Here is a 226,869-nt window from a genome sequence, read left to right on the forward strand (position 1 = left end):
ATTACACATTGGGTCTTGGTGCACTTTTTATTATTGTATTTAATTTGATGGCAGTGACAACCCAACGGAGTGGACTTTCTGTGGTTTCGGTGGCAACAAAGATGAGCTTGGTGATTCCCATACTTTTTGGTTTGATTTACTACAGAGAATCCTTGGGTATATATAAAGGTATAGGAATGATCCTCGCGCTGGTTGCTGTTTATCTTGCTTCGATTAAAAATAGCGACGGACTTGTCGTAAAAAGAAAAAATTTAATTTTTCCCATTTTGGTTTTTTTGGGAAGCGGAATCATAGATACAAGTATAAAATATCTAGAAGATAGTTTTGTGGCCGATGGAGATATATCCATTTTTTCTTCAACTATTTTTGCAGCAGCTGCAATCATTGGTATTACAGTTATTAGCATTAAAGGAATTGTTGGAGGTGCAAAATTTCAATTTAAAAACATACTTGGTGGGATTGTTTTAGGAATACCCAATTACTTTTCTATCTACTTTTTGGTCAAAGCGTTACGTTCCGGTTTATTTGACAGTTCTGGCATTTTTACCATAAACAATGTGGGGATTGTAATGCTTTCAACACTGGTTGGGATTTTACTTTTCGGTGAAAAATTACTCCCTAAAAATTGGGCCGGGATTATTCTTGCCATCATCAGTATCTTTTTAGTAGCCTTAGGACAATTTTTATGAGTGAAACACGAGATACCTACCATACCATTTTAAAAGCTGGCAAAGAGACGCTCTTTAAGGAGAAAGGAAGTAAGTTTTATGGATATGCATTTCCCGTAACAACTGAGGATGAAATAAGAGATGCGCTGGAAGACTTAAAGAAAAAGCACCACACAGCAAGACATTTTTGCTACGCGTGGCAACTGGGACAAGAATATGAACACTATAGAGCAAATGATGACGGCGAACCCAATAATAGCGCCGGAATGCCAATTTACGGACAATTGCAGGCTTATGATGTGACAAATATTTTAGTTGTTTCGGTGCGGTATTTTGGTGGCACAAAATTAGGCGTTGGCGGTTTGATACAAGCCTATAAAACAAGTGCTCAATTAGCATTAGAGGCTTCAAAAATTAAAAAAATGACCATCAACGAACAATTTATTCTGAAATTTGAATATCCCGAAATGAATACCGTCATGCGGATTATCAAAGATGAAAATCTCAAGATTGAACATCAAAAAATGGAATTGTCTTGTGAAATTGAAATTTCAGTAAGAAAAAAAGAAGCGCAACGCATTTTTGAAATTTTTGAGAATACGTATAAAGTAGAAATCAAAAAACCAAAAAATGAATAACGAAAAAAATTACGTTTTGTTCAACTTTTAAGCTATTTTATCCAACAGATATTGGGGTGCTTTCATAAGCTTATTCGTTACCGAATTTACAAACACAAGTGTTGTCTCTCCCGTGACCAAAAGCAGGTCATTTTGATTGAAAATTTCGTAGTGAAATTCAATTCTGTACGTAGGAATTTTCTTTATTTTTGTCACGATGGTTATTTCATCATCATAATATGCAGGTTGCTTGTAATTTATGTTCAAGTTGATTACTGGCAAATGTACTCCGCTCTCTTCCATCCATCTATAAGAAAAGCCTATATTCCTTAACCATTCGGTTCTTCCCTGTTCAAAATATTGAGCGTAGTTGGCATGATAAACAATACCCATTTTATCGGTTTCATTATATCTTACTCTTAATTTTGTCGACGTTTCTTTCACAATATCTTTTAATAAAAAAGGTTACTTTTAAAGGAAGTGTTATTTCATTTAAGTATGCGAAAAAAAAACCGGAAATTCAATACTGATTTGGCTTTTTTTTTCACTTATTTGTTCACATATTTGTATCATCAGAAATCCGGCAGAAAATTCCAACTTTCTTCATTTCTGATAACAACCAATTAACTATACAATTCTAACAAAAATTATGAGTAATACTGCTGCAACCGTTTGGAATAATTGCCTCGCTTTTATCGAGGACAATATTACCACTCAGGCATACAAAACTTGGTTTGAACCCATTAAAGCAGTAAAACTTGCCGATAATGCATTAAGCATACAAGTACCGAGCAAATTTTTTTATGAGTGGCTTGAAGAGCATTATGTTAAACTATTAAAAGTTGCCTTGACCAAAGAACTTGGCGCTACTGCAAAATTGGTTTATGTTATTCGTATGGAAAACACCTACGGAAATAAACAACCCTTTACCGAGAGAATTCCCAGTTCAAACAGAAGTAATACTCAAGCATCACAAAATGTTGATGTCCCTCTTAAAAACAAGAGTCCAGAGCTTAAAAACCCGTTTGTTATTCCAGGAATTCGAAATGTAAAAATCGAATCACAACTTAACCCCAATTATAATTTTGAAAGTTTTCTTGAAGGAGAATCTAACCGCTTGGCGCGTTCTGCAGGTATTGCAGTGGCCAATAAGCCAGGAGGCACCTCTTTTAACCCACTTTTAGTTTTTGGCGGTGTAGGTCTTGGTAAAACGCATTTGGCGCATGCCATTGGTGTTGATATTAAAGATAAGTATCCGGAGAAAACGGTGTTATACATTTCCGCAGAGAAATTTGTACAACAGTATAGCGAGTCTGTTCAAAAAAACAATCGTAACGACTTTATACATTTCTATCAAGTGATTGATGTGTTGATTGTGGATGATATTCAATTGTTGTCTGGGAAAGCTGGAACGCAAGATGTATTTTTCCATATCTTCAATCATTTACATCAAAATGGACGTCAAGTCATTCTTACGAGCGACAAGGCACCCGTTGATATGATTGACATTGAACAACGACTTTTATCTCGTTTTAAATGGGGATTATCGGCTGAGTTAAACCACCCAGATTATGAAACCCGCGTAGCGATTATAAAAAATAAATTATATCGTGATGGTGTTGAAATGCCAGATGATATCGTTGAGTTTTTAGCGAATAACATCAAGACAAACATTCGTGAACTAGAGGGTGCTATCATTTCATTGATTGCGCATTCTTCATTCAACAAGAAAGAAATCACGATTGACCTTGCCAAAAAGATTGTTGATAATTACGTTAAACACACCAAGCGAGAAGTATCTATTGACTACATTCAAAAAGTAGTGAGCGATTACTTTCAAATGGATGTTGAAACGTTACAATCAAAAACCCGCAAGCGTCACATTGTACAAGCGAGACAACTTGCAATGTTTTTTGCGAAGAAATTTACAAAAGCATCCCTTGCCTCCATTGGCTCTCAAATTGGGCAGCGCGATCACGCTACGGTATTACATGCCTGTAAAACAGTAGATAATCTTTCGAGTACTGATAAACAGTTTAGAAAATACGTGGAAGACCTTCAGAAAAAGTTAACCATTTAATAATATTTAAATCCTGCTTTCGAGTGGGATTTTTAATTTTACTTCGGAAATTTTAAAAACGAAAATATTGAAAACAAAAATACTAATGGTGTGCCTTGGCAACATCTGCCGTTCCCCACTCGCAGAAGGCATCTTAAAAAGCATGATTGACCTTGATAAATTTGAAGTATCTTCAGCTGGAACGGGCGGTTGGCACGTGGGCAGTTTGCCAGACCCACGAAGCATTGCCGTAGCAGCAAAAAACGGAATTGACATTACCGACCAACGTGGTAAACAATTTTCAGAATATGATTTCGAAATCTACGACCACATTTTTGTAATGGATAATAGCAATTATCGAGATGTTATAAAGCGCGCCAACTCCCAAGATGAAATTAACAAAGTGCAAAGAATCCTTGACGAATTGTTTCCTGGTGAAAACGTTGATGTTCCAGACCCTTATTATGGCGGAGACAGCGGTTTTGATGATGTATTTGATATGCTAAATAAGGCTTGTGAGAAAATTGTGAGTAGACTTTAATTTTTTGGTATTTCCTTTTTAACTATCTTCCATAAAAAATTACAACTATGAAAAAATTACTTATCCCCTTTATTTTTATACTCTTCGGTTTTAGTTTTCACTTAAGCCTTCAAGCTCAAGAAATTTCATTAGAAACTTTTGCCGGTGGTTTTTCCTTTCCATTGGACTTACAAAATGCAGGAGACGACCGTTTGTTTGTTGTTGAAAAAGGTGGAGTTATCAAAATTCTTGACCTTAACGGAAATACGAATGCAACTCCTTTTTTGGACATACAATCACTCGTGAGCACTAACAGCGAACGCGGGTTATTGGGACTTGCTTTTCATCCCGATTATGAAACCAACGGATTTTTCTTTGTGCATTATTCAGATACTGCTGGCGACACTCAAATATCCAGATATTCAGTAAGCAGCTCAAATCCAGATGTTGCAGACCCAAACTCTGGATTACCAATTTTAAATGTTGCTCAACCTGCCTCTAACCACAATGGAGGGTCCATAGCTTTTGGGCCAGAAGATGGATTTTTATACATAGCTCTAGGAGATGGCGGAGGTGGAGGCGATACTGACAATAACGCACAAAATCTAGGATTACTTCTTGGCAAACTGCTTAGAATTGACATTGACAATCCTAACGGAGGGAATAATTATAGCATCCCTGCGGACAATCCATTTATAGGCAGCACAACTTCTAGAGATGAAATATGGGCACTAGGATTGAGAAATCCATTTAGATTCTCCATTGATGCTACTACGAACAATATTTGGATTGGCGATGTGGGCCAAAATGCTAAAGAAGAAGTAAATAGAGCTAGTTTAACCGAAGCCGGTCTTAATTATGGGTGGAGATGTTATGAAGGAAATTCTCCTTTTAACACAGCAAATTGCCCTCCCATGAACGAGTTAACATTTCCTGTTTTTGATTACAATTGGAGTGCTGGCGGTTCTGTTGTAGGAGGTTATGTCTATCGTGGATCTATTTACCAAGACCTTCAAAACGTTTATATATTTGCAGATATTGACGGAATGATATCCACTATTGATGGTAATGATGCCTACATAAACCAGGGTAATTTTTCAGGCACTTGGGTTGCATTTGGAGAGGATGTAAACAAAGAATTGTACATTGTAAATCTCAACGGATCCATCAGTAAAGTAAAAGGCGAAGTGATTTTAGAAGTAAATGACAATGAAACCGCTACAGTTTCAATATATCCTAACCCAGCTAACAATAAAGTTACTATTAACGTTTCGAATGATATTATGGAACGTATTACAATTTCAGATATCAAGGGAAGTGTTCTTTTTTCTGAAACGGTACAAACTTCACAAAAAGAAATATCAATTGAAGATTTTGCCAGTGGTATCTATTTTTTAAATATTAAAACGCAAAGCGGAAATGTGATAGTCAAAAAATTGATTGTCCAATAGCATACGAACTAAATTTGAATATTTAATTTAGAAAAATTGAACAATGTTGCCAATCGATTACAGTTCTAATCGATTAGCAACATTATTTTTTTGCCTATATTGAAGTTCCCATTTCTAATTAACAAACTATGAAAAGCGATAAAGGAAACCTCTACCTCATTCCCTGCACATTGGGTGACACTCCTCCATTTGAAGTACTACCATTGTTAGTAAAAAAAGCAGTGGAGCATATTGAATATTACATTGTAGAGCATGAAAAAAGCGCGCGTCGATTTATTAAAAGTGTTGATTCAAAAAAGAACCAAAATAGTTTAAAGATTGAAGAAATCAACAAGTTTACCAATTCTGAAGATATCCCAAACATGCTTCAACCTTGTCTTGAAGGACACGATGTTGGTGTTATTAGCGACGCTGGTTGCCCTGGCATTGCAGACCCCGGAGCAAATGTTGTTGCTTATGCACATACAAAAGGGATTAAAGTAGTGCCGTTGGTTGGCCCATCTTCTATTTTAATGGCGATGATGGCAAGCGGTTTCAATGGTCAAAATTTTGCATTTAACGGATATCTACCAATCGATAAAGGCGAAAGGAAAAGCGAAATAAAAAGATTAGAAAAGAGAAGTCAGCAAGAAAATCAGTCGCAATTATTTATCGAAACTCCTTATCGCAATAATCAAATGCTGGAAAGTCTTCATAACACATTACAAGGAAATACTAGCATTTGTGTGGCGTGCGACATTACTTTGCCCACCGAATACATAAGAACCGCCACCGCGACAGAGTGGAAAAGAATAAAGGTGGACCTTCATAAAAGACCCACCTTATTTATCATTCAGCAATAAAATAAAATTATATCACCGTTGCTTGTTTATTAGCTTTAATGTGCGATGTATCGTAGCCCGAAAACTTTTTAAGATAATATCCAATGGTCGTACCAAAGGCATCCTCAAAATTATAAGCACCACCGCTTCGAAGATATTTCTTAACATTTCCTGCTCCAGCGAGGTGTGCTGCTGCAAGAATTCCAGATTCCGTCACTTTAACGCCGTTGATGTATTTGCCTTTAAACCTTTTAATGTCTCTTCGCAAAATCCACTTGTTTCTTGACGTATGAGCAGCAAAAGCTTTTTCTTGCAATTTACTGTCTTTTATGAAACCCGTTGGATTATCAATCCCTATCATTGATAAAGTCGATTTTGCAAATTGATATTTTCCTAAATAACCAAATTGATTAATCGTACCATAATCTCCTCTAGATTCTTTAAAACCAAGAGCCTCTTTAAAACCTACATAGGTCTTACCAAGAAAAAGAGAAAACGTAGGGTTTAATTCTTCTGAAATGAAAAGTGATTGTTCAATTTCAGTAGGTACATTGTAGAAATAAGCGTTATCAGCAATTTTATAATGTGCTAAGTTCACAGCTTTTTTTGTACCAAAACTAGACATAACAAAAAATGTAGCTAGCATAATTACTGTACTTAAAAGAATGTTCTTTTTCATAGAAAATTATTTTGGCGAGAAATTTCTCACACTATTTTTCAGCGCGCAAAGATACAACATTTTTTATAAATTTGATTTTCAACATGTTAAATATTTCTTAACCCAAAATCAGGATTTATAAATCATTTTTCTAAAACGAAATTAAATAGAAATCAAACAGCTTATTCAAATAGGAAATTTCGTTATATACATAGTTATCAACAAATTAACCGAAACCTAGAGAGAAGGAAATTCCCACAAAGAAATCTTCTCGAGTTTCGTAGAATAAAGGAAAGTATAAAGTCGACAGGAATTTTAGTTTAGAATTCCACCGTTGAAAAGACAGTTTCGGTGGTCAATTGACGCATATTTCCGAAGAAAAAAAATTCACATCGATTTGTTTAGTTTCAATGTTTCACGCAAGGAACTCTAAAAAAGTTATTGATAAAGCTATTTCAATAAAGAAAAAGAATCTTAAATGCGATTAACATTTCGGCTTGTGTTAAAAAAATATTCTTCGGTATTTATGCTGTAATTTTTTAAACTATCTATTAATACCATTTTTATTGACCCACGCCACATATTCACTTTTATTCCGATTGTGCTGTGTTAAGGTTGAAGCAAATTTATGGTAACCAAAATTTGTTACATCTGCGACAAAATAATAATAGTCGTGATTTTCGTAATTTAAAACACCATCAATCGAAGTCACATCCGGCATGGCAATGGGTCCTGGAGGAACACCCGCATATTTATAGGTATTGTAAGGCGAATCTATTTCGAGGTCTTTGTAAAGAACACGCTTTATGATTTGGTTAAAATTGTTTTCGGTCTTCTTTTTGGCATAAATTACGGTCGGGTCTGCTTGCAACGGCATTCCTTTTTTAATGCGGTTGATATACACACCAGCAACCCGCGGGCGTTCTTCTATTTTGGCCGTTTCCTTTTGAACTATGGCCGCAAGTGCCATAATTTGATCTCTGGTCAATCCTAGATTTTCAGCTTTTTCGTTGCGCTGTGGCGTCCAAAAAGCATTATACTCAGCAAGCATTTTATCTCTAAAATTCTCTGCCGAAGTATTCCAGTAAACCTCGTACGTATTTGGAACAAACATACCAAGTGCGGTGTTATTGTTAAAACCAGATTTCTTTAAAAAAGCAGCATCACTAAATGCCTTATATAACGAAACGCTGTCTGCCTCAATTTGGTTTGACAAATGACCCGCGAGGTCTTCCAAACGTTCTTGATTGTTGAACTTGACTAAAATAGGTACATTTCCCGTACGTATGGAATTAATAATCTCGTTGTTATTACTCCCTTTTTTGATGATATAATGACCCGCCTTTATATTATTTGAATATCCTTTGCGGTTGGCAACAGTTTCAAAGGTTTCCATGTTTTCTATGAGGGGTTCTAATTCTTCTTTTACGTCATTAAAATTGGCACCTGTTTCAATATATACGTGTGCTTCTTCATTATTGAACGCTGTATTGGGCACAAATATATTGATATACACATAGTATGAAAATGCAGCCATCGCTACGAGACCAATGAGCGCAATGGCAAGAAGTATTTTTTTAAAGTACATAGTTTTTAATTTGGTATTTCGTTAATTCTGGGCACTCATCATTTTAAATAACTGAAATATCGACTCATTCTTAAATCCATTCTTCGTTTTTATCCAGTCTATTTTTGTTCCTGTTTTTTCAAATCCGGCATTTTTAAACATTGCTATACTCGCTTGATTATCGTCTGTAATATTGGCAAATATTTGGTGTGCTTCTAGTTTTTCAAAAGCATATTTACAAACCAAATTCAAACTTTCCTTGGCGTACCCTTTCCCTCTATTCTCTTTATTGTAAATCAAAATCCCTACTCCCACTCTGTGATGCAAAGGTTCAAAATCGAACAAATCTATAAATCCTAATGCATTATTTTCTTTGGTGGTAATGACCAGTCGTAACTGCTGCGCCTCAAAAATATCTTGTTGCGCGTTTGAAATATACTCTTTTAAAACTTCAATACTAAAAGGGGCAACGGTATTGCTCAATTCCCAAAGTGAAACATCGTTTTCAACCATTTCTAAAAACGCTAAATCACTTGGTTCAAGTAATCTTAAGTTGATATGTGTTCCTTTGATTTGCATTAAATTTTTGTGAATGATACGTTGTGGAAGTGCAACCACTTATAGCAATTATTATTTTCTACTTTTATTCTGTTTTTTTTATAATTATATTTTGGTAATTATAAGGTATCTCTATATTTTCTGCATCAAATCTTTCTTTGATTGAGCGTAATAAATCGCAATACATTATAAATCCATTTGAGGCGGAATCAGAATACGCCCAGGCCTTTAGTGTTACAGAAGAGTTACCTAATGCCACAACTCTAGAAACCACTTCAGGTAAATTATTTTGCATGTCTTCAGGTGTTCTGTTATCTATATGAAGTGGGTGGTTTATTATTTCCTCTTCCATTATTTTGAGAGCTTTACCTAAATCTGAATCATACCCAACCCCAATTTCTATCATCTTACAGACTTTAGTTTCAATCAAATTTGCATTAACAACTACTTGGGTGCTAATAACCGAGTTGGGTACGATAACACGATTATTTTCAAAATCCCTAAGAACGACTTGTCGTAAATTGATTTCTTCTACAATACCAGTATAATTTTGGTTAAAAGTAATTCTGTCATTAATTTTAAAAGGTTTGAACATAACTATTAAAAACCCACTCATAATGTTGCTTAGAGCTTGTTGTGAAGCTAAACCTGCCACTAGAGATAAAATACCTGCACCAGCCAACAACGAATGACCTACAATTTTCATTTCAGGTATTTGCACAAGTGCGAATGAAATACCAATTACATAAATAATTGCAGTAACTACTTTCTTGGCAAAAACATAACTTGTAGGATCTATATGCTTAGTTAAAACAAGTTTGTTTATATATTTTTCAGCCAAAAACCTGAATGAATATGCTATAACTATTGTTATTGCTATTATTATTCCTATTATAACAGCAGTTCTAAAATCTGTAAAAAGTGATTTTATCATAATTTCTTCTCAAGCTTTTTTAAGATTTCTAATTGTGCTGCCTGACTTTCAAATAATGATTGTATCTGTTCTTCTAAAATTAAGTCAATTTTTTGATTCAACGCATTTATTTCTAATTCAGCTTTTAGGTTAATGAGGTAATCATTCTCACCGCGTTTTCTGTCTTTCTCTTCTTGCCGGTTTTGACTCATCATAATAATGGGTGCTTGCAGTGCCGCAATACAAGAAAGGATGAGGTTCATTAAGATGAAAGGATAGGGATCAAAATTATCCTTTAATGGAGTTAGCGTGTTAAACAAAATCCAAATAACCAAAATTACAAAGAAGGAAATAATGAATGCCCAACTACCTCCAAATTTTGCGACTTTATCGGATATACTTTGCCCTTTGGTGAGTAACTCTTTTGGTGGGTTTAAAAGGTTATTAGTAATCAAATTTTCATCATCTATAGCTTTTTTTACTATTTCTTGAAGTTTCTTGATTTGAATGTTTTTAGCATTCAGTAAATTCTCTAAATCCTTATCCATATATCATTTATTTTAAAGTTAGATGACTACATAGTTTAAATTAGATGACAATCGTACCATTAAAAACCTGCATTGCAGGACCAGTTAATGATACATTTTTATATCCATTTCCTTCAACCTCAAAAGAGACTTTTAAAAGTCCGCCGGGGGTTTTTAGTGTAATTCCTTTTGTAGCTGTTTTGCCTGCGGCGTGCATTGCAATGGCAACCGCTGTAACGCCTGTTCCACATGACAAAGTTTCATCTTCAACACCTCTTTCGTAGGTGCGTACTCTAAAAACACTCTCGCTTTCTTTTTCAACAAAATTCACATTGGCTCCCTCTTTTCCGTAGGTATTATTTCTAATTTTTCTTCCTTCGGAAACGACATCAAAAGTATCAATATTAGTGACCATTTGAACGTGATGTGGCGAGCCGGTGTTTAAAAAGCTGAAGTTTTGGTTGTTAGAAATTTCAGTAACATTTGCCATTTGTAATGATACATTTCCGTTGGATATTTCCGCAGTATGCAAACCGTCAATAGCTTCAAACTTGGCGCTTCTATTTATAATTTCTAGAAATGCCGCAAAATGGACAATGCATCTCCCGCCATTTCCGCACATAGTACTTTCGTTTCCGTCGGAATTATAATAGACCATTTTAAAATCTAGTGTAGTATGATTCTCGAGTAAAATGAGCCCATCTGCTCCTATGCCAAATTTTCTGTCACATAATCGAGCGACCAATTTGGTATCATTTTTGGGAAATATGTGCTGACGATTATCTACAAGTATAAAATCGTTTCCCGTCCCTTGATATTTATAAAATGTAAGTTCCACGATGGCAAATATAGTAAAAGCCATTTCTGTGAGCGACATTACCCAGTAGTTAAATGGACGTTAAAAACGTAATATTTTGAAAATATTTTCGTCATAAGTATAGTTATCAATTAGTAATTAAAATTTTGAATTTATGAAACAGACCATGCGCTTATTTGCAGTAGCACTTTTTGCCGGGGCAGCGACCTTAGGCGGCTACAAATTACTAGAGAAGGATGCACCTTTACAATTGGCAACTTCTCAAACCGAATCTCCAATAAATTATACCGCTACAAATTTTTCTGATAGCACACCGACGACAATGATAGATTTCACTGTAGCGGCAGAAGCTACGGTGAATTCTGTAGTGCACGTTATCAATAAAACCATAAGTAGGCAACCTACAAATATCCATGAATTTCTTCGTGGTGGAGGACAACCTCGCGAATTGATTGGTAGTGGTAGTGGCGTTATTATTACGCCAGACGGCTATATCATTACAAACAACCACGTAATTGAAGGTGCTTCACAAATAGAAATCACCCTCAATAATAATTCAACATATCCAGCAGAGTTAATTGGTACCGACCCAAAAACCGATATCGCGCTCGTAAAGATTGACGCTGGAACCGAGTTGCCATTTATAACATTTAGCGACAGTGATACTGTAAAAGTAGGAGAATGGGTACTTGCGGTAGGAAATCCGTTTCGATTGACCTCAACAGTAACTGCTGGGATTGTAAGTGCAAAAGCAAGAGATTTAAATGAACTTGACGGAAATGCGCAGTCCTTTATTCAAACTGATGCTGCCGTAAATCGTGGAAACAGTGGAGGCGCTTTGGTAAACACACGAGGAGAATTAATAGGCATTAATACTGCCATTACTTCTGAAACGGGTTCTTACGTTGGCTATTCCTTCGCCGTTCCTTCAAACATTGCACGAAAAGTGACCGAAGACATTATGGAATTCGGAAATGTGCAACGGGCTATTTTAGGAATTTCAGGGGGAAATCTAGACTCGGCAAGAGCAGAGTATTATGGAGTAAATGATACCGAAGGTGTTTACGTTGGCAGTGTAGAATCTGGAAGTGGTGCAGACCGCGGTGGCATTAAAAAAGGCGATGTCATTAAAAAACTGGATGGATTGTCCGTTACAAAATTCTCAGATTTGACGGGGTATTTGGGAGCTAAAAGACCCAATGACATTGTAGATGTGACCGTTATTAGAGATGGAGATGAAAAAACGATTCCAGTTACATTAATTAAATTAGAAACCCTTGAAATTCCAGATGTTGGCGTTGAAGTGCGAAAAGCAAATATGGCAGACCTTCAAAAATATGGTCTCAAACACGGTGTAGAAATCACCAGAGCCTTGACCGAAGATGTTGCGAGATACAAAATGGAAGGAAACATTATTGTGCAAATAGATGATTACGACACCAAAGATATTGACGATGTTAAAAAAATATTGAATAATCGTAGAAAAAGTGACCCTTTAAAATTGACTTTCGTTAACAAAAAAGGTGAAACGCATTCGTTTATATTTAGGTAATAATTTTATAAAATGAATTACCACCAAAGAGTCTAGAAACTAAAATTCTAGACTCTTTTTTTGCATTATTTAACAAACGAAAACGTTTTAGTTTGACTATTTTTGCGCAAAATTTAAACAACCATTTTCGCTACTGCGGAAATCTAAAAACAACACAACTATGAGTTTTGATGACGTTTATGAAAAAGAACTGTCCTTTCAAACAGATCGCCGTAAAGCAACGGTAGCTTTTATCAATATTATAAGCGATTTATGGTATGATAAGTCTATCGAATTGGTTTTATTCAGAAACCAACTTATCGACCGCAATGTGAGCGAAATTTTAAATCTTCACGAATATGCTGGAGAGTTTGTTCAAAAGCCAATTTCAATATTTGATTCAGTTGAAATTGCACAGGCGATTAAAACGCTTGATCTTCCACCGTCAAAATTGGACATTGGTAAGTTGACGTATGAATATCATTTAGAAGATAATCAACATGCAAATGCATTGGCATTTGTTTCGGATAGATTGAAAGGTGCAAAAGATAAAACAGCAATCGCACCTAAGGATGTTGTGTTATATGGTTTTGGGCGTATTGGTCGTTTATTAGCGCGTGAGTTAATGACGAGAACTGGTAAAGGAAGCCAGATGCGACTGCGTGCGATTGTAACAAGAGGAAAAGTTGACCAAACCGTTTTAGAAAAAAGAGCATCATTGCTACAATACGATTCTGTTCATGGAGATTTTCCTGGAACAGTTCGTGTTGATCTTGAAAATAAAGCATTGGTGATCAATGGAACGACGGTACATATCATTTCAGCAAATGGCCCAGAAGATATCAACTATACAGATTATGGAATCAACGATGCATTGATTATTGATAATACAGGTGCTTTTAGAGACAAGGAAGCACTGCAACGCCATTTAGTTCCTAAAGGTGCTTCAAAAGTTTTATTGACCGCGCCCGGAAAAGGAATTCCTAACATTGTTCACGGTGTAAACCACTTAGAAAATAATCCCGACGAAATCGATATTTTTTCTGCGGCATCGTGTACTACAAATGCGATAACTCCTGTTTTAAAAGCGATTGAAGATAGTTTTGGTGTTGTTCAAGGACATTTGGAAACCATCCACGCCTATACAAACGATCAGAATTTAGTCGATAACATGCACAGCAAATACCGTCGTGGTCGCGCAGCAGCACTAAATATGGTAATTACCGAAACTGGTGCAGGACAAGCTGTTTCAAAAGCACTACCTTCTTTCGAAGGGAAGTTGACTTCAAATGCAATTCGTGTTCCTGTTCCTAATGGTTCTCTTGCTATTTTAAAACTCGAATTAGAGCGAGAAACATCTGTTGATGCTTTGAATGCTACGATGAAGAAATATGCGTTGGAAGGTGATTTGGTAGAGCAAATTCAATACTCGTTGAATAATGAGTTAGTTTCTAGCGACATTGTTGGTTCTTCAGCACCATCAATTTTTGACAGCAATGCAACCATTGTGGCAAAAGATGGAAAAAACTGCGTGCTTTATGTTTGGTACGATAACGAATATGGCTACAGCCATCAAGTAATTAGACTTGCAAAGCACATTTCAAAAGTAAGACGTTATACGTATTATTAGTAGTATAATTTCTTCGGAAATTTTAAACAACCGCAACACTAGTCTTTCGATAAATGTTGCGGTTTTTTTTATATCTCAAATGCTAAAAATTGGATTTAGAAACTTCTAAATGACTCTTTTATTTTATGACTTCGTTAACTGACAATCAACACCAAAACGTAGAAATTTGTCTGCTATGGCAGACGAAAAAACACCAAAGAAGAAACGTAAAGCGTATAAAAAGAAACGGTACACATTTCCTATTATACTGCTAATAGTTTTAATTGCGGCAAGAATTTATTTGCCTTATTATGTAAAAGACCACATAAATAAAGTACTTGCAAATATCCCAGGATATTATGGACAAGTAGATGATGTCACTATTTCGTTGTACCGCGGAGCGTACGGAATTAATGGAATGTATCTCAATAAAATTGATGCTGAAACGCAAGTCAAATTTCTAAATTTTCCGAAGAACGACATATCTATAGAATGGAAATCACTCTTTAAAGGTAAAATTGTTGCCGAAATTACCATGAACAGCCCAGAAGTAATCTATGTTTTTGAGGACCAACAAACCACTCCACCCGAAGGAGAAGCAGACGTTGAGGACTGGACAAAAGCATTGACTGATATTGTTCCGTTAGAAATAAATCACTTTGAAGTATATGATGGCAAAGTGTCTTTTGTGCAGCTTTCGGCTGAGCCAAATATTGATTTATCTATTGAAAAAGTAACACTTACTGCGGACAACCTTCGTAATGTAATTGAGAAAGAACGCGTTTTGCCCTCTCCAGTCACAGCCACGGGAGTTTCTTTTGGTGGCGGAAATGTGAAGCTCGACGGAAATATGAATATCATTAAAGAGGTACCAGATATGGACCTCGCTTTTTCATTAGAAAACTCAAATGCTAGTGCACTCAATGATATGACGAGTTACTATTCGGGATTAGATTTTGAGAGTGGGACTTTTAATCTTTATAGCGAAATAGCAATTGCAGACGGATATCTGAAAGGTTATGTAAAACCTATGATTAAAAATTCAAAATTAATTGGAAAAGAAGATGGATTTTTGGAAACACTTTGGGAAGGGTTTGTTGGTTTTTTTAAATTCGTATTAAAAAATCAAGGGACAGATACAGTAGCCACCCAAGTTCCTATCGAGGGAGATTTAAATGATGTAAAAGCAGGAGTTTGGCCAACAATAGGAAACATCTTTAAGAACGGGTGGTTTGATGCATTTAAAGGAGAGACAGATAATAGCATAGAATTTAATGACGCTTTCAATGACGATAAAAATCTAACCCCAAAAGAACGACGACAGAAAAGACGCGAAGAACGCAAAGAAAATCGCGAGGCAAAAAAAGAAAACGACAGTACCGAAGGTTTCTTCAAAAGGCTATTTGATGGAGCAGAAGAAGAAACGAATGATGATCGTTATTAAATATTTGTAAATAATTTCTTCGGAAATATTAAACAATCGCAACACTAGTCTTTTTGATAAATGTTGTGGTTGTTGCGTTTAAATTTATAGTAGTTTTATGCTCAATCAATTCAGACAATTCTATCAATATGAAAATCATTAAAGCTACTGTTGAAAACTTAGACCAATTGGCTCCACTCTTCAATGAGTATAGAGTGTTCTATAAACAAGCTTCAAGTGTCTTTGCTACCAAGCAATTTTTAACACAACGGTTTCAAGAAAATGATTCGGTGATATTTTTGGCAATTTTTGACAATGGCGAAGGAATGGGATTTACGCAGTTATATCCAAGTTTTTCATCGGTTGCAATGCAACGTACTTATATTTTGAATGATTTGTTTGTTGCTACACATTTCAGAAAAAAAGGTGTTGCTGAAAATTTGATGAATCGTGCTAAAGAATTTGCCATTGAAAAAAATGCCCGAGGGCTTACGCTTGAAACGGACACTGATAATCCTGCTCAAAAATTGTACGAACGATTGGGATGGGTAAAAGATACTGCCGTATTTCATTATACTTGGGAAGTTAAAAATTGAGGTCTTAACCGCGCAATCCTTAGGTTCGATAGATTTTTTTGCTAAACTCAAAAATGCCTATATTTATCAGTAACATTGCCACTATGAAATCTCACTATTTTATTTTTTTCTTACTATCCTTTTGTACAATAGGAATTTCCGAAGCACAAGACGTGTCGTTGTTTCAACAATTTAATGGGCAGTATGACTATCTCGCTTTTGGAAACACATTGAATACCGGTGAAAACACGGGAGCTGTCCCCCCTACTCCATGTGAGATATTGACCTCTAGTAGCGCACCTTTCGCATTGCAACCGGGTCAAAGCTTGGTTGCCGCGTATCTTTATTGGGCAGGCTCAGGACGAGGAGATTTGCAAGTAAATTTTAATGGGACGCAAGTAACATCGCAACGTACTTTTAGTGATAGTCTAAGCGATGAGTTAGTTTATTTTGCAGCCTTTGCAGATGTGACTTCTATCGTTGCCGCAAGCGGAAACGGAACATACACATTATCTGAGTTAGACCTTACAGATATTATAGCAGCGTATTGTGGAAATACTACAAATTTTGCAGGTTGGGCAGTTACCGTAATTTATGAAGATGCTACGCTACCCTTAAACCAAGTAAGCATTTTTGATGGGTTGGAGAGTGTTTCATCAACAAATAACAGTTTAGATATTCAGCTTGATAATTTAAATGTTTTAGATAATATTGGCGCTCGCATTGGCTTTACCGCATGGGAAGGTGATCAGTCGCTAGCAGTGATGGAAACATTGCTCATTAATGGAAACTTAATTAGCAACCCACCACTAAACCCAGCAGACAATGCCTTTAATGGAACCAATAGTTTTACCAATCAAAGCAATATTTATAATATGGATATTGACACGTATTCCATTGAAAACAACATTAGCCCAGGCGATACGAGCGCTTTGATTAGTCTAACTTCGGGGCAGGATTTTGTGATGATCAATAATGTGGTCACAGTTTTAAATTCTGAATTGCCAGATGCTACCATTACAATTGATGATACTGTGGGAGGATTGGTTTGCGGCAATCGAGATATAACACTTGATTACACCGTTTACAATGTAAATAGCACCGATGAGCTGCCTGCAAATACACCCATTGCTTTTTATGCGAATAATACGCTAGTAGGGCAAGCTGAAACAACTACAATTATACCCATTGGCGGACAAGAATCTGGCAGTATTGATTTGAACATCCCAGAAAATCTGGGTGCCGATTTTGTTCTTCGAGCAGCTGTAGATGATAATGGCTCGGGCGCCAGCACAGTCAATGAAATCAATGAGGACAATAACAATTTTACATTAGATTATCATTTACTTGTCTTCCCCAATCTTAACGCACTGAAAGACTTAGAACGCTGTGATGCCGTGGGCATAGAACTTTTTGATTTAAACGATGCGCTAAGTCAAGTGGCCCCTAATCTTATTGTAACATTCCACTTAACGCAGGATGACGCCACAAACAACATAAACCCTATAACAGACCCTGAAAATTTTGAGAATACAGACAACCCGCAAACTATTTATGTACGCGCAGATAATACCGAATGTAACATAACAGATAGTTTCACAGTAGAAGTCATCATCTGCCCACTTCCAGATGCAACCATAGAACTTATAGATAATTTAATCGCTTGCAGAGGTCGGGATTTTAACTTTGATTACACCGTTTTTAATACCCTAGGTACGGCTAGTTTGCCAGCCGCTACACCCATTGCTTTTTATATTGATAGTGTTTTAGTAGGACAATCAATGACTCAAAATGACATTCCCATTGGCGGTAGCGAAGTTGGAAATGTTACTATTTCCCTTGATGAAACAATACCAGATACCTTTATAATTCTCGCCATAGTTGATGATGCGGGAGACGGAACAAGTATTGTTGAGGAACTTGACGAAACAAACAATGAATTTACGAGCATGGTTATGTTTGAGTCAATACCAGCAATTACAGATCTTCCAAATTTAACAGCTTGTAACGTGGGATTCGGTTCGGCTATTTTTGATTTAACCGTTCAAGATGATTTAATTTCTACGAACGATGAAGATATCATCAACTACTTTACATCTGCAGACAATGCAATCGCAAATCAATTCCCTATTGAAATTCCTGCCGAATATCAAAGTAGCGGTGGCGTACAAACAATTTTTGTAAGGCTTGATACCGAAATTTGTTTCACAATAGCTTCGTTTATGGTGATTACTGAAAATTGCCCACCCTTTATTCCCCAAGGATTTTCGCCCAACAACGACAACATTAATGATGAATTTGAAATATCTGGACTACTCAATATTTTTAAAAATTTCGAACTAAGACTGTACAGCCGAGAAGGAAATCTCATTTTTGAAGGCACGCACGAAGATGGTTTTTGGGATGGGATTCCCAATACTGGTTTGCTTTTTGATTCAACATTAGTCCCTGTGGGCACATACTTTTACGTGCTCTACTTAAATGACGAACAATATCCAGATGCATTTACAGGTTGGGTGTATATCAATTATTAAATGTGTAGTAGAAAAATCTACGATTTTACATTTCAGCAAAATGCCTTATCAGATATACGTAATAGAATTATCCAAAAGAGTTTTTACTGAAAACGCAAAATTCCGGAATGCAAATCCGCAATTTAATGGTGTGCTACAATGTTTATATGTGGGAATGACGAGTAAGACTCCCAAAGAACGATTTACCCAACATAAAACCGGTTTCAGAAATAAAAAAGGTCATAAGCTCTCTTCAAATATTGTTGAAAAATATGGCATGTATCTTAGGCCCAGTTTATACAATCACATAGCCCCAGTCAAAACCAGAGCAGAAGCACTTAAAATGGAAGAAGCCTTAGCCTTGGATTTACGAAGACAGCGCTATGCGGTATGGTTTAATTGAAATCGTTAAAAAAAAGTTTCTTCAGATTTCAAGATGAATTCAACTATTCTTCTAGTTTTACACAAAAAAAGAAAATGAAAAATTTGTTAATTGCCGTCATTTTATTGACAAGCATTTGTGCTAATGCACAGCGAAGTAACAAACTAGAAAGGTTTCCAAATGCAGACGACGCCTATATTACTTTTGAAATATTCTCACCATTCTACATTGCCAATCCTCGCTACCGCTTAGGGTATATTCATCCTTTGAGCAAATCGTTGAAAATAGGTGGTGAAATTGGTCTTGGCTCTGATGAGACGACAGTCACCATTGCCCAATACGACGATCAAGAAGACTTTTCCATTTTTGAAGCCAGAGCACAAGTGTATTATATTTTAAACCCTTCCAAACGGGTCAATCATTATATTTCGATAGAGCCTTTTTACTTCAATCAAAACTCCGTGATAAATTTTAGTAATTTCAGAAATGAGGACGGGTTCACCATTCGTTATGACCAAGCAGATTATCAGCGCGAAAAAATTGGTACAAACTTATTATACGGCGTTTTTATTCCTTTCGGAAAATCTGTGGGGCTCAATTTCTATGTGGGTCTTGGCGTTCGTTCAAGAACAAATACGTACACCAATCTCGTCAATCCAGAAACCTCTTCATTTTATGATTATGACGATGATTATTTTTTTGATATCGAAGATTATCGTGAGCGAGAGGGAACAACTACAGGCTTAAACATTTCGGCGGGTGGTAAGTTTTTTGTTATACTTGATTAGTAAGTAAACAGTGATTTCTTCGGGAATATTTTACTTTAAAAAAGTTAAACTTTAATACAATTTTAAGGCTTCGGAAATGGATAACACCCAATTTCCGAAGCTAAATTTAGTAACTTTACGGATTACTGAAATGTGCTATGAAATTTAAACTTGAATCTGAATTTAAACCTACCGGCGACCAACCAACAGCGATAAAATCATTGGTTTCGGGAATCAATTCCGACGAAAAATACCAAACCTTATTAGGAGTTACGGGAAGTGGAAAGACGTTTACTATTGCAAATGTAATTCAAGAAGTTCAAAAACCTACCTTGGTGTTAGCACACAACAAAACGCTGGCAGCTCAATTATACCAAGAGTTCAAAATGTTTTTTCCGAACAATGCCGTTGAATATTTTGTTTCGTATTACGATTATTATCAACCCGAAGCTTTCATCCCAACAAGTGGAACCTACATTGAAAAAGACCTTTCGATAAACGAAGAAATTGAGGTTATGCGATTAAGCACCACCTCTTCCCTACTTTCGGGAAGGCGTGATGTTATTGTAGTCGCATCGGTTTCGTGTTTATACGGAATTGGTAATCCTGCTGAATTTCAGAAGAACGTAATCAGTCTTCAAAAAAATCAAATTATTTCCCGTACAAAATTATTGCACCGTCTTGTGCAAAGTCTTTATTCAAGAACCGAAGCAGATTTTAACCATGGGCGTTTTAGAATAAAAGGAGACACCGTGGATGTATTTCCGGGGTATGCTGACCACGCGTTTAGAATACATTTTTTTGGCGACGAAGTGGAAGAAATTGAAGCATTTGATCCACTCAATAATAACGTGATTGAAAAATATGACCGTCTAAATATTTATCCAGCAAATATGTTTGTGACATCACCAGATGTGCTGCAAGGTGCTATTAGAGAAATACAAGATGATCTTGTGAATCAAGTGGATTATTTTAAAGAGATAGGAAAACATCTTGAAGCAAAGCGACTGGACGAACGTACTAATTTTGATTTAGAAATGATCAGAGAGTTAGGCTACTGTAGCGGGATAGAAAATTACTCGCGCTATCTCGACGGACGATTGCCAGGAACGAGACCTTTCTGTTTATTGGACTTTTTTCCAGATGATTATTTGATGATTGTCGATGAAAGTCACGTGATGATTCCGCAAGTGGGTGCTATGTATGGCGGTGATAGATCACGTAAAGAAAATCTCGTTGAATATGGTTTTAGATTGCCTGCCGCAATGGATAATAGACCATTAAAGTTTGAGGAATTTGAGGCCATGCAAAATCAAGTAATTTACGTAAGCGCAACTCCCGCAGATTATGAATTAGAAAAGACAGATGGAGTTTACATTGAACAGATTATTCGCCCAACGGGGTTATTGGACCCGCCTATTGAAGTGCGACCTAGCCTCAATCAAATTGATGACCTCATTGAAGAAATGCAACTGCGCATTGAAAAAGATGAGCGTATTTTAGTGACAACACTAACAAAAAGGATGGCGGAAGAATTGACGAAATATCTTTCGCGAGTAAATATTAGAGTTAATTATATTCATAGCGATGTTGACACCCTTGAACGCGTTCAAATTATGCAGGATTTACGCCTTGGTCTGTACGACGTACTTGTAGGTGTAAATTTATTGAGAGAAGGGCTTGATTTACCAGAGGTTTCGCTCGTTGCCATTCTCGATGCTGACAAAGAAGGGTTTTTGAGAAGCAATCGTTCTTTGACGCAAACGGTGGGACGTGCCGCCCGAAATTTAAATGGAAAGGCAATTATGTATGCTGATAAAATTACCAAAAGCATGCAAGCAACCATTGATGCAACAGAATATAGAAGAGAGAAACAAATAGCGTACAACAAAGAAAACAACATCACTCCAACGGCTATTAAAAAGAGTTTTGAAAATGCGTTGACAAAATCAAAACAAGAAGCATATACTTTTGAAACTGCTGAGACTTTAAGCGCTGCTGAACCAGAAGATCAATATTTAACAAAGCCGCAGATTGAAAAGAAAATAAGAGACACACGCAAAGCCATGGAAAAAGCTGCCAAAGAATTAGACTTTATGATGGCAGCAAAATTGCGCGATAAAATAAAACTACTTCAAAAACAGGTGGAAACAGAATAATTATGAAAACAAGCAATATTATAACACTTATATTTCTAACCATTCCTATTGGAATTTTCGGACAAAACTTAGAATGTGAGGATTTTAGAGAAGGGAGTTTTTTCATTGAATCAACTATGAATGGGGCTGATATCCGATTTGAAATGAGTAGAACTGGCAATAATCAAATTGAATATTATGGCATCGATGAAGCTTTACATTTAAATCTTGAATGGATTGATGAATGTACCTATATAATGAAATTAGATGAATCAAAAAGTGATCAAGATCCTGCTTCAAAATTTATAAATGAAAACGGAGGTATTTACGTCACTAAAAAGTACATTGAAAAAAACTGTTTTTACTATACCTCCAATTTTAAATTACCAAATGACGAATTGGTTACAATAGATGGTCGAATTTGTAAAGAGGAAATTTAAAAACAAGCAAATGTTTGGTTGCAGTTGAATACTTTAAATGAATAAAGAAAATACCAAAACATCAACTCGAGAAAAAATTTACAATGCCCTTAACACACTATATTTTTATATTGCTTTACTTTCCCCTTTCTATGATAGCACAAGAAAAAATAAATCTTACTAATAAAATAATCCCAGAAAGTATAAAAAAAGAAGCTCTTGTCGCTCTCTCACATTACCCCGAGCTAGCCGAAACTGAAATCACTTTTGAATTTAAAGACAATATTAAAAAATCTACAATGCAGGCGCAGCCAACGTTTGGTAGTTTTTTCAGAAATAAAAAAAAGAGAAGCTACCGAATAAAAATTAGTCGAAAAATCCAAATTGAAAATGAACAACTTTCTATTGAAGATGTCCCCAGCGATGTAATGATTGGCTGGCTTGGACACGAGCTTGGACACGTTATGGATTATCGAAGTAGATCGAATGTAGGGATGATTATTTTTGGATTTAAGTATTTGTTTTCTGGCGCCCATATTCAAGAAGTAGAGCGTGCAGCAGATACTTTTGCAATCGTACATGGTATGGGAGACTATATTTTAAAAACGAAGAATTTTATTCTTGATCATGCCAACATTTCAGAAAAATACAAAGCTAAATTACGCAGATTATATATGTCACCAGAAGAAGTAATGCATTTATTAAAGGAGTATAATTAAACACTTTTAACAAACGTTTCCCACTCTTTAAATTTCTCCTCGTCCATTACTCTGGCCATTTTTACCTGCCCACCCTTTTTCTTATTACTTGCATTCCAGTCGTAAAAAACATTGGGAGATACAGTTGTAACCTTAACCCCTTTTAGTGCTTTACTTCTCGCTACTTTATAGTTTTTATTAGCACCTTTCAAAGCGTCATCAAGTGCTTCTGAAATTTTAACGGGGTCTATTTTTGCCTCTGTTCCCAAATACCAATGGTGATAAAAATCGCCATCAATATTTACTGCTGCCAAGGTGAATTCAGGAATTTCAATGTCAAATTGTTCCTCCATTTCCCGAAGCGCAACATCCATTTTATTTACTGAAAGTTGAGAACCTACAACATTTAAGAAAAACTTTGTCCTTCCCGTTATGATTATTTCGGCACGTTCAATATCTGTAAAAGCAATCGTGTCCCCTATTAAATAACGCCACGCTCCTGCAACAGTACTAATGACCAATGCGTAATCTTGATCCAATTCAACTTCATCTAATGTTAAAGAAGGTGCATCATTTGACAAGGAACCATCTTCTAGAATATATTCTGGTTTAAAAGGAACAAACTCGAAATATATTCCGCCATCGGTTACTAATTTCATCGAAGTCGTTTCCGGTCTTTGCTGAAATGCAATAAAACCTTCAGAAGCTAAATAGGTATCAATTACTGTAATGGGTTTTGATAAAATTAAATCAAAACTTTTCTCATAGGGCTTGAATGCAACTCCCCCACTTGTATAAACTTGCAAGTTAGGCCACACATCGTGAATGGTTTCCGCATTGTGATATTCAATCACCTTTTTCATCATCAATTCCATCCAAGAAGGGATTCCACTGAGTGCACCAATATCCCACGTTTTTGCCCTTTCGGCAATAGTTTGAACGCGCTCATCCCAATCAGCAATTTTAGCAATATCTTCTCCCGGTTTGTAATATCCCTTAAACCAAAATGGAATATTGCTCGCCGTAATCCCACTAATTTCTCCTTCTAAGAATTCGCCTCTCTTCTCAAGATCTGTGGAACTCCCGAGCATCATAATTTCTTTTTCAAAAAAATCGGGCTCTAAATCAAAATTATAAAGAGCACCAACTTGCTGTACACCTGCATTTTTTATGGCGTCAATCATTGCATCTGTAACAGGGATTCTTTTACTTTCTTTACCCGTGGTGCCACTACTCAATGCAAAATATGAAGGTTTTCCCGGCCATGAAATATCTTCTAGGCCGTCAATGACTCTACACCACCATTCATCTTTCATTTTATTGTAATCATGAAATGGAATTGCATTACTGAATGATTTTTGGATTTCTTCGGAATCTAAAATTTTTGTAAAAGCGTAATATTTCCCAAAGGATGTATTCTTTGCAGTCTCCAGCAATTTAGTCAAAACATCACGCTGCTCTTCTCGTGGTGACGTTTCCGAAGTTAATGTACCGCGCAAATCGATTGCTCCTTTTATTATTGATCCTAAAATCGCCATAGTGTAGATTGTTTGTTGCAAATTACAACAAACAGAAATTTCAAGTATATGATTTAATATAGGTTTAACGAAAGTCAAATAGTATCTTTGTATCATGGCAAATCACCCAGATTCTATAAGACTCAACAAGGCAATTAGTGATAGCGGCTACTGCTCTAGGCGGCAAGCTGATGTACTCATTGAACGTGGTAGGGTTACCATAAATGGCGAAGTGATGACTCTCGGAGACCGCGCAATGCCCGGCGACAGGATTGAAGTGGATGGCAAATTGATTACAAAGAATGACAATCTAGTTTATATCGCACTTAACAAACCCGTGGGTATTACCTGTACGACTGACCGAAGAGTGAAAGGAAATGTAGTCGATTTTATTAATCACAGCGAACGTATTTTTCATGTGGGTCGTCTTGACAAGCCCAGTGAAGGATTGTTGTTGATGACGAATGACGGCGATATTGTAAACAAGATTCTACGCGCAGGTAATCGACATGAAAAAGAATATATTGTAAAAACCGATCGCCATATTACGGACGAGTTTCTTCATAAAATGCGCAACGGAATCCCACTTGATGAACTGGAAACCACTACAAAAAAATGTGAGGTAGAACGCGTGAGCCGATTTGTATTTAGAATTATTTTAATCCAAGGATTGAACAGACAGATACGGCGTATGTGCGAATATTTAGGGTTCGAAGTTTTAGAATTGAAGCGCATTCGCATAATGAATATTGAATTGGGCGACTTACCCATTGGCAAATGGCGCGATTTAACCCCTGCTGAAATTTCTGGACTTCAAGAAGCCGTTAGCGATAGTGAAAACAGTTCTTTTGTTGACCAAAAAAATGATAGAGGTTCTCGTAAAATGAAAGAAGAAGATGATGGGAATCGTATAAGTGATTCTTCGGAAAAGAGAAACAACAGAAATTCTAGTTCAATTTCAGAAGAAAAAAACAACAATAAAAGAGATAAAAATAGCTTACAAAGAAATGTCGAAAGAAGCTCTGGAGGTAGGAGAAGGCGCGGTAGAACTAGTTAAATTTTGACAAAAAAATAATCACACGCGGCCGGGTGACGTGTGATCTTTCAACTAACTAACCAAATTAAATTTCAATTATGAAATTCCCCAGCCATTTTCTTAAATAAAGTTTTCTATTAATAAAGTACTCTACATTTCTTTATTAAACTTTTGCAAATATCGCAATTATCACATTTTATCAATACATATAATATCGATTATTAACGTTCTAAAAGAGTGGATTATCGAAAACCACAGGTTCTTAACAACTTGTACTTAAACTTTTAATTAAAGTTATACAAAATAAATGTAGTGCAATTTTATTTAAGGGAACTTTAAGACAAATAGGTATTATTCTAGGTATTTTTAAAGCATAGAATAATACCTATGATTAAACTATACAACCGCACCCTAAGTTTTTTTAATACTATTGAAGGGAAAATCGCTTTTTACCCTACATTATTAGCATTGGGAGGATTTATATTATCCTTCTCTATGATGCTTCTTGAAGAAAATGGAGTGTCAAAAATGATTCTCGAAACTTTTCCGCGATTAATGCTTCAAGATGGTGATACCGCATTGACGGTAATGAGTACCTGCGTAGGAGGAATTATCTCAATGATGGTGTTCAGTTTTTCAATGGTTATGTTATTGCTTAGCCAAGCATCAAGTAATTTTTCTCCAAGATTGTTGCCAGGTTTGATTTCTGATAAAATTCATCAATTAATTTTAGGAACGTATTTAGCGACCATCATCTATTTTATTTTTACGCTCTTCTCTATTGAGCCAGATGACGAGAAATACACTTTACCGGGTATGTCCATTTTAATAGGGATTTTGCTTACCATTATCTGCTTAGGAGCTTTTATTTATTTTATTCATAACATTTCGCAAAGGATACAAATCAATAACATACTTGATGATATTTATTCGAAATCTAAAAAACGTCTTGAAGAAGTTATTTGTTTAGAAGATGAAAGTTCTGACCGACTAAAAAGTACGTTTCCCGATAGTAAAAACTGGTATTCTTATTCGACAAGAAGAAGTGGCTATTTTCAAAATATTTCAATTTCAAATGTCATTTCGTTCTGTAAAGATGAGGATATACAAATTTATATTACCATACCTAAAGGCTTCTTTGTGCTTAGCCATGTTCCATTCATTTATACAAGTAGAGAAATTTCAGAAGAAAAACTGAAAAGACTTTTGGCTAATTTCAACTTTTCACGGGGCGAACTTGTTGAAGACAATTACATCTTAGCGTTCAAACAAATAACCGAAATAGCAGTGAAAGCAATGTCTCCGGGAATCAATGACCCAGGAACTGCAATTAACGCCATTGATTATTTGACAGAGCTTTTTACAATTAGAATGCGAAAGAAAGATAATGGTGTGATTGTAAAAGACGAGGCTGTGTATGCTAAGATTGCCGTAGTTTCATTTGAAGAATTGTTATACTATTCTATGGCTTCGTTGCGCACCTATACAAAGCACGACCCTATTATAGTTCAAAAATTACTCTGGATGCTGGGTTACTTATTAAATCAAAACGCAGAGCAAAATGAGTATATAGAAATTATTAATGAGGAAATTAAAGCCTTAAAAGAAGATGCAAAACACGCTTTTGGCAATGAAAGAGATTTTAAAGCCATCATGAATCTGCCGATACAAAACTAATTGTAATAGGTTTTAAAAATTTTCAAAATATCTTCTGAAGGGATAGTTTTTTGACCCTCGGCAAACTTTAAAAGCATTTGGTTTACAACACCTTGTCGAATGCCCATTTTTAAACCGAATTGTTTAATTGCAGTAATCTCACTTTCGTGGGTTTCATCATCAATATTCATTATTAAAACCAATTTATAGAAATGTGTGATTCTACCCATTTCAGTGGGAATTTTAGTTGACGGCAACGGCTCGTGAAATAGGTCGTTTACTTCTTTTGCTGAAACGTGCATTTTTTCAGCGATACGGTGGATAAAATCATATTCTGCTTCGTCAATTTTATCGTCGGCTTTTGCGATAACTATCAAATCGCTTATTAATGCTTGGTTTTCTTTATTCATTTTATAAATATAAAAAAAGCCTTGAATAAATGAATTCAAGGCTCTTAAAAATATGTTTCAGAATTATTAAGACAATACTGCTTGTACTTTATCTGCGGCTTCTTGGAACTCAATTGCGCTCTGTACATCGAGGCCACTATTGTCAATTAATTCTTTTGCGATGTCTGCATTAGTTCCTTGTAGACGAACAATAATAGGCACATTTATTGTCCCCATATTTTTGTAAGCATCAACAATACCTTGCGCCACACGATCACAACGAACGATACCACCAAAGATATTTACTAAAATAGCTTTTACGGCTGGGTCTTTTAAAATCAAATTAAAAGCAGCTTCCACTCGTTCAGCATCTGCTGTACCTCCTACGTCAAGAAAGTTTGCTGGCTCTCCACCCGCTTGTTTGATTAAGTCCATTGTCGCCATTGCAAGTCCGGCACCATTAACCATACATCCCACATTTCCGTCAAGATCCACATAATTTAAGCCTACCGCTCTTGCTTCAACCTCCACCGGGTTTTCTTCGCGAAGGTCACGCATTGCTTCATAATCTTTGTGACGGAATAACGCATTATCATCAATACTCACTTTTGCGTCAACTGCGATAATTTTATCATCGCTCGTTTTTAATACGGGATTGATTTCAAACATTGAAGAATCGCTAGACTCATAAGCCTTTACAAGCGCAGTAACAAATTTTGTCATGCCTTTAAAAGCTTGTCCGCTCAACCCTAAGTTGAATGCAATTTTTCTAGCTTGAAATGGAAGTAATCCTGTTGCAGGATCAATCTCCTCATTAAAAATTAAATGCGGAGTTTCCTCTGCAACGGTTTCAATATCCATTCCACCTTCAGTAGAATACATGACCATGTTTTTTCCGGTGACACGATTTAAAAGAACACTTATATAAAATTCTTCTGGTTCGCTATCTCCAGGATAGTATACATCTTCGGCAACTAATACTTGGTGCACTTTTTTACCCTCAGCACTTGTTTGAGGTGTAATAAGGTTCATCCCAATAATATCATTTGCAATATTTTTTACCTCTTCAAGGTTTTTTGCCAGTTTTACACCGCCACCTTTACCACGACCACCGGCATGCACCTGTGCTTTGATAACGTGCCATCCTGTGCCTGTTTCTTCGGTTAGTTTTTTAGCTGCTTCAACTGCTTCTTCTGGAGTTTGCGCAACGATACCACGTTGAATGGTAACGCCAAAACTACTTAATACTTCCTTGCCTTGATATTCGTGTAAATTCATATGATTTCCTTGAAAAGGGTTGTTAATTACTAAATGATAGCAAACACTATCTTAAAAGATGTGCAAAAATAATAAATGTCATTCACTTTGACTAATCACAGATGCGGTGTTATAAACAAAATTTTATATTCTTTAGCTTCCGCGAAAATGTGCCACATCAAAGCACTCTTATTTTAAAGACCTTTTGGTAGAGAATAATTTTAAATTGAAAACAATAAAATCAACCTCTGAAATTTCCGAAGTTCAAAAATTATTTTTTCAAATTAGATGGTATTGCTGGTTTCTTGGGAGGCATAGGGCCTCGAAGATGAATGATTAGTCCGTTTAAAAAGTTGCGTAGTATTTGATCACCGCACTCCATATATTTGGGATGATTCTCATTTCTGAAAAAAGCCCCTAATTCAGCCTTGCTCACTTTAAAATCAACCAACTCAAGAATTTTTATAATATCATCATCTCTCAATTTATGAGCAACTCTTAATTTCTTGAAAATATCGTTATTGTTTAGTGGCATTTTTGTCTTTTGGGCAAAGATACCTCATAAATATTAATCGCTAAAGAATGGGAAAATTATTGGGGTAAATCTTTTATAAAATTCTTTGACACGAAAGAATAGAAAAAGTTTTTTTTAGATAAGTTCTTTCCTCTTTGGCGGAATGCAGTGATTTTATCAATGACAAAAATTGTATACATACCTAGTATACATGTAATAAAAAAAAGTATAATGAGGAAGAATACCAATTTTAAATAAGTTAGTTAATTGCTTAAATGTAATATAAATTTTTTAAATGTCAATATGTTCTATATTTGATACGCTTTCAAAAACTAACTTACTATGAAAAAAATATGTCAAATTTTACTTTGCTATTTATTTATTTTCAGCGCACTAAGCTGTAATGATGATGACAACGACGATACTATAATTCCAATGGAAAATTCTAGTTTTATAATTCCACCGGGAAAAACATTTGAATGGCGCTTGGATGAATTACTTGATACATATACCACAGATGCTGATGTAATTGACATAGATGCTTTTTCAGCCACTCCTGAACTTGTTGCTAATTTAAAAGCGCAAGGAAAAACGGTAATTGCTTATATTTCTGTAGGAAGCGTAGAAAATTTCAGAGATGATGCTATTGCATTTCCTGAAAGTGTAATTGGTAATATCTACGATGGTTTTGAAGATGAAAACTGGTTAGATATTAGAGAAATAGAACTGCTTGCTCCAATTATGGAAGCAAGACTTAATATGATAAAAGCGAAAGGTTTTGACGGTTTTGAGCCAGATAACATTAACGGCTATCAAAACAATACAGGCTTTAATTTAACCGAAGCAGACTGCGCTGCATATTCAAGATATTTAATAGAACAAGCTCATAATAGACAATTGAGCATAGGACAAAAAAACGCAGAGGAATTAGTTGCTGATATGAAAGATGAATTTGATTGGTTTTTAGCCGAAGATGCTTTTATCGATGATTTTTATAATGACTTAACGCCTTACATCACCTTAGGAAAAGCTGTATTTATGGTAGAATATAATGACGAAATTTCAGAAGCCGACTTTTTATCTCAGGCTTGTCCAGCGGCAGCTGATTTAAATTTTTCGGCTGTTTTGAAAAATCGAGATTTGACTGATTTTACCCGATACTGTAATTAAATGAGCGATTGATTATTTTGGCAAATTAGTTAAGAAGAGAGTAACAATCATTTTATAGAAAACATTCTTATTTTCTAATTTATCTCCAAGTAACCTTGCCATCTTTATCCTATATACCACATGTATGATATAGGCTATACAAATAACTAAAACCGAAACTATGATAAATAACTGAAAATTAAAAGAGAAAATATCCATCTATACTATTTTGATATAGCAAGTATAGAAAATTTAAATTGTAGGAAAAATATTACATTCTTTAAATTTCCTTATTTTCGGTAAACAGCAATAATTATAGATAAAAATCTAATATTCACATTTTTAAAACGTTAAAATATATTTCAAAGAGACCTTACAAGAATTTTTGCCTTTTCAAAATCTTCAATTATCTCCTGGACTATTGTTGCTGCTGGTTTTATTTCATGGATTAATCCTGCAATTTGACCAATTTCTAGCTCACCTTCAACAAGATCGCCTTCAAACATACCTCGTTTTGATCTTCGCTTCCCTAGCAATTTATTTAAAGCTTCAGCAGTAGGAGCCGTTTTATATAATTCTTTAACGTCTTGATAGAATTTATTTTTTAGCAGTCTCACGGGAGCAAGTTCTTTTAATGTAAGCTCGGTATCGCCTTCTTTAGCCGCCACAACCATTTCCTTAAAATTAATATGGGCGCTGGATTCTTCACTTGCTACAAATCTGCTTCCCACTTGTACACCGTCTGCTCCTAGCACCATTGCTGCAAGCATAGCTTGTCCAGTAGCTATTCCCCCAGCTGCAATCAATGGAATATCTAGTTGCTCTTTTACCATAGGAATCAAAGTGAGCGTTGTAGTCTCATCGCGGCCATTATGACCACCAGCTTCAAAACCTTCAGCAACTACTGCATCCACTCCCGCTTCTTGTGCTTTTAAAGCAAATTTTACACTGCTTACTACGTGCACAACGGTAATCTCATTTTCTTTTAAACGCGCCGTATATGTTTTTGGATTTCCTGCAGAAGTAAAAACAATTATTACACCTTCTTCAATAATAATTTGAATAATTTCCTCAATGTTGGGGTACAACATAGGCACATTAACACCAAATGGCTTGTCTGTTGCAGCTTTACATTTTATAATGTGCTCTCTTAAAACTTCGGGGTACATAGAGCCTGCTCCAATGATACCAAGACCTCCTGCATTACTTACGGCACTAGCAAGACGCCAACCACTGTTCCAAATCATTCCCGCTTGGATTAACGGATATTTAATTTTAAAAAGTTGGGTAACTCTATTGGGCATTACTTTTTAATCAATTTAAATGTGTTTGAAATATCTTCTGAAATTACTCTCGCAACGTACATTCCGCTGACAAGATTATCAATATTAATAGTATTATTCGTAGCAGAAATTTCCGAAGTCATTACTTGTTGCCCTGTAATTGTAAAGATTTCTACATTTGCTTTTATCACAAATGATGGAATTGAAAATGAAATAGAATTTATAGCTGGATTGGGATACATTGCGAATTGCGAAGCGAGCATTTGGTCTTCCACACCCAATACTTGTAATGCATTATAAGCATCTTCAAAATTGGGAATTCCATAACCCATTTGGTCTGTTGGGCTATTAAATAGGTGTGACGCCTCTCTAACTATTTGCATAATTTGCACGTTTGTAGCTTCCGGTTTTGATTGCCATAGACTCGCTATTGCTCCCGCCATAATTGGAGAACTAAAAGACGTTCCATTATTGAAATCAATATTTCCATTTTGATCAATCACGGCTGCCGATTGTCCTTGCGCCATAACATCTGGCTTGATACGGCCGTCAAATGTGGGACCGTAAGAACTAAAGGATGCATAATTTCCACCATCATCAACTGCACCCACGCTAAATACACCAGGAGAATCTGCTGGAGTTGCTACGTGTCCAAATCCATTTCCATCGTTTCCCGCACTCGTAACTAACAACAGACCTTTATCTAAAGCATGGTTTGCTCCTCTTGCAGAAATAGTGGTCTGCCCATCTAAGTCTTCGTACTGATGATTATAAGATGAGTCATCAAAATCCTGATAGCCCAATGAAGTATTAATAACGTCAACCCCTAAACTATCTGCACGTTCCAAAGCTTCAACCCAGTAAGCTTCTTCAACAGGATTCTCTGCGCCACCTTCCTCAGTAACATATAAATAATAAGAAGCTTGAGGTGCTGTACCTACAAATTGACCATCGAGCAATCCGGCGATATCACTAAATGTTTTAGAACCATGATTACCAGAACCATCTGCATTTACTTGACGGGTTACAAAATCGTAAGTATCAATAATTCTATCTTCATTAATGGCATCTGCAAATGCCGGATTTGAAAAAACACCTGGAAAGCCACTATCCAAAACTGCGACCACCATTCCTTCGCCTGTAAAATCTTGTTGGTGTAAAAAATCGACTGATATCATTTCAGTTTGATTTAAAGCGGCACCGTAATCATAATTTATTCGGTTGGTTTCATTTTCTATGGCAAATTTATCTGGTGCAGTTCCATTTCCGCCAGGAGCGAAATTGAGACTCTTGTCCATATATTCTACATCACTAACAAAAGATAAATCTAACAACGCATCAATTTGTGACTGTGAACCTCGCACATACACACTGTTCATCCATTTTGATTTTGCGTACACAGTAATACCAGGTTGCGCTTCGACAGTATCGATATAACTTTCATCAACAGGAACATCACGCTCGTCAATGGGCGTTCCGTGGAGTTGCTTTCTATCAATTGCGTCTTGCGTTAAAATTGAAATAGGATTTGCCAACGATGCTGCCACGTTGGGTTTTTCATTGAAGAAAACAAGTGCATCTTCTTGGCCGATTGCCAATTGGAAAATACATAAAACAGCAATTAAAAGTAATTTTTTCATAATATTTTTTTTAAGATATAACGCCACTCCCTAAACATTCGTCACCATCGTACCATGCAACAAACTGGCCCTCAGTTATAGCAGACTGAGGATTATCAAAGATAACATAAAGTCCCGTTGATGTTTGATGCAAAGTCGCTTTTTCCAAAACTTGACGGTACCTAATACGTGCCATCACTTCCATCGTTTCATCTTCGGCGATTTTTAAATCCTCGCGGATCCAATGTACCTCATCATTTTTTACAAACAATCCGCTACGATACAATCCCGGGTGGTTTTTTCCTTGACCTGTATAAATAACATTTTCGTTTACATCTGTTGCGATAACGAACAGTGGTTCTTTAGTCCCGCCAACTGCCAAACCCTTACGTTGACCGTTGGTAAAATAATGTGCCCCGTCATGCGTACCCACTTCTTTACCATCCGATAAATGGTATTCATTTTTTTTTGAAATGTATTTCAATTCTGAAATTTGTGAATCAAAATCTTTTTTTTCTCTTTTAAATTTCGGTAAATCTGAAGGTATTTCAACAATCACTCCTTTTTTTGGTGCTAATTGCTGTTGTAAAAATTCGGGAAGCCTTACTTTTCCGATGAAACAAAGACCTTGTGAGTCTCTCTTTTCGGCAGTAACCAAATCTTGCTCTGCGGCGATTTTACGCACATCAGGTTTTAAAATTTCGCCTATGGGAAATAACGTTTTAGCGAGTTGTTCCTGCGATAATTGGCATAAAAAATAACTCTGGTCTTTATTAGGGTCTTTTCCCGCTAACAGACTGTATATTTTTTTATCATTTCCAAAGTGATCCTTAATAGTTGTCTCACCTTTTCGGCAATAATGTCCAGTTGCGACATAATCAGCTCCCAAGTTTAATGCTATTTTCATAAAAACATCAAACTTAATTTCGCGATTACAAAGTACGTCTGGATTAGGGGTGCGTCCCATTTTATATTCCCGAAACATATAATCAACAATACGCTCTTGGTATTGCTCACTCAAATCTATTGTTTGAAAGGGAATACCTAATTTTTGAGCCACCAACATTGCGTCATTACTATCCTCTAACCAAGGACATTCTTCACTAATGGTCACCGAGTCATCGTGCCAATTTTTCATAAATAGCCCAATAACATCATAGCCTTGCTCCTTTAAAAGATAAGCCGCAACACTAGAATCTACACCGCCACTAAGACCAACTACAACTGTTTTTTTGTTTTCCATAATCAATGATGTAAAAATACTTTAAAAAGAAGCAAGAAGCAAGACGTGAGACGTGAGACGTGAGACGTGAGACGTGAGACGTGAGAATATTATACAAAATTAAAAATCCCAAAAATCATTTTAGAATTTTGGGATTTTTAATTTATAATTTTTTGACTTTTGCTTTTAACCCTTGCTACCTTTTAATAAGGGTTTTGGAAACGTTTTCTTCTTTTTCAAGTTTTCCATCTTTATAGGTTTTCCAAACACCATCTTTTCTCCCATTTTTATATTGTCCTTCTAGCAATTTTTGACCTCGCGCATCATAATATACTGCGGGACCATGGAGTTTGTCATTCACATAATTGAGTTCTTTTAAGAGCACATTGTCATAAGAGTAGTGATTGTTTGGGCCGTTCATCAAACCATTTTTATACATGATGGTTTCTGTGATTGCGTCATTGCCGTAATAGGTTGTTTTAAGGCCTTCGAGCTTTCCGTCCACATACATTTCACGAGACATTACTTTATTGCCTTTTTCATGGTAGTACAGCCACTCCCCTATACGGTCTTTACCTTTCATTTGGCCTTCACTCACTAATTTTCCTTTAATGGTAAAGTACTTTACATTCGCAATGTCATCTCCAATAAAATCCTTTGTAGCCATTGGATTTTTACCACATTCCTCACAGTAAAATTTGAAAAGTCCTGTTTCTTTTCCGTGGTTGAATTTTCCTTCGTAACGCAATTGGTCGCTCTTTGGGAATTTCTTTTTCCAAATACCGTGACGCTCTCCGTTAGCATCCATCTGGTTAATTTCGCTTTGCGCGGAAATGTAACCCATCGAAAAAATACTCATTAAAAGATAAAAAATTGTTGTTCTCATATTTCTAAAACGTAATAATTGAATTCGTATTGAATATGAAAGTCATTTTTCAAAATTAATGCCACTATTATTTCTTTCCAGCCTTCTTTTGCTGCTCCGCTTGCTTCATCATATCTTCCATCTTTTTGCTGAACTTACTCTGCTTTTTTGGCTTGGCCTTATTCACTTGTATCTGTGCGTGAATTCTATCTTCATCAATGATAAAGTTTTTAATCACTAGCATAATACCTATGGTAATCAAGTTTGAAATAAAGTAATACAACGATAACCCACTCGCATAGTTGTTGAAGAAAACTAACATAAATAAAGGAGACAGATACATTAAAAATTTCATATTGGGCATTCCCGGCTGTTGTTGCGCTTGCATACTTTGTCCCATCGTCATTGTCATGTAAACAAATATGGCAAGTGAAGCGAGAATAGGGAACAAACTAACGTGATCACCATAAAATGGAATATTAAATGGTAATTCGGCAATAGTATCATAGCTTGATAAATCATCTGCCCATAAAAAGCTCTTCTGTCTTAAATCAAATGCTGTGGGGAAAAATGTAAACAAAGCATAGAACACTGGTATTTGCAATAAAGCAGGCAAACAACCCTTGAGCGGACTCGCCCCGGCTATATTTTGAAGTTTCATTGTTTCCTGCTGAATCTTCATTTTGTTATCACCGTGCTTTTCTTTAATAGCATCGATTTCTGGTTTTAACACCTTCATCTTTGCTTGTGCTACATATTGCTTGTATTGAACAGGAGACAGCGCGAGTTTGATTAAAATAGTCATTAAGATAATGGCGATACCAGCTGGCAACCAGCCACTCAAAAGACCGAACAATGGAATAATAATATATTTGTTTATCATCCCAAAAATACCCCAACCCAATGGCATTGCTTCGTCAAGATTACGGTCGTATTTTTTGAATATTTGATAATCTGTGGGTCCAAAATAAAGATTCATATTTTGAGCAACGGCGCCACCTTTTGGCTCAATCAACATTTTTGCACCATACTGTTTTGTGTACACTGTATCAATTTCTTCATCTTGCACTAAGTCAATCGAGCTAAGCGCAACTTCTTTAAAAGACGTGTTTGTTAATAGCATAGAGCTAAAGAAATGCTGACGGAAATTCAACCAATTTACGTCCACTTCTACCTCAGAATCCTCACCCGTTGGGTCTAATTTTGAATGTTTATCGCCTTCATATTCGTAAGTCAATCTTGAATATCTGTTTTCATACGAAATACTTTTTGCGTGACGGTATCCTTTTAATTTCCAGTCAAGATACATGGGCTGACTTGTATTAATCACATTTTCAAGCCCTTGACTTTTAATACTGAAATTTGTCATATATTCCCCAGGAATCAACTCATATTTATATTCTAGATAAGCGGATGCCGAAGTCTTTAAACGCATTGTCAAAACTTGGTTTTCACCATTTTTTGAAAGTTGAGGTTCAAAAAACAACTCCTCTGTATTCAACAAACGATTGTCCGCTGAAAATTGAAAATTTAAAGATGAGTTTCCATCTTTTACTAAATAAACAGGAATAGAATCAAACGTTTTGTGTTGCTTTAAGCGAGCCTCTTTAATAAAACCACCTCTATTACTTACTTCTAAAAATAATACATCATTTTCAACCACAGTATTTCCTTCTTTAGCTGAAGGCAAAGTTCCTGAATACGCAAACGAACCCAATTTGTTTTGAAGATTTACCAATCCCAAAGAGTCATTAGCGACATTCATTTCGGCAGTTGCTTCGGTGAGTGTAATGTCGGTTTCTGGTTTTTTTGCTGCTTCTTCTGCGGAGGCTTGTTCTGCTTCTATTTTAGCTTTTTCAGCAGCTAGTTCTTCTTCGCTAGGCTTTTGTAAATAGAGCATCCAAATAAAGATTCCTCCAATTAATAAAAATCCTATCCACGTGTTTAAGTCAAATTTCTTTTCTTCCATGCTCAAAGCTGCAATTGCAGTTTAATTTTTAATCGCTCTCTTGTTTGAAACTAAAGAGTTTTGGTTGTGCCGAAATTGGCGGTTGTTTAAAATTTCAGAAATATTGCTGAAACTATTTTTTCTTTTGTCAACAATCTATCCTAAAATTTGATTGCGACATATTGTCTTACTTATTCTTCGAAAATTCGTGCGCTGCTTTTACCAAACTCACAAACAAGGGATGTGGATTTGCAACGGTACTTTTATATTCTGGGTGATATTGAACACCTACAAACCAAGGATGATCTTCAATCTCTACGATTTCAACGAGTCCTGTTTCTGGATTGACACCGGCAGTTTTCATTCCGGCAGCTTCTAATTTTTCTCTATAGGCATTGTTATATTCAAATCTATGGCGGTGGCGTTCTTCGATCAACTCATTTCCGTAGATGTTTTTAACAATACTGTTGGGCATTAATTGGCATTTCCACGAGCCCAATCGCATGGTTCCACCTTTGTCAATAATGGTTTTTTGCTCTTCCATTAAACTAATCACTGGGTCCGGGGTGTTTTCATCCATCTCAACAGAATTGGCATTTTTCAATCCCAATACATTTCTGGAATACTCAATCACCGCCATTTGCATTCCAAGACAAATGCCTAAAAATGGTAATTTATGTTCACGCGCATAACGCACTGCTTCAATTTTTCCTTCAATTCCTCTTTCTCCAAATCCAGGCGCAACAAGCACAGCATCAAGTCCTTTAAATTTTCCCTCAACTGTTTTCGCGTTGATATATTCTGAGTGAATGGATTCAACATTAACCTTGACTTCATTTTCTGCACCAGCGTGAATAAACGATTCCAAAATTGATTTATAGCTATCCTGCAATTCTACATATTTACCTATCAAGCCAATGGTCACTTCTCCTTTCGGATTTTTGTGACGTTTCAAAAATTCGTTCCAACGGTCTAAATCGGGTACAGAATCATCCTTCAAATTTAATTTCTTCAAAGTAACTGTGTCCAGTCCTTCTTCAAGCATCAAATTTGGAACATCATAAATCGTCGATGCATCAATAGATTGTATCACGGCTTCTTTTCGCACATTACAGAAAAGCGCTAATTTTTTTCGCAAATCATCAGAAAGTTCGTGCTCTGTTCTACACACTAAAATATCTGCCCGTATCCCACTTTCCATTAAGGTTTTTACAGAGTGTTGCGTAGGTTTTGTTTTCAACTCACCCGCGGCAGATAAATATGGAATCAATGTTAAATGAATCACCAATGCATTGTCATCGCCCAATTCCCATTTTAATTGACGCACACTTTCAATATATGGCAACGACTCAATATCACCAACAGTTCCACCTATTTCAGTAATAACAATATCATAATCGCCACTCTTTCCAAGGATTTGGATGCGTTCTTTAATTTCGTTTGTAATATGAGGAACTACTTGTACCGTTTTGCCCAAAAATTCGCCGCGGCGTTCTTTTTGGATAACGCTTTGATAAATGCGTCCGGTCGTTACGTTATTTGCTTGTGAGGTAGGAACATTTAAAAAACGCTCGTAGTGGCCTAAATCTAAATCGGTTTCGGCACCGTCATCGGTCACATAACATTCTCCGTGTTCGTAAGGATTTAATGTTCCTGGGTCTACGTTAATGTATGGATCCAATTTTTGAATCGTAACACGGTACCCTCTCGCTTGCAACAACTTAGCAAGTGATGCAGCTATAATTCCTTTTCCTAATGATGATGAAACCCCGCCCGTTACGAAGATGTATTTTGTAGTGTCCATGAAACTTTACTGAAGTGTTTATACGGGATGCAAAGGTACAGATTATTTAAGTCACAGAACGAATTGAAATTGGGTAATGTTTTGGGAATTTAGAAAAGTGGGAAACTGAAAATAGAATATTTATTCGCAATGAGCTTTTCTTCGGAAATATTAATGGAATGAATCATTCCATCTTAAAATTTAAATGAGTTGAAAAAGCTTACATTTTAAAAAATTTCCGACGCAATCAAAAGTTCTTTAATCGTTCTCGATAGAAAGACGCTCTGGTCTATAAGCGATATTTTTTTGAAGTAAGGCCAAGCCAAAATATCCGGTAAATGAAAATAGAGAAACTCCAGCGACTAGCATTCTTAAACCTTGAGGAATGAATGATTCAATTTGCAAGACTTCAGTAAAAAGTGCAAATGTCATAAATACCGAAAGCAACATAAAAACCGCGGCGAGTAAAATTCCAAAGCTTTTATTCTTGATAACTAATTGTGCGTTGAGAGCAGTGATGAGTATAATTGCGATAGGATTGATTAGTGTAGCAGTAAAAATCCAATACAACAAAACGGCACACACCAAAAATAATTCTGGATACCATTTTGAAACCGAACGTACTATTAAAATCATCGCTATTCTTTAAACTATGTTATAAAGATGCAGGATTTAGCGAATAGTTGCTTCAAAATTGACAAAAAAATTGAAATAAATTACAGATTTAATAATTTTGGATTTTGACCAAAAAGGCAAGCTTCTGAAATACAAAAAGATAGCAGAATTGAGATGTGATTATCTTTTTATGAGCGGTCGTATTAAATCTTCTAAACCATTTAATTTTATCTCATACATTTCTTGTAATAGATTACCCAGTGTACTTTTAGGAAATCCTTTTTGTTTGAACCAAACATAATAAGGTTCGGGAATATTGACCAAGTAGCTGCCTTTATATTTACCAAACGGCATTTTGTAATTCGCGAGTCGCGTGAGATGTTCGGGCGCTGGGCCCAAGGGTTTATTTTTTTCGCCAGTCATTATATTCTTTTAATTGTTCGGCGATATAGGCTTCCCATTTTTTTTCTTCTGAAATGTTTTTTGAATGGTCTGTCTCTTTATCAAACTCATTTTGAAAAGCCACCCTAATTTTTTCATTCTCTCGATAGATTTTTCTCGCTTTTTCTTTGAAGGTTTCGTCTTTATCCAATGCCTCAAATTGACGGCGCAGTTTTCGAGCAAATAATTCTGAAATATCAAAATGTCCCTGTTCGTGTGATAAAATATGATTATTGGCGCTTTCTATTTTATACCAAGATGCTTCAGGATAAAAATAGGTGTTAATATCATAGGTGATTTCCATAACGCCATTGGTTGATTGCATGCCGTAGCTAAAGGAAATTCCACTATTTGTACTGGCAACAAAGCCGGCAACATTCTCAGGAACACCCTTAAAATCTGCCCACGTTAAACGTTCTCCTTCTCGCCACTCTATTTTCTCAGTCTCATTTTGAAAATTGAAAATCGTAGTAACAAGAATAAATATAGATGCGATTATTTTCATAAATATGATAACGTAGCTTTTTTGCTATTTATTGAGCTCTTTCTTAAAACAAATACTATCAACAATTCCTTCGTACTGACCATAATTTGGTATTTTAACATAGCCACACTTTTCATAAAGTTTGACTGCTTCGGTTTGACGTATTCCTGTTTCTAGGACGCAATTTTTAAAGCCTAATTCTGTACTCCAATTTTCCAACTCTTTCAAAACAATTGTTGCAAAGCCCTTACCCCGTTGCATTTCCGAAGTAAACATTCGTTTTATTTCCATGCTGGTTTCGTCAAATTTTTTAATAGCTCCACATGCTACCGCCTCATTATTTGCGTAAATAACTATTACATTTTTCAGCGACTTTATGCTATTAAACTGGTCGTAAAATGCATGGTCATCACCATCTGTTACGGCAAGATATGCATCCAATTTTGATACCAATTTTTTAAAATCTGCATTTTTTGAATCGGTGCGTTTAATTTCAAGCATAGCAGAAATTTTAAGCCCAATTAAAAGTAATCACTTTCTCAATATCGGGATGCAAACTATAATGAACTGGGCAGGTATTTGCTGTGTTCTCTAAGATTTTTTGAGATTTAGAATCCACTCCTTTAGGCATATTAAGTTCAACCTCAATTTTAGAAATCCTGCGAGGATTTGCGGACATTGTTTTTGTAACCATTGCCGTTGCGCCGTCTAGAACGACATCCATTGTATTTGCTTTGATACCCATCATAGTCAACATGCAATTTGCGAGTCCGGTCGCAACGGTATCGGTAGGTGAAAAAGCTTCTCCTTTACCATTATTATCTATTGGAGCATCTGTGACAAAGGTGTTACCAGATTTTAAGTGCATGTTCTCACAGCGCAAATTTCCTAAATATGTAACTTTTGATGTGCTCATGTTAATTGTCCAAAGAGGAGGGTTTTCAATTATTTTAAAACTTCAAACTGGAGGTTATCCTTGTACTTAATAATATAAACGGCATTATTAACGTAGCCCGACAAAAACTTTTTTGAGTATCGGAATTTGTTCTCAACATATTCCGTTTGGAAATCATTTTCAGTTGCTTCATAAACATCATCCGCAGAGGCTAGTCGAAGCAACACATCATACGTTACATCAAATCCACGCACTGCATATCTATTAGGCAGCACTCCATATTTATTTTTATAACTGACCAAAAATGGTGTTTTGTCATTATAATCATAGCTCTTATTAACCGACGGAAATGTGAATTTCAATTTGGCTAAATTCATATTTGACACATCGCTGTACTCATAAGCGTCATTTTTATCGAGCGTGAATAAACGTAATTTATAGTCCATAGGCATTCCATTTAAAACACCCACTACGTTACTTACAATGATGGGATCAGCCGATTCTAAAATCACCCAATTTTCTTTATTTGCATTGATTTGTTTTTGAATATCCTGCACATACAAAAACCCTTCCTTGCGCGGTGAAGCCGTTTTTGCATTTGGGAATTTTGCCAACAACTTTCCTTTTTGAGCCGCCCTTTTTGAGTCTGAAATAATAATCAAATTACGGTCACCAACTCGCTCTTCAATATACTGTATCATTTCCTCTTCCATCATGTCTTCACTCGGCAACGTCTGAAACACATTTTTTGAAATTTTAATATCACGATTGCTCAACGGTGAAAATACCGGAACTTTTCCATTTTTTAATAGTGCCGCGGCTTTCTCCACATTTTTTTGACGTAGTGGTCCAATCACCGCATCATAAGATTCAAAATCTCTTGAAGAAATAATATTGGCTACTTTACTATCACTAAACTCTGTATCAAAAACATCTAGTTGAACTGAAAATCCTTTGTCTTTCGCGAACTCTGTTGCCATTAATACGCCACTATAAAAATCTAACGCTAATCGCATGATACCATCTTTCGTAACAATATCTTCTTTAGCCTCATCGCTATCACCTTCCACTTTATTCAATCTAAAAGGTAATAAAACAGCAACTTTCTTAGCATCCTTATTTGAAATCATTTTCTCAAGGTCGGCTGTTCTAGCCTGGCCAGAAACTTCAGCAGATGCGGTCGTTGGTAGTTTTAAAATCATTCCTTCTTTTAGACCATCCTTAGCATACGGATTCAAGTCAACAATTTCTTCTTCGGTCAATCCTGTCTTTACTTTTAATCTATAAAAACCTTCTTTGGGCAACACTTTATAGAACATAAAACCTTCTTCAGGGATTGCAGATGACATAATAGTTTCAGCCGGTACATTTAATATTTCGCCAAGCGCTAAACCCTCATCACCAATATGTGGATTGATACTTTCTAATTGCTCGAGGGTAATCCCATACATTCTTGCAATTCCATAACGTGTTTCTTGCGGTTGTACTGTATGGCTCGTTAACGTCTCTAGTGTAGATGTAACACCTCCAATACTAGTAATAACTGGCTTCGACTCTACAATTACAGGTTTTGTTTTATCAAATATGGGAATTCTAATCTTCTGCCCTTTCTTTAACCCCTCTGAATACAACTCCTTATTATAGCGCTTAATATCTTCAATACTCACATCATACTCCTGCGAAATGCTAAACAACGTTTCTTTACGGCGTACTTTGTGGGTCTCAAATTTTTCGGTATTCTGTTCCGCTTTTTTGGCGCGGGCTGGTAGAACTAATTGCGAGTAGCGAGGCAGATTGTTTCCAACAGATGGATTTAGGCGTTTAATATCGGCTACTGTTATTCCATAATCCTTAGCAATACTGGTAAGGGTTTCCTTTTCTTGCACCGTATGTGTCTGGAAATCTTCTTGCGCAACCGCACCGCAACTCAACGTGAGCATTGCAAAAAAAACGTAAAAAATATATTTCATCTTTATTTTTTTAAATTCAGAAGTCAAAATTCTAAAATATTTTAATTCAACCCTATGCTGTTTCGCTTCGGAAATTTCAAGGGTGCAAATAATTAAAACCATTTAAGTTTCAGCTAGAAAATTATCAGGTTTTAAAATTTCCGAAGAGATTATTATTCCTGAATTATTCCCACTCAATCGTTGCCGGCGGCTTGCTACTTATGTCATACACTACTCTATTAACGCCTTTGACACGGTTTATTATATGATTGCTCGTTTCTTGCAAAAATTCGTACGGTAAATTTACCCAATCTGCCGTCATTCCATCTGTGCTCTCAACCGCTCGCAAGGCCACCACTTTTTCGTAAGTACGCTCATCGCCCATTACACCCACGCTATTTACGGGCAGTAAAATTGCCCCTGCCTGCCATACTTTATCGTATAAATCCCACTTACGGAGTCCGTTGATAAATATGGCATCTACTTCTTGCAGGATGCGTACTTTTTCGGCAGTGATATCTCCAAGAATCCTGATGGCAAGTCCAGGTCCAGGAAAAGGATGACGCCCCAATAATTCTTTATGAATACCCATCTCTGCTCCTACTCTTCGAACTTCATCTTTGAACAACATACGTAAAGGCTCTACTATTTTGAGCTTCATAAAATCTGGCAATCCACCTACGTTATGGTGTGATTTAATCGTTGCAGATGGTCCTCCGGTAGCCGAAACGCTTTCAATAACATCTGGATAAATAGTTCCTTGCGCTAAAAAAGTAACGCCAGTAATCGAGGTAGCTTCATCATCAAAAACTTCGATAAAAGCGTTCCCAATTGCCTTACGTTTTGCCTCTGGGTCACTCACTCCTTTGAGGGCATCCAAGAAACGTGCCGAAGCATCAACTCCTTTTACATTCAATCCCATGTCTTTATATTGGTGAAGCACGCTGTCAAATTCGTCTTTGCGCAACAAGCCGTTATTCACAAAAATGCAATAAAGATTTTTCCCAATAGCTTTGTGCAATAAAATGGACGCCACTGTACTATCTACGCCACCACTCAATCCTAATACAACTTTGTCGTTGCCTATTTTTTCTTTTAATTCGGCAACGGTAATATCTACGAAAGCCGCTGGTGTCCAACTCTGTTCTACCTTCGCCATGTGCACAAGGAAGTTTTCCAGCAATTGTTTGCCATCTGTTGTGTGATATACTTCTGGGTGAAATTGAATTGCATAGGTTTCTTCCCCATCAATTCTGTACGCAGCGTTAGCAACATCAACAGTACTTGCCAATCGCACACCTCTTTCAGGAAGCTCAGCAATAGTATCACTGTGGCTCATCCACACTTGTGTTCCTTCTTTGATATCTTTAAATAATGGCTCCGCATCTTTTATCAAGTTCAATTTTGCCCGGCCGTATTCTCTAATGTTAGAGGGTTGAACGCTTCCGCCATTAAAATGAGCTAGATATTGTGCACCATAACATATGGCAAGCATTGTTTTTTTACCTTTGATATTTGACAAATCTGGATGTGGTGCATCTTCAGCTCGCACCGAAAATGGACTACCCGATAAAATAACGGCCTTAAAACTTGATAAGTCTTGAGGGACTTTGTTAAAAGGATGAATCTCGCAGTAGATGTTCAACTCTCTTACTCGTCTGGCAATGAGTTGTGTATATTGTGACCCGAAGTCTAAAATGAGGACGTTGTTTTGCATCCCCAAAAATAGGGTATTTATTATTTTTTTGAAGTTATGACACGTGAAAAATTTCATCCTTTTGTGAACAGCAATTGTTAATTGTAACTTTTAGTTATTAGAACTAAATCTATTTTTTTTCTGAAATTTCAGAAAGCACAAACATTACAGAATAAAACCTCACTTCTGCTTAGTTAAACATTTGCTAATCTCTTTTCAATGTTACGTCAGCCCTAATAAAATCGTTAATTTTAGTGTTTATGATTTCAGAAATTTCAGAAGAATTTATCGAAACGCTTTGTGGGGATATTGCAGAACAAGTGCCCATTAATAGAAAATTGCCAGAAAATGGTGTTCTGCATATTGACAAAGTACTCCCCTACATTTGCGTCTATCGGTATAAAAAACCAGATGTTTTTTTTGCAGGATTACTAAGAACGCAAGCATCCTATTTAATTGTAAAAGACGATGTAAATATTAGTAACCTGCTCGAATGTATTGCAACGAGCGTTTCAAAACAACTCAACTCTTTTTTGATTATTGAAATATGGCCGGTGAGAAAAGACCACGGAGCAGAGTTTGAAATTTCGTGTCCTGCTGGTAAAGCTCCCGCAACTGTTAAATCGCTTGTTGATGGTATAGAAAATCTTCGAAATATATATCCTGAAATTTCAGCTGTTGTGTCGGACACTCACGATAGGCATCCAGACAGACTGGAACCTTTGTTAGCATTGGAAGAAACTAAAGAATCTGGAAGCCTCATTTTAGGAATTGCAGTTCCAACCATTTATCAAAGACCCGAAGAAAATCAAGTATATTCTATTTTCTATCGCAAATTTGTATCGCAGCTTTCTGAAATTATAAAACGTACGGTTTACGAATTTATAAGGGTACAAACTTCAAATCCATTTGACCATTATTTAATGTTCGGAAAAACAAATCTCGACCAAATCACACAAGACGCAGATACAACTCTTGCAGAAATCAGCGAAGGCATGTCCTTTTTATTGCGTACTACACCTGTAAATGCCGCTCAAGAATGGGAAGCTTTTAGAAAATCAAATTTTACCATTGAGCCTTCTTTCAATTATAGATTGATTGCACTTGATCCCGAAAGAGAAAAAAGAAAACTATACGACATCCCTTTAGAAAAGGTGGATGACCCAACGCTCGCTTATATTCTTAGAGATAAACGATTGGAAATTGAAAAGCAATTGACCATGCTTGAAGAGCGAGGCACAGATAATTTTAGATTTGTTGGTGAAAGTCTTTATGGAGCTATTGATGAAAAAGTGTTGGACGGTGCAGAGGAAATTTTAAAATCATTTCCCAAAGGAGATAGCCCAATTGAGATAGAAAAATTTTCATGCCATGATTTTGCTGTACACGCACAAAAGGAAATCGATTTCTATCAAGAAAAATTTCCGAAGTTAAAATTATCAATAAAAATTAGAAGTGACGTATCTGGAATTATGGTTTCTGAAACCGATTTACTAATAAGTGACGGCCTCTCCATGGACCCCAATCGATGCGATGCACTCATTCAACATGAAATCGCTACTCATATATTAACTTACTGTAACGGGAAAAGCCAACCTTTTAAACAAATGTATGCTGGATTTGCTGGATATGACCAATTGCAAGAAGGACTTGCCGTATTAGCCGAATATCTTGTAGATGGGCTCACCGTTAATCGTCTTCGCTTATTGGCAGGGAGGGTTGTTGCTGCGAACAATTTGGTAATGGGAGCAACATTTATCGAAACCTTTAACGTGTTAAAAAATACGCACTATTTCCCAGAGAAAACAGCATATTATATCACCATGCGAATTTATCGCGGTGGGGGTCTTACAAAAGATGCCGTTTATTTAGCAGGGCTAATGGATATTATGGAATACCTTAAAAAAGGAGGTAAATTAGAAACACTATACGCTGGTAAATTTAACACCAACCACGTAGAACTTATTGAAGAATTGATACACAGAAATGTACTCAAAAAACCAGTGTTACCAAGATTTCTAGAAAGATCAACTGTCCAAGATCGATTAAAAAATTTAAGAACGGGTATTACCCTAACACAATTATTAAACTAAGAAAATATGAAACTCGCATTTATAATTAATGACCATGCAACAGAGCTGGCAAAATACTCAACCCCCACCATGGGCTTTGCCGCTTACAAACGCGGTCACGACATTTATTACATTGGCGTTGGCGAGCTTGGGTATGGTGCTGATGGCACTATTTCAGCACGGTGCAAGACAATTAATGACCGAAATTTTAAAAGTCAGGAAACGTATTTTAAAGCAATTCAAGAAAAAGAATTAACCCCTATCAATTCTTCTGAGCTTGACGTATTATATCTCAGAAATGACCCAAGTGATGAAATCGGTGATCGCCAATGGGCGCAAAATGCGGCTTATATTTTTGGAGAAATTGCAGTAAGGAATAATGTAATAGTTTTAAATCATCCCAATAGTTTAGCTAGTGCAGTTAATAAAATGTACTTTCAACATTTTCCTGAAATATTAAGGCCCGAAACTGTAATAAGTAGAGATATCAAAGAGATAAAAGAATTCTTTAAGAGTCAAAAACAAAAAATGATTCTAAAACCGCTGCAAGGTTCTGGTGGAAAAGACATTTTCATGATGGATAAAAAAAATGAACACAATCTCACGCAAACAGTTGAAGCCATCAGTCGCGATGGTTATGTTATTGCTCAAGAATATTTACCCGCAGCGAAAGATGGTGACACCAGAATGATTTTGATGAACGGAAACCCTTTAATAGTTGATGGCGAATATGCCGCAATTCAAAGAGTTAACGCAGAAGGCGATATCCGCAGTAATATTCATGCGGGCGGAAGACCAGACAAAGTAAAAATAACGGACCAAATGTTAGAATTGGCTGAAATCGTTAGACCTAAATTAGTCCAAGACGGGATGTTCTTAGTGGGGATTGATATTGTTGGGAACAAATTAATGGAGATAAATGTTTTTAGTCCGGGCGGATTGAATATGATGGGGAGCGCATATGAAAGGGACTTCGCTACCGAAGTAATCAAAAGCATAGAACGAAAGGTTCACTACAAATTATTATACGGTAATTATATAGAAAATAGTCGCCTAGCGACCTTGTAAAAAATTAAAACAATGGCTTTTATAGATTATTACAAAATATTAGAAATTGACAAAACAGCAGACCAAAAGGCTATCAAAAAAGCCTACCGAAGACTAGCACGAAAGTATCACCCAGATGTTAACACTAACGACCCTGAGGCTCAGAAAAAATTTCAAGAAATCAACGAGGCAAACGAAGTCCTTAGCAATGAGGAAAGCCGAAAAAAATATGACCAATACGGAAAAGACTGGAAACATGCAGACGATATAGAACGAGCAAAACAAAGTCAACAATACCAGCAATCGCAACAAGGCAGCTCTAGAGGTTTTGAAGGCTTTGATGACGATGCTTCGGGATACTCAGATTTTTTTGAGTCGATGTTTGGTGGTGGAAATCAGCGTGGCGGCTACAGGCGTGCTGCACAATTTAAAGGGCAAGATTTCAACGCAACTTTGCAATTAAACCTGACGGATATCTACGAGTCACAAAAGCAAACATTGACCGTCAATGGCAAAAAAATAAGATTGACCATTCCTTCTGGGGTTGAAGACGGACAAACTATTCGTATTAAGGGTTATGGCGGAGAAGGCGCTGGTGGCGGACCTAAAGGAGATTTACTAATAACCTTCAATGTTATAAACAATACAACCTTTAAAAGAATTAAAGAAGACCTTTATAGCACTGTTTCACTAGATTTATATACTGCTATTTTGGGCGGCGAAATTACAGTCAACACGTTCCAAAGTAAAGTAAAACTGAACGTTAAACCCGGAACTCAAAACGGTGCCCAGGTAAAGTTAAAAGGAAAAGGATTTCCTGTATATAAAAAGGAAGGAAGCTTCGGAAATTTCTATATCACATACGAGGTTAAAATACCGGAGAAAATTTCAGAAAAAGAAAAAGAACTGTTTCAAGAACTCGCAAAATTGAATTCATAATGGACACTACACAATTTATCGAAGTCACACATTTGTGCAAACAATATAATATTACCGAAACGTTATTCAACAATTTTCACGAAATCGGGCTGATCACAATAACTGTCGTTGAAACGCGACCTTGTATTCACATTGAAAATATTGATACGGTTGAAAAAATAATAAGGTTGCACCAAGAACTCGATGTCAATCCTGAGGGCATTGATGTCATCATAAATTTGCAGGAAAAAATGGATGCATTACAACAAGAGATAAACCACTTAAAGCAACGCTTGCTTCTTTACGACAGAGTGGATTTTTAAAACTCAATGATTGAAAATGAAAGGTCGAGCGGTTTTAAATGTAGCTTTAATTCTGAAAATAATTCATCGCCATATTCCAGATAAAATTGGGAGAAATTAGCATTTCGCTCTTGTAACGATTGTTTTGGAAAAAGTTCATTTTGAATTTTAGTAAGTCTCTCGAGCTGGTCAGCCAATTTTCTTTTTTGTGCTTTTAGTAATCTTTTTTCTAAATTATCAAGTCCTTTTAACTGTTTTGTTTCTTGCGCCCCCACTGCCCCTATAAATGAAGCATCGGTTTTTTTTGCAAGCTCGTACATAGATTTAAACTGATTTTTTAAATGCTCACGCTGACTGGAAAAATCAATATTCACTTCAGAAATTTTCTTCGTAAAATCTGTTTGGAGTTGGTGTTGCTTTTTAAATAGTTCGCTTATTTCAATATCCATTTTTTGAAGTTTTTCTGAAATTTTTGAAGGTACCAAAAGTGCAGAATTCCGAAGCAACAAAATCGGGAATGGCACCTCAACCGATTCAAAATAATCTTTTAACTGAAACCAATACGCCAATTCGCCACCACCGCCGGTGTAACATAAATTGGGCAAAATTACTTCTTGAAACAAAGGCCTCAATAAAGCATTTGGCGAAAATCGATCTGGATGATTTTGAAGTTCTTTTAATAGTTCTTCTTTGGTAAAATTCAAATCCGTTTCAAGAACTTGAAAACTTCCATCGATTTCAACGATTCGTTCCCGCAATCCTTCTTTTAAATAAAATAAATTGATTTCCCGAGCGTGCACTTGTTCGCCGTATCCAGCTGTTATCAATCGCTCCGTAGTTTCGGTTACTTTTTTGAAAGATAGATTTTCGGTAAGTTCCTTTTCAGCATAAGGGATAAATGCTTTTTTAAGTTGGGCGTCATTTCCATCCACGATGACAAGACCGTATTCTTTGAACAATTCGTTTCCTAAATATCGTGTTGCCGCTGTTAACGTTTTGTGGTTAACATAAGCATCTTCAAATAATTGCGACAATTTTTTTCCGTTTTCACTTTGTCCAAACTCCTTTTCAACCACTTTCAAAACATCTTCAAGACCTTCTGTGGAAAGCGCTCCCACGGCTCCCCCGTCTTTTCTATTCCACGCTATTTTCTTTCCTTCAAAATTGAAATAATTGATTTCGTCAAAATCGTGATCTTCTGTTGCCATCCAATAAATAGGGACAAAATCGTTTTCCGGGTAGGCTTCTTTTAATACTTCGGAAAGATTAATTACCGAAAATATTTTGTACAAAAAATACAACGGACCCGTAAACAAATTAAGTTGATGTCCCGTGGTTACTGTAAAAGTTGTTTGGGATGCTAACGAATCGATATTATTCAGTGTATTTTCTGAAATTTCAACTCCTTTATATTGTTCTTTTAATTGTTGGGTTAAAAGCTGTCTCATTTCCGAAGAAAAAGAGTGTTTTTTTAGGTCAATTTGATTTTTAAAATTCTCAATGGCAGGGAAGTTTCCGTAGAAATTTGCAAGTGTTTTATCTTGATTGAGATAGTCGCACATTGCTTTTGTGAAATAACCAGTTTTTTGATACGGAATCTTAGTTTTGGGCATGCTGGATCTTTGGGTTTTATATTCAAAAATAACCTTTAATTGATAATTAAAATTTCCGAAGCCATTTTTAAGCAAAAATTAACACCATTAAAATTTGAGGATTTTAATCTTAGGAGTTGAGATTTTTAAATTTAGGGTATCTTTAGCATCGATTTATAAAATTTTACTATGACAAGAATTGTAAGCTTATTACTGCTTTTTATTACTATTTCGGTTTCCGCTCAACTACAATCTCCAGCCGAATTTTTAGGGTACGAATTAGGAACTCAATTTACGCGACATGCAGATGTAGTGGACTATTTTGAGCATGTTGCTGAGAATAGCAATATGGTGACGTACACACGATACGGCAAAACCAATGAGCGCAGACCACTTACGTATGCAATAGTTTCATCACCTCAAAACATGATGGATATTGAGACTATTCGCACAAATAATCTAAAAAATATTGGACTCGCAGAAGGTACTGCAACTCCAGACAAAGCTATTGTGTGGCTAAGTTATAATGTTCACGGAAATGAGGCTTCCAGTACAGAAGCTGCGATGGGAACCTTGTACGAATTGATTACAAAAAAACAAGAATGGCTTGCAAATACCGTGGTCATTATTGATCCATGTGTCAATCCAGACGGGCGCGACCGCTACGCAAATTGGTACAATCAAGTAAAAAACACACCTTATAATAAAGACCAAAACGCAGCGGAACACAACGAGCCATGGCCCGGCGGAAGACCCAACCATTATCTTTTTGATTTAAATAGAGATTGGGCGTGGGCAACGCAAGTGGAAACGCAACAACGTTTAAAAGTTTACAATACATGGATGCCGCATATTCACGTAGATTTTCACGAACAGGGCATCAACGAACCTTATTATTTTGCTCCAGCTGCGGAACCTTTCCATGAAATCATCACCCCTTTTCAACGTGATTTTCAAACACAAATAGGTAAAAATCATGCGAAATATTTTGATGCTGAAGGTTGGTTGTTTTTTACCCGTGAGCGCTTTGATTTATTATATCCAAGTTACGGTGACACCTACCCTACTTTTATGGGAGCCATCGGGATGACCTATGAACAGGCGGGTCACGGGCGTGCAGGTTTGGGCATTGACACCGACGAAGGTTTTGAATTAACACTTGTGGACCGTGTTGCCCATCACACAACCACAGGACTTTCAACGGTTGAAATGGGCTCAAAAAACGTTTCTCAATTAAATAGTGAGTTTAAAAAATTCTTCAAAAACGATGCTTTAAAATACAAGAGTTTTGTTTTGAACGGGACTCCGGACAAAATAGAATCACTCACCAAATTATTGGACAAGCACGAAATAAAATATGGTTTTTCTAACGGCGGAAACGTGACCGGCTATAAGTTTGGTGTTGCTGAAAAAGGTACTATGAACAGCGATGGCGCTTTGGTTGTGAGTACAAACCAACCTAAAGGGAAAATGGTAAAAGTATTATTTGAGCCTGACGCAAAATTGAGTGAGCCATTAACGTACGATATTACAGCATGGAATATTCCGTATGCTTATGGACTTGATGGTGTTGCCAGTGAAACCCTAGTGAGTGCTTCTCCTAAGAACATGAATAAGGCAACGTTAAATACGAATAATAATGCCGCTGGATATATTGCAAAATGGAATTCAATACAGGATGCGGCTTTCTTATCAGAACTTTTACAAGAGGGCATCAATGTGCGTTTTTCTGAAAAGAAACTTCGTTTTGTTGGGAATGATTTTGACCGAGGAAGTTTAATTATTACAAAAAGTGACAGTCGAAACAATCCAGATTTTAATAAAATGCTTAATGAAATCGCATTAAAACACAATCGTTCTTTATATGCTTCAAATACAAGTTTTGGAGACACGCTCACCGATTTTGGTTCACCAGATGTAAAGATGATAAATGCACCAAAAATCGCAATGTTGCGAGGTGATGGCGTTTCATCTTTGAGCTATGGAGCAACTTGGCACTTTTTTGAGACCCAACTCAACTATCCAGTGACTCATATTGACACAGATGACTTTAATATGAGAACATTAGCAAAATATAACGTTCTTGTCATGCCAGAAGGATGGTATAGCAAAATGCTGAACGAAGATACTTTGAAAGGATTACAACAGTGGATTAGAGGCGGCGGAAAGGTAATCGCCATTGGAGCTGCTGGAAGAAGTTTTGAGGGCAAAGATGGATTTGATTTAAAAAATAACGAAGAAGACAAAAAAGAAGATGTTGCAAACACACCTAAAGGAAACCTGATCCCTTATGATCAGCGAGAACGCGAGAGCGTTGACAATTTTATCACAGGAAGTATTTACAAAGTTACACTTGACCCCTCGCACCCGATGGCTTTTGGGTATGGCGACACGTATTATAGTTTAAAGCAAGGTTCAACTTCATACCAATTTTTAGAAGATGGGTACAATGTGGGCTATATTAAAGATGATGCTGTTAGCGTCTCTGGCTTTTCTGGGAAATCTGCAAAAGAAAAATTGAAGAACTCTATGATTTTTGGTGAAGCACGAATGGGTGGCGGTAGTATAATTTATCTAGTTGACGATGTGCTTTTTAGATCATTTTGGGAAAACGGGAAGCTATTTATAGCAAACAGTATTTTCTTTGTGAACAACAATAAATTTACATTGTAAAATAATCTCTTCGGAAATTTTAAGGGTGGACTTTGATTGTTTTCAAAATCCACCCTTTTTTAGTTTTAAAAAAACTGAAGTCACTCGTCTAACTCTCTTAAAATATTTTCAGCACTATTTGCTACTTGCTTGTATTTTTTATAGCCCCATCTTGAGAAAATAATCATAAAAACAAATACGATACTCAAAGAGATAATTCGGGTAGTATTAAAATTTTCTATAAAATTTTCATTCCCCATCATTAGGCTAAACACTGGCAAGCTTGCTAAAAAGCCAACTATTCCAGCTGGAATTGCATATTGTTGTGTTTTGAGCATGGTATGCTTGGCTCTCTCAAATTGAGTTAATGTTGTTTTGTAATCACTTTCTCCAAGCGGAATTGACTTTATTTTGTTAAGATTTCTAATTGTTAAAAATGGAACAACGATTAGAAAAATACAAATAAAAATTCCACATGCTAAATAAAGTGGTGTGTTTAATTTATAAAAGTTAAACATGATAACGATTGCTGCTATATAACAGACTACACTACCAATAAATTCATATTTAAATAAATGGCTAAATTTATTCTTGTACCGCTGTTTTGTCATTTCCATAATGTTTTTTTTATTGATTAATTCTAAATGTGCCACTCTTTGGCTCATGGCTTCCCAGTTTAATTTTAAATTTTCTAATTCCATGATTTTATCCTTTGATGTTTTCTTTTAATTTCAGCTTAATCCTTCCTATTCTAGTTCCCACATTTGTCTTTGTAAACCCTGTTATCTCGGCAATTTCTTCGTGACTTTTGTCCTCTAAATACAATAGGATAATTCCCTTTTCAATAACATTTAATTCTTTGATGTATTGATACATTAAATCTATTTGTCTATGCATGACATGGTCTTGATCGTCAATAATTTCGGGGAACTCAAAATCACTTGCTGTTGTGATTTGCTTTTTTGATTTGTTAAGATACCCTATCGCCGTGTTCATTGCCACGCGGTACATCCAAGTTGTCACTTTTGAATTCCCTTTGAAATTGGGAAAAGATTTATATAATTGGAATACTATTTCTTGGAATAAGTCTTTTTGGTCTTCGGAATTATCCACGTAGATTCGGGAAACCTTATACAATAAGGCTTGGTGCTTTAAAATAGTCTCGGCAAAGTCGTCTGTTTCTTGCATTTAAATCATATTACAACCCATTAGTATTTCCGAAGAGAGAAAAATCACAAAAAAGTTAAAAAAAAATGCCTTTTCTACAATGAAAAGGCATTTTACAAATTATATTTTTTGATTAACTATCTGCATCTAAGTGATCTGGAACCCCATCTCCATCGGTATCTGGAAATGTGATTGTGCCGTCTGCGTTGATAATAATCTCATCTCTTGTTGGTCTTCTGTCACCATCGTCATCCGCATCAAGAAAATTGGGGATAGTATCAGCATCTGTATCATCATCTTCTTCAAGACCATTGTTATTTAAATCTTCCATAAAAGAAGGAATACCATCATTATCTTGATCACCTATTTCGGTCTCTAATAATTGGAACGAGAAGATAAGTTGAGAATATACTGGAATATTAGAATTTGTTGGAGGGTTTACATAATAACCTAAACCACTTTGAACAAAGACAGCACCAATCCCATAACCCTCATATTCAACTGTACCACTAGGGTCAATAACAAATCCGGTTGATGCATTAAATTCAATTAATGCATCTTGCAATCCATTTACCAATTGTGTTAGATCAAATCTTACCGGAACTACAGAACTATCAAATAACTCACTTTTAGTTCTATTTATCCCTCCTTCACCCTCTGGTTCTACTTGATAATATATTCCTTCGTAGGTAATTCTAGCAATATCTGGAAAGTTAGGTCTTTCACCTTCTCCTTGAATTACTTTTAAGTAATAGAGTTTATACTCCACTCCATCTGTAACTCTATCTTTTACCATCTTAAAATCAACTTGGTCAATCAACTTGGTTTTATTTGCGTTTTCTCCAGCAATCGTATCAAATTTAATTTTATAATCGAAACCCGCAGGTGGAGCTGCAAATTCCTCATAATTATAAAAGTGGGTTTGCAAGTATTCTTCTACTTCAGCTGTTGACGCTATTAATTCCTCAGCACGATCACGTGCAGGGATAAAGCCGTCGTCTCCTTCATCATCATTTCCGCACGAAGCGACAATTATTGAAAATATGGCGAAAACTGGTAGTATAAATTTCAATTTTTTCACAATGTTTATTTTAAGTGCGCAAGATACAATTTTCAGCTATTTTTGCTTTTATATTTAACGCAGAATTTGATTTTTTTATATGAGGGTTGATAAATATTTATGGTGCTTACGCTACTTTAAAAGCCGCAACATTGCCGCAACAGCGTGCAAAAAAGGAGCAGTCAAGATTAACAATGCTTCAATCAAGCCATCAAGAGACGTCTATCCGGGAGACAATCTTACAGTTAGAAAAAATCAAATCAATTACTCTTTGATTGTACTTGACCTACCTCCAAGTAGGCTTGGCGCCAAACTGGTTGATATTTACAGAAAGGACACAACGCCAGCATCTGCTTTTGAAAACCAGGATTTACTTCAATATTCAAAAAGTTACTATCGAAAAAAGGGCATTGGACGCCCCACTAAAAAAGATCGCCGCGACATCACCCAATATACAGATGGCGAAGAATAAGAAATCACAAATTAGTATCTTTGAATTTATAACCGCTACATAATGACTTCTGAGACCACAACAATTCTTAATAAAACTGAAATCGCTCATAAATTAAAGCGTATTGCCTACCAAATTTATGAAGCGAACGTCAATGAAAAAGAAATTATAATCGCTGGCATCAAAAGCAATGGTTACATTCTAGCAGAAAAATTAAAGAAACAGGTTGAGAAAATTTCACCAATATCGGTATTACTTTGTGAAGTTAAGATTGATAAAAAGAACCCTACAAACCCTATTACAACATCGCTGGATTCTGAAATATACAAAAACAAATCACTGCTCTTGGTTGATGATGTTTTGCATTCAGGAACGACCTTGATTTATGGAGTAAAACACTTTTTAAATGTTCCGTTAAAGCAATTTAAAACGGCGGTATTAGTTGATAGAAATCACAAAAAATATCCCGTAAAAGCAGACTATAAAGGAATTTCTCTTTCAACATCAATCAATGAAAATGTTGCTGTTATTTTTGAGAAGAATAATGACAGAGCGGTCTTAGAATAATGTTACCACAATTTTTTGAGTGATTTCTGAAATATTATATCCGTCAGTATCTATTTTAATTGTTGCTTGATTGTAATAAAAATTTCTCTCAAAAAGATGTTTTCTAATAAAATCATCCAATTCAATGCTGTCTTTTAAGTGAGCAATCATAGGCCGATGTTGCTTTTCTGTCCACAATCTAGTTGTCAATTCTTGGACAGATGCTTTCAAATAAATTAGCTCAACAGTATCCATTTCATTTAATTCGTTCATTATTGTCCCATAGCAAGGCGTTCCTCCGCCAAGTGCGACAATCATTTTTTGATTTTTTTTCAGTAGCTCTTTAAGAATTTCCTCTTCCGTTTTTCTGAAATATATTTCACCCTTTACTTTAAAAATTTCAGAAATTGACATTTTTAATTTCTCTTCAATAACAGCGTCCAAATCAAAAAATGGGACATTTATAACCCGCGATAAGGATTTTCCTACGCTAGATTTACCACTTCCCATATATCCCAATAAAATAATCTTCATAAAAAGCGCCTTGGTTATTATTGTAATTTAAGAGGTTACAAATAAAGTTCAAATTTAATTACAAATGTTTTGAAATATAAATTAAATGCTATTATATTTGCACCCGCTAACAGAGTAACCTTTGTTAGAGTTCTTTAAAATAATGACCAGTTAGCTCAGTTGGTAGAGCACCTCCCTTTTAAGGAGGTGGTCCTGGGTTCGAGCCCCAGACTGGTCACATTTTAGCAGCCTTGTCATTTGACGAGGCTTTTTTTTGTAATAATTTCAAAAAAGTAATATTTCATCTTACATACACCTCAAAATTTCTATATTTGCCGCCAGCTAATTTCCGAAGAGAAATACAATAGAAATAAAATACCAAATACCCGGGTGCTGGAATTGGTAGACAGGCACGGTTGAGGGCCGTGTGCACTAGTTGCGTGTGGGTTCAAGTCCCATTCCGGGTACATTTTTGAAAGCAAAGAGCAAAACCAGTTCTTTGCTTTTTTATTATAGTACATACTTTATTAGATAATTTTTAAAAGCATTACCTTTAAGTCATAATCGCGTCAACTTTAATACAATGTTGTTTTTTTGTAATTTGGCGTCCTTATTAAATTTCTACTCCCATGAGTATCAAAACGCAATTTAGCATCAAAGACCTTGAGAATCTCAGCGGTGTCAAAGCGCATACAATTAGAATTTGGGAAAAGCGCTATCATCTGCTAAATCCGGACAGGAGCGATACTAATATTAGGCAATATGATCTTGATAATCTTAAAAGATTATTAGACATCACTTTTCTATATGAAGAAGGTCATAAAATTTCAAAAATTGCCGAGTACGAAAATCAAGAAATTAAAAAAATAATAGCAAACTCAGCAGGTAATAATCATAATAAATTTGCACTTACAAGTTTTAAAAATGCGATGCTAAATTTTGATGCCCAACTTTTCAATAATACGTATCAATCACTTTTGGCTGAACTCGGTTTTAGAAAATTATTTTTTGAAGTTTTCGTCCCTTTCTTAGAAGAAATAGGAATTCTTTGGCATACAAATACAATAGATATTAGCCACGAGCGCTTTATTGCAGAACTCATTAAAAGAAAAACAATCCTGCATATTGAAAACCAAAGGGAATACCATCCAAGCAGCAATGATGAAATTACTTTTTGCCTTTTTGCTCCACCAAATGAGATGCATGATTTGGGATTACTCTATACAAATTTTGAATTGGAAAAAGCTGGTTTTAACACCATTTATCTTGGCCCCAACACACCCCTTGAAAGCTTGCCATTGCAATTAAACACTGTTAAGAAGGTTGTCTTCGTATCATATATGACGTTGCAACCCTCTATGGAAGAAATGCACTCATATTTAGAAAAATTTCATGATTTGACAAAGATAAAAACTGGCACTTCATTATGGATAATGGGCCCAAGGGCAAGATGTATTGATGATGCTAAAATTCAAAAGAATATTTATCCTATTCGCACATTTAATGAGTTTACTTCAAAAGTAACCGAAATAAAAAATGCATATTAATTTTTGTTCGTATATGTTTTGTTTAATTTTTTAGATAAATTTGTTAAACAAAATGAATAAAAAAATCTCCATCATAGGTTCTGGATTTTCGTCTTTAGCTGCTGCTTCATATTTAGCTAAAGCAGGGAATAATGTAACTATATACGAAAAAAACCAAACAGTGGGCGGTCGTGCTCGGCAATTTAAAAAAGACGGATTTACGTTTGATATTGGCCCAACGTGGTACTGGATGCCAGATGTTTTTGAGCGCTTTTTTAATGACTTCGGAAAAGTACCATCTGATTACTATCAACTCATTAAATTAAACCCTGCATACAGTGTTTATTTCGGAAATAATGATTTCATTACCATTGAAGACACCCTAGAAAAAATTTGCAATGCCTTCGAAGCCGAAGAAAAAGGAAGCGCTATTAAACTTAAAAAGTTTATGGCAGAAGCATTAGACAATTATAATATTGCCATTAAAGATTTGGTATATAGACCTGGAGTATCACCGTTGGAGTTAGTCACTACAGCAACAATGAAAAAGGTTGGGCAGTTTTTTAGCACCATTAGCAAGGAAGTGCGCAAAGAATTTTCAAATCCGCGATTGGTTTCAATCCTTGAATTTCCAGCATTGTTTCTAGGCGCCAAGCCATCAAATACGCCTGCTTTTTACAGTTTTATGAATTATGCCGATTTTGGACTCGGCACATTTCATCCTGTGGACGGCATGTATTCTGTCATCAATGGTATGAAAGAACTTGCCGAAAGTTTAGGCGTAATAATCAAAACAAATCAAAACGTTTCAGAAATAATTGTGGAAAATGGTGAAGCTTCCGCAGTAAAAATAGATAATGAAATAATTAAGAGTGACATTGTTTTAAGCGGGGCAGATTACCATCATACTGAAACGTTACTACCTCAAAAATTTAGACAATATTCTGAAGCTTATTGGGAACGTAAAACATTTGCACCCTCATCCCTTTTATTTTATGTAGGTTTTGATAAAAAAATTGAAAATGTAGATCACCACACACTATTCTTTGATGTTGATTTTGAAAAGCATTCTCAAGAAATATACGATACTCCCGCTTGGCCCGAAGACCCTTTATTTTATGCAAGTTTTCCATCAAAGACAGATGAAAATGCTGCACCTAAAGGAAAAGAAGCAGGAATATTCTTAATTCCTTTAGCACCTGGACTTGAAGATACCCCAGAACTTCGGGAGAAGTTTTATGAAAAAATTATGACGCGTTTTGAACGTTTAACAAGCCAAGAAGTCAAAAAACATGTTATATTTAAGGAGTCTTTTTGTATCAATGACTTTATTGAAGATTACAACTCCTATAAAGGCAATGCATACGGATTGGCAAATACACTTTTACAAACCGCTTTTTTAAGACCAAAATTAAAAAGCAAAAAAGTGAAAAATTTATATTTTACAGGACAATTAAGTGTTCCTGGACCCGGAGTTCCACCGTCGCTTATTTCTGGAAAATTAGTAGCTGGACTTATAGAAAAAAACAACTAGTATTTTGAAACAACTATTTGACATTGTATCTAGAGAATGTAGCCAAAAGGTAACGACAACATATAGCACGTCGTTTTCTATGTCTACAAAAATGCTCGCACCCAGCATTAGGCAGGATATTTATAATATTTATGGATTTGTAAGATTCGCTGATGAAATTGTAGATTCTTTTCACAATTATGACAAAGAAACTCTCTTTAATAGATTTGAAGCAGATTTAAAACACGCACTAGAAGAAAAAATAAGCCTCAACCCAATCTTAAATTCATTTCAGGAAACCGTCCACAAATACACAATAGATAGAACTTCAATTGATGCATTTATGAATAGTATGCGTTTAGACCTTTCAAAAAGTATCTATAAAACAGAAGAAGAATATAACAATTACATTTACGGTTCCGCAGATGTTGTTGGGCTTATGTGCCTTAAAGTTTTTGTTAAAGGAGATTTTGAAAAATATGACGAGTTAAGAGAGTATGCAATGGCATTGGGTTCAGCATTTCAAAAAGTGAATTTTTTAAGAGATTTGAAAGAGGATTTTGAAGGATTGAGCCGCACGTATTTTCCAAATACAAATCTTGAAGCTTTAGATGAAATTTCAAAACAAGAAATAATAAGTGATATTGAAGCAGATTTCAAAAAAGGGTACGAGGGTATATTAATGCTTCCTGCTGAAGCTAAGTTTGGAGTATTTATGGCATATCGCTACTACCGTCGACTTTTGAAAAAACTACAAAATACGCCTGCTTTAGAAATTAAAAATACGCGCATTAGAGTTCCAAATTATGAAAAATTTGGATTACTCACTCGCAGCTATGTCAAATATCAATTGAAGCTAGTTAGATAAAATTCTTTCAAAAAATTGAAATTTCCGAAGACACATTAAATAAAAATTGAATACCAAAATATGACCGCAGTTTACTGGATATTAATTTATGCAACAACGTTTCTAATCATGGAATTTATGGCGTGGGCGACGCATAAATATGTGATGCACGGGTTTTTATGGAGTCTGCATAAAGATCACCATCACAAAGACCACAATAGTTGGTGGGAACGAAATGACTTTTTCTTTATATTTTATGCAGCCGTGAGTATTGGCTGTTTTATAGGTTGGCAGTACTATGGTTTTTGGGCTGGACTTCCCATTGGACTTGGAATTTTTTCCTACGGGGTTGCTTATTTTATGGTGCACGATATTTTTATACACCAGCGTTTTAAATTGTTTAGAAACGCTAATAATTGGTACGCAAAAGGTATTCGCAGAGCGCATAAAATGCATCATAAACATTTAGGTAAAGACAAAGGAGAATGTTTTGGAATGCTGGTTCCACCTATGAAGTATTTCAAAAAATAAAGGAATGAAATACCTCTACCTCTATTTAAATATAGGTTCTTTTATCGTTCCTTTTTTATTTAGTTTCTACCCAAAATTTGCATTTTACAAAAAGTGGCGCGGACTATTTCTTGGCATTGCGGTAATGATGGCTTTCTTCATTCCATGGGACATTATCTTTACAAATAATAAAATATGGGGTTTTAACGACGACTATATTACCGGTTACAAATTTTTAAACCTCCCTATTGAAGAATGGCTGTTTTTTATCTGTATTCCTTATGCTTGCTTGTTTACGCATTATTCAATAAATTACTTTTTTCCCAATTTAGCTTTTCCTAAAAGAACAACTTCCATCATAAACGTCACTCTGCTGTGTATTTTGATTATTACACTTTGGTATAATTATGACAAATGGTACACTCTCATTAATTTCATCTATGCATTGATTTTATTAGGGGTAGCAAATAATTACAAACCGCGTTTGCTTCAAAAATTCCTCCCCACATATCTCGTTATTTTAATTCCATTTTTCTTAGTGAATGGCACTTTAACTGGAAGTTTTACAGAAGAACATGTTGTATGGTACAATAATGACGAAAATTTAGGCATTCGTCTTTTTACCATCCCCATCGAAGACCTCATTTATAATTTAGGGATGCTATTTACGGTATTTGTAGTAATGGAGTACTATTACGAAAAGCAAACTATTAAAGAGAATAACTAACGATTAATCTCTGTATCCAAAAGCTTTTTCACAGCATCATTATCCCACGCAGCGGCGCCAACTTTTTCAATAAGCAGTTCCCCATTTTTAGAAAGCAAGTATGTTGTAGGCAATGAATTTGAATTGAAATCCAAAGGTGCTTCTTGCTTTTGAATAAATACCGGAAATGTATATCCCTTTTCTTTCATAAATTTTTTAAGCTTCTCAGGTTTTTCTGCGGAAATAAAATAGAAATCAACCCTATCACCATAATCATCATAAAGTCTTTGGAGCGAAGGCATTTCGGCAATACAAGGTGGACACCAGGTTGCCCAAAGGTTAATCAGCAAAACCCTATTTTTTGATTCTGAAAGGTTTTTAAAATTTCCGTCGAGCGTTTCTAATTTCCAATTATAATCTTCAACGACGATTCTTTGATCTTCGGAAATTTCCGAAGGACTAAAAGAAAAAATCCGTTGCACAAATACCTGAATGGGCATTCTCGTTTGTGGAATTAGCACCAATCCCAAAACCAATAGAAATATAATATTCCCCCAGTGTTTTTTTAAATATTTCATGAAATTTATAAATTCAGTTTCTGTTTGCAGCATAAAAAAGCCCACATAACTGCGGGCCTTTTACTTTAATATTTCCGAAGATACAATTAAGCAGCGTTTTGTTCTTTTATCAAGTTCAATGCGCTTCCTTTTCTGTACCACAAAATTTGTGCTGCGTTATAGGTATGATTCACTTTAATGGTGTCTTTACTTCCATCAGCATGAACGATTTCAACGGTTAACGGAGTATCAGGCTTGAAGTCTTTAATATCAATAAAGTTGAACGTATCATCTTCTTGGATTAAATCGTAATCTGCTTCATTAGCAAATGTCAAACCAAGCATTCCTTGCTTTTTTAAGTTCGTTTCGTGAATACGCGCAAAACTCTTTACGATTACCGCAGCAACGCCTAAGTGACGAGGCTCCATTGCAGCATGCTCTCTGGATGAACCTTCACCGTAATTGTGATCACCTACAACTACCGTATAAATTCCTGCTTTTTTGTATTCACGTTGTGTATCTGGCACTCCTCCGTATTCACCGGTCAATTGGCTTTTCACAAAGTTGGTTTTCTTTCCAAATGCATTAACAGCACCAATCAAACAGTTATTCGAAATATTGTCAAGGTGCCCTCTAAAACGTAACCAAGGTCCAGCCATAGAAATGTGGTCTGTCGTACATTTTCCAAATGCTTTGATCAACAACTTCATTCCTTGAAGGTCGCTGTCTTTAATAGGTGTAAATGGGGTCAATAATTGTAAACGCTCACTTGAGTCGCTTACTTTTATTTGTACTCCGCTACCATCTTCATGTGGCGCAACATATCCATTTTCTTCTACTTCAAATCCTTTTGGTGGCAATTCCCATCCTGTTGGCTCATCTAGTTTTACTTCTTTTCCATCTTCTGTAAGAAGCGTATCTGTCATTGGGTTAAAATCCAATCTACCAGAAAGTGCAATCGCTGCAGTCAACTCTGGCGAAGCTACAAAAGCGTGTGTATTTGGGTTACCATCAGCACGTTTTGCAAAATTTCGGTTAAAGGAATGTACAATACTATTCTTTGGTGCATTTTTTGGATCTTCATAACGAGCCCATTGTCCAATACATGGACCACATGCATTTGTGAAAATCGTGGACCCCAATTTTTCAAAAACCCCTAAAATTCCATCACGTTCTGTTGTATAACGGACTTGTTCAGACCCTGGGTTGATACCCAAGGATGTTTTTAATTTTAGTCCTTTATCCAATGCTTGTTGTGCAACAGATGACGCTCTCGATAAATCCTCATATGATGAATTTGTACAAGAACCTATCAAACTCCACTCTACTTGCATTGGCCAATCATTCTTTGTTGCCTTTTCGGTCATGTCCTTTCCTACTTTAGTTGAAAGGTCTGGCGTAAAAGGTCCATTTAAAAGGGGTCCTAATTCCGATAAGTTAATTTCAATAACTTGGTCAAAATACGTTTCTGGATTTTCGTAAACTTCTTTATCTGCCGTCAAGTAAGGTCTTACTTTGTTTGCTGCATCTGCAACATCGGCACGATCTGTAGCACGTAAATAACGCTCCATTGAGTCATCATAACCAAAGGTTGACGTTGTAGCTCCAATCTCTGCTCCCATGTTACAAATTGTTCCTTTTCCGGTACAAGACATTGACGTCGCCCCAGGTCCAAAATATTCAACAACAGCTCCTGTTCCTCCTTTTGCAGTTAAAATTTCAGCAACCTTTAAGATCACATCTTTTGGTGCCGTCCATCCACTTAATTTTCCTGTTAATTTGACTCCGATTAACTTCGGAAATTTTAATTCCCAAGCCATTCCAGCCATAACATCAACAGCATCTGCTCCACCAACTCCAATGGCAATCATTCCTAAACCACCTGCATTTACAGTGTGACTATCCGTACCAATCATCATTCCACCTGGGAATGCATAATTTTCCAAAACCACTTGATGAATAATTCCTGCGCCTGGTGCCCAAAAACCAATTCCGTATTTATTAGAAACCGAACCCAAGAAATCAAATACTTCATTACTGGTTTCGTTCGCTCTTTTTAAATCTTGCTTTGCTCCCTGTTTTGCTTGAATCAAGTGATCACAGTGCACAGTCGTAGGCACGGCAACATTCTTTTTTCCTGCTTGCATAAACTGCAATAATGCCATTTGAGCCGTAGCATCTTGACATGCAATACGATCTGGCGCAAAGTCCACATAATCCTTTCCTCTAGCGAAAGCCTTTGATGGCATTCCGTCCCATAAGTGGTTGTATAATATTTTTTCAGAAAGTGTTAAGGGTCTCCCTACAACTTCACGTGCTTTGTCCACACGTTCAGCCATCTGGGCATACACTTTTTTTATCATGTCTATATCAAATGCCATGTTCTTTTGGTTTTAGTTTTATATGTATAAATACTTGTAATCGCTTTAATCACAAGCCTTGCGAAGGTACTAAAAATAGAAATAATTTAAAAATAACCTAACATATTTAGGAAATCTATAACAATAATTCAAGGTTTAGTGATTTTTACTTCGGAAATGTAACAATATATCAATTTTAGGTTGCTGAAATTATTAATTTGACAATTCAGAATTCATGAAAATTCACAAATAAAAGAAAATATCAAAGAAATTTCAACCGAAGCAGATTCAATTTAATATGCGTCCAATTTCCGAAATACTTTGCCGAAATTACTTTTTGAAGGCTTTGAAAATGGCGATTAAAACACCAATAAATAAAATAATTGTACCAGTTCCTAAGATTAATGGCGACTGTAAAAAGCCTACACCTAGATGCATTATTTTGAAGAAGGCTCCAACGAGTATGAGGATTGCCCCAAGCAAAGCAAGTTTGTATTGAATTTGTAGATTTTTCATGAAGATGGATTTATCAAAAATAAAGTTACAAATAAAGGGCTTATTCTCTTAAAATAATTTTCGACTCTGCTAAAACAGAAACTTTAATAAAATAATTTAAATAACCTTAAAACAAACTTGTGATAATCTCTTCGATAGAAAGTCCTTCGGCTTCTGCTTTGTAATTTTTAATCATTCTATGTCTTAGGATTCCTATGGCCACTTTTTGAACATCAGCAATATCCGGTGAGAATTTGCCTTGCAACGCAGCATTAGTTTTTGCAGCAAGAATAAGATTTTGAGAGGCACGAGGTCCTGCTCCCCAATCAATATATTTTTTCACTAACTCAGGTGCTGCTTGACTTTTTGGTCTTGTTTTTCCCACCAATGTTACGGCATACTCAATTACATTATCTGCCACAGGAATGCGACGAATCAATTGTTGAAAATCTATAATTTCCTGCGCGCTGAATAATGAATTAACCGTTTCGGCTTTGCCTGCAGTTGTGCTTTTTACCACTTCTACTTCTTCGGCAAAAGAAGGATAATCAAGATTGATTGCGAACATAAAACGGTCCAATTGAGCTTCTGGCAAAGGATAAGTTCCTTCTTGCTCAATTGGGTTTTGGGTTGCTAAAACAAAATAAGGTAAATCTAATTTATAATTTTGCCCCGCAACAGTTACCGAACGTTCCTGCATAGCTTCAAGCAATGCGGCCTGCGTTTTAGGAGGAGTACGGTTGATCTCATCCGCGAGAATGATATTTGAAAATATGGGGCCTTTAATGAATTTGAAAGTTCTATTTTCGTCTAATATTTCGGAACCAAGAATATCACTTGGCATCAAATCTGGCGTAAACTGTATTCTTTTAAATTGTAGCCCGAGCGCCTGTGAAACGGTATTTACAAGTAGAGTTTTGGCAAGACCAGGAACACCTATTAGTAAAGCATGTCCTCCAGAAAAAACGGATAGTAAAACCTGTTCAACGACTGCGTCTTGACCAACAATTACTTTTTTTATTTCTTGCCGTAAGGCATCATATTTTGATACAAGTTGATTTACTGCTGCTACGTCTGACATAGGTTTACTTTAATTTTTTAGTCCAATTGCTGGCAAATTCGCAATCTTGATAATCTTTATCGACACTAATATAAGTGTCCATTATCTTCTTGTTTTGCCACTTTTCAATTGTATTGATTTGCTTTTGGCGCAATGCAAGTTCCTTAATTTTTTCGTAGTCTTTTACGAAATCGGCAGGATGCTCGTCGTATCTTTTTAAAACTGTTAAAAATTTGAAGGTCTTCTTTCCGGTCCTATCTTGATCAATCAAGATTTTTGAAACTTCGCCTTCTTTTAAATTATAAACCTGTGCACCAAGAGACGGATCCATTTTAGTCAAATCGAACCTTGTATCTTGATTTGATGGATTTACTAATTGTCCACCATTATTTCGAGTTGCTTTTTCATCAGAATATTGAATTGCTGCATCTCGAAAAGAAATACTATCGTTAACAATGGCTTCTCTAATATCCTCAGCTTTCTTTTTTGCGAAATCAATCGTTTCCTGAGATAATTCAGGGAATAAAATGATGTGTCTCACGTCAACTTCCTGACCTCTAATTTTATCTACTTTAAGAATATGAAATCCAAAATCTGTTTCAAAAGGTTCACTCACCTCTCCTTCCAACAATGAAAAAGCAACATCTTTAAACTCTTTTGCATAAGGGTCACCTCTTCTAAAGCTTGGCAATAATCCTCCCGTTGCAGCAGCTCCATCTTTAGAATACAAAACTGCTTTTGTTGCAAAACTAGCTCCGTTTTCAACAATATCTGTCCTAAACTCATTGAGTCTGTCAATTACTGCTTGCTTTGCTTCTTTTGAAACTTCTGGCTCGATTACAATTTGTGCTATTTCGACTTCAGCACTAAATACAGGACGTTCCTCCTCTGGAATATTGTAAAAAAATTGACGTACTTCCTCTGGAGTCACCTCTGCATTCTCAACTACTTTAGCTTGCATTCTATTAGCAAGTTCAATTTCCTTTTTTGCTTTCAGCAGGTCGTTTTTAAGATCAGTAATATTATCCTTTCTATAATAGGCAACTACTTTTTCTTCACTTCCTAACTCCCCAACCATATATTCTACCAGTTGGTCAACTTGTGGGTTAATTTCAGTATCACTTACAAGAATACTATCTACACGTGCTTGATGGATGTACAATTTATCTTCCATCAATTTCCCTAAGAGTTGGCATCGAGTAATTTCTGCAGTCGAAACTCCATTTTGCTCAAATTCTAGATAGCTCTTATCAATATCGCTATCAAGAATCACATATTCTCCAACGACTGCGGCAACTCCTTCAGCCTTAAATCTTTTAAAAGGAACAAGGGTGTCTTTAATATTTTTTGTAGTGGTTTCAATAATCAATCCAGACTCTTTTGCAACACCAGTACTGTCCACTTGGATTACCTCTTGGGCATAAGCAAAAGACTGGATTAAAAAAATAATAGCGATTGCAAGTTTATTGAGGTGTGTAAATTTCAAATTTTTTGTTTTTAATAGCATCTTTTGTAATATCTCTTTCTAATTTTTTAATCAATTCCAACTTTCTTTTGCTCAAAATAATTTGAGTTATTGTTGGTTTTATATAGGCTAAAGGCGCAATATCATTGGGTTCAAGAACGCCATTTATTTTTATCAAATATACCCCTAATGAATCTTCTAATTGTGAAAATTGTGATTTATTTAAAACCGACTCATTCTGCATTTGAATGACGGGCAACTGCTTCAATAATGCTTCTTTTTTAACCCAAACCGAATCATTCAAATTTTGCGATTTAAATTGAAGGCTTGCATTACTTAGTGCTAATTTATCTTCTTTATTAAAACGATTAAATTGTTGTTTCGTTTCAGAAATATTAGCAAATTTTTTATTTAAGTGCAAATAACGCAATTTATAAAGTGATTCTTTAAGTCTAAAATTTTCCTTATTACTTTCATAATAGGAACTATATTCCTTCTCAGAAATCACACTATCCAGCTGTTTACTTGCTACAGCACCTTTGTAGGCTTCTGTGAGCAAGTCATTTTTATAATCCTCAACTAGCCTGTTATAAGTTGCCAGTTGCTCAACGGGCAGATTGATGTTTGCCTGATTAATCAATAATTGCTGTGTAGCCCACCGATTAATATAATTATTGATAATGATTGTACTATCTTCTTTTGAGGTAGTTTCATTAATGAGTCCTTCAATATCCTTTTTATATAAATACGTATTATTAATACGCGCAACCGGTTCCTCTTTACTTGCGCTGTTAAAAAAATCGCAGGCGGTAAAAAGAAAAACAATAACCACTATACTCAGGAATATTCTCACTAATTTTTAACTTGCTTCTTTACTTTTTTAAGTTGTTTTTTATTCACCTTAACCTCATATTTATCACGTAAACTGTCCATCCATTCTTTTTCAACTACAGTTTGGTATCCACTTAAAACCTTCCCTTTAACTTCTTCAAAGGTCTGCTGACCGGCAGGTAAAACTTCTTCGACTTTCAATAGACGGTATGAATTTCCTACTTGAAAAATATCACTCAGTCCGTTTTCAAATTTAAAATCGGCTGGTAACATCGTATCTCCTTTTTCATACTGTCTTTCTGTAATCAATAGATTTACTTTTCCTCCCTTATTCAAAACCTCTTTAACCTTTTCTGGAGTTTCCCCATCTTCAAGCATCTGTTTTGCCTGTGATACTACCGCTTTATCATTTCCTGAAATCTCAACACCTTTTACGCGTTCTTTCCATTGGTAATTTGAAGCAACTATATTAAAATATTTTCTTGAACCTATAGAATCGTTCGCTGCTTTTTCCCATACATTTTTTTGCATTACATCAAATATTAAAAGTCCATCTCTGTACTCAGTGATGACTGCAGCATACTCCGGGTTTTCCTCTTCTAGTTTTTGTTTGAAATATTCGCTTAACTCTTGTGTTTCAAAACGATCATAAAAATTTTTGATTATTTGCTCTTTAGATTCTTTGCCTTTTATTGCCATTTGACGTCTAGCAGCATAGTTTAAAAAATCGTTATAATAATAGGTTTTATCTCCACCTATTGTAAACAACACTTTATTTCTAGCGCCTAACAAAGTATCCAATTCCCATTTTTTCTTTAAAATACTGTCTGAAATATGGTTTTTCAAATCATTCATATAATCTGTCTGTACCACACTATATTTTTCTTTAATTTTTTTGTTTACGGAGGATTCAACAACTTTTGATCTATCACCACGTTCAATCTTCTTCATTAATTCCTCCTTTTGCTCTTCATAAGTTTGAGGGGCGAAACGCTCTTCAAGTCGAATAACATGCCATCCAAAATTTGTTTTAATAGGCTTAGAAATCTCACCTATATTCTTTAACTCGTAAGCAGCATTTTCAAATTCGGAAGATCTTAACTGGCCGCGCTTAAATTGTTTTAAACGCCCCCCTTTCACTCCTGAACTTTTATCATCTGAAAATTCTTTAGCTAACGATTCAAAATCATTTCCTTGTTGTAATAATTGATAAATTTCATTTATTCTCTTTTTAGCATCATCATCGTTTCCATCTTTAACTGCAATCATTATGTGAGAAACCAAAATAGGGTCGCTCGATGGCCTTCTATCGTTAATTTTTAAAATATGATATCCAAAACTAGTTCTAACTATTTCTGAAATTTCACCCTCAGGAGTCTTGTATGCCATACTCTCAAAAGGATACACCATTGAAAATGCAGTAAAATAACCTAACGCACCTCCACGTTTTGCAGCACCCGGCTCCTCTGAATATTCGGCAACTAATTTTTTAAAATCTTGGCCCGCAAGAGCCTTTGTGCGCGCTTCACTAATTTTATTGTAAGCCGCTAACGTATCTTGAGGAGAATCATCATAACCCACGCGAACCAAAATATGATCTGCATCTATTTCTTCCTTTGATCTATTATATGCCTCAATTGCGAGGTCCTCGGTAACTTTAGTGTCGTATATATAATTTCGTGATAACTGGTCGCGGTATTTTTCAAATTCTAATTTGTAATTTGTCTCCTTATGCAAACCTTGAGCATACGCCTCTGCAACCTTGAGTTTGTAATCTATAAACAAATCTAAATACCCATCAACAGATTTTTGCGACTCATCTTTAACAAGATCCAAGTTCTTGTTATAAACATTAATAAATTCTTGACTATAAACGGGTTTACCGTTAATCGTCATCAAAACATCCTTATTTTTCTGCGCCTGAGCACCAAAAATAGTAGCAAGTAAAACTAAAAGAATTACGTTTTTTTTCATAGCAAGTTTTAAAGTAAACAGAAACAATTTTTTGTGCTGCAAAAATAACAATTTAACCGCTTTACACAAATGAGATACAGTAACGTTAAAGCACGCTAATTAGTTTATCTTCTTCTGAAATTTTAAATATATTTACAAGACAACCAACCTTTAAAAACATGAAATACGAGACTATAGTAATCATTGAAAAACCAATTTCCGAAGTCATAAAAAAACTAGATAATCCCGAAAACATGAAACACTGGCAACGCGGATTGATTGGTTATGAATTAATACATGGAAAAGAACCCGGCACAACCGGTGCACAAATGAAACTACGCTACAAAATGGGGAAAAGCGAAATGGTCATGACCGAAACCGTTATAAAAAATGATTTTCCGTCTGAATTCCATGCAAGCTACAACACCAAATCGGTTGACAATATCCAAAAAAATTATTTCACCGTCATTGATGAACACACCACACAATGGCATAGCGAATCTGAGTTTATCTTTAAAAATTTTATGATGAAAGCTATGGGGTTTTTAATGCCCGGAGCATTTAAAAAACAATCAAAGAAATATTTGAACGATTTTAAAAACTTTGTAGAAAACGGCACATCTGTTCAAGAAAACAAATAGAACCAACCGAAGAAAAAGGGTAACAGAATACATAAAAAATGAGTAAAAGAATAAAAATGATTTGGGATTTCAAAGGCCCCAATGCTTCGCAAATAGCTGCGCACCATGTAATTCACCTCAATGAATTCGCTCAAACCGAAGGCCTTGAAAACACGCTCTGCGACGTAGAAAAATTGACCGGTATGCACCATATTGCATATATGGTTGTTGATGAAGAGCATGTAAATGATTTAAGAGAACGCCTGAAACCCAATCGCGGGCAATTGTATAATTCTAACAAATAAAAATCCTGCAAACACGCACACTTAACTGTTGATAACCGGTTTATTGTTCCGTATATAATGCATACATTGTATTTTATAACGTGTTGCCCACAATTTATGAAATCAGTAATTAAAATATCATTTGTTCTATTCGGACTAATTTTTATTAGTGGATGCAACGATGCCGATAATGAAATTAATAAAAAAACTACATCAGAATTATACTCTGAAAAAACCACTAAATTGCTAAACGACATAACTGATGAAAATACAAGTTTTTTTTACTGTCAAAATATTGTAGAACCAAGGAAAGGGGAAAAGACATTCGACGCACAGGAGTTTTTAACTGATGAAGAATTTAAGCAGGTTATATTTGAAAAGTTAAATCTACAAAAAGAAAGTGACTACGATAGTATAATTGGATTTTCGGAAGAATTAATAATTGACGAAAAATTATTGCGGAAGGACCTGAATGTCGTTTTAAGAAAAGAATTTGATATAATATTTAGTTATGGGAGTAGTGAAAAAGCACGAGTAAATTTTTATGAAAAATATCCAGACCTATTTTTTATGTCAAAACCAATTTTCAATAAAGAATACAATATTGCTGTAATAGATTTTGGGATCGGAGGCTGTTTGGCAACCACGCCATTTGTTGTTAGACTAATTGATGGAAGGTGGGAATTTGATTAATAATGCCGATGTAAACTGTGGGCAACAAAGTATAAAAACAATAGGGCAATTAGTGGCTAAACAAAAAGGTTCGGGCACATTTGCGAGTTCGCCAAATTTTTAAATTTGGCTAGCTTTAAAAGAAAAAATAAACATAGAAATTTAAAAATTCGGCTTGTGTTCAACCGAATGGTTTGCGCACATTTTCAGCCCTACTGTTTTTATACAGAGCCGTTGTAGCAAATACAAGAAAAATCGAACTAATCAATGACAATAGTACTAATAATCATAATTTTAGCTTTAGGAATTGCACTATTTATTGTGCTAAACCAAAGTAAAAAAGCAAAATCAAAGCTTAATTCTGAAATAGACAAAAAGAGTTTAGAATTAACAGCAAAGTTTGAGGAAAACAATAAACTGAATTCTGACTTACAAAGATTTAGTGGCGTTGTTTCTATTGAGAAAGAAATAGAATTAAAAAATGAAGAACTTTCAGCTATTCAATTAAGAACGAGTGAATTAAATGGAAAGTTTATCGATGCAAAATCAATTTATAAAGAATTAGAAAAAGACATAAGACTTTACCAAAATGATTTAGAGTTTGTCGAACTTGGAATTTACGAACCGATTTTTGATTTAGATACTTCAGAAAAATATCAAGAGCGAATTATCCAAATAGTTACAAGACAAAAGCAACTAATAAAAGGTGGAAATGCTTGTGTTTGCAACACGGAATGGGTTGTCGGTAATAGCCGAAAACAAGGCGAAATAATGACGAGTAGATATATTAATTTGACTTTGAGAGCATTTAATGGAGAATGCGACGCTTTGATTTCAAAAGTCCGTTGGAATAATATCAAGCGCTTTGAAGAGCGTATAACAAAAGCCTACAACGCAATTAATAAACTCGGTCAATCTAACAATACTTTAATCACAGAAAAGTACCTAAAGCTAAAATTGGACGAACTTCATTTAGTCTATGAATTAGCTCACAAAAAACATCAAGAAAAAGAAGAAGCAAGAGCAATAAGAGAAGAACAGCGAGAAGAAGAAAGAGCACAAAGAGAATTTGAAAGAGCAAGAAAAGATGCAGAAATTGAAGAACAACGTTACCAAAAAGCTTTAGAACGTGCAAGAAAGGATTTAGGTTTGGTCAGCGGAGAGCAATTAGAGGAACTTAATTTACAAATCGCCCAGTTAGAGCAAAATTTAAAAGAAGCTCACGAAGCTAAAGAAAGAGCTATTTCAAGAGCCCAAGAGACTAAATCTGGACACGTTTACATAATATCCAATCTTGGTTCATTCGGAGATAATGTTTATAAAATTGGAATGACAAGAAGACTTGAACCAATGGACAGAGTTAAAGAATTGGGAGATGCTTCCGTTCCATTTACATTTGACTTACACGCTATGATTTATTCAGAAAACGCACCTGAACTTGAGAATCTTTTGCATAGAGAATTTGAGGATAGACGCATCAACAAAGTAAATTATAGAAAAGAGTATTTTAGAGTAACATTAGACGAAATTGAAAAAGTAATAATAGAAAAATTTGAAAAAGAGGTAGATTTCATAAAAACAATAGAGGCTCAACAATTCAGAGAAACAAAATCGATAATAAAACAATTGCAACAAGCCAAAAATGAACAAGAAGAAAAGGAAATTGAGAAATATCCAGAAAGCTTATTCTGAAAAAGTACTTGCTACAACACCTGATATAAATCACTAATACTTACACCATTTCCTACAAAAAAAAAGCCAATTCATATTAGATTGGCTTTTTTAATATTTAATATTTCCGAAGAAAACCTACCTACTATAATTAGGCGACTCTTTAGTTATTGTCACATCATGCGGATGACTTTCATTGATTCCGCTTGCGGTTATCTTTACAAAACGCCCCGTTTCTTTCAACGTCTCAATATCCTTTGACCCACAATACCCCATTCCCGCTCTCAAACCTCCAATAAACTGCGTCATACTTTCAACAAGCTCCCCTTTATAAGGCACACGACCTACAATACCTTCTGGTACCAATTTTTTAATATCGTCCTCCACATCTTGAAAATATCTGTCTTTCGAGCCTTGCTTCATCGCCTCGACAGAACCCATTCCACGATACGATTTAAATTTTCTTCCTTCGTAAATGATGGTTTCACCTGGAGACTCTTTAGTTCCTGCCAACAGTGAACCTAGCATCACAGAATCTGCGCCCGCCGCAATTGCTTTAGGGATATCACCTGTGTAACGTATTCCTCCATCTGCAATTACCGGCACGCCACTTCCCTTGATGGCAGCAGCCACTTCCAGTACAGCTGAGAACTGCGGAAATCCAACTCCGGCAACTACGCGCGTTGTACATATTGACCCTGGTCCTATGCCCACTTTTACAGCATCTGCACCTGCTTCAACTAAGTATTTTGCAGCATCTGCGGTTGCAATGTTTCCTACAACAACGTCAAGGTTTGGAAATTTTTTCTTTACTTCTTTTAATACCATTACCACACCTTTGGTATGACCGTGAGCGGTGTCAATAATTACCGCATCTACTTGTGCATTTACGAGAGCCTCAGCTCGTTCTACAGCATCTGCAGTAACTCCTAAAGCCGCTGCAACTCGCAAACGACCAAAAGTATCTTTGTTTGCAATGGGCTTGAGTGTTAGTTTTGTGATATCTCTAAATGTGATTAATCCGAGGAGTTTTCCCGCATCATCAACCACTGGTAATTTTTCGATTTTATTTTTTTGTAGAATGAGCTCAGCTTCTTTTAAAGAAGTTCCTTCGGCAACTGTAACCAGATTTTTCGTAGTCATTATATCGCTCAACTTACGGTCGTAATCTTTTTCAAAACGTAAGTCTCTATTGGTAACAATACCAATGAGCAACCCTTTTTCATCGATGATTGGAATTCCGCCAATGCTGTATTCGCGCATTGTTTTCTGTGCATCGCCAACAGTATTATCTTTTTTGAGTGTCACCGGGTCTTGAATCATGCCGCTTTCGGCACGTTTTACTTTACGTACTTCGGCCGCTTGTTGCTTGATGGTCATATTTTTATGCAAAACACCAATTCCTCCTTCACGAGCAATAGCAATAGCCATGGCACTTTCGGTCACTGTATCCATCGCTGCGGAAACGATAGGCACATTCAATGTAATATTTCTTGAAAATTTTGTTTTGATTGAAACTTCTCTCGGTAGAACTTCAGAAAAAGCGGGAACTAAAAGGACGTCGTCGTAGGTTAATCCCTCTCCTAAAATTTTGTTTTCGTGTGCGGTCATTGCAATTAGTATTTACTTTCTGAAGTAATGAAAGTCGTTAGTATATAATTGCGTGCAAAGGTACTATTATTAATTAAGATTTATGAAATATGACTTCAGAATTACGTATTCTATTTGAACCGATTTAATCCATTTAAAATTTCCGAAGAAAAAATTATAAATCAATTACTCAAAATCAATTTTTCTAATCCAACTTAAACTGCAACAATGCATACCAAGTTCTGGGCTGGCTTGGTAAAATTCCAGGCCCGGGGTATCCCGTTGCGCGACGTGTAAAATAACTATTATCTAGCAAATTATTGATACCAGTTTCTAATTTAAAACGATGATACGTGTACGATAAAGATAGGTCGAGTATATCGTAGGCTGGGATTTCGCCAATAATACCGCTCTGACTTTGGAGGTCGCGGGGTGAATTTGTAGCATCTGTAAATTGTTTGGATAAATAGGTGTATTGAAGGCTTCCTAAAAAGTTTTTGTAGCCAAAGCCAACACCCGTTTTCAAGTTAATCTTTGGGATAAACTCTACTTCTTTTCCTTCTACATTTGTTTCTTCAGATGAAATGTATTCGCTTTCGGTAACTGCCAAGTTAACAAATGCGTTCAACCTAAAATCTTTATTTTCTGAAACCGTTTCCCAAATATTCCAATCGATAAAACTTTCAACACCGTACGTAATTGCATCGCCTATATTGCCACGAAAGCGTTCTTCTTGAATGTCGCTTACTTCTCTCACGATTACCCCCAACCTATCTTGATAACTCAATAAAAAGGCGCCAATATCATAAGAAAGATATTTTTTAAACCTTCCACGCACGCCCAAATCAAAAGTATATCCTTGCTCGTCCGTAATATTTGGATCAACCCTAAATGAGGGATTGACAATGCGGATATCGTTGAACGTAACCGAGCGATAATTCTGGCTAATATTTCCGTAGAGCTCGGTTGCAGAGTTCATTTTATAACTGAGACCAACGCCAAATAAAACAAAGCTTCTATCAAATTCTCGGTTGTCCGGTAACGTCTCATTTGTAATTGGATTTCCAGCCAAGTCCAAAATAATATTTTTGTATTCACCTTCGCTTTGTGTCTTTATATATTCAACCCTAAAACCGGGAGTCACTGAAAATTTATCTGATAGTTTAAAAATGTTTTCGCCAAAAAATGCAAAATTCAAATTTGGGAATGTAAAGTCACTCTGGCGCGTATAATCTGGATATTCGGCATCGGCGAAATCAAAGTTGGCATCCGTCCCATTACTTCCCGGACCTTGCCGTTCGCTATTATTGGATTGATAATATTTTGTTCCCAATAATAATGTACTCTCTTTTTCAAATAAATTATAGCGTGTCAATACGCGCGCTTCAGCTCCCCAGTTATTAAAATTTCCGACAATAAGTTCGCGCGGTGCTTCGAGATTATCATTTTGTGAAACTCTATTTTCTCTAAAACCAACCGATTTTCGCGATGCATTTAAGGCAAAGAGGTTGAGACTAAAATCTGTTTTTTCTGAAATTTCATGCTCCAAACGCAACGAGTATAATTTCCAATTAACGTCAAACCAATTTCTTGTTCTATTGCTAAATGTAGGGTCAGCTTCAAATTGGGCATCGGTCAATCCTCCTGGTTGTTGTGCCAAATAATCCAAAAAACTAAACTCAAAAGCCAAGTTCGTTTTTTCAGAAAAACTGTAATCCACATGCGAAAATGCATTATACGAATCAAACTGAGAATTGGGTCTAAAATCACTCCCTTTTTTATAATTGAAATACGAATAATAACCCACCTTGCCAACGGTACCGCTCACACTATTAAAGCTCGTAAACAAATCGTTACTCCCTAAGGATTGGCGGGATGTCCAAACTATTTTTTTATCTTTTTCGGGTTGCTTTAATTTAAAGTTTATCAAGCCACCAAACTGAGTCCCGTACTGTAAAGAAGCTGCACCGCGCACTACTTCAATAGACTCAATCGCCTCTGCGGGGGGGGTGTAATAACTTTCGGGATACCCCAAAACATCTGCCGAAATATCATACCCATTTTGCCTCGTATTAAAATTAGCACTTCTGTTGGGATTCAAACCACGACCGCCAATATTTAACTGCAATCCAGCATCGTTATTTTCGTAAATATTGAGCCCCACGACTTGCGAATAAATTTGGCGTGCATTACCACTCGCGAGGTTTGCAATAAGATTTTCAACGAGAACAACCTCAGATTTTTTACCTGCGTAAATAGCTGTTCCCTCCACTTCTTTTAACTGCCGGAGCGCAAAAATGCGTTCTTTGCGTTTTGTTATTAAAACTTCAGAAAGTTGTTCTCCAAGCAAGGGTAATTCAATAGTCACGTTTTTGTCTTCGGAAATGGTGAGCATTATTTCCACAACTTCAAATTCCAAAGAAAAAGCGACGAGTTGATAATTACCTGCAGGAATATTGCTGAAATTAAACGTACCCGAAACATCTGTCGTTTCAGAAATACCCAATTGGGTTACATACACCTCAGCACCTTCAATCCCCGAAGCTCCATCTTGAGAAATCACTGTTCCCGACAATTGAAATTGTGCTATTCCTGTCACCGAATATGCGAATAGAAATAGTAGTACTGTATTTTTAATAAATTGGCTAAACATGCTCACTTATTTGTAATTATTAAAATCCCTTAATCTCATCGCCAAACGGCAACAAAAAATCTCTAGGTTTAAATGTTTCTTTCACTTCCATCAAATTAACCTGTGGGTCAACATACGGCTGACTCAATCGCCCATTAAGCGCGACGTAACTTTCTACAAAAACCCCAACGTTTTCAATGCCTTGCGACTCAAAATGTTCACCCAAAAAATGAGCATATTGCAGTATAAAATCGGGCTGTGTGCTCATTTGCTTTTCTTGAAATGGCGATAAGAAATCTGCATTATTTACGAGAAATTGTTTTCCTGTCTTTGTGTCCTTTACTTTAAATTGAGCGTATCCCGCTTTTTCCATCAACATGACGCGCCACGAAAAGCGATAGCCTTCTTCGGTCCAAAAAAGCTCATTGGGATATGCCAAATACCGCCATGGTAAAAGCACTTGAATAACGAGAAATAATCCCACAATAATGATTGAAATTTTAGACCCAAAATGATATGCTCGTGAGGATGAAAATTGTTGAATTTTGACTTCGGAAATTTTAAATAATTTAGAAATTCCGTTGATAATTTTTTGATGAAAAGATGCGTCAAAAAATATCAATGCGCTCACAATCATCACAAATGGAAACACCCCAATAGGAAACAACACGCGCGTCATTACATGAAAAACAATCACTAAAAAAAACGCTATTTTTCTAGTGGGTTTGTATAAAAGCAGAAAAGGTATCAATAAATCGTAAAGCATTCCACCCCAACTAAATGCATAATGAAGCCACTCTTGTTGCAGCACATTTCCGAAGAAAGGAATATCATATTTTGAAGGTAGCCAAATCTTTAATGGCATGGCTTCAAGCAACCAATCGCTGTTCAATTTAGCCAATCCAGCATAAAAATAAACGATAAAAAGTAGTGCTTTTATAACATCAATAGTCCAGCGAGGTACGGTTGAAAAATTGCGTTTGGCATTACGATAAGCGTCTATGGAAAAATAAACATTTGCTGGCAAAAACAGCATCAAAAATGCCATACAGCTTATAAAATAATAATGGTTGAGATAGGTGGTTTTGTCAATGAGTTCGATATACGTAAAACTCAAAAAGAACACAATAATCGCTATTCTATATTTGTATCCCAACGCGACACAAAGCGCAGCGATTCCGCAGATAATAAAGAGTGCATAATTGTATATGCCAAGAGATTGCACCCATTCAAAGCCAAAGTATTTAAAATGAAACGGCGGGTCTATATAGAGTTCTTGTATCCAACCGTTAGCCCAAAACCGGACCATGCTGTACACCATCATCAACCCAAAACAAATACGAAAGACTGCCAACGGGGCAGCCTTTATTTGTGTGTTTAAATATGTGTTGAGCGCTTTGATATTTACAATCTATTAATCTCCGTCTGCGTCGACATAATTAATATTGATGCTCAATGCCTGCAGCATATCCACCTTCATCAAAATGACATTGCGTTGCAGCTCATCATACGTTGCGGTCATTTGACTGTTGTCTTGCGCTATCTGTTCTACAAAATTATTTGAAAGATTTGAAATTTGACTATTTGCCGCTGTAAATTGATTGTCTATCAATGTGCTCAAATCGCTTCCGTTTTTAACTACGTTTAATGCATCGAGATATGCTTTTAAACTTGGGCCTGATGTTGTTCCGTTTCCGTTGAAAAAATCACGCGTAGCTTTTAGTGCGTCTTGTAGTAATTGCTTTGAAATATCTTTCTTATAAAATGCTTCGACATTTTGAGGCAAAGGATTTGCGGAAAAAACACCTGCCGGAATACCTACTTTACCCGCTCTCAACGATTTTTCGTAATAAAATATAAAGGCGTTTACCGTTTGATCAACAGCACCTGAAGCTGATGAACTTGTATTGGTAATATATGTGTTTCTGAAATTTGAATTCCAATCTACCAGTACTTGGTTTGCTAGGCTTTTAATATTTTCTGAAAGTGATTTTAAGTATGCTCTATAGTTTTCTGCATTGGCATCCGTAATGTATTTGTTGATTGTTTCTTGATCTGTTCCAGATCCGTTTAATAAATAATCCATTGCGGGAAATCCTTGTGCATCAACGGTAGAAGGTAATTCAAAATTCCAAGAGCCTTGCGAAATTAAATCTTCAATTTCTTGGGAATTGGTAGGATAAATATTGATTCGGTTTCTAACGTTTAACATTTCGGCTTTGCCTATTTCAAACATAGAAACTTTTTGAAAAGAGCGATATGCCGTTAACCAATCCTCACGAAGTTGTGCTAAAGTAGCTATAGAAGGAGCTGTATTAAAATTGTCCACACTCGCGTCAAGCGCCAAAGCTTTTGCATCAAAATCTGTGTACGCAGGAATGATAAAGTTATCTGCCCAATGTACCAACATGGCACCCCTATCAAAGTTGTCATTTGCCCCTGGATTTTGGTCGCTTGCACCGTCATCGGTATCGCAAGAAACCGCTATAAATAGGGCGATTAAAAGGTATGCTTTAAAATATTTCATATAAACTTTTTTAAAATTTAATAAAAGCAACTGCTTGAAATTCAACGCAGTTACCTTCACATAAAAAACAAATCTTTAATTTGTACTTGCCGCTTGTGCCACGGTAAAGTCAAATTTTGCTGCGATGGCTTCGGAAATAGAATCGATTGTAGCCGGTGTTAACGTCCAAAAACCATTATTGGTTTCATCCACCAATTGTGCTAAAAGGTCATCCACTTCAGTTCTGCTAAAAAGAGATTCGTTACTTTGAGTATCTCTGGTAAAACGGAGGCTGTAAACAAATCCGTACGCTTCCGAAAGGGCGTGGAATGCACCTGTTTGATTTCCTTCAACAATTTTGTTTTTTCCGTTTTGCAAGTAGAAAATTCCGCGAATAGCGATTACTTCAGAAATTTTCTGGCGGATGATAGCCGCTTGTGCATCACGAACTTCGTAGTTCTTCGCAACGATTGCTGCACGACCCAATTTAAAAGCTTCAAATATTTCTGCGGCAATTGTATTAAAATCTGGATCATCATTTACACGACCTGTATATTCATTTAAAAATCTATCGTCTTCTCCAATGGTTAGGTTTGGATTTGATGGGTCTGCAGAAGTTCCGTAAATGTACCCGTAGGCCTCATCCCATTTGTGCTCCATGGCAGTATATACATTTTCTCCGTCCAGAATATCATTGTCGTTATTCTCTCTATTATCTGCTTCATCAAGCACAGCAGTTCCTAAATAATTATTGAGCATTTGGTCCATCATTAACGCTCCAATAAGGCTTTTTGCAAATGCTTGATTATATTCTAATCCGTTACCGTTTACATAACGTGTTCTACTTCCATCAGCAATTTGACCTGCTATGCCTGGCTCAGCCAAAGTGTTTTGATTTGGAAATACTTCATTTACTTGACCAGAAATATATCCATCAAAGGTGTTTTTGATCAAAGCAGCTTCGGTCGTATTTGAATTAAAGAAATCTTGGGAAGCGGCAACTTTACTTCTTAAGCTTTTATCTGAAGCATTTAAATCTGCATCACTAAAATCGTTTGCACCTTCTTGATGTGCAAACATGGCTAATATAGAAGCTTCAGTAGCATTGTCAAAATCTGTAAATGCAGATGTTGTTTCTTGTGCCATTAAAATGCGTGTAGTTTGTCCAGAAAAAGAAACGGTAGATTGATTGTTTCTTGTAAAAGTATATGTTGCTGGTGCTTCAACAACATCATTTAATAGTATTGTACCGTCATCATTTTTATCGCAAGAAGCAAAAGTGGCTGCAATGATGAGTGAGAGGGATAAAAGCTTTTTCATTGATTTTTATTTAGACTGAATATAAATAGTTTGTTCATTTCAGGTGCAAAAATAAATACCATTGTTCAATCGGACAAGTTTATTTAGATTAAATCTAGATAAACTTAATGTTAAATTTATACCCGATTGTTTTTCAATTAAATACATAAAAAAAACTTTCAAATTTCATTTTAATGAAACTTGAAAGTTTTGAATGTCTTATTAAAATTTATACGTCTTGTTATTTTGACATCTGCGCCATTTCCCTTTGGTACTTCACTCTTTGCAGTTGTGCCCAGCCTAATATTAACTTTGTTTCGGCATCTGTTAAATCTCCGTGAAGCCACGTATAACTGTCAAGTGGCATTTCGCCATCTTCAACAAATTCTATCAATTCATCTAGTTTGTGGTCTTTCTTTTTAGCTGAATACGACTCCCATGCTGAAACATTAAAATGCTTCTTCCCATCAGCAATGTGATCTTCTAACCAAAACGAAGCTGGAGCAATCTCTGAATACCAAGGATACACTGTTTGGTCACTATGACAATCGTAGCAGTTGGTTTTAAAAACCTCGGCAAGTGTTGGAGAGACAGCAGCATCTTTTTCAAAATGGGCTACAGTTTCGTACCCACTCTGGTTTTTTTCAGGTCTGATAAATTGCATAATAACAAATGCTGCCAATGCGAGAATCAAAAAATATTTTAGAAATTTCATAGTTTCAAAATTTAAGAGACAAAAGTAATTATTATTTAGAATAGTTCTAATTAATAGTAAGAAATAATTTATAATGTTTTCATAAATGTGATGACGGCCTTCCTTATATCGCTTGCAGGTTCTGTAGTTTTTGGAATATAAACACTTTTAATTCCAGGATGTTTGTCGGTCAAAAAAGGAATGTCAAATCCTTTTAATAGAAAATCACTAATTGCAACAGTATAAATGGTATCCAATTGTAAAGGTTTTGAATGTATCAACCATTCGCCTTTGTCACTTTTTGAAACCTTATAACGCTGTAGATAAGCTCCGGTGCCCGAACTTATTTCTCCATAATCCAGCACCTCTTTTAATAAAGTTCCCGTCATCTCAACGCGCTGCACATTTCCGCCGAAAGGCAAAATCCTAAAAATATCGATGCTCGCAATATCGCCCATTAATTTATCGTCCAAGCGAAAAGAACCCCCATTGACCAAAGCTATCTCAGCGGGTTTATCAAATGACTTTGCCATAGCTTCGGTAATAATGTTGCCCACATTTGTTTGCATACTTCTTCCGGATGTATCGGTTGCATCAAGAGGAATTTTTGTGGTATAAATAATTTCGTCTGGGTTGTCAATGACTTGTTTTATTTCTGTATTTAAAATAGCTTCCCATCTATCCACTATTGTTTTTACTTTGGGCAATGACGGTACTTTTTCGTTGATTTCAACCAACTGCGAATCCTTCGTTAACTGCTCCGTTTTTTTGTTATACGTTAACGTATGTACATAAATGGTTTTGGCGTTTGCATCTGCCTTTGTTATGTAGGTGTTTCCCGCGGGCACCTTCATATTTGTATGTTCGTGACCGCCCATGATTAAATCGGTTTCCGTTAAATCCTCTGCCACCAAAATATCTTCACCGATTTCAAGATGAGTCAAACCTATAATGATATCGCTATTTGACTGTTGCAAAGCGGTGTATGCACTGCGCGCTTCTAGCGCATAATCTGCATAATACACATATTCCACGGGATTTGAGTCTACAGTTACGCTATAAAAACCCATGCGTAAGGGATACTCCTCTCCTATCTCAATGTCGTAAAAAATGGTTTCGGGTATTCTAATAGAGTCGCCGTTTTTAACTCTATAAAAACTTTTAATATTGTCTCCTTTTTTCTGAAATACATTTGCCGAAATCCATTCAAAATCAGATTCATTTAAGCGTTCTTGCAATTCTTCTTCGCTTAAATCAAATTCGTGATTTCCAAAGGTAGCCAAGTCAAATTTCATTGCATTCATCACTTCAATCATCTGTTTTCCCTTTACTCGCTTGCCGTCCACTTTGAGCGTTCCCAATAGTGACGGATTTAAAAAATCGCCAGCCATGACTAGATAGCTGTTCGGGAATTGCTTTTTGATAGAGTCGCTAATATGCGCCACACGTGCCATCCCACCATATTGCCCATCACTCAAAGGAGCAATTTCATACACATCGTTGACTTGGATTAATTTAATGGTAGTGAGGTCATTACTTTTTACTTCGGAAATTTTAGTCGATTTACAACTGTTTAGAAGAATGAAAAAAGAAGAAAGCAGAAAAATTGATTTTATAATATCGCTAACAGAATTATCTCCAATTGAAGTTTTGGCTCTTAAGTGAGTTTTTTTGAATTCAGATGTTTTAAACAAATTCATTTCTAAATATTTTATGGTTTCATTTCAGAAGAAATAGTAATGAGAATAACATTTCAGTAATGGAAAGTGAACTCATTTCAGCATTAATAAGTCCGCATAATAAAACTTCTAATTAATGATATAAATTAAAGATTTTGCTAGCCTCGTTATGGGCACTCTCAAAACTCATTGTTTTAATGTCATTGGGTGCTTTTACAGTGTTAAAATAGCTTAGCATTTTTTCGGTTGGCATATTTCCTGTGAGTTCATCTTTTGCCATTGGACAACCGCCAAATCCTTGAATCGCGCCGTCAAATCTACGACAGCCTGCATTGTAAGCCGCGTCTATTTTTTCATGCCATGTGGTTGGTGTTGTGTGTAAATGTGCGCCAAACTCTATCTTAGGATATTTATCTATCAAGTTTGAAAAAAGATAGTCAATAATTTCGGGCGTTGATGTACCCACGGTATCACTCAACGATAAGATTTTTACTCCCATCCCGTCCAACTTTTCTGCCCATTCGCCAACGATATCAACATTCCAAGGGTCGCCGTACGGATTTCCAAATCCCATAGACAAATAGGTCACTACTTCTTTATTTCTTGCATCGGCAATATTCAATATTTCCTGAAGCGTTTCAATAGACTGCGCTATTGTTTTATGGGTATTACGCATTTGAAAATTTTCTGAAATCGAAAAAGGATATCCTAAATATTTTATCTCTTCATGCTCAACAGCTGCTTCTGCCCCTCTCACATTTGCAATAATGGCAAGTAATTTACTTTTTGTGGAAGACAAGTCAAGTTGCGATAAAACTTCGGCTGTATCCACCATTTGAGGGATGGCCTTGGGTGAGACAAAACTTCCAAAATCAATCGTATCAAAGCCACAGCGCAATAACGATTGTATGTATTGCACTTTCTTTTCCGTTGGAATCCAATCCTTTATCCCCTGCATAGCGTCGCGAGGACATTCTATAATTTTTACTTTTTGCATTAGCGTAAAGATAAGGAGATTTTAAACGTGGGTTTTAGGTTGGAATAGATTTTTTGAAATGCATTTTTCTCATCAAGGCTTCCACTGCGCTCAACCAAATACCGCAACTGAAATTAATTAATTCTTCTACAATAGTATAAACACCGCTATCCCCACAAAAACAACAATCTGCAACCATTTCATTACAAACCCAACATTATTATTTTCTTTTAAATAGATTGAAATCTTTCCAGCGAGCAAAGCGATTAAACTAAAAACAATAAAACTCATCGCCATAAATGTGATACCCAAAATATAGAATTGGCTCACCGTATTCCCTCCGGGATTCCAAAGAAAACCTGGAAAGAAAGCGAGGAAAAAAATCATCACTTTTGGGTTGAGAAGATTCATAATCACACCTTGCTTAAATAACGACCAATACGATTTTTTAGGCGCATTCGTAGTCATATCTATCGATGCATCACTCTTAAAAACCTTGTACGCCAAATAAAGTAAATACAAAGCACCAAGAATTTTAATCCCATAAAACAAATTGTCTGATGCTGTTATTACTGCTGAAATTCCAAATGCCAAAAAACTCGTGTGAACGATGCAACCACTTATCAAACCAGCCGTTGTTGCAATACCGCTTTTTGTGCCATTGACCAAAGATTGCGTGAGCACATAAATATTATCTGGTCCGGGAGAAATGGCAAGCGCGATTGTTGCGAGAGAGAATGAAAAAAGGGATTCGAGCATTCTGGAAATAGTGTTTAAATTTCTACTTCGCTAACAATGCCTTATTAATATCTTTAATAAGACTCGGTCCTTCATATATAAAGCCTGTATAAATTTGGATTAAATCTGCACCAGCATCTAGCTTTTCAAGCGCATCGGCTGCACTGTGAATGCCTCCTACACCAATAATTGGGAACGCTTTGTTACTTTTATCGGCAAGATATTTTATTACTCGCGTACTTTTATTTTTAATGGGTTGACCGCTCAATCCTCCATTACCTATTTCTTTAAGCCTTTCTTCTGAGGCTTTAAGTCCACTTCTATCTGTAGATGTATTGCTAGCAATTACTCCGTCGAGTTTGGTTTCTAAAACCAATTCAACAATTTCATCCAATTGTACATCGTTTAAATCGGGAGCAATTTTGAGTAGAATCGGTTTCTGTTTTTTAAACATTTTATTGGCTTCTTGCACCGCCCCGATCAATTCTTCCAAATAATCTTTATCGTTCAATTTTGCGTGGCTTCCCACGTTTGGGCAACTTACATTCAGCACAAAATAATCCACATACGGATGCAGCGCATTAAAACATGTCAAGTAATCTGCGGTATAATTTTCTGGAAGTGTTTGTGTATTTTTACCTATATTTCCGCCAATGATGAGCTTACCTTTGTTTTTCTTCAGCTGAAATATTGCAGCATCGAGCCCTTCATTATTGAAACCCATTCGGTTGATAATCGCTTTATCGTCTTGCAACCGAAACAATCTTTTTTTAGGATTTCCCTCTTGCCCTTTGGGAGTGACAGTACCAATTTCAATAAACCCAAAACCAAAGTTTGCCAACTCATTATAAAGAACCGCATTTTTATCAAATCCGGCAGCCAATCCCACAGGATTTGAAAACTTTAAACCGAAAAGTTCTCTTTCTAATTTCGGATTTTTAATTTGGAATATATTTCTGAATAGACCCCCAAAACCTAACGTATGAGCAACCTTAATCATATTAAATGTCGCATAATGTACTTTTTCAGGGTCAAAATTGAAGAGTAGCGGGCGAACAAGTGTTTTGTACATACGGTTGAAATATGAATGCAAAAATACGAATAAAATATTTCTGAAATTAATTAGATAACGCAACATAAAAAGTAACGATTATGTTTATTTTGTAACTTGATGTTTAACTAAAAATACACGCCTCCGCGAGTACTATTATGATAGAAAAAGACAAACTTATTAAGAGATTTATTAGCTATGTAACCGTCGATACAGAAAGCGACCCGGAAAGTGACACTACGCCTAGTAGCGCAAAACAGTGGGATTTAGCGAATGCACTTGTGGAAGAGTTAAAGCAAATTGGACTAGAAGATGTTACTATTGATGCGAACGCATATATTATGGCAACACTGCCCAGCAATGTGGAACACACGGTACCTGTGATTGGATTTATCTCCCATTTTGATACCACACCAGATTTTACAGGAAAAAACGTTAAACCTCAAATTATTGAAAATTATGACGGAAATGATATCATATTAAACAAAGAACAAAACATCATTCTATCGCCGGACTATTTTGAAGACCTTTTACAATATAAAGGACAAACTATTATTACCACAGACGGAACTACTTTATTGGGCGCCGATGACAAAGCCGGTATTGCCGAAATTATTTCGGCCATGGAATATTTAGTGAATCACCCTGAAATAAAACATGGGAAAATCCGCATAGGTTTTACGCCAGATGAAGAAATAGGACGAGGCGCGCATAAATTTGATGTGGTGAAATTTGGTGCAGATTGGGCATACACCATGGACGGAAGCCAAGTAGGTGAACTTGAATATGAAAATTTCAACGCAGCTGGAGCCGTTGTTACCATTGAAGGTAAAATAGTTCACCCAGGCTATGCCAAAGGAAAAATGGTCAATAGTATGTACATCGCTACAGATTATATAAACTCACTCCCGCGATTGGAAACGCCAGAACACACGAGTGACCGAGAAGGCTTTTTTCATTTATACAGCGTAAAAGGAGAAGTGGATAGTACAAAACTACAGTACATTATTCGTGATCATGACAAAGGTCATTTTGAAGCCAGAAAAGAAATGATGCAAAAGCTGGCAGATGAACTCAACCAACAATTTGAAAAAGAATTGGTTACTGTTGAAATAAAAGACCAATATTTTAACATGCGCGAAAAGATTGAACCTGTAATGCACATTGTTGATATTGCTGAAAAAGCTATGAAACAAGCTGGCATCACACCATTAATTAAACCTATACGCGGTGGCACAGATGGTTCGCAATTAAGTTTTATGGGACTACCCTGCCCCAACATATTTGCAGGCGGTCATAATTTCCACGGAAGATTTGAATATGTACCCGTGGAATCTATGCAAAAAGCAATTGAAGTAATCGTGAATATTGCGCAGTTGGTGGCTGAGGAGGAATAAGGCCATACAAATAATTTACAGCGCAATGAAATACAGAATAATAAAAGAAGAAACTGTTTTTGACAATTTTTTTAAAATTAAAAAAGCAAAAATTGAACACGATTCGTTTGACTCTAATACCATTGAAATTGACAGACTTTGTTTTGAAAGAGGAGATTCTGTAGCAATTTTAATTTATGAAAAGGATACTGATACGTTATTATTTACAAATCAATTTAGATATCCCACAATAAAGGAAGAGGACGGTTGGATACTCGAGCTAACTGCCGGAACATTAGAGACAAATGATAACCCTAAGAAAAGAGCTAGAAAAGAAGTTGAAGAGGAAATTGGATATAAAATAACTCAACTTGAATTTATAAATTCATTCTTTGTTTCACCTGGTGGAACATCAGAAAGAGTTTTCCTTTATTATTCTGAAGTAAACTTATCAGACAAGGTTTTTGACGGTGGAGGAATGAAATATGAAAATGAGGATATTGAATTAATCAAGATTAAAACTAATGATTTAATTGATACGTTAGAAAATAATCAATTCCGAGATGCTAAAACCATCATTGGAATACAGTGGTTTTTAAATCATAAAATTTAAAAATCAAATAAATGTATTTCCCCATTAAATCTTTAAGTCAAATTTAAAGAACACATAAATAATCTCTAGCACATTTTCGCGTAAGCTTAAAACACTTAACTATAAATTATAGCGCATAAAAAAACCTTCAGCTTTCAACTGAAGGTTTTTCTTTAACATACTTACCAAACTACTTTTTTTGGATAAGCTTATTTTCTTTGGGCGGTATATTTTGCTTTTGGCTCAACTCCATTGAAAGTGCTGAACGTTCAAACTTCATTTTACCTGCGCCAGATTCTATAATACACGTTCCGTCGTCATTAAGACTCAATATTTTACCGTGCAACCCACTTTTAGTAACTACTTTATCACCAGATTTTATCTCTTGAATATACTTCTTTTCTTTCTTTTGCTTCTGCATAGAAGGTCTTATCAAGAAAAAATACATAACTCCAAAGAGTAAAATTAAGGGAAGGAACTGTTCCATAATTATGGGGAATCTTTATTTAGTATCTAATTACTTAGTTGCTGGTACTGCTGCTGCTCCTTCTTTAGGCTGAACGAAAGCTTTAATCAACAAAGTTTCTTTTCCAGCTGCAGTATTTGCAGTAACTGTTACGGTTTTACTAACTTGGTTTTTACCGCTACCGTTAAATTTAACTAACAACTCACCTGACTCTCCTGGAGCAACTGGCTTATCAGTAAATGATGGTACAGTACAACCACAGCTACTTTTTGCGTCAACGATTACTAAGTTACTTGTTCCTGTATTTGTAAATTTGAAGATGTGCTCAACAGCTGTTCCTTGTGCTATTTCACCAAAATCATATTGCTTTTCGTCAAAAGTCATTACCGGATATTCACCAGCTTTTGCATCACGGTCAGCAGCTGCAGTTACATTTGTCTCACTTACTTTGTCTGCTGCGTTATCTTTACAAGATGTGAATGCCAATAGAGCCATTACAGCGACCATTAAAATTGAATTTTTCATAGGTATTAAATTATGGTTAAATAAATTTATTTTTAAGAGGTACAAAAGTACTTAAAAATTTATGACTAGCGTAACCCGCGACCAATTTTATGAATTTTTTGTGAGGCCTCAAATTCCTTGACCAATTTGTCCAAAATTCCGTTGATGAATATGCTACTTTTTGGGGTTGAATATTCCTTCGCTATTTCCAAATACTCATTGATTGTAGCTCTGACAGGGATGGATGGAAAATATAAAAATTCTGAAATTCCCAACTTTAAAATAATCATGTCCATTTCAGCAATACGTTCTTTATCCCAATTGGGTGTTTTTCCTTCGATTGCTTCACTCAGCACATTATCTTTTAGAATCACTTTTCTGAGTAAATCCAACGCGTATTGACGGTCATCTTCATCTTTATAAAGACTGGGCATCACAATACTACTTTCATTTTTATCTGAAATTTTACCCAACATTTTCGCGATGGCTGTATTGACAATTGGAAAATCATCCACCCACGTCAATCGTTTATCTTCTATATAATCGTAATATTTCTCGTTGGGCGCTATTACCTTTTTAAAGAGCTTTGAAACAAAATCCTGATCTTGCTTATAGCTCACTTCAGAAAGTGAAAGGTATTCTTTGTAAAAATCTCGCTGGCGTAGATCTTTCAACAATATGGCAACATACTCGTCATCTTGTTTCCAGTAATTGAGTTTTTTGTTTTTTATGTACGTGGCAAGGTCTTCGTTTTCTGCAATGAGTTCAATCACTTTATTATCAATAAAGGCTTTGCTGTAATTTTTTTCTTCGGAAGTAGCCAGGTGCTTTTTTTGTGACTTTACAAGAAATTTTGCTTCGGCATCGCGCATTTCAACTAACAATTGTAGTGACAATGCATATAAATCCAGCATTTGGTCGATGCTGTAAAACATAAATTTTTCCTGTTTGTCCAGATCTGGATTTTCACTTTGGTTAAAAGCATAGATGCTCTGCATTACTTTTACCCTTATGTGTCTTCTTGTTAGCATAGTTTGAAAGAACTTATTTAATAAAAAACCGCACTAAATTTTAGTGCGGTGCAAAGATATTGTTTTTTAAAAATAGTCTACCCTTTTTCAGCTTTTCTTGCATCAATTCTTGATTGCGCAATAGCTAATGCCGCCGAATGTGTAGTTACATTATTCTTTTCAGCATTTTTCAAAATCTCTAAAGTCGTATTATATATGTTTTCGGTCTTACGGATGATTTCTTGTCTTCCGTAGTTCTCTAACTCTGCATACACATTGATAATTCCTCCAGCGTTAATCAAGAAATCCGGCGCATACACAATACCTCTTTCTCTCAATAGCATTCCGTGTTTATTTTCTTCGGCCAGTTGATTGTTTGCAGCTCCAGCAATTACTTTAGCTTTTAACTGAGGAATCGTGGTATCGTTTACAGTTGCCCCCATGGCACATGGTGCGTAGATATCCATTTCTTCGGCGTGAAGATTGCTTCCACCATAAATTTCTACATTGTATTTATCTCTTACTTCTTCTAGGCGCGCTTGATTAATATCTGCAATCATTACTCTCGCACCTTCATTGCTCAAATGCTCAACCAAGGCTTCTCCCACATTACCAATTCCCTCGACATAGATTACTTTATTTTCAAGGTCATCGCTACCAAATTTATATTTCGCCGCAGCTTTCATTCCCATAAAAACTCCATACGCAGTAATTGGAGAAGGATTTCCTGCCCCACCTTTATCTTCACTAATTCCGGTAACATAAGGAGTCACTGTACGCACAAGATCCATATCTGCAGTGGTCATTCCCACATCCTCTGCAGTAATGTATTTTCCGTTCAATGAATGCACAAATTCACCAAATTTCAACATCAATTCTGGCGTTTTTTGAGTTTTAGCGTCACCAATAATAACCGCTTTTCCACCCCCTAAATTCAATCCTGTGATGGCCGACTTAAAACTCATCCCTCGAGACAAGCGCAATACGTCGTTCAAAGCTTCCCACTCACTATTGTATTGATACATTCTCGTACCTCCAAGCGCAGGCCCTAGCGTAGTATTGTGTATCCCAATGATGGCTTTCAAACCCGTCTCGCTGTCGTTACAAAAAACGATTTGCTCGTGGTTATCAAATGAAAGTTGTCCAAAAACTGGAGCTACTTTATATAAATCTTTTGTTGATAAAATTTCAGATTGCATAGTTTTCTATTTTTCATATCCTCAAAAAGGACGTGCAAAAGTAGTAGAATACTGAACATTCCACAAAACGAATAGAGTTAAAACGAGAATTTGTTAATAACTTGAAATCTTAATGAAAGCTAACATCAATAAAGACAAAGCTCTAAATAGCCAAGAATCATAAAATTTATTTTGAAAAATTCTTTCTAATGAAATTCTCATCACTTCGGAAATGTGACAACAGCAATAATTAATAGGTGTTTCAGTCATATTTCCGAAGTAAAACAAAACGGCGAAACCTTGTTAAAATTAATTCTAAAAAAACAACCTTTTAAAACCAAAACAATAAACCACTCAACGATACACTATTTGCCATACTCTCGTATCTTTGCCGTTGTATGAAAGAATTAAGATTCCTCAATAAATATTTGATTAAATATCGTGGGCGCTTGCTATTAGGGCTTGTTATTACAGTGATTGCGGCGGTTTTCAAATTGGTTGTTCCCATGAAAATTGGGGATTCCGTAAATATCGTTGAGCAAAAAATAAATGGCGAAATTACTGATATGGCGTTGGTAACTTCAGGATTAATGAAAAATATCCTTTTACTTTTTGCCGCTACCTTACTCGCTGCTCTTTTTACTTTTGTTATGCGACAGACTATTATAATTGTCTCCAGAAAAGTAGAATTTGACCTTAAAAATGAAATCTACGAACATTATCAAAAACTATCGCTAGGCTTCTACAAACAAAACCGAACCGGAGATTTAATGAACCGTATTAGTGAAGATGTGGGAAAAGTGCGCATGTACGTTGGCCCGGCCATTATGTACAGTACCACAACAATTACGCTGTTTATCGTGGTTATTTCATACATGTTTTACAAAGCGCCCGTACTCGCTGCATTTGCTGTACTTCCATTACCCATCTTATCAATTATGGTTTATCGATTGAGCATCGCAATCCACAAACGCAGCACCATTGTACAACAATATCTTTCTAAATTAACCACATTTACTCAAGAAAGTTTTAGCGGAATAGGCGTTATCAAAGCATACGGAATCGAACCTAGAATAAATAACGAATTCGTTGAACTATCTCAGGGTAGCAAGCAAAAAAACATCGATCTGGTTAAAGTAAACGCACTCTTTTTCCCGCTCATGATGCTCCTCATTGGTGTAAGCAATATCCTAGTTATTTACATAGGTGGAACACGCTACATCAGCGGGCAAATTGCCGAACTTGGCACCATTGTCGAGTTCCTTTTTTACGTCAATATGCTTACGTGGCCTGTTGCTATTGTGGGCTGGGTTACATCAATGGTACAGCAGGCAGAAGCATCTCAAAAACGTATCAACGAATTTTTAAAGACAGAACCGGCCATACAGAATAGAAGTACTTCGGAAATGTTAGTCAAAGGAAAAATTGAGTTCAAAAACTTATCTTTCACCTACGATGACACAAATATAACTGCTCTTAAAAATGTGTCTTTTGAAGTAAATCCTGGCGAAACTTTAGCAATCGTGGGAAATACGGGTTCGGGAAAATCAACCATCCTGGAATTAATTGGAAGACTCTACGATGTTGAGAATGGAAATCTATTAATTGACAACACCGAAATTAAAGATATCCACCTAAAAAGTCTTCGGAGTGCCATTGGTTATGTTCCTCAAGACGCCTTTTTATTTTCAGAAAGTATTGCAGATAATATAAAATTTGGAAAAGAAGATGCCACCGAAGAAGAAGTGATTGCCGCTGCGACAAAGGCCTCGGTACATAACAATATTATAGGTTTCACAAAAGGGTATGATACAATTTTAGGTGAACGGGGGATTACTTTGAGCGGAGGTCAAAAGCAACGTGTATCTATCGCCAGGGCATTGATTAAAGACCCAAAGATTCTGTTGTTCGATGATTGTCTTTCAGCAGTCGATACGGAAACCGAGGAAGAAATTTTAAATAATCTTCATAAAATTTCCGAAGAAAAAACAACCATTATTGTGAGTCATAGAGTATCATCTGCTATCAATGCAGATAAGATAATCGTTCTTGAGGACGGAAAAATCATACAAAAAGGTACTCATAACGAGCTAGTCAATAAAGAAGGATATTACAAGCAATTATACATAAAACAACTCACCGAAAAAGAAATGTAATTATAGTTGCTGTATTTACTTTTTTTTAGGATTTTTGAACAAAACCAATAACAATATCTATTATTATGAGTGATAATTACGCGATGGAGCAAGAAGAGATTTTTAGTAAAGTAATGCGCGCAGGACGACGTACTTATTTTTTTGATGTAAGAGCCACGAAGGCAGGAGATTACTATTTAACTATTACAGAAAGTAAAAAGTTTACCAACGACGATGGTTCTTTTCACTACAAAAAGCACAAAATTTATTTGTACAAAGAAGATTTCCACGAGTTTAGAGACAGCTTAGAAGAAATGATTGATTACGTACTTAAGGAAAAAGGTGAAGAAGTAATTAGCGAACGTCACCAAAAGGATTACAAACGTGACGAAAATCCTGCACCAGGGGCACCAAAAGATGATGAATCTGCTGGATCAACATTAGATCAACCTGCTGCTTCAAACTTTACAGACATTGATTTTGACGATATATAGTTAAAGTCTCAAACTAATATGGAAACCGCTACATTTATTGTAGCGGTTTTTTTATTTTTAGAATTCAGCCAAAAAAGCACACTAATTAAAAGTTATCCCGCTTAGGGCGGGACAATATCTATGAAAAAAATACTATTCCTTCTTGCAATCATCACCATCACAAACACAGTTGCGCAAATTGAAACAGTAGATCTCTCCTACTATTTACCCACTGATGTTACTTACAATCAAAGTATTCCAAAGCCAAAAGATATCATTAAACACGAAGTGGGAGAATGGCATGTCACACACGATAAACTAACGCAATATATGATGGCTTTAGCCGAGTCTAGTGAACGAATTACCATCGAAGATAGAGGTACGACCTATGAAGGAAGACCTTTACTATTACTAACAATTACCTCGCCCTCAAACCACGCTAATATTGAAACCATTCGCAAAAACCATTTAAACTTGACATCAAAAGATGGTGGGAATATGGAAATTTCAAATATGCCCATTGTTGTTCAACAAGGTTTTTCTATCCACGGAAATGAACCAAGCGGCTCAAATGCTGCCCTTGCTGTAGCGTATTATTTAGCAGCAGCACAAGGGCCAAAAATTGATGAATTGTTAAAAAATGTTATCATCCTTTTTGATCCATCCTATAATCCTGACGGGCTTCAACGTTTTTCTTATTGGGCAAATATGCATAAAAGCAAAAATATAAATCCGGACCCCAATGATAGAGAATATGATGAAGTATGGCCAGGCGGTCGCACAAACCATTATTGGTTTGATATGAATCGTGATTGGCTACCAGTACAATTACCAGAAAGTCGTGTTCGTATTGAAACTTTCCATAAATGGATGCCAAATATCCTTACGGATCACCACGAAATGGGAACAAACAGTTCGTTCTTTTTTCAACCTGGAATTCCGTCGAGAACACATCCATTGACTCCACAACAAAATCAGGATTTAACGGGCGAGATTGGGAAGTATCATGCAAAAGCTTTGGATAAAATTGGTAGTTTTTATTACACCGAAGAAGACTACGATGATTTTTATTATGGAAAAGGCTCAACATTTCCAGACGTAAATGGGAGTATCGGGATTCTTTTCGAGCAGGCTTCTTCACGAGGTCATGCGCAGGAAAGTGATAACGGTGTTTTAACATTTCCGTTTACCATACATAATCAATTTACGGCAGCGCTTTCAACTTTAGACGCGGCAGTTGGTATGCGAACTAAAATCTTAAAATATCAACAGCAATTTTACAAAGATGCTTTTAGTCAAGCATCAAAAGGTGGCGCTATCGTTTTTGGTGATGAAAAAGACCCATCAAAAGCTTTTGAACTTGCGCAGATTTTACAAAGACATGGTATTAAATTTCATGAGATTAAAGATGACTTTTCCTCAAGCGGAAAGAACTACAAAAAAGGTACGAGTTACATAATTCCAAAAAATCAACGTCAGCATCGTCTAATCAATGCGATGTTTGAAAAGCGCACAACATTTCAAGACAGTTTGTTTTATGACATTAGTGCTTGGACTTTTCCATTAGCTTTTAATCTGGATTATGATAAAAATGCATCACTAAATAATGCTGGTGCTGAAATTTCAGAATTAAAGAGAAATGCTCCAAAATTGGTAACAACTTCACAATATGCGTATTTGATGGAATGGCACGATTACTATACGCCAAAAGCATTGAATATGATTTTAAGTAAAGGCTTGAGAGCAAGCGTGGGAATGGCTCCATTTACTAGCGGTGGCACAAAATATGACTACGGAACAATCATGATTCCAGTCAAAAACCAAGATCTGTCACCCGAAGAAATTGGTGAGTTATTAAGACAAATTTCCGAAGAAACAAAGGTCACCATTACACCAGTGACCACAGGTTCTACAATGGGTATTGACTTGGGTAGTAATGATTTTAGAGCCATAGAAATGCCCAAAGTCGCGCTACTCGTGGGTGATGGCATGAATCCTTACGATGCTGGCGAAATTTGGCACTTATTTGACCAGCGCTATGATATGCTTATCACAAAACTAGATGTCAATACTTTGAACAGAACCGATTTGAGTCGCTATACCGACATCATTATGCCAACGACGTGGGGTAGCGGACTTGGTAAAAACGAAGCCGAAAAAATCAAAGATTGGGTTAAAAATGGAGGAACGTTGATTGGCTATAAAAACGCAGGTCGCTTTTTTGATTCAAATGAATTATTGAAAATAGATTTTAAAACCCGAAAAGACACTGCGACCGCCATTAGCTTTGAACAACGAGGAGATTATAGAGGTGCTCAAGTAATTGGAGGTGCCATTTTTGAAACTAAAATAGACCGATCACACCCTATTGCTTTCGGTTATAAAAATGAAACGTTACCTACGTTCAGAAATTCTACATTGTTCATGGAAGCCGATAAGAACAGCTACAATAATCCCATACAATATACTTCAAATCCGTTGATGAGCGGTTATATTTCTCAGCCTAATCTGGAAGATTTAAAGAATACAGCGATGTTCAAAATGGGAAATTTAGGCAGAGGTGAGGTTATTTATTTTACAGATAATACAAACTTTAGAGCTTTTTGGTTTGGGACAAATAAATTGTTGATGAATGCTGTTTTCTTCGGAAATGAGATGTAAAAATACCCAATATTGGTTATTACATAGCATTTTATGAAATCTTAGTTTTGGAATATATAAATCATAAATATTCTAAAAATGAAAAATGTATTCTATTTGTTATTTCTAATGTCAATGGGTTTTATTCAAGCCCAAGAAGTTGAAAAAACATTTGTACCCTATTATTTGGAAGATGGGGAAGTTAAAAATTTTGAACGTGTATCTGCAAAGAACGAATCAAGAGCTATAGGTTTTGGTTATGGTGGTGTAAACACTTATCTAACAATATTTGACAATAAATACTCTAATGTTAGATTTGAAAAAGGTAATATGCCTACATTCATAATCAAAACAGACCCGGGAGTAGATGTGTTTGAACTTGTTTTGATCACAAAGGCAGATGTTGTGAAAAAACGTAAAAAATATCGCCGTTTTGTTCAAAAAGGATATGCAATGGGCGGACAAAAAGACATGAGTGAATATATTACTGTTCCAACTTTCAAAAAAATAGGAGAAGATTTGTACGAGATGGTTTTTGAGCAAGAACTTGAGCCAGGTGACTATGCTTTTGCTCCCATTCTTAAAGGTACAGAAGCTCAAAATATTATGAGTACTTCTGGCGATATGCGTATCTACTGCTTTGGAATCGGTCCAGACGGTTATTAATCTGGATTATGCCATTTTTAAAAATGCTCCTTCATGTATTTGTAAGGGGCATTTTTAATTGATTAACATTTCATAAAGAATATGCTATGATAGTTTTGTTTACCTTGAAATAAAATTTTAAGACTATGAAAAATTTAATTTTATTAGTATCAATAGCATTTCTTGCATCAAGTTGCGGAACTAGCAAAGGAACAATCAATACGAACAATAAAGGTTTCATTGCAAACGGCTATGACGTCACAGAATATTTTGAGGGAAATGCAACAGAAGGAAATGATTTATACATAAGCACATATAATGGCGCGTCTTATAAATTTATGAATGCCTCAAATAAGGCTATGTTTGACAAAAACCCTGCTAAGTATGAACCTCAATATGGCGGATTTTGTGCATATGCAGTTGGAGATAGCAATAGCAAAGTAGATATCAACCCCGAGAGTTTTTTAATCGAAGATGGAAAACTATACCTCTTTTATGATACAGTATTTGCAGATACAAAACAGAAATGGTTAGATGAAAATCCAATGATGTTGAAACAAAACGCAGACGAAAATTGGAAATCACTTAAAAATAAAAACTAATGTTTGGAATATTCAAAAAGAAAACCGAAATCGAAAAATTACAAGAAAAATACGAGAGTCTAATGAATGATTATCACAAACTCTCAACAACAAACAGAGCCGAAAGCGATAAAAAATATGCTGAAGCGAATACAATCGCAGATAAGATAGATGCATTGAAGAACAAATAATTCTATCAATTTTTCAAAAAACAAAAAGCCTTTTCATAGTATGAAAAGGCTTTTTTATGTGGTGTCAAATGTTTCTTTTTAGTGATATCTGGGGCTCAGAAATTTACTTTATGTTTCATTTCACGCGATAAACGTAGGAAATAATCGTAGGAAAAACAAACTTTCATCGAAAAAAATTACTGCTCGCCCTTTAAAAGTACTTCAAAGCGGTATATTTGCCGCTTCTTAAAATTGAAATATGCTACTTCAAAAGACCATTAAAAACTTTACTCAAAACCCTAAAAACGACATACTTTCAGGACTCACTGTTGCACTTGCACTTGTTCCAGAAGCTGTTGCATTTGCCTTTGTAGCAGGTATTGACCCACTTGTAGGATTGTATGGTGCTTTTATGATGGGAATCGTTACAGCACTTTTTGGGGGTCGTCCAGGAATGATAAGTGGAGCAACCGGCGCCATGGCTGTAGTGATGGTTCACCTTATTCAAAAAGGAAACGAAGTGGGTGACGCACTTGCCGCGCCCATTGAAAATTTAGGGTTGCAATGGCTATTTATCACATTACTTTTTGTGGGTGGAATTCAAATTCTTGCAGGTGTTCTGCGTCTTGGTAAATTCGTGCGACTCATTCCCCACCCTGTTATGATGGGATTTGTAAACGGGCTCGCCATTGTGATTTTCCTGTCTCAAATGGGACTTTTTAAAGAAAATATAAATGGCGAAATGCAATGGATGAGCGGTACAAGTTTATGGATGATGCTCGGGCTTGTTTTATTGACGATGGGGATAATGTTTGGATTGCCTAAACTCACTAAAAAAATTCCTGCTGCGTTAACTGCTATTGCGGTGGTTGCTGCCATTGTTATCTTCGGAAATGTAGATGTTTCAACCGTTGGGTCTTTCATTAAAGATGGTGGTGGCGAAGGCTTACAAGGCGGACTTCCTACGTTCCAAGACCAAATATTTACGCTATTCTACACCATCGGTGATAATTGGAGTATGATTCTTTCAACTGCTGTAATTCTTGCTGCCGTAGGCTTAATTGAATCTTTAATGACACTTAACCTCATCGACGAAATGACCGAAACCCGTGGAAGCGGAAACCGTGAATGTGTGGCGCAAGGTGGCGCTAATATCCTAAACGGACTCTTTGGAGGTATGGGAGGATGCGCCATGATTGGGCAGTCTATTATTAATATTAATTCGGGAGGTCGTGGCCGTCTGTCCGGTGCTGTTGCCGCAGTTGCACTATTATGCTTTGTGCTTTTTGGTGCTCCTTTGATAGAACAAATCCCAATTGCAGCGCTTGTGGGAGTTATGTTTATGGTAGTGATTGGCACATTTGCCTGGAGTAGTTTTAGGATTTTGCATAAAATTCCATTGACTGATGCCATTGTTTTGATTGCCGTATCTGCGATAACCGTTTGGCAGGATTTAGCTATTGCTGTTATCGCTGGTGTAATTATGAGCGCGTTAAGCTTTGCATGGAAAAGTGCCACAATGATTAGAGCAAGAAAAAGAATAAAAGCAGATGGTACTAAAGTATATGAAATTTGGGGGCCACTTTTCTTTGGTTCCACCACTGCATTCAACAGTAAATTTGACCTTGCTACAGACCCAGAAAATATTGAAATCGACTTTATAGAATCGCAAGTGGGTGACCACTCTGGTGTTGAAGCACTTCGCAATATTGCCAATAAATATATGGATGCGGGCAAAAAAGTTACTTTGACTCATTTAAGCCCAGATTGCAAAGCAATGTTGATTAAATGGAATCCAGAATTTAGCGGTATTATCCAAGATGCCATTGATGACCCTCGCTACCACGTGGTGACAGACATGATGGATGCGGAAGTTTAACGGTTAAAAAAACTGATAATTATCTATGTATTGTCCATTTGAAAACAACTAAATGTTAATCGTTTCATGTTCATATTAAAGGACCATAAAACGAAAATCCATTCTCTGCAATTGAGTCAGCAAGTTTAATCCATTTATCAAATAATGCTATATTTGATTGGTAGCTTTCTTTATGACTTTAGAATACAACGTATTAAATATCCTCATACTTTTTGGGGCGATACAAGGGTTTATTCTCTGTGGGTTGCTCTATAAAAAACGAAAAGAAAATCCCGTAGGTGTAGATTTTTTTCTTTTGTTTCTCTTCTCCTTAGCTTTTTACAATCTTATTTATGCTTTTCTTGATATGAATTTGTTTGCATATTATAGACCATTACACATGTTTCCGTTTCCTTATAAATGGCTCATTGGTGTAGGTTTTTATTTTTATATTAAAAATCAATATTCAATTTCAAAGGAAATTATTTTTCATAAAAAAGAATGGTATTTAATAGCACCTGCAATTGTCTATTTTCTTCTGAGAATCTATTGGTTTTCAATTGCGGTGAGTGAAAATTCTTTCCGAATTACTCAGGTTGTCATTGCTTCAGATTTTTTCAGAATTCATGAGTTTTTTATCTTATTCTTTTCTCTTGGGTTAGGGATTGCTTCATTTCGGTTTATAAAAAAAGAAGTTTTAAAAAATCCTCCTAAACAAAAACATCTCGCAAATCGCAAATGGTTAGAGACTTTGAGCAAAGTTTTTATTGGACTTATAGCACTAGATATTGTCTTATACAGTATTGATTTGATAATCAACCAAGGTGAAGAAACTTTTGGGTTTTATTATGTGACGCTTATACTCAATTCACTTTTTATTTATTGGATAGGATTCGTTGGTTTTACAAATCCGCATGTATTCTTTGTTTCACTGAATGATATAAAAAGTACAAATGATAAAGATTTACAGACTATAAAAAACAAAATAGAAAAGGGTCTTGTTGCTGAAATTTATACAAATCCAAACATCACATTGGCAGAATTTTCTAATGCTATAAATTGTAATCCGAAAGAAGTTTCAAGATACATCAATCAAATTCATTCTATGAATTTTTCTGAATTTTTGAACACTGAAAGAGTTGAAAAAGTTAAACGACTTTTAACTACTCCTGAAGCCAAGAAATACACCTTGGTCACTCTTGCCGAAACTGCAGGATTCAGTTCAAAATCTTCCTTTAATGCGACGTTTAAAAAAATGACTGGATGTACTCCTTCAGCATATAAGAAGAAATTAGACGCTCTTTAAAAACGTCCAAGATGTGTATTCTTGCACTTACAACCTAGTAAAACCAGGTGTTTTCAAACTTTAGTTGTTCATATTTGTATTAACAAAATAAGTCAAGATATGAAAACAATTTCCGCAGTAATGATAATTATTTTAGGAAGCATAGCCATCGCATGCGCCCAAGAAAAGAATCCTAAACAATGGCTAGATGATAACACCTACGAGCTTCAAACAGAGACCGGTTTTGACTTTGAGGTGTTAAAAAAAGCAATAGGAAACAAGCGCATTGTAGCACTCGGTGAAAGCTCTCATGGTTTAGGAAGTTATTACGCACTGAAGTCTGAAATTGTAAAATATTTACATGCTGAAATGGATTTTGAAGTGCTTGCCATGGAAGGTGGACTTGCTGATATTTATTTTGTCTACAAAAACTTGGACACTTTAACTACCGAACAAATAAAGAAGAATAGTGTCTTTGGAAATTTTGCAGCGAAAGAGGCCGATACCCTATTTTCCTATCTTAAAACAAATGCGCAAACTAAAAACCCTCTGCACTATGAAGGTTTTGATACGCAAGTTTCTTCATCGTATTTTCATTACGTATTAAAAGAGTATATCTCACCCTATAATAAAGAATTAGCCGATAGTATTTACGTGCGGATGAACTCCTATCAAAAATCATATGGTGCTAACCAAAATGGTGATGAAGAAGGATATTATTATCACAGAGACCGATATATAAATACCTCAAAAGAATTGAAAAAAATCTTAAAAACCAATGAAATTGAAATAGCACAAAAACATAATCGAACGGCTTTAGATTTTGAAGTGATGTATAGAACCATAGATATGTTTATCAAATCTGTCGATATTCCCTTCGGAAATAGTTATGAAGGTTACATTTTGAGAGATAAATTGATGTTTGAAAATTTAGATTGGTTACTCACTAAAGTTCATCCCACCAAAAAATTCATCATTTGGGCGCACAATGGCCATATTGAAAATGAAAACAAAGATACTTCTGAAACTATTTGGATGGGAAATTTTCTAAAAGAGAAATATAAAGATGATTATTACAGCATAGGGTTATTTTCCTATGAGGGCGAAATATATCAATTCTGGACGCAGAAAACGTTTCCTTTTAAAAATGATGGGAATAATTCTATAGAAAAAATACTTTTTGACACGAATAAGAGCACTTGCTTTTTGCCTCTTTCTGAAGTTGAAGAAACCACTAATACTCAGTGGCTATTTGAAAAAATAAATGGATATGAATTAGAAAATGGTGGCGTAATTTCGTTTGTACCAACAAGTCGATTTGATGCAATTATCTCCATAAAAAAGGGAACCCCTCCAACTTACGAATAAATTTTAAAAATGAGAAAGATTAATATTTATGGCATTTTGTTTTTGCTACTAATTGGTTGCAAAGGCTTTAGCCAAGACGAACAAATTTCAGAAAAAAAGGAAAATAACTCAAAAATTATTTTAGATTCAATAATTAGATTATCAAAATCAAAGGCTTATAATTCCTCTCAAATGGATTGGGACACTCTTTCAAAGGAAATGTATCATATTTCGGAACAATTTGATTCTATTGATAAAATTGGCAAACCCACCGAACACATGTTCAAATCTCTAGGCGATTTCCACGGAATGTTGATTTACGATTATAAAGTTGCATATAGCTACACACCAGAAAATGGCGGCATACCTAAAGATAGTTTATGGAGAAAAATTACTACTTCTAAAATAAAACTACCGTATGAAGTACTAGGAAAAATGATAAAAAATAATACAATAGCTTATCTTGAAATTGTGGGTACTGGCATGATGCAAGAAGCGGACATAAAACAAGCTCGAGAAAAAATAAGAGAGGTAATTTGTTCTTTAAAAGCGAAGAATCCAATGGGATGGATTTTGGATTTACGATGTAATATTGGAGGTAATATGCACCCAATGCTGGCGGGTCTGGGTGAATTGATACCAGATGCTAATTTGGGAGGAGATACTACAGATGGTATAAATTTTAATAATTCATGGTCTTTGAAAAACGGAATTTTTTTAGAGAATGAATATGCGCACTATCCAGAAAAATTACAATGTCCCGAGTTAAAAAGCAAAAATAGAATTGCAGTGCTTACAAGTAGATTTACAGCAAGCTCTGGAGAGGTTGTGGTTTCAAGTCTCAAAGGTCAAAACAATATTAATTTAATTGGTGAAAAAACAGCAGGACTCTCAAGCACAAATGGTTGGTATGTTTTATCGGATAAATGGATTTTAGCTCCAATGGAAGCCTATTTTATGAGTAAAGACAAGACCGTTCACAAAGATGGAATACATCCACATATTAGAATTATAGAACCTTTGGATTTAAACAACCTAACTCAAGGAGCAACTATTGACGCCGCGATAAAATGGATTGAGTCTGAAAATAATTGAACAGTTTTTTTAAGTCTAAAAGATTTACCTACCCATCTGCCACATTCCAAGATGGGCTCTACCATTACTTAAATTATACCCGAGGCTATAATTACCCTTACCTTTAATTTCAAATGTTTTACCTGGAGCTGGGATTACATTTTCTGAAATCAATATTTCATTGATTAATTTTACATTAGATGCTGATAGTCTCTCCCCATTTTTTAAGACTGAATTCCCATTAATCTCTAAAACGAGTTTATCATAATTATTTGAAATCACACCCGTCTTGCGCAGAGCAACTAATATACTTTCAATGTTTGCGTTATCGTCAAGAAGCACGATATTATTCCTAGATGTGTTGAGGCTAAAGTAGTAATCGCCTCGAATACCTTGCTTTTTAAATAATGAGTTATAATTACCCATCTGTGCATTTGAAACTTTTACACCGTTTACATACATACCATTTTGTTCATTCAAAATATTAATTTCATCTTCATTTGAAATTAAACCGTCTGTCAAAAGCTGTTTACGAAATAAAGGAAGCAACTTGGGTAAAACCCAAGCTGTTCCTTTTTCAATTCCGTCATAACTCGTTTTGTTATCATTTAAAAGTTGTTTTACAACCTCGCTAACACCACCACTCCTTCTAGCATTATCGCCGGCACGCGCTGCTTCGCGTGCTAGTCTATCTGCTTCTCTTTTAATACGGTCAATATTGCGCTGTTCTTGTTGTTGTAATCTATCTGCTTCCCTGCGCATTCTATCTGCATCACGTTTCAATCTGTCTGCCTCTCTTTGTAATCTTTCGGCTTCTCGGTCACCCTCGTCTTTGCCGGTAATAATAGTACGCACGGATTTACCAATCTCTTCTATTTTAGATGTAATGGTCTCAGAAGCTATTTCCTTGTCAACATCCATGTTCAATTTTCCTTTACTGAACTTTATCTCGTACACTTCTTCTCCTCCACTATTGGTTATCCAAACGTCTTTCCCGCCTTTGCTTTCTAGATTGTTAGTCCCCATTTCTTTATACAAAAGCTTTTTGATTTGGTCGTCTTTGCTTCCATCGTATCGCAATCTAAAGGAATACGAATCATCACTACTACTGGTTGAAATGGATACATTGCCACCACTCCCTTTGTCATCATCATTTACACTATAATTGTATGATGTAGATGATTTTGTATCGCTGTGCGATGACACAGAGTTACTTGGTGGTGCTGGTGGCTGTGGCGGTTGCACTTGTGCTTTGGCAACAGTTATTGCCAAGCAACTTATTGTAATTGTTATTATTAAATTTAGAATTGTTTTCATAATATGCTCTCGAGGTTTTGGTGTTGTTACTTTTCCGCTTTAGCGAAATTTAAAATCACGTAATCCTCTTTGGTTTTTAGATTAATTTTCAGTTTTTGAGCGAGCTATTTTCTTATAACTCTTCACTCTTTACTTTAAAAGTCAACCCTACACCACGCGTGCTTTCTATAACAATGTTTGGGTCTTCTTTAAAATATTTGCGCAGCCGGCTTATAAAAACATCCATGCTACGGCCGGAGAAGAAATCGTCATTTCCCCACACATTAATGAGCAGATCATCGCGTTTGATCAACTCATTTTTATTACTGTACAGAAACTGAATAAGTTGCGCTTCCTTATCTGTTATGCGCTGTACAGTATTTTTTAATTTTAAACTGTGATTCACTGGGTCAAAATGATAAGCGCCGATGGCAAAACTGCTCGACTTCTTAATTTGCACTTGTACTCGTTGCACACGTTTTAAAATATTATTCAATCTCAATACGAGTATATCTGCCTCAAAGGGCTTTATGATATAATCGTCTGCTCCCAATTTTAATCCTTTAATCCTATCCTCCTTCATCTTTTTTGCCGTCAAGAATACAAATGGGATTTCTGGGTTGTTGTCCACTACCTTTTCGGCTAAAGTAAAGCCGTCCATTTTGGGCATCATCACATCAAACACACAGATATCAAAGGGTTGTTCGGTTTCAGAATTGAAAATTGAAAAAGCTTCTTTTCCGTCGTGCGCCCAAGTCACTTTAAAATCATGAATCTCCAGATATTGTTTTAAAATACTTCCAAAATCAAAATCGTCCTCCGCCAATAAAACGTGCTTTTTTTCCATTAATTTACAGGTATTTTGATGTTGAACGTCGTCCCTTTATTCAATTCGCTTTCCACTTTAATGCTACCGCCGTGAGCTTTTATAATTTGAAACGTATAATACAATCCCAACCCAAGACCCTTTACATCATGCACGTTACCATCGCTTACTCTGTAAAATTTATCAAAAAGATGCGCTCTGTTTTTTTCTGAAATTCCAATTCCATTATCCTTTATGCTAATGTGATAACTCCCGTTTCGCAATTCGGTTTTCAATATAATGTGCGTTTTTTCTTTGCCATATTTTACAGCATTTTCAAGAATGTTCAATAGTGCCGTATTAAAATGGAATTTATCAATACGAAGCATTACCTCTTGTGGATACACTTGGTTGTCAATTGTCAAGTCATTGTGTTGTGTTGAGAGTTTGAAATCTTCTAAAAGCTCACTAAAATATGTATTATCAACAACATGCTCTTTATGCATTATCAAAGACTCTGACGATAAACTATTGGTCATCACTTGGTCCACTAATTTTTGCAAACGGTCGCTTTGTCTAATTACGATATTCAACGTATTCTCAAAAGCGTCTTTGTTGTTTTTTACCGCATCGTTTTTTAAACTTTTTGTCGCTATGCTCAACGTGGCGAGTGGCGTTTTTAACTCGTGGGTAATGTTGTTTATAAAATCGGTTTTAATCTCGCTTGTCTTTTTTTGTGTGATTAAATTTTTAATGGAATAATAAAATAGCGCAACAACAATTAAAAATATAATCGCACTAGCCGTTAGCAACAAAGCCATTCTCCCAAAAACAATCGACTTATAGTCCTCAATTAAAATGAGTCTTTGCGAACGTACTTCATAATCAAATGTGCGTGTTACTATGGCGTCATCGGTTTGCAAAATGTAATCGTTTTCATCAAACAATCTTGAATTTCCAATAACGATAGCATTTTCTTCATTAAAATTTTCACCAAATAAAAACGCTGTTTTCATTAGAGGGGAAGGTAAAATACTATCCACTTCCTTGGCTTCAAAAACCACAATACTTGTAATATTCTCTTTATATTTTACAGCATAATCAAGCCCAATGTTTTTAATTTCGTCTTGGTACTGCACTTGATGTAAACCGTTTAAACTATCAGATACTATTGCTAAGCGCTCTAAAATTTCGCCTTTAGAAATACGCTTATTTTTATAATCGGAAATATAATATTCCAGTTCCTCACTCATATTGTCAAAGAGCAATTCAATCTCCTTTCTATTATGGATGTTTGACATCGCATCGTTGGTTTCCTTAACAAAAACGTCCTTTTCCAATTGATACGCATTACTTATTAAATATCCTTGAATTGCAGACAACCCAAGCACCGCAATAATTGCAGCAATAATTAATAAAGTAGTTTTATTTTTCATAATTGATTTATAAAGCGCTCAAAACCTGAACGCCACACCCCAAAAGTAGCTAACAACACGCCTATTCCCTAAAAAAATGCAACCGTTAACCCTGCATTAACCTTAAAAACGCTCTAAACCCTTGTAAACACTGAAATCGCACAACACTGTTAATTCAGTTTCAAAATTTACAAAAACACGTTAACCTAATCTTAACCAATGTGTTAACTCAAAACATCAAAGCTACAATTCATATTTGCACCATAACAACAACCCACCTAAGATGAAAAATATTTCTTTTTACATTTCAAAATATATTGTGCTTTCAATCATAATAGGAGTATTTTCTTCGGAAATTTCTGCCCAAAAAACAATTGATATCCATCCCACAACTAGCGATATCAAAATAGATGGCGACCTTTCTGAAACCGACTGGCAACAACATTTACAACCGGGCAACTTTATACAAATCTTTCCACAAAACGGAAAACCATCACAGCGCAAAAGCGAGATTGCGATACTTTACAATCAAAGCTTTTTGTATGTCGCTGCTATATTATATGTGGGAAATAAAAATGAAATCAACCGCCAATTGACCTCGCGTGATGATTTAGGAAATTCAGATTTTTTTGGGCTGCAAATGGATCCATTTGGCAAAGCGCGAGAAGGATACGATTTTTCGGTCACTGCTGCCGGAGTACAGAGTGATGAAAAATTGAGCAGCAACAATGGCTACGGAAATTTTAATGTAATTTGGGATAGTGCTGTTGAAATCTATGACGATAAATGGATTGTAGAAATACGAATCCCATTTAACAGCATTCGGTTTCCGAAGGAAGACTTGAGCAATTTTCGCATAAATTTTCAAAGATTTTCCAGTAAACTTAATGAGGAATCTTTTTGGAGTCCCATTGACCCGCAAGTGGATGGATATTTAAATCAGTTTGGGAAACTCGCAGGACTTCCGGCCATTCAACCACCCCTCAATTTATCTTTTTATCCCTTTGTTTCGGCAGTCAATGAAAAAAGCCCCGACGGCAAAAATGAGACATCTTTTAATGGTGGGATGGATGTAAAATATGTACACAACAACGCGTACACGCTGGATGTTTCCTTGATACCAGATTTTAGCCAAGCACAGAGTGACGACCAGATTTTTAATCTCACTCCTTTTGAAATTAAGTTTAATGAAAACCGCCAATTTTTTGTTGAAGGAACAGAGCTTTTTGACAAAGGAAACTATCTATACACAAGAAGAATTGGTGGCGAACCTATCAATAAAAATAATATTAATAATTCCGAAGTAGAAGAAATTACGAGCAACCCTGTGTCTGCAAATATTTTGAATTTAGTCAAGTTCACGGGTAAATCTGCCGGCGGACTTTCAATAGGGTTGCTCAATGGTATTACGGCGAAAAGTGAGGCCGAAATTTTAAACACCGAAACCGGGGAGAGCAGAAAACAAATTACAAATCCCTTTACAAATTATAATAGTCTTGTGCTCGACCAAGCGTTGAAAAACAACTCATCTGTTACGTTTATTAATAATTCGGTTTTAAGGAATGGGAGTTTTTATGATGCAAATCTCACGGCATTATTAGGAACTTTGTATAATAAAGACCGTACATATTCATTTCGATTTAAGAAGTCTATTTCGCAGCAATATTTCAGTAGCAATGAAAAAGAAATTTCTGAAGAGAAAGACATTTTTGGGCATGAATATTTTGTGTATTTTGGAAAGGTAAGCGGAAATTGGACAGGCGGCGTTTCAGCAAATTTGTACGATGAAAATTATGACCCGAATGATTTTGGATTTCTGTCCCGAAACAACCAATTAACCTTTAGGGCAGATGTGCGGTATTCGCAAAATAACCCTAAAAAAAGTCTGTCGAGATACAGCCATTTTATAGACATATATCGTAGATTTTACTACACACTTTTTGAAAAGGAATTAGCTTATTATAAAATGGGTACCAACGGAACATTCAAAAAAAACAATCATACTTATTTTGTGGAAGCCACCTATGTTGAAGATGGAACAAACTTTTTTGAAGCGAGAACACCAGACCAGCCGTTTAAACGACCCGCCTACTCTGAAACATTTTTGGAATATCAAACCAATGGTAATAAAAAGCTCTCGGCCGCAGGATATATGGTGCTCGTTAATTACCTAAACTCTCCAATTTTTGATTCTGAATTTATCACAGGGTACGGAATTAGAGCCCGAATAGGACAACATTTGTTCGCTTACTTGGCGCAATCTTACGAATACCGAAAAGGAAATGCCGGATTTTTGACAACTACAGAGAACGACATTATTTTTGGACAGCGAAACATCAACGAACTAGTAAATAGGATTCAGCTGGATTATAGCATTAACTCTAAAATGAGTATGAATGTGAGACTTCGTCATTATTGGATTCAAGTGGACTACAATGACCAATTTACATTACAGGAAAATGGAGATTTAATGGATAATGATTTAGAAATTTCCGTAGATGAATTTGATGATAATTTTAATCAGTTTAACATTGATTTTGTAGCGAGATGGCAATTTGCACCTGCGAGCGAAATAAGTTTGGGTTATAAACTGGGTGCTTATGCGTTTAACACCAATGTGCGCTCCAGTTATTTTGAAAATTTAAAAGATGTAACGAGCGCTTATAATAGTCAAACCTTGTCACTAAAAATGACGTATTTTTTGGATGCAAATGTCCTTAAAAATTGGAAAAAATAAGCTCCTTCCCTCGTGGAGGGAAGGTGGGCAGCTTTGCTGCTCGGAAGGGTTTTACAACGTTACTTCAATACTTAAAATTATCTACAATTTCCTTCAATACGCTTGGTAGATAATCGAAAACCATTTTGTTTTCAAATCTGAGAATTTTAAACCCTAATTCTTCAATTTTTTCTTGCCTGTACATGTCATAATCTACTTGTCCAGGTTCATTGTGATATTCACCATCAAGTTCTACAATCAGTTTTTCTGACGGACAATAAAAATCAACAATAAAATTTTTAATACTATGCTGTCTTCTAAATTTCTTTCCCTTTAACTGAGATTTTTGAAGTTGTTTCCAAAGAAAAGCTTCAGCTGGAGTACCATTTTTCCTTAAAATTCTACGACGTATTTCAAGTTCTTTTCTATTGTGGATTTGTTCGGGTTTCATTCATTAAAGATAAACATTTTGAGAATGTCCTAACCACCCCGATTCAGCAAAGCTGAATCACCCCTCCTTTAAAAGGAGGGGAGCTTTTAACTAATTGTGTTTTATTTTTAATTCATTCCCTTTTAAAGGAAAGTTGGGCAGCTTCGCTGCTAGGAAGGGGTATATTATTCTTAGTATCTCCTAAACATTCAATCTATAAAATCATCAACTTTTTTCCCTACTCCTCCACCCTAACAAAATAAAACTCTTGTTTTTGTGGCACGCTATCAATAAAACCAGCAACCCACGCATGGATTTTTTTAGGCTCTGGATTTGTGTAAACTATTTGAGAGGGAAATTCATTTCTGGGATTCTCGAAAGTAAATGGGTGGGTTGCATCTTGCTTTTGAGTAAAAACCACTGGATTTGGATTATCGCCAACGGTTTCAACATATAAATTAAGGGTGCCATTCTCTTCATACATTTTCATCTGTTCGTGAAAAACGGTGTCTTGGTCGCGGAGTGTTATGCTGTATGCAACAAGGCTTCCGTCGTTGCTTTTTTCCCAATGCTCAAAGGATCGCGTCTCTGTATTGATATTTATCCAATCGCCCAAAACCCATTCAAAATCTTCAAAAACATTTTCTGCTTTGGTAACGGGATTATCTGTCTTTGTTTCGTTTTTACAGCTTGTTGCAAGTATAGCAAGTAAAAAAAATACGACTAAATTTTTCATTCGGATTCGTTTCAGTTTAAAACCCAAATATACCCAAAAAAGAAAACCGAATCTTTAAAAATTAGATTCGGTTTTCAGTGGTTGGCTATTTCAAATAGGATGTTTTTACAATACATTTAATTTTGAGTCTATTGAATGTTTACGAGGGATTCTATTTAAGCATTGCGCGAATGGACGTAAATAGTGATGCTCTCTTATTTTAATATTTCTATAATATTTCATGGCGGTTATTTTTTAGATTATTGAATCTGCAACTACATGGATAGACCGTAGCGTCTTTTTTCATTCCAGATGGAGATTCTACTTGTTGTTGTTCCGTGGTTTTGATTTCTTGAATTTCTCATAATATGTTGGTTTTACTAATTATAAATATGTTTAAAATTTTGCTTTGCGGTAAATACCTATTAATTTCTGTAACGACGCTTGCTATTCCATACATGTCCTTTTGAACCCGCTACTCTCTCTGTCAAATTATTACTGTCTAATGTTCTCATAATATTTAGTTTGTTGTTGTTGTATAATTAATAGACGGACAAATAACATTTTTGTTACAGTACTATGCAAAACAAAGTAGCTTAATATATTAAATAATTGATTATCAATTATTTAAAAATTGTTAAAGTTTTTAAATTAGGAGATTTAAAGTTTTCAAAAAGGAAATTTTTGTTAGAGTGTAACATATTTACTCTTAATAACTCTTTAGTATAACCACTTAAAATTTCAAAAAAATGAAAAAAATATTCATACTCGTTTTTGTAATCACTTCAATTTTAGCTTGTAATGACAAAACAGCTTCAATCTCTTCAAATGGCAAAGCCGAAATTTCTAACTCCAAAGTCAGTGCAATAAAACGAACAGAATTTAAAAGACCATCAGAATTCTTTACGAAGGAAAAGATAAAGGTATTAGTCGTGGGAAGCTTCCACATGGATTACCCGGGTCTCGACGGTCATAAAACAACAGAGAATGATAAAATTGATGTTTTGAAGGAGCCAAAAAAAACCGAGGTTACTGAACTTGTTGAATACATTAAAAAATTTAATCCCACAAAAATTGCTATTGAAGCCTTCCCAAATTGGAATGCTGCTGAAAAATTAAATGGATATAATGATGGGAAATATCGTGATTCTCGGGATGAGCGATTTCAAATAGGTTTGCGCTTAGCAAATGAATTAAAATTAGATACCTTATATAGCGTTGATGCAAGAGCTTTATCAAATGATTGGTATGTACAAGATTCAATTTCACTTGGCAAAGTTATTGGCGAATTGAACTGGGATTACAAGAATAGTATGGAAGCTAACTATAACGATTGGTATTCGTATAATGATAAAATGACTAAAGAGTCTAATTTATTAGAATATTTTAAATATATGAATTCGCCCGAATCACATAAATATGGTTATGGTGCATATCTTGACGGTTGGTTTAAAAATGAAAACAATCAAGGAGCAGATTATTTAACAATATGGTGGTACAATCGTAATGCACGGATTTTCAGAAATGTTATCGGTATTTCAAATAATCCGCAGGACCGTATTATGGTTTTAATGGGAAATGGTCATGCCGCAATACTTCGTCAACTCATTGAAGCATCGCCTGAATATGAATTTGTTGAATTTGATAGTTTGTAAAAATTATGTGTTATAATTTTTTAATGAACATCTATTCTAATTCAAAAGAATGTCCTTTACGATTATTTAAGTAGCTTCGTGATATTCCAATAAGATACTCGTTTGAAAGAAATAAAAATCAAATCACACATTTTACCCATTATCGTTATCGCACAATTTTGCTGTACTTCTTTATGGTTTGCGAGCAATTCGGTAATGGGTAATTTGGTTTCAAATTTTAATATTTTTGAAAGTTCACTGGGGCTATTGAGTTCTACTGTTCAATTTGGTTTTATCGTAGGAACACTCTGTTTTGCAGCATTGACCATCGCAGATAGATTTTCCCCTTCCAGAGTTTTTATGGGCTCCGCGATTATTGCGGCACTTTTCAACTTTGGTATTCTGTGGCATCAAAATACTTTAAACACCTTACTGCTATTTAGATTTGGAACCGGATTTTTCCTTGCAGGTATTTATCCTGTAGGTATGAAAATAGCAGCAGATTATTTTGATAATGGATTGGGCAAATCGCTCGGGTTTCTTGTGGGTGCTTTAGTACTTGGCACCGCATTTCCGCATGGGTTAAAAAGTATTGGGCTGGCTTTTAAATGGGAATATATTATTATAAGTACCTCAGCACTTTCAATACTTGGTGCATTATTAATATATTTTTTTGTTCCCAACGGCCCATATCGAAAAAAATCTCAACGATTAAAATTGACTGCGTTTTTTGAGGTTTTCAACAATGTGAAATTTAAAAAAGCTGCGTTTGGTTATTTTGGACATATGTGGGAGTTATATGCTTTTTGGGTGTTTGTTCCTTTCATACTTTTAGCATTCAACAAAGCACACGGAGAAACACTGCATGTATCTGGATGGTCATTTGCAGTTATTGGAATTGGGAGTTTGGGTTGCGTAGCGGCGGGGTATTTTTCTAATCATTTTGGCACTAAAAGAGTGACTCGAAATGCACTCTTAGCCTCGGGAATTTGTTGTGTTTTATTGCCCCTTGTATTCCAATTACAAGAGGGAATATTCATCACTTTTCTATTGATTTGGGGAGTTATGGTAATTGCAGATTCGCCATTATTCTCTACAATGGTGGCACAAAATGCAATTCCACATTTAAAGGGTTCTGCTTTGACTATTGTTAATTGTATTGGGTTTGCGATTTCTATTATCAGCATTCAACTAGTAGCATTTCTTTCTGAAATCGTACCACCTCAATACCTCTTTCTTATTTTACTTTTAGGCCCCGTATTTGGTCTTTTTCATTTGAGAAATGAAACTAAACTTTAAATACTTAGGAAATCTTCAAGCCATTTTCTACTTTAAGATTGGGATTTAATAAAGTTACATTTTTCCCGTCAACGGCTCCGAGCACCAAACATTCGCTCATAAATTTCCCTATTTGTTTCTTCGGAAAATTGACAACAGCAACAATTTGTCTGCCCAATAAATCTTCTTTGGAATATAAAACTGTTATTTGCGCAGAAGTTTTTTTGATGCCCAGCTCTTTTCCGAAGTCAATCTCCAATTGATAGGCGGGGTTACGCGCTTCGGGAAAATCATTGACATCGATAATAGTGCCCACTCTCATGTCCACCTTTTCAAAATCGAACCACGAGATTTCGTTACTTTTCATGCGTGATTTTCAATTTTTCGAGCATTTCTGGCGATATTGAAATTCCGTTTGCGCTATAATTATCAACCAACAAACCTTTTTCGTTACTTTTAGTTTCAATCACATACAATATTGAACTATCGCCGGGATTGGTCATTCCTTCAAACCGATAGTATTTTACTACGTCAAGTTCGCCTGCTTTCCATTGTTTTTTTAAACTTTTAGACTCTATCCCTTCTTCAACAAGATTAAAATCTGTTGTGTAACCTTCTTTTTGCAAATCTTCAATCGCTTGCGTCATTGTATCATATCCATTTTCCATAATTGTTGTTTTCCTTAAAGATACATTACTGAGTTAAAATGTAAAAGAATTTATAAAATGTTTAGCACTTAAAAACAGCTTTAAAAGTGTAACTTTAACATATTATAATCAACTTATAGCAAAAAAGATTATGTCCCTAACTTCTTCAACTATGTTGCCATTGGGCACCGTTGCACCAGATTTTGCCTTGCTCGACGTTACAACCATGAATGCCGTAACACTACAAAGTTTGCGCGGAAAGAAGGGAACAGTAATCATGTTTATTTGCAACCATTGTCCTTTTGTAAAACACGTAAACGAGGAGCTGGTTCGTATTTGCAATGATTACAGAGTTACGGGATTTGGTTTTGTAGCAATTAGCAGTAATGATGTGGAAAAGTATCCACAAGACAGTCCAGAAAAAATGTGGAAAACTGCACGCGAAGAAGGATATCCTTTCCCTTATCTTTATGACGAAACACAGGAAGTGGCGAAAGAATATGACGCTGCATGCACACCAGATTTCTATCTCTTTGATGAAGATTTAAAACTAGTGTATAGAGGTCAACTCGATAATTCACGTCCTGGTAATGGAATCCCTGTAAATGGTAGAGATTTACGAGAAGCGATGGATGCTATTTTAAATAACAGCCCGCAACGCAAAGACCAAAAACCTAGTATGGGTTGTAATATTAAATGGAAATAGTATTGCTTCGGAAATGTATTTTCTTAAAGACTTACTTTAATTTGAAATTTCAGTTCAAAAAAAAAGCCTCCAAATATTGGAGGCTTTCATATATAAAAAAATTATTATCCTTTTATATCCATTAATTCTACATCAAAAACCAAAGTAGCATTTGGAGGAATTACACCGCCCGCACCTTGGGCTCCGTATCCTAAATCACTTGGAATTACAAAACGAGCTTTATCGCCTTTATTTAGCATTAAAATTCCTTCATCCCATCCAGCAATTACATGACCCATTCCTACTGGAAATTCAATTGGGTTACCTCGCTTGTATGAAGAATCGAACGTAGTTCCATCTGGTAACATTCCTTTGTAATGTACCGCAACAGTTTGTCCAGAAGTTGGTTTTGCACCATCCCCTTTCTGAATTATTTTATAATGTAACCCACTATCTGTTTTATCAAAACCAGCAGTTAAATCTTTCATTGCATTTTCTTGTGCTTTTTTAGCTGCTGCTTCTCTCTCGGCTTTTGCACCCGTAAATTTTCTGAAGGTTTCAACGGCGTTAAATGCTTCGGCATCTGCTCCTACTCTTATAATTTCAACTTTCATGGTATCACCTTGCGCAACACTATCTACCACATCTTGTCCTTCAACAACATAACCAAAAACGGTGTGCTTGTTATCCAACCAATCTGTAGGAACGTGTGTTATAAAAAACTGACTCCCGTTTGTTCCAGGACCTGCATTTGCCATTGAAAAAACTCCTGGCTTATCGTGCTTTAAGTCTGGGTGAAATTCATCATCAAATTTATACCCTGGACCACCTGCGCCTGTACCTGCAGGGTCTCCCCCTTGAATCATGAAATTTGGAATTACACGGTGAAATGTGAGTCCGTCATAATATTTAGTTCCTTGAGGTTTTGCTTTATTTTCTAGATTTCCTTCTGCGAGTGCCACAAAATTGGCAACCGTTCCGGGAGTTTTTTTATAGGTTAATTGGCCTAAGATTTCGCCTTTTTCAGTAGTGATTTTTGCGTAAATACCGTCTTGCATTGTTCTGTTTTTTAAAGAATTGCGTCATTGCTTTTGTGCCTTGACTTTTGAAGGTGCAAAGGTAAAAAATTGTTATTGAACAATCTCGATAAACCATCTTAAAGTAAACCTAAGATGTTTAGGCGATCTAACATTTCAGAAAAAATTAAGATTACATTAAACTCGCTTTTAAATTTACCGCTTACATTTGTCAATTAATCTATAATCAAAATGAAAGAAAAAGACCTTTTACAAGCAGTCGCTTCTCACGGAAGTCCCCTTTATGTTTATGACGCCTCAAAAATTGAGTCGCAATATAAACGTTTATCAACTGCATTTAAGAAGGTCAAACAGGTAAAATTTTATTACGCGGTTAAAGCTCTGTCTAACATTTCGGTTTTAAAACTAATGAAAAAATTGGGAGCAGGACTTGATACTGTTTCTATCCAAGAGGTTAAACTGGGCTTGACCGCGGGCTTTGACCCTATAGATATTATATATACGCCCAACGGCGTATCGCTTGAAGAGCTAGAGGTAGCTAAAGATTTAGGCGTACAAATAAACATTGATAATTTGAGTATTCTGGAGCAGTTTGGTTCGAAATATCCAAACCATCCTGTCTGTTTACGTATCAATCCTCATGTTATGGCTGGTGGAAATACCAATATTTCTGTAGGGCATATTGATAGTAAATTTGGAATTTCAATACACCAAATGCCGCACATTAAGCGAATTGTTGAAAACACAAAAATGGTTATCAACGGGATTCACATGCACACAGGAAGTGATATTCTAGATATTGATGTTTTTATTTATGCTTCTGAAATATTATTTGAAGCAGCTACTAATTTTGAATCACTAGAATTTATAGATTTTGGCAGTGGCTTTAAAGTACCCTATAAAGAAGGAGATGTTGAAACAGATATTGAAGAGTTAGGGAACAAATTGAGCAAACGTTTTATAGATTTTTGCACTGAACATAACAAAGAGCTTACCCTTGCTTTTGAACCTGGAAAGTTTTTAGTGAGCAAATCTGGACAGTTTTTGGCGAAAGTAAATGTCATAAAGCAAACAACCTCAACCGTTTTTGCACAGATAGATAGTGGTTTCAACCATTTAATTCGCCCAATGCTTTATGGCTCGCAACATGTGATTAAAAATGTTTCAAATCCTGAGGGTAAAAAACGTTTTTATTCGGTGGTTGGTTATATCTGTGAAACAGACACATTTGCTACCAATAGACAAATTTCAGAAATAAGAGAAGGAGATATTTTATCTATTCAAAACGCTGGTGCATATTGTTTTAGCATGGCGAGTAATTATAATTCGAGATATCGCCCTGCGGAAGTTTTGTTTCACAAAGATGAATTTCATTTAATTCGGAAACGAGAAACAATGGACGATTTACTGCATAATCAAATTGAAATAGCGATTTAAAAAAAAGAGGAATGATAATTATCATTCCGCTTTTTTTTCAATTTCCGACTTCACTAATAAATTTAAGTCTATATAGCCGAAGCTCTTCGTGATCATAATCGCCATCAAATTCCTCCATGGCATCTTCTATTTTATCACTTTCTGCTTCAAGAAAATATTCATGGATTTCTTCTTGCTGTTCATCATCCAAAATTTCGTCGATCCAATAACTTATATTTAGCTTTGTTCCACTAAAAACGATCGCTTCCATCTCTTTGATGAGTTCGGGCATTTCAAGACCTTTGGAATTTGCAATATCTGTCAATGGCAATTTGCGATCTACATTTTGAATAATATAGAGCTTGTTTGCACTATTACTTCCGGTTGATTTTACAATAAAATCATCTGGTCTCTCGATGTCGTTATCTGCAACGTATTGCTTGATTAACTTTATGAAGGGTGCTCCATATTTTTTTGCTTTCCCATCTCCCACTCCGTGAACATTAGATAGTTCTTCAATAGTAATAGGATATTTTAGAGCCATATCTTCAAGGGATGGCTCTTGAAATATAACAAATGGCGGTAAGCTAAGTTTATCTGCCGTCTTTTTAAGTTCTGCTTTTAACAACTTAAATAAATTTTCATCTGCTACAGCACCACCGCCTTTTTGAGAAATAATGATAGAGTCATCATTTGCTTCTTTGAAAGAGTGGTCTTCGGTCATCATAAATGAGGTTGGATTGAGTAAAAATGCTTTTCCTTCCTCAGTTAATTTTATGACACCATACGTTTCAATGTCTTTTCTTAAAAATCCAGCAACAAGTAATTGTCTCAATAATGCCATCCAGTAGGAAGCATCTTTATCTTTTCCGCAGCCAAACACCGAAATTTGATCAGTTCGATGCGATTTAATCATTGCATTTGCCTTACCTACAAGAACATTTACAATTTCTTTACTTTTATACTGTTCGTTGGTTTGGTCAACAACATCTAGCAATGTTCGTGCTTCTTTCTTTGCCTCTTGTTTTTTCTTAGGATAACGCATGTTGTCATCCATATCGCCACCTTCTCCCGTTTCATTGTCAAATTCTTCTCCAAAATAATGAAGTATAAATTTTCTACGAGACATAGAGGTTTCGGCAAAGCCCACTACTTCTTGCAGTAATGCGTGACCTATTTCCTGTTCGGCAACAGGTTTTCCGCTCATAAATTTTTCGAGCTTCTCAATATCTTTGTAACTATAATACGCAAGGCAATGGCCTTCTCCCCCATCACGGCCCGCGCGACCAGTTTCTTGGTAGTAACTTTCTATACTTTTAGGGATATCATTATGAATCACGTAGCGCACATCTGGTTTATCAATTCCCATTCCGAATGCAATGGTTGCAACCACAATATCTGCGTCTTCCATCAAAAACATATCTTGATGTTTTACTCTTGTTTTTGCATCAAGTCCCGCATGGTAAGGCACAGCTTTGAGACCGTTGACTTGTAAAATTTGCGCGAGTTCTTCCACGCGCTTTCGGCTGAGACAATAAATTATACCGCTTTTACCTTCGTGTTCCTTTACAAATCGTGTAATGTCACTATCAACATTTTTTGTTTTTGGTCTAATTTCATAATAAAGATTAGGTCGATTAAATGATGCTTTAAAAGTATTGGCATCACTCATTCCTAAATTCTTTAAAATATCCTCCTGCACTTTTGGCGTTGCTGTTGCGGTAAGTCCAATGATTGGTATGTTATCGCCTATACGCTGAATTATCGCTTTAAGGTTTCGGTATTCTGGTCTAAAATCATGCCCCCATTCACTAATGCAATGTGCTTCATCAATGGCGACAAATGATATCTTTTCAGTTTGAAGAAAATCTACATATTCTTCTTTGGTAAGGGATTCTGGAGCGACATAGAGCAGTTTTGTTATGCCGTTAGAAATGTCGCTCTTTACTTGTTTGACTTCGGTTTTGTTAAGAGACGAATTTAAGACGTGTGCGATTCCTTCTTCCGAAGAAAGTGATCGCAGTGCGTCTACTTGGTTTTTCATAAGTGCAATCAACGGTGATACTACAATAGCAGTACCCTCTTGCATCAAAGCGGGGAGTTGATAACATAGGGATTTCCCACCGCCCGTAGGCATGATGACAAAGGTATTTTGTTTATCGAGTATGCTTTTTACAACTTGCTCTTGTAATCCTTTGAACTTGGTGAACCCAAAAAAATGTTTAAGTGATGCGTATAATTCTGTATCGCTCACGATATGTTTGTTTTTACTGAACCAGCAGTGTTTACCAGCTCAAATTATTTAGTGTTTAATAATTGCGTTAACTCATTTACAATTGTAATTTTGTAACGCTCAAAGCACAACATCTATTATCGTGCTAAAATCAATTTGTAACTAAAAGTTTGTTTTTTTTCGATTACTAAATATAGTAATTAATAAAAGAGTAGCAAACTTTGTAAAGTCTAAAATTTGAACAACGAAGACCGTATCATTTCAGTAGCAAGAAAAACTATTGAAACTGAAAGCCAGGCGATTAAAAATTTAATTCCATTAGTGGACAAAGCTTTTGCCGGTGCTGTAAATTATATTTTTAATAGTAATGGACGCGTAATCGTTACTGGAATAGGAAAAAGTGCGAATATAGCTACAAAAATTGTTGCTACTTTGAACTCTACTGGAACGCCTGCCATTTTTATGCATGCTGCAGATGCGATTCATGGCGACCTTGGAACGGTGCAAGAAAATGATAGCGTGATTTGTATTTCAAAAAGTGGAAATACTCCAGAAATCAAAGTTCTCGTTCCTTTGATTAAAGCAGCTGGCAATAAATTAATTGCTATCACCTCAAATACCGAAAGTTTTTTAGGTATTCAATCAGATTTTATTTTGAACGCGTATGTTGAGAAAGAAGCGTGCCCCAACAACTTAGCGCCTACGTCTAGCACCACTGCCCAATTGGTTATTGGCGATGCTCTGGCTATGAGTTTGCTAGACTTACGCGGATTTTCGAGTCAGGATTTTGCGAAGTTTCACCCAGGCGGTTCGCTTGGAAAACAGCTATATTTAAGAGTGAGCAACCTTACGGAATTGAATGAAAAACCTCAAGTTGCGCCAGATACAGATATTAAAGGAGTCATTCTTGAAATCAGTAAAAAAATGCTCGGCGTGACTGCTGTCATTGAAAATGATAAAATCGTTGGAATTATCACCGATGGTGATTTGAGGAGGATGCTTGTTTCAACCGATAGTTTTGCAGGTTTAACTGCGAAAGATATTATGAGTAAAAACCCAAAAACCATTGACAATGATGCGATGGCCGTACAAGCTATGGAAGTCATGGACACAAACGGTATAACCCAAGTTTTAGCAGAAACAAATGGGAGATATGCTGGTGTGGTTCATATTCATAATTTGACAAAAGAAGGGATTATATAGTAGCCCCACGAACCCACGAAGGGGGAATTTAAATACCAAAGCCCCCTGCCTTGGAGGGGATGGGGGAGGACAATATTAAGTTTTATTAATGCTGAAATGTATTTCAGCGATACTATAATGAAAAAACAAATAGGTAAAACTACAAAAACAGCCGAAAAGGAAATGTCCTTTTTGGACCATCTTGAAGAATTGAGATGGCACTTGATACGCGCTACAATTGCTGTTGTAATTGTTGCATGTGTTGTTTTTTTGATGAAGAGCTTTATTTTCGACACCTTATTATTCGGTCCAAAAAACCCAGATTTCCCTACCTATAGATTACTTTGTAAAATATCTAACCTAATGGGTTTGGAAGAAAGTTTTTGTTTTCAAGACCAAGCTTTTAGAATACAGAGTAGAACGATGGCAGGGCAATTTTCTGCTCATATATGGACATCTATCACACTTGGTCTTATCGTTGCGTTCCCTTATATTTTATGGGAATTTTGGCGTTTTATAAGCCCGGGAATGAAAGGAAATGAACGTCGTACAAGTCGTGGATTTATATTTTCGGCTTCGTTTTTATTTTTTTGTGGAGTACTCTTCGGGTACTACGTAGTAACGCCACTTTCCATCAATTTTTTAGGTAGCTATCAAGTGAGCGAGCAAGTATTTAATGATATTGACTTATCAAATTATACAGGATTGGTAAGGGCATCTGTGCTTGCTAGCGGAATTATTTTTGAACTTCCCATCATTATTTATTTCTTGACCAAAATAGGCATAGTAACTCCAGAATTTCTTAAAAAATATCGTAAATACGCCATGGTTTTGGTATTGATTCTTTCGGCAATTATTACGCCCCCGGATATCGCCAGCCAAGTAATCGTAGCTGTTCCCGTCCTTATTTTATATGAATTAAGTATTTTTATTTCAAAATGGGTGCTTCGAAAACAACGGAGATTAGAACGACAAAACGCTAAACGAAATCAAACAACATAGTCGTCGTTTTTCCTATTTCAGAAATTACTATTACTGAAAAAATCATAAAAAAATTTAATGGAAATAATGATAATTTGGGCTTCGGAAATATTAACTGTATTTTTAACGTTGTTACAATAACAATAGGAGTTTAATCGATTTAGTCAAACTAGAAAAATAGGGATTCCCGTCTTCACGGAAAATAAATATGAAATTAAGAGCCGAAAATTTAATGAAGCAGTACAAAGGCCGAAAGGTGGTGAAAGGAATTTCGGTGGAAGTAAATCAGGGTGAAATCGTGGGATTGCTTGGTCCCAATGGTGCTGGAAAAACGACTTCTTTTTATATGATTGTTGGGCTGATAAAACCCAATGGTGGAAATATATATCTTGAAGGAACAGATATTACAAACTTCCCCATGTATAAAAGGGCGCAAAATGGAATTGGGTATCTTGCGCAAGAAGCTTCGGTTTTTAGAAAGTTGAGTATTGAAGATAATATTTTGAGTGTATTGCAATTGACAAAACTTTCAAAGAAAGAGCAGCTCATGAAAATGGAGTCGCTTATTGAGGAATTTGGTTTAGGACACATACGAAAAAGTAGAGGTGATTTGTTGAGTGGTGGTGAACGCCGCCGTACCGAAATTGCCCGCGCACTCGCAACAGACCCACATTTTATTTTACTAGATGAACCTTTTGCAGGGGTTGACCCTGTTGCTGTTGAAGATATTCAACGCATCGTGGCACAACTTAAAGATAAAAATATAGGCATTCTTATTACTGATCATAACGTACAAGAAACCCTTGCCATTACTGACCGCACGTACTTGATGTTTGAAGGAAGCATCCTCAAACACGGAGAACCAGAAGAACTTGCGAGTGACGAAATGGTACGTAAAGTGTATTTGGGACAGAATTTTGAGCTGAGAAAGAAAAAGCTTGATTTTAAGAGCGAGGTTTAGGAAATTTATTAAAAATAGGTTTCGACTGCGCTCAACCAGACAACTAATAATAAAAAGACCCTTTATTTTGTTGAAATAACGGGGCTTTACGTTTAATATTCTTGCCACGTCTTTTGCGTGGCTCAAAGTGTTATGACTCTTTTAGAGATTTCATATCAATAACAAAACGATATTTAACGTCGCTATCTTTTACTCTTTCAAAAGCTGTATTGATATCTTGAATATCAATCATCTCAATATCGCAGGTAACATTGTTCTCTCCACAAAAATCTAGCATCTCTTGTGTTTCTTTAATACCACCAATTAATGAGCCTGCAAGTCTCTTTCTTCCCCTAATCAAATTACCACCGTGAACATCCTCTAATGGCTCAATAGCACCAACGAGTACCATTGTTGCATCCACTTTAAGTAATTCTAAATAGGGGTTTACATCGTGACTTACGGGAATGGTATTCAAAAGAAAATCGAATGTGCCTTTGTGTTCTTTCATGGCGTCCTCATCCTTTGATATCAAAACAGAATCTGCACCCAGTTTTTTAGCATCATCAGTTTTCGACTCAGATGTTGTAATCATAACCGTCTCAGCTTTCAATGCGTGTGCGAATTTTACTCCCATGTGCCCGAGTCCACCAAGTCCGATCACTCCCACTTTATCTCCTTCTTTTACTCCCCACGTTTTTAACGGCGACCACGTTGTGATTCCTGCACATAATAGTGGTGCAGCTGCTGCAGTATCAATATTCTTGGGAACTCGTAAAACAAATTCTTTATTTACTACCACTTTTTCTGAATAGCCACCAAAGGTATGTCCGCCTAAGTGTTTATCTTCTCCATTATAGGTCATCGTCGCACCGTTCTCACAAAATTGTTCCAAATCGTTTTTACAAGAATCGCACGTCTGGCAAGAATCTACCATACACCCTACTCCTACTAAATCTCCTTCTTTAAAATCGCTTACATTATTTCCAACAGCAGTTACTTTTCCTATTATTTCGTGTCCGGGAACTACGGGATACTCACTCCCTCCCCAATCATTTTGTACTTGATGAATATCACTATGACAAACACCGCAATATAAAATATCAATTTCTACATCATCTTTGGTAAAATCTCTTCTTTCAATCTTCATCGATTCTAAATCTGCAGATTCTTTCTTTGCCCCGTATGCTTTTACTTCGCTCATTTCTTAATTTGTTTTTTGGATTCAAATAAAGATACAACCTAACTTAGGCAAAGTCGAAATATTATATCGAGTTTGTATTTAGTTTAACATCTAGTGTTATAATCTTGTGAAATTATGAAGCAATTTTCCTCCGGAAATTTTAAATGGTTGTTACATTTTTGAAGAAAAAGAAGAGTTTATAATTAAAATATTAAACTTCTGAAGGTTTCCAAAAGAGTGAAATAAGAATATACAACGCAATAATTATTGGAATTGCAATAAATTTAAGCAACATGATCAAGGCGAAACAAACAATCAAAAACACATACCGAATACTGTTTTTCTTAACGCCCCACGTTTTAAATTTTAATGCGAAAAGTGGCAATTCGACATTTAAGAGAATGCAACTAACCAAGGTCAAAATTATCAATAACCATTTGTTGAGTATGATTGCTTCAATTTGCGTGGTGTTTTGAAATGCGAGAATGAGTGGTAAACTTAAAACAAGTAAGGTGTTTGCAGGCGTTGGCAATCCTATAAAACTTGATGTTTGTCGTGTGTCCACATTAAACTTTGCAAGACGATACGCAGATGCTACGGTAATTAACAATCCTATAAATGGAAGATAACTTAGTAAGGAGGTATTCCAGCCATCTTCGGCAAAAACATTTATAATATTTAACGTATGTCCCGTTAACGCTTGGCTTAACAGTTGCACCATGACAACCCCTGGCACTACGCCACTTGTAATCATATCTGCCAACGAATCCAATTGTAAACCAACCTCGCTATGAGCGTTGAGCGCTCTTGCAGCGAGCCCATCAAAAAAATCAAAGAAGATACCTGCAAAAGCAAAGAATGAAGCCGAAACCAAATCCCCCGATACCGCAAAAATAATAGCGACACAGCCACATAAAAGATTGAGCGAAGTGATTATATTAGGTATTTGTTTCATGTTTTTAATATTTCAGAAATTAAAAGAATCCACTTTTGAATTACAGCATACAAAATTTAATAGTGTGGTTTTGTAAAAATAGCAAAGTATTTTCGTCTAACTACCGTAGCGCACAATATGTGTGCAAAATAACAGTTTAATATCTTGTAAAATAGTACCATATTTGCCTAAAATTCTAAGCTTGAAGAATAACTTATTTTTATCCCTTTTTATCTGCCTTTTTACCGTAATAGCCTCCGCGCAAACGGTGCGAAAATACTCCAACGAATTTTTAAACATCGGGGTTGATGCTGGTGCATTTGGTATGGCAAATGCTGTAGTGGCTTCAACGGGAGATGTAAATTCTGGTTATTGGAATCCCGCGGGACTTGTCAATCTTGAGGATAAGGAACTTGCGTTGATGCACGCTTCATATTTTGCAAATATTGCCAATTATGATTATGCTGCTTTCGCAATGCCACTGGACGATCAAAGTGCGGTTGCGCTTTCTGTGATACGTTTTGGGGTTGATGATATTTTAAACACCACGCAATTAATCGACGACCAAGGACAGATAAACTATGACCGTATTAGTCTTTTTTCAACAGCAGATTATGCATTTACTTTCTCGTATGCCAAGCGATTGCCTTTGGACGGATTAAATGTGGGGGTGAATGCAAAAGTGGTACGACGAATAATTGGTGATTTTGCCTCTTCATGGGGTTTTGGGCTTGATGCAGGATTGCAATTTAAAAGAGGAAATTGGAATTTTGGATTGATGGCGCGAGATATTACAACGACATACAATGCGTGGTCCATTGATGAAGCCAAGTTTGCTGAAATTCAAGGTGCCGTGGAAGGACAAAACCAAGATTTACCGGAAACAACTGAGATTACAATCCCAAAACTTCAAATTGGGATGTCTCGTAAATTTGTATATCACTACGACTATTCTTTCCTTGCAGAAGTAGATATGAATATTCGTTTTGCGCAAACTAATGATATTATTTCAAGCTCATCGGTGAGTATTACGCCTTCATTGGGATTACAGTTTGGATATATTGATATGATTTATCTACGCGGTGGAGTTGGTAATTTTCAAAATATTCAACAATTAGATGGTGAAGATTCTGTTGGGTTCCAGCCTAACATTGGTGTTGGTTTTAACTATAAAGGAATCCAAGTGGATTATGCTTTGACCGATATTGGTGATCAAAGTCCAGCATTGTACTCTAATGTTTTTTCGCTGAAAATGGATTTGAGTATCTTTAGATAATCTAAACTCAAAACGTTTACACTTCATGAAAAAGTTACTTTTTCTTATAACTATATTTTCATTTTCATTCATTTATTCTCAATCTGGTTTAATTTCAGAAGCACCACAATTTAGCGTAATTACGTTGGGGCCTGGAGATAATTTGAATGACTCTTTTGGACATAATGCGTTTAGATACACCGATGCTGCAAACAATATTGACGTAGTGTATGACTACGGAAGGTTTGATTTTGATACCCCTAATTTCTATTTAAAATTTGCACGCGGAAAATTGCCGTATGCTTTGGGAAGATCAAACCACGATACTTTTTTTACTTATTACGAAAGTCAAGAACGAACTATTGAAGAGCAAGTTCTCGACTTAAATCCAGAAGAAGTTGCCACGCTTTTTGATTATTTAGAGAACAATTTTTTACCCATGAACAGAAATTATAAATATGATTTCTTTTATGATAATTGTGCGACTAAAATACGCGATGTGCTTGTTGAAGTTTTAGGCAACAAATTTAATTTTAATGATAGTTACGTTTCTGAACCGAAAACGTTTAGAACGCTAATTCAAGAGCGGCTTAACAGAAACAGTTGGGGAAGCTTGGGTATTGACATTGCGCTTGGAGCTGTCATTGACAGAAAAGCGACTCCTTGGGAACACCAATTTTTACCAGAGTTTGTACACGATGCAATTGGTGTCGCAACCATTACAGAAAATGGTATCGAAAAGCCATTGGTTAAAGAATCTAAGACAGTTTACAAGGCTTCTCCACAAGAAAAGTCAAACTCATTTTTTACGAGCCCGCTTTTTGTTTTTATGCTCATCGCTATAGCTATTTGTTACATTACTTTTAAAGATATAAAACAAAATAAGCGCACGAGATGGCTGGATAGTGTATTGTTTTTTAGTACGGGGTTAGTCGGGTTTTTACTATTACTACTGTGGTTTGGCACAGATCATACGGCAACGGCAAGCAATTATAATCTGCTTTGGGCAATGCCGCTCAGCCTACTATTCTTTACACTTATAGGCAGTAAAACTCCTAAAAAGTGGTTACGCCGTTATGTGTTTTTTTTATTATTAATGCTCGCATTAATGGCGTTCCATTGGATTACGGGAGTAGAGATTTTTGCAATAGCGCTATTGCCACTATTGTTTGCTTTTGGAGTTCGCTATATCTATTTGTTTAGATATTTAGGTAAATTCAATAAAGTAGAATAATCATTTTTTCTTCGGAAATGTGACCTGAATTTTATGTGTTGTTTTGGATTTTACCTCAGCTAAAATTACAAAGCTTGCTATCAATAAAAACAAGCTAACAGCCCAAATGAAGTATCATTGTCCGCGGAAGAAAATAATTGTGCTCAATGTTTTTACTACAATACTGATGTCTAGAAATATACTGCGGTGTTTTATATAATACAAATCGTATTGTAGCTTTTCGAGTGCATCTTCTTGTGTCATTCCGTACTTTGCATTTACCTGCGCCCAACCGGTAACTCCAGGCTTTACAATATGCCTCACTTCATAAAACGGAATTGTTTCTGAAAGATTTTCAACAAAAATAGGTCTTTCGGGTCGGGGTCCAATGACGCTCATTTCGCCTTTGATCACATTGATAAATTGTGGGATTTCATCAAAGCGTGACTTTCTAAGAAACCTTCCGAATTTTGTTACTCTACTATCCGCTATTTCGGCAAATTGCGCTCCGTGCTTTTCTGCATCGGTTACCATGCTTCTTAACTTATAGATTTTAAAATGTTTTCCGTTTTTACCAATTCGGGTTTGTGTGTAGAACATGGGTCCTCTGTTGCCCAGCAAATTTCCGAAGATAATAATTGGTGAAATCAAGAGACCAAATGCCAATCCCAAAACAGAAAAAAACAAGTCTAAAACACGATGAAAAAATAAATAGAGCTTGTTTTGATTGCTTCGGCTAAAAGGAAAATAGCGGTAAAAATCCTTATCCACGTGTTGCACTGGCACCCTATGTGTAATCTCCTCATAGACTTGCGTATATTCTCTAATGGGAACCCCGTTTTCGAGGAATGCAATGAGCTTGTTGTACAATGGCACGGTCATACCCTCTGCTTGTGGTGTGGCTATAACGATTTCAGAAATAAACATTTCAGCAATACTCTCTGCAGTGTCTTTCTGATTAATTTTTCTCACATGCGGACTTAGAAAAGGATTTTTTAAATCTTCTTTTGTACTCACAAATCCAACAACACGATAATTAGGGTCACTCTTTTGAAGCGAATCTATAATTACATTAACATCTTCTTCATTGGCAATCAACAATACTCGTTTATTAAATCTAGGTGCTGAAATGAGAACAATGTATGCGTATCTCCAAATAAATAGCGCGAGGTTTATTGCTATATAGAAATAGACAATTTGTAGTCTATTTTCAGGTAACATTGGGGTAAAAAACGGGGTTAGTAAATAAAACAGTACCGTTAACGATGATGTAAGAATCACATTTTGAACTACAACTTCAAATTTGCTAGCTTTTTGCAGATTATATAACTCAAAAATAGTTGCAAAAATGGTAAGGTAAAATGCTAAAACAATGGACCAAACCCAATGGACAGAGTTGATTTTAAAATAATCAAAATTAAACACTTGACCTATGGCATACAATAAAGCTAACACGCTCACAATGTCTAGAATACGTAAAAGAACTTTACGCTCAGAGATATCAAAATGGATACTTGATTTTTTAGACATTGGGGCTAATATGGTAAACCAAAAATAACAATTAATCTTTTAGTACCGTGAACCAATTTTCCTTAACTCGTTTCCAGTCAAATTGTTCAGCAAATTGGTGTGCATTTTTAGAAAGCGCTACTACTTTTTCGTTGTTCTCAAGCAACTCTTTTATGGCCGCAACGAACAGTACTTTGTCATTTGGTTCAACTAATACACCCGTTTCATTATTTTTAATAAGAAATGGCAATCCGCCCACATTTGTTGAAATGACGGGCAGTCCCAATGCCATAGCTTCGATAACGCTCACGGGCATATTGTCGAAGTTTGTTGTATTGATAAAAATATCATGCTTTTTTGAAACTTCAATCCACTCAGATTTCGTTAGTTTTCCCATAAAATTTACTGGTAAATTATACTGTTTAGCATATTCTCGACATAAGGCCAATGTTCCATCTTTTTCGGGCCCCACCATAGTTAGAGTAGCTGGAATCTCTTCGGAAATGAGCTGTCTTAATATATCTAGTGCTAATTGTGGATTGTAAATTTTTGAAAAAGAACGAACCCAAAGTAATCTTGCCGATACATTTTCTCTCTGCAAAAAAGGATAATTTTCAATTTCGATGGTATTAGGAATGTGAGTAATATTTTTATATCCCTCTTTTTTAAATGCTTCAAACAAGTAGGAAGAAGGCGCAATATTGATTTTTGCATTCTGAAATAACTTTGCCGACGCCTTTGGACTTTTTTTAAGTCGGTCTGGTAAATTTCCACCGTGTAAAATGGGGATGTAAGGGATGTTGAGTTTTCGGCATAAGCTCGCCACTGCGACAGCGTATTTAAAGTTGAGTGTGCTATATGTATCAATTAGTATAATGTCTGTCTCATTTCGGTGTTTATAAACCGTATGTAACATATCTAATAACCGCCATGCTTTGTTTTTTTTTGAAGATGTAGTTGTGACTGAAAACCCTTCATTTTGCAGTTGTTTGCTCAAAGTGTCAATAGTGGTTAATGTAGCATTGCCCACACCGCTTTTGTTACCTACGTAGAGTATTCTTCTTTTCATGTAGCAAGGTTATTAGGCAAAGTCCATAAATAAAACCGGGAGCGGCAATGCGCATGGAGGTATGGTTAATCGTGGCGAACCAAAAGAACAAAAAAGGGATTAAATAATAATTTGACTTGTTTTTGAGCCAAAGAAATATTGGTGCGAACATTAAAATTAATAGACCTACAATACCCAGTATTCCATGCTCGGACAACATTCTACTTATCTCATTGTGTGTTGCAGAAAGTTCACCCGTATTAACATATCTATATTCTTTGACCTTCCCTACTCCTATTCCAATAATTGGATTTTCTGCAAACGCTTCTAGCTCTGTAGTAATGAGCTCTGACCTGCCCGTTGTAATATCGTCTTTTAAAACTCCTGCTGCGTTTTGATTAGTGTACCGTTTGTCAATGAGCCCAGAAGTAGAAATTGAGACTATGAGCCAAACAGCCGTCATAACACCAATTATTGTAAAAATCCTTGGAATCAATCTTGACTTTTCAACCTTTGGTGCCCGTTTAAAATAAAAATAAGTAAACAAAAGAGCACAAACCACAGCAGTTATAACGCCACCTCTTGAGAATGTTGCAATAGCTCGATAACTTACTGCAGCCAACAAAACCAAATCTATAATGTTTAAAAAATTACTTTTAATAACCAACAACCTTGAATACAAAATAAACATTGCCAAGCCTAGAACCGTTGCTACTTGATTAGGACCAAACCCTCCAGATGCTGCAAAATTTGATGCTGTTCCATTAATAGCATCCCTTAAATCTGGTGTAAAAACATATAAATATGTAGTCATTGATATAATAGGAAACATTGCAGCAAGTAATATTTCTTGATATCGCTTAGTGGTGATTCTATTTTCATAACAATATAAAGCACTAACTGCTAGACAAGCAGGACCACTAAGATTAAACCCTACAGCATTCCCCACTTTTGCACCATAATCAAGTGTAACAGATGCTACAAAAATGCCTGGAATTAAACAAAAAATAAAAATCACATACGGCCAAGATTTAAGTTTGAATCCTGTGTAGAACATACCCAACCCTAAAAATAATATTACTGCATATTTTACAAATTCATATGTAAATGCACCTCCCGTCATACGTGAAAAAACTTCAAATCCCATTACATAAGCTGCCCCTAACAAGGCCTCGTTATTTCTATTTGAATTTGAAAAAAGGCGATATAAAAAATAAAGAATAGCGACCAACAAAAATATTTTTGCCGAGGCCTGAACCATAAATACAATAAGTCCCATCGCAATATGCAAAAGTAATAATTGAACGTAGGTTATTTTTTTTATATGTTTGATAACTATGTGTTTTTATAAAAATCAAGTAGTTGGGGCAACACTGTACTCACTCCATAATTACTTATAATATGTTTTTTAAATAATTGTCCATCTTGCATCTGCCTGTTTTCATTTTCTACATAATTCATTAATGCATTTGCAAGTTTAAAACTATCACCGTTATCCACTATGGTACCAAATGTACCAATAACTTTAGGACATTGCCCAACATTTGTGCACACCACAGCCAAGCCGGAAGTCCCATATTCTAACAACGCCATGGGTAGGCCCTCATCTCTTGAAGACAAAACACCTATTGAAGCATTATCGAGGACAGCCGGAACATTTGCGACCACTCCATTAAAAATCACGCTATCGGCAAGTCTGTTCGAATCAACAAAATCCTTCAATTCCCTTGAATAATCATCTCGAAAATCTTTACCAATTAACTTCAATTTCCAATCTGGATGTTCTTCATTTAAAATCTTAAATGCCTTTAATAAATTGATATGATTTTTAGGTGCTTTCAAATTAGCAACACAAACAATCACGTTTTCACGTTTCTTTTTTTCTTCGGAAATGTTAGAATCTGAAACAAAATTAGGCAAATAAGTCACTTTTGAAGTGCTCAAATTTTTCTCACACCAAATCTTTAATGGCTCATTTACCGTTAATATCCCTGAAAATAATTTTGAACATCCATAAAGTGCTCTGTTTTCCTTTCTACCAGAACGAACTCTATTTCCTTGATGCTCGTGCCAAATTATTTTGATTCTTGGCATCGTTAATTTCAAAAGGCTCGCAAAAAAGTATGATGTTGTGTGTGCATGGACAATATCAATATTGTTTTTTTGGACAAATTTCTTTAAACGTTTAAGCGCACTTAAATCAAAAGTTGCCTTTTTATCGACAAATATATAAGGGATATCCTTTAAAATGGATTGTTTTAAAATACCTTCTTTTCGGGTAACTGCAATTGCACTAAACTCAATCTCACTTGAAAGGGCATTTGCAAAAGTTACTGCCACACGCTCAGCCCCACCTGCTTCAAGACTATCTATTAATTGTAACACTCTCATTACAATAGTTTTTTAATTTCGGACTCAAAAAGATCCAGTGTATATTTTTGGGACCATTTTTCGCCCTTTTGGGACATAGCGTTTAAAGCATCTTTATCTGAAAGTAATTTTGTCAACGCTATTTTATCAACCTCTAAATCTAAATCCAACAGCATCCCTCTTTCCCCAAACCCGAGCATCCAAGGCACGCAGGAAATCGACGTTGCAATAGGAATAGTCCCCCAAAACATAGCTTCGGCAACGACTTTGGGCCATCCTTCAGACTTTGACGGAAGTATTAAAAAATCGCTTTCTCGATAAGCCTTTTTTAAAGTTTCGGCATTTTGATTTCCTTTCAAAATAATATGTTTTTGAAGGTTATTATCTGAAATGTAACGTTCTAGTTCTTGTCGTTTAACTCCATCCCCATATAATTTCAGCGAGCAAAAGATTCCGTTTTTTATTAATTTTTCTAATAATTGAATTGCGTACAAAGGCCTTTTCCCTTCAACGAGACTGCCCACAAATACAAAATTGAATGGAGCATGAAATCTCTTTTTATCAATCTTCGAAATTTCCGAAGCCCTATAAGAAGCTGTAAAAAAGGGTTTTATATTTTTTGATTGATTGGGCCATTCGCCATATACTAAAACTTGCATGTTTTTAGTCCAGAAAGTATTTGACAACAGCCATTTTTGAAATCTATAGCTCAAAGGTTGCTTCGCATTTGGATCCCAATTTCCGGCATATTTTGCAGTCTTTGTTTTTAACGGGAAAAAAATTTGGGCAATGCAGCCCAAAAGACCAATATTTCCTGGGCATCGCAAATGGATGTGATCTGCTTTATTCATTTCAGTAAGTAGCCGCCACATGATAAATGGTAAAGAAATCAAAGATTTAAGTGAAAAAAATAAATTGCTGAATTTAGGAAAAGGAATACTTTTTACTTCGATATCTTTTCGGTCAAAAACATCTGTTAACAAGATATCTTTATAATTTGTAGGAGACACTATAGTAACGTTTGCGATTTTCTCCAACCATAAATTCATTTCTTTAACATAAGGTGCGTAAGATTGGAAGTTATTACCTATTCTAAGTGTGGGAGCTAGTGTGACGATGAGTAATTTCATTATATATAATTACTAGAGTCATTTGTACTTATCATTTCAGCAGGTACTCCAACAACCGTTGTGCTTGGTGCAACATCCTTAACAACTAATGAGTTGGCACCAATAACTGCATTATCATTAACCGTTATTGCTCCAGCGATAGTTGCATTTGCGCCAATATAAACGTTGCTTTTTATAACAGGTACACCACGTTTTCGTCCTCTTCCACTTACCCCAATGGTAACACCTTGCGAAATATTACAATTATCCCCAATAATCGTATTTGCGTTAATAATAATATTTCCAAAATGCCCAATATATAATTCTCTCCCTACTATAACTGAATAGGGAATTGAGATACCGGTCACTATTTCAATCCATTTTTGACTCATTACGCAAAAAAGAAGGAGAATTTTTTTTATAGGTTTAGGGGTTTTTGAAGTATATATTGAGTTGTTAAGCCTATAAATAAATAACGCCCACAAACCTTGTTGCGTTAGCATTAAAACAATGCCAGACTTTCCAGAATAGCGCTTGTATTTTTTCAAATCTGAAATGAACAACCTCATAGCGATTGGTAAAATTTAATATTTTTCTCTACTAATCCAAATATATCAAATCGGGAAAGCACATCTTCCCTTGCGTTTTTACCCATGGTAATTGCATCTTCTTTATTTTTCAACATTTTAATAACTTTTGCAGCAATATCTTCAGGATTATGAGGGTCGCACAGTAACCCAGTTTTATTGTGCGTTACAGCTTCAAATCCTGGGCCAATTGAACTGCCTATAAATGGTTTTCCTGAAGATAAAACTTCCAGCCAAGCAATAGGCATTGCTTCCATGTGTGATGGGTAAACACATATTTCAGCAAATTTTATAAAACCGTAAATTTCGTCATGAGGTACAGGTCCCACTATATTTATTGCACTTTCTATTTTTTTTGGAATTTGTGTTTTTAAGTATTCTATATAAGACCGGCCATCAGGATAAAACCAATCTCTACCCACAATGGTTAATGTAGTCTCTGGGACTTTATCTATTATTTTAGGCAGTGCTTGTACTAATTGTCTTATTCCTTTTTTTTCACAAACAGTACCTACAAACAACAAACTATTTTTTATTGTTTCAGAATAGTCTACCTGCGGAAATTTTGTTGTATCCACAGGGTTATAAATTATCTTTAAAGTTCTATTATTTAAATTTACTTTGCTGAAAGTAACCTCGGCCACATATTCACTAACTGCTATAAATGCATCAGCTTTTTTAAACGAGTTCTTCTCTAAAAAAACCTTTTTCGCCTCCGTAGAACGATTTTCAAATGTGGTAAAAAAGTGATGCCCGCCATGTAATCTTATTACCTTTTTGATATTCTTTGGCACGTTGATTAAAGCAAGTCCCATTTCAGAAGCCTCTAAAACATCTATCGCTTTTTCTGTATTTAAATGTTTGATCTTTTTACTAATAGCTTTTGCATATATCAATGCATTAGAAAACAACCCTTTTTTTTTAGGCAGTCGATATATTGTTATGCCAGTATCATTTAAAACAGTCTCTTTCTCGACAACTCCCATGCCCACAATGAGTACCTCATGTCCTTTATTAACTAAAGCCCTGCCAAAAGTTTGAAGAAAACTTCCTACCCCGCCCGACGTCCATAATGGATATTCATGAGAAATAAAGAGGATACGCATTAAAAAATTTTTTTAATTATTTTTTCGGAAGCCATTGTTGCATCCTTCACAACAATATCAAACCATTGGTTGATTTCAGAAGTATTTTCAGAAATGGCATTATCTAAAACCTGTATTATTTCAGTCTTATTATTAAACCAAAATACTGCTTTTTTTGAAGGCATGCTTCTAAAATGCTGATAGTTATAAATAGTTTGTACAGACCAATTGGAATCAAGAACATGGTCGTAATTTATATAAACGCAAGGTTTGTCAAACATAGCAAAATCAAACGCCATTGTAGACCCTACATTAATAACCACATCAGCATAAAAAGCCAGTGAAACTAGTAAACTCACATCATTAATTGTGGGATACACAGCGCTCCAAACATCATTATTATAGTTCCAAAGTGGGGGGATTTCAATAATGAGATTGGGGAATTTTTTAATTACCCAGTCGTATCTACCGCTAACATCTACAGGGCATCTTCTAAAAACTATTTGATAGTCATGCTGTCTATTTTCATTTACAATCGCTGAAGCTACATCATTGAGATATTGTGGGTCGTAAGGAGAAGTTTTAACATCATCGCCCGAAAAACAAATTGTTTTCTTATTGGCATCTAAACCATACTTTTTATAAAATTCTGGTTTTGGAATAATGTGTTTTTCATTTTTGTAAAACTCAAATTGCGGAGTTCCTGTTACAATTATTTTTGATGGTTCAATTTCAGGATAAAAAGTTTCTAATTCTTTTTTCATGAATGGGGACCAAACGAGGTATTTGTCAGCTTTCAATGCTAACCGTGCTTTCGGTATGTTATCCCACGAGTAAATTACTGTTGCCGATTTTATATTTAAATCCTGTGCCGCGGCAAAAATAGTAGGGGCTTTTAGTGCTCGTTGATGTGTGCAAAAAATAACATCTGGTTTTTTATCTTCTAGAATTTTACAAATCTTAAGATAAAATGGATTTTTCCGAAGTGTTTTTTGATACCTGTCTTCTAACTTTATAATTTGGTTATACGATGAAATAGTTTTAGCTGCTATATCGATGGCGCCGTAAAATATTTTTAGTTTTTTAGAAGCGTGTCCACGTTTATAAAATTTTAAAATGGTGGGATTATTTTGTGTTTTTGCATTATGCTTTATCCTGCATAAATGGATAAGTTCTCTTAAAAATTTTTCGGTATAACTTTCTTTATAATTTGGAATTTGAATGGTATTATCCAGTTTAATTTCAGCTGAAATATGTGCTAAAGTATCATTGTCAAAATTATGAAAGAGCGTCAAATCTACTTCTTCACTTTTAAAAACATCACTGTACAAGTAATTTTTAATACCTGTACCATCTGGACAAAAAATAAAAATTTTTTTCAAGTTATGCTGAAATGGTTGTGAAACAAAGATACATTTAGAATTTTAGAATTTTTCACTGTATTTTAAAATGGAATCTGACACCCGCTTTGTAAAAAGTGTTGCCCCTTTTTTATTAAGATGAAATGTATCGTATAGATATTCTGTATTAGCACAGAGAGGGTCGCCCGTAAAGTCTATAAAATAAACGCCATCATTTTTATTTGCAAAATCTTCGTACCATTTTCTTACCATAGACAGATTGGGCTCTTCGTAGGCTTGTCTAGCAATATGCTCGGGCGACCAAATTAAAAAGACTTCAATTCCAGTAGTTTTCATTTCAAAAACTCGGTTTTTAAGGATATCAAATCCATTTTTCAAAGAAATAATATCAAACTCAAAACCTTTACGGGCCACTTTTTTAAGTCGGGAAATCGCATTGGGGTCCCAGTTTAAATCTTTAGGTTGATACCCTTTTGGATAATGAATATCATGAGGTTTTATAATGAAAACTGCAGACAACAAACCATCTTTTATAGCTCCATAAAAACCTCTGTATTTGTACATTGGCAAAACATATTCATGAAAAATATTTTTATCAAACTCCTTTAATGTAGAATAATTGTCTAGAGTATAATAGGGCAAATATTGCGTTTTTGCAAACAACTCTTTCGTAGAATTTAAAGAATTAACATCAACATTAATTACCGCAATCTTAGGATTTTTATTGTTTTGTAAATACGCGTTATACTTTATTTTTTGAATATCGAAAGTTAATTTAATACCCCCCAAGTTATAGGCAGAGAAGCCTGTTTTTTTCTCAATGAGCAGTGGATCAAAATGCCTTAGTGCCCGCGAAGAACCCATAATTAACAATTCGGCATTTATAGTACCATTTAAAATGTCATTCCAATTTTCATATAATGCCACATCAGTTCTTCGCAATCCGAAATCCACAACAAGCTGCAAACACCATAAAAGCGCGTATAACCCTAAAGAAGCAAGTAAAAGCTTTTTAATAAATAACTTCATTTGATAAATTTAAAGACGATAAACCGAATGGGGTCTGATTAATATTTTGATTAAATTTCAAAATAAACATTTCTCATATTAAAACTGAAAATATATAAACCCTTTTGCTTCATTATCAATACTCAAGATTATTGTGAGCACAAAAAAGAAGTACAGGCCGTATCTAAAAAATGCATTGTTCTTTAAAAAAGGCCCCACAAAAATGTCTCTATTTCTGCTGGACCACTCAATTAAAATAAAAATAAACACAAGTGCCAGCACAATTTTAAGATCAATATTTTCTGTCAATCTAGTGGACAATACATTGAAATGTGCAGTCTTAAAAATGTTTTTTATATAATCTAAGCTATGGGCAACAGAGTCGGCTCTAAAGAAAATCCACGCAAAGGTAACGAGCGCAAATGTTTTTAAAATCGCAAAAAATTCTGACACCTTCGGAAATGTGCCGTTTTCTGAAATTCCTCCTAAATATTTACGATTTTGACCAATTAATGCAAGCGGGACAAAAAACAATGCGTGGATACCACCCCAAGCAATAAAAGTCCAATTTGCACCATGCCAAAAACCACTCACTAAAAACACAATAAAAATGTTCCTTAATTGAATTATAGTAGACCCTCTACTTCCACCCAAAGGGATATAAAGATAATCTCTAAACCACGTGGAAAGTGAGATATGCCATCTTCTCCAAAACTCACCAATATTCCTTGAAAAATAAGGGTATTTAAAGTTGAACATCAAGTTAAAACCAAAAAGCCTAGCAACTCCAATAGCGATATCACTATACCCAGAAAAATCACCATAAATCTGAACCGCAAATAAAATAGCACCCAAAATGATAATTGGGCTTCCGTAGTCTTGGTAATTTAAAAATATATCGTCTACAAATGGAGCAACACTATCTGCGATCACTATTTTTTTAAATAGACCATACAATATCAACCGAACTCCAAATACCGATGCTTCGTAATCAAAATTTCTTTTCTTTAAAAACTGAGGAAGTAAACTAGTAGCTCGCTCAATAGGTCCTGCTACCAACTGCGGAAAAAAGGCAACGTAAGCAGCGAATGCAATAAAATTCCTAGAGGGTTTTAATTTATTTCTATAGACATCAATAGAATAACTAAGCGTTTGAAATGTATAAAAAGAAATCCCAACAGGGAGAATTATCTTTAAAGTAGAAGCACTCATTGAAACCCCTAAAGTTCCCCAAGCGTCTATCCAACTTTCAACAAAAAAATTATAGTATTTAAAAACACCCAATAAACCCAAGTTAACGATTACACTTAAACCTAAGAGCATTTTTCTTTTACTTACATTACTCGCATTTTCGAGTGATATCCCAACCACATAATCGACTAATGTACTAAAGATAATGAGCGACAAAAAACGGTAATCCCACCAACCATAAAAAACATAACTGGCAACTAAAATCAATGCATTTTGAACGCTCAGCTTTTTTTGGAATACAAACCAGTATAGCACAAAGACTATGGGAAGAAAAATAAAAAACTCAAAAGAGTTGAATAGCATAATCCTATTTTTTCAAGAGCTTAAGAATTGTTTCGGCTTTTTCCCAATCTTCCATGGTGTCAATGTTTACGTATGTTAAAGCATCGGTCTCTATAAAAGTTGTCTTATTTCCGAAGAAAGAATTATACCTCATCAATGTTTCGGTTTTTGTAATATAAATGGCGCCATCTCTAATGTAAGCGTCTGGCAATTCTTGACGACGTTTGATAATTTCACTTTCTCCCGTAGCAATTTTTAAAGTCCCGTTTACCTCTTCAAAAACCCAATGTGGATTAAATTGGTGTGGAACTTTTTGTACCGAAATGAGAGAATCACAGTTGGATTTTTTAAATCTTTCAATTGCGGCATCAATCATTTTAGCGTTTCTAAAAGGTGTGGTTACTTGTAATAAACAAATCGCATCAAAAAAAACACCTTGATTTTCGTAGAACGAAATAGCATGTTGAACTACTTCCAAAGAGCCAGCAGTATCTGTTGCTAAATGTGCAGGTCTTTTAAATGGCACCGAAATACCCTGCTCCCTTGCAAGCCCAATAAGCGTGTCGTCCTCAGAAGTAAAAACTAACTCATCAAGCATTTTTGCGCCCTTTGCAGCGGTTGTTGTGTACTGCAATAATGGAATACCGCCGAGTAACTTTCGGTTTTTATTGAGAATACCTTTGCTACCGCCACGTGCAGGGATGATGCCTAATATTTTCATTAGTAGGTAATGGTTTTATGAAAACGGAGCTCAATCGTAGCTAAAATTTCAGCAATCCTTTTTCCGCTTTTGCCGTCTCCGTATATCGTAGTTTTTTCGTTCTTTGGATTTTTTATTTGTGATTGGATGGCTTTTTTGATTTCAGTTTCATCATAGCCTACATCAATGATGTTTTTACCTCTAAGTCTTCTATTTTGTCGCGTCCCTATATTGACAACTGGCACACCTAAATACGAACATTCTCTTATACCAACACTACTGTTACCTATAAGGCATTTACTCTGTTTTAATAGTTTTAAAAAGTCCATTGGCTCCATATTTTTAAAGAACCTTATGTGTTGCGGATTGTGTTTTTCGCGGTAACTGCGTATTCCGTTTGAGGTTCCGTCTGCACCAGCATCTACATTGGGCCAAAACCAAAAGGTAGGAATCTTTAACTCATCAACAATTTTTAATGTTTTGAGAACATCTTCCTTTGCTTTGTCATATTCGGTTGTCACCGGGTGTTGCATCACCACCAAATAACCCTCTTCGATAGGAAATGTTCCTCCAACGCCACCATATTTTTCAAAAGGGTTGAAATCCAAAGATTTTGATTCTTCAACAGCTGCAGCGAGATCGATTGAGGGGCATCCCGTGTTAAAAACATATTCCTCATCTTCTCCCATTTTTATAACGCGAGCCCTAGCATCTTCGCTTGTAACCAAATGAATATCAGCTAATTTTGTGTTTGCGTGACGTACTTTTTCATCAATGTTACCCGTAACTTCTCCACCTTGTAGATGAATCAATGGTATGTTTTGATACGCAGCAGCGATAGAAGTTGCAATCGTTTCAAACCTATCTGCAATGGTCAAAACTGCATCCGGTTGTAAATTATAAAACACATTGGCGAGTTCCATAACTCCAAGCCCTGTGGTTTTTGCCATAGCGGTTTTATTTTCACCCTCAAGCACCATAAAAACTTTCTCGTTAATGGTAAAACCATCTTTTTCAATAAAATTGATGGCATTTCCATAACGGTCTAATAATGCAGATCCAGCGATGACCAATTGCAATTCTAACTCTGGGTGGTTTTTTATGGCCAGCAAAGCCGTTTTTACCCTGCTATACGAAGGACGTGCTGTAATTACTGCGCATATTTTTCGTTTATCTGCCATAGTTATTTATAATCATCTTCATTTATAAAATCCCATTGTTGCATATTCTTTACTACTTTTTTACCCAATAGTTCTTCATATTTTGACGCATCTACTCCAAATCCTTTTGGTTTTTTTGCTTCAAGGTCATCAAACGTAATACTATGACCTTCTTTCACATCTTTATTAATTGCCAAGGATTTTTCAAAAATAGATTTCAAGTTTTTAAAATCTGAATTATCTTTTTTATCTATCGGAAATTTTAATGCTTCGGAAATTTCTTTTACTCCTTGTACCAATTGTTTTGTTTCGGTCATCGTTAGGGAAGAAGAAACATCGGGTCCAAATTGTGCTTTATCAAAAATCACGTGAAATTCTAAAATTTCAGCACCTAAAGCAACCGCCGCGATTCCCGCTGCTATTGTTGCCGAATGGTCTGAAAAACCAACCGTAACTCCGTATCTTTCTTTTAATTCTTTAATTACATTTAACCCGTATTGCCTGGGTTGCGTGGGATAACTAGTCGTGCATTGCAAAATGGAATAGGTAGCTTTATGCGATTTAAAAAAGTTTACAGTAGCATCCAATTCCTCAAAAGAACTCATCCCACTCGAAATAATTATAGGTTTTCTCGTTGCAATTACTTTTTTCAATAATAAAAAATTATTGACTTCTCCACTGCCTATTTTGTATTGCTCCACACCTGCTTTTTCGAGTACATCTACAGCTTCGTTACTAAAAGGGCTGCTCATAAAAATGAGGCCAACTTCTTTACAATGGTTTCCTATTTCAATCCACTGTTCTTGCGTAAATTCCATTCGTTTCCAATAATCAAAACGCGTTTTGTCCTGTTTTGAAAAATGTACCCTAAACGGTTCGTGGATGCTACTTTCGGCAGCTGCGATGTGGGTTTGAAATTTAATGGCATCCACACCAGTTTTTGCAACAGCATCGATATATGCATGTAACATTCCTAAACTGCCATCATGTGCTTGTCCTATTTCGGCAATAGTTAACATTAGCTTATATTTAATTTTGCCTCAGCAATTTTACTATTCATTTTTTCTTGCCAAACGTTAATATCGTACATTGTTTCAAAATCTTTGGTGTAATACGGATTGTCATAATTATTGGCTTTGTACTCTGTAATACTTTCGTTTATAGTAGTCACCCATTCATCAATAAAATTAGGGTGTTCTATAATTTTTCCATACTTACCGTGGCCCAAAACCTCTGGGATTCCTCCTTGGTTGGAAGCAATACAATAACACCCGCATTTGAGTGCTTCGGCAAGTACGATTCCAAATCCTTCTTTCCAAAGGGATGGAAATAAATAAAAATCTGAAACTTGATAATATTGTGGCAAAATATGATTGGGAACTCTCCCTATAACACGTACTCCGGGCTGCGTAATTTCCTTTTCAACACCTACAATGAGTAATTGCATTTCGGTTTCCGAAGTAAAAATTCGTTTCCAAACATCTAGAATAAGGTGTAACCCCTTTTTGGGTCTGTCCTGAGAGCACCAAATAAATACAAGTTTTGCAGTGATATTCAAATCACTTTTTTCTACATCTTTCGCACCTCTATTAAGGCGGTAAAATTGTTTTGAACTTGTTGCATTATGCATGACACCGCAACGCATTGTCAATGCATCGTAATAGTTTTTATAATGCTCGTACGCCAAGGCAGTCAAGAAGAACATTTCGTCAATTCCATTTAAAAATGGCTGCGCGCGTTCGTCTTTGTAAATAATATCAAATCCTTGATAATAATATTGTATGTAAAAGTTATTTCGACTATAGTTTTCAGTAATAAACTCATTGAGGGGTATGATAAAACCGCTGTGATCTATGACCTGAATAATGTATTTTTCGTCCTTTTTCAGTACTGCATTGAGCGCATCAAAATAGCCGTTAAACCTACTTTTATTATCAAACTTGTTTTTGATTTTATCAATCGCACCAACCTGTGTAATATAAGAATATTGCACTCCTTCCACTTCTTCATCGCCCTCGGGACAGACAATAATATCAAAAGGGTGCGCTCCACTACGCAAGTAATGATTATACATGGTCGTCCAACTCGCTATCTTATTATAAGGTAGGGGATACTGACAAATGAGGATGGTTGTTACGCTTTGCATTTTTAAAATTCAGGATGATTCATTCCTTTACTTCTGAAATATATTCGCCTTAAAAAATCGTTTCTTATGATTAATTTATAACCCACTTTTCCTAATATTTGGGAAAATTTTGAAATTCCTTGGACCTTAAAATCAATATCCTGCTCATTTCCGAAGGAATCTGAAGAAACAATTGAATCAAACATGGGCTTCATCCAAGGCTCTTCTTTATTGCCCAAATGTCTTGCGTAGCAATCCATCGTTGCCAAACGTAAATATCCAGCAGCATCATTAGGCCCATCAATATACTTCTTTAACGACTCACCACCAATTTTAAATTGAGAAGGACGCGGTGGTGCTTTTTCAAAAACCTGTGATCGCATCGTGACCACAAAATGGCCACATCCCATTGCCGCTTTTTTCTCTCTTTTTTGTAAAATGAGATATTTTTTAAAATGGATGCCCTTAAATAATTGTGTACCAATACTTTCTTGAAATTGTTGAAGAGCGTCTGGATTGACAACAGTATCAAATTTAAATAATCGATTGACAAAACCATAATAGAAGGTGCTATTTACAAAACTACTTTTATACGCAACCGGAGCTGGAACTGGAGCAACCATGCCTGCTTTGGGGAAGTCAATAAAAACTTTTTCAACTGCTTCCTGCCAATTATTGAGAAAAAGCACATCTGCGTCTGTAACTGTAATCAAAGGCTCAACATTACTTTTAACCGCACTATACACCGCATTGATTTTCCCTAAATTAATATCGCTATCCAGTAATTGGTCTATAATTACATTTGAAGTTTTTAGCTCTTTTAAATACGTTGTAACGTCATCGCAACAACCATTATTGATTATTGAAACTCGAGTTTTTTGGTGTACTGTTTTTAGTAAACTTTGAAGACAATATTTTAAAATTGGGAATGCTTCCTTAAAATAATCCTCCTCTGTATTTGGAATATAGACAGGAACAATAACTCTGTGATAAAAAGATGTCACAAGCTGTTTATTTGCTTTTGTAGGATTACTGCCTATGCGCATGTATGGTATTGGTCAAATTGTTATCGCAAGTTAAAAACTTCTATGATCAAATTGTGGGAAATAGAAAAATTTATACCCTTTTTTAAAAATTCGCAGGAGTAAATCTCCAAGTAAAAGTTTTTTCTCAAACTTATTGTCTAGATGCGTTTGCTTCACCATAGAAATCAACTGTGGGAAACATTTTTCTCTAAAGGCTTTTTTATCGGCAACATTATCTAGCGCAACCATCACATCATAATAATTTACAGCTTGGCGATAAAACAGATATTCAAGTAATTTGTTTTTTGATGGATTATCTGTCGCATTTATTAAATCAAATTGTTTTTCTCTTAATCTAAAAACAGAAAGCTTTGCTTTAATGCTTGTCCCAGCATTAGTAGAGATACTTTCGTTATCGCCTCTTTTAAAAAACAATGGCTTATCTATAAATCGAGTGTATTTAAAGCCTTTGAGCAACATTCTAAAATGAAAATCTTTTTCTTGAGATCTGTGCATTTCTTCATCAAAAACCTCAGCACTCTCTATAAGTTTGCTTTTGCGCCATAATGGAGAGTTTGTGTAAAAACAAAAATCGTGGAGAATATAGTTTTCTATTTCATTATCGGTTTTATTATCCACTGGTTTCATGTAGGTATTCTCTCTTCCATCATCATAAAATCGTTCACCATAGCAAGCAGCCATGTCTATTTCGGGATGTTTTTTTAGTAATTGTAATTTCTGTTCAAGAAATTCAGGCGCCGCAATATCATCACTATCAAACCAATTAATGAATACCCCACTACTCTGCTCAAACCCATAATTGCGACAGGCATTTGCGCCTTTTTGCCTGTTGGGTGGTCTGCTCAACAATTTAAATCTTTTGTCTTTTACCGTATAGTTTTTAATTACCTCAACGGTGGTATCTGTGGAGCCATCATCGACTATTAAACATTCCCAATTTTCATGTGTTTGACCGATAAAACTTTCCAACGTTTCGTACAACAAATCTGCGCGATTGTAGGTGGGGATTATGATAGATATTAAATTATCCATGTATCAAAGATTTAATGGTTCGCTTTAAAGCATTTAATTTCAATCTATAATAAACGCCAATATTTCGGAAAAAAAGTGTATTACATGCGACCGTTTTTAAAACACTTTTATTAATTCCAAAATCATGTAAGTCAATTTTTAAATCTGAATACAAGTTACTTTTTGAATTATTTATTTTATTCATGTCATGAATAATCTCTAACCAATACCGATTTTTTCTATCGATTTTTTGAGGTGAAAACGTTTTAAAGTCAGTATGCATTTTGCCTAAAACGGTTATGGGTTTTTCTGAAATTTCAGCAAAAGAAATAAATTGATTGAATTTGTGATGATACTTTCTTACATCTAATGTATTCCCTGAATTTAAAACTCCCTGATAGCCATTTTCAAAATCTAAAACCCCAGTATTATCTTTAAAATGCTTTTGTACTGTTGCAATAAAGTTTTTGTGAAGTGCATCGTCATTATCAAGCCGCGTGGTAATTAGTTTTCTATTTTGATAGCTTTCTTGGTCAAAAAAATCTTTTAATGTGGGCATCAAACTTTCTATTCCGTCGATATAAAAGATTTCGATAAAATCATACTTTTCAAAATTGATTTTAGCTCTTGTTCTGTATTTTTCTGGAGTATTTATATCAAAAAAAATAAGCCATTTAAAGTTTTTTGTCGTTTGGTTCAATATTGAAGAAAGGGTGAAGGTTTCAAAAAGATAAAACCGATGTTCTAGCCATTCTTCAGTTAAAACTTTATGACCACTTCTTGTCTTATTCCACGATGCTACTTTGAGGTTAAAGCGGGTTAATAGAAAATGGTTCATAAAATTTAAATAAGGTGTTATCAATTAATAGCAGTTAAAGATACCAATCACTTTTTATCCAATCATTGCTTTAAATTCTTCAAAAGAAACAAGTCCCAATTGCTGGGTTCGATTTTCATCCATACTATTATATTCAAAAAATTCATTGACCATTTCTGGTTTAGGGTATAGCTTTTTAGATGTACTAATTACCCCAATACCCCAATCTGAATCTACACAACAGGAATATAATTTTTCATTTAATCTATACTTATAAAATCCTTTCCAAGTAGTTCCGTTCCAAAATTTACCCGCTGGTGATAATGAAAACGGCTGATTTTCTCTCGCATGAAATGCTGTGGGTGGATTACAATCGTGCAGTACAATAAATCCATCTTCTTTTAAAAAGGCAAGCGAGTTTTCAATATCCTTATCCACCTGATGGGCTAGATGCAGTCCATCGATGAATATCACATCAAATTTTATATCGCTGGATAATAATTCTCCTTTTTTAAGCTGATTGAAAAACTGGTCGCTGGTGAGTTTAAAATCCACTGGATTTAACGCATTTTCAAAACCAGGATCCACACTATATTTAAATGAAGCTTTGATTTTATCAAAATTTGCTTCCGGAAATCTAACTCCTATTTCTAAATACGTAGTTTCTCTATTCAAGCTTTTCAAACAGTGATTAATGACATCAAATCTTTTAACTTCCTTTAATGCCTCTGCTTTGTTTTTAAGAATTGCAGCTTTATAATAATTATCATTTTCAACACTGTTGCCTCTTTGGTATTTACGTTCAAAACTACTGTCAGAAAACGCAGCGAAAGCTCCTTTTAATTTCTTCTTGAAAATTTTAATCTTGTAGTGCATCATCTGTTTATGTTTAAAGGAATAGCAGCGAATTTACAATCAATTAGTCAAAAACACCCATTCACTCCATCAAATAAAACCGAAAGTATAAAGGTTAACTATTTTGTTTATAGAACTATTGGTTTAAGTGAAAATCAAATTTCAGCTAAAATAAAATTATTTCTGTTTATTTTATTGAACCAAGTATTTCTTCCTCTAAATAGTGATACTTTTCAATGACTTGGGTTTTAATAGTTTCAAAAGATAAGTTGGGAGCTATTTTTGTTTTATTGAAATGTTGCGCTGAAACTAATACCTTTTTATTTGTCAAAGCATTTTTTACGTGCATTGCTATCTCTTGAGTGTCTTCTGGATCATTGATCAGAAAACCGTTCACTCCGTCTTTGATTATTTCGGCAGTGGCGCCTCCTGGATTAGATTGTATTGGGAATGCTCCAGAAACAATAGCCTCGAGCAAGGTATTCGGCATACCATCTGATATGCTGTTACCTATGTACAAAATACTTTGTTGCATTATGTTTAAAATTTCCTCATGAGGAACATTATCCTTTGTGCTTTTAACAACTATGTTATATCCCATTTCTTGCATTTTTAATGCAAATTCAACAACCGGTTGATGCGCGCTAAAAATAAAAATCTTATATTTTTTAGTATGTTCTTCACTTTGCACAATCGCATTGAGAACATTTAGCGCTCTACCAAAACTATGCTCGTATCCTTTAAGCATAATGGTATCTCTTTCTTCTACAGGCTTTATTTTGTTAGGAATTTTATAGCCTCCACCTCCAGGATAAACTCCCAATACTTTTCCTTTGAATCCATTTTGTTTTGCGAGCTCAATATCTCTTTGTGTATCTGAAAAAAGATAATCCAGTCGCGCGAGCATTCGTTTTATTTTTTGACCAGCGACAGTTAAATGTTGGAAATAATAAATATCATTACCCCAAGTATTACAAACCCAAGGTATGTTTGGGTGGTCTTCCATAAATGGAATGATGGTATAGCTCATATTCATATTTAATGAGTGTACAAAATCTGGTTGGACATTGTCAATCGCTTTTTTAAAACTGTCGTAAAATGATCTTAAAAAAAGTCTACCTATTTTTTTTATAATCCTATTATCTGATTTTAACGTCCAATTTCCTAAAGCACTGTGTTCCCATTCCAAAATATTCATTTTTACAAAAGAGTCTGGAATTTCTCTTTTCATAATATTAAAAAAATATAATTCGTGTCCCTCCTGCTCTAACTGGTAATACCATCTTGACGTATGTATTGTTGGTAAAGCAACGATTAAAATCCTCATTTTATATGAGATTTAAATAATGAGAACCTTTTGTTTTATTTTTTGCCCTGCTCTTGATTAGAGTTTCTTTGAGAGCTGTAAATTTTTTGTATTCTGAAAAAGCTCCTTTTGCTAATTTAAAATTACCAATCATACATTGAAATAAAAAAGCTTTAAACAGCTGCCTTTTTTTGTATTTAAATTTTGATTCAAAAGTTTCTAGAGAGACGTCTCCATATTTTTTTTTAGCAGCATAATCACTTTGATAAAAATACTTTTCAGAATAAAAAAAAGTTTCTTCGTATTTACGGTCTTTTGTATCGTGATTGACAAATGTATCTGGCATCACGGCAATTTTGTAGTCGTGGAACAAAACTCGTTGACAATAATTGGTATCCTCACCTAAATAAAAGAACATAGGATCAAAACCTCCAACAGTTTCAAATGTTTCACGGTTGATTAACCAGCAAGCTGCAGCTATAAAAGGAACCTCATAAACATCTTGTTTTTTTTTGTCTAATATAAAATTGCTGTAAAACAGTGGATTAAACTCATATCCTACGTACCTACTAAATGATCTTTCGAGATATTCTCCATTCCAATCGCAATGTATGGGACTTAAAATACCATATTCACTATGGCGTTTTTGAAAACTAACCATTACATCCAAAGATTTTTTAGACATTTTTGCATCTTGATTAAGTAACAATACATGTGCTGCCCCATTGTTTAAAGCGTAATCAATACCTACATTATTGCCAATCCCAAAACCTAAATTTTCTTCTTGCTGAAGCAGTACTACTGCAGGAAATTTCTCTTTAATTAAAGAAACAGTTTTGTCCTTAGAAACATTATCAACAACGATAACGGTACTGTCATTATATACTGAAGAAATACACTCTTCTATCCATTTCATTCCGTTATAAGTAACAATAACAGTAAATACATTATCTTTTTTCATGAATTTAATTTAACAATTCATTTTCAACCCACAGTATTTCTTTAAGTGAAATCCAGTCAAGGTTAGATTTTAAATCATTATATGTTAAACAATTAATCTCTTTGAATAAAACTTCATCTATAGAAAATTTCTCATTAGTTTTTTTATTGAAGCGCACTATTCCTAAACCATAATCTGTATTTACAACATCAACCAATAAGGTTTTTGGATATTTTTTTTTGAGATAATAAATAGTTTTCCATACGTCTCCACACCACTCAAAAGTGAACCCTTCGAGTTTCATATTTTTTACCTCTTGAAAAGAATTTGCAGGTAAAGCCGCAACTTCGTTGGGAGGAAAACAATCATGCATCATCACTATGCCATCTTTATCCAAATATGACAAACAATTGAGTACATCTTGTAAACTTGCCCTAAATGTGTGCAACCCATCTACAAACATCAAATCGAATGGTGCTCGTTTTTTCAAATATGCTTTATTTTCAGCAAAAAAAGCATCGCTAGTTTTCTCAAAAAAACGATTTGTCAAATTTGTAGTATTTTTTAAAGCCCATTTCAACTTACGTTTTCTCGATATTTTAAATTTAGGATCTATAGCTATCTTATTCCATGCCTTTGCAGGCAGCAGAGAAATCCCTGTATAAGTTCCAATTTCTAGATAGTTAGGGTTTCTTTTTATATTTAAAATATCTTGTATCAATGTAATCCTATTCATTCTATTTTTATTTTATTGACAAGCTCAATATTCTTTGCTAAAATTTTATCCAAATTAAAATTTTTCTCAATCCAAGAACGTGCATATTTGCCCATTAAATAGCGTTTATCCGGATCATTGATTAATATTTCTAATGCCGAAGCTAATTTAACAATATCTTTTTCAGGCACTAAAAACCCAGATTTATTGTCTGCTATAGTGTCCATAATCCCACCACTATTAAAAGCAATTACCGGCAACCCTGTAGCCTGCGCTTCAATAGATGCAAGACCAAAAGCCTCTGCCCTTCCCGATGAATCTGTTATTGAAGGAAAAACAAAAATATCGCTATTGTGAAAAATTTGTATAATTTCATCTTGATTCTTCTTACCAACCACACTTACATTTTTTGTTAACGACAAGGATTCTATTTTTAATTTTAATTGGGATTCAAAATCTCCTTCTCCAACTATTGTATAATTAACTTGATAACCATTGTCAACCAAAATCTTGACAGCCTCCAAAGCATAAATATGCCCTTTTAGCTCTACAAGTCTTCCTACTGAAACTAATTCTATCTCATTACTGACAATTCTATTTTTGAATTTGAAGAGTTTGGTGTCGACTCCTATAGGAATAATATGAATTTTCTTTTTTTCACATCCAATATTAATGAGATTATTTGCTAAATATCTAGAATTTACTGTTATAAACTCTGCCTTATTAAAAAGATATTCATATTTTTTTTTCAAGTTTGGCATATCTTTAGTTTGAGCATATCCACCAACCCCATGAAAAGTGGCCGAAAAAGGTTTATTTATCGCACCCAATTCATGCATAGTTGCAATGTGTTCAGAGTTTATACCAAAGTGTGCCTGAAAGAAACTTATTTCATTAAATTGAGAAAATTTAATTACGTTAAACCATTGTTTTAAATGCAATGAAAATGACCCCTCTTTTCTAAATAAAACTATTTTAAAAAATGAAAAAAAATTATAGGATTTCTTGAATAAATTTTTTAAAATGAAAAAAAATTTATCAAACCGATTTAACGGAATTTCAGGCAGATATTGTTGTGTTTTTGATAATAAATTATATTCTTGGAAGATGGAAGGTTGGCTCGTTTTCTCTATAGACTCTTTCTTTCTTGCCAGTATAGATACTTTAAAACCAAAATCTATTAAACCTGTTACATGATTAACGACAAATGTTTCAGAAGAAGACGGGAAGTAACTAGTCAAAATTCCAATATGTTTTTGTTTTATAGGAATCATTGATATTCTCTATTTAAAATTTTATTAAAAGTAGTCAACCCTCTATTTGTCAGTTTATAAATAATTGCAATTAATAGCAACCTTCTCTTTAAGCCATTTTTTATATTCTCATTTTGATTAAGCTTTTCTCTAAACAATTCAAATTTACCAGCTACTATTAGCTTTTTTAAAGTATTAATATATTTTTGAGCTGGATATAAAATATATGGCTTTTCAAATTTTAATGCGGTATTAAAGATGTACTCTCTTACGATTATTTCAGAATTTAAATCAATCATCTTCGATTTAGAGAATCGTGAGGTGATTGTTTGCTCATGCAATCGAACTAAAGAGTGTGCTTTTTGAATTTGTTTTATTTTGGCATCCTTTTGAGAAATACACCTAAAAACAAAGTCTAAATCCTGCGCTCGTGTCAACCGCTCTGAGAACCTTAATGTTCTCACAAAAGAACGCCGGTACATAAAAGAAGGAATATTCAAAACAACTCCACCAAGTAAGTAGTCCAAAAAAACATTATCCGTAGGCAAACAATTATACGTTGAGAGAATATTGGAAGGTTGCCCGGAAAAAGTTTTAAAACCGCTATATACAATTTGAGTTTCTCGTTCGAAGGCATTTAATTTTTCTTCCAATGCTCCCGGCAACAATAAATCATCACTATCAAACCACTGTATGAAATCACCACTACTCTTTTCAAATCCAAAATTACGACAACTGTTACCACCCTTTGGTAAATTTTCAGGTCTTTCGTACAAATAAAATCTTACATCCTTTTTTTTAAAGTTCTCAACCACACATATACTTGTGTCAGTCGACCCATCATCAACGATGATACATTCCCAATTCTCATAAGTCTGACCAATAATACTTTCTAGTGTATAGGGCAGCAGCAACGCGCGATTATACAAAGGAATTATGATGGATACCAACAAGTTATTACTCATATAATAAGTTTGCAATGAAACATTTGAAATAATTAATATTGCATCTTTTTTTTCAGTTTCCTAACTATTTTTTTTACTCGTTCCACATGTTTTTCTCCCAAGATAGCGACAATTTTTTTATACTGAAACCGTAGCTTATCACGATGACTCAAGTGAACCGAAGCAATATTGATTTCGATTTGGATTTTTCCTAACGCTTTTAAATACGCATTTCTATCCTTTTTTGCTATAAAAGTCAATGCATGTAACTGTTTAAAAATAGAATTAAAAAATTGAAAACTATGAAAAATTAGTTTTAGGGTATTTGCAGTTGCAGGTGCATCTGCGAGTACACCATTCTTGTTTTTAAATTTTCCGCCAAGTCCTACCGGAGTTATATGTGAACTATCTGTAACGTCTACTGCCCAACCAAAATCAAAAAGTTGTAAATGGTATCCGTCGTTACGTTTTATTAAAAATAAATTATCTGGTTTTATATCTCTGTGGACAATATTATGATCGGCTAACAACTTCAAAATATCAATAAACTCATCTAATAATTGAAAAACTTGTTGAGGATTCCATAATCCCACCAACGAATTAATGGCTGAAAATGGAATTCCTTTAATCCTTTCAACTTCAACAGTATCGTATGTACTTCCCTTTTCAAAAGAAAGTACTTTAGGAAAAAAACCATGTCTGTTTAAGACATTTAAAAATCTATTTTCATTATGACTTATAGGGTGTGATGCAACCTTTATAAAACTATGCTCATTCTCGTAGACCTCAGCAATAAATGCCTGAGTTTCATTTCGGCTAATACTCGATGAAATTAATTTTCCTTTTGCTTTAATAGTTTCACTTTCATGGTAGCCGTCAGTATTTTTCTTATTATGAAAGACTGTGGTGTCTTGAGGTATCTTATAAGTATAACCTCTTTTTCTCATAAAAGTATTAAGGATAAGCATAACTAATGGTACATCTTCATCAGCAGGAAAGGATACACCTATTTTGTTAGCCATGTGTGATAACCGCAATTTGTAATCTTCACTTATAACTCTTTTTTGTACATAGGCGTGATATAATAACGAATAAAAATAGTCCTCATGATTAGGACAGTAAAACCCGTTTGAGTGCATTTTTTTATTCCTTAATATATCAAGTTCCCACTTTAAGTCATAATAATCATCGCCTAAAAACCTAAAATCGAAAGGAACATATTCTCCATTTATTTTTATATGATGATATACTCGATGCGATAGTTCAGGATAAACATCGACCGCTCCTGTTACGTATTTTGCATAGTTGAGATTGGAGACTAAAAGGTCTATATCACCGTGTCCTTCTATATTGTATTCGTCTGGAAGACATTCAAAATTTCGGAGAACTACGTATTCTATACAATTATTAAGAACGAAGAAAAGATCTTTTACATTCTTATAAAAAGGAACTCCAACAATATTTTCATTCCATATTAACTTTTTATTAGCGGGAGGATGCATCTCTTTATACGCTCTGGCATCAAGTCCAAAAAGCAATGAAATATCCTTATTGACTTCAAAAAAATTATCAGAAGCATGAATTTTATGCCCCCCACCGGTACGCTCTCGGTAGGCCATTTTTAAGTCAAATACATTTTTGTTGACTAAATTAACCCCATTAGATGTTTTCATTTCTTCCATCTTAGGGCTCTCATCTTCAAAAATTATTGCAGTAAAAGTGTCTGCTCCACAATGTATTATTTTATTCTCAATTATTTTTTTGAAGTCACGTTCATCTCTATGACTTTGAGAATGTGCATAAAATCGTTTTAAATTATCATGAAAAAATGAATCACTCCAGTGTACGTCATACGTATTCAATACATTAAATTTTGATGATAAATCACTCACAATGAATTCTTCCTCATACAGTCCTTTAGACCAAATGATAATTATATGTATCAGTGTTGCATCCATTATTTATTGAAAGTCCCATTTATTTCTTTTTAAGACCAAAGGAATATCTTTTGTAATCAATTTCCCAGAATTAAAGTAATCTGAGGGTTCAACTATTATAGTTGCAACTTTTTGAATATGGTCATACAAATCCTCTCCTTGACGAATTGAGATATTTATGTAGTAATTATTAGGTTTAATTTCAAGTCCGTCAGGTAATTTACAGAGTATACAGTTCTTCCCCTCTTTAATGTTAAAAGTAGTGTTCGTATCTCTTGAATCGAATGCAACAATCCTTGTCTCGTTAGCATCAAAGAGTACTATTCTTAATGTTATATTTGGGTTTATAGAACTCTTTAAGGCCACTTTAAAGTAAAACGCTTCATCAATTGCTACTTTATCTGTAAGATTCTCATTAGAATCAAAAATTTCAAACTTGGTAAAATAAATAGATTTATTAGGAATATTCCTTTTTTTGAAATCAAAATGACTCATTTCTTGCGAAACGGTTTGTCTATAGCGGTTAATAGTTTCTAACGTACTTCCTTCAAAAACTTTTTCTCCATCAACTAATAGCATTGCTCTCGTACAAAGTTTTTGTACAGCTGCCATATTATGACTTACAAAAAGAACGGTGCGACCATCGGTCTTACTAATATCCTGCATCTTTCCTATTGCCTTTTTTTGAAACTCGGCATCTCCTACAGCTAGTACTTCGTCAATAATTAAAATATCTGGCTCTAAATGTGCTGCCACAGCAAATGCAAGGCGAACTCTCATCCCGCTACTGTATCTTTTCACAGGTGTATCAATAAACATTTCACATCCCGAAAACGAAATGATTTCATCAATTTTTGATTTGATTTCGACTTTAGTCATTCCTAAGATTGCACCGTTTAAAAAGATATTCTCTTTACCTGTTAGCTCAGGATGAAAGCCTGTACCTACTTCTAAAAGTGACGCGATTCTACCTCTAGATTTGATAACACCTGTAGTAGGACCTGTAACTCTAGAGAGTATTTTAAGCAGCGTAGATTTACCAGCACCATTCTTTCCTATAATACCCAAAACTTCACCTGTTTGGACTGAAAAATCGATATTCTTTAACGCCCAGACATAGTCTTCAGTAGCTTTAGCACTTCTATTATTAACTGCTCCAACCTTTAAATACGGGTCTTCTTTTCCCCGTATTCTTGACCACCACCTATTCAAATCATGACTCAATGTACCTGTACCAACAAGCCCTAAACGGTATTGTTTCGAGATATTTGAAACGGTTAATATAATGCTCATGAGTTCTTCGGAAATATTACAATTTTAAATTAAACGGTGTCGATGAAATTTTTCTCTGTTCGATTAAAAATTATCAATCCAAAGAAAAACAAAATACATGAAACCACCAGCGTATAAAAGAAACCCCACCAGGTAAAATAACCAGAATCCATGGTAATGTGTCTAAATCCTTCTACAATTTGAGCTAATGGATTATATTCTAAAAGCCATGCATATTCTGGTTTCTTATCAATGATTTCACTCATTGGGAATGGCACAGCAGAAATGTACATTAATAACTGCACGGCAAAGCTTACAACAACATTTAAATCTTTATATTTTGTTGTCCATGAAGATATTATCATTCCTGCTCCAAGCCCAAGCATAGCCATCATGAGCACGTATACTGGGAACAACATTAGTTTACTATTTGGAGTAAGATCATAGCCACCGGTCGTGATAAAATAAATATAGAAAATGATAAAAATGAAGAGCTGGATACCAAATTTGAGCAAATTAGAAAACGTCACCGAAATAGGCATTATCGCCCTGGGGAAATAAACCTTACCAAATATATTTTGGTTTTTTGTAAATGTGGTAGAAGTTTCGGTCAAACAGACTTTAAAATAATTCCAGGCCGTGATTCCTGCGAGATTGAAAAGAAATGGCGGAATGCCTCCGGTTTTAATATTTCCGAGGTTATTAAAAACTAACGTAAAAATTACCGAAGTAAAAAGAGGCTGGATAAGATACCAAAGAGGCCCCAAAATTGTTTGCTTGTAAACGGTAACGATATCACGTTTCACAAAAAGAAAAAGCAAATCTCTATATTGCCACAGCTCTTTTAAATTGAGGTCAATCAATTTTTTTTTAGCTGAAATTTCATATAGCCAATCCTCTTTTTCTAAGCTCATTTATTTAAAATTATCCCAAGTAATCTTTAAGCCATCAGCCACCGAAAATAATGGATTATACCCTAGCAAATTTCTTCCTTTTGAAATATCTGCCAATGAATCCTTTACATCTCCTTTTCTATCTGGGCCGTAATGAGCTGTAACATTTTTTTCTGAAACAGTTTTTAACTCTTCCCAAAGGTTATTTAGGCTGATGCGTTCTCCGTAAGCAATGTTGAATACTTCGTTCACAGCTTCATTAGGCGCAAAAAATGCTCGAATATTTGCTTGGACCGCATTTTCAACATAGGTAAAGTCGCGTGTTTGTTCTCCGTTGCCATTAATCGTTGGAGCTTTTTCGTCTAAGAGTGCCTGCATGAATAATGGAATTACAGCAGCATAAGCTCCGTCTGGACTTTGCTTGGGGCCAAATACATTAAAATATCTTAGTCCAACCGTTGGTGTGCCGTAGGTTTTATAAAATACATCTGCATATATTTCATTCACTAATTTTGTAACAGCATAGGGTGAAATAGGTTTCCCAATGTTTGCTTCTACTTTAGGCAACGCTGGACTATCGCCATACGTTGAACTTGACGCTGCATATACCAATCGTTTTACCGTATCACTATCTTTTTGTGCAACGAGCATATTTAAAAATCCGCCAACGTTGACCTCATTAGAGGTAATAGGGTCGTTAATGGAACGCGGCACCGAACCTAGTGCAGCTTGGTGTGTAACATAATCAATACCGTCCATTGCCTTTTTACAAGTTTCCAAATCACGGATATCACCTTCTATAAATTCGAAATCCGCATGATTTTCAAATTCCTTTATATTTTTATAATGACCGTTAGAAAGGTTATCGAGTACTCTCACTTTTTTGGCACCATATTTAAGCAAATAGGCAACGATGTTACTTCCTATAAAGCCTGCACCTCCAGTTACTAAAAAATTGAGTTTTGATAAATCTTGTGTATGATATGGATTTTTGAACATTATAGTCTGCCGTCTGTTTTGTTTAAAGGAAAAAATGATTTAACATCAAATACTACGTTTTTAGATGCAGTATGCGATTTTAAATCAAACGTTTTAAATTCATTATGTGAAACGGCTAATATGATTGCATCGTAATCCGACTTCAATTTACTTTCCTCTGTTATCAAGGGTAGTGAGAATTCTCTTTTAACTTCTTCTGCATTTGCCCAAGGGTCAAAAACGTCAACATTTAAATTAAATTTCTTTAATTCGCTAATTACATCGATCACTTTACTGTTACGTATGTCTGGGCAATTTTCTTTAAACGTTATTCCCATGACAAGCACATTTCCGTTTTTAACCTTTGCATCTTTTTTGATCATAAGTTTGATGACTTCAGAAGCTACATACGCTCCCATCCCGTCATTCATTCTACGACCTGCAAGGATAATCTCTGGATTATAGCCTTCCTCGATGGCTTTTTGCGCCAAGTAATAGGGATCGACACCTATACAATGACCTCCTACAAGTCCTGGCGAAAATTTAATAAAATTCCATTTTGTCCCTGCAGCTTCAAGTACGTCTTGAGTATTAATGTCAAGGAGTCTAAATATTTTTGAAAGCTCATTAACAAAAGCAATATTGATATCCCGTTGTGAATTTTCAATCACTTTAGCAGCTTCGGCAACCTTAATACTTGGTGCCAAATGGGTTCCTGCAGTGATTACTTCTTTATAAAGATTATCTACATACGTTGCAATCTCTGGGGTTGAACCTGAAGTAACTTTCAATATTTTTGTGACTGTATGTGTTTTATCTCCTGGATTGATTCGCTCTGGCGAGTAGCCTGCGAAAAAATCTGTATTAAATTTCATTCCTGAAATTTCCTCTAGAATTGGCACACAAACATCTTCGGTAACTCCAGGATACACTGTTGACTCGTAAATAACAACGTCATTCTTTTTAAGCACAGCACTCACAGTTTCACTAGCTTTTACAAGAGGCGTCAACACAGGTTGATTGTATTTATTTGTAGGTGTAGGAACTGTTACAATATAAACTGTCGCCTCGTTAATCTCCGAAGGATTATCAGTCACTACAAGTCCATTTTCTTCAGAAATTTCCATGGATGACTGTAATTCTGCATCACTTATTTCTAAAGTTTTGTCGGTTCCAGATTTTAATTCAGCTATTCTAGTCTTATTAATATCAAGACCTATTACTTTAAATTTTGAAGCAAAAGCTACCGCCAAAGGGAGACCTACATATCCCAAACCTATGATTGCTATAGTTGGTTTTTTATTCATAATTTTATTGATTCAAGGGCTTAACTAGCCCTTTTATTTTTTTTGCAAAATTACTTTTTTAATAACAAACAACGGTATCAAAAAAACAGATAATAATTCATTCTATGTTATGTATATAATTTGGGGCAAACAGGGGTTAATCTTTATTTGATTTAAAAATAGATAATGCGCGTTGCAAAAATGATGGTTTCTTTTCTTCCTCATGGTATCCATTTCCGTAGTTTCCATAACCGTAACCGTAACCATAGCCATAACCATACTTTGCCTTATCTTCAAAAAAGTTGAGTACAAAACTTATATTTTTTACCTCTCCTTTTTTATATTTTTCATTGATCATTGCAAGCATTCCCTTCTTTGTATAATTTTGTCGAACTAGATAAATAGTTGCATCTGCAAATTTTATAAGCTCTAGAGAATCAGCGACCAAGCCGAGCGGTGGTGAATCAAGAATGATGTAATCGTATTTTTCTTTCAACTCCTCTATCAATTCCTCCATTCTTTCTCCCATTAATAGCTCAGACGGATTAGGCGGAATGGGACCTGACAAAATAATATCTAAATTAGAAACATGAGTTTTTTGTGTTATTTCCTCAATACTTGCGTCTTTAATCAAATAATTAACAACACCTACACTGTTCGTAATCTCAAAATCATCGAAAATCTTTGGTTTTCTTAAATCAAGCCCTAAGAGTACGGTTTTCTTTTCGCTCAGGGCAAAAACAGAGGCCACATTGATTGATGTAAATGTTTTTCCCTCACCGCTTACGGAGGAAGTTACCAGTACAGTCTTTGTTCCTTCAATACCTTGTTTTTTGTAGATAAATTGTAAACTTGACCTAATCCCACGAAAAGATTCGGCAACGGCAGATTTGGGCTTTCTAATTACAGCAAGATTGTTTTTAATTCTGCTCTTCCCTACTGCACCCAACATGGGTATTTTCGAAATTCGCTCTATATCATTAATACTATTAATTTTGTTATTGAAAAAAGAGCGTAAAAACACATATATAAAAGGTACTAGAAACCCAAATAACAACGCCATCATATAATTGAGTTGGGTATTTGGTCCTATTTTCCCTCCGCCGGTATCTTTAGCAATATCTATGATTTGAACATCACTCACATTTGCAGCTTTCACTAAACCGGCCTCACTTCTCTTTGAAAGAAAAATATCATACGTGCCTTGACTCAAGTTATATCTACGCTCAATCTTCATGAGCTCTTGTTGCTCCTTAGGCAACTTCCTCATTTGAGATTCTAATTCACTAATGTCTCTATTAAGTCGTGATTGCTCTTGACCCATCAAACTTTTTGAAGAGGCAATATTTTCAAGTAGAACAGTTTTTACGGCGTTTATTTGTCGGTCAATATTATCAAAAACCGGTGCCCCATCTTTATATGAAAACTGTAATTTGTTTCGATCTTGAGCAAGTTCAATGATTTGAGAAACTCCCGATACTATACTAGATTCATTAATTCCAGCAACGGATGGTGCAGGAACATCCCTGTAATCAGTTCTATTCCGTAAATAGGTTTCTAGAACATCAAAGTAATTGAGTTGCCTATCTGCACTTTCCTTTTTTAAGTCTAGTTCGTTGAGTTTAATTGTAATTTCTCCTCCTTTGCCTTCAATATCAAAAATTTCATTTCTATTTTTAAAGGTGTTTAGCTCCTTTTCGACATCTTTGAGCTCTAATGATTTTGCATTCAAGCTACTATCGATAAAGGCAATAGTCTTTGTGGCAAAAAGATTTTTACGCTCTAACATATCTTCACTCAAAACAGCGACCGATGTGTTCAAATAATCAACCAATTTTGATTTATTCTGCCCATTCATGCTCATACGCAATACTGAAGATCCTTTGGAATCTGGTCTAATATTTACATTAATCCCTTTAACTGTCGCATCAAAATTTGAAAATGATAGAAAATATTCAACTCCGGGAACTGCTTCGATTTCTGGGTTAGGCACAAACAATCCGTTAAAGAATGGTTCTTCAATACGTTGTCCCAACTTAAAATCTTTACTGTATTCCTGAGCTTCAATATATATAGACTTTGTTTCTTTTGAAACGTAATTTTGAACAGTCACATTTCCGCCGGAAAAACTAGATGAGATATTAAACGTTACCGAATCCTTAAAAACTACTTTAAAACTTTGCCCAAGAGCCTGCCATTTATCTGATGCTACTTCAACAAAAAACGGAGTCTTTTTATATGCATCTACTAATTGGTACTCACCATTTTTTTTGTAGTTCAAATAATATTGTAATCGCTCTACTACTTTTTCATTGTGAGAACGCGACTTGAGTGTTATAACCGCAGTATTTACTTTATCTGTTGTACCACCCCAGTTAAAAGTCAGGCTCGTATTTGTAGTAAAAAAAGGGTTTTGATCGTCTTTAATCGTTATCAAATTACTCATTGAGTACACCGCTAACTTTCTTACGTTTATGTAATGCGCAACCGCTAAAGCCAGTATTATGGTAATAACAAAGAGATACCAATGCGCTAATAACTTGTACAAAAAACTCTTAAAGTCAAAATTTGAGCTTGATTGGTTTTGTATTTCGAATTCTTCGTTCATTAAAATCTAATAAATAGTAAGATTACAGTCGTTAACGCAGTAACCACAGATAAGATTGTCGTAAAAGATTGAAGCCCCGTAGTACCTGCTCCAATCGATTTTTGAGGTAATGGATTTATCAAAATCAAATCGTTAGGTTTTACGTAATAGTAGGGAGAATTCATGGCGTTGATATCGGTCAAATCTATGTGATGTACCTTTTGACCTAATGGATATTGACGTATAATCACAACATTTTGCCTGTCGCCCGTAAGGGTTATATCACCATTATTTGCGATGGCTTCCATGATGGTCAACTCGTCGCGATAAATAATGGTTGATCCTGGATTCGATATTTCTCCATTAATGGTGTAGCGAATTCCAGATAATTTTACCGTAACAAATAAATTCGCTTCAGGTTTAAAATAATCTTCGCTCAATCTTTTTGTCAATTCTTCTTGTACTTCTTCAACAGTGTAGCCCAATACCGGGACATCACCAAGCATGGGCATCCTAATGTTACCGTGCAAATCAACCACAAAACCATCGTAGTACAATCGTTGCTCTCCAGTTGCATTTGGATTTGTTGAAGAAACGGGATTGAACAAACCTATCATTTCTTCATCTAGCGCTTTCATTCTAATGCTCAATAAATCATTGACTTGAAGTCTGTAGGGCTCTTTCACTTTTCGGATTGAAACAAGGCTATCATTTACATTTTCACGTTCCTGCAAATAGGTCAATTTTTCAGTAGAAATACAGGAAGTAGCATTTAATATTACAAAAAGTAGTAATAGTAAATAAGTAGCTCTCATAGAAAAGGGGTTGTTTAGCGACAAATATAACGCAAGGTGCAACAATATTAAAACATTATTTATTTTTAGTAGTCAAAAACCGTTTAATTTGCAGGAAAATAAAAGCGTGAATTACCTATCAGTCGAAAATGTTGCTAAGTCTTATGGCGAACGTGTTCTGTTTAAGAATATTTCCTTCGGAATTAATCAGGGACAAAAAATTGGTTTTGTTGCTAAAAACGGAACTGGCAAAACCTCTCTACTCAATATGCTTTCGGGCGATGATAATCCGGACGAAGGTCGCATTGTTTACAGAAAAGACCTCAAAGTTGCATTTCTTTCCCAAGAACCCAATCTTGACCCCAATCGTACTATAGAAGAAACTATTTTTATAGGTGACAATCCAATTTTAAAAGTGATTGAAACTTACGAAAAAGCAATTCTCAACCCAGAGGATACCGAAGCTTACCAAAAAGCCTTTGACGGCATGGATGCTCATAACGCATGGGATTTTGAAACACGCTACAAGCAGATTCTTTCTAAGCTGAAACTTGACAACCTCGACCAACTCATCAAGAATTTAAGTGGAGGTCAGAAAAAAAGACTCGCGTTAGCCAAAGCACTACTCACCCAACCCGATTTATTGGTTATGGATGAGCCCACCAACCACCTTGATCTTGAAATGATCGAATGGCTGGAAGCGCTTTTTGCAAAAGAGAATTTTACCTTATTTATGGTAACACACGACCGGTATTTTTTAGAACGTGTGTGTAACGAAATAGTAGAACTTGACGAAGGAAATTTGTACAGCTACAAAGGAAATTACAGCTACTATCTAGAAAAAAGAGAAGCGAGAATAGAAACAGAAGCCACCGAAACAGGGAAAGCGAAACAACTCTACAAAAAAGAATTGGACTGGATGCGCCGCCAACCAAAAGCGCGAACCACAAAAAGCAAATCTCGTATTGACGATTTTAGTGACATCAAAGCTCGCGCCCACAAACGTCGCAATGATCACGAAATGGAGCTCGAACTCAATATGGAGCGCATGGGAACAAAAGTTGTCGAGATTCATAAGATATCAAAAGCATACGACGATAAAGAGTTGTTCACAAAATTTGAATACAATTTTATTCGTGGCGAACGTGTGGGAATTATTGGAAAAAACGGAACCGGAAAGTCCACTTTTTTAAATATAATGACTGGTAAATTACAACCAGATGCTGGTAAAGTGGTAATTGGTGACACCGTGAAATTTGGGTATTACACTCAAAAAGGAATAACTATTAAAGAAGGACAAAAAGTAATTGAAGTCATTAGAGAATTTGGGGATTACATTCCACTTAAAAAAGGCCGCCAAATTTCGGCACAGCAATTATTGGAGCGTTTTATGTTTGATCGTAAAAAGCAATATGACTTTGTTGAAAAATTGAGTGGTGGCGAACGCAAGCGTCTTTATCTGTGTACTGTATTGATTCAAAACCCTAATTTTTTAATCCTAGATGAACCTACAAATGACCTCGATATTGTAACCTTAAATGTATTGGAAAGTTTCTTGCTCGACTTCCCAGGTTGCCTTATTGTAGTGAGTCACGACCGTTATTTTATGGACAAAATTGTGGACCACTTATTTGTATTTAAAGGTGAGGGCGAAATTCAGGATTTCCCAGGAAATTATAGCGATTATAGAACCTACGAAGACAGCAAAGTAGTTGAACAAAGAGCAGCAACTGCCGAGGCAACCACAGAAAAAAAGAACTGGAAAGAGCAAACCACAGGCGCAAAATTGAGCTATCAAGAACAAAAAGAATATAGCCGTCTTGAGAAAGACATAGCCACGCTAGAAAAGAAACGCGAAGAACTTCAAAATAAGTTCGCTACCGAAAATTGGGATGGTGACGAAATTGACAAACAATCCATAAAATTGCAAAACATAATCGATGACATCGACGCAAAAACCGAACGCTATTTTGAACTCATGGAAAAAATGGAAAGCTAATTTTAAATAAATATGTCCGATTGAGCGCCCGCCAGAATGAAATTTAGTTTCGGGCTGGCAGTCGAAACCTAGTTTTGAGCAACGGTTTTAAAATGAAAAGAAATCCTTGTACTACCAAATAAAATCATACCTCAAATTTCTCAAAAACTCCACAAACCAACATGGGGTCCACTCCCCTTTTGTGTATGATTTTTTGACCAAGTGTGTTTATAAAAAAATAGACAACTCTTTCGCGGAAACCCGCCAGCCGGACGGGCAGGTTTTAAAAAGGTATCGACAGGCGTTATTTCGAGATACATCCGTTATTTCGATAACCGATTTTGGCGCGGGCTCCCGTGTATTCAAATCAAATGAACGAAAGGTAAATGCCATTGTGAAAAATGCAGGAATTCCAAAAAAGAGACAAAAATTACTGTATAAAATAACGCACTATTTTCAACCTTTGGAAATTTTAGAACTTGGAACTTCTTTAGGCATGGCCTCAGCTGCGCTATCTTTGGGAAGTCCAAAAGCAACCCTTAAAACAATTGAAGGCTGCCCCGAAACAGCTTCGGTTACCCAAAAGTATTTTAAGCAATTTGGCTTTGATAATATTGATTTAATTAACGCGAAGTTTGAAGATTTCTTTATTTCCGAAGCATTTACAAAAAATAGTTTCGACTTAATTTATGTAGACGGGAATCATGATAAAGAACGCACGTTGGAGTATTTTGAACAACTTCTTCCGCATGTTCATAATGACAGCGTCATAATTTTTGATGATATTTACTGGAGTAAATCCATGACCGAAGCGTGGCAAAAAATTGCGAGCCACCTAAACGTTACGGTAAGCATTGATAGCTTTTATTGGGGTTTGGTTTTTTTCAGAAAAGAGCAAAACAAAGAACATTTTACACTGCGGTTGTAACATTTTTTAAGGAAAAGAGTCAAACAACCAACGGTTTTTGATTGATAAAATGTTGAGCGCCCGCCAGAATAAAATTTTCTTTCGGGCTGGAAGTCGAAACCTACTTTCAAATAACGAATTAAAGACGTCACTAAAAATTTAGTGTACTTAAAATTGAAATACATGAGCCTAGTCATAAACATCAAAGACATTCGCAGAGATTTCCCTTTGGGGCAAGAAATAGTAAAAGTCCTTAAAGGTATTGACCTTGAAATTGAAACAGGCGAATATGTGGCGTTGATGGGACCTTCTGGTTCGGGAAAATCTACGTTGATGAATTTGCTGGGATGTCTTGATACGCCTACCTCGGGAACGTATTTTCTAAATGGGCAAGACGTGAGCAATATGACGCAGGATGAGCTTGCTGAAATTAGAAACAAGGAAATAGGTTTTGTATTTCAAACCTTCAACTTGCTCCCTAGAACCACCGCTTTAGATAATGTGGCACTCCCAATGATTTATGCAGGTGCTTCAAAAACCGAACGCACAAAAAGAGCCGAACAAGTATTGACCGATGTAGGTCTAGCAGACCGTATGGACCACCGTCCCAACCAACTTTCTGGTGGGCAACGCCAGCGTGTAGCTGTGGGAAGAGCACTTGTTAACAAACCCTCCATCATTCTTGCAGATGAGCCTACCGGAAATTTGGATTCAAAAACCAGTGTAGAAATCATGGCACTCTTTGACGAAATCCATGCACAAGGAAACACGGTAATACTAGTTACCCACGAAGAAGAAATCGCGCTGCATGCTCACCGAGTTATTAGATTAAGAGATGGACTTGTGGAAAGCGATGTTCGCAATCGATAGCATAATAAATTTGCGAAAATTCATGTTACAGCTTATCTGTGTTTAAGCAAAGACAAAATTGTTCTTAATCCGCTTCAATTAGTTTAGTAAATAACAAATCACAACTGTTTGTGATTTTCTCATCAGTCTTGTATCTTCGAGTTATGGAATATTTTGACGGCATCAATCCTATGTTATTGATTTTAGGCGGTATGGTTTTACTGGCCGGGCTTTATTTTTGGAACAAGAAGAACACACAGACCAATCGCGAACGCAGAAAACGCAGTTTTAGAGAACGCTATAATGAGCGCAAACGAGAAAATGAAAAATGATTGTTATCAATTGGTGGCTGGTTGCGGCATTACTAATTGGGTATTTATTTGTTTTGAGACAAAATAAAATTACGCAAAAAGAGCTCTCAATATATTTTAAGCAAAATAATTCCTAAACGAAATTAAAAAAGACATTTCCGTGCATGCGGATATTATATATGAAAATATACACAAAAACAGGAGATAAAGGGACAACGGCACTTTTTGGAGGGACACGCGTTCCCAAGCATCATATTCGGATTGAGAGCTATGGTACGGTGGATGAGTTGAATTCGTTTATCGGGTTAATTCGGGATCAGGAGATTGACGCTCGTTCTAAAGAAATTCTTGTCCACATTCAAAAAAAACTTTTTACCGTAGGCGCTATTCTCGCGACTCCGCCAGATAAGCAACTCCTAAAAAATGGAAAAGAGCGGTTGAATATTTCTAAAATTTCAGAAGAAGAAATCGAACTTCTTGAAAAAGAAATGGACAAAATGAATGAAGACCTCCCGCCCATGACACACTTTGTATTGCCGGGCGGTCACCCTATAGTGTCACATTGTCACGTAGCACGCTGCGTATGCCGTCGCGCCGAGCGTCTTGCCACACATTTACACGAGCTGGAACCTACAGACGAGCGCGTAATCATGTATTTAAACCGCCTAAGCGACTACCTCTTTGTGCTGGCACGAAAATTGTCCAAAGACTTGCAAGCAGATGAAGTAAAATGGATACCTGAAAAGTATTAAAATATGAAAAAATAACTTAGATTTTCAAGCTTCGGAAATTTTAATATTTTTAAAAATTTCATGTTAATCGAACGTCATTGATGGATATTAACAAAAAAATAACAGAGGTAATCAATTAATTTTCAAATACTTAAAAACGCTCTTGTAAATACCGCTTAAATAATTCACTTTTTACTTGACAATGTCAGCTAAAAAATTATTTTTGCAGAAAATTAAAACATACATATTATGTACTGGACTTTAGAATTAGCATCTTATTTAAGTGATGCACCATGGCCGGCAACAAAAGATGAGCTTATTGACTACGCGATTAGAACTGGCGCACCGCTTGAAGTAGTAGAAAATTTGCAGGCAATCGAGGACGAAGGAGATTCCTACGACTCTATTGAAGAAATCTGGCCGGACTACCCCACAGATGATGATTATTTGTGGAACGAAGACGAATATTAATTAACAATGTTTTTAAAAACATTGCAACAATATAAAGGTATCCAATAATAAAAGTCTCTGTTTTTACAGGGACTTTTATTGTTTATTTATACCATACGGAGGTTTAGGTTTTTGGCTTCGGAAATATAACAGAATTACTATTTTTCATTTTATTGAACGACCTTTACCTATTAAAATAAATTTCCGCAACGACGGACCACGCTAAAGACGTGGCTAGAATAAAATCAAAAAAGCTGTATAATATAACTAAAACAGCAACAAATCAATCATAATGAGAAACGCATCTACATGCACTTTATTTTTCTTATTATCCTTCATTTCTACAATGGAGGCACAACACCGTGACCTACTTCAGGATTCAAAAAGCAATAAATACCATCAAACGTATGTAGTTGCAGACGAAAAAGAAGAATGGAAAAAAATTGATTTTGACACTACTAGACTTTCTGGCGTTAAAATTTCAAAAACTAAACTTTTAAAAGACGAGCAAGAGTTTAAAAAAATGAAACAGTACCAAGAAAAATTGATTGCTCTTGGCTACAATTTAAAAGTGACCGGTGCTGCCGATGATGAGACTTTAAAATCCTATCACAAGCACGTATCACTAACAGAAATACTCTACAAAAGAGCATAAGGGAAAATTGATTACACTTTAATCATCCCCCTCCTACCACGCTTTTCAATGTGGTATTAGAAAAACAACAAGCAAAAACCAAAGTAGTTCAATATTAAAATTTATTGGAACTTTGAAATTATAATACTACCGCACTAATATAAAGTGCACTCAAAAATAAAATTATGGGATTTTTAGATAATGTATTAAAGGTATTTGTTGGAGACAAATCCAAGAAAGACATTGGTGACATTCAACCATTGGTAAACGAAGTAAAAAAACACGAAGCCGCTCTAGAAAAATTATCTCTTGACGAGTTGCGAGCAAGGAGTGATTATTTTAGGGCTTTGATTAAAGAGGACCAAAAAACAATCCAAGATAAAATAGACAGCCTTCAACTTGATGCTGATAAAGAAGAAGATATTGACAAAAAAGAAGATATCTATAACCAAATCGATGCGCTGAAAAATGAACGTTATGAGGTTGAAAAAGAAACGCTACTTAAAATTCTCCCCGAAGCTTTTGCTGTTGTAAAAGAAACTGCAAAGCGATTTAAGGATAATGAAAATTTAGTGGTGACAGCATCTGCGTATGACCGCGAATTGAGTGGTGAAAAAGACTATGTTACACTTGACGGTGATAAAGCAACCTGGAAAAATTCATGGGATGCCGCAGGAAAAGAAATCACTTGGGATATGGTACACTACGATGTACAGCTCATAGGTGGTGTGGCATTACACGAAGGAAAAGTAGCTGAGATGCAAACAGGTGAAGGTAAAACACTTGTAGCAACCTTGCCAGTATATCTAAATGCACTTGCAGGAAACGGAGTACACTTAGTGACCGTTAACGACTATTTGGCAAAACGTGATAGCGCGTGGATGGCACCTATTTTCCAGTTCCACGGAATGAGTGTTGATTGTATCGATTACCACCAACCCAATAGCCCAGCGAGAAGAAAAGCTTACAATGCAGATATTACGTACGGTACGAACAACGAATTTGGTTTCGATTACCTGCGTGATAATATGGCGCACAAACCAGAAGATTTGGTACAACGCCCGCATCACTATGCGATTGTCGATGAGGTGGATAGTGTTTTGATTGATGATGCGAGAACGCCATTGATTATTTCTGGACAAGTACCCAATGGTGACCGTCATGAATTCAACGAACTGAAACCAAAGATTTCAGATATCGTTGCTGTACAGCAAAAATATTTAACGGGTGTTTTAGCTGAAGCCAAAAAATTAATCAAAGAGGGCGATACCAAAGAAGGTGGTTTTCAATTGCTACGAGTTTACAGAGGTATGCCTAAAAATAAAGCGTTGATTAAATTTCTTTCTGAAGAAGGTGTAAAACAAATTCTACAGAAAACCGAAAATACTTACATGGCTGACAACAACCGAGAGATGCCAAAGGTGGATGCGGAGTTGTATTATGTAATTGAAGAGAAAAACAATCAGATTGAATTATCGGACAAAGGAGTTGATTATCTATCTGGTGAAGATGATCCAGATTTCTTTGTAATGCCTGAAATAGGTACAGAAATCGCAAAAATTGAAGCGAAGAAACTTTCAAAAGAAGACGAAGCTGCTGAAAAGGAAGTGTTGTTTAGAGACTTCGGAATTAAAAGCGAACGTATTCACACATTAAACCAATTATTGAAAGCATATTCTTTGTTTGAAAAGGATACACAATATGTTGTAATGGACAATAAAGTTATGATTGTCGATGAGCAAACGGGACGTATCATGGATGGGCGTCGTTATTCTGACGGACTGCACCAAGCTATTGAAGCAAAAGAAAATGTAAAGATTGAAGCATTGACACAAACATTTGCAACCGTAACGCTTCAGAACTACTTCAGAATGTACCGCAAACTAAGTGGTATGACGGGTACGGCAGTAACGGAAGCTGGTGAACTTTGGGAAATCTATAAATTGGATGTTGTTGAAATTCCAACCAACCGCCCAATCGCTCGTAACGATAAAGAAGATAAGATTTATAAAACAAAGCGTGAAAAGTATAACGCAGTTATCGATGAAGTAACCGAACTTTCAAAAGCAGGAAGACCTGTATTGATTGGTACAACTTCAGTAGAAATTTCAGAATTATTAAGTAGAATGTTAGGCATGCGCGGTGTTGAACACAATACGTTGAATGCAAAAATGCACAAACGCGAAGCAGACATCGTTGCCGAAGCTGGTAAACCGGGAGTTGTTACCATTGCAACAAACATGGCAGGTCGTGGTACCGACATTAAATTAAGTGACGCTGTTAAAAAAGCGGGTGGTCTTGCCATTATAGGTACAGAACGTCATGATTCGCGTCGTGTGGATAGACAGTTGCGTGGTCGTGCAGGTCGTCAAGGAGATCCAGGAAGTTCACAGTTTTATGTTTCGCTTGAAGACAATTTAATGCGTCTTTTTGGTAGTGAACGTATTGCAAAAATGATGGATAGAATGGGATTGAAAGAAGGCGAAGTGATTCAGCATTCTATGATTTCTAAATCTATTGAGCGTGCGCAGAAAAAAGTGGAGGAGAATAACTTTGGAGTTCGTAAGAGACTTTTAGAGTATGATGATGTGATGAACGCACAACGTGAAGTTGTTTATAAGCGTCGTTATAATGCATTATTTGGTGAGCGTTTGCGCGTTGATATCGCAAACATGATTTATGACACTGCAGAGGTTATTGGGGAAGGAAATAAATTGGCTCAAGATTACAAAAACTTTGAGTTTGAATTGATTCGTTATTTCTCAATGAGTTCGCCTGTCGAGAAATCTGAATTTGAGAAATCTGGTGTTCAAGAAATTGCTGGAAAAACATACAAAGCAGCATATCAACATTACCAAGAAAAAATGGGTCGCAATGCAGAAATGGCATTTCCGGTTATTTCTAATGTATATGAAAATCACAAGGATCAATACAAGCGTATTTTAGTACCATTTACAGATGGCGTAAAAACACTCAACGTCGCGACCGACCTTGAAAGAGCTTATGAAACGCAAGGTAAAGAGCTTGTAAAAGATTTTGAAAAGAATATTTCATTAGCCATTATCGATGATGCGTGGAAAACACATTTACGCAAAATGGATGAGTTGAAACAGTCTGTACAATTGGCTGTGCACGAACAAAAAGACCCGCTACTTATTTATAAATTTGAGGCATTTGAGTTGTTCAAAAGTATGATTGAAAAAGTAAACAAAGATGTATTATCATTTTTGTTCAAAGGGGAACTTCCGCAGGAAAACCAACAACAGATTCAAGAAGCGCGTGAGGTAAAATCTAGAGAGAAATTGAACGAGCAGAAAGACGAAATCCAAAATATGGATGAACGTGCGGCTGAGTCTAGAGCTGCCGGACAAACACAACCTCAACGCCAAGCAGTCACAGAAACGATTACTCGCGAGATGCCAAAAATAGGCCGTAACGACAAAGTAACCATCAAACATGTGATGAGCGGTGAGAGCAAAGAAGTGAAATACAAACAAGCCATTCCTTTGATTACTAAGGGAGAATGGGTGTTATTGAATCAAAATTAAGGTTCAGAAAAACTCATTTTTTAAATAGTGAAATCCCGAAATCAAATTGGTTTCGGGATTTTTGTTATCAACTTTATAAGGGACAAAAAACATATTTATTTATCTTCGGAAATATTAAACAATACTACCATGTTGAAAGGATTTAAAATTGAAATTAAATGGGCAATCATCATAACGATTATGTCCCTTGTCTGGATGTTGCTGGAAAAAACGCTGGGATGGCACGACGAAAATATTGCTGACCATTATTGGTTAACATTCCTATTTATTCCTTTTTTAATTTTAATGTATGTCCTTGTCATGCGCGAGAAGAGAAGACGCGTTCACCATAGAAGAATGACGTGGCTACAAGGGTTTTTAACAGGACTAGCGGTTGCTGTATTAGTCGCTTTGTTATCCCCATTGGGTCAATATATAACACACAATTATATCACTCCAGAATATTTCGAAAATGTAAGAAATTACAGTGTAACCAATGATTTGATGACTATTAAGGAAGCAAATGATTATTTCAGTATCACAAATTATATTTGGCAAGCAGCAATAGGAAGTCTTGTGGGAGGGGCAGTAATTAGTGCTATTGTCGCACTATTTTTGAGAAGATCGTAGGTTGTTTTGTTATTAAGAAGAAAAAGCATTGGGGACTGATTGGGTTAGCACAATCGCCAACGCTTATTGTAAAATTAAATTACTGTATTCGGCATTAATTCTGAAATTTCTATTCTTATCAGCAACTCTGTTGAATCCTTTGACCAATACTCGGTCTTGTTGCTTTTCAGAAGTTAATTGTAAAGATTTTGGGTATTTTAATGTGGAACGTTTTCCATTGAACAAGAAAGAAAAAGAAGTTTTGGGCAATGAAACCGCGGCATCTGTATTGCGAAGTACGATTTCCAACGTCTTAAAATCATTTGAGATATTCCCGATAACCAATGCTCCAAAAGAACCCGTCAAAAATGCCTCTTTATTGATGGAAGAAATTTTTATATCACTTGAGTTTGCATTTAATTGAATACTCTCAACGTTACCAATTTCGCATTTATCAACGAACTTTACGTACAACGTTCCAAATTTCCAATCCTTTACAATCACCGGAGCATAAGCAGCATTGATGAGGGTTTTACCCCCATCAATTCGCTCTGCTGTAAACGGTGTGTGATTTAATGTAGCTTTTACATTAAAGGCATCAGCCATTTTAATTTCGCCGTGGCGTACATCAATTTCTGTTTTAGTGTTCTTAGGCATTCTAATAATTATTGTACGCTTTACCTTAGGAATGTTAGTTCCTTTGTTCGTAATAATTGTTGTTTTAGAATTTCCATTAGGGTCAACAACCGTTTGTTTATAAGATGTTCCGTCATTAACACTACGCTCAATGGCTTTCTCTAATTCTCTCATGCTCCCTTCCATATCTTCTCCAAATTTTTCGCCAAACTGCTCTCCCCATTTCTCCATTTCTTTGCCAAATTTTTCACCCCAAGCTTCCATTTTTGCTTCCCATTCTGGGCCAAAACGTTCTTGGTATTCTTGCTCCATTCTCTTACCCCAAGCTTCCATATCGCGCTCAAAATCTTTTCCGAAATTTTTGTCCATTTTGGCTTCAAATTTCTTCATATAGCCCTCTTCATCTTTTTTGTATTCTTCATAGTCAAAATCAATGTTACTTACGCTACGCATAATGGTCTCGGTAAATTCGGGCGAAGTAACGCCATTGATTACAGGTGCTAATGCATTTTCAAGTAACGGACCTAGAAAATCCAAATTTTCTAAAGATTCCATGGAGGAAAGTGAGCTTAATCCGTCCCAGTTACCTTTTTTTCCATTAGACGTAATTACTACGTTTTTGGAATTTCCGAGGACATTAAAGTTCCAGTCATTGAATAACTGTTGCTTTTGCTCTTTTGTTAAATCCTCACCTTCAATAAAGGCCTCTACCTCTACTTTGTCTTTATTCCACGTTTCAAAAATAACATTGGTGTGCGATGTATTTACAGTCACCACCATGTCACTCGAAGCGTTATAAGACTCTACAAATTTTTCCTGAGAAAAACCCGTAACAACCACCACCAGTGCGAGCACTGCGGCAATCTTATACTTCAATACTACTAATTTGTTCATCTTTTTGATTTTTTAGTTCTTTTAATTTATTATTTAACTTTAAGACAAGCTCTAATTGCATTTTTAGGTTGTCAAAAAGTGCGGTGATGGTTTCTTCGTTGGGACCTAATTCGTTGAGCTCTAGATTAAGTTGTTCATACTCCTTTTTAAGTCCGTCCAGTTGTTTCATATAACCGTCAATTACATCTTTATTATCGTTTGTAATTTCCAGCGATGCCAATTGTACATTGATTCCTGCGGTCAATAGATTTTCTGCCCTTTTAATTTCTGGCGAAATATCTCCCAAGCGAATCATCTTTTCTTGTTTTTGGGTACCATCTTCATTTAATAGTCCCTCGATAGTTGGATTGTTTTCTACAATTGTATTGTCCTCGTTATTTTTTGTCAACGCATTGTAACCAAAGAAGCTCACCGCCAAAAAGGCAATCGCTACGGCTGCAACTTGCATCCAAAAAACCAGAGGTTTTTTACCTCCCGAAATTTGTTTCTCATCACCAAAAGCAGCTTGCAAACGGGCTTCAAAGCGTGCTTCGTGTCCTTGTGGTAATGATGGCTCATTTGATGGTTTTCCCTTCATCAGCTCTCTAATATCCTGTGCCATATTGTAAATGTTTTAAAGTTTGTTGTAATTGTATTTTTCCGCGGTGCAAATTGGTTCTCGATGCACTTTCTGTTATTCCCAGCACCTCAGCGATTTCTTGATGGTCGTATCCTTCTATTAAAAATAATTGCACAACATTTTTATAATTGGGCGATAATTTTTCAATCGCTTGGTTAATCTCGATCATCGTTGTGCCATCATCTGTTTCCCAGCCCACTTCTCCTTCATCCTCAATGTGTAGCGTTTGCTCATTGATTTCCTCTTTATATATCTTTTTCTTTTTAAGCTCGTCAAGGCATGTGTTGATGACAATTCGTTTTAACCACGCGCCAAAAGTCACGTCTCCACTAAATTGTTCTATCTTCTTAAACGCTTTGATAAATGCCACTTGCATAGCGTCTTCAGCCGCAGCAGTATCTTTCAAATACCTGCTTGCTACGATAAACATCCCATCACAATATTGCTTGTACAAGGCAAGTTGCGCTTTAGGATTCTTATCCCGACATTGTTCAACAAGTAATGAATTTGACACTAATTGATGGTTTTTTTCGTTGGCGTTCAGGTTAAAGACGAAAATTATTTCGACTTGTTGCAACGTGTTATTATTTTCTTCGGAAATTTTAATTTCATGATAAAGATAGCTGAAAACAAAGAGGAACCAAGACGCAAGCGCAACAAGAAATAGGACTGAAATTAAATTGAAACGAAATATTTAATACAACTGTCCTGTAATGATCAAAGCAAATGCTCCCTTTTCCTGTTTATCTTATATACTATACTCAATGCCTTATGAAAAATCACCAAACACTCAAACTAAAAATGAACATTTTTTTTAACTACATTTAATCAACTAAAAAATCAACCTTTAAAATTTCTATTATGAAAAGCTATTTTGGTTTCTTGCAATACTTGGAATTCTAGCCCTATTATTCTTTATTGTCGTTGCTCCTATCATGAAAAATGCAACAAAAAAGCACAGTCCAGAACAAACCGTGGAATACAGTGACGGCAATCTCAAATTGAGCACGACGTATAGCAGTCCTTCAAAAAAAGACAGAGTGATATTTGGCGACCTTGTACCTTACAATGAAGTTTGGCGCACGGGAGCAAACGAAGCTACCACTTTTACAACCAATAAAGATTTGTTGATTGACGGAGAAACGCTTACCGCAGGAGAATACACTCTGTGGACTATTCCAGGAGAAGAAAATTGGAAAGTAATTTTTAATACAAAACAATATGGTTGGGGCGTTAAAATTTCAGACCAAAAAGCATCACGCGAACCCGAATACGATGCTTTGGTTTTAGAAGAACACGTGATACAAAATTTTGCACCAGCCGAAAATTTCACTATAAAGTTTGTCGAAACCGAAGTAGGAGTAACAATGATTTTGTCTTGGGACATGGTTGCAGTACCTGTGAGTATGGTGGTTAAATAAACTGTTTCAATAACTATATCATTGTTGGATTAAGCTTCAGCAAGAAATGTATTTATTGACCAATTGTAAAATACTCACAATATCCTTGATAGTTTTAGACAAACTAGGTCAAAAAATATCCTCGTAACAAATTATTACGAGGATATTTTTTTTAAAAAGAAGCGCGTACTATTCCAACACCATCATATTGAGAGTCACATTAATATTGTCACGCGTCGCTCTTGAAAACGGACAAACTTCGTGCGCTTCATTGATCAACTCCTCGCCTTTTTTAGTATCAACTCCTGGCAATACGCAATCAAGAATAGCTGCTAACTGTAAATCTCCATCTTTTGTTTTACCAATACTTATGGTTGCCGAAACTTCAATTTCGCCATCCAATTCTACATTATGTTTTGAGGCGATTAAACCTAAAGCACCTCCAAAACACGCCGCATAAGCACTACCAAAAAGCTGCTCAGGATTTGTACCGTCGCCACCATCGCCACCCATTCCTTTGGGTACTGATAAATTTAAATCTATAGGGCCATCTTCGCTCTTTACATGTCCATTTCTTCCTCCCACTGCTGTTGAAGTTGCATCATATAATTTTTTCATGATTCTAATATTTATGTTAAAGGAAACAAGATACTGCGCAAACCACTTATTTTAAAACCTAGATTCATAAAATATTCATAAATTCGAATTGTGAGCGAAAAAGAGAAAAATACAAGTGCATTGAATGAAAAACAAGGTGTTGAACAACCTACAACGTTGAGTCAATCTGCCGCCGAAAAATTAAAAATTCAGCGTAAGAAAAAGCAGTCTGTAGATGCGTTAGTAAAAGGTATCATCAATGGCGATAAAACGGCATTGAGCCGTGCCATCACTACTATTGAAAGTACCGCTCTCAAACACCAAAGCCAAGCAAAACAACTTATCAAACAATGTCTCCCGCACGCAAACCAATCTATTCGCATTGGCATTACAGGCGTGCCCGGCGTTGGAAAGAGCACATTTATTGAGCAATTTGGATTGTCTCTCACGCAAAACGGAAATAAAGTCGCTGTACTTGCCGTTGACCCAAGCAGCTCTGTGAGCAAAGGAAGTATTCTAGGCGATAAAACCCGAATGGATTCTCTAGTCAAAGAAAGTAACGCATTTATTAGACCTTCTTCAAGTGGCGATTCCTTGGGTGGTGTTGCTCGTAAAACCCGCGAAGCTATCATTCTATGCGAAGCTGCTGGCTACACACACATTATCATTGAAACCGTTGGCGTGGGACAAAGTGAAACCGTGGTACACTCAATGACCGACTTTTTTCTACTGCTGAAACTTGCTGGAGCTGGCGACGAACTCCAAGGAATAAAACGCGGAATTATAGAAATGGCGGATGCCATTGTCATTAATAAAGCCGATGGCGAAAACGTAAAAGCAGCCAAACTAGCAAAAACCGAATTTAACCGTGCACTCCACCTCTACCCGCCCAAAGCAAATGGATGGACAGCAAAAACCCTTACGTGTAGCGCTCTTAACAACGAAGGCATTAGTGAAGTTTCAAAAATGATTTCAGATTTTATTGCTGAAATGAAACAAGCCGGACACTTTCAAAAAAAACGCGTGGAGCAACAAAAATTCTGGTTACTTCAAACCGTTGAGAGTAGATTGAAAAGTGATTTTTACAACAATGCTGAAATTAAAAACGAATTAAAATTTCAGCTAGAAAAAATTGAAGCGAATGAAACTACTCCCTTTGAAGCCGCTGATGTTTTGTTGGGGATGCTTTAGAATGAACCAAAAAAAACTACAACCCCTCAAACCACTTAATCTGTGCCTGCAAACCTTCTTCCATTGAGGTATTTGGGTTGTAATTCAATAATTTTCTTGCTTTATCTATATTCGCTTTTGTGCGTGATTGGTCACCTGGACGGGCGGGTTTTTTGTCAACCGCTATTTTAGTGTTGAGTAGTTTTTCTACAATTTCAATTCCTGTGGCTGTGGTGTTTTCTTCTTCGGTACCAAGGTTAAAGATTTCTCCATTGGTTACTTTTTCTTTTCCAATCACACTTACAATACCGTCCACTATATCCTGCACATACGTAAAACTGCGTAGGTGTTTTTCGCTTCCTTCAAATAACGGGAACGGCTTATTGTTCAACCCGCAATCGATTAATCGTGTGTACAATTTATCAGGGCGTTCGCGTGGTCCATACACAGAATACAGTCGCAAGGAACAACCCTTGACTATTTCGCGACGAGCATAGGCGAGCACTAATTGTTCGGCAGCAAGTTTTGTTACTCCGTACCAAGATGCGGGCAGTGGCGCCTCATCTTCGGTGAGGGTGGCTTCCAATCCGTATATGGATGACGTTGCAATATTTACGATAAAGGGAGGGTTTTCTAACGTTTCCACCGCGTCCATAACACGCTGCGTCGCAAGAATATTATTGCTCAAATAATCATCAAAAGAACTCGTAGCAGAGATTCCCGGATGTGCCGCAAAATGGAAGATATAATCTAAGTTCTTCGGAAATAAGGTTTTCAAATGTTCTACCCTTAAATCTCCTTCTATAAAGGTAACCCCTGCTTTCTTTATGCTTTCGGTATTTTTTAATTTTAAAGCAATGTCATAATACACCGAAAAATTATCAATCCCAAAAACGGTATGACCCAGTTTTGCTAACCTTTCGGCAGTGTGGGAACCTATAAATCCGGCAGCACCTGTTACTAATATTCTCATTTACAGAAGGGGTTGAATGATTAACATTTTCGCGTAAGCTGTAAAAATAACATCTTTTTTATCCGTAGGCTTTTAAATGGGTCGCATTATTTAAAAAAGGAATACTTTTGCAGAATTAACCGCCACTATTTTATGTACCAATTTACCATTATTGTTCCCGTATATAACGAAGAAGATAATCTTGAACGTGTTGAAAAAGAGCTGCTAGCGTACATTCAAATCGCTACAAAAAAGACGAAAATCCTCTTCGTAAACGATGGCTCAAAGGATAATAGTCAAGCCATGATTAAAGCTATTTGCGCTCGTAATGAAGCTTTCAATTTCCTTAATTTTAAAGAAAACAGAGGATTGAGTGCGGCTATCAAAGCTGGCTTTGATGCAGTAGATACGGAGCTTTTGGGATATATAGATAGCGATTTGCAAACGGCTCCAGCAGACTTTAATTTGTTACTGGAACACAGTAATGAGTATGATTTAGTAACTGGTGTACGTTCAAATAGAAAAGACTCTTTTGTGAAAAATATGTCCTCAAAAATCGCCAACGGAATTCGTCGCGCATTTACTGATGACGGGATGGACGATACGGGCTGCCCCTTAAAAGTAATCAAAACCGATTATGCAAAACGCATCCCAATGTTTAAAGGCTTACACCGTTTTTTACCCGCGATGATTTTACTACAAAACGGAAAAGTATTACAAGTACCCGTACAACATTTTCCGCGTGTGGCGGGTACGGCAAAATTTGGAGTTTGGAATCGCCTTTTAGGGCCATTAATGGACTGTTTTGCTTATTTATGGATGAAGAAAAAATACATTAACTACACGATTGAAAGTAAAGGATGAGTAGTTGGATTATATATACCATAGGTTTTGTAGCGCAATTACTGTTCTCGGGAAGATTATTGGTGCAATGGATGCTTTCTGAAAAGAGCAAAAAAATTGTCACGCCTTCGTTGTTTTGGAAGCTTAGTTTACTCGCCTCTTTTCTGCTATTTGTGTACGGTTATTTGCGTGATGACTTCGCGATAATGCTGGGACAAGCACTCACTTATTATATTTATATCCGGAATTTACAATTGCAGGGCGAATGGAAAAAAGCAAATAAAATACTCCAAATTTTCCTCCTCATTTTTCCAATCATCATTGTTATTTATGGCTACAATAACGGTGAATATGATGTAGAAAAATTATTCAGAAATAATGCTATTCCACTATGGCTGTTAATTTTAGGGATTGTAGCACAGATTATATTTACACTCCGTTTTATCTATCAATGGATGTACAGCGAAAAACATAAGTCGTCTGAGTTGCCCGTTGGATTTTGGCGCATGAGTGTTGTAGGTGCCGCACTTATTTTAACGTACGCCATTTTACGCCACGACCCCGTTTTATTTGTGGGTCACTGCGCGGGACTTATCATTTACATTCGTAATATTTTTATTTGGAAAAAACAACTCCATGGAGCAACTGAAAAAGAATAACATCTTCTTACTCGTTATCGCGTGCATCGCCATCTTTTTTGTCAATCTAGATGCAATTTGGGTGAATATAATGGAAGCGCGCAACTTTGCTTCGGCACGAGAAATGTTGCAGGATAACAATTGGTTGCTAACGACGCTCAACGGCCAACCACGTTACGAAAAACCTCCTTTACCCACGTGGCTTACAGCGTTTTCAGCGGCAATTTTTGGGTTAAAAAACTTGTTTACCATGCGACTTCCGGCGGCTTTGATTACGCTGGTTTTAGTACTGACTTCCTATAAATTAGCTTTAAAATTTACGGCACATAAAACGTATTCGTTTGTAAGCGCACTAATTTTAGCAACTTCATTTTATATTGTTTTTTCTGGCCGAAACGGGCAATGGGATATCTTCACACATGGATTTATGATAGTAACCATCTATCAACTTTTCTTATTTTTCACATCGGAAACTAAAAAATATCAACACGTATTAATTGCAGCAGTATTTTTTGGCTGTTCCTTTATGAGCAAAGGCCCCGTCTCTTTATATGCCTTGTTTTTACCATTTTTAATCGCGTTTGGATTTACGTATAAATTCCGAAATCTGAAGTCTCGCGTCATTCCAATAGTGTTATTTTTAATCATCGCTTTGGCACTCTCGGGCTGGTGGCATTACTATACATATATCAAAGACCCAGAAACCGTCCTCGCAATTACAAATAAAGAAACGGGCAATTGGACGAGTTATAACGTGCGCCCTTTTTATTACTATTGGAGCTTTTTTACACAAAGTGGAATCTGGACAATCCCAGCATTTATAAGTCTGCTATACCCCTATTTAAAAAACAGAGTATTTGACAAAAAAGCGTATTTATTTACCTTTTTGTGGACGATGGCTTCGGTTGTTTTACTGTCGATAATTCCTGAAAAGAAATCAAGATACCTGCTTCCGGTATTGATTCCATTGGCATTGAATTGCGGATTTTATATTGAATATCTTTTTAGACGTTTTTCTGAAATTTCAGACAAAAGAGAAACGATACCCGTGTATTTTAATTTTGGATTGATTGCCCTAATTGGAGTTGCATTCCCGATCGCTGGATTTATTTATTTGAAAGATTCGCTCGACGGAAAATGGTTTTGGTTTGTGGCGCTTTCCATCTCTTTATTTTTGATTGGATTCTTTATTTTCAAAAACCTAAAGTCCAAAAAAATACGTCCCGTTTTCTTTTTGACCATTGTATTTATTGCGAGTATTACGTGTTTTGGAATGCCCATTGCAAAATCTCTTTTGAGCAATCCAGACTACAAACCAATGAGTGATTTAAGGGAATGGCAAGTTGAAAATGACAACCTGCCTATCTATGAATTCACGTTTTTTACACCTGAGATGATTTGGGATTTTGGAGGAAATATTCCTGTAATGCATAACGACGAGAAGATTGTCATCCCAAATGAACAAATATTTGGTGTGCTCATTGCCGAACATGAACGAGAGCAATTTGAAGAAACGTTTATGAGTGGTGGAAATTTCCGAGTAGAAAAAATAGCGCGTTATGACATGAATCCGCAGCCTCCTGGTAATAGGCAGCATAAGACTAGATTGTGGCGGGATTTTTATGTGGTTCGTGTGGCTGAATGATTTTTTAAAGATTATGCTCAAAAATTTTTTCAAGATTTAAACTATTTAAAAAAATATCCACAGGATAATAACTTAATGAATCTTTGCCTAAGTAACTCGATTGAAATTGATTCAGTTTTATTTTATTTGAGTTGAATCTAAACTTTTCCGAATTAATCTTTTTGAAAATATTGACAATCATTTCCGAACAGTATAATCTGTTATTGCCATTTTCTGAAAAAGTAAGGTCAAAATAAATAAATTCTTTATTCAAAAGTTCTAGTTCAGACTTTAGTTCTTCTTTCTCAAAATCAGAAAGATTAGAAATTTTATATCCAGAAAAATAGTCTACATTAATTGATTCTTTCATATAAAAATCTTTAAAACTATCTATTTTTAACGCGCTAATATTTTTATTGTTATTTACTACGTGAAATATTTCCCAATGACTTTCATTGAATATAGCAACTCCTACATGAGAAGGTTTTTTTGTATACAAATTGAAATTTTTTGCTACTATACCCTCTTTTGTTTTTGTGCCTCTATATATTAAATAAACTTCGTCACTATTTAGTAAATCCTCACTTACAATTTTTTTCTCACCACAAGAAAAGATTAAGATGGCTAAAATTAGCCATCTTAATTTAAATTGAGTTTCGATAGAGAAAATCATTTTTTAAAATTTATAATCAATTCCTAATTCAAATGCATATAATTCGTTAATTGACCAAATGTTACTACTGTTCCCATTTGAAATTGAAAAAGTGTCTGCCTGAGTTCTTAAACCTAGAGATAAATTAAAATCATCATTTATTTTTTGACGAATACCCGCAGCAGCGACAACGGCAAAATTTATACCTAAGTTATCTATCGAATTATCTAAATCAATTTTTAAATTTTCGCTTTTGGATTTATACAAATATGAAAAAACAAACCCTATTTTTCCATAAATAGCTGTATTCTCAGATACATTTTGATTTACTCCCACACTTACTGGTAATTGTATATAATTATTTGACAGGTGTATAAATTTACCATCTAAATCAAAATAATCAGCTTTACCTCTTAAGTATTCGAATTCCAATGAAATTAAAAAGAACTCTGTCGCTGTAAATTCTACACCAATAGAACCTCCACTAAAATTGGCATTTAGTTTATAATTATTTTCCAATTCTATCTCACCTATACCGAATAATGCTTTAGTGAAAATTTTAGGTTCACTCTTATTTTCATTCTTCTCTTGGCCGTAGATATTAATACAAATAAATAGCAGTAATATCATTAAAAAATTACTTGTTTTCATATTAATCATCGCTAACACCGCTTCCAGCAATTCCGCCAACAATTGCACCAATTACTGCCCCAATAGGACCACAACAAGCTCCACCTGCAATTATACCAACCATTGCTCCAACAGCTGTTCCAGGATTCGGGTTTCTCTCAGGATTTAAATCCATTGAAACTGTATTTGCTAATAATATAAATTCTTGATCAGAACTATCCAATTCTTGAAAACCGTTAGTTGTCTCTATTTCTTCAACCCAACCATTGTTCACTATATCAAGCATGATTTGTTTTGTTGCGTTATCATAATTATATTGATCCATCAATACCGAGAACCCTTCATCGTTTGTAATAAAAATACCATTTAGAACCTCGTTTACTAGTTCAAGTGAAACACTACCTGGATCGAGACCTACAATACCAGCATAGTAATCTAAAGTGCCTTGATCAATATTAGTGGGCAATGGAGATTTGCCTTTAGATATATCGGCTTCAATTAATGAAATTGAATTAACGATTTTTTCTGAATCTTTTTTAATATTAAAATTTAGCTTCTCACTTTGAGGAGTTTCTACTCTATCTGAAGTACATGATAAAAATGATGAGAAAAAAGTTAGAAAAATAAAAAAATAGCTTAAAGTAGTTTTTATAATTTAAAATGTTTAAAGTTTATAGCGATAAATATAATATAAAGATTGATATCAAAACAGGGGGAAAACACCCTTTTTTAATAAGGGTATTTCCCTTTTTCTATATTTTTAAAAGTATAGTTATTCTTGAACTAACCTCACTTGCACCCAGCGATTTAATCTATAAATCAATAGCCCGATAATCCCTCCAAAAAACATCCCCGTAACAATATCCAACGGATAGTGTACTCCCAAATAAATACGGCTATATGCCACAACGGCTGCCCAAAATAATAAGATAAATGGGAGATATTTGTAATAAGGTTTTAGCAACAAGCCCAAAAATACTGCCGCTGCCATTGTACTTGCTGCGTGAGCAGAAAAGTAACCATAACGGCCACAACCATCTGCTATAAAACGCATTTGGTTTTGCAGAGCTTCTACCCTACACGGTCTTGGTCTTTTAAAAAGAATGTACTTAAATAAACTGGCGAGTTGGTCACTAGCAGTTATCATAACTGCAGCACACACGATTATAATAATGGTGGAACGCAATCCAAATTTTTTAAAAACCAAATACAACAAAACGACATACAAAGGGATGGACGACCATTTTTCGGTCACGATTTTCCAAAATCCGTCCCAATTTGTATTCCCCAGATTATTGAGAAACAAAAAAAGCTGCTCGTCGTATTGCAGTAAGAAATCAATCATCTTCGTAGCGCTCTATTTCTCTATCGTAGAATTCTGTTGCTTCTTTTATGTAGTTTTCAGTTTCGGCTTCCAGTTCTTTTTGGTCGTGTTGATCAAACTCTTCGAGCCATTCAACCTCATCATTTTCAAGGTTGATGATAAATCTTGGAAACTCAGTATGAATTACAAAAATTGCGGTGGGATAATCGCTGTTATCGCCTAAAAGGTATTTTGGGAATTCCATTTGCTTACTTTGAAATTAATGATTTATTATTTCGGTTTGTTTGGGGATCAATCGTTTCGAAAGATAATTAAATCTTATAAATAAGAGCACGCCAGAAACTGTCAATCCAGCCAACAACCCTATCCAAATTCCTGTACTGCCATACTCTGTGAACAATCCTAAATAGTACATGATTGGAAAGCCCACTGCCCAATAAGCAATAAATGTGATGACCGTGGGTATTTTTACGTCTTGCATGCCACGTAAGGCTCCCAGGGCAACTACTTGAATGGTATCGCTTATTTGAAAAACTGCCGAAACCAATAACAACTGCGCGGCAATTTTTACCACCTCAGCATTATTCTGAAATTCCAAGGCATTATCATAATCTAGATACATTTTAGGAAACGCTGTTCTACACAGTAAAAACATAATTGCAAAACCAACGGCACATAGTAAGGACAATAAGAAAATTGAAAATGCAATGCGACGCAAATCCTCAAACCTTTTTAACCCCTTTTGATTTCCAACCCGTATCATCGCAACAACACTAAAGCCCATCGCAACCATAAAAGTCATTGAAGATAAATTGAGCGCAATCTGATTTGCCGCCTGCGGATTTTTCCCCAAGATTCCCGATAACCAAATCGCCGCCGTAAAAATCGCTACTTCAAAGAACATTTGCAATGCAGAGGGAAATCCTAAATTGACAACTTTTTTCAGCATGGATTTTGAAAGCGTGAACAATTTTATACCTATTACAAATGGTCTTGATTTTTCCTTTTTATATAATAAATACCATAAATATAGTACCATAATAACACGAGATACGAGTGTACCAATGGCTGCTCCAACTACGCCTAATTCTGGTGCGCCCCATTTTCCAAAAATGAACATATAATTTAATAGTACATTGACCAAATTTGCCAAAATAGTAGCGTACATAGGATACCGAGTCAATGACATCCCATCGCTAAATTGTTTAAAAGCTTGAAAAATAATCAAAGGAATCAACGAAATGGTTACAAATGTTAAATACGGCATCGCTAGTTCAACCACCTCAGCAGGTTGTTTCATTATATACATTACTGGTCTTGCAACAAACACGGTGGCGGCAAGCACAATGCTCAATACGATACACAAAAACAATCCGTGCTTAAACGAAGATTTTCCTTTTTCAAAATTACCTTCGGCATCTGCTTCTGCAACTAATGGCGTAATAGCAGTTGAAAAACCGATTCCTAAAGACATAGCAATAAACATAAAACTATTCCCCAAAGAGACCGCAGCAAGTTCTGCAGTACCCAATTGTCCTACCATAATATTATCCACAAGTGCCACAACCGTATGCCCCAACATGCCTAGAATGACTGGCATAGCTAGCTTGGTATTGTATGAAAACTCTTTGGTGTATTGGCTTAAATTCAAATTGGATATTTTTTGCACAAATGTAGAGAAAGTGGGGTTTAGTTACTGAATTAAATCTCATATTTCTAATAGATGGTTTTATCATTGAAGACAATTTTAGTACCTTGAAATCTTATAATTTTCTCCACATTTCCGAAGTAAAACTAAACCCATGCAATCAACTGCCACAACTCCCCAACAATACATTGAAGAACTTCCCGAGGACCGTAAAGAAATAGTCTCAAAACTGCGGAATGTTATCCTCAAAAATCTTCCCAAAGGTTTTGAAGAGTGCATGAATTATGGCATTTTGGGCTATGTGGTGCCTCACTCAAAATACCCGGAAGGATATCACTGCAACCCAGAACTGCCGTTACCATTTATAAATCTCGCATCTCAAAAAAATAGCATTAATCTCTATCATAGTGGGATTTACAGCGACCCTAAATTATATAATTGGTTTGTGGAAGAGCACGGCAAGGTGATAAAAACTAAGCTTGATATGGGAAAAAGTTGCATCCGTTTTAAAAACGAAAGCCGAATTCCTTTTGAACTCATTGGGGAACTAGTAAGTAAAATGACGCCAGACGATTGGATTGCGCAATACGAAAGCGTTTTAAAAAAATGAGCCGCACCATCGCCCATTTTTTAGAAATTCCTGTAGTCGATTTATTTTCTGCAACGTTTCCATATAAACCCTTTTCTTTTTCAAAGAAGATGATTGCTGATTTGACTTCGGAAATTTCTGGGGTGGAACTACCGGACACCATTTTAGGAAAACAAGCAGAATTTATTTTCGAACTACTGCTGAAACAATGCAAACCATTTGAATTACTCGCAGCGAATGCTCAAATTAATGGAGAAACACAAACCATTGGCGAACTTGATTATATTGTTAAAAATGTAATTACCCGCGAATTCATTCATATTGAACTGGCTTGCAAATTTTATCTTTTTGACGATTCAAATAATGAAATTTTTGAAGGAAAATGGATTGGCTCCAACAGAAAAGATACCTTGCTCGATAAAATAAATAAGTTGAAAGAGAAACAATTTCCGTTGCTCTATAATTCATTTACTTCAAATATTTTAAATGGTTTGGGAATAAAGGTTTCTGAAATTATTCAACAGTATTACATTACTTCGTCTTTTTACATTCCGCAGGGATTTGATGTTTTAAAACTTCCTTTGGAATATCAAAAATGCGTTGTGGGCACTTGGATTCATTTTGAAGATTTAATTCTAGACGAAGAATATTACTACGCGATGCCCTCAAAAAAAGAATGGCTTTTACCACCTTCGGAAATTGTACAATGGTTGACACCCGGTGCTATTGAAATTAAAATTTCAGAAGAAATTAAAAATAGAAGAGCGCCGCAAGTTTATAAAAAACAGGGCGCTCAAATTTCAAAATTCTTTGTGGTTTGGTGGAATGTTTTATAGCCAATTAGTTTTTAACCTGCGCTGTGGAATTTTTAATTCCGTATTTATCCATCAAATAAATTAAACTCGTCATGGTTGCCGCACCGAGTTCAAGTTCTCTTTTATTCACCGCTTCAAACGTGTCGTTTTCTGCATGGTGATAATCAAAATAGCGTTGCGAATCTGGGCGTAAACCTGCGAGCACCATTCCTTCCTTTTTCAATGGACCAATGTCTGCACCGCTGCCACCTTTTTCAAAATAATGAATTAAATAAGGCTTGAATAACGCTTCCCAGCTTTGCACTTGAGCAAAATTTGCATCATCGCAATCAAATGAAAATCCACGTGGGGTGAAACCTCCACTATCACTTTCCAAAGCAAAAACATGGTTCTCTTTTTTGAGATTCGCTTGGGTTGCATACTCGCGACCTCCGCGCAATCCATTTTCTTCGTTCATAAATAAAACCACTCTAATACTGTGCTCAGGTTTGTAACCGGTTTCCTTTAATAAACGCAATACATCCATTGATTGTACTACGCCTGCGCCATCATCATGCGAGCCATCTCCCAAATCCCAAGAGTCTAAATGCCCACCAACAATCATAAATTTATTGGGATATTTGCTTCCGGTAATTTCGCCGATAACATTGTACGACTCCACGTCTGGAAATACTTTGCAATTTTGTTTAAAGTAGAATTTTAAATCAGGAATCAATCGCAATGTATTGCTCAATTTATCTGCTCCGTTTGTGCTTATTGCGCACGCAGGAATTCTTTGGTTTTCGGGCAAATCTCCGTAACTCATGGCTCCAGTATGAGGAAAATCATCTTGACGAAGATTCATGCTACGTACTACTATTCCCACCGCTCCGTATTTTGCAGCTTCAGCAGCGCCGCTGTATCGTTGGTCCACACAACCGCCATACGCTTCAAAGGTTTGTATTAAATCGGCTTGCATGGGGCGATTATAAAAAACTATTTTACCTTCAATTTTTTCTCTTCCCAAGGTTGCCAATTCTTCGAGTCCTTTGACTTCAATTACTTCGGCTTTTAAACCTGCGTTGGGTGTAGCTACAGAACCTCCTAGAGCGCAAATATCCATAATACTCGTAATCCCTGGACCTGTTTCCATAAAAGAGTATTCTTTAAGCCCTCGAACCCATTTTGGTACCATTACAGGTTGTAACCATACTTTGTCCAAGCCCAATTTTTCGAGCTCTGCTTGAGTATATTTTACTGCCTTTTCAGCATTGACCGAACCAGAAAGTCGACCTCCTATTTTATTTGAAAGATGATCCAACCAATCGTAACTTTTACCATCGAGCAACGATGCAGTATAGATTTTCTTAAGTTGAATGGAGTCTTCCTTATTTACTTTTTGAGCAAACAGCACACTTGTTATGAGTAAAAGTATGCTGAGTAAATATGTATGTTTTTTCATTCTGAAATTTTAAATTAGTAAGCAAATCCTGTTACACCAAAATAATGCCGTGATATTCTATTCCCCTTCTAATCGAGCGATAAATTCATCAATTCTTGCTTTTACTTTATCGTCTAATTCTGGCTCTTTAATGTCTTCGTATTTCTTTAATTCTTGTAACATAATACTTGCTACGGTAAGCCTTGCCGATGGTTTATCGTCTGATGGAATTATATACCAAGGAGCGTGTTCTTTTGAGGTACGGTTTAAAATATCCTCGTAACAACGCATATACTCACTCCACAAATCACGCTCGTCCAAATCACCTGCTGAAAATTTCCAATTTTTACTGGTCTTTCTCAATCTGCGTAATTGTCTGTGTTTTTGCTCTTCTTTTGAAAGATTTAAAAAGAACTTAAATATAATCGTTCCGTTTTCTGCAATCGTTTTTTCAAAATTATTAATTTGTTCAAAACGTTTGTCCCAAAATTTTTCGTCAATATCATCCACGCTATCAATATTGGGTAAATTTTCACCCAGAATATAATTGGGATGCACTCGTGTTACCAATACATTTTCATAATGCGTTCTATTAAAAACTCCAAATTTTCCCCGAGCTGGTAAAGCTATGTAGTGCCTCCATAAATAATCGTGCTTTTTCTCGAGTTCGGTAGGAACTTTAAAACTATGGACGACAACACCTCTTGCATTAAAATCTTTAAAAACTTCACGAATTAGACTGTCTTTTCCAGCAGCATCCATCCCTTGCAAACAAACCAGCACGGCGTATTTTCCATGGGCGTACAAAGTGTCTTGCAGTTCACCCAATTTTTCTCGTGTATCTTCGAGTGCATTCTCGATATGCTTTTCAGAAGCATTTAAATCAACAAACGTTTTAGTCTTTTCTATCTTAATTTTTCCGGTTACTTTATATTCTGAAATGTCAATGGATTTCATAAATTATTATTGTTTTAAGGAATGTAAATTACGGAAAAAAATTAGTAAACAGTGGACGTAACAGTAGCAGCATTCTTTTTACATTTTAAAATTAATTTATACCCAAATAGACGAAGTTTTGTTCAATCTTGTTGCACAAACGTTTTAAAATGTAATTTCAAGTTCTTCGGAAACTAATTTCGGAAGCAAATTTCAGAAATCAAAAAACCTCTTCCAATTGTTCAACAATGGCAAGAGGTTTTAAATGGTTAAAATTTTCGCGGAAGCTAAAAGAAACTATTGTTTAGAAGCAAATAATTTTACGTCGTTTTCATTAATTTCCTCGCTACCCAAAATAATTAGGCGCTCGATGACATTGCGCAGTTCACGAATGTTACCCGTCCAATCGTATTCTTGTAATAATTTTATGGCCTTTTCTGAGAACTTTTTTTCAGCAGTACCGTGCTCCGTGGCAATACGTTTTGTAAAATAATCAATCAACAACGGAATATCCTCTCGTCGTTCATTTAAGGGTGGTACTTTTATCAAAATTACCGCGAGGCGATGGTATAAATCCTCTCTGAAATTTCCTTCGGCAATTTCCTTTTTTAGGTCTTTATTGGTTGCAGCCACAACACGAACATCAACTTTGATATCCTTGTCACTGCCCACACGCTGTACTTTATTTTCTTGTAAAGCTCTTAATACTTTTGCTTGTGCCGAAAGGCTCATGTCACCAATTTCGTCCAAGAAAATGGTACCTTTATTTGCTGCTTCAAATTTACCCGCACGGTCTTTATTTGCAGATGTAAACGCACCTTTTACATGACCAAACAATTCGCTTTCAATAAGTTCGCTTGGGATTGCGGCACAGTTTACTTCAATCATTGGACCTTTATGACGGTCACTTTTTTGGTGTATCCAGTGAGCAACAAGTTCTTTTCCAGTTCCGTTAGGGCCCGTTATAAAAACTCTAGCTTCGGTTTGAGCAACTTTTTCAATCATATCTTTGATTTGATGAATTGCATCACTCTCCCCAATCATCTCATAATTTTTACTCACCTTTTTCTTAAGACGAATATTTTCAACGACCAACTCTTTTCTGTCTAGAGCAATACGCACCGTGTTTAAAAGTCTGTTTAAATCTGGTGGTTTTGAAATATAATCAAATGCTCCCAATCGCATAGTGTTGACGGCTGTATCTAAATCCCCGTGACCACTAATCATAACCATTGGTGTTTCGGGCTTGATTTTTTTAACAGCTTCTAATACTTCAACGCCGTCCATTTTAGGCATTTTTATATCGCAAAGAACGAGGTCGTAATCATTATCTTTGATAAGCTCTATTCCAGCGAGTCCGTCTTCGGCTTCTGTAACTTGGTAGGTGTCATTTTCCTCGCTTAAAATTTTAACGAGCACTCGACGAATTGCTGCTTCATCTTCGATGATTAATATTTTAGGCATAGTTGGTTGTTTAAATTTTTATTTTAATACCTCCACGGGTATAAAAACTTCCTGTATCATTAATTGTAAAAACATCATCGTCATTTTCATCTCTAATTCTAATATCATTTATAATTGTATGACCTCCATACACATAGAATAAAATATGGTCAACGAATTCCCATTCGTAACCTAGACCGCCTAACAAGGTAGTGAATCCAACGTTAGCACCTGTTTTTTGTTCTCCATTTTCTAAAGTAACAACAGTTCCGTCTTGTATATTTGCAAAAAAACCGTCAAGTGTAACAAAGCCTTGAAGCTCCATATCTTCCACAAATTCCCATTTCACATTAGACTTTGGAACTCCAAGTCCGAAGCTCCATTTTGGATGAAATTCTCTATAATAATTAATAAAAGGCAATGGAAATGGTCGGCCAGCGGTGGTAGAATAATTAAGACCTAAAACCAATCGCCAAGGCTTATCATATATCTCTTTGTCTTCTTCACTTGTTCTATCCCAAATTAAATAACCACTACCTCCAAATATAATATCCTCACCTATAAGCCCATCGGTAAAATTTGAAGCGGCTTTTATCTCTCCTTGTAAGGCCCATCTCAAATCTTTATTTTTAAATTTATCTGTATATCCTAAACTGAAAGTAAAAGATTGATAGTGTTCCAAATTTGTTTTGTTGATTGCCGCAAGAGTTGCAGGGTCTTCCAGTTTTAAAAAGAAATTACGATATTCAAATCCTGTAACTAAATATCCATCTTCAGATAATTTAAAAGGGACGTTAACAAAAGCACGGAAACGCTTAAATGAATTTTCAGAACTCCCTTGTGGGAAATAGGTATATTCTACTCTTCCTAAATCTGTAAGTTGTGCATACGAAAATGGAGCTATCCCTAAAATTAGAATAGCAATTAAGATACTTCTTTTCATGAATTAAATGATATTATTTAGAGTTCAATCTACTGATAAGTTATCTGAATTCTCATTTTTCAAATCTAAAGTATTGTTAAAAATATGCACATCTCTTTGAGGGAAAGGTATAGTTATTTGGTTATCTCTGAACAAGTTATCTATTCTGAAACGTATTTCACTTTTAATTCTAGGGTCTGAAAAACTATCATTTAGGAAAAACAAAACGCTAAAAACCAATGCAGAGTCTCCAAAATCTTCAAATAAAACGAATGGCTTCGGACTTTTTAAAACTCCCCTTTGCTCGCTTACGCTTTTAAGCAATAACTTTTCAACCAGTCTTGTGTCACTTCCGTAAGCAACCCCTACGCGAACAAATTCTCTTGTTGTACGATGGTTTTGTGTGTAATTGTAGATTGTTTCAGTAATAAATTTATGATTGGGTATAATCACAATTTTATCATCTCTCGTAATTGCCCTGGTCGTTCTAAGCTTGATATCAATGATACGACCTACTTTGCCATCTACCTCAATAATATCTCCCACTAAAAGCGACTTGTCAATAATAATAAAAACACCACCTATTACATCTTGAAAAAGTTCTTGCAAGGCTAAACCAAGTCCAACTAAAAGTGCAGCAGAGGCCGCTAAGAAAGGAGTAACATTAACACCAGAAACACTTAACACAACAAATATTACCACTACATATGTGATATATTTGATAAATTTAAAGACACTGATAAACTTATTTGTGTCTTGGGCGTCCATTTTACGAGTGAAGAAAACCCGAATCCACTTTAATAAAAAAGTAGCTATTAAAAAAGACATGATTACAGCAATGATAGCCCATGGAGTGATAGTCACTTCATGCGCTTTATCGCCAAACGTTATAATCTCGTAATTAAGAAATTCCTGTATAGCGCCCCATACATCTTCTTCTACGACTTCTTTAATTTTTTCTGAAACGTTTTCCTCTTGCACCAGTATTAATATTTAAGCCACTTTATCAATTCTTTATAGGTTGGTTTTTTACCATACATCAAAATACCTACGCGGTAAATTTTTGCTGCAAACCAAACAATACCGATAAATGTAGCAAATAAAATCAATACCGAAATTATTTGTTGCCAAATAGGAACGCCAAAAGGAATTCGCATCAACATCACCACTGGAGAAGTAAAAGGAATATAACTGAAAATCTGTGAAACCGTACCATGTGGATTTTCAATAACCGTAAAGAAACCTACATAAATAGCCAAAATCAAAGGCATTAGAATAGGCATCATAAATTGTTGCGTATCAGACTCACTATCGACCGCAGCACCTATTGCTGCATACAATGATGCGTATAATAAATAACCTCCAATAAAGAATAACAAGAACATAATAATTAGATTGGCCAACGGTAACGTTTCGTAAGCATTATACGCTTTCATCATTAAATCCTGAGAACCTGCCGATGTTCCTTGAGCAAGCATTTCTTGCTGTTGTGCTTGCATAGAAGCTGGATCGATTCCAAAAACCAATGTTACCACAGTAGTCAAAATCCCAATTAAAATAACCCACGCTGCAAATTGTGTAACTCCCGCAAGTGATGTACCTATTATTTTACCTAATAATAGCTTCATTGGTTTCACTGAAGAAATAATAACCTCAATAATTCTACTTGTTTTTTCTTCGATAACGCTTCGCATAATCATGTTACCATAAATAATAATGAACATAAAAAGCAAGTAACCCGCTGCACCTCCAAAAATCAATTTAACCAGCGAACCTTCTTTAGATGTTTCTTCACCCTTAAAAGACTCTTGTCGCGTCACGACAGTAACTTGCAAATCTTCAATTTTTGAAGCGTCAATATCATTCTGCTTTAAAATTGCTGTATTTACTTTTGACTCAATATTATTTTCAATGTCTGAAATTACACTCAATGAAGGTGATTCCGTCGAATAAAAAGTAGTTTGCTTTGCTAAATCTTTTATGTTGTTCGTTTTCGGAATATATAAAAGCCCGTAATTTTCTGAATTTTCATTCAACTTTTTGGCTTCTTCTAAGGTGATTCCTGAAAGGATATTAAATTTTTGATTATCAGTATCTTCAAAATCACTTGCAAACATGCCACTTTCATCCAGCACCGAAATTGTGCGAACTTTATCATTGTTAACACTTGATAGATAACCCACCAGCGCAAAAATACCAACAAATATCAAAGGACTCAAAAATGTCATGATGATAAACGACTTGTTTCTCACCTTATTAAGGTATTCTCTTTTTATAATTAACGGAAGATGATTCATAGCGGTTTAGTTTTTTTGTACGGTTTCAATAAAAATATCATTGGCACTTGGGATAACTTCCACAAAATGATTAAGCTGCCCTTTTGAAGTTAAAAAGCTCACTAAATCATTTGCGCTGGCATTTTCAGGAATTTTTATCTTGCATTGAAGCTCGTCATTAATGCTTTTAAATGATGCCGGTTTTATATCAAACCTTTCTTTTAAAGCAGCAGTTACAGCCAATTTATCTTCGGTAAGTAATCCCACTTCGTAGGTATTGGATTGATATGCTCTTTTGATATCAATCAATTTACCGTCCAATATTTTATTTGATTTGTTAATCAATGCAATGTGGTCGCACATTTCTTCTACACTTTCCATACGGTGCGTAGAAAATATAATGGTCGCTCCGTCATTGCGTAGTTTTAAAATTTCGTCTTTGATAAGATTAGCATTGATTGGGTCAAAACCACTAAATGGTTCATCAAAAATGAGCAACTTAGGCTCGTGAAGTACGGTTACCACAAATTGGATTTTTTGAGCCATACCTTTGCTCAACTCTTGAATTTTTTTGTTCCACCAATCCCCTATTTCTAGACGCTCAAACCAGTATTTTAATCTTTTTTTAGCTTCGGTGTTACTGAGTCCTTTTAATTGGGCAAGATAGACACATTGCTCTCCCACTTTCATAGATTTATACAGTCCTCTCTCCTCTGGAAGGTAGCCTATGTTTTGAACGTGGTGCGGTTGTAATGGCTCTCCGTCAAGAAATACTTTACCTGTATCGGGCATTGTAATTTGGTTGATGATTCTAATCAAAGTGGTTTTTCCTGCACCATTGGGGCCCAATAATCCAAAAATACACCCCTTGGGGACTTCAATAGTTACATTGTTCAATGCTGTGAAATTTCCGTAGGATTTCGAAACGTTTTCAGCTTTTAAAAGATATTCCATAGTCTATTTTATAGTTGGCAAAGGTATTGATTTGAGAAGTATTTGCGCTCTCAAAGGGGACTCAATTTACATGACATTAGTACAATAATGTTGTGACTTGTTACAGAAATTGTTGGAGTTTTATTTTATAGTTATTTGATTGCTTTTCTATTGAGAAAAAACAAAAACGACTAAAAAGCAAAACCCTCCCTCAATTTGCATTGAGGGAGGGAAAAAAATTGCTATGAAAAAGAAAAATTATCACCACTAAGAAGTAGTGATATTCAAATATAATAAAATTTCTTAACGAAACGTTAATTATGAGAACATATCTTTAACTTTTTCAAAAAATGACTTGTCTTCCTTTTCTGGTTTAGGCTCAAAATGGCTGTCGTTACTCATTTTTTCAAAGAAATCTTTTTGTTCCTTGGTCAACGTTTTTGGTGTCCAAACATTTACATGAACCAATAAATCTCCTGTACCATACCCATTTATACTAGGAATTCCCTTTTTTCTTAGCCTTAAAATCTTTCCGCTTTGAACGCCGCTATCGATTGGAATTCTCACTTTTCCTGTTACCGTATCTATCTCTTTTGATGTCCCCAAGACAGCCTCCGAAAAGCTGATGTACATATCATAATGTAAATTGTCACCTTCTCTTTGCAAATACTCGTGTGGAATTTCTTCAATGGCAACCAATAAATCTCCTGCAATTCCATTTCCGGGTGCATCGTTCCCTTTTCCGGTAACTTTTAATTGCATACCATCCACTACCCCAGCAGGTATTTTAATAGAAACGGTTTCTTCAGTAGAAAGCATTCCGTTGGCATCTGCATTTGCAGGTTTATTTTCAACGGTTTGCCCAGCCCCGCCACATGTACTACACGTTGCACTTGTTTGCATGCGGCCTAAAATTGTATTCTGGATTTTAGTAACTTGGCCTTGCCCATTACATGTATCACACGTTTTAAAAGTGGTTCCCTTGGCTACTTTTTTACGTTTTACTTTAATTTTTTTCTCAACGCCGTTAGCAATTTCCTCAAGTGTCAATTTTACACGAATACGTAGGTTGCTGCCTTTTACAGTTCTACGGCCTCCGCCTCCACCGAAGCCTCCAAAACCACTAAAGCCTCCACCACCTCCGCCAAAAATGTCTCCAAATTGGCTAAAGATGTCATCCATATTCATTCCACCACCGCCGAAGCCACCGCCACCTTCAAAGGCACGATGACCGTACTGATCATAACGTGCTTTTTTATTTGGATCGCTCAAAACTTCGTAAGCTTCTGCTGCTTTTTTAAACTTTTCTTCAGCAGTACTATCGCCTGGGTTTTTATCTGGATGGAATTCGATTGCTTTTTTTCGGTATGCTTTTTTTATTTCGGCAGCCGATGCGCTTTTGTCAATTCCTAAAATGTCGTAAAAATCATCTTTCATAAACTGTTGCCTAAAAGGCTTTCTTTTTAATGTCCCAAGAAATTGGGATTAAAATTCGTAAAATTTTATTCCACGGAAATTTCCGCAGCCTAAAAATTTATTGTCCAATTACTACTTTAGGATACCTTATAATCTTATCTCCAAGTGTATATCCCTTTTCGATGACATCAATAATTTTTCCTTTCATGTCTTCGTTTGGGGCTGGAATTTGTGTAATTGCTTCGTGCAAATCTGCGTTGAAAACGTCGCCAGGTTTTGTTTCAGAAACGTGCAAGCCTTTTTGTCTTAACGTTTCTTTCAATTTGTTATTTATCAATGTCATTCCTTGAACGTGCACGTCATCTTTGTCATCGCTAAACTCATTCATCGCTCTGTCAAAATCGTCAAGGATGGGTAATATTGCCATAATGGTATCCTGTCCGGCAGTTTTAAAAAGTTCAATGCGTTCTTTGCTTGTTCTTTTTTTATAGTTTTCAAACTCTGCAAATAGACGTAGATATCTGTCTTTTTCGGCTTGCAGTTTATCCTCTAGAGATTCTTCTTCCTGCGACTCTGCTACATTTTCAGATTCCTCTTTTATTGCTTGTTCTGTGTCATTGATGATATTTTCATCAACGACCGATTTTGTATTTTTATCTTCTTTGCTCATGATTTTGAGTGCTTTTTCAATTTTTTTGAGAGGGTGCAAATGTACTGCCAATCTTATAAAATTGTCAAAATGTCACGCAAAAATTTTAATACTTTTTTAAGATAAATTAATTGGATTACAGTTAATTTTGCCGCTCACAAAAATTAAAACAACAAACAATGAAAAATCAAGTATTAAATATTGCATTTGTAGCTGCTCTAGCTTTAGGATTTACTTCTTGTAAAAATGAGGTTAAAGACAGTGATACAACTGATGCTAAAGAAGTTGCAGCTGCAACAGACAGTGCTTCTATGTACACTATTAAAAATGGAGATTCAAAAATTATGTGGGAAGGTAATAAACCTACTGGAACTCACACAGGAACAATTGCTATCAACGAAGGTTCTGTTTATGTAAATAACGGTGTTGTTGAAAGCGGAAAAGTGGTTGTAGATATGAAAAGCATCAACGTTACTGACCTTGAAGCTGATAATGGTAAAGAAAGCCTTGAACAACATTTAATGGGAACTGTTGAGGGCAAAGAAGGAGATTTTTTTAATGTAAACAAATACCCAACTGCAACTTTTGAAATTACAGGAACTAACATGGTTGATGGTGTTGCGCAATTAAGCGGAAATCTTACAATGAAAGGAAAAACTAACAATGTAACTTTTCCTGTTAGAGTAATGGAGGAAGGAAACATGGTACGTTTGGAAAGTGATAAGTTCGAAATTGACCGTACTCTATGGGATATTCAATATGGTTCTAAAAAATTCTTTGATAATTTAGGAGATAAATTTATCAGCGATATGATGACGTTACAAATTAACGTTGTTGCTGCTAAGTAATACTTGTTTTCAAAATATTAAAAAGGCTCGGTTGTTTTAACCGAGCCTTTTTTGTTTTCAACACTTTTATTTTTTTTCAATTAAATCGTCGAGCGCATTTTCTATATTATAATATACAAATTTATAACCCAATGCCTCAATTTTTTTACTACTGACTAATTGACCTTCTGTAACTAAAATTGCCATTTCTCCAAGGGCTAATTTCAGAACAAAACTTGGAATTTTTGGCAACCACATAGGTACATTGTATTTTTCGGCAAGTAATTTTGTGATTCGTTTATTGGTTACCGGTGTAGGCGCTACTGCATTGAAAATACCTTCATCTTTGTCCTTGATAATTTTCATATAAATCCCAGCAATATCGTCCAAATGAATCCATGACAACCACTGATTTCCATTTCCAATAACCGCGGGAACACCCATCTTAACGGGTTTGGCTAATTCTGGAAACGCACCTTTGTCTTTATCTAAAACTACCCCAGTTCTAACTTTTGCAACATCAATACCCAAAGATTTAAATTGTTTCGCGGCAGCTTCCCATTCAACAACAACTTTCCCTAAAAAACTATCATCAACTCCCACATATTCCTCAGTATACAATTCTGTTTCACTATTGGGATAAATACTTACACCACTTGCAGATATAAAATGACCAACGTTATGATAAATTGATTTTAATGTTTCAAAAATAAGATGTGCGGTTTCAGTTCTACTTTCTATTATTATTTTTTTGTATTTGTCTGTCCATCTTTTAGAAATTGTCGCTCCCACAAGATTAACTATGGTTGTAACACCATCGAAACATTTCGCATCGATATAATTAGTTGAAGGATTCCAATAGAAACCTTTATAATTATCTTTATTTATTATTTTCTCTTTGCTCGTAGTAAGATAATGAACGATTATTCCTTTCTCATGGCACAACTTGGTGAGCTTTGACCCTATAAGTCCCGTAGCTCCTGTAATTAACACTTTCATAATTTCTGTTATTGATGTTTGGGGTATTTAACATTGGTTCCTAATTAAAGGTAAACATCGCACTAGGAAAAGCAATAGGGATTAACAATGATTAACTAAAGATTATGACACACTTTTATAATTTGCGATTGTAGATTTTCTTTTAATTAAAAGGATTAACATTATTGCTTCGGAAATATGACTTTGCTGAAACTCACAACTGTTGATGCCACATTTAAAAAAACTAAAAACCAAAATTGACCAAAACTAAAAACACCCACTTTTACCAGTAAAAAGAAGGGTGTTTTTTTAAGTTTTTTATTCAGATTCAATGCAAGTTTTAATCACATTGAATATGAAAAACTCAATTTATGTTTCATTGTTTAGTAGCACGCAGCATTTCTCTTTTTCCTGGAGGCCCTGGGAGTCTCTCTACTTTAAAACCTACCGCTTGCATGGCTCTGCGAGCACTTCCCTTTGCGGCATATGTAACGAGGATTCCTCCTTTTTTTAATGCATTGTACATCGTAGCAAAAGCAGTTTCTTCCCACATTTCTGGATGCACGCGTGACCCAAAAGCGTCAAAATAGACGATGTCAAATTCATTTTTATTTTTAATTTCAGCAAACAGCAATTGCTCTTTCTTTAAACTGAATTGAGGTGTAATGGAAGCCAGAGTTTCCCAAGGCACTTCATGCATTTTATTAAAATTTACTTGCGATGCTTTTAATTCATTTGGATAATTGAGTTGCGAAGTTTCGGCTATCGTGACGGGATAGGCATCCACTCCAGTATATTGGATATGGATATTTTGCTTTTCACTTTCGATTAGGGTAAGAAAAGCGTTTAGTCCAGTTCCAAAACCTATTTCTAAAATGGAAATATTGTTATCGCCAGAAATTTCGGCATAATGATGCAAGCCCATTTTAATAAATACGTGTACAGCCTCGTTAATCGCACCGTGTTTGGAGTGATACTGCTCGTCTAATTCTGGAATGTAAATGGAGACAGAGCCGTCTCCTGTGGTAACTATTTCGCGTTTCAAACTATTCTTCCATGTTGCCCTCTTCCACAGGAACCAAAACCCCTGAAGACATGAATGAAAGTGTACGTTTTGGCTCTGTTATGGCAGCAACTTCCTCTGGTGTGCTCCCGCCGTCCTCCGCATAGTGGCGTTGTTCGTCCACACTTACCTCAGCCACATACGCTTTTCCATCAACTATAACATCTTTTCCTGCAAGATCTAAAGGCATAAAAAATGCATAATCCTTAAATTTTACCATCGCTTCTTCTTCGCCTAGATCCATACGCATCCAGCACCCTTTTGCTTGACAAACGGCATTCACTTTGGTTTTGAATTTAACATCGACAGTGTCGCCTGGTTTTAAATTTTTGTAGGTTTCAATCATTTCGGTTTTAGACAAAACATTTTCTTGTTTCACGTCATCCCCAATTGATTTGTACTCAACTTTTGCGATGGTGTTTTCTTCCTTTTTCTCTTCGGAATTTGTCTTACAAGCAATCACGCTCACACAGATTATCAATAAAATTGCAATATTTTTCATGGCCTTAAAATTTCAGAATTAAAAGTTATTAATATAATGCAATTTTAGGGATTTTTTAGCAAAAAAATAGTCTAAAAAATCGTTATTTTTGCGAAATAAACAATTGTAACTAATGATAAATAGCATAGATAGTACGCTGCATATTGAAAAAGCCACTTCTACAAAAATTGGCGAAGTTGATTTTAAAAATCTAGTGTTCGGTAAGACCTTTACAGACCACATGTTTGAATGTGATTATAAAGATGGAGCATGGCAACGACCTACTATAAAACCTTATGGACCTATGCTCGTTTATCCAGGGTTGAAAGTTTTTCATTACGGGCAGGCTGTTTTCGAAGGAATGAAAGCCTACAAGGATGAAAACGATGATGTATTTTTGTTTAGACCCAATCAAAATTTGAAGCGTATCAATAAGTCTTCTAAAAGAATGGCAATTCCTGAATTTCCAAAAGAGATATTCTTTGATGCTTTAAATGAATTATTGCGCCTAGATAATGCTTGGATTAAAAAAGGGGATGGTAACTCTCTCTATATTCGTCCATTTGTTATTGCTACTGAGGTAGGGGTTTCGGCTTCACCTTCAAAAGAATATAAATTCATGATTTTGATGTCACCTGTACAAGCATACTATAAAGGTTTTGTAAAGGTATTGATTGCAGAAAAATACAGCCGTTCTGCAAATGGCGGTGTGGGTGCTGCAAAAGCTGCTGGAAATTACGGAGCACAGTTTTACCCAACGAGTTTGGCTCAAGAAAAAGGTTTTCAGCAAATAATCTGGACAGACTCTAATGAACATAAATATCTGGAAGAGGCTGGAACAATGAATGTGTTTTTTAGAATAAATGACACTTTGATTACGGCGCCAACCAGTGATAGAATTTTAGATGGTGTGACACGTAAGAGTATTTTAGACCTTGCTAAGCACAATGGCATCAAAACTGATGTGCGAAAGTTAATGGTGAGTGAATTAATCGATGCAGCAAAAGATGGTTCATTGAAAGAAATCTTTGGTGCAGGAACAGCGGCAGTGGTTAGTTTTATCAGCCATTTTGGGTACAAAGATGATATATATGAATTGAAAGAACTCGATGATAGTTATGCAGTAATGTTCAAAAAACAATTACAAGATATTCAATATAACCGAGCTGAAGACCCATTTGATTGGAGAATGAAAGTTGAAATGTAAATTGACATTAGAAATATAAAATCCGCATTTAGAAATTTCCAAATGCGGATTTTGATTTTTATATATTTCAGAAACTATTTTTCTAAAATCTCGGCGATATTTGGTTTAAAGTAATTGGGACCTTTAAGCACCTTTCCGTCTTCTCTATAAATAGGTTTGCCATCTGCACCCAGTTTACTCATATTGCTGCGCTGGATTTCGTTAAATACTTCTACTATTTTATCTTGCATGCCGTGTTCGATGATAGTTCCGCATAAAATATAAAGCATATCCCCTAACGCATCTGCTACCTCAACTAAATCGTTATTGTTCGCTGCTTCTAGATATTCTTCATTTTCTTCGCGCATTAATTCGTAACGCAATAGATTTTTCTTCGCACTTAAATCTGCTGTTGGTGTATTTTTTATTCCCAAACCAAAAGCAGAATGGAATTTATGCACTGCTGCTATTTTATCTTTCATATTTTGAACGCGAAAGCGCCTGTTTTAAATTACTATTTACCTTATTTTTGTGACTATAAAATTAAACAATTATGTTCAGTACTGGTCAATGGATGTTTGCTCTTTTTTTTGTGATTGCCTTTGTTGGAATCATGATTTACAGCTACCGCAAAGACATATCATTGCACAAAAAATATTATAAAGGTAGTTTTTGGGTACTTATTGGTTTTCTCTTTTTTATAGGTCTGCTCGTCGTTGCTAAGTATTTTTTAAAGAACTAATGATTAGTAATTTATATAAAATTAATTTTTACTAATTCTTGTAAATCTTTAAATTTTAGGTATTTTGTGGTTAATCTATTATATGTCAAAACGAAAAAAAACCATACCTAAAGTTATGTTTTTTCTTGATTTTAAATATACCCTTTATTGGGTATTGAGAAAACAAATTATACTATAGAATTTTACTGAAACCAACCCTTACATAAAACCATGAAAAGAATACACTATATAATTGTTTTTATTTTTTTACTTTTTTTTTTGAATTCTTGTTGCTCAATTTGCGAAAGTGGGGCTAAAGAAGACCCTGATCCAATATATTCTAATACGCCCTCACTAACCATTAGTTTAGATGACAAATTGGATGAACAACAACTTCAAACAATTTTCATAACTCCCAAAGATTTATCAAAAGACTTTAAAGGAGCATTTGTAATAAGTAGTTTAATAAAATCTAAAACAATAAAAGATAATACATATTCAGATGTTGTATTTAGTAATTTTAATATTTTAAGAGTAGCCCACCAAAAATACAAAATTGTAGACATTGAAGATTTGACAGCAAAGAGAACTTCTTTTCTTCGTGAAAGCAATATTCCTATTAGCCACATAGTTGGAATTACTATTGACAAAACTTTTGATACTGAAGACCAGATTGAATTCAACTCTAATATCAAACAAAATACTATTAAGTTTGATGAAATGAAAATTGGTGATTGGATTGAATTTCAAGTATTTATAAAAGATCCAGATATATTTCCTATAAGAACACAAATCTGTCAAGATAGAATAAAATAAAACACATAATTATGGCAAGAAATAACATATCCATTACAGTAGATTTATCAGGAAAAAGAAAAGACATTCAACAACTAGTTCATGCTGAACCTATAGAAGGGGGAATGTTGTCTGTTGCTTGTAAATTTAATATTATTGAAAGAACTTCGACGAATTGTGTCTTTACTGTAAGTGAAGTCATTGTACAAACCGGGGATAATGATTTTTATAAAACTGGCACATTTAAGAAATCATCACAAGAAGCTGTAAAAAAAATCAATAGTAAGAGATTAGAGCAAGGGATTGAACCGGTTGATTTTGCTTATGACATAATTATAGACTCTACAAGTCACTCCTCAACTTATTCTCCCTCTTTTAATCCTACAGAGGTAGAAACTATTAATGCAAATAAAAATGCTTTAATAGACATTCATTTTAAAGACGAGCTTAAGTCGATGCCCAAACTAGCTATACGAACACAAATATGTCAATTCCAAGTAATATGGTAAATTTTATATGATGCGAAAAGTCCTGTTTATTATTTGTCTGTTCTTCTACATTACAATTCAAGGTCAGACCTCAATTTTCAATAAAATTAGGACTTTTGAACTTGAGTCTGTAGACACGCTAAATCTAAACACGAATACGCCCAAGGATTTTTTTCTAATGCAACAGTATCATTACCTAGCTTCGGGTAAATTGATTCCAATCATAACGTTTAAAAAAAATCATCTTAATAATGAACAACTATTTTACAGCTACTTGAGCAGGGCTGAATACTATATATTCAAAGAATCAAATAAGTTCTCAGACAGTATGGCGTATTCAAACTATATTAAATCGTTAAATATTGCAAAGAAAATTGATAATGACACTCTCTTATGCGAAACTTATAAAAGAATACTAAAATATCAATATAAAAATCAAAAAGATATTCCAGAATTTCATAGTATGGCAATTAAATATCAAGAAAAAGCCTACGACATTAACGAGAGATTATATTCCGATTTTTTCTATATGGGAAGTATTATGGGAAATATGGCTTTTAGAGACGATTTTGATATCGACCCCGTTCCAATAGGACTCAACAACTTAAAGATATCTAATGATAAAGGACTGCATTTTTTTTCTGGCAGGTTTGCCCAATCACTTGGTGTATACTATTATGAGTTTACGACTAGAAAAGATAGTAGTGAGTTTTATTATAAACAGGCGATTGATTCTTACAAAAAAGAGACCTATTATTATTCAATGAAACACTTAAATGATATTCATTATAATTTAGGAACAGTTTCACACCATAATAAAAACTACATACAAGCAAGCACATATTTTTCTAAAATAGATGTTACATATATCGAAAAAAAAGACGGGCGTGATCAATTATTAATTAATGATGCGATTTATAAAAATTTCAAAAAAATGAATCAATCAGACAGCGCACTTCACTATTTAGAACGAAAAATGGAAATTACCAATTTGGTTGACGAAACAAATAGAGCGAATGCTATTTCTGAGCTGTCAAAAAAGTACAACATAGTAGAAAAAGAAAAACAACTACTCATTTCAGAAAAACAAAATAAGCAAAAACAATATTTGTTATTTGGTCTAGCAGGATTATTAATCCTAGTAGGAATAATTGCTACGCTTATTAACAGAATAACAAAACGCAAACAACGTATCGCCGAGCAAGAAAGAGAAATTGAAATTCAAAAAACCGAAACACTCCTCAAAGAACAAGAATTAACAACCCTTGATGCCATGATTGCTGGGCAAGAAAAAGAGAGACAAAGACTTGCGGGAGATTTACACGATAATGTGGGAGCCACGCTAGCTGCTGCCAGACTTCAATTTGAACATTTAAAAAACAACCGCAACAAAACCGAAATTACCGATGAGCTTTTCACAAAAACGAGCCATCTTTTAAATGATGCTTATAATGAAATCCGAAATATATCTCACGTTAAAAATAGTGGTGTTATCGCTAAAAACGGATTGTTACCAGCAGTTCAAAAACTAGCCAGCAATGCCAGTGCCAATGGAAAACTACTAATTGAAGTGTCTCATTTTGGACTTGAAAATCGTATTGAAAACAGTCTAGAAATCACACTTTTTAGAGTTATTCAAGAATTAGTGACAAATATTATCAAACACTCAAAAGCTTCGGAAGCCTCTATCGCTATTACCCAGCACGAAGGTGTCATCAATGTAATCATTGAGGATAATGGCATTGGAATTTCAGAAGGAAAAAAATTGAGCAAATCAAATGGCATGGGGATTGGAAACATTGAAAAGAGAATCGAATTTATTGATGGAACTTTTGAAATTGATACTAGCCCAGGAAAGGGAACTACTATAATAATTGACGTACCCGCGAATTAAATTACCCATTAAAGGGTATTAAATTTAGTATTTATATTTTTTAAATTAGCAAAAGCTAAAACCCTCCACTTCAAATAATTGAATATATGATTACTGTTGCTATTGCTGAAGACCACCAATCTCTTATTGACGGGATTGAATTACTGCTGAAATATGAAAAGGATTATACAATAATAGGTGTTGCCAATGACGGCGAAGCGCTCATTGAGTTGGTAGAAAAAAAGCAACCCCAAGTAATCCTGACAGATATTAAAATGCCAAAAATAGACGGCATCGCTGCAACCAAAATCATAAAGAAAAAATACCCACACATTAAGGTAATCGCCTTTAGTATGTTTGACCAAGATGAAGCCATCAAAAATATGATTAAAGCTGGAGCGAGTGGATATTTACTTAAAAATTCGCCATTGGACCAGCTGCTTTTAGCAATTAAAACGGTACACTTAGGTGGAACTTATTTTGACTCCTCCATAAATCTTGACCTTATTAACGAAGGTGCCGTAATTAGCGAAACGAAATCTATCTTATCAAAAAGTGAAACCGAAATTTTAAAACTCATTGGACAAGGAAAAGCTTCTAGTGAAATTGGCGAGATACGTTTTACCTCTGTTTCCACCGTTGAAAAACATCGAAAAAATATGATAAGGAAACTTGGGCTTAAAGGTAAAGGTGAACTGCTACGATATGCTCTTGAAAAAAAATATGACTTTGAATAGCTGTATTAATTAATACGTAATTAATACAGCTATAATCATAAAAAAAATACCCATTATTGGGTATTTTTGATTTCCTAATTATTTGTTAAATTTGGCTGAACCAAAAACCATTAATTATGACTAAATTAAAAAAGTCTGATTTTGAGATTTCAAATGTTTCAAAATCCAGCTCATTCAAAACAGTAGTGTATTCTTCTCTTATTGCATCTTCTTTGCTATTGGGGTCTTGTGTTTCTGACAGTGCAAATTGTACCGATGCAAATTCATTTGACTCTGTAGGTAACGGAAGTGCTTGTGTAGATTCAGACTAGAAAACACGTTTAATAACTGTAATTGTATTCCCGTTTTAAATGAATTTACAACAAGTACTTTACCCCATTACGATTGAAGATTTTTTTCAAAATTATTATGAAAAAAAACATCTTGTTATAAAAAAAGAAAACGTTGATGCTTTTAAAGAGCTACTCACCGTTAAAGATTTGGACACGATGTTTCATTCTGTATCCAACCATCATCCTCAATTTAGACTTGCAAATCATTCACTTGATGAATTTCCGGATCCGAAAACATATACTGTAAAGAACAGTGATCTTATTGATCCCTTAAAATTTGTAAAATCATTTGAGGCGGGAAATACTTTAGTAATGTCAAACCTAGAGCATAAACTCTCTAGCTTAAGAGAACTTACTAACGAATTTGAATTTTTCTTCAAACATAGAACCCAAACAAATATTTATTTAACACCAAAAGATGCCCAGGGCTTCGCATCTCATTATGATTCGCACGATGTTTTTATACTTCAATTTGAAGGTTCAAAAAATTGGCGAATTTATGACAAACCCTCTCCGTTAGCTGATAAAACAACGGCATTTGTAAAAGGTGAATATGAAATAGGAAACGTTATAGACGAGTTTACCCTCAATAAAGGAGATGTACTTTACATACCTAGAGGTATAGTTCATGATGCTTATTGTACGCATGAAAACAGTGGGCATATTACAACTGGTCTTCTAGGAAAAACGTGGGCAGAACATCTTAGCGAGTTACTATTAGAAAGCTCCAAAAACAGTCTTGCGCTAAGACGCTATACAAAATTTCATGAAGTTCCTGGAGTTGATTACAGCAATGAGAAAAATGATGTGATAGACGCAGTAAAAAATCTTATCAATATATTAGAGTCAAATGAAGATTTGCTAGATGATTTTTATGCGAGACAAAAATCTATTACAAAAGGTCATTTAATGCAAATGCTCGATATCAACAAAATTGATGTTAATTCAAAAATCAGGCTAAAGGAAAAGCATAAACTTAGAATTGCTAAAAATGATACATCTCTATCAATAAAATTCTATGATTTAAAACTCAACGTGCCATCGGCTGCAGAGTCCTTTTTAATTGCATTATTTAAAAGTAACCAACCCGAAACTATTAAAAAAATAGACTGTACTATTGATGAAGAAAGTAGGGTACTCATGGCTCAAGAATTATCCAAAATCGGAGTTTTAGAAGTCTCATAATTATCTTACTATCAATACATAACATAAAAAAATACCCAATATTGGGTATTTTTTTTTATTTGTACTCGATTTATCTTTATCGTTTAAATTAAACTTAAACAATCTATTAAAACCAACTATCATGAAAAAAATTTTTATGCTCGCCCTATCCATCTCAGTACTATTTATTCAATGTAAAGATGATGAAGGAGACGGCCTCATTTCAGACCCAATAGAAGTAGCAAACCAGATGAACGCAAATCTAACCATTTTAAGCGCTGGTGCTTTCACTATTGATCCAGCAACTGTGGGGACAGACAATACAGTTATCGTTGATACTCCAACTGGAGTAGCGCCTATAATGGCTGGACAAACAATGACAAATCAAATTTCATTCAATGCTCCTAACGGAAATGTAAATGCCGTGGGAATGCGTTTTGGCACATCAGGTCCAATAACATTTGTCCCAGTTAATACAAACGGAGCTACAAATGCAACGGGTACTTTTGATTTTGTTATTGATTCGAATATCTGCGAAAATCTCTCACAAATATGCCATGATATTAAATGTTATGAATTTGCACAAACTTCAGCAGGGAATATTACCGCAGGAAGTATCAGAAATGTTGCAATGCTCTGTGGAAACTGTGACGAACCATCTTGCGCAGGTCTAGTTGACCCTAGTGATTGTGATACCCCAGGCGGAGGTGGCACTGGTTCCTTCAATTTTGGTCCTACAGGTTCGGTTTCAGGTGCTGTATTTTGTTCTGGTACTACTTTAGGAGGCACGATGTCCATTTCAGATAATGGAACACAATTAATTCTGGTTAATATTGGAACTAGTGGTAGCCATAATTTCACATCAGACTATTACTTAAATGGTTGTGGTAGCTGTTCATCAATCCAGATTACTACTTCTTCGGGGGATACGTATATTGCAAATGGAGGAAGCGGTTCTTGGAACGGAAACTCATATAGCTTTAACGCTTCAATGCAGGACATTATTGGTAATGGTGCGGGTAGTGTAAGTGGCTCGGGTACTTGTCAATAATATTTTATGTGTTAGCTGAGAAGCCTGTCTATAAATTATATAGACAGGCTTTTTTTTAGTATAAATATCTTTTCTGAAATGTTTGAGTTGAAAAAAAGATGAATTGAGAATCTATAATACGCCTTTAAAACAACCTAAAATACCCAATATTGGTTATTTTAAAAGCTTATGTTGGAAATTATCTTTGATATCTATTAATAATCTATAAAATCTTATTTGTGAAATCAATTATTACTTTCTTATTATTTTTTATTTGTGGAATTACTGCAATAAGAGCTCAAGACACTATCATTAAAACCAATCAAGAGGAAATTGAGGCTAAAGTTATTGAAATAACTGATAGCACAATTAAATATAAAATATGGTTACGTCAAGAAGGTCCTATTTACAACATAAATAAAGATGAAGTTTTTATGATTCTTTATGCGAGTGGAGATAAGGAGTATTACACAGACAAAAAAAAGGATGCTAAAACCGAAGAAACTGTAAATAGCTTAAAAAAACCCGAACAAATGAAAAACCAAAACTATAATACAAATAGTACTGTTTCTTCCAATAAACAAAATTCAGGCAACAAAGAAGCTTTTAATTATAGAGACGGCGCAAAAGTTAATTATGGATTTGGTTATGACGCTGGTGCGGGGGACGGGGTTATATCGATTGGACTCTTTGCACCTTACTCCTTCTCATCTGACTCCCAAGGAAGTATAGAAATTGAAATAGGAGGAACATTCGTTTTCTATAATGGCTTAGGCATTGGAGGTAGTAATAATACAAGTATCTATAACTTTTCTGTTTCTGGAGGTTATGGTTTTTACATTTTTGATTCATTTAAAGTATCTGCAGGTTTAGGCTATTACATCGGTTTTGGAAATACTCGATTTAATAGCACTACAGATTCATTTACAATTAATGATATATATTATCACACAGGAGCAGAATATTGGTTCACTAATGGATTTGGAATGAATCTACGATACGATGCTATAATGGGGCCTAGTGTAGGAATTCTATTTCTTAATTTCTAAGAAAAATCAAAGTTAAAATTTAGCCAATCAGTAAAATTGAAAAGCCCCAACTTCAAATAAAGTTGGGGCTTCTTAACTTTTAAAATTTCAGCATTAATTCTTGATGGGAAGGTTGCTGTAATTTTTAGAATACATGAGCATTTGTGATTCAAAGCTTTCAGGTTGTATTACTTCAAATCCTGTAATTTCACCGTTGTCATCCATTTGAGGCGTTAAAACTGGATTTACAAAACCGCTGTAAGGCGCAGATGTAAATTGCTTGTTACGTTCTAAAATTTCTGCGTGTAATTCCTGGTCAACTTTTACGCCGTATCCCTCAACAAGTGCTTCTACGGCAGTGTAGTCACCCTCACTCTTTATACGTTGTGTCTCACGAAGTAGTTCGCCAAAAAGTTCATGTAATTTATCGTAATCATTTATTTTAAAATACGTTTTGCCATCTCTAGTAACTTTTTCAATTACATTGTCTTTTTTACCTTTTTCGTAAGCCCATGCAGATACCCATTGTCTGTTACGCATGTGCGCTTCCTCAACCTCATCACCTAAATTTAAGCGAATCAATTGAGTCATTAATCCGTTTCTAATGTATCCATCATAAGCAGCTGTTCCCACTTTTTTCCAGTCGTCAACCAACCCTAGTTCTTGTAATTTTGGATTATACAAATAGTATAATCCCACTAAGTCTGCTCTTCCTTCTTCCAACGTTGAAGCGTATGTTTTCAAAGTCTCTTTTGTTTCTCCAACACCAGGATTCAATTGTCCAGAAGCATGACCAATTACCTCGTGCAATGCGGTATGCAATTTGTCACCCAATTGACCGTATTCTTTTTCCAATTCATACTCCTCTTCACTATTAACAAACTCTCTCAATCTTCCCGAACTCCCAGCGTTGTTATACGCATTAATAATATTTCCTAAAGAAACACTCTTACTTCCAACGGCTGCTCTAATCCAGTTTGCATTTGGCAAGTTGACACCTATAGGCGTACTTGGAGAAGCATCTCCAGCCTCACCGGCAACGTTTACCACTTTATAGGTTACTCCTACAACATTTTTCTTTTTGTGCTCTTCCATCAATGGAGAATTATCCTCAAACCACTGTGCGTTTTCACTCAACACAGCCATTTTCTCTGACATGTCAAAATCTTTAATTTGTACAATTGTTTCATAAGAGCCTCTGTATCCCAATGGATCATTATACACTTCAATAAAGCTATTGATATAATCCACATTACCCTCGGTCGCAGCTGTCCAAGCTACATTATAATCATCCCAAGTCTGTAAATCCCCTGTGTTGTAATATTTAATCAATAAGCCTAGGGCATCTGCCTGCGCTTGATTTTCAGCAACACCCTGTGCTTTTTCTAACCACTTTACAATCTCGTCGATAGCACTACCGTAAAGTCCGCCAGATTTATAAACACGTTCTTTCAAAACACCATCCTCTTTTACCAATTGGCTGTTTAAACCAAAAGAAAGCGGCTTTTCAGGATTTGGTGATTTTTTTTCTTTGTAAAATTTTTCCACATCTGCATTCCCTACATTGGGGCCATAAAAATTAACGGCACTCATTTTTACATTGTCGATGCCCTTTGCTTGATTTACCTTTTTACTGTCCTTATCATTGAACAACACATCAAAAGCTTCGCCCTCAAGAGTTGCACCAGTTGCTGTCAAGAGACTTTTTAGATAATCCGCAGAAAAAGCAGGCTTCATTTTTTCGTTTGAATAGTGGTGGTGAATACCATTTGCAAACCAAACACGCTTCATATATAACTCAAAATTTTCCCAGTCTTCAGTAGATTTATCTCCGTCGTAGGTAGTGTGAATCTTTTCCAGTGCAGTACGTATTGCAAGATTGTGACGGTAGTTTTGGTCCCACATAATATCGCGCCCAGCTAGTCCAGCCTGTGTTAAATAATACACCAGTTTTTGCTCTTTTAATGTTAAATTTTCCCACCCCGGAATTTGATATCTGAGTACTTTTATATCTCCAAATTGGGTCACATTGTAATCAAACGTATCAGTCTTTTCAACCTTTGCCGTTTCGGTTTTTACTTCTTTACCCTTTTCCTCACAAGAGAAGAAAAGCATTGAGCCGCACACAGCAGCAAGTAATACTATATTTTTCATTGGTACATATTTAGTTTCCACAAATGTAATAAAATAATCGACCTATAATAATAAGGTACGGGATTGTCCTTGCAACATTTAGTTTCAATATTTATTCAAATTTCAGTTTCATTTTTAGGCTTACTTCGGAAATTTAAAACACCCACTTCTCTTGGTTTTTCATTTAAGATGGTTACTATCTTTATTTTATTAGAAAGGTGGAATTTTGTTATATTTCGGAAGCTATTAGTATACATTTTTAACTCTTTATAATCAACTTAAAATTTCCGAAAAAACAATATGCATCTCCTTTAAATACTGTATGGTACGTTTGTATTTTTAGTATATTTACGGCTCAAACCAACTTCCAACTCATGAAAATTTTAAAATATCTTTTCTTTTTGATTTTAATCGTGGTCATTGGTGGTGCCATTTATTTTGGGACCATGGACGGCGATTATGATATAAGTGATTCCAAAATTATTAAAGCACCGGTGGGTGTTGTTTTCAACAAAGTTAACGAATACAAGACCTGGGAAAATTGGGGCCCTTGGAAAGCCGAAGACCCAAACATGACCTTCACGTATGCCGAAAAAACCAGTGGTGAAGGTGCATCGTATTCTTGGGATGGAGATATGTCCGGTAGCATGACGACGACAAAAGTGATTCCCAATAGCGAAATCCAACAAGATTTAACCTTGCAAACGCCAGCAGGAGAACGCAATCCAAAAGTATATTGGACCTTTGAAGAAGTGCCGGAGGGGACGAAAGTAATATGGGGAATGAAAGGTGAGCATCCCCTAGTTGACAAGGCATATTACGCTTTGAGCGGAATGGATTTTGAAGCCGAAATGCACAAAATGAATGAACAGGGACTTAAAGGAATTGAGACTGCAGTCCTTGCAGATATGCAGAAATACGAAATCAATGTGGACGGTGTTACGCAATACGGTGGCGGTTTTTATATGTACGCAACGGCCTCGGCTACAATGGAAGATATATCTGTAAAAATGAGTCAGTTAATGAGAGAAGTTACTGGTTATATGGAGGAAAACAACATCCCAATGGCGGGAGCTCCATTTACAATCTATAACCAAATTGACGAAGCAGCGGGTACTGTAATTTTTAGTGCTGGAATTCCTACAAGAGAAAAGGTTGATACTCCAGAGGGCAGCAAAGCAATTTCAGGATATATGGATCCCATTACTGCTATTAAGACTACCCTCAAAGGGGATTACAAAAACCTTCCAGAAGCGTATGCCAAAGGTGCTGAGTATATTGCAAAAAATGGCTTTGTACCACACCCAAGTGCAAAAATGTTTGAGGTTTATCCAACAGACCCAACGGTAGTAAAAAATCCAGCCGAATGGATTACAGAAATTTATATGCCTGTCATTGAAAACATGGAAGAACAGAGAAGTATAAATTAATTTGTAAGGTTGAGCGCAGTCAAAACCTACTTAGCGCAGACCCATTATATTTTATTAAAAATTACAATTTTATTATACTTTTTAAATCACGTAAATAAACTTTGAAACAACTACTACTCGTATTTATAGGTGGAGGAATAGGAAGTAGCTTGCGTTATCTTGTAGGCTCTTATTTTGTGAATAACACCTCAGCCATTCCTTATGGAACGTTACTTGTCAATATTGTAGGTAGTTTTATTATAGGTATTCTTCTAGGAGAACTTCTTAAAAATCATGCGCTTTCTAGCACATTACTTTTATTGTTGGCAACCGGATTTTGTGGTGGCTTTACTACTTTTTCGGCATTTGCGTTTGAAAATTTCGAGCTCTTAAAAACTGGAAATTACATTGCTTTTTTAGGCTACACATTAGGAAGTATTCTACTAGGTATCCTTGCTATTGGTGCTGGTGTTTGGGTTTCTAAATTAGCCGTTTAATGATGCTCACCAAAATCTTTTACCCCCGCTTCAATCCTTACTTTTAAATCATTTTCTCGCGGCGGAATTGGGCAAGAATATCTACTATTATATGCGCAATAAGGATTATACGCTTTATTAAAGTCGATAACAATCGTATCACCTTCAGGAATGCGGGCATCTATAAATCTACCGCCGCCGTAGCTTCCGTCACCACTTGTAAAATCGGTAAAGGGTAAGAATAGGTAATCCACATACTCTGGGTCTTCCATAATGGGAACACTTTGATATAGGTTTAATTGTAGTTTTTCTCCATCCAAATCAAAATGGGCTTCGCCGTATTTTACATACTCGGGCAAACGATCTGTTGTGGTTGGCATCAAAAAAGGCTTTTCATCTGGCGTGCGCACAAATGTTGCTACTACTCTATATTTTAAATCGATGGGATAAAATTTTAATTTCTTAAATTCCTTTAAACCCTTTGGTGTTAAGATACTCGTTTCTGGATTTGAGAATTCCTCGTTTTCCTCTTTTTGATGTGTTACAATATCAATATATTCAGCACTGTGTTGTTGTGCAAATGTTAGCGTTGCAAAACTTGAAAACAATAGAAGTAATAGCTTTTTCAAAATATTAAAGATTAATTTTTTGACTTCAAATTATACTACAAATGAACTTCCAAAAAAGTAATATTATTAAAAAGTTTAGTTAAATTTTAGAGTTCTAATAATGTATTTTTTTAAAATGAAGTAGAGCAAAAATTAATACGGTTTTTAATTTAATTTTGTAGGAATTAATATAGGAAATTATATTTTATATCCGGCTTTAATTATAGAGGCCATAAAGTTTCAAATTCATTTCCGAAGAAAATCTAAGTTAATTATTGCTGAAATATGAATTCTACTACATTTCCGTAGAGAGCATAAAAAGAATTCCATTTAATACTTCCGATAAGTATCGGAATTTGAATTCTCATTTCAGAATTTAAAATAGTATTTTGCATGAAAACTACGACCATGCAAGAACAAGTTCAAGAAATAATCGAAGACACCACACCCCTATTCACAAATGACACCATCGTTTTTGGGTTGTTGATGATAGCGTTAGGACTCATATTTTATACCTCATCGCAAAAGGAAGGTTTTTGGGCTTCGTTCTATAAAATCGTACCGGCATTATTCATGGCGTACCTCATTCCCGCGGTATTGACTACCGCAGGAATTATATCGCCAGAGTGGATGTCAGTTTCTGAAACGGGTTCAATCACCGAAGGCTCTTCAAGTTTATATTACGTTTCAAGTCGCTATTTACTGCCGGCAGCACTCGTATTAATGACATTGAGTATTGATTTAAAAGCTGTGTTCAACTTAGGGCCAAAGGCATTGATTATGTTCTTAACAGGAACCGTGGGAATTATCTTAGGCGGTCCCATCGCAGTCCTTTTAATAGGTACAATCTCCCCCGAAACTGTGGGTGGCGAAGGCGCAGATGCAGTATGGAGAGGATTGTCAACACTCGCAGGTAGTTGGATTGGCGGTGGAGCAAATCAAACCGCAATGCTCGAAGTTTACGGTTACAATCAAGCGTTGTATGGCGGGATGGTTTTCGTCGATATCGTAATTGCAAATATCTGGATGGCAATTATTTTAATTGGTATTGGAAAATCGGCTAAAATTGATAAATGGTTGGGAGCAGACACCTCTGCCATTGAAGCTTTAAAAGAAAAAGTTTCAAATTACTCCCTCGAAAAAGAACGAAACCCTTCATTGACAGATTTAATGGTTCTTGCGGCTATTGCATTTGGTACCGTTGGGTTTGCGCATTTTGGCGCGGGATATATGAGTGCAATTTTCACAGACTTTGTCAACGGACTCGAAAAAGGATTGACTAGAAACCTATTTACATTTTTAAGTTCATCATTTTTCTGGATGATTTCCATCACTACAATTATAGGAATCATATTATCATACACCAAGTTGCGCAGTTATGAAGGAGCGGGCGCGAGTAAATTTGGTAGCGTATTTATTTACATCCTGGTCGCTTCCATCGGGATGAAAATGGACTTGATGCTCATTTTTGACAATTTAGGGCTCATCGCCATAGGTGCTGTTTGGATGGCCATCCACGCAGGGCTTTTAATTCTTATTGCAAAATTGATCAAAGCGCCGTATTTCTTTCTCGCTGTGGGAAGTCAAGCAAACGTGGGAGGTGCTGCTTCTGCGCCCATCGTGGCATCTGCCTTTCATCCTTCGCTCGCTACCGTTGGGGTATTGTTGGCGGTTTTTGGCTATGCCATAGGAACAATTGGTGCTGTGGCTTGTACTTTTTTAATGCAACTCGCTGCGGTCTCTTAATTTAATTTTACCTTATATTTTTGAACGTCCCACTTCGGTCTTTCGTCTTTTTCGTGCATCTTTGCGCTTCAAAATTTTGACTTGATTATGAAGAATATTCTATGTGTGCTCGGTATTTGTTTACTACTTATAAATTGCGGTAAAGGGGAAAACGAAATGTTTCTCAGCGGAAATATCAAAGGGTTAAAAACCGGAACCATTGTTTTACAAAAAATTCAAGACACCACACTAGTTTCATTGGATAGCGTTGTGGTGGATGGAGATAGTAATTTTAGCTTTTCAGAAGTTGTTGAAAGTCCAGAAATGCACTATTTATATTTGCGTTTAGAGAACGGAGATTTAATTGACGAACGCATCCCCTTCTTTGCTGAAGCTTCAGAAATTTCCATAAATACCACGCTCGATGGTTTTGCAAAAGACGCTGTGATAAAGGGTTCAAAAAATGATTCTATTTTGAAATTGCACGACAAATTAATGCAACGTTACATTGACAGAAATCTAGATTTGACAGCAAAGAATTTTGAAGCATTGAGAGATGAAAATGACACCCTTTTAGCTCAAACAAAGCAACAGCAGGAACGTTTACTAAGTTCTAAATATTTAGCAACAATTAATTTTGCTGTGAATCAAAAAGACTACGAAGTAGCGCCTTATTTAGCGTTGGCAAGAATTAGCGATGCAAACATTAAATATTTGGATACCATCTATAAAGCGATTACCCCAAAAATAAAAGACTCCAAATACGGTAAAGCATTGGAGTCTTATATTTCAGAAAGGAAATCTGAGAATCAATAGTTTACAACTTATTGATTCTATCGATTAAAGCTCTTCCTTTAGTTTCAAGTTCATTGGTCACTGCTTTAAAATGTTGCTTTTTATTGTCAACATCTTTAGCGTTTACTTTAACGATAAGCTCATCAAAAGTAGCGATAGCGTCATCGATAATTTTTTCGGCATCTTTAGCATCTTTTTCAGGATTTGTTAACTCCCAGATATATACAGCTTCGATGATGTCGCCAAGTACATAATTAATATCTTTCTTTAAATTTCTTACGTTTGCCATGTTTAATTTCCGCGTAGGCGGGTAACTATTTGATTAATACTAGTATTGAATTATTTTTTAATTGCCCGCAAAAGTACAACTATTAAGGAATATACACCTCTAAAAGTGTGGCAGATTGCGTTTTGATCATCAAATTTGCTAGGCTGTGTGGTATAAGAATTGTCTCACCTGTTTCAATATCTTCACTATAATTGTATGCTGTAAAGGTTGCATTTCCAGCGACACACATATACACGACAAAACTATCTTTTGAAGTCAAATCTCGTTGTATATCTTTAGAAAGCACCAATTTATTTGTTTCAAAAAACTCCGATTTCTTTAAGAGGACCGCTTTGTTTTCTTCTTCGGAAATATGAATCTCATCATCCACTTCGTTATAATTGATAGCTTCTATCGCCTCTTTTGCATGCAATTCTCGCATCTTTCCATCGAGGTCGGGTCTATTCCAATCATAAATACGATAGGTGATATCGCTAGTTTGTTGAATTTCTGCAAGAACAACACCCGCGCCAATGGCATGTACTGTACCGGGTGCAATGAAAAAACAATCGCCTTCGTTTACCTTTTTTGAAACAAGGACATCTGTTATTCTATTTTCTGAAATGTGCTGTTCAAAAATCTGTTTTGTAGTTCCTTCTTTGAAACCGATGATGATTCTTGCATTTTCTTCGGCATCCATGATGTACCACATTTCGGTTTTACCAAAAGCGTTGTGTCTTTTCTTTGCTAAAGTATCATTGGGATGTAATTGTACAGATAAGTCGTCTGCGGCATCGATAAATTTAAAAAGTAAAGGAAATTTATTTCCGAAACGTTTATAGACTTTCTCCCCAATAAATTCGGCGCCAAAAGTTTCAATGAGCATATTGAGAGAATGTCCTTTTAAAGTCCCATTTGCGACTACCGAAACGCTTTCTTCCACTCCTGAAAGTTCCCAACTCTCCCCTATTTTACCGGATGCATTTTTATTAAAACGTTGGTTCAATTTTGTTCCACCCCAAACCTTTTCCTTTAAAATAGGAACAAATTTTAAGAGATGGAGTTCTTTTTTCATTAAGCTAACTTCTTTAATTGGCGCAACGCTCCCTCAATATGCGGAGTAGCGTTCATGGATTTAAATTTTGTGATAAGTACGCCGTCTTTGTCAAAAACAAAGGTTTCTCTTCCCGAAACCAAACCTAGTAAGTCGTTTTTTACACCAAATAACTTGCGAACTTTCTTTTTTGAATCTGCTAACAAGGTAAATGGGAGGTTGAATTTCGAGGCAAATTTTTGATGTGATTTTTCAGAATCAGCACTAATACCAATAACTTTTACATTATGTGCCGTAAAGTCCTCATAACTATCACGAAAACTACATACCTCTTTTGTACATTCGGAAGTGAAGTTTTTTGGGTAGAAAAAAATGACAACGGCTTGCTTTCCTTTTAAGGATGAAGAAGAAAACGTAGTCCCGTTTTGGTTTTTTAATTCAAAGTTTGGCATTAATGTGCCTCTTTCGATGCTCATTAGTTTCCGTTGTAGATTACAAAATTGCGAGGGGTTTCGTATAATTTTACTGTAATCTGAAATTGCTGCTCAATACGATTTCTTAGTTTTTCCCAAATAATGATGGCAATATTTTCCATTGTTGGGATGAGCTCCTTAAATTCTGGCACTTCTACATTGAGGTTTTTATGGTCAAAAGCATCTTCAATTTCTTCTTTGATGATGTCTTTGAGTAATTTCATGTCAATTAAAAAACCGGTTTCTGGATCTATTGTTCCAGTAATTCCAACTTCTAATTCATAGTTGTGCCCGTGGAAATTAGGGTTGCTACATTTCCCAAATATTTTGGCATTTTTATCATCGCTCCATTCTTTGCGGTATAGGCGGTGTGCTGCGTTAAAATGTGCTTTTCTGTAAACTGTGAGACTCATAATTTTAAATGTTCAAAGGATTCGGCAAATATAATTTTGAACCATTCGGTGTACAGTTCGGGGTGTTTTTTTATGTCGGTTTTTACTTCGTTTAAAGGCATCCATTTCCAAGCGGCTACTTCATCTTCATTGATTTGTGGCATGCCGTTAAAATTTCCGAGGAGAATATGGTCGAGTTCATGTTCTGTAAGTCCGTTATCAAAAGGTGCTTTGTAAATGAACGAAATAGTGTCTTTAAGGGCAGTCGTGAAACCCATTTCCTCTTGTAAACGGCGCGTACCGGCTTCAATATTGCTTTCTCCAACGCGCTGATGACTGCAGCAGGTATTTGTCCAAAGACCCGGAGAATGATATTTATGGAGGGCGCGTTGTTGCAACATCAAATCGTTATTGTCATTGAGTACAAAAACGGAAAACGCTCTATGTAAGACACCTTTTTGGTGTGCTTCCATTTTAGGCATTACCCCTATTTGTTCGTCGTTTTTATTGACTAAAATAACTTTCTCTTCGGTCATTTCTTTTTTTGTAAAAATACAAAATAACCAACGTGCTTAAAACAAAAAGAGCACCTCTTCATGGAGGTGCTCTTTTTAATTACTAATCTTTACAATAATCTTTTAATTTCTTACTCTTTGATTAGCATTGTTATCAATCTTTTCATTCCCGTTCTGAATTAAAAATACAGACCTTCTATTTAAATCGTGTTTTGAATCTGAACATGGAACACCATCTGAACATTCATTAGTCAATCTGTTCTCTCCATAACCTTTAGCTGTTAATCTGTTGGCATCTATGCCTTTGCTAATTAACCACTGTCTTGTAGATTGTGCTCTACGGTCGCTCAAAGCTTCGTTATATTTAAATGAACCGCGACTATCTGTGTGAGATTCAATGTGAATGATTAACTCAGGATATTCACGCATTGCGGAAAGGATTTTTGCCAGTTCTTCTTCGGCTTTGGAAGTAATAAAGCTCTTGTCAAAGTCAAAATAGATAGGTTGTAAATCTAATCTACATCCTAAATCATTTTCAGGACAAGGGTCGATAGGTGTCAATGGAATTCTCAAATTTAACTTTTCAACCTTATTGGGAGTTGTAATGATTTCTTCATTTGGCTCATATCCAGTTTTTGATGCTCTTACCGTATATTGAGATTCACATTCAGAATCAGGGAACGAAAACTCGCCCTTCTCATTTGTTATCTGATTACCTATTTCTGTGTTTGTGTCATCTAAAAGAAGTACCGTAGCACCAGGAATGATAAGTCCTGTTTTTTTATCAACTACAACACCTGCAATATCAACTTTACATTTTGAAAATTGAATTCGATAAATATCATCGTTTACACTTCCTTGTTCACCATCTCTATTTGAGGTAAGAAAACCTAAATTTTTATCTTCATCAATTATAATTGCAAAATCATCTTGATTACTATTTGCTGGGATACCAATGTTTTTTATCTCGCCCACTGAACCTTCGTCATTAATGGTTGTTGAATAAATATCAAAACCACCTAAACCTGGTCGGCCGTCAGTCGCAAAATAAAGATTTCCATTTTTACTAATAAACGGGTAGGATTCACGAGCTTCTGTGTTGATACTTGGCCCTAAATTAACAGGGTCTCCATAAAGACCATCACCTTTAATTTCAACGAAATATAAATCTGACATCCCTAAGGTTGGCTGTAAATTTGAATCCTTAAGATTTCCAGGCATGTCTGATGCGAAATATAATTTTTTCTCATCTAAACTCAATGCTGGATGTGCCGTAGAATATTCTTTACTATTAAACGGTAACTCCTTTACATCACCCCAATTTCCATCATCGCCTTTAGTTGCAGTATATAATTTTAAGCGAATGGTTTTCTCTTTGTCCTTCCCTGCTTTTCCTTTAATAAAGTTATTTCTTGTAAAGTAAATTGTTTTTCCATCTTTGGTAAACACTGCAGATGATTCATGGTACTCAGTATTTATTACATTGGAAAGAGGGGTTTTGTTTGATAATTCGCCTAAAGAATCCTTATCAGCTGTAAACAAATCTAAGTAAGGCTGGTTTGTCCAATCAGAAGTGCGACTTCCTGTAGTTCCTTGTGCAGAAGCAAACACTATTTTATCACCATAATACGCCGAACCAAAATCTGAAGTTGGAGAACTAATCGAGGTCTTTTCTAATTCATATTTTTTAGATAAAAATGCTATAACGCTCAAATAGCTTTTATTTTCCTTGAAATTTCTGATTACAAGGTTATCTCCCGTCATTGCAGAATAGGTCTCCATTAATTTATCTGACCTTTCATAGTTATTTACAGATTTATAACTCTGTGCTGCTCTCAAATAATATTGAGCCTCTACTTCACTAGGAAATGTATCTATAAGTCTTCCATACCACTTGGAAGCATTATCATAATCACTGTTCCAATAGTACGTATCCCCTAATTTTTTGAATATCTGTGCAGATGCATATCCATCTTCAACGACCTTGAGATAAATATCTCGTGCGTCGATGTATGCGAAACGGTCAAACTCTTTGTCCGCTTTTTTTATTTTTTTCTCTTGCGAAAACATAACCCCAGCACATAAAAATGCTAATGTTATGAGTAGTAATTTGCTACTGTTTTTTATTGCTTTCATAGTTGCCCCAAATTTATTCTGAAATTTTATCAGAAACTTTATTTTATTTTATTCCGATATACTTACTTCGGAAATGTTAATCAAATACCCCTCTTCCCCAAGAGTTGTATTTCGGTTTTATTTTTTAGAAGAAACGAGGTGTCAATACACGTTCTGGTTTCTTGAACACATCAAATCGTAACATTAACTCGTAAGAACCATCGCTAAACTGCTCTATATCTGTTGATTGATAATCATATCCGAAACCAATAAACACGCTATCAGATGCTTGAAATCCTAACATTGCACTTACAGCAGCACTCCATCTGTATGCCGCCCCAATTGTAAATTTTTCATTAATCAACGCATTTAAAGAAAGGTCTGCTTGAAGCGGTGCTCCACTAACAGCTTTTCCTAAAAAGGCTGGTTTTAATTTTAAATTTTCAGAAACGTCAAATACATATCCAGCGATTAAAAAGTAGTGTAAATTTTCTTGAGGTGTTGACTCAATAGTTGTATTTTCAAGACTTCCTTCATCAAAGTGACGTGTAGTCAAAAAGTTAGGTACCGATAATCCTGCGTAAAACTTATCTGTATTATAATATAATCCTGCCCCAATTTGAGGTTGAAACTTATTGTCTATGTTATTTTGAAATCTTGGGTCTCCAGCATCGGCAATATTGAGCCTATCAAAGTTAACATCTAATAAGTGCATACCTGCTTTCAATCCAAAAGATAACTCTGCAGTTTCAGACGTACTTATTGAATACGAATAGTCCACCGTAAGATTCGTCTCGTTTGCTGGACCAATCTGGTCATGAACTACAGACAATCCCAATCCCATATTTTCATTGACACCCAATGGACTGTCTACGGTAAATGTTCCTGTTTGTGGTGCACCTTCCAGTCCTACCCATTGCGTGCGCAATAGCAACCCAAAGCTTAACGCATCTCTATTACCTACATACCCAGGATTTACAATTTGCGTATTATACATGTACTGCGTGTACTGTGGGTCTTGCTGAGCTTGACTTACTAGAGTTCCTAGAAAGGCTGCTAAGATTAAAAATAAATACTTTTGTTTCATAATGCTATGTTTTTAAGACCAGCAGCACGTTACTGCTGCTGGTTTTAAGTATTCCTATTTGTTTATTATCTGTTTAAGTATAAATATCCTGCGTAACTATCTTCACCTGGATTTTGACCGTTGAACTTAATGATATAGTAGTACGTTCCGGTAGGGAGTAAATCATTTTGATTGATTGTCTCTCTTCCTTGTGATAAACCTGTAAATACATTTTCAGTATCGTCAGATCCACCGTATCCATCTGTCTCAAATACTTGTACACCCCATCTATTGAAAATCTTCACGTTATTATCAGGGTATTCACTAATACCTTGTATCAAGAAGAAGTCATTCTGACCGTTACCATCTGGCGATACAGCATTGAAGATAATAAATGGCGCATCAACGTTTGGTAAAATTGTTACCGTTACGTCATCTGGATTACCGTCTCCATTAGGGTCAACATTTGTTGGATCTGTAGGGTCATCAGATAAATCTGTGATATCATCACCTCCACTCGTTGTTCCCGTAACTGTTGCTTGATTGACAACCTCACCGTTATCTATATCTTCTTGCGTTATAGCATACGTTGCAGTAAATGTAGTATTATCTACTTCTCCTGGTGCTAATTCTGCGATAGGTCCTCCAGTTATTATAATACCTGGTAATGGATCTTCAATAGTGATATTATAAAGCGTTACATTTCCTGTGTTAGTCACGAAGAATGCGTATTCTATAATTTCTCCTACTTCGGTAATTCCATTCATATTAGCGTCAACAAATACTCCCGTTTTCTCAACAGCGATTGCTGGCTCTTGACAAACATTTGTCACAGTCATATCATCCTCAAAGTTACTGTTGTTGTCTGAAAGGTCACTAACTACATTACCCATAGGATCTAATCCTTCAGCAAGTGCTTGATTGTTAACCGAACCATTATCCAAGTCATCCTGTACTACAGTATAAACTCCAGAGAATGTTTCAGTATCACTATCTCCTGCCAATATTGTTACCGGTCCTCCAATTACGGTTATCATTGGATCAGTAACAATAACTTGTGTTAAGGTTACATTTCCGAGGTTCGTAACAACAAAGTCATAAACAATTGTTTCTCCTAAGTCAACACAACCGTTACCGTTCTCATCCGTTGGTGTTCCCGTTTTAATAAGAGCAATGATAGCTTGATTACACAACATTGTTATTGTTGGATCATCTTCAGTATACACATTGTTATCTGAAATGTCACTAACAATATCACCATCTGGATTCAATCCAGTAACCGTCGCTGTGTTTTCCACAAGGCCCATATTAATGTCAGCTTGTGTAACTAAATAGGTAGCTGTGAAAGCTGTAGTATCCTCTTCTCCAGGAAGCAATGTAATGGGTCCTCCTTGAACATTTACTAATGCATCATCAATATCAATATTAGTCAATGTGGTGTTACCATTATTAATAACGCTGAATGTATATGTGATTGTTTCTTTTACATCGGCACAACCATCACCATTGGCATCATTAAATGTTCCTATTTTAATCAAGGCAATACTATCATTTTGACATAAAGTTGTTACCGTAGGATCATCTCCAGTTGGGTCTGTTTCATCTGAGATATCACTTACAATAGTACCATCTGGTGCTGTACCAAATCCTGTCGCTGTGTTTGTAAATGAGCCTGCATCAATATCTGCTTGTTGCACTGAATACACACCAGTAATTGTAGTGTTATCCTGAGCTCCAGGCGCTAATGTTGCAATAGGACCTCCTATTACAATTACATCAATATTACTATCAGTCACCGTGACGTTTGTAAGCGTTACGTTACCTGTATTGATTACTGTAAATTGGTAATCAATAGTCTCAAGTACATCTGTACATCCATCACCATTTTGATCATTGAGCGTTCCTACTTTTAGTAAAGCAATAGAAGCGTTTTGACAAAGTGTGATTACCGTAGGATCATCTTCTGAAATAACGCTTTCATCTGAAACGTCACTCACTTGACCATTAGATCCATCTGCAGTTACAGTCGCAGTGTTCATTACCATTCCAGCATCAATATCCGCTTGATCAATAATGTAATCTGCTAAGTATGTCCAAATCTCATCAACTTCAAGAATTCCATTGGCGTTATCATCACCTGAATCAGGTCCAGGAACAACTCCTCCAAGTAAAGCATCAGTCAATACAACATTTGATAAACTTGTATTTCCTTCATTCGTAACAGTAAACGTGTAGCTAATAGTTTCATTAGGGTTTGAACATCCATCACCGTCAAGGTCATTGAATATTCCCGTTTTAATTAAACCGATAGCATCGTTTTGACACAATGTAATTACAGTAGCATCATCATTGGTAATATCTGTACCAGAAATATCCGATACTGGTCCAAGTGATCCTGTTCCATTTACCGTAGCAGTATTTGTAATACTTCCAAGGTCGATATCATCCTGTGT

At 35.6% G+C, this 226,869-nt stretch carries 213 protein-coding genes and 2 tRNA genes (1 of these 215 only partly in view); 90 read left to right on the forward strand and 125 right to left on the reverse strand.

Annotation, left to right across the window (positions count from 1 at the left end):
• Together ACSHW7_RS08515 and ACSHW7_RS08520 are read left to right on the forward strand one after the other, a co-directional pair.
• Positions 1-689 carry the 3' portion of an EamA/RhaT family transporter gene (locus ACSHW7_RS08515; RefSeq protein ID WP_435678917.1) on the forward strand. 187 nt of this gene lie to the left of the window's left edge, so the window shows 689 of its 876 coding nt (coding positions 188-876); the start codon falls outside the window, past its left edge; it ends in the stop codon at positions 687-689.
• Positions 686-1,306 carry an IMPACT family protein gene (locus tag ACSHW7_RS08520; protein WP_435678918.1) on the forward strand — a complete coding sequence of 207 codons (621 nt, stop codon included), beginning with the start codon at positions 686-688 and terminating at the stop codon, positions 1,304-1,306. Before ACSHW7_RS08515 ends, ACSHW7_RS08520 begins: the two co-directional genes overlap by 4 nt.
• A gap of 27 nt (positions 1,307-1,333) precedes the next feature.
• On the opposite strand, the gene ACSHW7_RS08525 is transcribed toward ACSHW7_RS08520, so the two are convergent.
• The gene (locus tag ACSHW7_RS08525) at positions 1,334-1,729 is read right to left on the reverse strand and encodes an acyl-CoA thioesterase (RefSeq protein WP_435678919.1); all 396 of its coding nucleotides are present in this window, start codon (positions 1,727-1,729) and stop codon (positions 1,334-1,336) included.
• 205 nt (positions 1,730-1,934) lie between these two features.
• On the opposite strand from ACSHW7_RS08525, the gene dnaA reads away from it, so the two are divergent.
• The 4 genes from dnaA (at position 1,935) to ACSHW7_RS08545 (ending at position 6,157) form a co-directional block, all read left to right on the forward strand.
• Complete coding sequence (gene dnaA / locus ACSHW7_RS08530) at positions 1,935-3,365, forward strand: chromosomal replication initiator protein DnaA (RefSeq protein WP_435678920.1); 1,431 nt, start codon at positions 1,935-1,937, stop codon at positions 3,363-3,365.
• A gap of 67 nt (positions 3,366-3,432) precedes the next feature.
• Positions 3,433-3,885 carry a low molecular weight protein-tyrosine-phosphatase gene (locus tag ACSHW7_RS08535; RefSeq protein ID WP_435678921.1) on the forward strand — a complete coding sequence of 151 codons (453 nt, stop codon included), beginning with the start codon at positions 3,433-3,435 and terminating at the stop codon, positions 3,883-3,885.
• Positions 3,886-3,932: 47 nt separating this feature from the next.
• On the forward strand, positions 3,933-5,315 hold the full coding sequence (locus ACSHW7_RS08540; RefSeq protein ID WP_435678922.1) for a PQQ-dependent sugar dehydrogenase: 1,383 nt from the start codon (positions 3,933-3,935) through the stop codon (positions 5,313-5,315).
• Between the two features lie 128 nt (positions 5,316-5,443).
• Positions 5,444-6,157 carry an SAM-dependent methyltransferase gene (locus tag ACSHW7_RS08545; RefSeq protein WP_435678923.1) on the forward strand — a complete coding sequence of 238 codons (714 nt, stop codon included), beginning with the start codon at positions 5,444-5,446 and terminating at the stop codon, positions 6,155-6,157.
• A gap of 7 nt (positions 6,158-6,164) precedes the next feature.
• Here ACSHW7_RS08545 and ACSHW7_RS08550 read toward each other — a convergent pair whose 3' ends face one another.
• From ACSHW7_RS08550 to dapF, 6 genes are all read right to left on the reverse strand, one after another.
• Positions 6,165-6,815, reverse strand: a complete 651-nt coding sequence (locus tag ACSHW7_RS08550; RefSeq protein ID WP_435678924.1) for a peptidoglycan-binding protein LysM — start codon at positions 6,813-6,815, stop codon at positions 6,165-6,167.
• Between the two features lie 523 nt (positions 6,816-7,338).
• Entirely contained in the window at positions 7,339-8,382 is a 1,044-nt protein-coding gene (gene mltG / locus ACSHW7_RS08555; protein WP_435678925.1) for an endolytic transglycosylase MltG, read from the reverse strand.
• Between the two features lie 21 nt (positions 8,383-8,403).
• Complete coding sequence (locus ACSHW7_RS08560; protein ID WP_435678926.1) at positions 8,404-8,940, reverse strand: GNAT family N-acetyltransferase; 537 nt, start codon at positions 8,938-8,940, stop codon at positions 8,404-8,406.
• 64 nt (positions 8,941-9,004) lie between these two features.
• The gene (locus tag ACSHW7_RS08565) at positions 9,005-9,853 is read right to left on the reverse strand and encodes a mechanosensitive ion channel family protein (protein WP_435678927.1); all 849 of its coding nucleotides are present in this window, start codon (positions 9,851-9,853) and stop codon (positions 9,005-9,007) included.
• Complete coding sequence (locus ACSHW7_RS08570; protein ID WP_435678928.1) at positions 9,850-10,380, reverse strand: DUF1003 domain-containing protein; 531 nt, start codon at positions 10,378-10,380, stop codon at positions 9,850-9,852. Before ACSHW7_RS08570 ends, ACSHW7_RS08565 begins: the two co-directional genes overlap by 4 nt.
• A 40-nt stretch (positions 10,381-10,420) precedes the next feature.
• Positions 10,421-11,197 (reverse strand): diaminopimelate epimerase, encoded by a 777-nt coding sequence (dapF, locus tag ACSHW7_RS08575; RefSeq protein ID WP_435679131.1) that lies wholly within the window; start codon positions 11,195-11,197, stop codon positions 10,421-10,423.
• Between the two features lie 133 nt (positions 11,198-11,330).
• Between dapF and ACSHW7_RS08580 the strand changes: the two genes are divergently transcribed.
• The 10 genes from ACSHW7_RS08580 (at position 11,331) to ACSHW7_RS08625 (ending at position 23,252) form a co-directional block, all read left to right on the forward strand.
• A complete protein-coding gene (locus ACSHW7_RS08580; protein WP_435678929.1) occupies positions 11,331-12,728 on the forward strand; it encodes a S1C family serine protease in 1,398 nt (465 codons plus the stop codon).
• A 160-nt stretch (positions 12,729-12,888) separates the two neighbouring features.
• Positions 12,889-14,337 carry a glyceraldehyde-3-phosphate dehydrogenase gene (locus tag ACSHW7_RS08585; protein WP_435678930.1) on the forward strand — a complete coding sequence of 483 codons (1,449 nt, stop codon included), beginning with the start codon at positions 12,889-12,891 and terminating at the stop codon, positions 14,335-14,337.
• A gap of 175 nt (positions 14,338-14,512) precedes the next feature.
• Positions 14,513-15,760 (forward strand): DUF748 domain-containing protein, encoded by a 1,248-nt coding sequence (locus tag ACSHW7_RS08590; protein ID WP_435678931.1) that lies wholly within the window; start codon positions 14,513-14,515, stop codon positions 15,758-15,760.
• Positions 15,761-15,888: 128 nt separating this feature from the next.
• Complete coding sequence (locus ACSHW7_RS08595) at positions 15,889-16,335, forward strand: GNAT family N-acetyltransferase (protein ID WP_435678932.1); 447 nt, start codon at positions 15,889-15,891, stop codon at positions 16,333-16,335.
• 83 nt (positions 16,336-16,418) lie between these two features.
• Complete coding sequence (locus tag ACSHW7_RS08600; RefSeq protein ID WP_435678933.1) at positions 16,419-18,848, forward strand: gliding motility-associated C-terminal domain-containing protein; 2,430 nt, start codon at positions 16,419-16,421, stop codon at positions 18,846-18,848.
• A 40-nt stretch (positions 18,849-18,888) separates the two neighbouring features.
• The gene (locus ACSHW7_RS08605) at positions 18,889-19,230 is read left to right on the forward strand and encodes a ribose-5-phosphate isomerase (protein WP_435678934.1); all 342 of its coding nucleotides are present in this window, start codon (positions 18,889-18,891) and stop codon (positions 19,228-19,230) included.
• Positions 19,231-19,304: 74 nt separating this feature from the next.
• On the forward strand, positions 19,305-19,997 hold the full coding sequence (locus ACSHW7_RS08610; protein WP_435678935.1) for a hypothetical protein: 693 nt from the start codon (positions 19,305-19,307) through the stop codon (positions 19,995-19,997).
• Positions 19,998-20,134: 137 nt separating this feature from the next.
• Positions 20,135-22,135, forward strand: a complete 2,001-nt coding sequence (gene uvrB / locus ACSHW7_RS08615) for an excinuclease ABC subunit UvrB (protein WP_435678936.1) — start codon at positions 20,135-20,137, stop codon at positions 22,133-22,135.
• A gap of 2 nt (positions 22,136-22,137) precedes the next feature.
• Positions 22,138-22,554, forward strand: a complete 417-nt coding sequence (locus tag ACSHW7_RS08620; RefSeq protein WP_435678937.1) for a hypothetical protein — start codon at positions 22,138-22,140, stop codon at positions 22,552-22,554.
• A gap of 131 nt (positions 22,555-22,685) precedes the next feature.
• Complete coding sequence (locus ACSHW7_RS08625) at positions 22,686-23,252, forward strand: hypothetical protein (RefSeq protein WP_435678938.1); 567 nt, start codon at positions 22,686-22,688, stop codon at positions 23,250-23,252.
• Here the strand turns inward: ACSHW7_RS08625 and ACSHW7_RS08630 are convergent.
• Positions 23,249-24,769: a GH3 family domain-containing protein gene (locus ACSHW7_RS08630; RefSeq protein WP_435678939.1), complete on the reverse strand. Its 1,521-nt coding sequence runs from the start codon at positions 24,767-24,769 to the stop codon at positions 23,249-23,251. The genes ACSHW7_RS08625 and ACSHW7_RS08630 overlap by 4 nt on opposite strands.
• Before the next feature lie 94 nt (positions 24,770-24,863).
• On the opposite strand from ACSHW7_RS08630, the gene rluF reads away from it, so the two are divergent.
• On the forward strand, positions 24,864-25,805 hold the full coding sequence (gene rluF / locus ACSHW7_RS08635; RefSeq protein WP_435678940.1) for a 23S rRNA pseudouridine(2604) synthase RluF: 942 nt from the start codon (positions 24,864-24,866) through the stop codon (positions 25,803-25,805).
• A 366-nt stretch (positions 25,806-26,171) separates the two neighbouring features.
• On the forward strand, positions 26,172-27,461 hold the full coding sequence (locus ACSHW7_RS08640; protein ID WP_435678941.1) for a DUF2254 domain-containing protein: 1,290 nt from the start codon (positions 26,172-26,174) through the stop codon (positions 27,459-27,461).
• Here the strand turns inward: ACSHW7_RS08640 and ACSHW7_RS08645 are convergent.
• The 3 genes from ACSHW7_RS08645 to ACSHW7_RS08655 form a co-directional block, all read right to left on the reverse strand.
• Positions 27,458-27,850, reverse strand: coding sequence for a TerB family tellurite resistance protein (locus tag ACSHW7_RS08645; RefSeq protein ID WP_435678942.1), 393 nt, complete (start codon positions 27,848-27,850; stop codon positions 27,458-27,460). The two genes, ACSHW7_RS08640 and ACSHW7_RS08645, sit on opposite strands and share 4 nt — an antisense overlap.
• 66 nt (positions 27,851-27,916) lie before the next feature.
• Positions 27,917-29,107, reverse strand: coding sequence for an ADP-forming succinate--CoA ligase subunit beta (gene sucC / locus ACSHW7_RS08650; protein WP_435678943.1), 1,191 nt, complete (start codon positions 29,105-29,107; stop codon positions 27,917-27,919).
• A gap of 250 nt (positions 29,108-29,357) precedes the next feature.
• A complete protein-coding gene (locus ACSHW7_RS08655) occupies positions 29,358-29,621 on the reverse strand; it encodes a DUF1456 family protein (RefSeq protein ID WP_435678944.1) in 264 nt (87 codons plus the stop codon).
• Between the two features lie 321 nt (positions 29,622-29,942).
• On the opposite strand from ACSHW7_RS08655, the gene ACSHW7_RS08660 reads away from it, so the two are divergent.
• Positions 29,943-30,770, forward strand: a complete 828-nt coding sequence (locus ACSHW7_RS08660; RefSeq protein WP_435678945.1) for an endo alpha-1,4 polygalactosaminidase — start codon at positions 29,943-29,945, stop codon at positions 30,768-30,770.
• A 341-nt stretch (positions 30,771-31,111) separates the two neighbouring features.
• Here ACSHW7_RS08660 and ACSHW7_RS08665 read toward each other — a convergent pair whose 3' ends face one another.
• From ACSHW7_RS08665 to guaA, 13 genes are all read right to left on the reverse strand, one after another.
• Complete coding sequence (locus ACSHW7_RS08665) at positions 31,112-32,053, reverse strand: NAD(P)H-dependent flavin oxidoreductase (protein ID WP_435678946.1); 942 nt, start codon at positions 32,051-32,053, stop codon at positions 31,112-31,114.
• The gene (locus ACSHW7_RS08670) at positions 32,053-33,672 is read right to left on the reverse strand and encodes a S8 family serine peptidase (RefSeq protein WP_435678947.1); all 1,620 of its coding nucleotides are present in this window, start codon (positions 33,670-33,672) and stop codon (positions 32,053-32,055) included. The genes ACSHW7_RS08665 and ACSHW7_RS08670 overlap by 1 nt, the downstream gene beginning before the upstream one ends.
• 10 nt (positions 33,673-33,682) lie before the next feature.
• Positions 33,683-34,894 (reverse strand): tRNA 2-thiouridine(34) synthase MnmA, encoded by a 1,212-nt coding sequence (gene mnmA, locus ACSHW7_RS08675; protein WP_435678948.1) that lies wholly within the window; start codon positions 34,892-34,894, stop codon positions 33,683-33,685.
• A 175-nt stretch (positions 34,895-35,069) separates the two neighbouring features.
• A complete protein-coding gene (locus ACSHW7_RS08680) occupies positions 35,070-35,759 on the reverse strand; it encodes a toxin-antitoxin system YwqK family antitoxin (RefSeq protein WP_435678949.1) in 690 nt (229 codons plus the stop codon).
• 67 nt (positions 35,760-35,826) lie between these two features.
• Complete coding sequence (gene yidC / locus ACSHW7_RS08685) at positions 35,827-37,707, reverse strand: membrane protein insertase YidC (RefSeq protein WP_435678950.1); 1,881 nt, start codon at positions 37,705-37,707, stop codon at positions 35,827-35,829.
• 166 nt (positions 37,708-37,873) lie between these two features.
• Positions 37,874-39,490 carry a CTP synthase gene (locus ACSHW7_RS08690; protein ID WP_435678951.1) on the reverse strand — a complete coding sequence of 539 codons (1,617 nt, stop codon included), beginning with the start codon at positions 39,488-39,490 and terminating at the stop codon, positions 37,874-37,876.
• 237 nt (positions 39,491-39,727) lie between these two features.
• Positions 39,728-40,105 carry a hypothetical protein gene (locus ACSHW7_RS08695; RefSeq protein ID WP_435678952.1) on the reverse strand — a complete coding sequence of 126 codons (378 nt, stop codon included), beginning with the start codon at positions 40,103-40,105 and terminating at the stop codon, positions 39,728-39,730.
• Positions 40,106-40,264: 159 nt separating this feature from the next.
• Positions 40,265-40,507 (reverse strand): DUF3820 family protein, encoded by a 243-nt coding sequence (locus ACSHW7_RS08700; RefSeq protein ID WP_435678953.1) that lies wholly within the window; start codon positions 40,505-40,507, stop codon positions 40,265-40,267.
• Positions 40,488-41,030, reverse strand: coding sequence for a DUF922 domain-containing protein (locus ACSHW7_RS08705; protein ID WP_435678954.1), 543 nt, complete (start codon positions 41,028-41,030; stop codon positions 40,488-40,490). Before ACSHW7_RS08705 ends, ACSHW7_RS08700 begins: the two co-directional genes overlap by 20 nt.
• Positions 41,031-41,054: 24 nt before the next feature.
• Entirely contained in the window at positions 41,055-41,510 is a 456-nt protein-coding gene (locus ACSHW7_RS08710) for a GNAT family N-acetyltransferase (protein ID WP_435678955.1), read from the reverse strand.
• A 10-nt stretch (positions 41,511-41,520) separates the two neighbouring features.
• Positions 41,521-41,925: an OsmC family protein gene (locus tag ACSHW7_RS08715; RefSeq protein ID WP_435678956.1), complete on the reverse strand. Its 405-nt coding sequence runs from the start codon at positions 41,923-41,925 to the stop codon at positions 41,521-41,523.
• A 29-nt stretch (positions 41,926-41,954) separates the two neighbouring features.
• Positions 41,955-43,874, reverse strand: a complete 1,920-nt coding sequence (locus ACSHW7_RS08720; RefSeq protein WP_435678957.1) for an amino acid ABC transporter substrate-binding protein — start codon at positions 43,872-43,874, stop codon at positions 41,955-41,957.
• Positions 43,875-44,037: 163 nt separating this feature from the next.
• A complete protein-coding gene (gene guaA, locus ACSHW7_RS08725) occupies positions 44,038-45,570 on the reverse strand; it encodes a glutamine-hydrolyzing GMP synthase (RefSeq protein WP_435678958.1) in 1,533 nt (510 codons plus the stop codon).
• 239 nt (positions 45,571-45,809) lie between these two features.
• Between guaA and ACSHW7_RS08730 the strand changes: the two genes are divergently transcribed.
• From ACSHW7_RS08730 to ACSHW7_RS08745, 4 genes are read left to right on the forward strand one after another with little or no spacing between them, the layout of a single operon-like run.
• The gene (locus ACSHW7_RS08730) at positions 45,810-47,642 is read left to right on the forward strand and encodes a flavohemoglobin expression-modulating QEGLA motif protein (RefSeq protein ID WP_435678959.1); all 1,833 of its coding nucleotides are present in this window, start codon (positions 45,810-45,812) and stop codon (positions 47,640-47,642) included.
• 6 nt (positions 47,643-47,648) lie between these two features.
• Positions 47,649-48,689, forward strand: a complete 1,041-nt coding sequence (locus tag ACSHW7_RS08735) for a glutathione synthetase (protein ID WP_435678960.1) — start codon at positions 47,649-47,651, stop codon at positions 48,687-48,689.
• Between the two features lie 12 nt (positions 48,690-48,701).
• Positions 48,702-49,607 carry a DnaJ C-terminal domain-containing protein gene (locus ACSHW7_RS08740; RefSeq protein WP_435678961.1) on the forward strand — a complete coding sequence of 302 codons (906 nt, stop codon included), beginning with the start codon at positions 48,702-48,704 and terminating at the stop codon, positions 49,605-49,607.
• A complete protein-coding gene (locus ACSHW7_RS08745; protein WP_435678962.1) occupies positions 49,607-49,909 on the forward strand; it encodes a chaperone modulator CbpM in 303 nt (100 codons plus the stop codon). The genes ACSHW7_RS08740 and ACSHW7_RS08745 overlap by 1 nt, the downstream gene beginning before the upstream one ends.
• Here ACSHW7_RS08745 and bshC read toward each other — a convergent pair.
• A complete protein-coding gene (bshC, locus tag ACSHW7_RS08750) occupies positions 49,906-51,501 on the reverse strand; it encodes a bacillithiol biosynthesis cysteine-adding enzyme BshC (RefSeq protein ID WP_435678963.1) in 1,596 nt (531 codons plus the stop codon). The genes ACSHW7_RS08745 and bshC overlap by 4 nt on opposite strands.
• Positions 51,502-51,669: 168 nt before the next feature.
• Here bshC and ACSHW7_RS08755 point away from each other — a divergent pair, with 168 nt between their 5' ends.
• Positions 51,670-54,153: a M14 family metallopeptidase gene (locus tag ACSHW7_RS08755; protein ID WP_435678964.1), complete on the forward strand. Its 2,484-nt coding sequence runs from the start codon at positions 51,670-51,672 to the stop codon at positions 54,151-54,153.
• Positions 54,154-54,233: 80 nt separating this feature from the next.
• Here the strand turns inward: ACSHW7_RS08755 and ACSHW7_RS08760 are convergent, their stop codons facing one another.
• The 3 genes from ACSHW7_RS08760 to ACSHW7_RS08770 all read right to left on the reverse strand — a co-directional run bounded on the left by ACSHW7_RS08760 (position 54,234) and on the right by ACSHW7_RS08770 (position 56,371).
• Positions 54,234-54,833 (reverse strand): hypothetical protein, encoded by a 600-nt coding sequence (locus ACSHW7_RS08760; protein WP_435678965.1) that lies wholly within the window; start codon positions 54,831-54,833, stop codon positions 54,234-54,236.
• A gap of 4 nt (positions 54,834-54,837) precedes the next feature.
• Positions 54,838-55,320, reverse strand: a complete 483-nt coding sequence (locus ACSHW7_RS08765) for an RNA polymerase sigma factor (protein WP_435678966.1) — start codon at positions 55,318-55,320, stop codon at positions 54,838-54,840.
• Between the two features lie 112 nt (positions 55,321-55,432).
• A complete protein-coding gene (locus tag ACSHW7_RS08770) occupies positions 55,433-56,371 on the reverse strand; it encodes a hypothetical protein (RefSeq protein ID WP_435678967.1) in 939 nt (312 codons plus the stop codon).
• Between the two features lie 88 nt (positions 56,372-56,459).
• Here ACSHW7_RS08770 and ACSHW7_RS08775 point away from each other — a divergent pair, with 88 nt between their 5' ends.
• On the forward strand, positions 56,460-56,831 hold the full coding sequence (locus ACSHW7_RS08775) for an RNA-binding S4 domain-containing protein (protein WP_435678968.1): 372 nt from the start codon (positions 56,460-56,462) through the stop codon (positions 56,829-56,831).
• Positions 56,832-56,873: 42 nt separating this feature from the next.
• A complete protein-coding gene (locus ACSHW7_RS08780; RefSeq protein WP_435678969.1) occupies positions 56,874-57,377 on the forward strand; it encodes a phosphoribosyltransferase family protein in 504 nt (167 codons plus the stop codon).
• Here ACSHW7_RS08780 and ACSHW7_RS08785 read toward each other — a convergent pair.
• Positions 57,369-57,890: a shikimate kinase gene (locus tag ACSHW7_RS08785; protein ID WP_435678970.1), complete on the reverse strand. Its 522-nt coding sequence runs from the start codon at positions 57,888-57,890 to the stop codon at positions 57,369-57,371. The two genes, ACSHW7_RS08780 and ACSHW7_RS08785, sit on opposite strands and share 9 nt — an antisense overlap.
• Positions 57,891-58,034: 144 nt before the next feature.
• On the opposite strand from ACSHW7_RS08785, the gene ACSHW7_RS08790 reads away from it, so the two are divergent.
• The 7 genes from ACSHW7_RS08790 to ACSHW7_RS08820 all read left to right on the forward strand — a co-directional run bounded on the left by ACSHW7_RS08790 (position 58,035) and on the right by ACSHW7_RS08820 (position 62,992).
• Positions 58,035-58,107 (forward strand) — tRNA-Lys (locus ACSHW7_RS08790).
• Between the two features lie 146 nt (positions 58,108-58,253).
• Positions 58,254-58,336 (forward strand) — tRNA-Leu (locus ACSHW7_RS08795).
• A 162-nt stretch (positions 58,337-58,498) separates the two neighbouring features.
• Positions 58,499-59,416 (forward strand): MerR family transcriptional regulator, encoded by a 918-nt coding sequence (locus ACSHW7_RS08800; RefSeq protein WP_435678971.1) that lies wholly within the window; start codon positions 58,499-58,501, stop codon positions 59,414-59,416.
• 52 nt (positions 59,417-59,468) lie between these two features.
• Positions 59,469-60,929, forward strand: a complete 1,461-nt coding sequence (locus ACSHW7_RS08805) for a phytoene desaturase family protein (protein WP_435678972.1) — start codon at positions 59,469-59,471, stop codon at positions 60,927-60,929.
• A 4-nt stretch (positions 60,930-60,933) separates the two neighbouring features.
• Entirely contained in the window at positions 60,934-61,776 is an 843-nt protein-coding gene (locus ACSHW7_RS08810) for a phytoene/squalene synthase family protein (protein ID WP_435678973.1), read from the forward strand.
• A 60-nt stretch (positions 61,777-61,836) separates the two neighbouring features.
• A complete protein-coding gene (locus ACSHW7_RS08815) occupies positions 61,837-62,286 on the forward strand; it encodes a sterol desaturase family protein (protein ID WP_435678974.1) in 450 nt (149 codons plus the stop codon).
• Positions 62,287-62,290: 4 nt separating this feature from the next.
• The gene (locus ACSHW7_RS08820; RefSeq protein WP_435678975.1) at positions 62,291-62,992 is read left to right on the forward strand and encodes a lycopene cyclase domain-containing protein; all 702 of its coding nucleotides are present in this window, start codon (positions 62,291-62,293) and stop codon (positions 62,990-62,992) included.
• Here ACSHW7_RS08820 and ACSHW7_RS08825 read toward each other — a convergent pair.
• The 7 genes from ACSHW7_RS08825 to ACSHW7_RS08855 all read right to left on the reverse strand — a co-directional run bounded on the left by ACSHW7_RS08825 (position 62,989) and on the right by ACSHW7_RS08855 (position 71,713).
• Positions 62,989-63,549 carry a TlpA family protein disulfide reductase gene (locus tag ACSHW7_RS08825; RefSeq protein ID WP_435678976.1) on the reverse strand — a complete coding sequence of 187 codons (561 nt, stop codon included), beginning with the start codon at positions 63,547-63,549 and terminating at the stop codon, positions 62,989-62,991. The two genes, ACSHW7_RS08820 and ACSHW7_RS08825, sit on opposite strands and share 4 nt — an antisense overlap.
• An 86-nt stretch (positions 63,550-63,635) precedes the next feature.
• Positions 63,636-65,909, reverse strand: a complete 2,274-nt coding sequence (locus ACSHW7_RS08830) for an aconitate hydratase (RefSeq protein ID WP_435678977.1) — start codon at positions 65,907-65,909, stop codon at positions 63,636-63,638.
• 309 nt (positions 65,910-66,218) lie between these two features.
• Positions 66,219-66,404 (reverse strand): hypothetical protein, encoded by a 186-nt coding sequence (locus tag ACSHW7_RS08835; RefSeq protein WP_435678978.1) that lies wholly within the window; start codon positions 66,402-66,404, stop codon positions 66,219-66,221.
• Between the two features lie 106 nt (positions 66,405-66,510).
• Positions 66,511-67,464, reverse strand: a complete 954-nt coding sequence (locus tag ACSHW7_RS08840; RefSeq protein WP_435678979.1) for an AAA family ATPase — start codon at positions 67,462-67,464, stop codon at positions 66,511-66,513.
• A gap of 4 nt (positions 67,465-67,468) precedes the next feature.
• Positions 67,469-68,929: a peptidylprolyl isomerase gene (locus ACSHW7_RS08845; protein WP_435678980.1), complete on the reverse strand. Its 1,461-nt coding sequence runs from the start codon at positions 68,927-68,929 to the stop codon at positions 67,469-67,471.
• Positions 68,907-69,761, reverse strand: a complete 855-nt coding sequence (locus ACSHW7_RS08850; protein ID WP_435678981.1) for a peptidyl-prolyl cis-trans isomerase — start codon at positions 69,759-69,761, stop codon at positions 68,907-68,909. Before ACSHW7_RS08850 ends, ACSHW7_RS08845 begins: the two co-directional genes overlap by 23 nt.
• Positions 69,761-71,713 carry a peptidylprolyl isomerase gene (locus ACSHW7_RS08855; RefSeq protein WP_435678982.1) on the reverse strand — a complete coding sequence of 651 codons (1,953 nt, stop codon included), beginning with the start codon at positions 71,711-71,713 and terminating at the stop codon, positions 69,761-69,763. The genes ACSHW7_RS08850 and ACSHW7_RS08855 overlap by 1 nt, the downstream gene beginning before the upstream one ends.
• A gap of 158 nt (positions 71,714-71,871) precedes the next feature.
• On the opposite strand from ACSHW7_RS08855, the gene ACSHW7_RS08860 reads away from it, so the two are divergent.
• The 4 genes from ACSHW7_RS08860 (at position 71,872) to ACSHW7_RS08875 (ending at position 74,960) form a co-directional block, all read left to right on the forward strand.
• Entirely contained in the window at positions 71,872-72,333 is a 462-nt protein-coding gene (locus ACSHW7_RS08860; protein ID WP_435678983.1) for an SRPBCC family protein, read from the forward strand.
• Positions 72,334-72,371: 38 nt separating this feature from the next.
• The gene (locus ACSHW7_RS08865) at positions 72,372-72,617 is read left to right on the forward strand and encodes a hypothetical protein (protein WP_435678984.1); all 246 of its coding nucleotides are present in this window, start codon (positions 72,372-72,374) and stop codon (positions 72,615-72,617) included.
• 96 nt (positions 72,618-72,713) lie between these two features.
• Positions 72,714-73,289, forward strand: a complete 576-nt coding sequence (locus tag ACSHW7_RS08870; protein ID WP_435678985.1) for a hypothetical protein — start codon at positions 72,714-72,716, stop codon at positions 73,287-73,289.
• A 246-nt stretch (positions 73,290-73,535) separates the two neighbouring features.
• Positions 73,536-74,960, forward strand: a complete 1,425-nt coding sequence (locus tag ACSHW7_RS08875) for a DUF4041 domain-containing protein (protein WP_435678986.1) — start codon at positions 73,536-73,538, stop codon at positions 74,958-74,960.
• Positions 74,961-75,077: 117 nt separating this feature from the next.
• Here the strand turns inward: ACSHW7_RS08875 and guaB are convergent, their stop codons facing one another.
• From guaB to ACSHW7_RS08925, 10 genes are all read right to left on the reverse strand, one after another.
• A complete protein-coding gene (gene guaB / locus ACSHW7_RS08880; RefSeq protein ID WP_435678987.1) occupies positions 75,078-76,550 on the reverse strand; it encodes an IMP dehydrogenase in 1,473 nt (490 codons plus the stop codon).
• A 184-nt stretch (positions 76,551-76,734) separates the two neighbouring features.
• Positions 76,735-79,182 carry a TonB-dependent receptor domain-containing protein gene (locus tag ACSHW7_RS08885; RefSeq protein ID WP_435678988.1) on the reverse strand — a complete coding sequence of 816 codons (2,448 nt, stop codon included), beginning with the start codon at positions 79,180-79,182 and terminating at the stop codon, positions 76,735-76,737.
• Between the two features lie 19 nt (positions 79,183-79,201).
• The gene (locus ACSHW7_RS08890) at positions 79,202-80,563 is read right to left on the reverse strand and encodes an HTTM domain-containing protein (RefSeq protein ID WP_435679132.1); all 1,362 of its coding nucleotides are present in this window, start codon (positions 80,561-80,563) and stop codon (positions 79,202-79,204) included.
• A 12-nt stretch (positions 80,564-80,575) separates the two neighbouring features.
• Positions 80,576-81,688: an imelysin family protein gene (locus ACSHW7_RS08895; protein ID WP_435678989.1), complete on the reverse strand. Its 1,113-nt coding sequence runs from the start codon at positions 81,686-81,688 to the stop codon at positions 80,576-80,578.
• 75 nt (positions 81,689-81,763) lie between these two features.
• Complete coding sequence (locus ACSHW7_RS08900) at positions 81,764-82,987, reverse strand: DUF4856 domain-containing protein (RefSeq protein WP_435678990.1); 1,224 nt, start codon at positions 82,985-82,987, stop codon at positions 81,764-81,766.
• Between the two features lie 220 nt (positions 82,988-83,207).
• Positions 83,208-83,681 (reverse strand): heme-binding domain-containing protein, encoded by a 474-nt coding sequence (locus ACSHW7_RS08905; protein ID WP_435678991.1) that lies wholly within the window; start codon positions 83,679-83,681, stop codon positions 83,208-83,210.
• A 68-nt stretch (positions 83,682-83,749) separates the two neighbouring features.
• Complete coding sequence (locus tag ACSHW7_RS08910) at positions 83,750-85,360, reverse strand: bifunctional metallophosphatase/5'-nucleotidase (RefSeq protein ID WP_435678992.1); 1,611 nt, start codon at positions 85,358-85,360, stop codon at positions 83,750-83,752.
• 112 nt (positions 85,361-85,472) lie between these two features.
• Entirely contained in the window at positions 85,473-86,336 is an 864-nt protein-coding gene (locus ACSHW7_RS08915; RefSeq protein WP_435678993.1) for a hydroxymethylglutaryl-CoA lyase, read from the reverse strand.
• Positions 86,337-86,462: 126 nt separating this feature from the next.
• Complete coding sequence (locus ACSHW7_RS08920; protein WP_435678994.1) at positions 86,463-87,074, reverse strand: LysE family translocator; 612 nt, start codon at positions 87,072-87,074, stop codon at positions 86,463-86,465.
• Positions 87,075-87,096: 22 nt separating this feature from the next.
• The gene (locus ACSHW7_RS08925) at positions 87,097-88,125 is read right to left on the reverse strand and encodes a quinone-dependent dihydroorotate dehydrogenase (RefSeq protein WP_435678995.1); all 1,029 of its coding nucleotides are present in this window, start codon (positions 88,123-88,125) and stop codon (positions 87,097-87,099) included.
• A gap of 137 nt (positions 88,126-88,262) precedes the next feature.
• Here ACSHW7_RS08925 and pepT point away from each other — a divergent pair, with 137 nt between their 5' ends.
• The gene (gene pepT / locus ACSHW7_RS08930; protein ID WP_435678996.1) at positions 88,263-89,501 is read left to right on the forward strand and encodes a peptidase T; all 1,239 of its coding nucleotides are present in this window, start codon (positions 88,263-88,265) and stop codon (positions 89,499-89,501) included.
• A 25-nt stretch (positions 89,502-89,526) separates the two neighbouring features.
• Entirely contained in the window at positions 89,527-90,093 is a 567-nt protein-coding gene (locus ACSHW7_RS08935; RefSeq protein ID WP_435678997.1) for an NUDIX domain-containing protein, read from the forward strand.
• 169 nt (positions 90,094-90,262) lie between these two features.
• Here the strand turns inward: ACSHW7_RS08935 and yajC are convergent, their stop codons facing one another.
• The 4 genes from yajC to ACSHW7_RS08955 all read right to left on the reverse strand — a co-directional run bounded on the left by yajC (position 90,263) and on the right by ACSHW7_RS08955 (position 93,251).
• Positions 90,263-90,559 (reverse strand): preprotein translocase subunit YajC, encoded by a 297-nt coding sequence (yajC, locus tag ACSHW7_RS08940; RefSeq protein ID WP_435678998.1) that lies wholly within the window; start codon positions 90,557-90,559, stop codon positions 90,263-90,265.
• Between the two features lie 30 nt (positions 90,560-90,589).
• On the reverse strand, positions 90,590-91,063 hold the full coding sequence (locus ACSHW7_RS08945; RefSeq protein WP_435678999.1) for a DUF1573 domain-containing protein: 474 nt from the start codon (positions 91,061-91,063) through the stop codon (positions 90,590-90,592).
• A gap of 65 nt (positions 91,064-91,128) precedes the next feature.
• Complete coding sequence (gene nusB, locus ACSHW7_RS08950; protein ID WP_435679000.1) at positions 91,129-92,073, reverse strand: transcription antitermination factor NusB; 945 nt, start codon at positions 92,071-92,073, stop codon at positions 91,129-91,131.
• A gap of 77 nt (positions 92,074-92,150) precedes the next feature.
• Entirely contained in the window at positions 92,151-93,251 is a 1,101-nt protein-coding gene (locus ACSHW7_RS08955) for a Glu/Leu/Phe/Val family dehydrogenase (protein ID WP_435679001.1), read from the reverse strand.
• 377 nt (positions 93,252-93,628) lie between these two features.
• Here ACSHW7_RS08955 and ACSHW7_RS08960 point away from each other — a divergent pair, with 377 nt between their 5' ends.
• The 10 genes from ACSHW7_RS08960 (at position 93,629) to ACSHW7_RS09005 (ending at position 105,459) form a co-directional block, all read left to right on the forward strand.
• Positions 93,629-95,386: an ABC transporter ATP-binding protein gene (locus tag ACSHW7_RS08960; protein WP_435679002.1), complete on the forward strand. Its 1,758-nt coding sequence runs from the start codon at positions 93,629-93,631 to the stop codon at positions 95,384-95,386.
• A 65-nt stretch (positions 95,387-95,451) separates the two neighbouring features.
• Positions 95,452-95,859, forward strand: a complete 408-nt coding sequence (locus ACSHW7_RS08965) for a PUR family DNA/RNA-binding protein (RefSeq protein WP_435679003.1) — start codon at positions 95,452-95,454, stop codon at positions 95,857-95,859.
• A gap of 120 nt (positions 95,860-95,979) precedes the next feature.
• The gene (locus ACSHW7_RS08970) at positions 95,980-98,499 is read left to right on the forward strand and encodes a M14 family metallopeptidase (protein WP_435679004.1); all 2,520 of its coding nucleotides are present in this window, start codon (positions 95,980-95,982) and stop codon (positions 98,497-98,499) included.
• A 78-nt stretch (positions 98,500-98,577) separates the two neighbouring features.
• Positions 98,578-99,144: a hypothetical protein gene (locus ACSHW7_RS08975; protein ID WP_435679005.1), complete on the forward strand. Its 567-nt coding sequence runs from the start codon at positions 98,578-98,580 to the stop codon at positions 99,142-99,144.
• A 125-nt stretch (positions 99,145-99,269) separates the two neighbouring features.
• Entirely contained in the window at positions 99,270-99,725 is a 456-nt protein-coding gene (locus tag ACSHW7_RS08980) for a YHS domain-containing (seleno)protein (protein WP_435679006.1), read from the forward strand.
• Complete coding sequence (locus ACSHW7_RS08985) at positions 99,725-99,895, forward strand: Lacal_2735 family protein (protein WP_435679007.1); 171 nt, start codon at positions 99,725-99,727, stop codon at positions 99,893-99,895. The genes ACSHW7_RS08980 and ACSHW7_RS08985 overlap by 1 nt, the downstream gene beginning before the upstream one ends.
• Positions 99,896-100,133: 238 nt before the next feature.
• Positions 100,134-101,753 (forward strand): SulP family inorganic anion transporter, encoded by a 1,620-nt coding sequence (locus ACSHW7_RS08990; protein ID WP_435679008.1) that lies wholly within the window; start codon positions 100,134-100,136, stop codon positions 101,751-101,753.
• A gap of 172 nt (positions 101,754-101,925) precedes the next feature.
• Positions 101,926-103,038, forward strand: coding sequence for a helix-turn-helix domain-containing protein (locus ACSHW7_RS08995; protein WP_435679009.1), 1,113 nt, complete (start codon positions 101,926-101,928; stop codon positions 103,036-103,038).
• Positions 103,039-103,137: 99 nt separating this feature from the next.
• The gene (locus ACSHW7_RS09000) at positions 103,138-104,385 is read left to right on the forward strand and encodes an erythromycin esterase family protein (protein ID WP_435679010.1); all 1,248 of its coding nucleotides are present in this window, start codon (positions 103,138-103,140) and stop codon (positions 104,383-104,385) included.
• A 9-nt stretch (positions 104,386-104,394) separates the two neighbouring features.
• The gene (locus ACSHW7_RS09005; RefSeq protein ID WP_435679011.1) at positions 104,395-105,459 is read left to right on the forward strand and encodes a S41 family peptidase; all 1,065 of its coding nucleotides are present in this window, start codon (positions 104,395-104,397) and stop codon (positions 105,457-105,459) included.
• 24 nt (positions 105,460-105,483) lie between these two features.
• Here ACSHW7_RS09005 and ACSHW7_RS09010 read toward each other — a convergent pair whose 3' ends face one another.
• The 3 genes from ACSHW7_RS09010 to ACSHW7_RS09020 all read right to left on the reverse strand — a co-directional run bounded on the left by ACSHW7_RS09010 (position 105,484) and on the right by ACSHW7_RS09020 (position 108,975).
• Complete coding sequence (locus ACSHW7_RS09010; protein ID WP_435679012.1) at positions 105,484-106,755, reverse strand: hypothetical protein; 1,272 nt, start codon at positions 106,753-106,755, stop codon at positions 105,484-105,486.
• Positions 106,756-106,867: 112 nt separating this feature from the next.
• The gene (locus tag ACSHW7_RS09015) at positions 106,868-107,581 is read right to left on the reverse strand and encodes a response regulator transcription factor (RefSeq protein WP_435679013.1); all 714 of its coding nucleotides are present in this window, start codon (positions 107,579-107,581) and stop codon (positions 106,868-106,870) included.
• Positions 107,581-108,975 (reverse strand): sensor histidine kinase, encoded by a 1,395-nt coding sequence (locus tag ACSHW7_RS09020; RefSeq protein ID WP_435679014.1) that lies wholly within the window; start codon positions 108,973-108,975, stop codon positions 107,581-107,583. The genes ACSHW7_RS09015 and ACSHW7_RS09020 overlap by 1 nt, the downstream gene beginning before the upstream one ends.
• Before the next feature lie 262 nt (positions 108,976-109,237).
• Here ACSHW7_RS09020 and ACSHW7_RS09025 point away from each other — a divergent pair, with 262 nt between their 5' ends.
• The gene (locus tag ACSHW7_RS09025; protein WP_435679015.1) at positions 109,238-111,691 is read left to right on the forward strand and encodes a DUF5916 domain-containing protein; all 2,454 of its coding nucleotides are present in this window, start codon (positions 109,238-109,240) and stop codon (positions 111,689-111,691) included.
• 64 nt (positions 111,692-111,755) lie between these two features.
• On the opposite strand, the gene ACSHW7_RS09030 is transcribed toward ACSHW7_RS09025, so the two are convergent.
• Both ACSHW7_RS09030 and ACSHW7_RS09035 read right to left on the reverse strand, forming a co-directional pair.
• Positions 111,756-112,121, reverse strand: a complete 366-nt coding sequence (locus ACSHW7_RS09030; protein ID WP_435679016.1) for an endonuclease domain-containing protein — start codon at positions 112,119-112,121, stop codon at positions 111,756-111,758.
• Positions 112,122-112,338: 217 nt separating this feature from the next.
• The gene (locus ACSHW7_RS09035) at positions 112,339-112,836 is read right to left on the reverse strand and encodes a DUF6265 family protein (protein WP_435679017.1); all 498 of its coding nucleotides are present in this window, start codon (positions 112,834-112,836) and stop codon (positions 112,339-112,341) included.
• Between the two features lie 728 nt (positions 112,837-113,564).
• On the opposite strand from ACSHW7_RS09035, the gene ACSHW7_RS09040 reads away from it, so the two are divergent.
• Together ACSHW7_RS09040 and ACSHW7_RS09045 are read left to right on the forward strand one after the other, a co-directional pair.
• Positions 113,565-114,470: a DUF5694 domain-containing protein gene (locus ACSHW7_RS09040; RefSeq protein ID WP_435679018.1), complete on the forward strand. Its 906-nt coding sequence runs from the start codon at positions 113,565-113,567 to the stop codon at positions 114,468-114,470.
• 102 nt (positions 114,471-114,572) lie between these two features.
• Positions 114,573-115,748: an MFS transporter gene (locus ACSHW7_RS09045; protein ID WP_435679019.1), complete on the forward strand. Its 1,176-nt coding sequence runs from the start codon at positions 114,573-114,575 to the stop codon at positions 115,746-115,748.
• Between the two features lie 4 nt (positions 115,749-115,752).
• Here ACSHW7_RS09045 and ACSHW7_RS09050 read toward each other — a convergent pair whose 3' ends face one another.
• Positions 115,753-116,094 (reverse strand): tRNA-binding protein, encoded by a 342-nt coding sequence (locus ACSHW7_RS09050; protein ID WP_435679020.1) that lies wholly within the window; start codon positions 116,092-116,094, stop codon positions 115,753-115,755.
• Positions 116,084-116,395 carry a phosphoribosylpyrophosphate synthetase gene (locus tag ACSHW7_RS09055; protein WP_435679021.1) on the reverse strand — a complete coding sequence of 104 codons (312 nt, stop codon included), beginning with the start codon at positions 116,393-116,395 and terminating at the stop codon, positions 116,084-116,086. The genes ACSHW7_RS09050 and ACSHW7_RS09055 overlap by 11 nt, the downstream gene beginning before the upstream one ends.
• Before the next feature lie 130 nt (positions 116,396-116,525).
• Here ACSHW7_RS09055 and ACSHW7_RS09060 point away from each other — a divergent pair, with 130 nt between their 5' ends.
• Entirely contained in the window at positions 116,526-117,080 is a 555-nt protein-coding gene (locus ACSHW7_RS09060) for a thioredoxin family protein (RefSeq protein WP_435679022.1), read from the forward strand.
• A gap of 104 nt (positions 117,081-117,184) precedes the next feature.
• On the opposite strand, the gene ACSHW7_RS09065 is transcribed toward ACSHW7_RS09060, so the two are convergent.
• Entirely contained in the window at positions 117,185-118,117 is a 933-nt protein-coding gene (locus ACSHW7_RS09065) for a peptidylprolyl isomerase (protein ID WP_435679023.1), read from the reverse strand.
• Positions 118,118-118,327: 210 nt separating this feature from the next.
• Here ACSHW7_RS09065 and lysA point away from each other — a divergent pair, with 210 nt between their 5' ends.
• The gene (gene lysA, locus ACSHW7_RS09070) at positions 118,328-119,533 is read left to right on the forward strand and encodes a diaminopimelate decarboxylase (protein WP_435679024.1); all 1,206 of its coding nucleotides are present in this window, start codon (positions 118,328-118,330) and stop codon (positions 119,531-119,533) included.
• Positions 119,534-119,570: 37 nt separating this feature from the next.
• On the opposite strand, the gene recQ is transcribed toward lysA, so the two are convergent.
• The gene (gene recQ / locus ACSHW7_RS09075; protein ID WP_435679025.1) at positions 119,571-121,766 is read right to left on the reverse strand and encodes a DNA helicase RecQ; all 2,196 of its coding nucleotides are present in this window, start codon (positions 121,764-121,766) and stop codon (positions 119,571-119,573) included.
• A gap of 216 nt (positions 121,767-121,982) precedes the next feature.
• Between recQ and ACSHW7_RS09080 the strand changes: the two genes are divergently transcribed.
• From ACSHW7_RS09080 to lptB, 3 genes are all read left to right on the forward strand, one after another.
• Positions 121,983-122,948 carry a KpsF/GutQ family sugar-phosphate isomerase gene (locus tag ACSHW7_RS09080; protein WP_435679026.1) on the forward strand — a complete coding sequence of 322 codons (966 nt, stop codon included), beginning with the start codon at positions 121,983-121,985 and terminating at the stop codon, positions 122,946-122,948.
• Positions 122,949-123,065: 117 nt separating this feature from the next.
• On the forward strand, positions 123,066-123,929 hold the full coding sequence (tatC, locus tag ACSHW7_RS09085; RefSeq protein WP_435679027.1) for a twin-arginine translocase subunit TatC: 864 nt from the start codon (positions 123,066-123,068) through the stop codon (positions 123,927-123,929).
• A gap of 187 nt (positions 123,930-124,116) precedes the next feature.
• On the forward strand, positions 124,117-124,869 hold the full coding sequence (gene lptB, locus ACSHW7_RS09090) for an LPS export ABC transporter ATP-binding protein (RefSeq protein ID WP_435679028.1): 753 nt from the start codon (positions 124,117-124,119) through the stop codon (positions 124,867-124,869).
• A 130-nt stretch (positions 124,870-124,999) separates the two neighbouring features.
• Here the strand turns inward: lptB and ACSHW7_RS09095 are convergent, their stop codons facing one another.
• Together ACSHW7_RS09095 and ACSHW7_RS09100 are read right to left on the reverse strand one after the other, a co-directional pair.
• Positions 125,000-126,052 (reverse strand): NAD(P)-dependent alcohol dehydrogenase, encoded by a 1,053-nt coding sequence (locus ACSHW7_RS09095; protein WP_435679029.1) that lies wholly within the window; start codon positions 126,050-126,052, stop codon positions 125,000-125,002.
• Positions 126,053-126,242: 190 nt separating this feature from the next.
• Positions 126,243-126,986, reverse strand: coding sequence for a CDP-alcohol phosphatidyltransferase family protein (locus ACSHW7_RS09100; protein WP_435679030.1), 744 nt, complete (start codon positions 126,984-126,986; stop codon positions 126,243-126,245).
• 181 nt (positions 126,987-127,167) lie between these two features.
• Here ACSHW7_RS09100 and ACSHW7_RS09105 point away from each other — a divergent pair, with 181 nt between their 5' ends.
• Together ACSHW7_RS09105 and ACSHW7_RS09110 are read left to right on the forward strand one after the other, a co-directional pair.
• On the forward strand, positions 127,168-128,241 hold the full coding sequence (locus ACSHW7_RS09105) for a PorV/PorQ family protein (protein ID WP_435679031.1): 1,074 nt from the start codon (positions 127,168-127,170) through the stop codon (positions 128,239-128,241).
• 25 nt (positions 128,242-128,266) lie between these two features.
• Entirely contained in the window at positions 128,267-129,454 is a 1,188-nt protein-coding gene (locus ACSHW7_RS09110) for a DUF4105 domain-containing protein (RefSeq protein ID WP_435679032.1), read from the forward strand.
• 114 nt (positions 129,455-129,568) lie between these two features.
• On the opposite strand, the gene ACSHW7_RS09115 is transcribed toward ACSHW7_RS09110, so the two are convergent.
• The 30 genes from ACSHW7_RS09115 to ACSHW7_RS09260 all read right to left on the reverse strand — a co-directional run bounded on the left by ACSHW7_RS09115 (position 129,569) and on the right by ACSHW7_RS09260 (position 163,683).
• A complete protein-coding gene (locus tag ACSHW7_RS09115; RefSeq protein WP_435679033.1) occupies positions 129,569-130,963 on the reverse strand; it encodes a sugar transferase in 1,395 nt (464 codons plus the stop codon).
• 31 nt (positions 130,964-130,994) lie between these two features.
• Entirely contained in the window at positions 130,995-132,011 is a 1,017-nt protein-coding gene (locus ACSHW7_RS09120) for a glycosyltransferase family 4 protein (protein ID WP_435679034.1), read from the reverse strand.
• On the reverse strand, positions 131,983-133,269 hold the full coding sequence (locus tag ACSHW7_RS09125; RefSeq protein WP_435679035.1) for an O-antigen ligase family protein: 1,287 nt from the start codon (positions 133,267-133,269) through the stop codon (positions 131,983-131,985). The genes ACSHW7_RS09120 and ACSHW7_RS09125 overlap by 29 nt, the downstream gene beginning before the upstream one ends.
• 56 nt (positions 133,270-133,325) lie before the next feature.
• Complete coding sequence (locus tag ACSHW7_RS09130; RefSeq protein ID WP_435679036.1) at positions 133,326-134,381, reverse strand: glycosyltransferase; 1,056 nt, start codon at positions 134,379-134,381, stop codon at positions 133,326-133,328.
• A complete protein-coding gene (locus ACSHW7_RS09135; RefSeq protein WP_435679037.1) occupies positions 134,381-135,490 on the reverse strand; it encodes a glycosyltransferase family 4 protein in 1,110 nt (369 codons plus the stop codon). The genes ACSHW7_RS09130 and ACSHW7_RS09135 overlap by 1 nt, the downstream gene beginning before the upstream one ends.
• Positions 135,490-136,017 (reverse strand): serine O-acetyltransferase, encoded by a 528-nt coding sequence (locus tag ACSHW7_RS09140; protein WP_435679038.1) that lies wholly within the window; start codon positions 136,015-136,017, stop codon positions 135,490-135,492. Before ACSHW7_RS09140 ends, ACSHW7_RS09135 begins: the two co-directional genes overlap by 1 nt.
• 17 nt (positions 136,018-136,034) lie before the next feature.
• Entirely contained in the window at positions 136,035-137,162 is a 1,128-nt protein-coding gene (locus ACSHW7_RS09145; RefSeq protein ID WP_435679039.1) for a glycosyltransferase family 4 protein, read from the reverse strand.
• Positions 137,162-138,523 (reverse strand): hypothetical protein, encoded by a 1,362-nt coding sequence (locus ACSHW7_RS09150; protein WP_435679040.1) that lies wholly within the window; start codon positions 138,521-138,523, stop codon positions 137,162-137,164. The genes ACSHW7_RS09145 and ACSHW7_RS09150 overlap by 1 nt, the downstream gene beginning before the upstream one ends.
• 42 nt (positions 138,524-138,565) lie before the next feature.
• Positions 138,566-139,531 carry a hypothetical protein gene (locus ACSHW7_RS09155; RefSeq protein ID WP_435679041.1) on the reverse strand — a complete coding sequence of 322 codons (966 nt, stop codon included), beginning with the start codon at positions 139,529-139,531 and terminating at the stop codon, positions 138,566-138,568.
• A gap of 78 nt (positions 139,532-139,609) precedes the next feature.
• Positions 139,610-141,064, reverse strand: coding sequence for an MBOAT family O-acyltransferase (locus ACSHW7_RS09160; RefSeq protein WP_435679042.1), 1,455 nt, complete (start codon positions 141,062-141,064; stop codon positions 139,610-139,612).
• Between the two features lie 4 nt (positions 141,065-141,068).
• Complete coding sequence (locus tag ACSHW7_RS09165; protein ID WP_435679043.1) at positions 141,069-141,764, reverse strand: cytidylyltransferase domain-containing protein; 696 nt, start codon at positions 141,762-141,764, stop codon at positions 141,069-141,071.
• Complete coding sequence (gene neuC, locus ACSHW7_RS09170) at positions 141,764-142,924, reverse strand: UDP-N-acetylglucosamine 2-epimerase (RefSeq protein WP_435679044.1); 1,161 nt, start codon at positions 142,922-142,924, stop codon at positions 141,764-141,766. The genes ACSHW7_RS09165 and neuC overlap by 1 nt, the downstream gene beginning before the upstream one ends.
• Before the next feature lie 2 nt (positions 142,925-142,926).
• Positions 142,927-143,922, reverse strand: coding sequence for an N-acetylneuraminate synthase family protein (locus ACSHW7_RS09175; protein WP_435679045.1), 996 nt, complete (start codon positions 143,920-143,922; stop codon positions 142,927-142,929).
• Positions 143,922-145,049 (reverse strand): glycosyltransferase family 4 protein, encoded by a 1,128-nt coding sequence (locus ACSHW7_RS09180; RefSeq protein ID WP_435679046.1) that lies wholly within the window; start codon positions 145,047-145,049, stop codon positions 143,922-143,924. The genes ACSHW7_RS09175 and ACSHW7_RS09180 overlap by 1 nt, the downstream gene beginning before the upstream one ends.
• A 2-nt stretch (positions 145,050-145,051) precedes the next feature.
• Positions 145,052-146,074 (reverse strand): glycosyltransferase family A protein, encoded by a 1,023-nt coding sequence (locus tag ACSHW7_RS09185; protein ID WP_435679047.1) that lies wholly within the window; start codon positions 146,072-146,074, stop codon positions 145,052-145,054.
• A gap of 30 nt (positions 146,075-146,104) precedes the next feature.
• The gene (locus tag ACSHW7_RS09190; RefSeq protein ID WP_435679048.1) at positions 146,105-147,106 is read right to left on the reverse strand and encodes a glycosyltransferase family 2 protein; all 1,002 of its coding nucleotides are present in this window, start codon (positions 147,104-147,106) and stop codon (positions 146,105-146,107) included.
• Entirely contained in the window at positions 147,099-147,923 is an 825-nt protein-coding gene (locus ACSHW7_RS09195; protein WP_435679049.1) for a glycosyltransferase, read from the reverse strand. The genes ACSHW7_RS09190 and ACSHW7_RS09195 overlap by 8 nt, the downstream gene beginning before the upstream one ends.
• A gap of 54 nt (positions 147,924-147,977) precedes the next feature.
• Positions 147,978-148,781, reverse strand: coding sequence for a class I SAM-dependent methyltransferase (locus ACSHW7_RS09200; RefSeq protein ID WP_435679050.1), 804 nt, complete (start codon positions 148,779-148,781; stop codon positions 147,978-147,980).
• A gap of 163 nt (positions 148,782-148,944) precedes the next feature.
• Positions 148,945-150,084, reverse strand: coding sequence for a glycosyltransferase (locus tag ACSHW7_RS09205; protein ID WP_435679051.1), 1,140 nt, complete (start codon positions 150,082-150,084; stop codon positions 148,945-148,947).
• Between the two features lies 1 nt (position 150,085).
• Positions 150,086-151,024, reverse strand: coding sequence for a glycosyltransferase family 2 protein (locus tag ACSHW7_RS09210; RefSeq protein ID WP_435679052.1), 939 nt, complete (start codon positions 151,022-151,024; stop codon positions 150,086-150,088).
• 4 nt (positions 151,025-151,028) lie between these two features.
• Positions 151,029-151,724, reverse strand: a complete 696-nt coding sequence (locus ACSHW7_RS09215) for a class I SAM-dependent methyltransferase (RefSeq protein WP_435679053.1) — start codon at positions 151,722-151,724, stop codon at positions 151,029-151,031.
• Between the two features lie 11 nt (positions 151,725-151,735).
• Positions 151,736-152,992, reverse strand: coding sequence for a glycosyltransferase (locus ACSHW7_RS09220; protein WP_435679054.1), 1,257 nt, complete (start codon positions 152,990-152,992; stop codon positions 151,736-151,738).
• Positions 152,989-153,936: a glycosyltransferase family 2 protein gene (locus tag ACSHW7_RS09225; RefSeq protein ID WP_435679055.1), complete on the reverse strand. Its 948-nt coding sequence runs from the start codon at positions 153,934-153,936 to the stop codon at positions 152,989-152,991. The genes ACSHW7_RS09220 and ACSHW7_RS09225 overlap by 4 nt, the downstream gene beginning before the upstream one ends.
• Before the next feature lie 32 nt (positions 153,937-153,968).
• A complete protein-coding gene (locus ACSHW7_RS09230; RefSeq protein ID WP_435679056.1) occupies positions 153,969-155,873 on the reverse strand; it encodes a protein kinase domain-containing protein in 1,905 nt (634 codons plus the stop codon).
• Between the two features lie 3 nt (positions 155,874-155,876).
• The gene (locus ACSHW7_RS09235; RefSeq protein WP_435679057.1) at positions 155,877-157,145 is read right to left on the reverse strand and encodes an ABC transporter ATP-binding protein; all 1,269 of its coding nucleotides are present in this window, start codon (positions 157,143-157,145) and stop codon (positions 155,877-155,879) included.
• Between the two features lie 29 nt (positions 157,146-157,174).
• On the reverse strand, positions 157,175-158,038 hold the full coding sequence (locus ACSHW7_RS09240) for an ABC transporter permease (RefSeq protein ID WP_435679058.1): 864 nt from the start codon (positions 158,036-158,038) through the stop codon (positions 157,175-157,177).
• The gene (locus ACSHW7_RS09245) at positions 158,039-159,016 is read right to left on the reverse strand and encodes an SDR family oxidoreductase (protein WP_435679059.1); all 978 of its coding nucleotides are present in this window, start codon (positions 159,014-159,016) and stop codon (positions 158,039-158,041) included.
• Positions 159,016-160,302 carry a nucleotide sugar dehydrogenase gene (locus ACSHW7_RS09250; protein WP_435679060.1) on the reverse strand — a complete coding sequence of 429 codons (1,287 nt, stop codon included), beginning with the start codon at positions 160,300-160,302 and terminating at the stop codon, positions 159,016-159,018. Before ACSHW7_RS09250 ends, ACSHW7_RS09245 begins: the two co-directional genes overlap by 1 nt.
• 136 nt (positions 160,303-160,438) lie before the next feature.
• Positions 160,439-162,889, reverse strand: coding sequence for a GumC family protein (locus ACSHW7_RS09255; protein ID WP_435679061.1), 2,451 nt, complete (start codon positions 162,887-162,889; stop codon positions 160,439-160,441).
• Positions 162,889-163,683, reverse strand: coding sequence for a polysaccharide biosynthesis/export family protein (locus tag ACSHW7_RS09260; protein ID WP_435679062.1), 795 nt, complete (start codon positions 163,681-163,683; stop codon positions 162,889-162,891). The genes ACSHW7_RS09255 and ACSHW7_RS09260 overlap by 1 nt, the downstream gene beginning before the upstream one ends.
• 106 nt (positions 163,684-163,789) lie before the next feature.
• Between ACSHW7_RS09260 and ACSHW7_RS09265 the strand changes: the two genes are divergently transcribed.
• From ACSHW7_RS09265 to ACSHW7_RS09305, 9 genes are all read left to right on the forward strand, one after another.
• Positions 163,790-165,661 (forward strand): ABC-F family ATP-binding cassette domain-containing protein, encoded by a 1,872-nt coding sequence (locus tag ACSHW7_RS09265; RefSeq protein WP_435679063.1) that lies wholly within the window; start codon positions 163,790-163,792, stop codon positions 165,659-165,661.
• A 106-nt stretch (positions 165,662-165,767) separates the two neighbouring features.
• Positions 165,768-166,568, forward strand: coding sequence for an O-methyltransferase (locus tag ACSHW7_RS09270; protein ID WP_435679064.1), 801 nt, complete (start codon positions 165,768-165,770; stop codon positions 166,566-166,568).
• 162 nt (positions 166,569-166,730) lie between these two features.
• On the forward strand, positions 166,731-167,417 hold the full coding sequence (locus ACSHW7_RS09275; protein WP_435679065.1) for an ABC transporter ATP-binding protein: 687 nt from the start codon (positions 166,731-166,733) through the stop codon (positions 167,415-167,417).
• A gap of 143 nt (positions 167,418-167,560) precedes the next feature.
• Positions 167,561-167,728 (forward strand): LPXTG cell wall anchor domain-containing protein, encoded by a 168-nt coding sequence (locus ACSHW7_RS09280; RefSeq protein WP_435679066.1) that lies wholly within the window; start codon positions 167,561-167,563, stop codon positions 167,726-167,728.
• Between the two features lie 158 nt (positions 167,729-167,886).
• Positions 167,887-168,459, forward strand: a complete 573-nt coding sequence (locus ACSHW7_RS09285; RefSeq protein ID WP_435679067.1) for a cob(I)yrinic acid a,c-diamide adenosyltransferase — start codon at positions 167,887-167,889, stop codon at positions 168,457-168,459.
• A gap of 228 nt (positions 168,460-168,687) precedes the next feature.
• Complete coding sequence (locus ACSHW7_RS09290) at positions 168,688-168,909, forward strand: DUF2795 domain-containing protein (RefSeq protein ID WP_013070580.1); 222 nt, start codon at positions 168,688-168,690, stop codon at positions 168,907-168,909.
• 271 nt (positions 168,910-169,180) lie between these two features.
• The gene (locus ACSHW7_RS09295; RefSeq protein WP_435679068.1) at positions 169,181-169,543 is read left to right on the forward strand and encodes a hypothetical protein; all 363 of its coding nucleotides are present in this window, start codon (positions 169,181-169,183) and stop codon (positions 169,541-169,543) included.
• Between the two features lie 164 nt (positions 169,544-169,707).
• Positions 169,708-173,070, forward strand: a complete 3,363-nt coding sequence (gene secA, locus ACSHW7_RS09300; protein WP_435679069.1) for a preprotein translocase subunit SecA — start codon at positions 169,708-169,710, stop codon at positions 173,068-173,070.
• Between the two features lie 27 nt (positions 173,071-173,097).
• Complete coding sequence (locus ACSHW7_RS09305; RefSeq protein ID WP_435679070.1) at positions 173,098-173,679, forward strand: DUF4199 domain-containing protein; 582 nt, start codon at positions 173,098-173,100, stop codon at positions 173,677-173,679.
• Positions 173,680-173,742: 63 nt separating this feature from the next.
• Here the strand turns inward: ACSHW7_RS09305 and ACSHW7_RS09310 are convergent, their stop codons facing one another.
• Genes ACSHW7_RS09310 through ACSHW7_RS09320 form a run of 3 tightly spaced genes read right to left on the reverse strand, consistent with a single transcriptional unit; the run spans position 173,743 to position 176,321 of the window.
• The gene (locus ACSHW7_RS09310; RefSeq protein ID WP_435679071.1) at positions 173,743-175,188 is read right to left on the reverse strand and encodes a hypothetical protein; all 1,446 of its coding nucleotides are present in this window, start codon (positions 175,186-175,188) and stop codon (positions 173,743-173,745) included.
• Entirely contained in the window at positions 175,160-175,789 is a 630-nt protein-coding gene (locus ACSHW7_RS09315; protein WP_435679072.1) for a hypothetical protein, read from the reverse strand. The genes ACSHW7_RS09310 and ACSHW7_RS09315 overlap by 29 nt, the downstream gene beginning before the upstream one ends.
• Positions 175,773-176,321, reverse strand: coding sequence for an RNA polymerase sigma factor (locus ACSHW7_RS09320; RefSeq protein ID WP_435679073.1), 549 nt, complete (start codon positions 176,319-176,321; stop codon positions 175,773-175,775). Before ACSHW7_RS09320 ends, ACSHW7_RS09315 begins: the two co-directional genes overlap by 17 nt.
• Before the next feature lie 421 nt (positions 176,322-176,742).
• Between ACSHW7_RS09320 and ACSHW7_RS09325 the strand changes: the two genes are divergently transcribed.
• Complete coding sequence (locus ACSHW7_RS09325) at positions 176,743-177,228, forward strand: DUF2911 domain-containing protein (RefSeq protein ID WP_435679074.1); 486 nt, start codon at positions 176,743-176,745, stop codon at positions 177,226-177,228.
• A gap of 168 nt (positions 177,229-177,396) precedes the next feature.
• On the opposite strand, the gene ACSHW7_RS09330 is transcribed toward ACSHW7_RS09325, so the two are convergent.
• Positions 177,397-177,825 carry an organic hydroperoxide resistance protein gene (locus ACSHW7_RS09330; protein WP_435679075.1) on the reverse strand — a complete coding sequence of 143 codons (429 nt, stop codon included), beginning with the start codon at positions 177,823-177,825 and terminating at the stop codon, positions 177,397-177,399.
• A 90-nt stretch (positions 177,826-177,915) separates the two neighbouring features.
• Here ACSHW7_RS09330 and meaB point away from each other — a divergent pair, with 90 nt between their 5' ends.
• Complete coding sequence (gene meaB / locus ACSHW7_RS09335; RefSeq protein WP_435679076.1) at positions 177,916-178,995, forward strand: methylmalonyl Co-A mutase-associated GTPase MeaB; 1,080 nt, start codon at positions 177,916-177,918, stop codon at positions 178,993-178,995.
• Between the two features lie 16 nt (positions 178,996-179,011).
• On the opposite strand, the gene ACSHW7_RS09340 is transcribed toward meaB, so the two are convergent.
• Positions 179,012-179,947, reverse strand: coding sequence for an NAD-dependent epimerase/dehydratase family protein (locus ACSHW7_RS09340; protein ID WP_435679077.1), 936 nt, complete (start codon positions 179,945-179,947; stop codon positions 179,012-179,014).
• A 132-nt stretch (positions 179,948-180,079) separates the two neighbouring features.
• On the opposite strand from ACSHW7_RS09340, the gene ACSHW7_RS09345 reads away from it, so the two are divergent.
• Genes ACSHW7_RS09345 through ACSHW7_RS09355 form a run of 3 tightly spaced genes read left to right on the forward strand, consistent with a single transcriptional unit; the run spans position 180,080 to position 183,052 of the window.
• Positions 180,080-180,790, forward strand: a complete 711-nt coding sequence (locus tag ACSHW7_RS09345) for a glycosyltransferase family 2 protein (RefSeq protein WP_435679078.1) — start codon at positions 180,080-180,082, stop codon at positions 180,788-180,790.
• Positions 180,787-181,428: a lipid-A-disaccharide synthase N-terminal domain-containing protein gene (locus ACSHW7_RS09350; protein ID WP_435679079.1), complete on the forward strand. Its 642-nt coding sequence runs from the start codon at positions 180,787-180,789 to the stop codon at positions 181,426-181,428. The genes ACSHW7_RS09345 and ACSHW7_RS09350 overlap by 4 nt, the downstream gene beginning before the upstream one ends.
• Entirely contained in the window at positions 181,406-183,052 is a 1,647-nt protein-coding gene (locus ACSHW7_RS09355) for an ArnT family glycosyltransferase (RefSeq protein WP_435679080.1), read from the forward strand. Before ACSHW7_RS09350 ends, ACSHW7_RS09355 begins: the two co-directional genes overlap by 23 nt.
• A gap of 4 nt (positions 183,053-183,056) precedes the next feature.
• Here the strand turns inward: ACSHW7_RS09355 and ACSHW7_RS09360 are convergent, their stop codons facing one another.
• From ACSHW7_RS09360 to ACSHW7_RS09385, 6 genes are all read right to left on the reverse strand, one after another.
• Entirely contained in the window at positions 183,057-183,704 is a 648-nt protein-coding gene (locus ACSHW7_RS09360) for a hypothetical protein (RefSeq protein ID WP_435679081.1), read from the reverse strand.
• A gap of 3 nt (positions 183,705-183,707) precedes the next feature.
• Positions 183,708-184,334, reverse strand: coding sequence for an outer membrane beta-barrel protein (locus ACSHW7_RS09365; RefSeq protein WP_435679082.1), 627 nt, complete (start codon positions 184,332-184,334; stop codon positions 183,708-183,710).
• A 1-nt stretch (position 184,335) separates the two neighbouring features.
• Entirely contained in the window at positions 184,336-184,779 is a 444-nt protein-coding gene (locus tag ACSHW7_RS09370) for a glycine zipper family protein (RefSeq protein WP_435679083.1), read from the reverse strand.
• Positions 184,780-185,085: 306 nt separating this feature from the next.
• Positions 185,086-185,658, reverse strand: a complete 573-nt coding sequence (locus ACSHW7_RS09375; protein WP_435679084.1) for a phosphatase PAP2 family protein — start codon at positions 185,656-185,658, stop codon at positions 185,086-185,088.
• Positions 185,651-185,881 (reverse strand): hypothetical protein, encoded by a 231-nt coding sequence (locus ACSHW7_RS09380; protein WP_435679085.1) that lies wholly within the window; start codon positions 185,879-185,881, stop codon positions 185,651-185,653. The genes ACSHW7_RS09375 and ACSHW7_RS09380 overlap by 8 nt, the downstream gene beginning before the upstream one ends.
• Before the next feature lie 15 nt (positions 185,882-185,896).
• Positions 185,897-187,288 (reverse strand): MATE family efflux transporter, encoded by a 1,392-nt coding sequence (locus tag ACSHW7_RS09385; protein WP_435679086.1) that lies wholly within the window; start codon positions 187,286-187,288, stop codon positions 185,897-185,899.
• Positions 187,289-187,439: 151 nt separating this feature from the next.
• On the opposite strand from ACSHW7_RS09385, the gene ACSHW7_RS09390 reads away from it, so the two are divergent.
• The gene (locus tag ACSHW7_RS09390; RefSeq protein ID WP_435679087.1) at positions 187,440-187,895 is read left to right on the forward strand and encodes a DUF1801 domain-containing protein; all 456 of its coding nucleotides are present in this window, start codon (positions 187,440-187,442) and stop codon (positions 187,893-187,895) included.
• Positions 187,892-188,710: a DUF1853 family protein gene (locus ACSHW7_RS09395; protein ID WP_435679088.1), complete on the forward strand. Its 819-nt coding sequence runs from the start codon at positions 187,892-187,894 to the stop codon at positions 188,708-188,710. The genes ACSHW7_RS09390 and ACSHW7_RS09395 overlap by 4 nt, the downstream gene beginning before the upstream one ends.
• Before the next feature lie 4 nt (positions 188,711-188,714).
• Here ACSHW7_RS09395 and ACSHW7_RS09400 read toward each other — a convergent pair whose 3' ends face one another.
• The 9 genes from ACSHW7_RS09400 to ACSHW7_RS09440 form a co-directional block, all read right to left on the reverse strand.
• Entirely contained in the window at positions 188,715-190,130 is a 1,416-nt protein-coding gene (locus tag ACSHW7_RS09400) for a M20/M25/M40 family metallo-hydrolase (RefSeq protein ID WP_435679089.1), read from the reverse strand.
• Positions 190,131-190,187: 57 nt separating this feature from the next.
• Entirely contained in the window at positions 190,188-191,066 is an 879-nt protein-coding gene (locus tag ACSHW7_RS09405; protein WP_435679090.1) for a PPK2 family polyphosphate kinase, read from the reverse strand.
• Between the two features lie 276 nt (positions 191,067-191,342).
• Positions 191,343-192,509, reverse strand: coding sequence for a sigma-54-dependent transcriptional regulator (locus ACSHW7_RS09410; RefSeq protein ID WP_435679091.1), 1,167 nt, complete (start codon positions 192,507-192,509; stop codon positions 191,343-191,345).
• 10 nt (positions 192,510-192,519) lie between these two features.
• Entirely contained in the window at positions 192,520-193,431 is a 912-nt protein-coding gene (locus ACSHW7_RS09415; protein WP_435679092.1) for a DUF6268 family outer membrane beta-barrel protein, read from the reverse strand.
• Positions 193,432-193,455: 24 nt separating this feature from the next.
• Entirely contained in the window at positions 193,456-194,394 is a 939-nt protein-coding gene (locus ACSHW7_RS09420; protein WP_435679133.1) for a mechanosensitive ion channel family protein, read from the reverse strand.
• 2 nt (positions 194,395-194,396) lie between these two features.
• Positions 194,397-195,707 carry an ABC transporter permease gene (locus ACSHW7_RS09425; RefSeq protein ID WP_435679093.1) on the reverse strand — a complete coding sequence of 437 codons (1,311 nt, stop codon included), beginning with the start codon at positions 195,705-195,707 and terminating at the stop codon, positions 194,397-194,399.
• Between the two features lie 6 nt (positions 195,708-195,713).
• Positions 195,714-196,640 carry an ABC transporter ATP-binding protein gene (locus tag ACSHW7_RS09430; protein ID WP_435679094.1) on the reverse strand — a complete coding sequence of 309 codons (927 nt, stop codon included), beginning with the start codon at positions 196,638-196,640 and terminating at the stop codon, positions 195,714-195,716.
• Positions 196,641-196,937: 297 nt separating this feature from the next.
• Positions 196,938-198,056: a molecular chaperone DnaJ gene (dnaJ, locus tag ACSHW7_RS09435; protein ID WP_435679095.1), complete on the reverse strand. Its 1,119-nt coding sequence runs from the start codon at positions 198,054-198,056 to the stop codon at positions 196,938-196,940.
• 97 nt (positions 198,057-198,153) lie between these two features.
• A complete protein-coding gene (locus tag ACSHW7_RS09440; RefSeq protein WP_435679096.1) occupies positions 198,154-198,705 on the reverse strand; it encodes a nucleotide exchange factor GrpE in 552 nt (183 codons plus the stop codon).
• A 158-nt stretch (positions 198,706-198,863) separates the two neighbouring features.
• Between ACSHW7_RS09440 and ACSHW7_RS09445 the strand changes: the two genes are divergently transcribed.
• Positions 198,864-199,532 carry a YceI family protein gene (locus tag ACSHW7_RS09445; protein ID WP_435679097.1) on the forward strand — a complete coding sequence of 223 codons (669 nt, stop codon included), beginning with the start codon at positions 198,864-198,866 and terminating at the stop codon, positions 199,530-199,532.
• Between the two features lie 66 nt (positions 199,533-199,598).
• On the opposite strand, the gene ACSHW7_RS09450 is transcribed toward ACSHW7_RS09445, so the two are convergent.
• The 3 genes from ACSHW7_RS09450 to ACSHW7_RS09460 all read right to left on the reverse strand — a co-directional run bounded on the left by ACSHW7_RS09450 (position 199,599) and on the right by ACSHW7_RS09460 (position 202,054).
• Entirely contained in the window at positions 199,599-200,510 is a 912-nt protein-coding gene (locus ACSHW7_RS09450; RefSeq protein WP_435679098.1) for a TIGR01777 family oxidoreductase, read from the reverse strand.
• Between the two features lie 355 nt (positions 200,511-200,865).
• Entirely contained in the window at positions 200,866-201,534 is a 669-nt protein-coding gene (mnmD, locus tag ACSHW7_RS09455; protein WP_435679099.1) for a tRNA (5-methylaminomethyl-2-thiouridine)(34)-methyltransferase MnmD, read from the reverse strand.
• A 1-nt stretch (position 201,535) separates the two neighbouring features.
• A complete protein-coding gene (locus ACSHW7_RS09460; RefSeq protein WP_435679100.1) occupies positions 201,536-202,054 on the reverse strand; it encodes a DUF4920 domain-containing protein in 519 nt (172 codons plus the stop codon).
• A 112-nt stretch (positions 202,055-202,166) separates the two neighbouring features.
• On the opposite strand from ACSHW7_RS09460, the gene ACSHW7_RS09465 reads away from it, so the two are divergent.
• Positions 202,167-203,240: a branched-chain amino acid aminotransferase gene (locus ACSHW7_RS09465; RefSeq protein WP_435679101.1), complete on the forward strand. Its 1,074-nt coding sequence runs from the start codon at positions 202,167-202,169 to the stop codon at positions 203,238-203,240.
• A 74-nt stretch (positions 203,241-203,314) separates the two neighbouring features.
• On the opposite strand, the gene ACSHW7_RS09470 is transcribed toward ACSHW7_RS09465, so the two are convergent.
• Positions 203,315-203,701 (reverse strand): hypothetical protein, encoded by a 387-nt coding sequence (locus tag ACSHW7_RS09470; RefSeq protein ID WP_435679102.1) that lies wholly within the window; start codon positions 203,699-203,701, stop codon positions 203,315-203,317.
• 71 nt (positions 203,702-203,772) lie between these two features.
• Between ACSHW7_RS09470 and ACSHW7_RS09475 the strand changes: the two genes are divergently transcribed.
• From ACSHW7_RS09475 to ACSHW7_RS09515, 9 genes are all read left to right on the forward strand, one after another.
• Positions 203,773-203,961: a hypothetical protein gene (locus ACSHW7_RS09475; RefSeq protein ID WP_435679103.1), complete on the forward strand. Its 189-nt coding sequence runs from the start codon at positions 203,773-203,775 to the stop codon at positions 203,959-203,961.
• A gap of 210 nt (positions 203,962-204,171) precedes the next feature.
• Entirely contained in the window at positions 204,172-204,756 is a 585-nt protein-coding gene (locus ACSHW7_RS09480) for a hypothetical protein (protein ID WP_435679104.1), read from the forward strand.
• An 11-nt stretch (positions 204,757-204,767) separates the two neighbouring features.
• A complete protein-coding gene (locus ACSHW7_RS09485; RefSeq protein ID WP_435679105.1) occupies positions 204,768-205,244 on the forward strand; it encodes a hypothetical protein in 477 nt (158 codons plus the stop codon).
• A 7-nt stretch (positions 205,245-205,251) separates the two neighbouring features.
• Positions 205,252-207,117: a sensor histidine kinase gene (locus ACSHW7_RS09490; RefSeq protein WP_435679106.1), complete on the forward strand. Its 1,866-nt coding sequence runs from the start codon at positions 205,252-205,254 to the stop codon at positions 207,115-207,117.
• An 86-nt stretch (positions 207,118-207,203) separates the two neighbouring features.
• The gene (locus tag ACSHW7_RS09495) at positions 207,204-207,833 is read left to right on the forward strand and encodes a response regulator (protein WP_435679107.1); all 630 of its coding nucleotides are present in this window, start codon (positions 207,204-207,206) and stop codon (positions 207,831-207,833) included.
• Positions 207,834-207,949: 116 nt separating this feature from the next.
• Complete coding sequence (locus ACSHW7_RS09500; protein ID WP_435679108.1) at positions 207,950-208,144, forward strand: hypothetical protein; 195 nt, start codon at positions 207,950-207,952, stop codon at positions 208,142-208,144.
• Between the two features lie 39 nt (positions 208,145-208,183).
• On the forward strand, positions 208,184-209,350 hold the full coding sequence (locus ACSHW7_RS09505) for a cupin domain-containing protein (RefSeq protein ID WP_435679109.1): 1,167 nt from the start codon (positions 208,184-208,186) through the stop codon (positions 209,348-209,350).
• A gap of 121 nt (positions 209,351-209,471) precedes the next feature.
• Positions 209,472-210,380: a hypothetical protein gene (locus tag ACSHW7_RS09510; protein ID WP_435679110.1), complete on the forward strand. Its 909-nt coding sequence runs from the start codon at positions 209,472-209,474 to the stop codon at positions 210,378-210,380.
• A 218-nt stretch (positions 210,381-210,598) separates the two neighbouring features.
• Positions 210,599-211,408 carry a hypothetical protein gene (locus tag ACSHW7_RS09515; RefSeq protein WP_435679111.1) on the forward strand — a complete coding sequence of 270 codons (810 nt, stop codon included), beginning with the start codon at positions 210,599-210,601 and terminating at the stop codon, positions 211,406-211,408.
• Between the two features lie 93 nt (positions 211,409-211,501).
• Here ACSHW7_RS09515 and ACSHW7_RS09520 read toward each other — a convergent pair whose 3' ends face one another.
• Positions 211,502-213,541 (reverse strand): dipeptidyl-peptidase 3 family protein, encoded by a 2,040-nt coding sequence (locus ACSHW7_RS09520; protein ID WP_435679112.1) that lies wholly within the window; start codon positions 213,539-213,541, stop codon positions 211,502-211,504.
• A gap of 353 nt (positions 213,542-213,894) precedes the next feature.
• Between ACSHW7_RS09520 and ACSHW7_RS09525 the strand changes: the two genes are divergently transcribed.
• Both ACSHW7_RS09525 and crcB read left to right on the forward strand, forming a co-directional pair.
• Positions 213,895-214,950 carry an SRPBCC family protein gene (locus tag ACSHW7_RS09525; RefSeq protein ID WP_435679113.1) on the forward strand — a complete coding sequence of 352 codons (1,056 nt, stop codon included), beginning with the start codon at positions 213,895-213,897 and terminating at the stop codon, positions 214,948-214,950.
• A gap of 101 nt (positions 214,951-215,051) precedes the next feature.
• On the forward strand, positions 215,052-215,426 hold the full coding sequence (crcB, locus tag ACSHW7_RS09530) for a fluoride efflux transporter CrcB (RefSeq protein WP_435679114.1): 375 nt from the start codon (positions 215,052-215,054) through the stop codon (positions 215,424-215,426).
• Here the strand turns inward: crcB and ACSHW7_RS09535 are convergent.
• Entirely contained in the window at positions 215,423-216,034 is a 612-nt protein-coding gene (locus ACSHW7_RS09535) for a DUF1684 domain-containing protein (protein WP_435679115.1), read from the reverse strand. The two genes, crcB and ACSHW7_RS09535, sit on opposite strands and share 4 nt — an antisense overlap.
• A 372-nt stretch (positions 216,035-216,406) precedes the next feature.
• On the opposite strand from ACSHW7_RS09535, the gene ACSHW7_RS09540 reads away from it, so the two are divergent.
• Entirely contained in the window at positions 216,407-217,759 is a 1,353-nt protein-coding gene (locus tag ACSHW7_RS09540) for a DUF819 domain-containing protein (protein ID WP_435679116.1), read from the forward strand.
• A gap of 87 nt (positions 217,760-217,846) precedes the next feature.
• The gene (locus ACSHW7_RS09545; protein WP_435679117.1) at positions 217,847-218,554 is read left to right on the forward strand and encodes a DUF4369 domain-containing protein; all 708 of its coding nucleotides are present in this window, start codon (positions 217,847-217,849) and stop codon (positions 218,552-218,554) included.
• Position 218,555: 1 nt separating this feature from the next.
• On the opposite strand, the gene ACSHW7_RS09550 is transcribed toward ACSHW7_RS09545, so the two are convergent.
• From ACSHW7_RS09550 to ACSHW7_RS09585, 8 genes are all read right to left on the reverse strand, one after another.
• Complete coding sequence (locus ACSHW7_RS09550) at positions 218,556-218,822, reverse strand: hypothetical protein (protein ID WP_435679118.1); 267 nt, start codon at positions 218,820-218,822, stop codon at positions 218,556-218,558.
• Between the two features lie 82 nt (positions 218,823-218,904).
• Positions 218,905-219,876, reverse strand: coding sequence for a type I phosphomannose isomerase catalytic subunit (locus ACSHW7_RS09555; RefSeq protein WP_435679119.1), 972 nt, complete (start codon positions 219,874-219,876; stop codon positions 218,905-218,907).
• The gene (locus tag ACSHW7_RS09560; protein WP_435679120.1) at positions 219,876-220,331 is read right to left on the reverse strand and encodes a peroxiredoxin; all 456 of its coding nucleotides are present in this window, start codon (positions 220,329-220,331) and stop codon (positions 219,876-219,878) included. Before ACSHW7_RS09560 ends, ACSHW7_RS09555 begins: the two co-directional genes overlap by 1 nt.
• The gene (locus ACSHW7_RS09565) at positions 220,331-220,741 is read right to left on the reverse strand and encodes a 6-pyruvoyl trahydropterin synthase family protein (protein WP_435679121.1); all 411 of its coding nucleotides are present in this window, start codon (positions 220,739-220,741) and stop codon (positions 220,331-220,333) included. The genes ACSHW7_RS09560 and ACSHW7_RS09565 overlap by 1 nt, the downstream gene beginning before the upstream one ends.
• Positions 220,738-221,256, reverse strand: coding sequence for an isopentenyl-diphosphate Delta-isomerase (idi, locus tag ACSHW7_RS09570; protein ID WP_435679122.1), 519 nt, complete (start codon positions 221,254-221,256; stop codon positions 220,738-220,740). The genes ACSHW7_RS09565 and idi overlap by 4 nt, the downstream gene beginning before the upstream one ends.
• Positions 221,257-221,358: 102 nt before the next feature.
• Positions 221,359-223,371 (reverse strand): OmpA family protein, encoded by a 2,013-nt coding sequence (locus ACSHW7_RS09575; protein ID WP_435679123.1) that lies wholly within the window; start codon positions 223,369-223,371, stop codon positions 221,359-221,361.
• 124 nt (positions 223,372-223,495) lie between these two features.
• On the reverse strand, positions 223,496-224,437 hold the full coding sequence (locus ACSHW7_RS09580; protein ID WP_435679124.1) for a PorP/SprF family type IX secretion system membrane protein: 942 nt from the start codon (positions 224,435-224,437) through the stop codon (positions 223,496-223,498).
• Between the two features lie 65 nt (positions 224,438-224,502).
• Positions 224,503-226,869: DUF7507 domain-containing protein (locus tag ACSHW7_RS09585; protein WP_435679125.1), on the reverse strand; the 2,367-nt coding region annotated here is incomplete at its 5' end.

Origin of the sequence: Patiriisocius sp. (genome assembly GCF_051252435.1) — a bacterium.
Taxonomy (GTDB): Bacteria; Bacteroidota; Bacteroidia; order Flavobacteriales; family Flavobacteriaceae; genus Patiriisocius.

Coding starts and splice junctions, on each gene's coding strand:
- ACSHW7_RS08520 (WP_435678918.1), top strand. CDS start 686: ATGAGTGAAACACGAGATACCTACCATACCATTTTAAAAGCTGGCAAA.
- dnaA (WP_435678920.1), top strand. CDS start 1,935: ATGAGTAATACTGCTGCAACCGTTTGGAATAATTGCCTCGCTTTTATC.
- ACSHW7_RS08540 (WP_435678922.1), top strand. CDS start 3,933: ATGAAAAAATTACTTATCCCCTTTATTTTTATACTCTTCGGTTTTAGT.
- ACSHW7_RS08545 (WP_435678923.1), top strand. CDS start 5,444: ATGAAAAGCGATAAAGGAAACCTCTACCTCATTCCCTGCACATTGGGT.
- ACSHW7_RS08550 (WP_435678924.1), bottom strand. CDS start 6,815: ATGAAAAAGAACATTCTTTTAAGTACAGTAATTATGCTAGCTACATTT.
- mltG (WP_435678925.1), bottom strand. CDS start 8,382: ATGTACTTTAAAAAAATACTTCTTGCCATTGCGCTCATTGGTCTCGTA.
- ACSHW7_RS08560 (WP_435678926.1), bottom strand. CDS start 8,940: ATGCAAATCAAAGGAACACATATCAACTTAAGATTACTTGAACCAAGT.
- ACSHW7_RS08565 (WP_435678927.1), bottom strand. CDS start 9,853: ATGATAAAATCACTTTTTACAGATTTTAGAACTGCTGTTATAATAGGA.
- ACSHW7_RS08570 (WP_435678928.1), bottom strand. CDS start 10,380: ATGGATAAGGATTTAGAGAATTTACTGAATGCTAAAAACATTCAAATC.
- ACSHW7_RS08580 (WP_435678929.1), top strand. CDS start 11,331: ATGAAACAGACCATGCGCTTATTTGCAGTAGCACTTTTTGCCGGGGCA.
- ACSHW7_RS08585 (WP_435678930.1), top strand. CDS start 12,889: ATGAGTTTTGATGACGTTTATGAAAAAGAACTGTCCTTTCAAACAGAT.
- ACSHW7_RS08590 (WP_435678931.1), top strand. CDS start 14,513: ATGGCAGACGAAAAAACACCAAAGAAGAAACGTAAAGCGTATAAAAAG.
- ACSHW7_RS08595 (WP_435678932.1), top strand. CDS start 15,889: ATGAAAATCATTAAAGCTACTGTTGAAAACTTAGACCAATTGGCTCCA.
- ACSHW7_RS08600 (WP_435678933.1), top strand. CDS start 16,419: ATGAAATCTCACTATTTTATTTTTTTCTTACTATCCTTTTGTACAATA.
- ACSHW7_RS08605 (WP_435678934.1), top strand. CDS start 18,889: ATGCCTTATCAGATATACGTAATAGAATTATCCAAAAGAGTTTTTACT.
- ACSHW7_RS08610 (WP_435678935.1), top strand. CDS start 19,305: ATGAAAAATTTGTTAATTGCCGTCATTTTATTGACAAGCATTTGTGCT.
- uvrB (WP_435678936.1), top strand. CDS start 20,135: ATGAAATTTAAACTTGAATCTGAATTTAAACCTACCGGCGACCAACCA.
- ACSHW7_RS08620 (WP_435678937.1), top strand. CDS start 22,138: ATGAAAACAAGCAATATTATAACACTTATATTTCTAACCATTCCTATT.
- ACSHW7_RS08625 (WP_435678938.1), top strand. CDS start 22,686: ATGATAGCACAAGAAAAAATAAATCTTACTAATAAAATAATCCCAGAA.
- ACSHW7_RS08630 (WP_435678939.1), bottom strand. CDS start 24,769: ATGGCGATTTTAGGATCAATAATAAAAGGAGCAATCGATTTGCGCGGT.
- rluF (WP_435678940.1), top strand. CDS start 24,864: ATGGCAAATCACCCAGATTCTATAAGACTCAACAAGGCAATTAGTGAT.
- ACSHW7_RS08640 (WP_435678941.1), top strand. CDS start 26,172: ATGATTAAACTATACAACCGCACCCTAAGTTTTTTTAATACTATTGAA.
- ACSHW7_RS08645 (WP_435678942.1), bottom strand. CDS start 27,850: ATGAATAAAGAAAACCAAGCATTAATAAGCGATTTGATAGTTATCGCA.
- sucC (WP_435678943.1), bottom strand. CDS start 29,107: ATGAATTTACACGAATATCAAGGCAAGGAAGTATTAAGTAGTTTTGGC.
- ACSHW7_RS08655 (WP_435678944.1), bottom strand. CDS start 29,621: ATGCCACTAAACAATAACGATATTTTCAAGAAATTAAGAGTTGCTCAT.
- ACSHW7_RS08660 (WP_435678945.1), top strand. CDS start 29,943: ATGAAAAAAATATGTCAAATTTTACTTTGCTATTTATTTATTTTCAGC.
- ACSHW7_RS08665 (WP_435678946.1), bottom strand. CDS start 32,053: ATGCCCAATAGAGTTACCCAACTTTTTAAAATTAAATATCCGTTAATC.
- ACSHW7_RS08670 (WP_435678947.1), bottom strand. CDS start 33,672: ATGAAAAAATTACTTTTAATTGCTGTTTTATGTATTTTCCAATTGGCA.
- mnmA (WP_435678948.1), bottom strand. CDS start 34,894: ATGGAAAACAAAAAAACAGTTGTAGTTGGTCTTAGTGGCGGTGTAGAT.
- ACSHW7_RS08680 (WP_435678949.1), bottom strand. CDS start 35,759: ATGAGAACAACAATTTTTTATCTTTTAATGAGTATTTTTTCGATGGGT.
- yidC (WP_435678950.1), bottom strand. CDS start 37,707: ATGGAAGAAAAGAAATTTGACTTAAACACGTGGATAGGATTTTTATTA.
- ACSHW7_RS08690 (WP_435678951.1), bottom strand. CDS start 39,490: ATGGACACTACAAAATACATCTTCGTAACGGGCGGGGTTTCATCATCA.
- ACSHW7_RS08695 (WP_435678952.1), bottom strand. CDS start 40,105: ATGATTTTAATAGTACGTTCGGTTTCAAAATGGTATCCAGAATTATTT.
- ACSHW7_RS08700 (WP_435678953.1), bottom strand. CDS start 40,507: ATGACTGGCGAAAAAAATAAACCCTTGGGCCCAGCGCCCGAACATCTC.
- ACSHW7_RS08705 (WP_435678954.1), bottom strand. CDS start 41,030: ATGAAAATAATCGCATCTATATTTATTCTTGTTACTACGATTTTCAAT.
- ACSHW7_RS08710 (WP_435678955.1), bottom strand. CDS start 41,510: ATGCTTGAAATTAAACGCACCGATTCAAAAAATGCAGATTTTAAAAAA.
- ACSHW7_RS08715 (WP_435678956.1), bottom strand. CDS start 41,925: ATGAGCACATCAAAAGTTACATATTTAGGAAATTTGCGCTGTGAGAAC.
- ACSHW7_RS08720 (WP_435678957.1), bottom strand. CDS start 43,874: ATGAAATATATTTTTTACGTTTTTTTTGCAATGCTCACGTTGAGTTGC.
- guaA (WP_435678958.1), bottom strand. CDS start 45,570: ATGCAAAACAACGTCCTCATTTTAGACTTCGGGTCACAATATACACAA.
- ACSHW7_RS08730 (WP_435678959.1), top strand. CDS start 45,810: ATGATTTCAGAAATTTCAGAAGAATTTATCGAAACGCTTTGTGGGGAT.
- ACSHW7_RS08735 (WP_435678960.1), top strand. CDS start 47,649: ATGAAACTCGCATTTATAATTAATGACCATGCAACAGAGCTGGCAAAA.
- ACSHW7_RS08740 (WP_435678961.1), top strand. CDS start 48,702: ATGGCTTTTATAGATTATTACAAAATATTAGAAATTGACAAAACAGCA.
- ACSHW7_RS08745 (WP_435678962.1), top strand. CDS start 49,607: ATGGACACTACACAATTTATCGAAGTCACACATTTGTGCAAACAATAT.
- bshC (WP_435678963.1), bottom strand. CDS start 51,501: ATGCCCAAAACTAAGATTCCGTATCAAAAAACTGGTTATTTCACAAAA.
- ACSHW7_RS08755 (WP_435678964.1), top strand. CDS start 51,670: ATGACAAGAATTGTAAGCTTATTACTGCTTTTTATTACTATTTCGGTT.
- ACSHW7_RS08760 (WP_435678965.1), bottom strand. CDS start 54,833: ATGGAATTAGAAAATTTAAAATTAAACTGGGAAGCCATGAGCCAAAGA.
- ACSHW7_RS08765 (WP_435678966.1), bottom strand. CDS start 55,320: ATGCAAGAAACAGACGACTTTGCCGAGACTATTTTAAAGCACCAAGCC.
- ACSHW7_RS08775 (WP_435678968.1), top strand. CDS start 56,460: ATGAGGGTTGATAAATATTTATGGTGCTTACGCTACTTTAAAAGCCGC.
- ACSHW7_RS08780 (WP_435678969.1), top strand. CDS start 56,874: ATGACTTCTGAGACCACAACAATTCTTAATAAAACTGAAATCGCTCAT.
- ACSHW7_RS08785 (WP_435678970.1), bottom strand. CDS start 57,890: ATGAAGATTATTTTATTGGGATATATGGGAAGTGGTAAATCTAGCGTA.
- ACSHW7_RS08800 (WP_435678971.1), top strand. CDS start 58,499: ATGAGTATCAAAACGCAATTTAGCATCAAAGACCTTGAGAATCTCAGC.
- ACSHW7_RS08805 (WP_435678972.1), top strand. CDS start 59,469: ATGAATAAAAAAATCTCCATCATAGGTTCTGGATTTTCGTCTTTAGCT.
- ACSHW7_RS08815 (WP_435678974.1), top strand. CDS start 61,837: ATGACCGCAGTTTACTGGATATTAATTTATGCAACAACGTTTCTAATC.
- ACSHW7_RS08820 (WP_435678975.1), top strand. CDS start 62,291: ATGAAATACCTCTACCTCTATTTAAATATAGGTTCTTTTATCGTTCCT.
- ACSHW7_RS08825 (WP_435678976.1), bottom strand. CDS start 63,549: ATGAAATATTTAAAAAAACACTGGGGGAATATTATATTTCTATTGGTT.
- ACSHW7_RS08830 (WP_435678977.1), bottom strand. CDS start 65,909: ATGGCATTTGATATAGACATGATAAAAAAAGTGTATGCCCAGATGGCT.
- ACSHW7_RS08835 (WP_435678978.1), bottom strand. CDS start 66,404: ATGAAAAATCTACAAATTCAATACAAACTTGCTTTGCTTGGGGCAATC.
- ACSHW7_RS08840 (WP_435678979.1), bottom strand. CDS start 67,464: ATGTCAGACGTAGCAGCAGTAAATCAACTTGTATCAAAATATGATGCC.
- ACSHW7_RS08855 (WP_435678982.1), bottom strand. CDS start 71,713: ATGAAAAAAAACGTAATTCTTTTAGTTTTACTTGCTACTATTTTTGGT.
- ACSHW7_RS08860 (WP_435678983.1), top strand. CDS start 71,872: ATGAAATACGAGACTATAGTAATCATTGAAAAACCAATTTCCGAAGTC.
- ACSHW7_RS08865 (WP_435678984.1), top strand. CDS start 72,372: ATGAGTAAAAGAATAAAAATGATTTGGGATTTCAAAGGCCCCAATGCT.
- ACSHW7_RS08870 (WP_435678985.1), top strand. CDS start 72,714: ATGAAATCAGTAATTAAAATATCATTTGTTCTATTCGGACTAATTTTT.
- ACSHW7_RS08875 (WP_435678986.1), top strand. CDS start 73,536: ATGACAATAGTACTAATAATCATAATTTTAGCTTTAGGAATTGCACTA.
- guaB (WP_435678987.1), bottom strand. CDS start 76,550: ATGACCGCACACGAAAACAAAATTTTAGGAGAGGGATTAACCTACGAC.
- ACSHW7_RS08885 (WP_435678988.1), bottom strand. CDS start 79,182: ATGTTTAGCCAATTTATTAAAAATACAGTACTACTATTTCTATTCGCA.
- ACSHW7_RS08895 (WP_435678989.1), bottom strand. CDS start 81,688: ATGAAATATTTTAAAGCATACCTTTTAATCGCCCTATTTATAGCGGTT.
- ACSHW7_RS08900 (WP_435678990.1), bottom strand. CDS start 82,987: ATGAAAAAGCTTTTATCCCTCTCACTCATCATTGCAGCCACTTTTGCT.
- ACSHW7_RS08905 (WP_435678991.1), bottom strand. CDS start 83,681: ATGAAATTTCTAAAATATTTTTTGATTCTCGCATTGGCAGCATTTGTT.
- ACSHW7_RS08910 (WP_435678992.1), bottom strand. CDS start 85,360: ATGAATTTGTTTAAAACATCTGAATTCAAAAAAACTCACTTAAGAGCC.
- ACSHW7_RS08915 (WP_435678993.1), bottom strand. CDS start 86,336: ATGCAAAAAGTAAAAATTATAGAATGTCCTCGCGACGCTATGCAGGGG.
- ACSHW7_RS08920 (WP_435678994.1), bottom strand. CDS start 87,074: ATGCTCGAATCCCTTTTTTCATTCTCTCTCGCAACAATCGCGCTTGCC.
- ACSHW7_RS08925 (WP_435678995.1), bottom strand. CDS start 88,125: ATGTACAAAACACTTGTTCGCCCGCTACTCTTCAATTTTGACCCTGAA.
- pepT (WP_435678996.1), top strand. CDS start 88,263: ATGATAGAAAAAGACAAACTTATTAAGAGATTTATTAGCTATGTAACC.
- ACSHW7_RS08935 (WP_435678997.1), top strand. CDS start 89,527: ATGAAATACAGAATAATAAAAGAAGAAACTGTTTTTGACAATTTTTTT.
- yajC (WP_435678998.1), bottom strand. CDS start 90,559: ATGGAACAGTTCCTTCCCTTAATTTTACTCTTTGGAGTTATGTATTTT.
- ACSHW7_RS08945 (WP_435678999.1), bottom strand. CDS start 91,063: ATGAAAAATTCAATTTTAATGGTCGCTGTAATGGCTCTATTGGCATTC.
- nusB (WP_435679000.1), bottom strand. CDS start 92,073: ATGCTAACAAGAAGACACATAAGGGTAAAAGTAATGCAGAGCATCTAT.
- ACSHW7_RS08955 (WP_435679001.1), bottom strand. CDS start 93,251: ATGCAATCTGAAATTTTATCAACAAAAGATTTATATAAAGTAGCTCCA.
- ACSHW7_RS08960 (WP_435679002.1), top strand. CDS start 93,629: ATGAAAGAATTAAGATTCCTCAATAAATATTTGATTAAATATCGTGGG.
- ACSHW7_RS08965 (WP_435679003.1), top strand. CDS start 95,452: ATGAGTGATAATTACGCGATGGAGCAAGAAGAGATTTTTAGTAAAGTA.
- ACSHW7_RS08970 (WP_435679004.1), top strand. CDS start 95,980: ATGAAAAAAATACTATTCCTTCTTGCAATCATCACCATCACAAACACA.
- ACSHW7_RS08975 (WP_435679005.1), top strand. CDS start 98,578: ATGAAAAATGTATTCTATTTGTTATTTCTAATGTCAATGGGTTTTATT.
- ACSHW7_RS08980 (WP_435679006.1), top strand. CDS start 99,270: ATGAAAAATTTAATTTTATTAGTATCAATAGCATTTCTTGCATCAAGT.
- ACSHW7_RS08985 (WP_435679007.1), top strand. CDS start 99,725: ATGTTTGGAATATTCAAAAAGAAAACCGAAATCGAAAAATTACAAGAA.
- ACSHW7_RS08990 (WP_435679008.1), top strand. CDS start 100,134: ATGCTACTTCAAAAGACCATTAAAAACTTTACTCAAAACCCTAAAAAC.
- ACSHW7_RS08995 (WP_435679009.1), top strand. CDS start 101,926: ATGACTTTAGAATACAACGTATTAAATATCCTCATACTTTTTGGGGCG.
- ACSHW7_RS09000 (WP_435679010.1), top strand. CDS start 103,138: ATGAAAACAATTTCCGCAGTAATGATAATTATTTTAGGAAGCATAGCC.
- ACSHW7_RS09005 (WP_435679011.1), top strand. CDS start 104,395: ATGAGAAAGATTAATATTTATGGCATTTTGTTTTTGCTACTAATTGGT.
- ACSHW7_RS09010 (WP_435679012.1), bottom strand. CDS start 106,755: ATGAAAACAATTCTAAATTTAATAATAACAATTACAATAAGTTGCTTG.
- ACSHW7_RS09015 (WP_435679013.1), bottom strand. CDS start 107,581: ATGGAAAAAAAGCACGTTTTATTGGCGGAGGACGATTTTGATTTTGGA.
- ACSHW7_RS09020 (WP_435679014.1), bottom strand. CDS start 108,975: ATGAAAAATAAAACTACTTTATTAATTATTGCTGCAATTATTGCGGTG.
- ACSHW7_RS09025 (WP_435679015.1), top strand. CDS start 109,238: ATGAAAAATATTTCTTTTTACATTTCAAAATATATTGTGCTTTCAATC.
- ACSHW7_RS09030 (WP_435679016.1), bottom strand. CDS start 112,121: ATGAAACCCGAACAAATCCACAATAGAAAAGAACTTGAAATACGTCGT.
- ACSHW7_RS09035 (WP_435679017.1), bottom strand. CDS start 112,836: ATGAAAAATTTAGTCGTATTTTTTTTACTTGCTATACTTGCAACAAGC.
- ACSHW7_RS09040 (WP_435679018.1), top strand. CDS start 113,565: ATGAAAAAAATATTCATACTCGTTTTTGTAATCACTTCAATTTTAGCT.
- ACSHW7_RS09050 (WP_435679020.1), bottom strand. CDS start 116,094: ATGAAAAGTAACGAAATCTCGTGGTTCGATTTTGAAAAGGTGGACATG.
- ACSHW7_RS09055 (WP_435679021.1), bottom strand. CDS start 116,395: ATGGAAAATGGATATGATACAATGACGCAAGCGATTGAAGATTTGCAA.
- ACSHW7_RS09060 (WP_435679022.1), top strand. CDS start 116,526: ATGTCCCTAACTTCTTCAACTATGTTGCCATTGGGCACCGTTGCACCA.
- ACSHW7_RS09065 (WP_435679023.1), bottom strand. CDS start 118,117: ATGCAAGACGGTATTTACGCAAAAATCACTACTGAAAAAGGCGAAATC.
- lysA (WP_435679024.1), top strand. CDS start 118,328: ATGAAAGAAAAAGACCTTTTACAAGCAGTCGCTTCTCACGGAAGTCCC.
- tatC (WP_435679027.1), top strand. CDS start 123,066: ATGAAAAAACAAATAGGTAAAACTACAAAAACAGCCGAAAAGGAAATG.
- lptB (WP_435679028.1), top strand. CDS start 124,117: ATGAAATTAAGAGCCGAAAATTTAATGAAGCAGTACAAAGGCCGAAAG.
- ACSHW7_RS09095 (WP_435679029.1), bottom strand. CDS start 126,052: ATGAGCGAAGTAAAAGCATACGGGGCAAAGAAAGAATCTGCAGATTTA.
- ACSHW7_RS09100 (WP_435679030.1), bottom strand. CDS start 126,986: ATGAAACAAATACCTAATATAATCACTTCGCTCAATCTTTTATGTGGC.
- ACSHW7_RS09110 (WP_435679032.1), top strand. CDS start 128,267: ATGAAAAAGTTACTTTTTCTTATAACTATATTTTCATTTTCATTCATT.
- ACSHW7_RS09115 (WP_435679033.1), bottom strand. CDS start 130,963: ATGTCTAAAAAATCAAGTATCCATTTTGATATCTCTGAGCGTAAAGTT.
- ACSHW7_RS09120 (WP_435679034.1), bottom strand. CDS start 132,011: ATGAAAAGAAGAATACTCTACGTAGGTAACAAAAGCGGTGTGGGCAAT.
- ACSHW7_RS09125 (WP_435679035.1), bottom strand. CDS start 133,269: ATGGGACTTATTGTATTTATGGTTCAGGCCTCGGCAAAAATATTTTTG.
- ACSHW7_RS09130 (WP_435679036.1), bottom strand. CDS start 134,381: ATGAGAGTGTTACAATTAATAGATAGTCTTGAAGCAGGTGGGGCTGAG.
- ACSHW7_RS09135 (WP_435679037.1), bottom strand. CDS start 135,490: ATGAAATTACTCATCGTCACACTAGCTCCCACACTTAGAATAGGTAAT.
- ACSHW7_RS09145 (WP_435679039.1), bottom strand. CDS start 137,162: ATGCGTATCCTCTTTATTTCTCATGAATATCCATTATGGACGTCGGGC.
- ACSHW7_RS09155 (WP_435679041.1), bottom strand. CDS start 139,531: ATGAAGTTATTTATTAAAAAGCTTTTACTTGCTTCTTTAGGGTTATAC.
- ACSHW7_RS09160 (WP_435679042.1), bottom strand. CDS start 141,064: ATGCTATTCAACTCTTTTGAGTTTTTTATTTTTCTTCCCATAGTCTTT.
- ACSHW7_RS09165 (WP_435679043.1), bottom strand. CDS start 141,764: ATGAAAATATTAGGCATCATCCCTGCACGTGGCGGTAGCAAAGGTATT.
- neuC (WP_435679044.1), bottom strand. CDS start 142,924: ATGGCAGATAAACGAAAAATATGCGCAGTAATTACAGCACGTCCTTCG.
- ACSHW7_RS09175 (WP_435679045.1), bottom strand. CDS start 143,922: ATGTTAACTATTGCCGAAATAGGACAAGCACATGATGGCAGTTTAGGA.
- ACSHW7_RS09180 (WP_435679046.1), bottom strand. CDS start 145,049: ATGCAAAGCGTAACAACCATCCTCATTTGTCAGTATCCCCTACCTTAT.
- ACSHW7_RS09185 (WP_435679047.1), bottom strand. CDS start 146,074: ATGCGCATAGGCAGTAATCCTACAAAAGCAAATAAACAGCTTGTGACA.
- ACSHW7_RS09190 (WP_435679048.1), bottom strand. CDS start 147,106: ATGGATAATTTAATATCTATCATAATCCCCACCTACAATCGCGCAGAT.
- ACSHW7_RS09195 (WP_435679049.1), bottom strand. CDS start 147,923: ATGAACCATTTTCTATTAACCCGCTTTAACCTCAAAGTAGCATCGTGG.
- ACSHW7_RS09200 (WP_435679050.1), bottom strand. CDS start 148,781: ATGATGCACTACAAGATTAAAATTTTCAAGAAGAAATTAAAAGGAGCT.
- ACSHW7_RS09205 (WP_435679051.1), bottom strand. CDS start 150,084: ATGAGGATTTTAATCGTTGCTTTACCAACAATACATACGTCAAGATGG.
- ACSHW7_RS09210 (WP_435679052.1), bottom strand. CDS start 151,024: ATGAAAAAAGATAATGTATTTACTGTTATTGTTACTTATAACGGAATG.
- ACSHW7_RS09220 (WP_435679054.1), bottom strand. CDS start 152,992: ATGATTCCTATAAAACAAAAACATATTGGAATTTTGACTAGTTACTTC.
- ACSHW7_RS09225 (WP_435679055.1), bottom strand. CDS start 153,936: ATGAGTAATAACTTGTTGGTATCCATCATAATTCCTTTGTATAATCGC.
- ACSHW7_RS09230 (WP_435679056.1), bottom strand. CDS start 155,873: ATGGATGCAACACTGATACATATAATTATCATTTGGTCTAAAGGACTG.
- ACSHW7_RS09235 (WP_435679057.1), bottom strand. CDS start 157,145: ATGAGCATTATATTAACCGTTTCAAATATCTCGAAACAATACCGTTTA.
- ACSHW7_RS09240 (WP_435679058.1), bottom strand. CDS start 158,038: ATGAGCTTAGAAAAAGAGGATTGGCTATATGAAATTTCAGCTAAAAAA.
- ACSHW7_RS09245 (WP_435679059.1), bottom strand. CDS start 159,016: ATGTTCAAAAATCCATATCATACACAAGATTTATCAAAACTCAATTTT.
- ACSHW7_RS09250 (WP_435679060.1), bottom strand. CDS start 160,302: ATGAATAAAAAACCAACTATAGCAATCATAGGTTTGGGATATGTAGGT.
- ACSHW7_RS09255 (WP_435679061.1), bottom strand. CDS start 162,889: ATGAACGAAGAATTCGAAATACAAAACCAATCAAGCTCAAATTTTGAC.
- ACSHW7_RS09260 (WP_435679062.1), bottom strand. CDS start 163,683: ATGAGAGCTACTTATTTACTATTACTACTTTTTGTAATATTAAATGCT.
- ACSHW7_RS09275 (WP_435679065.1), top strand. CDS start 166,731: ATGAGCCTAGTCATAAACATCAAAGACATTCGCAGAGATTTCCCTTTG.
- ACSHW7_RS09280 (WP_435679066.1), top strand. CDS start 167,561: ATGGAATATTTTGACGGCATCAATCCTATGTTATTGATTTTAGGCGGT.
- ACSHW7_RS09285 (WP_435679067.1), top strand. CDS start 167,887: ATGAAAATATACACAAAAACAGGAGATAAAGGGACAACGGCACTTTTT.
- ACSHW7_RS09290 (WP_013070580.1), top strand. CDS start 168,688: ATGTACTGGACTTTAGAATTAGCATCTTATTTAAGTGATGCACCATGG.
- ACSHW7_RS09295 (WP_435679068.1), top strand. CDS start 169,181: ATGAGAAACGCATCTACATGCACTTTATTTTTCTTATTATCCTTCATT.
- secA (WP_435679069.1), top strand. CDS start 169,708: ATGGGATTTTTAGATAATGTATTAAAGGTATTTGTTGGAGACAAATCC.
- ACSHW7_RS09310 (WP_435679071.1), bottom strand. CDS start 175,188: ATGAACAAATTAGTAGTATTGAAGTATAAGATTGCCGCAGTGCTCGCA.
- ACSHW7_RS09315 (WP_435679072.1), bottom strand. CDS start 175,789: ATGGCACAGGATATTAGAGAGCTGATGAAGGGAAAACCATCAAATGAG.
- ACSHW7_RS09325 (WP_435679074.1), top strand. CDS start 176,743: ATGAAAAATGCAACAAAAAAGCACAGTCCAGAACAAACCGTGGAATAC.
- ACSHW7_RS09330 (WP_435679075.1), bottom strand. CDS start 177,825: ATGAAAAAATTATATGATGCAACTTCAACAGCAGTGGGAGGAAGAAAT.
- ACSHW7_RS09340 (WP_435679077.1), bottom strand. CDS start 179,947: ATGAGAATATTAGTAACAGGTGCTGCCGGATTTATAGGTTCCCACACT.
- ACSHW7_RS09345 (WP_435679078.1), top strand. CDS start 180,080: ATGTACCAATTTACCATTATTGTTCCCGTATATAACGAAGAAGATAAT.
- ACSHW7_RS09350 (WP_435679079.1), top strand. CDS start 180,787: ATGAGTAGTTGGATTATATATACCATAGGTTTTGTAGCGCAATTACTG.
- ACSHW7_RS09355 (WP_435679080.1), top strand. CDS start 181,406: ATGGAGCAACTGAAAAAGAATAACATCTTCTTACTCGTTATCGCGTGC.
- ACSHW7_RS09360 (WP_435679081.1), bottom strand. CDS start 183,704: ATGATTTTCTCTATCGAAACTCAATTTAAATTAAGATGGCTAATTTTA.
- ACSHW7_RS09365 (WP_435679082.1), bottom strand. CDS start 184,334: ATGAAAACAAGTAATTTTTTAATGATATTACTGCTATTTATTTGTATT.
- ACSHW7_RS09375 (WP_435679084.1), bottom strand. CDS start 185,658: ATGATTGATTTCTTACTGCAATACGACGAGCAGCTTTTTTTGTTTCTC.
- ACSHW7_RS09380 (WP_435679085.1), bottom strand. CDS start 185,881: ATGGAATTCCCAAAATACCTTTTAGGCGATAACAGCGATTATCCCACC.
- ACSHW7_RS09390 (WP_435679087.1), top strand. CDS start 187,440: ATGCAATCAACTGCCACAACTCCCCAACAATACATTGAAGAACTTCCC.
- ACSHW7_RS09395 (WP_435679088.1), top strand. CDS start 187,892: ATGAGCCGCACCATCGCCCATTTTTTAGAAATTCCTGTAGTCGATTTA.
- ACSHW7_RS09400 (WP_435679089.1), bottom strand. CDS start 190,130: ATGAAAAAACATACATATTTACTCAGCATACTTTTACTCATAACAAGT.
- ACSHW7_RS09405 (WP_435679090.1), bottom strand. CDS start 191,066: ATGAAATCCATTGACATTTCAGAATATAAAGTAACCGGAAAAATTAAG.
- ACSHW7_RS09410 (WP_435679091.1), bottom strand. CDS start 192,509: ATGCCTAAAATATTAATCATCGAAGATGAAGCAGCAATTCGTCGAGTG.
- ACSHW7_RS09415 (WP_435679092.1), bottom strand. CDS start 193,431: ATGAAAAGAAGTATCTTAATTGCTATTCTAATTTTAGGGATAGCTCCA.
- ACSHW7_RS09425 (WP_435679093.1), bottom strand. CDS start 195,707: ATGAATCATCTTCCGTTAATTATAAAAAGAGAATACCTTAATAAGGTG.
- ACSHW7_RS09430 (WP_435679094.1), bottom strand. CDS start 196,640: ATGGAATATCTTTTAAAAGCTGAAAACGTTTCGAAATCCTACGGAAAT.
- dnaJ (WP_435679095.1), bottom strand. CDS start 198,056: ATGAAAGATGATTTTTACGACATTTTAGGAATTGACAAAAGCGCATCG.
- ACSHW7_RS09440 (WP_435679096.1), bottom strand. CDS start 198,705: ATGAGCAAAGAAGATAAAAATACAAAATCGGTCGTTGATGAAAATATC.
- ACSHW7_RS09445 (WP_435679097.1), top strand. CDS start 198,864: ATGAAAAATCAAGTATTAAATATTGCATTTGTAGCTGCTCTAGCTTTA.
- ACSHW7_RS09450 (WP_435679098.1), bottom strand. CDS start 200,510: ATGAAAGTGTTAATTACAGGAGCTACGGGACTTATAGGGTCAAAGCTC.
- ACSHW7_RS09460 (WP_435679100.1), bottom strand. CDS start 202,054: ATGAAAAATATTGCAATTTTATTGATAATCTGTGTGAGCGTGATTGCT.
- ACSHW7_RS09465 (WP_435679101.1), top strand. CDS start 202,167: ATGATAAATAGCATAGATAGTACGCTGCATATTGAAAAAGCCACTTCT.
- ACSHW7_RS09470 (WP_435679102.1), bottom strand. CDS start 203,701: ATGAAAGATAAAATAGCAGCAGTGCATAAATTCCATTCTGCTTTTGGT.
- ACSHW7_RS09475 (WP_435679103.1), top strand. CDS start 203,773: ATGTTCAGTACTGGTCAATGGATGTTTGCTCTTTTTTTTGTGATTGCC.
- ACSHW7_RS09480 (WP_435679104.1), top strand. CDS start 204,172: ATGAAAAGAATACACTATATAATTGTTTTTATTTTTTTACTTTTTTTT.
- ACSHW7_RS09485 (WP_435679105.1), top strand. CDS start 204,768: ATGGCAAGAAATAACATATCCATTACAGTAGATTTATCAGGAAAAAGA.
- ACSHW7_RS09490 (WP_435679106.1), top strand. CDS start 205,252: ATGATGCGAAAAGTCCTGTTTATTATTTGTCTGTTCTTCTACATTACA.
- ACSHW7_RS09495 (WP_435679107.1), top strand. CDS start 207,204: ATGATTACTGTTGCTATTGCTGAAGACCACCAATCTCTTATTGACGGG.
- ACSHW7_RS09500 (WP_435679108.1), top strand. CDS start 207,950: ATGACTAAATTAAAAAAGTCTGATTTTGAGATTTCAAATGTTTCAAAA.
- ACSHW7_RS09505 (WP_435679109.1), top strand. CDS start 208,184: ATGAATTTACAACAAGTACTTTACCCCATTACGATTGAAGATTTTTTT.
- ACSHW7_RS09510 (WP_435679110.1), top strand. CDS start 209,472: ATGAAAAAAATTTTTATGCTCGCCCTATCCATCTCAGTACTATTTATT.
- ACSHW7_RS09520 (WP_435679112.1), bottom strand. CDS start 213,541: ATGAAAAATATAGTATTACTTGCTGCTGTGTGCGGCTCAATGCTTTTC.
- ACSHW7_RS09525 (WP_435679113.1), top strand. CDS start 213,895: ATGAAAATTTTAAAATATCTTTTCTTTTTGATTTTAATCGTGGTCATT.
- ACSHW7_RS09540 (WP_435679116.1), top strand. CDS start 216,407: ATGAAAACTACGACCATGCAAGAACAAGTTCAAGAAATAATCGAAGAC.
- ACSHW7_RS09545 (WP_435679117.1), top strand. CDS start 217,847: ATGAAGAATATTCTATGTGTGCTCGGTATTTGTTTACTACTTATAAAT.
- ACSHW7_RS09550 (WP_435679118.1), bottom strand. CDS start 218,822: ATGGCAAACGTAAGAAATTTAAAGAAAGATATTAATTATGTACTTGGC.
- ACSHW7_RS09555 (WP_435679119.1), bottom strand. CDS start 219,876: ATGAAAAAAGAACTCCATCTCTTAAAATTTGTTCCTATTTTAAAGGAA.
- ACSHW7_RS09560 (WP_435679120.1), bottom strand. CDS start 220,331: ATGAGCATCGAAAGAGGCACATTAATGCCAAACTTTGAATTAAAAAAC.
- ACSHW7_RS09565 (WP_435679121.1), bottom strand. CDS start 220,741: ATGAGTCTCACAGTTTACAGAAAAGCACATTTTAACGCAGCACACCGC.
- idi (WP_435679122.1), bottom strand. CDS start 221,256: ATGACCGAAGAGAAAGTTATTTTAGTCAATAAAAACGACGAACAAATA.
- ACSHW7_RS09575 (WP_435679123.1), bottom strand. CDS start 223,371: ATGAAAGCAATAAAAAACAGTAGCAAATTACTACTCATAACATTAGCA.
- ACSHW7_RS09580 (WP_435679124.1), bottom strand. CDS start 224,437: ATGAAACAAAAGTATTTATTTTTAATCTTAGCAGCCTTTCTAGGAACT.